The organism is Virgibacillus ihumii (assembly GCF_902726655.1).
GTDB classification, from domain to species: domain Bacteria; phylum Bacillota; class Bacilli; order Bacillales; family Amphibacillaceae; genus Lentibacillus; species Lentibacillus ihumii.
This window is the reverse complement of sequence record NZ_CACVAN010000001.1, coordinates 865,071-1,095,756: the sequence shown is the minus strand read 5'-3', so window position 1 is coordinate 1,095,756 and position 230,686 is coordinate 865,071. Positions and strand designations below refer to the sequence as shown.

The 230,686-nt window shown below is 39.6% G+C and carries 232 protein-coding genes, 6 tRNA genes, 9 pseudogenes, 2 riboswitches and 1 other annotated feature (2 of these 250 only partly in view); of the genes and pseudogenes, 196 read left to right on the top strand and 51 right to left on the bottom strand.

Going from position 1 to position 230,686, the window contains the following annotated elements:
* From HUX68_RS05505 to HUX68_RS05490, 4 genes are all read right to left on the bottom strand, one after another.
* Positions 1 to 115, bottom strand: the 5' portion of a protein-coding gene (locus HUX68_RS05505; RefSeq protein ID WP_174613881.1) for a Na+/H+ antiporter subunit D. Its footprint begins 1,361 nt before the window's first position; 115 of the gene's 1,476 nt are visible here — the first part of the coding sequence; its start codon is at positions 113 to 115; its stop codon lies beyond the left edge, outside the window.
* Positions 108 to 446 (bottom strand): Na(+)/H(+) antiporter subunit C, encoded by a 339-nt coding sequence (locus tag HUX68_RS05500; RefSeq protein WP_174613880.1) that lies wholly within the window; start codon positions 444 to 446, stop codon positions 108 to 110. The genes HUX68_RS05505 and HUX68_RS05500 overlap by 8 nt, the downstream gene beginning before the upstream one ends.
* Positions 447 to 2,783, bottom strand: coding sequence for a hydrogen gas-evolving membrane-bound hydrogenase subunit E (mbhE, locus tag HUX68_RS05495; protein WP_174613879.1), 2,337 nt, complete (start codon positions 2,781 to 2,783; stop codon positions 447 to 449).
* 260 nt (positions 2,784 to 3,043) lie between these two features.
* A complete protein-coding gene (locus HUX68_RS05490; RefSeq protein ID WP_174613878.1) occupies positions 3,044 to 3,184 on the bottom strand; it encodes a sporulation histidine kinase inhibitor Sda in 141 nt (46 codons plus the stop codon).
* 639 nt (positions 3,185 to 3,823) lie between these two features.
* On the opposite strand from HUX68_RS05490, the gene HUX68_RS05485 reads away from it, so the two are divergent.
* From HUX68_RS05485 to HUX68_RS05435, 11 genes are all read left to right on the top strand, one after another.
* A complete protein-coding gene (locus HUX68_RS05485; RefSeq protein ID WP_174613877.1) occupies positions 3,824 to 4,342 on the top strand; it encodes a YqeG family HAD IIIA-type phosphatase in 519 nt (172 codons plus the stop codon).
* Positions 4,343 to 5,443, top strand: coding sequence for a ribosome biogenesis GTPase YqeH (yqeH, locus tag HUX68_RS05480; RefSeq protein ID WP_174613876.1), 1,101 nt, complete (start codon positions 4,343 to 4,345; stop codon positions 5,441 to 5,443).
* Positions 5,444 to 5,456: 13 nt separating this feature from the next.
* Positions 5,457 to 6,302 carry a shikimate dehydrogenase gene (gene aroE, locus HUX68_RS05475; RefSeq protein ID WP_174613875.1) on the top strand — a complete coding sequence of 282 codons (846 nt, stop codon included), beginning with the start codon at positions 5,457 to 5,459 and terminating at the stop codon, positions 6,300 to 6,302.
* A gap of 1 nt (position 6,303) precedes the next feature.
* Entirely contained in the window at positions 6,304 to 6,594 is a 291-nt protein-coding gene (gene yhbY / locus HUX68_RS05470; protein ID WP_174613874.1) for a ribosome assembly RNA-binding protein YhbY, read from the top strand.
* Between the two features lie 12 nt (positions 6,595 to 6,606).
* Positions 6,607 to 7,173 carry a nicotinate-nucleotide adenylyltransferase gene (locus HUX68_RS05465; RefSeq protein WP_174613873.1) on the top strand — a complete coding sequence of 189 codons (567 nt, stop codon included), beginning with the start codon at positions 6,607 to 6,609 and terminating at the stop codon, positions 7,171 to 7,173.
* Positions 7,163 to 7,738: a bis(5'-nucleosyl)-tetraphosphatase (symmetrical) YqeK gene (yqeK, locus tag HUX68_RS05460; protein WP_174613872.1), complete on the top strand. Its 576-nt coding sequence runs from the start codon at positions 7,163 to 7,165 to the stop codon at positions 7,736 to 7,738. The genes HUX68_RS05465 and yqeK overlap by 11 nt, the downstream gene beginning before the upstream one ends.
* Positions 7,739 to 7,742: 4 nt before the next feature.
* On the top strand, positions 7,743 to 8,099 hold the full coding sequence (rsfS, locus tag HUX68_RS05455) for a ribosome silencing factor (RefSeq protein ID WP_174613871.1): 357 nt from the start codon (positions 7,743 to 7,745) through the stop codon (positions 8,097 to 8,099).
* Positions 8,100 to 8,118: 19 nt separating this feature from the next.
* Entirely contained in the window at positions 8,119 to 8,859 is a 741-nt protein-coding gene (locus HUX68_RS05450) for a class I SAM-dependent DNA methyltransferase (protein WP_246206617.1), read from the top strand.
* A 100-nt stretch (positions 8,860 to 8,959) separates the two neighbouring features.
* The gene (locus HUX68_RS05445) at positions 8,960 to 9,547 is read left to right on the top strand and encodes a helix-hairpin-helix domain-containing protein (protein ID WP_174613869.1); all 588 of its coding nucleotides are present in this window, start codon (positions 8,960 to 8,962) and stop codon (positions 9,545 to 9,547) included.
* A gap of 31 nt (positions 9,548 to 9,578) precedes the next feature.
* A complete protein-coding gene (locus tag HUX68_RS05440; RefSeq protein WP_174613868.1) occupies positions 9,579 to 10,142 on the top strand; it encodes a ComE operon protein 2 in 564 nt (187 codons plus the stop codon).
* A gap of 9 nt (positions 10,143 to 10,151) precedes the next feature.
* A complete protein-coding gene (locus tag HUX68_RS05435) occupies positions 10,152 to 12,431 on the top strand; it encodes a DNA internalization-related competence protein ComEC/Rec2 (protein ID WP_174613867.1) in 2,280 nt (759 codons plus the stop codon).
* A 119-nt stretch (positions 12,432 to 12,550) separates the two neighbouring features.
* On the opposite strand, the gene HUX68_RS05430 is transcribed toward HUX68_RS05435, so the two are convergent.
* Positions 12,551 to 12,685, bottom strand: coding sequence for a YqzM family protein (locus HUX68_RS05430; RefSeq protein ID WP_174613866.1), 135 nt, complete (start codon positions 12,683 to 12,685; stop codon positions 12,551 to 12,553).
* A gap of 302 nt (positions 12,686 to 12,987) precedes the next feature.
* Here HUX68_RS05430 and holA point away from each other — a divergent pair, with 302 nt between their 5' ends.
* Complete coding sequence (gene holA, locus HUX68_RS05425; protein WP_174613865.1) at positions 12,988 to 14,010, top strand: DNA polymerase III subunit delta; 1,023 nt, start codon at positions 12,988 to 12,990, stop codon at positions 14,008 to 14,010.
* 87 nt (positions 14,011 to 14,097) lie between these two features.
* On the opposite strand, the gene rpsT is transcribed toward holA, so the two are convergent.
* Positions 14,098 to 14,364, bottom strand: coding sequence for a 30S ribosomal protein S20 (rpsT, locus tag HUX68_RS05420; RefSeq protein ID WP_174613864.1), 267 nt, complete (start codon positions 14,362 to 14,364; stop codon positions 14,098 to 14,100).
* 174 nt (positions 14,365 to 14,538) lie between these two features.
* Between rpsT and gpr the strand changes: the two genes are divergently transcribed.
* From gpr to HUX68_RS05225, 39 genes are all read left to right on the top strand, one after another.
* Positions 14,539 to 15,627 (top strand): GPR endopeptidase, encoded by a 1,089-nt coding sequence (gene gpr / locus HUX68_RS05415; RefSeq protein ID WP_174613863.1) that lies wholly within the window; start codon positions 14,539 to 14,541, stop codon positions 15,625 to 15,627.
* 115 nt (positions 15,628 to 15,742) lie between these two features.
* Positions 15,743 to 16,924, top strand: coding sequence for a stage II sporulation protein P (gene spoIIP / locus HUX68_RS05410; protein WP_174613862.1), 1,182 nt, complete (start codon positions 15,743 to 15,745; stop codon positions 16,922 to 16,924).
* A 21-nt stretch (positions 16,925 to 16,945) separates the two neighbouring features.
* Positions 16,946 to 17,245 (top strand): hypothetical protein, encoded by a 300-nt coding sequence (locus HUX68_RS05405; protein ID WP_174613861.1) that lies wholly within the window; start codon positions 16,946 to 16,948, stop codon positions 17,243 to 17,245.
* 224 nt (positions 17,246 to 17,469) lie between these two features.
* The gene (gene lepA, locus HUX68_RS05400; RefSeq protein WP_174613860.1) at positions 17,470 to 19,278 is read left to right on the top strand and encodes a translation elongation factor 4; all 1,809 of its coding nucleotides are present in this window, start codon (positions 17,470 to 17,472) and stop codon (positions 19,276 to 19,278) included.
* A 77-nt stretch (positions 19,279 to 19,355) separates the two neighbouring features.
* The gene (gene hemW / locus HUX68_RS05395) at positions 19,356 to 20,513 is read left to right on the top strand and encodes a radical SAM family heme chaperone HemW (RefSeq protein WP_174613859.1); all 1,158 of its coding nucleotides are present in this window, start codon (positions 19,356 to 19,358) and stop codon (positions 20,511 to 20,513) included.
* Positions 20,514 to 20,589: 76 nt separating this feature from the next.
* Entirely contained in the window at positions 20,590 to 21,621 is a 1,032-nt protein-coding gene (hrcA, locus tag HUX68_RS05390; RefSeq protein WP_174613858.1) for a heat-inducible transcriptional repressor HrcA, read from the top strand.
* A gap of 133 nt (positions 21,622 to 21,754) precedes the next feature.
* Positions 21,755 to 22,360, top strand: a complete 606-nt coding sequence (gene grpE, locus HUX68_RS05385; RefSeq protein ID WP_174613857.1) for a nucleotide exchange factor GrpE — start codon at positions 21,755 to 21,757, stop codon at positions 22,358 to 22,360.
* Between the two features lie 29 nt (positions 22,361 to 22,389).
* Entirely contained in the window at positions 22,390 to 24,228 is a 1,839-nt protein-coding gene (gene dnaK, locus HUX68_RS05380; protein ID WP_174613856.1) for a molecular chaperone DnaK, read from the top strand.
* A gap of 176 nt (positions 24,229 to 24,404) precedes the next feature.
* Entirely contained in the window at positions 24,405 to 25,526 is a 1,122-nt protein-coding gene (gene dnaJ, locus HUX68_RS05375; protein WP_174613855.1) for a molecular chaperone DnaJ, read from the top strand.
* Positions 25,527 to 25,591: 65 nt separating this feature from the next.
* On the top strand, positions 25,592 to 26,530 hold the full coding sequence (prmA, locus tag HUX68_RS05370) for a 50S ribosomal protein L11 methyltransferase (protein WP_174613854.1): 939 nt from the start codon (positions 25,592 to 25,594) through the stop codon (positions 26,528 to 26,530).
* A gap of 19 nt (positions 26,531 to 26,549) precedes the next feature.
* On the top strand, positions 26,550 to 27,308 hold the full coding sequence (locus HUX68_RS05365; protein WP_174613853.1) for a 16S rRNA (uracil(1498)-N(3))-methyltransferase: 759 nt from the start codon (positions 26,550 to 26,552) through the stop codon (positions 27,306 to 27,308).
* A complete protein-coding gene (gene mtaB, locus HUX68_RS05360) occupies positions 27,308 to 28,660 on the top strand; it encodes a tRNA (N(6)-L-threonylcarbamoyladenosine(37)-C(2))-methylthiotransferase MtaB (protein WP_174616355.1) in 1,353 nt (450 codons plus the stop codon). Before HUX68_RS05365 ends, mtaB begins: the two co-directional genes overlap by 1 nt.
* Positions 28,661 to 28,752: 92 nt before the next feature.
* Complete coding sequence (gene deoC / locus HUX68_RS05355) at positions 28,753 to 29,424, top strand: deoxyribose-phosphate aldolase (protein ID WP_174613852.1); 672 nt, start codon at positions 28,753 to 28,755, stop codon at positions 29,422 to 29,424.
* 112 nt (positions 29,425 to 29,536) lie between these two features.
* On the top strand, positions 29,537 to 29,713 hold the full coding sequence (gene rpsU, locus HUX68_RS05350; protein WP_174613851.1) for a 30S ribosomal protein S21: 177 nt from the start codon (positions 29,537 to 29,539) through the stop codon (positions 29,711 to 29,713).
* Positions 29,714 to 29,729: 16 nt separating this feature from the next.
* Positions 29,730 to 30,176, top strand: a complete 447-nt coding sequence (locus HUX68_RS05345; protein WP_174613850.1) for a GatB/YqeY domain-containing protein — start codon at positions 29,730 to 29,732, stop codon at positions 30,174 to 30,176.
* A 362-nt stretch (positions 30,177 to 30,538) separates the two neighbouring features.
* Entirely contained in the window at positions 30,539 to 31,711 is a 1,173-nt protein-coding gene (locus tag HUX68_RS05340) for an IS256 family transposase (protein ID WP_174616299.1), read from the top strand.
* A 463-nt stretch (positions 31,712 to 32,174) separates the two neighbouring features.
* Positions 32,175 to 33,461, top strand: coding sequence for an NfeD family protein (locus HUX68_RS05335; RefSeq protein ID WP_246206747.1), 1,287 nt, complete (start codon positions 32,175 to 32,177; stop codon positions 33,459 to 33,461).
* Positions 33,461 to 34,450, top strand: coding sequence for a flotillin-like protein FloA (gene floA / locus HUX68_RS05330; protein WP_174613849.1), 990 nt, complete (start codon positions 33,461 to 33,463; stop codon positions 34,448 to 34,450). The genes HUX68_RS05335 and floA overlap by 1 nt, the downstream gene beginning before the upstream one ends.
* A 27-nt stretch (positions 34,451 to 34,477) precedes the next feature.
* On the top strand, positions 34,478 to 34,939 hold the full coding sequence (locus HUX68_RS05325) for a hypothetical protein (RefSeq protein ID WP_174613848.1): 462 nt from the start codon (positions 34,478 to 34,480) through the stop codon (positions 34,937 to 34,939).
* Positions 34,940 to 35,034: 95 nt separating this feature from the next.
* Positions 35,035 to 35,316, top strand: a complete 282-nt coding sequence (gene yqfC / locus HUX68_RS05320; RefSeq protein WP_174613847.1) for a sporulation protein YqfC — start codon at positions 35,035 to 35,037, stop codon at positions 35,314 to 35,316.
* 26 nt (positions 35,317 to 35,342) lie between these two features.
* Positions 35,343 to 36,545: a sporulation protein YqfD gene (gene yqfD / locus HUX68_RS05315; RefSeq protein WP_174613846.1), complete on the top strand. Its 1,203-nt coding sequence runs from the start codon at positions 35,343 to 35,345 to the stop codon at positions 36,543 to 36,545.
* A 2-nt stretch (positions 36,546 to 36,547) separates the two neighbouring features.
* Positions 36,548 to 37,507, top strand: a complete 960-nt coding sequence (locus tag HUX68_RS05310; protein ID WP_174613845.1) for a PhoH family protein — start codon at positions 36,548 to 36,550, stop codon at positions 37,505 to 37,507.
* An 80-nt stretch (positions 37,508 to 37,587) separates the two neighbouring features.
* On the top strand, positions 37,588 to 39,708 hold the full coding sequence (locus HUX68_RS05305) for an HD family phosphohydrolase (protein ID WP_174613844.1): 2,121 nt from the start codon (positions 37,588 to 37,590) through the stop codon (positions 39,706 to 39,708).
* The gene (ybeY, locus tag HUX68_RS05300; RefSeq protein WP_174613843.1) at positions 39,708 to 40,172 is read left to right on the top strand and encodes an rRNA maturation RNase YbeY; all 465 of its coding nucleotides are present in this window, start codon (positions 39,708 to 39,710) and stop codon (positions 40,170 to 40,172) included. Before HUX68_RS05305 ends, ybeY begins: the two co-directional genes overlap by 1 nt.
* On the top strand, positions 40,162 to 40,533 hold the full coding sequence (locus HUX68_RS05295) for a diacylglycerol kinase family protein (protein ID WP_246206616.1): 372 nt from the start codon (positions 40,162 to 40,164) through the stop codon (positions 40,531 to 40,533). Before ybeY ends, HUX68_RS05295 begins: the two co-directional genes overlap by 11 nt.
* 452 nt (positions 40,534 to 40,985) lie before the next feature.
* The gene (gene era / locus HUX68_RS05290) at positions 40,986 to 41,888 is read left to right on the top strand and encodes a GTPase Era (protein ID WP_174613842.1); all 903 of its coding nucleotides are present in this window, start codon (positions 40,986 to 40,988) and stop codon (positions 41,886 to 41,888) included.
* A gap of 96 nt (positions 41,889 to 41,984) precedes the next feature.
* Positions 41,985 to 42,137 (top strand): YqzL family protein, encoded by a 153-nt coding sequence (locus HUX68_RS05285; protein WP_174613841.1) that lies wholly within the window; start codon positions 41,985 to 41,987, stop codon positions 42,135 to 42,137.
* Between the two features lie 32 nt (positions 42,138 to 42,169).
* Entirely contained in the window at positions 42,170 to 42,913 is a 744-nt protein-coding gene (gene recO, locus HUX68_RS05280) for a DNA repair protein RecO (protein WP_174613840.1), read from the top strand.
* 382 nt (positions 42,914 to 43,295) lie between these two features.
* Positions 43,296 to 44,174 (top strand): glycine--tRNA ligase subunit alpha, encoded by an 879-nt coding sequence (gene glyQ, locus HUX68_RS05275; protein ID WP_174613839.1) that lies wholly within the window; start codon positions 43,296 to 43,298, stop codon positions 44,172 to 44,174.
* Positions 44,174 to 46,258 (top strand): glycine--tRNA ligase subunit beta, encoded by a 2,085-nt coding sequence (glyS, locus tag HUX68_RS05270; protein WP_174613838.1) that lies wholly within the window; start codon positions 44,174 to 44,176, stop codon positions 46,256 to 46,258. The genes glyQ and glyS overlap by 1 nt, the downstream gene beginning before the upstream one ends.
* Before the next feature lie 95 nt (positions 46,259 to 46,353).
* Positions 46,354 to 46,983 carry a transcriptional regulator CcpN gene (gene ccpN / locus HUX68_RS05265; protein ID WP_174613837.1) on the top strand — a complete coding sequence of 210 codons (630 nt, stop codon included), beginning with the start codon at positions 46,354 to 46,356 and terminating at the stop codon, positions 46,981 to 46,983.
* Positions 46,984 to 46,998: 15 nt separating this feature from the next.
* Positions 46,999 to 47,799, top strand: a complete 801-nt coding sequence (locus tag HUX68_RS05260) for a pyruvate, water dikinase regulatory protein (RefSeq protein WP_174613836.1) — start codon at positions 46,999 to 47,001, stop codon at positions 47,797 to 47,799.
* Positions 47,800 to 48,384: 585 nt separating this feature from the next.
* Positions 48,385 to 50,193 (top strand): DNA primase, encoded by a 1,809-nt coding sequence (dnaG, locus tag HUX68_RS05255; protein ID WP_174613835.1) that lies wholly within the window; start codon positions 48,385 to 48,387, stop codon positions 50,191 to 50,193.
* A gap of 31 nt (positions 50,194 to 50,224) precedes the next feature.
* Positions 50,225 to 51,346, top strand: a complete 1,122-nt coding sequence (rpoD, locus tag HUX68_RS05250; RefSeq protein WP_174613834.1) for an RNA polymerase sigma factor RpoD — start codon at positions 50,225 to 50,227, stop codon at positions 51,344 to 51,346.
* 455 nt (positions 51,347 to 51,801) lie between these two features.
* The gene (gene cccA / locus HUX68_RS05245) at positions 51,802 to 52,197 is read left to right on the top strand and encodes a cytochrome c550 (protein ID WP_174613833.1); all 396 of its coding nucleotides are present in this window, start codon (positions 51,802 to 51,804) and stop codon (positions 52,195 to 52,197) included.
* Positions 52,198 to 52,296: 99 nt separating this feature from the next.
* On the top strand, positions 52,297 to 53,019 hold the full coding sequence (locus HUX68_RS05240) for a tRNA (adenine(22)-N(1))-methyltransferase (RefSeq protein ID WP_174613832.1): 723 nt from the start codon (positions 52,297 to 52,299) through the stop codon (positions 53,017 to 53,019).
* Positions 53,000 to 54,109: a Nif3-like dinuclear metal center hexameric protein gene (locus tag HUX68_RS05235; RefSeq protein ID WP_174613831.1), complete on the top strand. Its 1,110-nt coding sequence runs from the start codon at positions 53,000 to 53,002 to the stop codon at positions 54,107 to 54,109. Before HUX68_RS05240 ends, HUX68_RS05235 begins: the two co-directional genes overlap by 20 nt.
* Before the next feature lie 46 nt (positions 54,110 to 54,155).
* Positions 54,156 to 55,475 carry a DEAD/DEAH box helicase gene (locus tag HUX68_RS05230; protein WP_174613830.1) on the top strand — a complete coding sequence of 440 codons (1,320 nt, stop codon included), beginning with the start codon at positions 54,156 to 54,158 and terminating at the stop codon, positions 55,473 to 55,475.
* A 15-nt stretch (positions 55,476 to 55,490) separates the two neighbouring features.
* On the top strand, positions 55,491 to 56,384 hold the full coding sequence (locus HUX68_RS05225; RefSeq protein WP_174613829.1) for a deoxyribonuclease IV: 894 nt from the start codon (positions 55,491 to 55,493) through the stop codon (positions 56,382 to 56,384).
* 48 nt (positions 56,385 to 56,432) lie between these two features.
* On the opposite strand, the gene HUX68_RS05220 is transcribed toward HUX68_RS05225, so the two are convergent.
* The gene (locus HUX68_RS05220; RefSeq protein ID WP_174613828.1) at positions 56,433 to 56,714 is read right to left on the bottom strand and encodes a DUF2624 domain-containing protein; all 282 of its coding nucleotides are present in this window, start codon (positions 56,712 to 56,714) and stop codon (positions 56,433 to 56,435) included.
* 156 nt (positions 56,715 to 56,870) lie between these two features.
* On the opposite strand from HUX68_RS05220, the gene HUX68_RS05215 reads away from it, so the two are divergent.
* Complete coding sequence (locus HUX68_RS05215) at positions 56,871 to 57,266, top strand: hypothetical protein (RefSeq protein ID WP_174613827.1); 396 nt, start codon at positions 56,871 to 56,873, stop codon at positions 57,264 to 57,266.
* Positions 57,267 to 57,353: 87 nt separating this feature from the next.
* Here HUX68_RS05215 and HUX68_RS05210 read toward each other — a convergent pair whose 3' ends face one another.
* Positions 57,354 to 57,704, bottom strand: a complete 351-nt coding sequence (locus HUX68_RS05210; RefSeq protein WP_174613826.1) for a hypothetical protein — start codon at positions 57,702 to 57,704, stop codon at positions 57,354 to 57,356.
* Between the two features lie 78 nt (positions 57,705 to 57,782).
* Here HUX68_RS05210 and HUX68_RS05205 point away from each other — a divergent pair, with 78 nt between their 5' ends.
* The 18 genes from HUX68_RS05205 to HUX68_RS05120 all read left to right on the top strand — a co-directional run bounded on the left by HUX68_RS05205 (position 57,783) and on the right by HUX68_RS05120 (position 72,559).
* Entirely contained in the window at positions 57,783 to 58,439 is a 657-nt protein-coding gene (locus HUX68_RS05205; protein ID WP_174613825.1) for an NfeD family protein, read from the top strand.
* Positions 58,440 to 58,636: 197 nt separating this feature from the next.
* Positions 58,637 to 60,262, top strand: a complete 1,626-nt coding sequence (locus tag HUX68_RS05200; protein WP_174613824.1) for a Na/Pi cotransporter family protein — start codon at positions 58,637 to 58,639, stop codon at positions 60,260 to 60,262.
* A 323-nt stretch (positions 60,263 to 60,585) separates the two neighbouring features.
* A tRNA-Asn gene (locus HUX68_RS05195) sits at positions 60,586 to 60,660 on the top strand.
* Positions 60,661 to 60,663: 3 nt separating this feature from the next.
* Positions 60,664 to 60,740, top strand: a tRNA-Met gene (locus tag HUX68_RS05190).
* Positions 60,741 to 60,759: 19 nt separating this feature from the next.
* Positions 60,760 to 60,835 (top strand) — tRNA-His (locus tag HUX68_RS05185).
* Between the two features lie 12 nt (positions 60,836 to 60,847).
* Positions 60,848 to 60,924 (top strand) — tRNA-Ile (locus HUX68_RS05180).
* A gap of 9 nt (positions 60,925 to 60,933) precedes the next feature.
* Positions 60,934 to 61,026: transfer RNA gene (locus tag HUX68_RS05175), tRNA-Ser, on the top strand.
* Positions 61,027 to 61,216: 190 nt separating this feature from the next.
* Positions 61,217 to 61,289: transfer RNA gene (locus HUX68_RS05170), tRNA-Phe, on the top strand.
* Between the two features lie 206 nt (positions 61,290 to 61,495).
* The gene (gene sodA / locus HUX68_RS05165) at positions 61,496 to 62,107 is read left to right on the top strand and encodes a superoxide dismutase SodA (protein WP_174613823.1); all 612 of its coding nucleotides are present in this window, start codon (positions 61,496 to 61,498) and stop codon (positions 62,105 to 62,107) included.
* A gap of 122 nt (positions 62,108 to 62,229) precedes the next feature.
* Positions 62,230 to 63,501, top strand: coding sequence for an MFS transporter (locus HUX68_RS05160; RefSeq protein WP_174613822.1), 1,272 nt, complete (start codon positions 62,230 to 62,232; stop codon positions 63,499 to 63,501).
* A gap of 70 nt (positions 63,502 to 63,571) precedes the next feature.
* The gene (locus tag HUX68_RS05155; RefSeq protein WP_174613821.1) at positions 63,572 to 65,638 is read left to right on the top strand and encodes a peptidoglycan D,D-transpeptidase FtsI family protein; all 2,067 of its coding nucleotides are present in this window, start codon (positions 63,572 to 63,574) and stop codon (positions 65,636 to 65,638) included.
* Between the two features lie 171 nt (positions 65,639 to 65,809).
* Positions 65,810 to 66,793, top strand: a complete 984-nt coding sequence (locus tag HUX68_RS05150) for a PstS family phosphate ABC transporter substrate-binding protein (RefSeq protein ID WP_174613820.1) — start codon at positions 65,810 to 65,812, stop codon at positions 66,791 to 66,793.
* A 212-nt stretch (positions 66,794 to 67,005) separates the two neighbouring features.
* Positions 67,006 to 67,968 (top strand): PstS family phosphate ABC transporter substrate-binding protein, encoded by a 963-nt coding sequence (locus HUX68_RS05145; RefSeq protein ID WP_246206615.1) that lies wholly within the window; start codon positions 67,006 to 67,008, stop codon positions 67,966 to 67,968.
* Positions 67,969 to 68,090: 122 nt separating this feature from the next.
* A complete protein-coding gene (pstC, locus tag HUX68_RS05140) occupies positions 68,091 to 69,017 on the top strand; it encodes a phosphate ABC transporter permease subunit PstC (RefSeq protein ID WP_174613818.1) in 927 nt (308 codons plus the stop codon).
* Between the two features lies 1 nt (position 69,018).
* Entirely contained in the window at positions 69,019 to 69,897 is an 879-nt protein-coding gene (gene pstA, locus HUX68_RS05135) for a phosphate ABC transporter permease PstA (protein WP_174613817.1), read from the top strand.
* A gap of 12 nt (positions 69,898 to 69,909) precedes the next feature.
* Positions 69,910 to 70,731, top strand: coding sequence for a phosphate ABC transporter ATP-binding protein PstB (gene pstB, locus HUX68_RS05130; RefSeq protein WP_174613816.1), 822 nt, complete (start codon positions 69,910 to 69,912; stop codon positions 70,729 to 70,731).
* An 18-nt stretch (positions 70,732 to 70,749) separates the two neighbouring features.
* Positions 70,750 to 71,406 carry a phosphate signaling complex protein PhoU gene (phoU, locus tag HUX68_RS05125; RefSeq protein ID WP_174613815.1) on the top strand — a complete coding sequence of 219 codons (657 nt, stop codon included), beginning with the start codon at positions 70,750 to 70,752 and terminating at the stop codon, positions 71,404 to 71,406.
* Positions 71,407 to 71,737: 331 nt separating this feature from the next.
* On the top strand, positions 71,738 to 72,559 hold the full coding sequence (locus HUX68_RS05120; RefSeq protein WP_174613814.1) for a sulfotransferase: 822 nt from the start codon (positions 71,738 to 71,740) through the stop codon (positions 72,557 to 72,559).
* Between the two features lie 299 nt (positions 72,560 to 72,858).
* Here HUX68_RS05120 and HUX68_RS05115 read toward each other — a convergent pair whose 3' ends face one another.
* The 3 genes from HUX68_RS05115 to HUX68_RS05105 all read right to left on the bottom strand — a co-directional run bounded on the left by HUX68_RS05115 (position 72,859) and on the right by HUX68_RS05105 (position 74,867).
* On the bottom strand, positions 72,859 to 73,014 hold the full coding sequence (locus HUX68_RS05115) for a hypothetical protein (protein WP_174613813.1): 156 nt from the start codon (positions 73,012 to 73,014) through the stop codon (positions 72,859 to 72,861).
* Between the two features lie 110 nt (positions 73,015 to 73,124).
* Complete coding sequence (locus HUX68_RS05110) at positions 73,125 to 74,228, bottom strand: GerAB/ArcD/ProY family transporter (protein WP_174613812.1); 1,104 nt, start codon at positions 74,226 to 74,228, stop codon at positions 73,125 to 73,127.
* Between the two features lie 357 nt (positions 74,229 to 74,585).
* A complete protein-coding gene (locus tag HUX68_RS05105; protein WP_174612717.1) occupies positions 74,586 to 74,867 on the bottom strand; it encodes a hypothetical protein in 282 nt (93 codons plus the stop codon).
* A 231-nt stretch (positions 74,868 to 75,098) separates the two neighbouring features.
* Between HUX68_RS05105 and HUX68_RS05100 the strand changes: the two genes are divergently transcribed.
* From HUX68_RS05100 to HUX68_RS05090, 3 genes are all read left to right on the top strand, one after another.
* On the top strand, positions 75,099 to 75,758 hold the full coding sequence (locus HUX68_RS05100; RefSeq protein ID WP_425509535.1) for a DUF421 domain-containing protein: 660 nt from the start codon (positions 75,099 to 75,101) through the stop codon (positions 75,756 to 75,758).
* Positions 75,759 to 76,469: 711 nt separating this feature from the next.
* Positions 76,470 to 77,333 (top strand): SDR family oxidoreductase, encoded by an 864-nt coding sequence (locus HUX68_RS05095; RefSeq protein ID WP_174613810.1) that lies wholly within the window; start codon positions 76,470 to 76,472, stop codon positions 77,331 to 77,333.
* Between the two features lie 241 nt (positions 77,334 to 77,574).
* Positions 77,575 to 77,784, top strand: coding sequence for a PepSY domain-containing protein (locus tag HUX68_RS05090; protein ID WP_246206613.1), 210 nt, complete (start codon positions 77,575 to 77,577; stop codon positions 77,782 to 77,784).
* Between the two features lie 189 nt (positions 77,785 to 77,973).
* Here HUX68_RS05090 and HUX68_RS05085 read toward each other — a convergent pair whose 3' ends face one another.
* Both HUX68_RS05085 and HUX68_RS05080 read right to left on the bottom strand, forming a co-directional pair.
* Positions 77,974 to 78,549: a hypothetical protein gene (locus HUX68_RS05085; RefSeq protein WP_174613809.1), complete on the bottom strand. Its 576-nt coding sequence runs from the start codon at positions 78,547 to 78,549 to the stop codon at positions 77,974 to 77,976.
* Positions 78,550 to 78,574: 25 nt separating this feature from the next.
* Positions 78,575 to 78,790 (bottom strand): hypothetical protein, encoded by a 216-nt coding sequence (locus tag HUX68_RS05080; protein WP_174613808.1) that lies wholly within the window; start codon positions 78,788 to 78,790, stop codon positions 78,575 to 78,577.
* A 177-nt stretch (positions 78,791 to 78,967) separates the two neighbouring features.
* Between HUX68_RS05080 and rpmG the strand changes: the two genes are divergently transcribed.
* The 4 genes from rpmG (at position 78,968) to HUX68_RS05060 (ending at position 82,740) form a co-directional block, all read left to right on the top strand.
* Positions 78,968 to 79,117 carry a 50S ribosomal protein L33 gene (gene rpmG, locus HUX68_RS05075; protein WP_026801018.1) on the top strand — a complete coding sequence of 50 codons (150 nt, stop codon included), beginning with the start codon at positions 78,968 to 78,970 and terminating at the stop codon, positions 79,115 to 79,117.
* 114 nt (positions 79,118 to 79,231) lie between these two features.
* A complete protein-coding gene (locus HUX68_RS05070) occupies positions 79,232 to 79,795 on the top strand; it encodes a 5-formyltetrahydrofolate cyclo-ligase (RefSeq protein WP_343033614.1) in 564 nt (187 codons plus the stop codon).
* 12 nt (positions 79,796 to 79,807) lie between these two features.
* Positions 79,808 to 80,821: a ThiF family adenylyltransferase gene (locus HUX68_RS05065; protein ID WP_174613807.1), complete on the top strand. Its 1,014-nt coding sequence runs from the start codon at positions 79,808 to 79,810 to the stop codon at positions 80,819 to 80,821.
* A 362-nt stretch (positions 80,822 to 81,183) separates the two neighbouring features.
* A complete protein-coding gene (locus HUX68_RS05060; protein WP_174613806.1) occupies positions 81,184 to 82,740 on the top strand; it encodes a rhomboid family intramembrane serine protease in 1,557 nt (518 codons plus the stop codon).
* Between the two features lie 31 nt (positions 82,741 to 82,771).
* Here the strand turns inward: HUX68_RS05060 and HUX68_RS05055 are convergent, their stop codons facing one another.
* Positions 82,772 to 83,632 carry a hypothetical protein gene (locus HUX68_RS05055; protein WP_174613805.1) on the bottom strand — a complete coding sequence of 287 codons (861 nt, stop codon included), beginning with the start codon at positions 83,630 to 83,632 and terminating at the stop codon, positions 82,772 to 82,774.
* Positions 83,633 to 83,765: 133 nt separating this feature from the next.
* Here HUX68_RS05055 and HUX68_RS05050 point away from each other — a divergent pair, with 133 nt between their 5' ends.
* From HUX68_RS05050 to HUX68_RS05040, 3 genes are all read left to right on the top strand, one after another.
* On the top strand, positions 83,766 to 83,984 hold the full coding sequence (locus HUX68_RS05050) for a YqgQ family protein (RefSeq protein WP_174613804.1): 219 nt from the start codon (positions 83,766 to 83,768) through the stop codon (positions 83,982 to 83,984).
* On the top strand, positions 83,977 to 84,933 hold the full coding sequence (locus HUX68_RS05045) for an ROK family glucokinase (RefSeq protein ID WP_174613803.1): 957 nt from the start codon (positions 83,977 to 83,979) through the stop codon (positions 84,931 to 84,933). Before HUX68_RS05050 ends, HUX68_RS05045 begins: the two co-directional genes overlap by 8 nt.
* A 202-nt stretch (positions 84,934 to 85,135) precedes the next feature.
* Positions 85,136 to 87,049: an LTA synthase family protein gene (locus HUX68_RS05040; RefSeq protein WP_174613802.1), complete on the top strand. Its 1,914-nt coding sequence runs from the start codon at positions 85,136 to 85,138 to the stop codon at positions 87,047 to 87,049.
* Between the two features lie 47 nt (positions 87,050 to 87,096).
* Here the strand turns inward: HUX68_RS05040 and HUX68_RS05035 are convergent, their stop codons facing one another.
* On the bottom strand, positions 87,097 to 87,255 hold the full coding sequence (locus tag HUX68_RS05035; RefSeq protein ID WP_174613801.1) for a DUF2759 family protein: 159 nt from the start codon (positions 87,253 to 87,255) through the stop codon (positions 87,097 to 87,099).
* A gap of 147 nt (positions 87,256 to 87,402) precedes the next feature.
* On the opposite strand from HUX68_RS05035, the gene HUX68_RS05030 reads away from it, so the two are divergent.
* A complete protein-coding gene (locus tag HUX68_RS05030; RefSeq protein WP_174613800.1) occupies positions 87,403 to 88,032 on the top strand; it encodes an MBL fold metallo-hydrolase in 630 nt (209 codons plus the stop codon).
* Between the two features lie 183 nt (positions 88,033 to 88,215).
* Here HUX68_RS05030 and HUX68_RS05025 read toward each other — a convergent pair whose 3' ends face one another.
* From HUX68_RS05025 to comGA, 8 genes are all read right to left on the bottom strand, one after another.
* Positions 88,216 to 88,458 (bottom strand): DUF2626 domain-containing protein, encoded by a 243-nt coding sequence (locus tag HUX68_RS05025; protein WP_174613799.1) that lies wholly within the window; start codon positions 88,456 to 88,458, stop codon positions 88,216 to 88,218.
* Between the two features lie 128 nt (positions 88,459 to 88,586).
* Positions 88,587 to 88,961 carry a competence type IV pilus minor pilin ComGG gene (locus HUX68_RS05020; protein WP_174613798.1) on the bottom strand — a complete coding sequence of 125 codons (375 nt, stop codon included), beginning with the start codon at positions 88,959 to 88,961 and terminating at the stop codon, positions 88,587 to 88,589.
* Positions 88,933 to 89,385, bottom strand: a complete 453-nt coding sequence (comGF, locus tag HUX68_RS05015) for a competence type IV pilus minor pilin ComGF (RefSeq protein WP_174613797.1) — start codon at positions 89,383 to 89,385, stop codon at positions 88,933 to 88,935. The genes HUX68_RS05020 and comGF overlap by 29 nt, the downstream gene beginning before the upstream one ends.
* Positions 89,333 to 89,674, bottom strand: coding sequence for a competence type IV pilus minor pilin ComGE (gene comGE / locus HUX68_RS05010; protein WP_174613796.1), 342 nt, complete (start codon positions 89,672 to 89,674; stop codon positions 89,333 to 89,335). The genes comGF and comGE overlap by 53 nt, the downstream gene beginning before the upstream one ends.
* Positions 89,664 to 90,089, bottom strand: coding sequence for a competence type IV pilus minor pilin ComGD (gene comGD / locus HUX68_RS05005; protein ID WP_174613795.1), 426 nt, complete (start codon positions 90,087 to 90,089; stop codon positions 89,664 to 89,666). Before comGD ends, comGE begins: the two co-directional genes overlap by 11 nt.
* Positions 90,089 to 90,409 (bottom strand): competence type IV pilus major pilin ComGC, encoded by a 321-nt coding sequence (gene comGC / locus HUX68_RS05000; RefSeq protein ID WP_174613794.1) that lies wholly within the window; start codon positions 90,407 to 90,409, stop codon positions 90,089 to 90,091. The genes comGD and comGC overlap by 1 nt, the downstream gene beginning before the upstream one ends.
* Before the next feature lie 12 nt (positions 90,410 to 90,421).
* Positions 90,422 to 91,477, bottom strand: a complete 1,056-nt coding sequence (gene comGB, locus HUX68_RS04995) for a competence type IV pilus assembly protein ComGB (protein ID WP_174613793.1) — start codon at positions 91,475 to 91,477, stop codon at positions 90,422 to 90,424.
* Entirely contained in the window at positions 91,434 to 92,447 is a 1,014-nt protein-coding gene (gene comGA, locus HUX68_RS04990; RefSeq protein WP_174613792.1) for a competence type IV pilus ATPase ComGA, read from the bottom strand. The genes comGB and comGA overlap by 44 nt, the downstream gene beginning before the upstream one ends.
* Positions 92,448 to 92,539: 92 nt before the next feature.
* On the opposite strand from comGA, the gene HUX68_RS04985 reads away from it, so the two are divergent.
* Both HUX68_RS04985 and HUX68_RS04980 read left to right on the top strand, forming a co-directional pair.
* On the top strand, positions 92,540 to 93,043 hold the full coding sequence (locus tag HUX68_RS04985) for a shikimate kinase (protein WP_174613791.1): 504 nt from the start codon (positions 92,540 to 92,542) through the stop codon (positions 93,041 to 93,043).
* Between the two features lie 53 nt (positions 93,044 to 93,096).
* Positions 93,097 to 93,279, top strand: a complete 183-nt coding sequence (locus tag HUX68_RS04980) for a YqzE family protein (RefSeq protein ID WP_174613790.1) — start codon at positions 93,097 to 93,099, stop codon at positions 93,277 to 93,279.
* 130 nt (positions 93,280 to 93,409) lie between these two features.
* Here HUX68_RS04980 and HUX68_RS04975 read toward each other — a convergent pair whose 3' ends face one another.
* Positions 93,410 to 94,186, bottom strand: a complete 777-nt coding sequence (locus tag HUX68_RS04975; protein WP_174613789.1) for a YqhG family protein — start codon at positions 94,184 to 94,186, stop codon at positions 93,410 to 93,412.
* Positions 94,176 to 95,828 carry a DEAD/DEAH box helicase gene (locus HUX68_RS04970; RefSeq protein WP_174613788.1) on the bottom strand — a complete coding sequence of 551 codons (1,653 nt, stop codon included), beginning with the start codon at positions 95,826 to 95,828 and terminating at the stop codon, positions 94,176 to 94,178. The genes HUX68_RS04975 and HUX68_RS04970 overlap by 11 nt, the downstream gene beginning before the upstream one ends.
* Before the next feature lie 141 nt (positions 95,829 to 95,969).
* Positions 95,970 to 96,058, top strand: a riboswitch (glycine riboswitch).
* Between the two features lie 3 nt (positions 96,059 to 96,061).
* A riboswitch (glycine riboswitch) is annotated at positions 96,062 to 96,161 on the top strand.
* Positions 96,162 to 96,220: 59 nt separating this feature from the next.
* On the opposite strand from HUX68_RS04970, the gene gcvT reads away from it, so the two are divergent.
* The 3 genes from gcvT to gcvPB are packed head-to-tail and all read left to right on the top strand — an operon-like array spanning position 96,221 to position 100,154.
* The gene (gene gcvT / locus HUX68_RS04965) at positions 96,221 to 97,327 is read left to right on the top strand and encodes a glycine cleavage system aminomethyltransferase GcvT (RefSeq protein WP_174613787.1); all 1,107 of its coding nucleotides are present in this window, start codon (positions 96,221 to 96,223) and stop codon (positions 97,325 to 97,327) included.
* A 12-nt stretch (positions 97,328 to 97,339) separates the two neighbouring features.
* A complete protein-coding gene (gcvPA, locus tag HUX68_RS04960) occupies positions 97,340 to 98,689 on the top strand; it encodes an aminomethyl-transferring glycine dehydrogenase subunit GcvPA (protein ID WP_174613786.1) in 1,350 nt (449 codons plus the stop codon).
* Positions 98,682 to 100,154, top strand: a complete 1,473-nt coding sequence (gene gcvPB / locus HUX68_RS04955) for an aminomethyl-transferring glycine dehydrogenase subunit GcvPB (protein WP_174613785.1) — start codon at positions 98,682 to 98,684, stop codon at positions 100,152 to 100,154. Before gcvPA ends, gcvPB begins: the two co-directional genes overlap by 8 nt.
* 134 nt (positions 100,155 to 100,288) lie before the next feature.
* Here gcvPB and HUX68_RS04950 read toward each other — a convergent pair whose 3' ends face one another.
* Positions 100,289 to 100,654, bottom strand: coding sequence for a rhodanese-like domain-containing protein (locus tag HUX68_RS04950; protein WP_174613784.1), 366 nt, complete (start codon positions 100,652 to 100,654; stop codon positions 100,289 to 100,291).
* Positions 100,655 to 100,999: 345 nt separating this feature from the next.
* Between HUX68_RS04950 and HUX68_RS04945 the strand changes: the two genes are divergently transcribed.
* From HUX68_RS04945 to HUX68_RS04935, 3 genes are all read left to right on the top strand, one after another.
* Complete coding sequence (locus HUX68_RS04945; RefSeq protein ID WP_174613783.1) at positions 101,000 to 103,564, top strand: vitamin B12-dependent ribonucleotide reductase; 2,565 nt, start codon at positions 101,000 to 101,002, stop codon at positions 103,562 to 103,564.
* 179 nt (positions 103,565 to 103,743) lie between these two features.
* Entirely contained in the window at positions 103,744 to 104,163 is a 420-nt protein-coding gene (gene mntR, locus HUX68_RS04940; RefSeq protein ID WP_174613782.1) for a transcriptional regulator MntR, read from the top strand.
* A gap of 75 nt (positions 104,164 to 104,238) precedes the next feature.
* Positions 104,239 to 105,126 (top strand): patatin-like phospholipase family protein, encoded by an 888-nt coding sequence (locus HUX68_RS04935; RefSeq protein ID WP_174613781.1) that lies wholly within the window; start codon positions 104,239 to 104,241, stop codon positions 105,124 to 105,126.
* Positions 105,127 to 105,139: 13 nt separating this feature from the next.
* Here HUX68_RS04935 and HUX68_RS04930 read toward each other — a convergent pair whose 3' ends face one another.
* A complete protein-coding gene (locus HUX68_RS04930) occupies positions 105,140 to 105,514 on the bottom strand; it encodes an SA1362 family protein (protein ID WP_246206612.1) in 375 nt (124 codons plus the stop codon).
* Between the two features lie 276 nt (positions 105,515 to 105,790).
* On the opposite strand from HUX68_RS04930, the gene HUX68_RS04925 reads away from it, so the two are divergent.
* The 26 genes from HUX68_RS04925 (at position 105,791) to spo0A (ending at position 127,130) form a co-directional block, all read left to right on the top strand.
* Positions 105,791 to 106,300: a YqhR family membrane protein gene (locus HUX68_RS04925; RefSeq protein ID WP_174613780.1), complete on the top strand. Its 510-nt coding sequence runs from the start codon at positions 105,791 to 105,793 to the stop codon at positions 106,298 to 106,300.
* An 82-nt stretch (positions 106,301 to 106,382) separates the two neighbouring features.
* Positions 106,383 to 106,811 carry a type II 3-dehydroquinate dehydratase gene (gene aroQ, locus HUX68_RS04920; RefSeq protein ID WP_174613779.1) on the top strand — a complete coding sequence of 143 codons (429 nt, stop codon included), beginning with the start codon at positions 106,383 to 106,385 and terminating at the stop codon, positions 106,809 to 106,811.
* A gap of 97 nt (positions 106,812 to 106,908) precedes the next feature.
* Positions 106,909 to 107,970 carry a M24 family metallopeptidase gene (locus HUX68_RS04915; protein ID WP_174613778.1) on the top strand — a complete coding sequence of 354 codons (1,062 nt, stop codon included), beginning with the start codon at positions 106,909 to 106,911 and terminating at the stop codon, positions 107,968 to 107,970.
* Between the two features lie 18 nt (positions 107,971 to 107,988).
* Positions 107,989 to 108,546, top strand: coding sequence for an elongation factor P (gene efp / locus HUX68_RS04910; protein ID WP_174613777.1), 558 nt, complete (start codon positions 107,989 to 107,991; stop codon positions 108,544 to 108,546).
* 186 nt (positions 108,547 to 108,732) lie between these two features.
* Complete coding sequence (gene spoIIIAA / locus HUX68_RS04905) at positions 108,733 to 109,656, top strand: stage III sporulation protein AA (RefSeq protein ID WP_246206611.1); 924 nt, start codon at positions 108,733 to 108,735, stop codon at positions 109,654 to 109,656.
* Positions 109,653 to 110,165 (top strand): stage III sporulation protein SpoIIIAB, encoded by a 513-nt coding sequence (gene spoIIIAB / locus HUX68_RS04900; protein ID WP_174613776.1) that lies wholly within the window; start codon positions 109,653 to 109,655, stop codon positions 110,163 to 110,165. The genes spoIIIAA and spoIIIAB overlap by 4 nt, the downstream gene beginning before the upstream one ends.
* Before the next feature lie 18 nt (positions 110,166 to 110,183).
* A complete protein-coding gene (gene spoIIIAC / locus HUX68_RS04895; protein WP_174613775.1) occupies positions 110,184 to 110,390 on the top strand; it encodes a stage III sporulation protein AC in 207 nt (68 codons plus the stop codon).
* A gap of 5 nt (positions 110,391 to 110,395) precedes the next feature.
* Positions 110,396 to 110,788, top strand: a complete 393-nt coding sequence (gene spoIIIAD / locus HUX68_RS04890) for a stage III sporulation protein AD (protein ID WP_174613774.1) — start codon at positions 110,396 to 110,398, stop codon at positions 110,786 to 110,788.
* A 29-nt stretch (positions 110,789 to 110,817) separates the two neighbouring features.
* Positions 110,818 to 112,002 carry a stage III sporulation protein AE gene (gene spoIIIAE / locus HUX68_RS04885; protein ID WP_174613773.1) on the top strand — a complete coding sequence of 395 codons (1,185 nt, stop codon included), beginning with the start codon at positions 110,818 to 110,820 and terminating at the stop codon, positions 112,000 to 112,002.
* 10 nt (positions 112,003 to 112,012) lie between these two features.
* On the top strand, positions 112,013 to 112,639 hold the full coding sequence (spoIIIAF, locus tag HUX68_RS04880; RefSeq protein ID WP_174613772.1) for a stage III sporulation protein AF: 627 nt from the start codon (positions 112,013 to 112,015) through the stop codon (positions 112,637 to 112,639).
* Positions 112,636 to 113,271 carry a stage III sporulation protein AG gene (spoIIIAG, locus tag HUX68_RS04875; protein WP_246206610.1) on the top strand — a complete coding sequence of 212 codons (636 nt, stop codon included), beginning with the start codon at positions 112,636 to 112,638 and terminating at the stop codon, positions 113,269 to 113,271. Before spoIIIAF ends, spoIIIAG begins: the two co-directional genes overlap by 4 nt.
* A gap of 12 nt (positions 113,272 to 113,283) precedes the next feature.
* A complete protein-coding gene (locus HUX68_RS04870; RefSeq protein WP_174613770.1) occupies positions 113,284 to 113,838 on the top strand; it encodes a SpoIIIAH-like family protein in 555 nt (184 codons plus the stop codon).
* Between the two features lie 289 nt (positions 113,839 to 114,127).
* Positions 114,128 to 114,634, top strand: a complete 507-nt coding sequence (gene accB, locus HUX68_RS04865; protein WP_174613769.1) for an acetyl-CoA carboxylase biotin carboxyl carrier protein — start codon at positions 114,128 to 114,130, stop codon at positions 114,632 to 114,634.
* A gap of 13 nt (positions 114,635 to 114,647) precedes the next feature.
* Positions 114,648 to 116,009, top strand: coding sequence for an acetyl-CoA carboxylase biotin carboxylase subunit (gene accC, locus HUX68_RS04860; protein ID WP_174613768.1), 1,362 nt, complete (start codon positions 114,648 to 114,650; stop codon positions 116,007 to 116,009).
* A gap of 15 nt (positions 116,010 to 116,024) precedes the next feature.
* Positions 116,025 to 116,414 (top strand): Asp23/Gls24 family envelope stress response protein, encoded by a 390-nt coding sequence (locus HUX68_RS04855; RefSeq protein ID WP_174613767.1) that lies wholly within the window; start codon positions 116,025 to 116,027, stop codon positions 116,412 to 116,414.
* A gap of 159 nt (positions 116,415 to 116,573) precedes the next feature.
* Entirely contained in the window at positions 116,574 to 116,954 is a 381-nt protein-coding gene (gene nusB, locus HUX68_RS04850; protein ID WP_174616349.1) for a transcription antitermination factor NusB, read from the top strand.
* Between the two features lie 17 nt (positions 116,955 to 116,971).
* Entirely contained in the window at positions 116,972 to 117,823 is an 852-nt protein-coding gene (gene folD / locus HUX68_RS04845; RefSeq protein WP_174613766.1) for a bifunctional methylenetetrahydrofolate dehydrogenase/methenyltetrahydrofolate cyclohydrolase FolD, read from the top strand.
* Positions 117,820 to 119,172 (top strand): exodeoxyribonuclease VII large subunit, encoded by a 1,353-nt coding sequence (gene xseA, locus HUX68_RS04840; protein ID WP_174613765.1) that lies wholly within the window; start codon positions 117,820 to 117,822, stop codon positions 119,170 to 119,172. Before folD ends, xseA begins: the two co-directional genes overlap by 4 nt.
* Positions 119,162 to 119,395, top strand: coding sequence for an exodeoxyribonuclease VII small subunit (locus HUX68_RS04835; RefSeq protein ID WP_174613764.1), 234 nt, complete (start codon positions 119,162 to 119,164; stop codon positions 119,393 to 119,395). The genes xseA and HUX68_RS04835 overlap by 11 nt, the downstream gene beginning before the upstream one ends.
* A gap of 2 nt (positions 119,396 to 119,397) precedes the next feature.
* Complete coding sequence (locus HUX68_RS04830; protein ID WP_246206746.1) at positions 119,398 to 120,282, top strand: polyprenyl synthetase family protein; 885 nt, start codon at positions 119,398 to 119,400, stop codon at positions 120,280 to 120,282.
* Positions 120,283 to 120,957: 675 nt separating this feature from the next.
* Positions 120,958 to 121,536 (top strand): hypothetical protein, encoded by a 579-nt coding sequence (locus tag HUX68_RS04825; protein ID WP_174613763.1) that lies wholly within the window; start codon positions 120,958 to 120,960, stop codon positions 121,534 to 121,536.
* Positions 121,537 to 121,570: 34 nt separating this feature from the next.
* Positions 121,571 to 122,395: a TlyA family RNA methyltransferase gene (locus HUX68_RS04820; protein WP_174613762.1), complete on the top strand. Its 825-nt coding sequence runs from the start codon at positions 121,571 to 121,573 to the stop codon at positions 122,393 to 122,395.
* A 13-nt stretch (positions 122,396 to 122,408) separates the two neighbouring features.
* Positions 122,409 to 122,858, top strand: a complete 450-nt coding sequence (ahrC, locus tag HUX68_RS04815) for a transcriptional regulator AhrC/ArgR (protein ID WP_174613761.1) — start codon at positions 122,409 to 122,411, stop codon at positions 122,856 to 122,858.
* Between the two features lie 18 nt (positions 122,859 to 122,876).
* Positions 122,877 to 124,583, top strand: coding sequence for a DNA repair protein RecN (gene recN, locus HUX68_RS04810; protein ID WP_174613760.1), 1,707 nt, complete (start codon positions 122,877 to 122,879; stop codon positions 124,581 to 124,583).
* 309 nt (positions 124,584 to 124,892) lie between these two features.
* Positions 124,893 to 126,089, top strand: coding sequence for a SpoIVB peptidase (spoIVB, locus tag HUX68_RS04805; RefSeq protein ID WP_174616347.1), 1,197 nt, complete (start codon positions 124,893 to 124,895; stop codon positions 126,087 to 126,089).
* 258 nt (positions 126,090 to 126,347) lie between these two features.
* Entirely contained in the window at positions 126,348 to 127,130 is a 783-nt protein-coding gene (spo0A, locus tag HUX68_RS04800; RefSeq protein ID WP_174613759.1) for a sporulation transcription factor Spo0A, read from the top strand.
* 71 nt (positions 127,131 to 127,201) lie between these two features.
* Here spo0A and HUX68_RS04795 read toward each other — a convergent pair whose 3' ends face one another.
* The gene (locus HUX68_RS04795) at positions 127,202 to 128,557 is read right to left on the bottom strand and encodes an aspartate kinase (RefSeq protein ID WP_174613758.1); all 1,356 of its coding nucleotides are present in this window, start codon (positions 128,555 to 128,557) and stop codon (positions 127,202 to 127,204) included.
* A 71-nt stretch (positions 128,558 to 128,628) separates the two neighbouring features.
* Positions 128,629 to 128,862 carry a DUF2627 domain-containing protein gene (locus HUX68_RS04790; protein ID WP_174613757.1) on the bottom strand — a complete coding sequence of 78 codons (234 nt, stop codon included), beginning with the start codon at positions 128,860 to 128,862 and terminating at the stop codon, positions 128,629 to 128,631.
* A gap of 145 nt (positions 128,863 to 129,007) precedes the next feature.
* On the opposite strand from HUX68_RS04790, the gene HUX68_RS04785 reads away from it, so the two are divergent.
* From HUX68_RS04785 to HUX68_RS04745, 9 genes are all read left to right on the top strand, one after another.
* Complete coding sequence (locus HUX68_RS04785) at positions 129,008 to 131,071, top strand: sigma-54 interaction domain-containing protein (RefSeq protein WP_174613756.1); 2,064 nt, start codon at positions 129,008 to 129,010, stop codon at positions 131,069 to 131,071.
* A 197-nt stretch (positions 131,072 to 131,268) separates the two neighbouring features.
* The gene (gene bcd, locus HUX68_RS04780) at positions 131,269 to 132,363 is read left to right on the top strand and encodes a branched-chain amino acid dehydrogenase (RefSeq protein ID WP_174613755.1); all 1,095 of its coding nucleotides are present in this window, start codon (positions 131,269 to 131,271) and stop codon (positions 132,361 to 132,363) included.
* Positions 132,364 to 132,392: 29 nt separating this feature from the next.
* Entirely contained in the window at positions 132,393 to 133,499 is a 1,107-nt protein-coding gene (gene buk, locus HUX68_RS04775; RefSeq protein WP_174613754.1) for a butyrate kinase, read from the top strand.
* A gap of 4 nt (positions 133,500 to 133,503) precedes the next feature.
* On the top strand, positions 133,504 to 134,925 hold the full coding sequence (gene lpdA / locus HUX68_RS04770) for a dihydrolipoyl dehydrogenase (protein ID WP_174613753.1): 1,422 nt from the start codon (positions 133,504 to 133,506) through the stop codon (positions 134,923 to 134,925).
* Positions 134,926 to 134,946: 21 nt separating this feature from the next.
* Positions 134,947 to 135,939: a thiamine pyrophosphate-dependent dehydrogenase E1 component subunit alpha gene (locus HUX68_RS04765; protein ID WP_174613752.1), complete on the top strand. Its 993-nt coding sequence runs from the start codon at positions 134,947 to 134,949 to the stop codon at positions 135,937 to 135,939.
* Between the two features lie 15 nt (positions 135,940 to 135,954).
* Entirely contained in the window at positions 135,955 to 136,938 is a 984-nt protein-coding gene (locus HUX68_RS04760) for an alpha-ketoacid dehydrogenase subunit beta (protein ID WP_174613751.1), read from the top strand.
* A gap of 21 nt (positions 136,939 to 136,959) precedes the next feature.
* Complete coding sequence (locus tag HUX68_RS04755) at positions 136,960 to 138,216, top strand: dihydrolipoamide acetyltransferase family protein (protein WP_174613750.1); 1,257 nt, start codon at positions 136,960 to 136,962, stop codon at positions 138,214 to 138,216.
* 90 nt (positions 138,217 to 138,306) lie between these two features.
* Positions 138,307 to 138,738 carry a BrxA/BrxB family bacilliredoxin gene (locus HUX68_RS04750; protein WP_174613749.1) on the top strand — a complete coding sequence of 144 codons (432 nt, stop codon included), beginning with the start codon at positions 138,307 to 138,309 and terminating at the stop codon, positions 138,736 to 138,738.
* Between the two features lie 170 nt (positions 138,739 to 138,908).
* Positions 138,909 to 139,901, top strand: coding sequence for an aromatic acid exporter family protein (locus tag HUX68_RS04745; protein ID WP_174613748.1), 993 nt, complete (start codon positions 138,909 to 138,911; stop codon positions 139,899 to 139,901).
* Positions 139,902 to 139,921: 20 nt separating this feature from the next.
* On the opposite strand, the gene prli42 is transcribed toward HUX68_RS04745, so the two are convergent.
* Positions 139,922 to 140,059, bottom strand: a complete 138-nt coding sequence (gene prli42, locus HUX68_RS19285; RefSeq protein ID WP_246206609.1) for a stressosome-associated protein Prli42 — start codon at positions 140,057 to 140,059, stop codon at positions 139,922 to 139,924.
* A gap of 116 nt (positions 140,060 to 140,175) precedes the next feature.
* Between prli42 and HUX68_RS04735 the strand changes: the two genes are divergently transcribed.
* The 6 genes from HUX68_RS04735 (at position 140,176) to HUX68_RS04710 (ending at position 147,186) form a co-directional block, all read left to right on the top strand.
* On the top strand, positions 140,176 to 141,828 hold the full coding sequence (locus HUX68_RS04735; RefSeq protein ID WP_174613747.1) for an acyl-CoA mutase large subunit family protein: 1,653 nt from the start codon (positions 140,176 to 140,178) through the stop codon (positions 141,826 to 141,828).
* A gap of 11 nt (positions 141,829 to 141,839) precedes the next feature.
* The gene (gene mce / locus HUX68_RS04730) at positions 141,840 to 142,664 is read left to right on the top strand and encodes a methylmalonyl-CoA epimerase (RefSeq protein ID WP_174613746.1); all 825 of its coding nucleotides are present in this window, start codon (positions 141,840 to 141,842) and stop codon (positions 142,662 to 142,664) included.
* Positions 142,664 to 144,211, top strand: coding sequence for an acyl-CoA carboxylase subunit beta (locus HUX68_RS04725; RefSeq protein ID WP_174613745.1), 1,548 nt, complete (start codon positions 142,664 to 142,666; stop codon positions 144,209 to 144,211). Before mce ends, HUX68_RS04725 begins: the two co-directional genes overlap by 1 nt.
* Before the next feature lie 20 nt (positions 144,212 to 144,231).
* Positions 144,232 to 145,356, top strand: coding sequence for a M20/M25/M40 family metallo-hydrolase (locus HUX68_RS04720; RefSeq protein WP_174613744.1), 1,125 nt, complete (start codon positions 144,232 to 144,234; stop codon positions 145,354 to 145,356).
* Positions 145,357 to 145,720: 364 nt separating this feature from the next.
* Positions 145,721 to 146,818 carry an IS91 family transposase gene (locus tag HUX68_RS04715; RefSeq protein WP_174613743.1) on the top strand — a complete coding sequence of 366 codons (1,098 nt, stop codon included), beginning with the start codon at positions 145,721 to 145,723 and terminating at the stop codon, positions 146,816 to 146,818.
* Positions 146,819 to 146,931: 113 nt separating this feature from the next.
* Entirely contained in the window at positions 146,932 to 147,186 is a 255-nt protein-coding gene (locus HUX68_RS04710) for a hypothetical protein (protein WP_246206608.1), read from the top strand.
* A 58-nt stretch (positions 147,187 to 147,244) separates the two neighbouring features.
* On the opposite strand, the gene HUX68_RS04705 is transcribed toward HUX68_RS04710, so the two are convergent.
* The 8 genes from HUX68_RS04705 to HUX68_RS04670 form a co-directional block, all read right to left on the bottom strand.
* Positions 147,245 to 147,928 (bottom strand): thermonuclease family protein, encoded by a 684-nt coding sequence (locus HUX68_RS04705; protein WP_174613742.1) that lies wholly within the window; start codon positions 147,926 to 147,928, stop codon positions 147,245 to 147,247.
* A gap of 65 nt (positions 147,929 to 147,993) precedes the next feature.
* On the bottom strand, positions 147,994 to 148,851 hold the full coding sequence (locus HUX68_RS04700; protein WP_174613741.1) for a DUF421 domain-containing protein: 858 nt from the start codon (positions 148,849 to 148,851) through the stop codon (positions 147,994 to 147,996).
* Positions 148,852 to 148,873: 22 nt separating this feature from the next.
* Entirely contained in the window at positions 148,874 to 149,077 is a 204-nt protein-coding gene (locus HUX68_RS04695; RefSeq protein WP_174613740.1) for a DUF1657 domain-containing protein, read from the bottom strand.
* A 7-nt stretch (positions 149,078 to 149,084) separates the two neighbouring features.
* Positions 149,085 to 149,435 carry a stage V sporulation protein AE gene (gene spoVAE / locus HUX68_RS04690; protein WP_174613739.1) on the bottom strand — a complete coding sequence of 117 codons (351 nt, stop codon included), beginning with the start codon at positions 149,433 to 149,435 and terminating at the stop codon, positions 149,085 to 149,087.
* On the bottom strand, positions 149,432 to 150,448 hold the full coding sequence (spoVAD, locus tag HUX68_RS04685) for a stage V sporulation protein AD (RefSeq protein ID WP_174613738.1): 1,017 nt from the start codon (positions 150,446 to 150,448) through the stop codon (positions 149,432 to 149,434). Before spoVAD ends, spoVAE begins: the two co-directional genes overlap by 4 nt.
* A complete protein-coding gene (gene spoVAC, locus HUX68_RS04680) occupies positions 150,448 to 150,927 on the bottom strand; it encodes a stage V sporulation protein AC (protein ID WP_174613737.1) in 480 nt (159 codons plus the stop codon). Before spoVAC ends, spoVAD begins: the two co-directional genes overlap by 1 nt.
* Positions 150,928 to 150,946: 19 nt before the next feature.
* Entirely contained in the window at positions 150,947 to 151,402 is a 456-nt protein-coding gene (locus HUX68_RS04675; RefSeq protein ID WP_174613736.1) for a hypothetical protein, read from the bottom strand.
* A 55-nt stretch (positions 151,403 to 151,457) separates the two neighbouring features.
* A complete protein-coding gene (locus HUX68_RS04670; RefSeq protein ID WP_174613735.1) occupies positions 151,458 to 151,664 on the bottom strand; it encodes a DUF1657 domain-containing protein in 207 nt (68 codons plus the stop codon).
* A gap of 215 nt (positions 151,665 to 151,879) precedes the next feature.
* Between HUX68_RS04670 and HUX68_RS04665 the strand changes: the two genes are divergently transcribed.
* A complete protein-coding gene (locus tag HUX68_RS04665) occupies positions 151,880 to 152,119 on the top strand; it encodes a hypothetical protein (protein WP_174613734.1) in 240 nt (79 codons plus the stop codon).
* Positions 152,047 to 152,451: pseudogene (locus HUX68_RS04660) on the top strand (hypothetical protein); the annotation flags it as partial. The gene HUX68_RS04665 and the pseudogene HUX68_RS04660, both read left to right, overlap by 73 nt.
* A 1,226-nt stretch (positions 152,452 to 153,677) precedes the next feature.
* On the opposite strand, the gene HUX68_RS04655 reads toward HUX68_RS04660, so the two are convergent.
* Entirely contained in the window at positions 153,678 to 154,142 is a 465-nt protein-coding gene (locus tag HUX68_RS04655; RefSeq protein ID WP_174613733.1) for a cell wall hydrolase, read from the bottom strand.
* Between the two features lie 625 nt (positions 154,143 to 154,767).
* On the opposite strand from HUX68_RS04655, the pseudogene HUX68_RS04650 reads away from it, so the two are divergent.
* Positions 154,768 to 156,244: pseudogene (locus HUX68_RS04650) on the top strand (glutamate synthase-related protein); the annotation flags it as partial.
* 240 nt (positions 156,245 to 156,484) lie between these two features.
* Here the strand turns inward: HUX68_RS04650 and HUX68_RS04645 are convergent.
* Positions 156,485 to 156,814, bottom strand: a complete 330-nt coding sequence (locus HUX68_RS04645) for a YuzC family spore coat inner layer protein (protein ID WP_174613732.1) — start codon at positions 156,812 to 156,814, stop codon at positions 156,485 to 156,487.
* A gap of 322 nt (positions 156,815 to 157,136) precedes the next feature.
* The gene (locus HUX68_RS04640; RefSeq protein WP_174613731.1) at positions 157,137 to 157,478 is read right to left on the bottom strand and encodes a spore coat protein GerQ; all 342 of its coding nucleotides are present in this window, start codon (positions 157,476 to 157,478) and stop codon (positions 157,137 to 157,139) included.
* A 602-nt stretch (positions 157,479 to 158,080) separates the two neighbouring features.
* On the opposite strand from HUX68_RS04640, the pseudogene HUX68_RS04635 reads away from it, so the two are divergent.
* Positions 158,081 to 158,788: pseudogene (locus HUX68_RS04635) on the top strand (IS110 family transposase); the annotation flags it as partial.
* 14 nt (positions 158,789 to 158,802) lie between these two features.
* Here the strand turns inward: HUX68_RS04635 and HUX68_RS04630 are convergent.
* Positions 158,803 to 159,084 (bottom strand): annotated as a pseudogene (locus HUX68_RS04630) (spore germination protein); the annotation flags it as partial.
* A 39-nt stretch (positions 159,085 to 159,123) separates the two neighbouring features.
* Here HUX68_RS04630 and HUX68_RS04625 point away from each other — a divergent pair.
* Positions 159,124 to 159,276, top strand: a complete 153-nt coding sequence (locus HUX68_RS04625; protein ID WP_174612716.1) for a hypothetical protein — start codon at positions 159,124 to 159,126, stop codon at positions 159,274 to 159,276.
* A 65-nt stretch (positions 159,277 to 159,341) separates the two neighbouring features.
* On the opposite strand, the pseudogene HUX68_RS04620 reads toward HUX68_RS04625, so the two are convergent.
* A pseudogene (locus tag HUX68_RS04620) lies at positions 159,342 to 160,177 on the bottom strand (transposase); the annotation flags it as partial.
* 376 nt (positions 160,178 to 160,553) lie between these two features.
* Here HUX68_RS04620 and HUX68_RS04615 point away from each other — a divergent pair.
* The 12 genes and pseudogenes from HUX68_RS04615 to HUX68_RS04560 all read left to right on the top strand — a co-directional run bounded on the left by HUX68_RS04615 (position 160,554) and on the right by HUX68_RS04560 (position 172,144).
* A complete protein-coding gene (locus tag HUX68_RS04615) occupies positions 160,554 to 162,065 on the top strand; it encodes a phospholipase D-like domain-containing protein (RefSeq protein WP_174613730.1) in 1,512 nt (503 codons plus the stop codon).
* 102 nt (positions 162,066 to 162,167) lie between these two features.
* A complete protein-coding gene (locus HUX68_RS04610; protein ID WP_246206607.1) occupies positions 162,168 to 162,806 on the top strand; it encodes a CBO0543 family protein in 639 nt (212 codons plus the stop codon).
* Between the two features lie 151 nt (positions 162,807 to 162,957).
* Positions 162,958 to 163,587: pseudogene (locus HUX68_RS04605) on the top strand (IS110 family transposase).
* A 383-nt stretch (positions 163,588 to 163,970) separates the two neighbouring features.
* Positions 163,971 to 164,654 (top strand): DUF421 domain-containing protein, encoded by a 684-nt coding sequence (locus HUX68_RS04600; protein ID WP_174613729.1) that lies wholly within the window; start codon positions 163,971 to 163,973, stop codon positions 164,652 to 164,654.
* 139 nt (positions 164,655 to 164,793) lie between these two features.
* On the top strand, positions 164,794 to 165,285 hold the full coding sequence (locus HUX68_RS04595) for an SDR family NAD(P)-dependent oxidoreductase (protein ID WP_174613728.1): 492 nt from the start codon (positions 164,794 to 164,796) through the stop codon (positions 165,283 to 165,285).
* Positions 165,286 to 165,452: 167 nt separating this feature from the next.
* Complete coding sequence (locus tag HUX68_RS04590) at positions 165,453 to 165,626, top strand: hypothetical protein (RefSeq protein WP_174613727.1); 174 nt, start codon at positions 165,453 to 165,455, stop codon at positions 165,624 to 165,626.
* A 528-nt stretch (positions 165,627 to 166,154) separates the two neighbouring features.
* Complete coding sequence (locus tag HUX68_RS04585; RefSeq protein ID WP_174613726.1) at positions 166,155 to 166,493, top strand: kanamycin nucleotidyltransferase C-terminal domain-containing protein; 339 nt, start codon at positions 166,155 to 166,157, stop codon at positions 166,491 to 166,493.
* 739 nt (positions 166,494 to 167,232) lie between these two features.
* Positions 167,233 to 167,415 carry a hypothetical protein gene (locus tag HUX68_RS04580; RefSeq protein ID WP_174613725.1) on the top strand — a complete coding sequence of 61 codons (183 nt, stop codon included), beginning with the start codon at positions 167,233 to 167,235 and terminating at the stop codon, positions 167,413 to 167,415.
* Complete coding sequence (locus HUX68_RS04575) at positions 167,405 to 168,826, top strand: amidase (RefSeq protein ID WP_174613724.1); 1,422 nt, start codon at positions 167,405 to 167,407, stop codon at positions 168,824 to 168,826. Before HUX68_RS04580 ends, HUX68_RS04575 begins: the two co-directional genes overlap by 11 nt.
* A 225-nt stretch (positions 168,827 to 169,051) precedes the next feature.
* The gene (locus HUX68_RS04570) at positions 169,052 to 169,459 is read left to right on the top strand and encodes a VOC family protein (protein WP_174613723.1); all 408 of its coding nucleotides are present in this window, start codon (positions 169,052 to 169,054) and stop codon (positions 169,457 to 169,459) included.
* A 316-nt stretch (positions 169,460 to 169,775) separates the two neighbouring features.
* Positions 169,776 to 170,561 carry a TerC family protein gene (locus tag HUX68_RS04565; protein ID WP_174613722.1) on the top strand — a complete coding sequence of 262 codons (786 nt, stop codon included), beginning with the start codon at positions 169,776 to 169,778 and terminating at the stop codon, positions 170,559 to 170,561.
* 533 nt (positions 170,562 to 171,094) lie between these two features.
* Complete coding sequence (locus HUX68_RS04560) at positions 171,095 to 172,144, top strand: 2,3-butanediol dehydrogenase (protein WP_068446694.1); 1,050 nt, start codon at positions 171,095 to 171,097, stop codon at positions 172,142 to 172,144.
* Between the two features lie 397 nt (positions 172,145 to 172,541).
* Here HUX68_RS04560 and HUX68_RS04555 read toward each other — a convergent pair whose 3' ends face one another.
* Positions 172,542 to 173,465: a carbon-nitrogen hydrolase family protein gene (locus tag HUX68_RS04555; RefSeq protein WP_174613721.1), complete on the bottom strand. Its 924-nt coding sequence runs from the start codon at positions 173,463 to 173,465 to the stop codon at positions 172,542 to 172,544.
* Between the two features lie 103 nt (positions 173,466 to 173,568).
* Here HUX68_RS04555 and HUX68_RS04550 point away from each other — a divergent pair, with 103 nt between their 5' ends.
* Positions 173,569 to 174,459, top strand: coding sequence for a LysR family transcriptional regulator (locus HUX68_RS04550; protein WP_174613720.1), 891 nt, complete (start codon positions 173,569 to 173,571; stop codon positions 174,457 to 174,459).
* Positions 174,460 to 174,749: 290 nt separating this feature from the next.
* Here the strand turns inward: HUX68_RS04550 and HUX68_RS04545 are convergent, their stop codons facing one another.
* Positions 174,750 to 175,952 (bottom strand): IS110 family RNA-guided transposase, encoded by a 1,203-nt coding sequence (locus HUX68_RS04545; RefSeq protein WP_174613719.1) that lies wholly within the window; start codon positions 175,950 to 175,952, stop codon positions 174,750 to 174,752.
* Positions 175,953 to 176,322: 370 nt separating this feature from the next.
* Between HUX68_RS04545 and HUX68_RS04540 the strand changes: the two genes are divergently transcribed.
* Together HUX68_RS04540 and HUX68_RS04535 are read left to right on the top strand one after the other, a co-directional pair.
* The gene (locus HUX68_RS04540) at positions 176,323 to 176,718 is read left to right on the top strand and encodes a VOC family protein (RefSeq protein ID WP_174613718.1); all 396 of its coding nucleotides are present in this window, start codon (positions 176,323 to 176,325) and stop codon (positions 176,716 to 176,718) included.
* A gap of 110 nt (positions 176,719 to 176,828) precedes the next feature.
* Positions 176,829 to 177,218: a hypothetical protein gene (locus HUX68_RS04535; protein WP_174613717.1), complete on the top strand. Its 390-nt coding sequence runs from the start codon at positions 176,829 to 176,831 to the stop codon at positions 177,216 to 177,218.
* A gap of 28 nt (positions 177,219 to 177,246) precedes the next feature.
* Here HUX68_RS04535 and HUX68_RS04530 read toward each other — a convergent pair whose 3' ends face one another.
* A complete protein-coding gene (locus HUX68_RS04530; protein WP_174613716.1) occupies positions 177,247 to 177,609 on the bottom strand; it encodes a hypothetical protein in 363 nt (120 codons plus the stop codon).
* Between the two features lie 115 nt (positions 177,610 to 177,724).
* Here HUX68_RS04530 and HUX68_RS04525 point away from each other — a divergent pair, with 115 nt between their 5' ends.
* The 7 genes from HUX68_RS04525 to arr all read left to right on the top strand — a co-directional run bounded on the left by HUX68_RS04525 (position 177,725) and on the right by arr (position 182,203).
* On the top strand, positions 177,725 to 178,081 hold the full coding sequence (locus HUX68_RS04525; protein ID WP_174613715.1) for a PadR family transcriptional regulator: 357 nt from the start codon (positions 177,725 to 177,727) through the stop codon (positions 178,079 to 178,081).
* Positions 178,059 to 178,553 carry a hypothetical protein gene (locus tag HUX68_RS04520; protein ID WP_174613714.1) on the top strand — a complete coding sequence of 165 codons (495 nt, stop codon included), beginning with the start codon at positions 178,059 to 178,061 and terminating at the stop codon, positions 178,551 to 178,553. The genes HUX68_RS04525 and HUX68_RS04520 overlap by 23 nt, the downstream gene beginning before the upstream one ends.
* A gap of 30 nt (positions 178,554 to 178,583) precedes the next feature.
* On the top strand, positions 178,584 to 178,772 hold the full coding sequence (locus tag HUX68_RS04515) for a DUF3784 domain-containing protein (RefSeq protein WP_174613713.1): 189 nt from the start codon (positions 178,584 to 178,586) through the stop codon (positions 178,770 to 178,772).
* Positions 178,769 to 179,888 (top strand): IS3 family transposase gene (locus HUX68_RS04510; RefSeq protein WP_174613712.1). Its coding sequence is split into 2 segments (ribosomal slippage): positions 178,769 to 179,037 and positions 179,036 to 179,888, totalling 1,122 coding nucleotides; the frame shifts between segments, so codons are not numbered across the junction. Before HUX68_RS04515 ends, HUX68_RS04510 begins: the two co-directional genes overlap by 4 nt.
* 68 nt (positions 179,889 to 179,956) lie before the next feature.
* A complete protein-coding gene (locus tag HUX68_RS04505) occupies positions 179,957 to 180,229 on the top strand; it encodes a hypothetical protein (protein ID WP_174613711.1) in 273 nt (90 codons plus the stop codon).
* A 381-nt stretch (positions 180,230 to 180,610) separates the two neighbouring features.
* Positions 180,611 to 181,237, top strand: coding sequence for a GNAT family N-acetyltransferase (locus HUX68_RS04500; protein WP_343033612.1), 627 nt, complete (start codon positions 180,611 to 180,613; stop codon positions 181,235 to 181,237).
* 552 nt (positions 181,238 to 181,789) lie between these two features.
* Positions 181,790 to 182,203: an NAD(+)--rifampin ADP-ribosyltransferase gene (arr, locus tag HUX68_RS19525; protein WP_343033696.1), complete on the top strand. Its 414-nt coding sequence runs from the start codon at positions 181,790 to 181,792 to the stop codon at positions 182,201 to 182,203.
* A gap of 335 nt (positions 182,204 to 182,538) precedes the next feature.
* Here arr and HUX68_RS04490 read toward each other — a convergent pair whose 3' ends face one another.
* On the bottom strand, positions 182,539 to 183,492 hold the full coding sequence (locus HUX68_RS04490) for a nucleoside hydrolase (protein WP_174613709.1): 954 nt from the start codon (positions 183,490 to 183,492) through the stop codon (positions 182,539 to 182,541).
* A gap of 307 nt (positions 183,493 to 183,799) precedes the next feature.
* Between HUX68_RS04490 and HUX68_RS04485 the strand changes: the two genes are divergently transcribed.
* The 3 genes from HUX68_RS04485 to rlmD all read left to right on the top strand — a co-directional run bounded on the left by HUX68_RS04485 (position 183,800) and on the right by rlmD (position 187,083).
* Positions 183,800 to 183,985 carry a hypothetical protein gene (locus HUX68_RS04485; RefSeq protein WP_174613708.1) on the top strand — a complete coding sequence of 62 codons (186 nt, stop codon included), beginning with the start codon at positions 183,800 to 183,802 and terminating at the stop codon, positions 183,983 to 183,985.
* A gap of 203 nt (positions 183,986 to 184,188) precedes the next feature.
* On the top strand, positions 184,189 to 185,208 hold the full coding sequence (locus HUX68_RS04480; protein WP_174613707.1) for a DUF3231 family protein: 1,020 nt from the start codon (positions 184,189 to 184,191) through the stop codon (positions 185,206 to 185,208).
* A 369-nt stretch (positions 185,209 to 185,577) separates the two neighbouring features.
* Entirely contained in the window at positions 185,578 to 187,083 is a 1,506-nt protein-coding gene (gene rlmD, locus HUX68_RS04475; protein WP_246206606.1) for a 23S rRNA (uracil(1939)-C(5))-methyltransferase RlmD, read from the top strand.
* Positions 187,084 to 187,406: 323 nt separating this feature from the next.
* On the opposite strand, the pseudogene HUX68_RS04470 reads toward rlmD, so the two are convergent.
* Positions 187,407 to 188,659 (bottom strand): annotated as a pseudogene (locus HUX68_RS04470) (MFS transporter).
* Between the two features lie 65 nt (positions 188,660 to 188,724).
* Positions 188,725 to 188,980 (bottom strand) — a binding site (T-box leader).
* 301 nt (positions 188,981 to 189,281) lie between these two features.
* Between HUX68_RS04470 and HUX68_RS04465 the strand changes: the two are divergent.
* The 20 genes and pseudogenes from HUX68_RS04465 to HUX68_RS04375 all read left to right on the top strand — a co-directional run bounded on the left by HUX68_RS04465 (position 189,282) and on the right by HUX68_RS04375 (position 209,345).
* Complete coding sequence (locus tag HUX68_RS04465; RefSeq protein ID WP_174613706.1) at positions 189,282 to 190,310, top strand: M23 family metallopeptidase; 1,029 nt, start codon at positions 189,282 to 189,284, stop codon at positions 190,308 to 190,310.
* A 578-nt stretch (positions 190,311 to 190,888) separates the two neighbouring features.
* Complete coding sequence (locus HUX68_RS04460; protein WP_174613705.1) at positions 190,889 to 191,656, top strand: SurA N-terminal domain-containing protein; 768 nt, start codon at positions 190,889 to 190,891, stop codon at positions 191,654 to 191,656.
* 177 nt (positions 191,657 to 191,833) lie between these two features.
* Positions 191,834 to 191,956, top strand: coding sequence for a hypothetical protein (locus HUX68_RS19410; protein ID WP_281355692.1), 123 nt, complete (start codon positions 191,834 to 191,836; stop codon positions 191,954 to 191,956).
* 139 nt (positions 191,957 to 192,095) lie between these two features.
* Positions 192,096 to 192,224: a hypothetical protein gene (locus tag HUX68_RS19405; RefSeq protein WP_281355691.1), complete on the top strand. Its 129-nt coding sequence runs from the start codon at positions 192,096 to 192,098 to the stop codon at positions 192,222 to 192,224.
* Positions 192,206 to 192,901, top strand: coding sequence for a response regulator transcription factor (locus tag HUX68_RS04450; protein ID WP_281355690.1), 696 nt, complete (start codon positions 192,206 to 192,208; stop codon positions 192,899 to 192,901). Before HUX68_RS19405 ends, HUX68_RS04450 begins: the two co-directional genes overlap by 19 nt.
* Before the next feature lie 2 nt (positions 192,902 to 192,903).
* On the top strand, positions 192,904 to 193,839 hold the full coding sequence (locus HUX68_RS04445) for a sensor histidine kinase (protein WP_174613704.1): 936 nt from the start codon (positions 192,904 to 192,906) through the stop codon (positions 193,837 to 193,839).
* Positions 193,840 to 194,066: 227 nt separating this feature from the next.
* Entirely contained in the window at positions 194,067 to 194,990 is a 924-nt protein-coding gene (locus HUX68_RS04440; protein WP_174613703.1) for an ATP-binding cassette domain-containing protein, read from the top strand.
* The gene (locus HUX68_RS04435) at positions 194,983 to 195,657 is read left to right on the top strand and encodes an ABC transporter permease (RefSeq protein WP_174613702.1); all 675 of its coding nucleotides are present in this window, start codon (positions 194,983 to 194,985) and stop codon (positions 195,655 to 195,657) included. The genes HUX68_RS04440 and HUX68_RS04435 overlap by 8 nt, the downstream gene beginning before the upstream one ends.
* Before the next feature lie 41 nt (positions 195,658 to 195,698).
* Positions 195,699 to 196,064, top strand: coding sequence for a DoxX family protein (locus tag HUX68_RS04430; RefSeq protein ID WP_174613701.1), 366 nt, complete (start codon positions 195,699 to 195,701; stop codon positions 196,062 to 196,064).
* 953 nt (positions 196,065 to 197,017) lie between these two features.
* The gene (ppsA, locus tag HUX68_RS04425; RefSeq protein WP_174613700.1) at positions 197,018 to 199,618 is read left to right on the top strand and encodes a phosphoenolpyruvate synthase; all 2,601 of its coding nucleotides are present in this window, start codon (positions 197,018 to 197,020) and stop codon (positions 199,616 to 199,618) included.
* Between the two features lie 292 nt (positions 199,619 to 199,910).
* Positions 199,911 to 200,879 carry an ATP-binding cassette domain-containing protein gene (locus tag HUX68_RS04420; RefSeq protein ID WP_174616340.1) on the top strand — a complete coding sequence of 323 codons (969 nt, stop codon included), beginning with the start codon at positions 199,911 to 199,913 and terminating at the stop codon, positions 200,877 to 200,879.
* On the top strand, positions 200,879 to 201,709 hold the full coding sequence (locus HUX68_RS04415; RefSeq protein ID WP_174613699.1) for an ABC transporter permease: 831 nt from the start codon (positions 200,879 to 200,881) through the stop codon (positions 201,707 to 201,709). The genes HUX68_RS04420 and HUX68_RS04415 overlap by 1 nt, the downstream gene beginning before the upstream one ends.
* A 467-nt stretch (positions 201,710 to 202,176) precedes the next feature.
* Positions 202,177 to 202,314 (top strand): hypothetical protein, encoded by a 138-nt coding sequence (locus HUX68_RS04410; RefSeq protein WP_174613698.1) that lies wholly within the window; start codon positions 202,177 to 202,179, stop codon positions 202,312 to 202,314.
* 178 nt (positions 202,315 to 202,492) lie between these two features.
* Positions 202,493 to 202,909 (top strand): annotated as a pseudogene (locus HUX68_RS04405) (VOC family protein).
* 345 nt (positions 202,910 to 203,254) lie between these two features.
* On the top strand, positions 203,255 to 204,115 hold the full coding sequence (locus HUX68_RS04400) for a DUF2268 domain-containing putative Zn-dependent protease (RefSeq protein WP_174613697.1): 861 nt from the start codon (positions 203,255 to 203,257) through the stop codon (positions 204,113 to 204,115).
* A 1,195-nt stretch (positions 204,116 to 205,310) separates the two neighbouring features.
* A complete protein-coding gene (locus tag HUX68_RS04395) occupies positions 205,311 to 206,057 on the top strand; it encodes an alpha/beta fold hydrolase (RefSeq protein ID WP_174613696.1) in 747 nt (248 codons plus the stop codon).
* A 62-nt stretch (positions 206,058 to 206,119) separates the two neighbouring features.
* Complete coding sequence (locus HUX68_RS04390; protein WP_174613695.1) at positions 206,120 to 206,284, top strand: SRPBCC family protein; 165 nt, start codon at positions 206,120 to 206,122, stop codon at positions 206,282 to 206,284.
* A gap of 313 nt (positions 206,285 to 206,597) precedes the next feature.
* Complete coding sequence (locus tag HUX68_RS04385; protein ID WP_174613694.1) at positions 206,598 to 207,404, top strand: DUF899 domain-containing protein; 807 nt, start codon at positions 206,598 to 206,600, stop codon at positions 207,402 to 207,404.
* Complete coding sequence (locus tag HUX68_RS04380) at positions 207,346 to 207,876, top strand: vWA domain-containing protein (RefSeq protein WP_174612715.1); 531 nt, start codon at positions 207,346 to 207,348, stop codon at positions 207,874 to 207,876. Before HUX68_RS04385 ends, HUX68_RS04380 begins: the two co-directional genes overlap by 59 nt.
* A 230-nt stretch (positions 207,877 to 208,106) precedes the next feature.
* Positions 208,107 to 209,345, top strand: a complete 1,239-nt coding sequence (locus tag HUX68_RS04375; protein WP_425509501.1) for an IS256 family transposase — start codon at positions 208,107 to 208,109, stop codon at positions 209,343 to 209,345.
* A 91-nt stretch (positions 209,346 to 209,436) separates the two neighbouring features.
* Here HUX68_RS04375 and HUX68_RS04370 read toward each other — a convergent pair whose 3' ends face one another.
* Positions 209,437 to 209,682, bottom strand: coding sequence for a hypothetical protein (locus tag HUX68_RS04370; protein WP_174613693.1), 246 nt, complete (start codon positions 209,680 to 209,682; stop codon positions 209,437 to 209,439).
* Between the two features lie 160 nt (positions 209,683 to 209,842).
* Between HUX68_RS04370 and HUX68_RS04365 the strand changes: the two genes are divergently transcribed.
* The gene (locus tag HUX68_RS04365; protein ID WP_174613692.1) at positions 209,843 to 210,454 is read left to right on the top strand and encodes a GNAT family N-acetyltransferase; all 612 of its coding nucleotides are present in this window, start codon (positions 209,843 to 209,845) and stop codon (positions 210,452 to 210,454) included.
* Positions 210,455 to 210,503: 49 nt separating this feature from the next.
* On the top strand, positions 210,504 to 211,112 hold the full coding sequence (locus tag HUX68_RS04360; RefSeq protein WP_174613691.1) for a TetR/AcrR family transcriptional regulator: 609 nt from the start codon (positions 210,504 to 210,506) through the stop codon (positions 211,110 to 211,112).
* An 85-nt stretch (positions 211,113 to 211,197) separates the two neighbouring features.
* Here the strand turns inward: HUX68_RS04360 and HUX68_RS04355 are convergent, their stop codons facing one another.
* Positions 211,198 to 212,007: a transglycosylase domain-containing protein gene (locus tag HUX68_RS04355; protein ID WP_246206604.1), complete on the bottom strand. Its 810-nt coding sequence runs from the start codon at positions 212,005 to 212,007 to the stop codon at positions 211,198 to 211,200.
* Between the two features lie 514 nt (positions 212,008 to 212,521).
* Here HUX68_RS04355 and HUX68_RS04350 point away from each other — a divergent pair.
* Positions 212,522 to 213,385: an Hsp33 family molecular chaperone HslO gene (locus tag HUX68_RS04350; RefSeq protein ID WP_174613690.1), complete on the top strand. Its 864-nt coding sequence runs from the start codon at positions 212,522 to 212,524 to the stop codon at positions 213,383 to 213,385.
* A gap of 193 nt (positions 213,386 to 213,578) precedes the next feature.
* A complete protein-coding gene (locus HUX68_RS04345) occupies positions 213,579 to 214,310 on the top strand; it encodes a MerR family transcriptional regulator (RefSeq protein ID WP_174613689.1) in 732 nt (243 codons plus the stop codon).
* 135 nt (positions 214,311 to 214,445) lie between these two features.
* Here HUX68_RS04345 and HUX68_RS04340 read toward each other — a convergent pair whose 3' ends face one another.
* The gene (locus tag HUX68_RS04340; protein ID WP_174613688.1) at positions 214,446 to 215,414 is read right to left on the bottom strand and encodes a helix-turn-helix transcriptional regulator; all 969 of its coding nucleotides are present in this window, start codon (positions 215,412 to 215,414) and stop codon (positions 214,446 to 214,448) included.
* Positions 215,415 to 215,525: 111 nt separating this feature from the next.
* Between HUX68_RS04340 and HUX68_RS04335 the strand changes: the two genes are divergently transcribed.
* The 12 genes and pseudogenes from HUX68_RS04335 to carB all read left to right on the top strand — a co-directional run.
* Positions 215,526 to 216,359 (top strand): SDR family NAD(P)-dependent oxidoreductase, encoded by an 834-nt coding sequence (locus HUX68_RS04335; RefSeq protein WP_174613687.1) that lies wholly within the window; start codon positions 215,526 to 215,528, stop codon positions 216,357 to 216,359.
* A 42-nt stretch (positions 216,360 to 216,401) separates the two neighbouring features.
* Positions 216,402 to 218,643: pseudogene (locus tag HUX68_RS04330) on the top strand (ATP-binding cassette domain-containing protein).
* Positions 218,644 to 218,952: 309 nt separating this feature from the next.
* Entirely contained in the window at positions 218,953 to 219,471 is a 519-nt protein-coding gene (locus HUX68_RS04325) for a DinB family protein (RefSeq protein WP_174613686.1), read from the top strand.
* A gap of 99 nt (positions 219,472 to 219,570) precedes the next feature.
* The gene (locus tag HUX68_RS19520; RefSeq protein WP_174616338.1) at positions 219,571 to 219,636 is read left to right on the top strand and encodes a DUF4260 family protein; all 66 of its coding nucleotides are present in this window, start codon (positions 219,571 to 219,573) and stop codon (positions 219,634 to 219,636) included.
* Positions 219,637 to 219,817: 181 nt separating this feature from the next.
* Positions 219,818 to 220,849 carry a S66 family peptidase gene (locus HUX68_RS04315; protein WP_174613685.1) on the top strand — a complete coding sequence of 344 codons (1,032 nt, stop codon included), beginning with the start codon at positions 219,818 to 219,820 and terminating at the stop codon, positions 220,847 to 220,849.
* A gap of 820 nt (positions 220,850 to 221,669) precedes the next feature.
* Positions 221,670 to 222,524 carry a formate/nitrite transporter family protein gene (locus HUX68_RS04310; protein ID WP_174613684.1) on the top strand — a complete coding sequence of 285 codons (855 nt, stop codon included), beginning with the start codon at positions 221,670 to 221,672 and terminating at the stop codon, positions 222,522 to 222,524.
* A 246-nt stretch (positions 222,525 to 222,770) separates the two neighbouring features.
* Complete coding sequence (locus tag HUX68_RS04305) at positions 222,771 to 224,015, top strand: DNA polymerase IV (protein ID WP_174613683.1); 1,245 nt, start codon at positions 222,771 to 222,773, stop codon at positions 224,013 to 224,015.
* A gap of 231 nt (positions 224,016 to 224,246) precedes the next feature.
* A complete protein-coding gene (argC, locus tag HUX68_RS04300) occupies positions 224,247 to 225,287 on the top strand; it encodes an N-acetyl-gamma-glutamyl-phosphate reductase (RefSeq protein ID WP_174613682.1) in 1,041 nt (346 codons plus the stop codon).
* Positions 225,288 to 225,301: 14 nt separating this feature from the next.
* Positions 225,302 to 226,537: a bifunctional ornithine acetyltransferase/N-acetylglutamate synthase gene (argJ, locus tag HUX68_RS04295; RefSeq protein ID WP_174613681.1), complete on the top strand. Its 1,236-nt coding sequence runs from the start codon at positions 225,302 to 225,304 to the stop codon at positions 226,535 to 226,537.
* 12 nt (positions 226,538 to 226,549) lie between these two features.
* Positions 226,550 to 227,350, top strand: coding sequence for an acetylglutamate kinase (gene argB, locus HUX68_RS04290; protein WP_174613680.1), 801 nt, complete (start codon positions 226,550 to 226,552; stop codon positions 227,348 to 227,350).
* Between the two features lie 7 nt (positions 227,351 to 227,357).
* On the top strand, positions 227,358 to 228,539 hold the full coding sequence (locus tag HUX68_RS04285) for an aspartate aminotransferase family protein (protein WP_174613679.1): 1,182 nt from the start codon (positions 227,358 to 227,360) through the stop codon (positions 228,537 to 228,539).
* Positions 228,540 to 228,565: 26 nt separating this feature from the next.
* Positions 228,566 to 230,686 carry the 5' portion of a carbamoyl-phosphate synthase (glutamine-hydrolyzing) large subunit gene (gene carB, locus HUX68_RS04280; protein ID WP_174613678.1) on the top strand. 1,074 nt of this gene lie beyond the right edge of the window, so the window shows 2,121 of its 3,195 coding nt (coding positions 1-2,121); the start codon lies at positions 228,566 to 228,568; its stop codon lies beyond the right edge, outside the window.

Here is a 230,686-nt window from a genome sequence, read left to right as displayed (position 1 = left end):
TTGTTATAAACACTTTGGCCAGTGATCGTACAAGCGTTAGCTTTTTTGGGAAAAATGCAAGTATAATTCCTGAAAGCAATGGAATGATGATTGGCAAGACTGCTAAATTACTCATGTTCGCTACCCCTTAACTCTTCCATATTGTCTGTTTTATTTTCATTTGCGGTCCGGTATGCAAGCACTATGACCAGACTGGTAACTCCAAAACTGATGACAATCGATGTCAGAATCAATGCCTGCGGAAGTGGATCCACATAATTTTCTACTCCCTCTGTTAAAATCGGCGGTTGTCCGCGTTTTAATTTTCCCATAGTCAGTATGAACAAATGTGCTCCGTGTGATATCAGTCCAGTACCAATAACAATTCGCAGCAGCTGTTTTTGCAGCAGATTGTAAATTCCTGTAGCAAATAAAAGTCCGGCGAGAATTGATGTAATAATTTCCATTTATTTCGCCCCCTTATTATTCTTCAAGTTGATGAGGCTGAAAATAGCCAGTGCCGCAATGCCAAGTACTGTTATTTCGAATAACGTATCAAGGCCTCGCATATCGACCAGAATGACGTTAACAATGTTGTCCCCTCCGCCAAGGGAGTGTGATGTTTTAATGAAGTATTCTGAAATGGTTCCAAACCAGTCAGTGCTGTGTGCAGAAATACCGATTAACGTCAACATGGAACCAAATCCAACCGAGATAATCGTATTGACTGTTTTGGTCCCTGCTGTTTCACCCCGCTCACGCATGGCTGGCAAATGGTAGAAGCAAAGCAGGAACAGCACTACAGTAACGGTTTCAATAATCAGTTGTGTTAATGCAAGGTCAGGTGCCCTGTATATGACAAACAGAATGGATATGCCATAGCCGACAACACCAAGTAATAAAATAGCTGACAAGTTACGCCTTGCAAATATTGTTGCAATTGCAGCAACAGTCATCACGATTGCGACGGCAATTTCAATTGCGGTGACCGGAGCAAGGTCATCAAAACGAATGGTAAACCCGCCGGTAATGATCATAAATGCATATGTAACGATGAAAGTTGTTCCCAATATAATTGCCATATACAGTCGCAGTGACCCGGTCATGTAAAAACCGGTAACCTTATTGGAATAAATATCCGTTTTATCCAACAGGACGTCATAAAGTTTGTTAGCACTCAATTTCCCTGGCAAGAAGTTATAAACACCGCTCCATTTTTTTCTTGTTAGAACAAGAATTGCACCGACTCCGACAACAATTAATGACATTTGAAATGCTCTGGAGTCAAAGCCATGCCAAAAATAAACGTCTGTAATTACTTCATTTCCATATACAGCTTCCGCTGCGTGTGCCAGAAACGTGCCATTGACAGCATTTGGGAAAATCCCGATCAGAATGACACCAAGCACCAGAACAAGTGGTGCTGTCAGCATTCCAAATGGAGCCTCATGTGGTTTCTTTGGCAGTTTGTCCAGTTGTTTGTTGCCGGTGAATACTCCGAAAAAGAAATACAACGAATAAACAAACGTGAAAATACTTCCCAGCACTGCCAGATATGGAATTGACTGTGCCAGCATTTGTGCTGTGCTGCCGACTCCTTCAGATAAATCAAGGGAAGACCCGAAAAACAATTCCTTACTGTAGAAACCATTCAGAAATGGAAGCGGAATTCCCGCCATTGAGAATGTGCCAAACAGCGCTAACGTTGCTGTCATCGGCATTAATGTCAGTAAACCGCCAAGTTTCCGGATATCTCTTGTGCCTGTTTCATGGTCAATTATACCGGCAACCATGAACAGACTGCCTTTAAAGGTGGCATGGTTTAAAATATGAAATACAGCTGCATAAACAGCAACTTGTGTACCGAATCCGAGCATTGCCATAATCATACCAAGCTGACTGATGGTGGAAAATGCTAAAATTGCTTTTAAATCTGTCTGTCTGACGGCCATATAGGAGCCCCAGCATAATGTTACGATCCCCATTATACTTACGATAATCAGGAACCATTCATAGTTTGAAAAAATTGGTGAAAAGCGTGCTACTAAAAACAACCCAGCTTTAACCATAGTGGCTGAGTGGAGGTAGGCACTGACCGGTGTCGGTGCTTCCATTGCATCGGGCAGCCAGATATGGAATGGAAATTGTGCCGATTTTGTAAATGCTCCCAGAAGCAGGAAACCAAGAATCAATGGCAGATACGGACTGTTTAATATAACGTCTGACTGCTCTATCATAGACTGGATGCTCGCAGTACCAGTTATCACATATAACAGAATAAATCCACCAAACATGCTCAAACCGCCAAAAATGGTAATCAACAGTGATTTTAATGCCCCGTATCTTGATCGTTCATTAAAATGCCAATAGCCGATTAACAGGAAAGATGAAATTGAAGTTAATTCCCAAAATGAATATAAAACAAATACGTTATCTGACAGCACAATTCCCAGCATTGCGGACATGAACATTAATAAGTAAACATAGAACTGTCCCAAACGTTCAGTTTTATCCAGATAGTAGATAGAATATAAAACAACAAGTGCCCCGATACCACTAATCAGTAATGCAAACAGAAGACTTAGTCCATCCAGATAAAAGTCAAAATTTATATGTAACGATGGAATCCATTGATAGGACTGTCTAATTGGAGAAAAACCATCTCCTATAAAACGAATGAAATACAAAAAAATGAAAAAGGGAATGAAAAACACAAAAATACCCGTGTGAATTTTATGTTTCAATTTACTTAGTGCAGGAATAAAACAAGCAAGTAATAGCGGGATAAGTACTATGTATATCATCTGGTGTTTCCTCCTAAAAGGGATGTTTAATTTTAGCAGATAGGATAGTATAAATCTTTCCTATCCGCATAAGTACAACGAAGGGATTGGCGAATGCCAAGTTTTCTAGTAAGTATAAGTGTTTAGTATAGCTTACATTTGGTTACTGATTATGATAAAACAGCTACAAAAAAATAAAATTCACCAAAATCAGCTTACCATAAACTTAAACCGGATAAAATAAAAAAACCCTATCATTAAAATGATAAGGGCATATTTCATCAACCTGTATTTTTTATTTTGTGCGCTAGGGATCGTTTATTAATTTCTTGTTTAATAAGATATACAAAATCAGGGCTTAAATTTAATTCATTTGCTTTATGATACGATTCAAGCAGCAGTTCGTCTGACAAATGTTCCAAAAATACAGCCCCCCAATCATTTACAGATAGGTTATTTGTTATTATTTAATCTACCATGAAATGATAGACGGGACAAGGCTTCAGTTATCTACAGACGGTTGTAGATAACATGTGTATAAAAAATAAAATGGTACGAAAAATGTTGATTTTTCAGTGTGGATAATGTGAATAAAGTTATCCACAATTCGAAATTTGCAGGAAATTGTCGAACGGTTTTTGACATATTTGACTAATAATATAGCATAAAGACGAATTACGTCATTATCCGTTAATTCTTTAAATGTAAAGATGAAAACCCATCCTGAAGATATAAGAAAAATGAAGCGAGAATGTGGAACAACTGCCAGTAAATGTCGGATAAGTTCAACTAACATTCAGGAGAAAACCACTCCGAATGAGTTTCACTTTACCGCAGTATGACGGGCAGTAACCCCGGCTAAATAAAAAGCCAACCTGAAGGAATTAAGGGGAGGAACTGCCCGTACAAGCCCGATAAGTTCAACTAACATTCGGGAGAAACCCACTCCCGAATGAAGTTTCACTTTATAATTATAGGAAATTATTATACGATTGAGTTGTCCTATATAAATTGTGTACATACATAATGAATTTTTTGTAAGTCTTAAAGAGGTGTGATTAGTGCTGAAGAAGTTTTTGCCGAATGAGCATGTGAAATCCATTTTCGATGTGCATCCGGTTGTGTTGCGGAAAAAAGGCATAAAAGGGATTATAACGGATTTGGATAATACCTTAGTTGCCTGGGATGTTCGCAATGCAACACCGGAAGTGATCCAATGGTTTAAACTGATGAAAGAATACGATATAAAAGTTACTATTATCTCAAATAATAAACAGGAGCGCGTCAAAATTTTTTCCGAACCGCTGGACACACCGTTTGTCTTCAGTGCCAGAAAACCGTTAAGCCATGCATTTAAGAGTGCTGCCAAAGAAATGAATTTAAAGAAAGAGGAAGTTGCTGTGATTGGCGATCAACTCCTGACGGATGTACTGGGCGGAAATTTTGCGGGATTTTATACTATTTTAGTTGTCCCAATCGTAAAGACGGATGGTAAAATAACTCGTATTAATCGCAAAATCGAGCGAAGAATTTTAAGTTATATGCGTAAGAAAGGGAAAATCACCTGGGAGGAAAAGTAAATGGAAGAATTAATATGCCAAGGTTGCGGGGCTCCAATTCAGACCACACAGCCGGATCAAATTGGCTATACGCCCAAATCGTCACTTGATAAAGACGTCGTATTATGCAAACGATGTTTTCGCCTGAAACATTATAATGACATTCAGGATGTTTCGGCAACTGATGATGATTTTTTACAGATGGTTAGTGAAATCAGAGAAAAAGAAGGAATTGTCGTACATCTTATCGATATTTTCGATGTGGAAGGAAGTATGCTGAAAAATCTGCCGAGAATTATCGGGGATAAACCGGTAATTTTAGCCGGAAATAAAATGGATTTATTGCCTAAATCCACGAATAAACGAAAGCTGACGCAATGGCTCAGATCTAAGGCGAACGACCTGGGTTTGACTGTGGAAGATGTATTTCTTATTTCTTCAGTTAAGGGTTATGGATTCAATGATTTAACTGAATCCATTGAATTTTACAGAGGAGGAAAGAATGTTTACATTGTTGGGACAACAAATGTCGGAAAATCAACCTTTATTAACCGGCTGATACGACAAACAACCGGCGAAGACCATGTCATCACGACTTCGTATTTTCCAGGCACGACACTGGGATTTATCAGCATACCCCTTGATGAACAGTCATCCTTGATTGACACACCCGGTATCGTTAATCGTGAGCAGATCGCACACTATATTTCCGACAATGATTTAAAAGTTATAACTCCTAAAAAGGAAATTAAACCGCGGGTATTTCAATTAAATTCCGGACAAACATTGTTCTTTGGTGGTCTCGGGCGGATTGATTTCATAAAAGGGGAACGCCAGTCGTTTGTTTGTTATTTTGCAAACAGCTTGTCCATTCACCGCACAAAATTGGAAAATGCAGATAAGCTATATGCTGAACATAAAGGAGTGCTGCTGTCACCTCCGGAAGGGGAGTCAATGAAAAAACTTCCGGAATTGAAAAAAAGCACCTACAGAATAAAAGAAGAAAAAACAGATATTGTGTTTCCGGGATTGGGATGGATCAGCTTACCGGATGGAGAGGCAACTGTTGCTGCGTACAGTCCAAAAGGTGTTCACATATCACTGCGAAAATCATTTTTCTAAGGGGGGAGTAGTCTTGACATTTCAATTAGGCCTGATCGGATATCCTATTCAACATTCGCTTTCCCCATGGATTCATCAAGGGTTTTTGACAAAAGCTAATTTGGAAGGGACGTATTCCATTATGGAAATCAGTTCGGATGATTCGTTTGAAGCTGAGTTGGACAATTTAAAGCAGAAAGGGTTGTCCGGCTTTAATGTAACATTGCCATTTAAAAAAAGGATAATTCCCTTTTTGGACGGTATGGATCACCATGCTGAATCAATTGGAGCCGTGAATACGGTGGTGGTGCAGAATGGAAAATGGATTGGCTATAATACGGATGGACTGGGTTATTTTACAGCATTAAAAAACAAATATCCCGAACTTTGTGCTGATCCGGATATACCGATATTAATTATCGGAGCTGGTGGAGCGGCACGAGGCATCTATTACAGCCTGATAACAAATGGTTTTTCCCATGTGGACATTGCAAACCGAACGAGGGATAATGCAAAATCTATTGCAGATCTCAATAATACGAGTGGAAGTTCTGCCGTTTTGAATTTATCCGAGGCAGAGGACTGTATTCGTCATTATGACTTAATTATTCAAACTTCTTCAATTGGTATGAAGCCGAATGAAGAACGTGTCATTGTCTCTGCAGAGGGAGTAAAACCAAGCAGTGTGGTCAGTGATATCATTTATCAGCCAATTGAAACGACATTCCTTAAACAGGCAAAACAAGCGGGAGCACATATCCATTATGGACATTCCATGCTGCTCTATCAGGCTCAGGCTGCATTTCAGCTATGGACAAATAAGCTAGTGGCTGTTGGAGAAATGGATCAGCAGCTGCAAACTATTCTGGAAGGAAGATAATATGTTAACAGGTAAGCAAAAGCGATTTTTAAGAGCGGAAGCCAATCAAATGAAGCCTATCTTTCAGGTTGGAAAAACCGGGGTAAATGACAACATGATTAACCAAATTGAAGAGGCACTGGAGAAACGGGAGCTTATTAAAGTCAGCATCCTGCAGAACTGTCTCGAAGATAAACGTACAGTAGCGGAACAGTTATCCAATGGAGCACAGGCGGAAGTTGTTCAGGTAATTGGAAATAATATTATACTATATAAGGAATCGGAAGAGAATAAACATATTCAGCTTCCTTAAAGGAGACTCCCTATGAAGCGTATTGGCATTTTAGGTGGTACGTTTGATCCGCCGCATATGGGACATTTGGTTATAGCAGAAGAAGTTCGTCTGGCGCTGGAACTGGATGAAATTTGGCTTGTTCCATCATTCGAACCGCCACATAAAGACACGGCTAAATCTGACAGCACAGATCGGTTGGAAATGGCGAAACGGGCGATACAGGGAAATCCCGCATTTAAAATTAACACGATAGAGGTTGACCGTATAGGAAAATCATATACATTTGATACAATGAAGGCATTGACATCGGAATTTCCGCATACAGACTTTTACTTTATTATCGGTGCTGATATGGTGGAATTTCTGCCACATTGGAAAAATATTAAGCCTTTAATGGAGCTGGTCAAGTTCGTCGGGGTACAGCGCAAGGGATACCAATTGGAAACAGATTTACCGGTAGAAGTGGTGGATATCCCAATGATTGAAATATCGTCAACGATGATTCGGCAACGGTTATCCGATCAGGGGTCAGTTAAATATCTGGTACCTGATACTGTTGAATCTTATATAAAGGAGAAACACTTATATGAAAATTGAGGAAGCTGTTGAATTTGTAAAACCACAACTGACAGAAAGCAGATTCGAGCACACACTTCGAGTTGCGGAAACAGCTGTTGAACTCACGGATATTTTCGGGGAATCGCGGGATAAGGTTGAACTTGCAGCAATTTTTCATGATTATGCGAAATATAAGCCATTGGAGGAAATGAAGCAGTTAATACTGGAATGTGGTGAGCTGCCCAATAATCTGCTGGATTATCATCATGAATTATGGCATGGTCCGGTCGCCTCCGTGTTAATTGACCGTGAGTATGGAATAAGTGACAACGAAATAAAAAGTTCCATTTATTGCCACACGACCGGGAAGGAAAAGATGAGCACAATGGACAGAATCATTTTTGTAGCTGATTATATTGAACCAGGCCGGTCATTCCCGGGGATTGATGAAGTGCGGCAGGCGGCCAGGGATGATTTGTATCTTGCTTCCTGGATGGCATTACGGAATACAATCCAGTTCCTTGTAAGCAAAAAGGCAACAGTTTATCCTGATACATTTCATGCATACAATGAATTAACAAGACAAATAAATGGGGGTATTTAATTTCATGGATAATAATGAACTCGTGCAAAGGGCTGCAAATGCGTGTGAAGATAAACGCGCAATGGATATTGTAGCATTGGACATGAAAGATGTCTCATTGATGGCTGATTATTTTCTCATTTGTCATGGGAGCAATGAACGGCAAGTACAGGCAATTTCCAGAGCCATTAAGGAATCGATGGAAGAAATAGATGTTTCCATAAAACGATTGGAAGGCTATGAACAGGCACGATGGATTCTCGTGGATCTTGGCGATGTAGTTTGTCATATTTTTCATAAGGATGAACGGTCCTACTATAATCTGGAGCGTCTATGGGGAGATGCATCTAAAATTGAATTGAATATAGGTCAGAACTGGTAATATGACGGCGTATCATCAAATGGCGAACGTATATGATAAATTAATGGATAATGCACCATATGAACAGTGGGTTGACTTTACCGAGAACATTATCAGCCGGTCTGGGAAAAATGTAAAAACCATTGCAGACCTGGGCTGTGGAACAGGTCAAATAGCAACAAAGCTTGCCCATAAAGGATACCAGGTTACGGGTGTTGACAACTCAGTAGATATGTTAAGTGTTGCTAGGAAACGGGCAGATCAGGAAAGAATGTCAATTCAATGGATTCATCAGGATTTGCAGTTTCTGGAAGGCTTAAACAATCTCGATGCCGCGATAAGTTTTTGTGATGTTATCAATTATATAACGGAAGAAGATGCGTTAAGGAGTGTCTTTCATTGTGTGGCTGAATCGTTGAAAACAGGTGGTTTGTTCATGTTTGATGTACATTCGGTTAATCAAGTCGTTCAGTTTTACGTAAATAACACCTTTGCCGATGTTCAGGATGATGTATCGTACATCTGGTTTTGCACAGATGGAGAAAAACCTGGAGAAATGCATCATGATCTTACGTTTTTTGTATATGATGGTAAAAAATATGATCGTTTTGAGGAATCACACTATCAGCGCACCTATTTTGTTCATTTTTATAAAAAACTTTTACATGAAGCGGGGTTTAAAATTTCAGGTTTATACGGGGATTTTTTAATGAATGTTGATTTTGACGAAGAAAAGTCTGAACGAATTTTTATTATTGCTGAAAAACAGCCGGAAAAATAAAATTTTCCGGCTGTTTTTTAAAAAAGAGGATTTTCCGGATTTGTGTCGAATAAGTAGTTTAGAATATTTTCCCCATTTCCTTCGAAGGATGTGAAAAACGGTGCTTGACTTCCTCAAGAAAAACTTCCTCTTTATTGTAATTGCTGTCGCAGTTGTTTTTATTTTATTCCTAAATAATGATAAAGTGAAGGAAAATGACGTTCACTCCAATAAAGTTTCTTTGCAAACACCTGCTGTTAGTAAGGAAAAGGAGGAGAATGTGTCTTCCGCAGCTGTTGTTGATGTCAAGGGTGCGGTCGTGAATCCTGGTGTTTATGAAGTCAGTTTGGAGTCCCGGGTGAATGATGTTATTGCACTTGCGGGCGGTTTCACAAAAAATGCGGATCAAACGATGGTAAATCTCGCACAAAAAGTGCAGGATGAAATGATTATCCTAATCCCGAGGAAGGGGGACCCAACAGTATCAGCGGCTCAATCAGGCGGCAGTGGAGCCAGAAAAATAAGAATCAACTATGCCTCACAGGAGGAAATTGAAACGCTGAATGGTATTGGTCCGTCAAAAGCGCAGGCAATTATCCAGTACCGGGATGAATTTGGATTGTTTAAATCCACAGAGGATTTGCTTGAAGTTCCCGGAATAGGTGAAATAACACTGCAAAATTTAGAGGATCGCATCCAAATCCCGTAAAAAACAGAAGTAATTAAAGGTGGTATACATAATGGAAAGAATATCCTGGAATCAGTATTTTATGGCGCAAAGTCACCTGCTTGCATTAAGAAGCACCTGTACACGGCTTATGGTCGGGGCAACCATTGTCAGGGAGAAACGGATCATAGCCGGTGGATATAATGGCAGTGTTTCCGGAAGTGTTCATTGTATCGATGAAGGGTGTTATGTTATTGACGGTCATTGCGTCCGCACCGTCCATGCTGAAGCAAATGCATTGCTTCAATGTGCAAAATTCGGAGTGCCGACAGAAGGAGCGGAGATTTACGTAACCCATTTTCCTTGTCTGCAATGCTGCAAGCAAATTATCCAGGCAGGAATCAAAAGTATCTATTATGCAACAGACTATAAGAACCATCCATATGCGGAGGAATTATTCACTGATGCCGGTGTGGAGACGAAGAAGGTTGAACTGTCAGCGATTGCACTTGACACTCGGTTTAAAGAAAAAGAGCAATACATCCATCATTTATTGAATGAACTTCATAACCATACAGATGATAATGAAACATTAGATGCATTGAAAGCTGAAGCGAAAGAGCTGTTTGATATTTAGGTGGCTGGTGTGAAAGGGTATTGGCATTTTCCTGCACTGGCAGCATTAAGCAGTTTTATAGCAATTGTAATTCATAATCCAATAATTATCGCATGCTTCCTTCTTTGGCTGGCCATCATGCTGCACAGAGGAAGGGTGCCGATAATTCCGGTTATGCTGTCCGTTATTTCTTTAGTTTCTTTTTATTTCTGGATCCCAGATCTTGATGAACTCACTGTCACGCAAAATAATGTAACCACTGAAACTATAGGGATCATCGGCCGAATTTCAGGACCTGTCCATGAGGGACCTAAGAAATTGGAGTTTGTATTTGAAGAGCGTGGAACAAACAAGGAATATCAGGCGGTTTATTTTAAAGATAGCAACAATCAATACCTTGGTAATTTGAAATATGGTGCACAATGCACTATTTCCGGAACCCTGGAATTGCCCGCCACTGCCAGAAATCCCGGTCAGTTCGACTACCGAAAATTTCTTCTCTCCAAAGGAATTACACATCAATTAATGATCGCATCACTTGCTGACATTGAATGTGATGGATCCTCTCCTCTAGACAACTTATATAAACTTCGCAGTAAATTAATTAATTATATAACTGGGAATGTAAGCCCAACCACCGCAGCTTGGATGAATGCTTTGGTTCTTGGAGATGATTCGCAGCTGGATGAAGAAACCATCGCATTATTCCAGCGTTGGAACCTGTCACACATTCTGGCCATTTCCGGTCAGCACATCGTACTAATTGTCGGTATGGTTTATTTTCTTCTCGTTAAGTTTTCTGTTTGTACGAAAGAACAAGCACAAACCATCATTATCTTCTTTTTGCCGTTGTATGCATTTCTTGCAGGCGGGGAACCGTCTGTCTGGCGAGCGAGTGTAATGGTAGTACTTGTTCTTATGATCAGCAGGGCGAGGGTCGCCTTCAGCGTAACAGATGTACTGGGTATTGTGTTTATTGCGCTGATAATTTTTAACAAATTTATTGTGTACAATGTCGGTTTTCAGCTCTCTTTTCTTGTCGCATTCGGACTGCTTTTGTCCCGCCAATGGTTGCTGCAAACCAATTCAGCTGCTTGGACTGTATTAAAAATCAGCTTTGTTGCTCAAATGCTGATTCTTCCGTTGCAGCTTGTGTACTTTTCAACTTTTCATCCGCTGTCCATCCTGGTAAATCTCCTTATTGTTCCATATTTTTCAATTATGGCTATCCCGTTTCTGTTTGTATTGATGCTGTTATTTCCGTTACAGCTTTTCACCTCGTTTATGGATAGTTTATTCTTATCGGTCCATCCGATCATTATCGGTTTTATTTCCAGGATTGATCAGGTTGCTTATTATCCATTCGTGATTGGGGATTTTTCATTGACTGCCTCCGTCGTTTATTATCTGGTGTATTTGGCATTTATGTATAATCTTCAACTTGTGAAAGTAAGGCAGGCTTTCCAGTATGGTTGCTGTTTGACATTGCTGATTGTCATGATTGCTGCCAAACCTTATTTGTCACCGGTTGGAAAAGTAACGATGCTTGATATTGGACAGGGAGATGCGATGGTAATTGAACTGCCGTATCGGAAAGGCGTGATTTTGATTGATGCCGGAGCTAAAATATCATTTGCGGATCAGCAGCCTACAGATACAGTTTATGATCAGGTCATCAAGCCATTTTTATATGAAGAAGGTATCCGGAAAATTGATGCAGTATTTATCAGTCATTCGGATTCGGATCATATGGGTAGTATTCCGTTTCTTGCAGCAGAAATGGATGTCAATAAAGTGGTTGTCAGCAATTATTATGAATTTAAAAACCCCATGCTGCAACTGCTGGAGTCGTCTGACACCCGAGTACAGCGTGTTGAAGCCGGTGGGATAATTACTGTAGGCGGCCAAACATTTCAAGTGCTTTCACCGGATTCGGACCGGGGATCAACAAATGAAAATTCACTTGTGCTGTATAGCATAATTGGCGGGAAATCCTGGCTGTTCACCGGCGATATCGGCAAAGAAACCGAAAAGTACATCATTTCCAAATACCCTGATTTAACAGCTGAAGTGCTGAAAGTAGCCCATCATGGCAGCGATTCATCGACTGATCCGGTATTTTTAAACCAAATTCAGCCAAGGGTTGCAATGATCTCAGCGGGAATAAATAATTCATATGGACATCCACATGCTGAAGTACTTACGGAACTTGAAAAAGCAAAATCGATTATAATCAGAACCGATAAAAAAGGTGCCATTCAGTATATTTATGAGCAGGAGAATGGAACATTTATGACTTACTTGCCATAAGCTGAAGCAGATGATGGTTAAATCATGGGAAATAATAAAAGAGACTGGAAATAATCCGTCTCTTTCTGCTTCAAGCTTATTTACATTGGTGGAAACGTTATTTTTGCATGCGGATGTTCTCAGGAGCTGACAACACTAATGGTTACACCGATAGCAAATATCAGGACAAAGAACAGAAATGAGAAAGTGAAGCCCATGATTGAATCTACAACATCATTGTTTTTGGATTGTACATCTTTTTCAAATTGGTTCATATCTACCCCTCCTATACAAGTTCAAGTATAAATGAATTACATAAAAAAATCCACCAGTGATTTTATACGTGAAGAATTCCCACCATTATTAGAAAGAGTTAACATCTATACTTTTGAGCTTGATGGTCATCCTATAAGTAAATACCGTTTGGAATGCAGTTCCTAGGGCTGGGTTGCGAACGTTCAAATAGATCATGGAGGGAAATTGCAGCTTCAATTTTCCTCCAGCTTTTTGAGAAATTGCTTGCTATCCACCTTTGAACGATTTACGATTAAATATATCGTAAATTGGAGTGAAAGGCATGACATATACTGAAGTTTTGCAGCAGACCAAAAAACAGCAAATTGTACCAGCATACTTATTATACGGAACTGAATCCTACTTCATTCAAAATATAGTTAAATCCATTACAAAAGCTGTTATTCCTGACGATGATAATGAAAATTTATCCGTGTATGATTTGGACGAGACCCCCGTGCAGGAAGTGGTAACAGATGCCGAAACGTTTCCTTTCTTCGGCGAGAAGAAACTGATTATTGCTCATAACCCATCTTTTTTAAAGGCAAAACCGGACAAACTTCCATTTGAGCATGACCTGGACAGGCTATCGCAATATCTGGAACAGCCGGTCGATTTTTCTGTGGTTGTTTTTGTCGCGCCATATGAAAAAATTGATACGCGAAAAAAAATCAGCAAAGCGTTTAAGAAAAATGGAGCTATTGCAGAGTGTATGCCGGTTAAGGATTATGAAATTGGAAAATGGATCGAGGATCTTATCAAAAGCATGAATATTACCATTGATAAAAAAGCATTTGATATATTGGAAACCGAGTTATCAAGTGACCTGCAATTACTGCAAAATGAAATAACCAAACTTGCCTTATTTGCAGGCGATGGCGGGCATGTAACTGCAGATGTTGCAGAAAGCTTGATATCCCAATCGACCAATAATTCATCACTGCGACTGGTCGATGCGGTAATCGAATCGAATTTGCACAAAGCAATTTCCATATACAAAAGTCTTGAAAAAATGAATGAAGAGCCGATTGGCATGATCGCATTATTGGCTTTTCAGTTCCGGACGATTCTCCGGGTTAAACTTCTTAAACAAAAAGGGTATAGTCAATTCCAGATGCAAAAGCAGCTTGCCGTTCACCCTTACGTTATTAAAATTGCCATGAATCGCGAACGGCAATTTTCGGTCAGGCGGCTTGAGGAAATTATGGATAGGTTAACAGAAGCAGATGCATCTATCAAACGGGGGCAAATGGAGAAAGAACTTGCTTTCGAATTATTATTGTATGAACTAATCCAACCTGCTTAAAAATTTTAAGATCCATGTATGTGAATTGTAAAACAGAAAAACAGTAAAAAAAACGATCCTTACGAAAGGGATCGTTTTTCACGTATACTAGGCACTAAGCTGGTTAACTTTTTTTGTGAGTCTTGATTTTTGGCGATTTCCATTATTTTTATGGACAACACCTTTTTGGATTGCTTTATCAATTTTTTTAACTGCCAAGTTTAATGCAGGCTTTGCATTCTCCGCATCTTTCGCCTCGATTAATTTCTCAACGCGCTTAATTTGGGTGCGCATATCTGATTTGAACTGCAAATTTTGTTCTTGCTTTGTTCTGTTTGTATCTACCCGTTTAATTGCTGATTTAATATTAGCCATTGTTTCACCTCCTAAAACAATAACGTTTCATTAGTAATGAACAAATGACATTTTACCAAAGGAAGACAACCTTTTCAATAGCTGCATTCCGACATTATTGTATGTTTTCTTGTCTATTGGTGAAGTCTATTTTATAGAGAAGAAATAAATCCTGATGAGAAGGAGTAATTTATAATGAGAAATGAAGAATATCAGGTAAGAACGGACTTGGCCGTTGAGGCAAAGGACATGTATGTGGAAAAGGAAAATGAACAACAGGAAATTAAAGGAGTAACCGTTAAGGAACGTGAAGAAAGCAGTATCCGCATATCAAATGTTGAAGTAGATGAGGAAGGATCAAAGCTTATCGGTAAGAAACCGGGAACATATATTACGATTTATGCTGATGGTGTTAAACGGCAAGATACAAAGCGGCAGGAAGCTGCTGCAAAAATACTGGCGGAAGAATTGGAAAGACTTATTGATCAGGAAGGCTTGCCGGCAGATGCAAACGGGCTGGTTGTGGGTCTGGGAAACTGGAATGTTACACCTGATGCACTTGGACCAATGAGTGTTGAAAAAGTTCTGGTAACCAGTCATTTATTTAAGATGGATCATGAATCGGTTTCCGAAGGGTATCGACCGGTTGCAGCAGTGACACCTGGTGTAATGGGAGTAACGGGGATGGAAACGAGCGATATCATTTTTGGGATCGTGGAAAAGTTTAATCCGGATTTTGTCATCGCTATTGATGCTTTGGCGTCCCGTTCGATTGAACGCGTTAATGAGACGATTCAGCTTGCTGATTCAGGAATTCACCCAGGCTCAGGTGTTGGCAATAAGCGGAAGGAACTGAGCAAAGAAACATTGGGAATACCAGTGTTTTCCATTGGTGTTCCGACCGTTGTGGATGCGGTGACAATTACCAGTGACACGATTGATTATCTTTTAAAACATTTTGGACGGGAATGGCGGGAAAAAGATAACCCCTCAAAGTCACTTGCCCCGGCAAGTATGACGTTTGGTGAGAAAAAATTCACGGAAGAAGATTTACCTGATGAGGAGCAGCGAAAAACCTTTTTAGGTATTGTTGGTGGACTGTCTGAGGATGAGAAAAGAACATTGATTAAGGAAGTGCTCACACCAATCGGACACAATCTGATGGTTACACCTAAGGAAGTGGATGGATTCATGAAGGATATGGCTACATTGCTTGCTACTGGATTAAACGCTGCCATGCACGAAAACATTACAGTTGAAAATTTTGCGTCGTACACGAGGTAGGTTCAATCCTGCCTCGTTTCTCTATTAATTCTGTTAATCCAAAAGAATGTGTTCTAGTTTCTGAAGATATTTCATAGATTTTACTATGAAAGAGTTCTTCAGAAGGGGTGGAACGATGGTGTCAGGAAATGGACCAAACAATAAAAACCGGAAAGGGTTTCTGCAAATATACAGAAGAAGTAGCGTTTATGTGATATCAGTTCTTATTTTATTCGTTGTTATTGGCCTGTTGACAACAGTTGCCCCGGCATATCGTATTTCATCGGAAACGATTTCCGATTGGACAAGTGAAATTGAAAGCACGTCATTTTTATATTTGCTGGCAATGGAAAACAGGGCATTCAAAGAGGCATATCCGGATGATAAAGCATTACCTGATTTACCGGATACCTTTTTCCAAATGGCGACAAGTATAAAGCCAAATGACCCCAGAAGCTTGCTGGGAAAAGAAATTCCAGGGATGTCCAATTTTGCATATGAAATAATTGTAGCAGGTGAAGGAACGAATTATACGAATTTGCCCATTGAATCGTCACCACCGGTGGATGAAACGTTGGAAGACAGAAAGGCGGTTATAGGCGATTCGGATAAGAAGCAAGACTCGAGTGAAAACAGTTCGAAGGATGGTCAACACTCTACCGGGAAAAAGGAAGTTGTTTTTCTCTATAATACACATAATACCGAATCCTTTTTACCGCATCTTCCTGAAGTTAACGATCCGGATTTAGCTCATCACAAAAAAGTGAATGTAACGAAAATTAGTGATTATTTAGCCAAAAAACTGGAGCAAAATGGTATTGGTACAGCTGTTGCAGATGAAAATATAATGGGAATTTTAAATGATAAAGGATGGGAATATTGGCAGGCATATTCTGCATCCAGAAATGTGGTACAGAAAGCAATGTCCCGGAATGATGATTTCAAGTATATAATCGACATCCATCGTGATGCACAGCCAAGAAGTGAAACCACAACTAAGATTAATGGGAATCCTTATGCAAGAATCATGTTTGTTGTAGGCGGGAAGTATGAAAACTATAGGGAAAATTTAATTTTGGCCAAGAAACTTAATGAACTTTTTAAAGAAAGATACCCAGGGTTAAGTAGAGGTGTAATTGTTAAAAAAGGAGAAGGAAGCAACGGTGTATATAACCAGGATTTGTCAGGGAATGCACTTTTGATGGAAGTTGGGGGAGTTGGTAATTCACTTGAAGAATTACATCGTACAGCGGATGCAGTAGCGGACGTATTTAGTGACTATTACTGGGATGCTGAAAAAGTGAGTAATCCAAAATAACTGATAAAGGAGGTTGGTAATATGCGTTCGATTTTGGTTTTATTGTTATTGGTTGTTTTCTTTCTGACTGGATTGGTACTTGGCATGGATCGCGGCGGGGAAACCGGTAAGCAGCAAGAGAATACAGTGAAACAGGAACAAATGAAGGACGTACAGGTTATAACAGTTAATCAACAGACAACTGATGAAAAAGTATTGAAAGCAGAACAACCTCCAAATTTGACGCAAAAAACAGCCAGCTTTCTGGAAAGCACAGTAAAGGGATTCTATAACATTGTCGTTGACATAATTTACGGATTTATTCACGTGTTTTTTGAGTGATTTTTTAAGAATACTATGTCGCAGTTTATAGGTTTTGTGAAAACAACAAAATTACCTTTAAAAAAAGCTGAAGTTCCTGATAAAACAGTCAGCTTATCATGGCTTTTGAACAAGTGCCTGTGCTTTTGTTCTTGAATGTGTGTGGTGCAATTGCTATAATCAATCCTAGCTGTTGACGTCTGTAAGCAACTATTTTAAAAGACATGTAGGAGTGAACGTCACGAATGGTTAATAAACAAAGTCATGTACGGAATTTTTCGATTATAGCACATATCGACCACGGGAAGTCTACGCTGGCTGACCGGATTCTTGAAAATACAAAAGCATTGACACAACGTGAAATGAAAGAACAGTTTCTGGATGCTATGGACTTGGAACGTGAGCGTGGAATCACTATTAAGCTGAATGCTGTTCAATTACATTATGATAGTGAGAATGGAGAAGAATATACGTTTCATCTAATTGATACACCGGGACATGTTGATTTTACATATGAAGTTTCCAGGAGTCTTGCTGCATGTGAGGGGGCAATTTTGGTTGTTGATGCAGCACAGGGGATAGAAGCTCAAACACTTGCAAATGTCTACCTGGCTTTGGATAATGAGTTGGAAATTATTCCGGTTATAAACAAAATTGATTTACCGAATGCCGATCCTGACAGGGTAGCTGAGGAACTGGAAGATGTGATAGGAATTGATAAGAACGATATCATCCATGCTTCAGCAAAGGATAATGTCGGGATTCCAGAGATATTGGAACGTATTATTGACGTTATTCCTGCACCGGCCGGAAATGATGCAGACTCTTTAAAAGCACTCATATTTGATTCCTTATATGATCCTTACCGGGGAGTAATTGCTTATGTTTGTATTAAAGAAGGATCTGTTAAAGTTGGCGATAAAATAAGAATGATGGCAACCGGAAAAGAATTTGAAGTAAATGAAATAGGTGTATTCACACCAAAACCAGTTGCCAAGGACGAATTGACTGTTGGAGATGTTGGGTTTCTGACAGCTTCCATCAAAAACGTGGGGGACAGCCGTGTCGGGGATACCATCACCCTTGCGGATAATCCCGCGAATGAACCGCTTCCCGGATATCGCCGATTGAACCCGATGGTATTTTGCGGTATGTTTCCGATTGATTCAAATAAATACAATGATTTGCGGGAAGCGCTGGAGCGGCTTGAGTTAAATGATTCCTCGCTTCAATATGAAGCAGAAACATCACAGGCGCTAGGCTTTGGTTTTCGCTGCGGGTTTTTGGGGTTATTACATATGGAAATTATCCAGGAACGTATCGAAAGAGAATTTAACATTGAGCTAATTACAACTGCGCCGAGTGTTATTTATGAAGTGGAAAAGACCAATGACGAAATAGTCGAAGTGGATAACCCTTCTGTGATGCCGGATCCGCAGCTGATTGGCGAAATCAGAGAACCGTTTGTAAAAGCCACCATCATGGTACCGAATGATTTTGTCGGTCCGGTTATGGAAATTGCCCAAAAAAAACGCGGGCAATTTGTCGATATGGAATACTTGGATGAAATACGGGTGAATGTTGTTTATCATATCCCGCTTTCTGAAATTGTTTATGACTTTTTTGACCAGCTTAAATCACAAACGAAAGGATATGCTTCTTTTGATTATGATTTAATAGGCTACAGACCGTCTAAACTGGTGAAAATGGATATTTTGCTGAATGGGGAAACAATAGACGCGTTATCGTTCATTGTTCATCGGGATTTTGCTTATGAACGCGGAAAACATATTGTTGATAAATTGAAAGACCTTATTCCTAGGCAGCAATTTGAGGTGCCGGTTCAGGCAGCAATCGGTAATAAGATTATCGCGCGTTCAACGATCAAAGCAATGAAGAAAAATGTTTTATCCAAATGTTATGGCGGCGATATTTCCCGGAAACGAAAATTGCTGGAAAAACAAAAAGAAGGAAAGAAACGGATGAAAATGGTCGGATCTGTTGAAGTTCCACAAGAAGCATTTATGGCTGTTTTGAAGATGGACAATGATTAATACGGATTGGAAAAGAAGTTGAGCATTGTTCAGCCACCGGGGATTATTCGGTGGCTGAATGTATTGGAGAGGATAAAATGGTGAATTCTGTTTATATACATATACCATTCTGCCAGCAGATTTGTCATTATTGTGATTTTACCAAGTTCTTTTATAATGAACAATTGGCTACAGAATATATAGAAGCTCTGACAAATGAAGTAAATACTAATATTAATGGAAATAAAAATAAGGTTAAAACCATTTTTATCGGCGGGGGGACGCCTACAGCATTGAATATGAAGCAGCTTCGGTCATTGCTGGAACTTATCAATCAAAAATTTGACGTTCCAAATTGCGAAGAATACACGATCGAAGGGAATCCGGGCGACTTTGAAGTGGAAAAAGTCAAGCTGCTGAAAAGTTTTGGAGTGAACCGTATTTCACTGGGCGTCCAAGTATTTGATGATCAAATGCTTGAAGAATTAGGCCGTTTGCATAAAGTAAAAGACGTTTATCAAACAATCAATCTGCTTCAGCAAAATAGTTTTTCCAATATTAGTATTGATTTGATTTATGCATTGCCGAATCAGACGGTGGAGCAATTTCAGAAATCGCTAGAGGAAGCTGTTTCATTTAATCTCCCGCATTATTCGACGTATGCATTGCAGATTGAACCCAAAACGGTATTTTATCAGCGTCACAAGAAAGGTAAGCTGCACCGTCCGCCACAAGAATCAGAGGTTCAAATGTATGAAATTTTAAAAAGTACGATGCGTAAGAACAATATTAATCAGTATGAAATCAGTAATTTTGCAAAAACAGGATATGAAAGCAAGCATAATCTGACGTACTGGAATAATGAGCATTATTATGGATTTGGTGCAGGCGCACATGGATATCTGCCGGGAAAACGAACAGGTAATATCCGTCCGCTGCCCGCCTACACGAAAAAGGCTATGCAAAACGGAAAACCGGTATTATCGACAGAGAAAATCGGGCCGAAAGAAATGGTGGAAGAAGAAATGTTTCTGGGATTGCGTAAGTTGAGCGGGATTAACCAGCATCATTTCAAGCAAAAGTTTGGTTTTCCATGTGATAAGTTGTATGGAGATACTATTGCAAGACTGATGAACAAAGGATGGTTATCAGAAAAGCGCGGACATTATTGCCTGACCGATCAGGGGCTGTTATTCGGAAATGAAGTGTTTGCGGAATTTCTGCTCGAGGAAGAAGATTTAAAGCTTGTGCGTTGACAAAAAAAAGCGGATTTGATAATTTATTATTAGCATTAGCACTCGGTAATTGAGAGTGCTAACAGAGGTGATCATCATGTTAACAGAAAGGCAATTAATGATTTTGCAGGTCATTATTGATGATTTCATCGAATCAGCAGAGCCAGTGGGTTCACGTGCGATTTCCAAAAAAAGCAAGATTCCTTTCAGTTCAGCGACCATCCGCAATGAGATGGCGGATTTGGAAGAAATGGGTTTCCTGGAAAAAACACACTCATCCTCTGGGCGTATTCCTTCTGAAAAAGGATATCGCTATTATGTAGATCATTTGGCAGCACCAAAAAGTTCGGGGAGTGATATTAAGTTCATTCATAATTCGATTCAGGACGGATTTTTCGAATTTGAACAGATTGCACAAAAATCTGCTGAAATTCTGTCGGACATTACGAATTATACGTCGATAATATTAGGCCCTGAAGTATTGGATACCAAACTGAAACAATTGCAGATTGTTACTTTGTCAACGCAAAATGCAGTCGTGATACTAGTTACGGATAACGGTCATGTTGAACATCGTTCATTTTCCTTACCGGAAGAAATAAGTTCATCCGATCTGGAAAAGATGGTTAATATTTTGAATGACCGGTTGCAAGGGGTCCCCCTTATTCAATTACCGGAAAAACTTAACTCTGAAATCGTCGTGTTGATGAAACGGTATATTTCAGATTTTGAAAAGTCGTTCAATTATATAAAACAGGCATTTTTCAATGAAAATCCGGTAAAATTATATTTTGGGGGTAAAACCAATATTTTAACGCAACCTGAATTTAATGATATTAATAAAGTACGTTCCTTTTATTCTATGATGGAAAATGAAGATCAAATTGCCAGGCTGCTTAAAGAAACACACGATGGGATTAAAGTAACAATCGGCCACGAAAACAAGGCAGATGCCATAAAGGATTTAAGTCTGATTACGGCAACTTACCAATTGAATGAAGAGCAGATGGGAACCATTGCAATCATTGGACCGACAAGGATGGAATATAAAAGGGTTATTAACCTGTTAAGTACGTTATCCCACGAAATGTCAGATGTTTTATATTTATGGAATAAGAAGAGTGAATAAAACTTCTAATAAAAGGGTACATCGATTTGGTGGGACTTTTCCCATCAATTCTTCATGTGTATAAATTTAATGGATTATAGTGTTTATGATATAGTCTATTATGGAAATTGGGTTATGCAGGAGGTGGCTAAAAATGGATGAAAACAAGGAAAAAACGGTTAACAGTAATGAGGCTGAAGAAACTGAGGCACCAGAAACAGCCGAAGCTACTGAAGTAATTGATAATCCGGAACAGGGACAGGATGACCTGCAGCAACAACTTGGATCGGATGAAAGTGAGATGGAAGATCTGAAAGCTGAAATCAGCAAGCTGAAACAGGATAAGGATGAATTCTATCAGCGTATGTTGAGAACACAGGCTGAATTTGATAACTTCAAAAAACGTTCCCAAAAAGAAAAAGAAGCGGAACGAAAATATAAAGCAGAGGCACTGGCAACCGAGTTATTGCCGGCTATGGATAACTTTGAGCGGGCATTGCAGGTTGAGGTTACGGATGCTGCTGAAAATTTCGTTGATGGCATTTCAATGGTTTATCGTCAAATTAAGGATGCGTTAAAGGCTAATGACATTGAGGAAATCGAATGTGTAGGCAAAGAGTTTGACCCAAATCTTCACCATGCTGTCATGCAAGTGGAAGATGAAGAAATGGAATCAAATATGGTTGCAGAAGAATTGCAGAAAGGCTATATGCTGAAAGACAAAGTGATTCGACCTGCAATGGTTAAAGTAAATAAGTAATTGGATAGCAGTTAAGGAGGAAATGTTTTATGAGTAAGATTATAGGTATTGACTTAGGTACAACAAATTCATGTGTATCCGTTATGGAAGGCGGGGAAGCTGTTGTTATCCCAACTCCGGAAGGCAACCGGACTACACCATCAGTTGTTGCGTTCAAAAATGGTGAACGTCAGGTAGGCGAGGTTGCAAAACGTCAGGCAATAACCAACCCGAACACCATTCAATCCGTTAAACGTCATATGGGCACTGACTATAAGGTGAAGATTGAAGATAAAGAATATACACCACAGGAAGTTTCAGCGATTATTCTGCAGCACATTAAGTCATATGCAGAAGATTATCTGGGAGAAGATGTTGAAAAAGCCGTTATTACGGTACCGGCTTACTTTAATGATGCAGAACGTCAGGCTACAAAAGATGCTGGTAAAATTGCTGGCCTTGAAGTAGAGCGAATCATTAATGAGCCAACAGCGGCAGCACTGGCATATGGAATTGACAAAGAAGACCAGGATCAGACTATTCTTGTTTATGACCTGGGTGGCGGTACGTTTGACGTTTCAATCCTGGATATTGGTGAAGGCACGTTTGAAGTTGTTTCAACTGCCGGTGATAACCGTCTTGGTGGTGATGACTTTGATGAAGTGATCATTGATCATATGGTAAAAGAATTTAAGAAAGAAAATGGCATCGATCTTTCCCAGGATAAAATGGCAACACAGCGTTTGAAAGATGCTGCTGAAAAAGCGAAGAAAGAATTATCGGGTGTAGCTCAGACACAAATTTCACTTCCATTTATTACAGCTGGTGAAGCTGGGCCAATGCATTTGGAAATGACATTGACTCGTGCGAAATTTGAAGAGCTTACAACGGAATTGGTAGAGCGTACTATGGTACCGACCAGAAAAGCATTGAAAGATGCTGACCTGTCGTCAAATGACATTAACCGGGTACTTCTTGTTGGTGGTTCAACACGTATACCGGCTGTACAAGAAGCAATTAAACGCGAAACTGGCAAAGAGCCATCCAAGGGTGTTAACCCTGATGAAGTTGTTGCACTTGGTGCTGCAATCCAGGGCGGTGTCCTGCAGGGAGATGTAAAAGATGTTGTATTGCTTGATGTTACACCACTATCACTTGGTATTGAAACGATGGGCTCTGTAACGACTAAGTTAATTGAGCGTAATACAACAATTCCAACAAGTGAATCTCAAGTATTCTCAACAGCTGCTGATAACCAAACTGCAGTAGATATTCATGTACTTCAAGGTGAGCGTGAAATGGCAGCGGATAATAAAACATTAGGCCGCTTCCAATTAACCGATATCCCGCCAGCACCAAGAGGGGTGCCACAAATTGAAGTATCATTTGATATCGATGCAAATGGTATTGTAAGTGTTCGTGCAAAAGATAAAGGAACAAATAAAGAACAATCCATTACAATTAAATCTTCATCAGGTTTATCTGACGAAGAGGTAGAACAAATGGTTAAAGATGCGGAAGAAAATGCTGAGGCAGACAAAAAGCGTCGTGAGGAAATTGAACTGCGCAATGAAGCGGATCAGCTTATCTTCACAACCGATAAAACGATTAAAGATCTAGGTGAAAATGTTTCCGAGGATGAAAAGCAAAAAGCTGAAGATGCTAAAGCGGAACTGCAGAAAGCAATTGAAGCTGATGATCTGGATCAGATTAAAGAGAAGAAGGATGCACTACAGGAGCAGGTTCAACAGCTTTCAGTAAAAATGTATGAGCAAATGCAGCAGGAACAGCAAGCGCAACAAGGTTCTGAAGAAACAGGATCAGGCTCTGCAGACGACGTGGAAGATGCTGATTATAAAGAAGTTGACGACGAAGAAGATAAGAAATAAGGATAGCATCCATTTTTAAAAAATAGTCAAAGTCAGGAATCTCTTGGCTTTGACTTTTTTTCTGATGACTGTTTTTTTATAGTACAACCAGGTGAATCAGTGTTTGTTTGCCACCGGGCATCATATAATGGTATGATGAATTTTATGCAATAGTGTATCGGGAGAGTGATTTTCAAGTGAGTAAGCGAGATTATTATGAAGTGCTTGGAGTTGAAAAAGGTGCTTCAAAAGATGAAATAAAAAAGGCCTACCGGAAACTGGCCAGAAAATATCACCCGGATGTAAGCGAAGAGGAAAATGCGTCCGATAAATTTAAAGAGGCAAAAGAGGCCTATGAAGTTCTAAGTAATGAGCAAAAACGTGCCCAGTACGATCAATTTGGTCATGCAGGTGCACAGGGTCAAGGTTTCGGCGGATTTGGCGGAGGTACACAGGACTTCGGCGGATTTGGCGATATTTTCGATATGTTCTTTGGCGGTGGACGCAGACGTGATCCAAACGCTCCACAGCAAGGTGCTGATCTGCAGTATTCCATGACGCTTGGTTTTGAAGAGGCTATTTTTGGAAAAGAGACCGATGTAAAGATACCGAAAGAAGAAAACTGTGATACCTGTAATGGTTCAGGTGCCAAACCAGGAACAAAAACAAAAACTTGTTCACACTGCGGCGGATCAGGACAATTGAACATGGAGCAGAGTACACCTTTTGGCAAGGTTGTTAACCGGCGCGTTTGTCATCATTGTAATGGTTCAGGTAAAATTATTCCTGAAAAATGCAGTACTTGTGGCGGAAATGGTAAAGTGACTAAAAATAAAGAAATTCATATTTCCATCCCTGCAGGAATTGACGAAGGACATCAAATTAGAGTTTCCGGAAAAGGTGAAGCAGGCGTGAATGGAGGTCCTCCTGGTGACTTATTCGTTGTCATTCAGGTGCAGCCGCATGAATTTTTCCGGCGCGAAGGCGATCATATTCATTGCGAACTGCCGATAACATTTGCACAGGCAGCACTTGGTGATGAAATGGAAGTGCCGACTGTACATGGGAAAGTTATGCTGAAGATACCTGCAGGAACACAGACCGGAAAAACATTCCGCTTGAAAGGAAAAGGTGCGCCAAATGTTCGCGGTTACGGGCATGGTGATCAGCATGTGCAGGTAAGGGTTGTAACACCGAGCAAACTGAGTGATCATCAAAAGGAATTGATTCGCGAGTTTAATGAAATTGGCGGCAATGAAGCTACAGATGAGCAAGGCGGTTCATTCTTTCAAAAGTTCAAAAATGCATTTAAGAACTAAAACGGTGTTTTGTGTAACACCGTGTACATAAACGAACCTACTTTATCAGGAAATGAGTGAATAACATGAAATGGTCTGAAATATGTATTCATTCTACAAATGAAGCGATTGAACCAATTTCCAACATTCTTCATGAAACAGGCGCCAGTGGAGTTGTCATAGAGGATCCAGCAGATCTTACAAAGGAACATGAAACGAAATTTGGCGAAGTGTATGAGCTGAATGAAGACGAATATCCGGAAGAAGGCGTTTATATTAAAGCGTATTTACCGGTCAACAGTTTTCTGGGCGAAACCGTCGATGAAATTAAGCAGGCAATCAATAATCTGATGCTGTATGATATTGATCTTGGCAGAAATCAGATTACGTTGAGTGAAATTCGTGAAGAAGAATGGGCAACAGCTTGGAAAAAATATTATAAGCCTGTTAAAATTTCTAAAAAGACTACTATTATTCCGACCTGGGAAGAATATGAACCCGTTTCAAGTGATGAACTGATTATTGAACTTGATCCTGGAATGGCATTTGGAACAGGTACGCACCCTACAACAGTATTAAGCATTCAAGCAATCGAACAATATATTCATGCTGATGATTTGGTGATTGATGTTGGGTGTGGTTCCGGAGTGCTCAGTATTGCATCAGCCTTACTCGGTGCACGCGAAGTTTACGCTTATGACCTGGATGATGTTGCAGTTAAGAGCACATCAATTAATTCCAAACTGAACAATACGGATAAGTTTATTCATGTCAGCCAGAATAATTTGCTGGATCATATTGATATGGAAGCCGATGTAATAGTTTCTAATATACTGGCCGAAATTATTGTCAGGTTTACCGCGGATGCGTGGAATAACCTCCGTCCTGGTGGTATTTTTATTACTTCAGGAATTATCCAGGCCAAGAAACAGTTGGTGATGGATGACCTAGAAAAAAACGGATTCAGGATTTTGGAAGTAAATGAAATGGAAGATTGGGTGGCCATCGTTGCCAAGAAGATTTAGTTGAAACGTGGTGCTGATATTGCAACGCTATTTTGTTCCTGCAGAGAACTGGCAGAATAATAAGGTTTTGATATTGGATGATGATGCTCATCATATTCATCGTGTAATGCGCAGTCAGGAAGGAAATCACATAATATGCAATCATCCGGATGGAAGTGCAGCAACATGCCGGATTATTTCCACCAGTCCTGCCGAGGTTCGGACAAGTATCGACGGGTGGCTGAATGAATCTGCAGAATTGCCAGTTGACGTTACGATTGCCCAGGGGATTCCGAAGAGTGATAAATTTGAACTTGTGTTGCAGAAAGGTACAGAACTTGGAGCAAAGGCTTTTATACCAGTTCAGTCAGAGCGATCGGTTGCTGTGTGGAACGAAAAAAAGCTGGAAAAGAAATTAGGCAGGTTCCGGAAGATTGTTAAAGAGGCAAGCGAGCAAAGTCATCGAAATATCATACCTGATATCATGCAGGTATCGACGATTGAGAAGATGGCAGCTTCTTTTGATGAATACGATGTTAAACTCTTTGCATATGAGGAACAAGCGAAGGGCGCTCCAGGCAATTCGCTTGGAAGTGTGATCAGTAATCTAAAAGAGGGATGTAAATTATTAGTTTATATCGGTCCGGAAGGCGGAATTTCTGAAAAAGAGGCAGCTTTTTTAACGAAACATAATTTTTCGCCAATCAGTCTTGGCCCACGAATACTACGGGCGGAAACAGCAGGCTTATATGTATTGGCAAGCATTTCCTATCACTTAGAAGAATTGAGGTGTACATGATGACAACTGTTGCCTTTCATACATTAGGGTGTAAAGTGAATCATTATGAAACAGAAGGAATCTGGAATATGTTTAAAGATAATGGATATGAACGGGTGGACTTTGACCGACAGTCAGACGTTTATGTTATCAATACCTGTACGGTAACCAACACCGGTGATAAAAAAAGCCGGCAAGTCATCCGCAGGGCAATCCGTAAAAACCCCGATTCCATTATTTGTGTAACGGGGTGTTATGCACAGACATCACCGGGTGAGATTATGGAAATCCCCGGTGTGGATATCATTGTCGGAACTCAGAACAGAAAGAAAATGCTTGATTACATTGAAGAACATAAAAAGACCCGTGAACCGATTAACGGTGTGTCCAATATCATGAAAAATCGTGTCTTTGAAGAGATGGATGTGCCAGAATTTACTGACCGTACGCGGGCATCGTTGAAGATTCAGGAAGGCTGCAACAACTTTTGCACATTTTGTATTATTCCTTGGTCCCGGGGTTTGCTGCGTTCCAGACAGCCTGAAAATGTCATAACACAGGCGCAAAGTCTTGTTGATGCAGGGTATAAAGAAATTGTGCTGACCGGTATTCATACTGCCGGTTACGGGGAAGATATGAAAGACTATAATTTCGCAAAACTTCTCAAAGAACTGGAAACAAAGGTGGATGGATTAAAACGGATCCGTATTTCATCGATTGAAGCCAGCCAGATTACGGATGAGGTTATCGAAGTGCTGGACAAGTCGAAAAAAATTGTACGCCACCTGCACATTCCGCTTCAGTCCGGTTCTGACTCTGTCCTTTCCAGAATGCGCAGGAAATATTCGAGTGACTTTTATAAACAAAAGGTCAATAAAATTCGCAAAGCACTGCCGGGATTGGCTGTAACATCGGATGTCATTGTCGGTTTTCCGGGGGAAACGGATGAAGAGTTTAAGGAAACGTGTAATTTTATAAAAGATATTGGCTATTCTGAGTTGCATGTTTTTCCATTTTCCAGACGTACCGGTACTCCTGCAGCCAGAATGGAGAACCAGGTGGATGTAGATGTAAAGAATGAACGGGTCAATCAAATGATTGAGCTGTCCAATCAGCTTGCCAAAGAATATGCAGCATCGTATGAGAACGAGGTGCTTGAAGTTATACCGGAAGAACATGCATCTGAAGATGACCAAAACACGCTTGTCGGCTATACGGACAACTATTTGAAGGTACGGTTTAATGGTTCGCAGGATATGATCGGAAAAATTGTCCGTGTTAAAATTACCAAGTCCGGTTATCCATATAATGAAGGAACTTTTGTGCGTGTTATGGATAACGCGACCAACAGGAATTTTGAAGCTGCTCAATAATCCCGGATCGTTCCGGGATTTATTTTTGTGTTGTATCATGCTATGATTATTTCGGAGGTACGTACAACTTAAATGAAAGGAAGAAATCGTTAATGACTATGGATTTGGCAAAATATATTGATCATACACAATTAAAACCTGATACAAAAGGGGAAAAGATTGACCAGATAATTAGTGAGGCAAAAACACACGGATTTGCTTCTGTCTGTGTAAACCCGTATTGGGTTCCGTATTGTTATGAAAAATTACAAGAAACGGATGTTAAGGTTTGTACAGTTATCGGATTTCCACTTGGGGCAACCGCTACTGCCGTGAAAGGGTTTGAAACCAAGCGGGCTATCCAGGACGGTGCAACAGAAGTGGACATGGTTATTAATGTCGGTGAACTCAAGTCTGGCAATGAGGATGTGGTACTCGCTGATATAAAAACTGTCGTGGAAGCTGCTGGCAGTGTTGCCCTGACAAAAGTTATTATTGAAACTTCCCTCTTGACGAAAGCCGAAAAAGTGCTTGCCTGTAAACTTGCAAAGCAGGCTGGAGCAGATTTTGTCAAAACGTCCACCGGGTTTTCCGGCGGCGGTGCAACAGTAGAAGATGTCAAATTGATGCGTGAAACTGTAGGCCCTAACATCGGTGTGAAAGCATCCGGTGGCGTTCGCTCTCTCGAGGATACAAAGGCAATGATTGATGCTGGTGCAACCAGAATCGGGGCAAGTGCCGGAGTGGACATTCTTGCTGGTAATAAAGGTGAAGCGGATTATTGATTTGAAATTATAAGTTGACCTGCAAATAGGGTTATATTATAATTATTAATAACATGTAATGATTTGCATGTTTGTATATTTTTGTTTTTGCTTCGGAGGGAGGGAAATTAGCATGTCAAATTCAACTCGCGTTCGTAAAAACGAGTCTCTCGAGGATGCTCTTCGCCGCTTCAAGCGCAGCGTTTCAAAAAGCGGTACACTTCAGGAATACCGTAAGCGTGAACACTATGAAAAGCCAAGTGTAAGACGCAAGAAGAAATCTGAAAATGCCAGAAAGCGCAGATATTAAAAGAAGGTGCAAGAGCATGACATTATTGGAACAGCTGAACCAAGACATGAAGCAGGCCATGAAGAACAAGGATAAGGAAAAGTTAACTGTTATCCGGATGGTCAAGGCTTCGCTGCAAAATGAATCGATTAAACTTGGTAACAAAGATCTTTCCGAAGATGAAGAATTGACAGTTCTATCGAGAGAATTGAAACAAAGGAAGGATTCCCTCCAGGAATTTAAATCAGCTGGGCGAGATGATCTTGTTAAAAAACTTGAAATTGAAATCAATATTTTACAAGAATATATGCCTCAACAGCTTTCCGAAAGTGAGCTGGAGGCTGTAGTTCAGACTACGATTCAGGAAGTGAATGCCACTTCCAAAAAAGATATGGGAAAAGTTATGAGTGCAATCATGCCTAAGGTTAAAGGTAAAGCTGATGGTTCACAAATTAACAAATTGGTTCAAAAACATTTAAACTAATATGCTTATGAAAGCCCCGTCGGTTTGGCGGGGTTTTTTAAATGCGTAAGGACATAACATTAATGATATAGATTCAAACATCGATCGTATGAGCGAAACATCAACCGTATGAGCGAAACATCAACCGCACGAGCGGAACATCGACCGTATGAGTGAAACATCAACCGCAAGAGGGAAACATCGACCGTATGAGCGAAACATCAACCGCAAGAGGGAAACATCGACCGTATGAGCGAAACATCAACCGCAAGAGGGAAACATGGTTAAGTCCGTATAATTGTGTAAAAGCGAAATAAGAAAGGGCCATATTAATTCCTATGATACAATGTTTTCAACCACAAAAACATAAGGAGGAATTAATGATGACCCAACTACATTTTAACCTAAACATGGACAAGTTAAAAGATGAGATTATGAACTCCAATATGAACGCTATCTATAAATCAACAGCTGTATTAATTCTGAATGAGTATATGGAAAAGGAACGGGATGAATTTTTGGACGTTCCGCCATACGCCCGTACTGGTAGTTCACGTGATTATCGAAACGGCTATTATGAAAGAGAATATTTGATGAGTATTGGAAAGATCAAGTTACGGGTTCCACGGACTCGCAGCGGTGAGTTTTCACCAAGTATTTTTGAAAAGTATCAACGCTGTGACCAGGCTTTCGTTCTTGCCCTGCTTGAAATGGTGGTGAACGGGGTCTCCACACGCAAGGTTCGAAATGTAGTAGAAGAATTGTGTGGAGAGAGCGTATCCAAGTCCTTTGTATCATCGCTTACAGAGAAACTAGACCCTATCGTCAATAAATGGGCGAATCGAAATTTGGCAAACACCTATTATCCGTACATTTTTGTAGATGCCATGTATATCAAAGTTCGCGAGCATCGTAAGGTTGTATCCAAAGCTGTCTACATTGCGACAGCGATAAGCGAGGATAACCAACGGGAAGTGCTCGGATTAAAGGTTGACCATACCGAAAGTTACGAAGCTTGGAAAAGCTTTTTAAAAGAGCTGAAAGGCCGGGGGCTGCATTCACCAAGACTTATGATTTCAGATGCCCATAAAGGGCTCAAAAAAGCAATACAGGAGGAATTCCTCGGAACCTCATGGCAACGCTGCACCGTTCATTTTAAACGAAATATTGTGGATCAACTGCCAAAGAAGGGTATGTCAGAGGTAATCACGGGGTTAAAACGGATTTTTAAAGCCGTTACACCAGATGACGCAAGAAACTTCAAGGAGGAGTTCGTCACGCGTTACGAAGAAGATCCAAAGCTAAATCAAGCACTTAAGACATTGGAAGAAGGCTTCGATGATGCCATTCAGTATCTCAATGAAGAAGAGAAATATCATACATTCATACGCAGCACGAATTCATTGGAACGCCTAAATGAAGAAGTTAGAAGGCGGGAAAGAGTCATTCGTATATTTCCGAATACACAATCCGCCTTCCGTCTAATTGGCGCAGTACTAATGGATTATGAAGGGCAACAAAAGAATAAAAAAAGGTTTATTCGAAACAAAAGTTGAAGAGGATTCCAGCGCGCGAAAATTTGATGTGGTGGGAAGGGCCCTTCCCACCACATCAAATTCACATAAATACCATCATAAGGTTGAAAACTTGTATTGGACTTTTACACATAGATAAGGACTTGACTGAAACATCGACCGTATGAGCAAAACATCAACCACACGAGCGAAGTATCAACCGCACTATGATGCAAATAGAAAGAACAATAAAAGCATTAATAGCTAAACCAGTCATGTTGGAATAATTTCTACCAAGAAATCACTGAATTTGAATTCAATAATTTGTAAATCTGTTCCCCTTTTAATGAAGGAATATGATACTATTTATGTAAGAACTGAAACCATTTTACTATTTTTTTCGTATGTAATATTGACACCATTAAGCGGGAGGGGGTGAGGGCGTTTGCGTAAATTTAACAAATACATAATCATGCTTCTCATTGCTGCATCTTCCCTTTTCATTATGATGTCTTCGATTCAGGCGAATGATGGTGATAAACTTGTCTACGTTATTCCGGTTAAAGATGAAGTGGAGCGCGGACTCGAGTCATTTATACAACGGACAACCGAAGAAGCGGTCAAGGATGGGGCGGACCATATCATATTCGAGATTGATACTCCCGGAGGACGTGTTGATGCTGCGGGTAACATAGCAGAAATACTTCAGAATCTGGACATTCCAACGACTTCTTTTATTGTTAATCGTGCATTGTCGGCAGGTTCTTATATTGCACTCAATACGGATACAATTTATATGGAACCGCAGGCAACAATGGGTGCAAGCGGGGTAATCAATCAGGATGGCACTGCTGCGGGTAAAAAAGCGCAGTCAGCGTGGATTGCAGCGATGAAAACTGCCGCCGAGTCGACTGGCAAAGATCCATTATATGCAGTAGCGATGGCTGATCCAAGCATTGATTTACCTGAATATGGTGCCGGTGAAGGGAAATATCTGACATTAGGTGCGAAATCGGCAAAGGAAGTAGGATATTCTGCTGGAACAGTTCAGGACCGAAGCGAATTGTTAACAGAATTGAATCTTTCCAATGCAACTGTTATCGAGAAAAAACCAACACTGTCAGAAAAAATTGCCCGATTCATTACAAGTCCGGTCGTAGTACCAATACTTTTATCCCTGGCCAGTCTTGGGTTAATTATTGAAGTGTTTTCACCTGGGTTTGGTATTCCTGGTATGGTAGGTTTATTGTCGTTGGTTTTATTCTTTTACGGGCACGTTGTCGCAGGACTTGCCGGCATGGAGGCAATTGTTCTACTGATTATTGGACTGGTGCTGATTGTGGCAGAGTTTTTTGTCCCGGGTGGCATTGTCGGGTTACTTGGGATTGGAGCGGTTGTCGCATCATTAATTATGTCCGGTCAGGACTTAGGGCATATGGCCATGAGTATAGGTATCGCTTTTACCGTGGCGTTAATTGCCATTGTTATCTTATTTCGGAATGTTGGACTGGAAAAAGGGATCTTCCGTCATATTATTCTTAAAGACAGTACGATGACTGAACAAGGATATGTAACATCAGCGAATCGACTGGAATTGATTGGTCTGCAGGGTAGAACAGCAACTCCCTTACGTCCATCTGGTACTGCAGTTTTTGATGATGAACGAATCGATGTTGTTACAGAAGGCAGTTTTATCGCGCAAAATCGACCTGTTAAAGTTTTGAAAGTCGAAGGAGTTCGCGTAGTGGTGAGAGAATTAAGGAACAATGAAAATGAACAGGAGGAATCTTGATGGATATTCAACTTATGCCAATAATTATTATTGCAGTTATATTAATTGTTGTGGCGGTATTATTTACGTTTATCCCTGTAATGCTTTGGATTAGTGCGCTGGCAGCAGGGGTTAAGGTTGGAATTTTTACTTTGGTTGGGATGCGGTTGCGAAGGGTTATTCCTTCCAGAGTCATCAACCCGTTAATCAAAGCACATAAAGCTGGGTTAAGTGTAACAACAAACCAGCTCGAGAGTCACTATTTGGCGGGTGGAAATGTTGACAGAGTAGTCAATGCATTGATTGCTGCACAACGCGCAAACATTGAGTTGAGCTTCGAACGGACGGCTGCGATTGATCTTGCCGGTCGTGATGTGCTTGAAGCAGTACAGATGAGTGTAAACCCGAAAGTAATTGAAACCCCGTTTATTTCCGGTATTGCAATTGACGGAATTGAAGTAAAAGCAAAAGCAAGAATTACGGTTCGTGCTAACATCGATCGACTTGTCGGTGGTGCTGGTGAAGAAACTGTAATCGCTCGTGTAGGTGAGGGGATTGTAAGTACTATTGGTAGTTCGGAAACACATGCAAAAGTATTGGAAAATCCGGACTCCATCTCCCAAAATGTTTTGTCAAGGGGACTTGATGCCGGCACTGCATTTGAAATTTTATCGATTGATATTGCAGATATTGATATTGGTAAAAACATTGGCGCTATTTTGCAAACAGATCAGGCCGAAGCAGATAAGAATATTGCTCAGGCCAAAGCTGAAGAGCGTCGTGCCATGGCTGTTGCACAAGAACAAGAGATGGCTGCAAAAGTGGAAGAAATGCGTGCTAAAGTGGTCGAAGCTGAAGCAGATGTACCGCGTGCACTTGCAGAGGCATTACGTTCCGGAAATCTTGGTGTAATGGATTATATGAATTACAAAAACATCGATGCCGATACGGATATGCGTGATTCAATCGGAAAATTATCACAGGATGATGATGAAGATAGTAAGAAATAAGAATTGAATCGGGAAAGGAGCTGTGCAATGGAGCAATTTCTGCCATTTCTTATCCTTATCATCTTTGGCCTTGTTAGTGCCTTTTCTTCCAAATCAAAGGAGAAAAAGGACATGAAACCTGTAAAAGAAATCTTTAATATGCCAAAGAAAGCCAGCAATTCACAGGAAAAGAAGAGTGAAAATACATCTGTGCAGCCGACATATGAAACGGATTTTGGCGATGAGGTAGAACACCTTACGCGGCATGGTGAAAAAGAACGGTCAGAGACACAAATTGAAATGGATAAACGTAAATATGAAAGTCTTATGTCTTCAGAACGGTCTACTTCAGAGAAAGGCCTTTCTGATGAACAAAAGCAGTTTAAGAAAAGAGTCAGGAGCAACTTGAATAAAAAAGGGCTGGTTAATGGTATTATCATGTCGGAGGTTTTAGGTAAGCCGAGGGCAATGAAACCGTATAACAGCGTGTCATCCAAAAAAAGAAATTAATGAATATGAACCACTTTCAGACAGTCAGTTACTGAAAGTGGTTCTTTTTTATGTTCTTAACCGCATAAATATGATGGTGAGAGGGGGCCACAGCTATGAAAAAATTACAGCAGCGAATCGCTCCATTACTGACAAAGTATTTGGACCTTCCATCAGATGTCATGCTGGAATTACCCAGAATTACAACGATTGGACAAATCCATGTATACATAGAAAATCACAAGGGACTTGTCGTGTATTCTGATAAAGAGCTGACAGTGCGGGCAAATAAAGGATTTATTCAAATAATGGGTACATCATTCGTGTTAAAAACAATGCTGCCTGAAGAAATCCTGCTGGAAGGTACTATTACGGATATAAAATTCATTCCTGAATAAATGATACCAGGGAAAAGGGTGAGAACATGAAACAAATGCAAGGTTCTTATTTAACTGGCTATGTCACGATTAAAATAGACGGTTTAAATCCGGAGAAGTTTTTTCAGGCGTGTGCTGATCAAGGTGTTTTTGTCTGGAATATTCGTAAGGAATCGGAAACAGTTTGTACAGGGAACATCAGGTTAAAACACTTGAAAAAAATGAAGCAGATTAGAAGAAAAACGGATTTTAAAGTTAGCTTTATCAACAAAAAAGGACTGCCATTTATCCTGAAAAAATTGACACTGCGGAAAGAAATTCTTACTGCCTTTATAATGAGTATGCTGCTCATTTTCTTTCTGTCCAATATCATTTGGGAAGTACGAATTATGAATGTCCCGACAGACTTGGAGGAGGAAATCAGTAAACAATTGGAGGAATATGGCATTCATCAGGGAGCATGGACCTTTTCGATTGATAAATCGAGTGTGATACAGCAAAAACTGATCCATGATATTCCGGAACTCCTTTGGGTCGGTGTGCATAAAAAAGGGACAACCTTTGTTTTGGAAGGCGTTGAAAAAACGATTGTGGAAGAGGAAGAAAAGGAAGGGCCAAGAAACCTTGTGGCGGCAAAAAAAGGCGTCATTCAGAAGATGTATGTGTCCAAGGGAGTTCCAAAAGCTCAGGTGAATGATTATGTGGAACCGGGTGATCTGCTGGTCTCCGGCAAGCTGCGATTTGATGAAAATAAAAAGGACAAGAAGTACGAACTGGTCGAAGCGGAAGCCGATATTATCGCCAAAACGTGGTACGAGGTTTCGGTCACCATTCCACTGGAAGCAAATTATGAGTTGCTTACAGGTGAGCGGGAGAGCAAGTATCATCTGAAAATAAACGGATTTGAATTACCTGTATGGGGGTTTGGTTCGCCGGAATTTGATAATACCCATAAAGAACGAAATGTAAACGAGTTGTACTTTTTAAAATGGGAACTGCCGGTGAAAATGGTTGAAACTATTTTAAGCGAAAAGGAGTATAACAAAGTAAAGCGAAGTAAAGCTGAAGCAATTAAAGTTGGGATAAAACAGGCAAAGAATGAACTTCAGCTTCAGCTTGGTAACGAGGCAAGGATTGTCTCTGAAAATATTTTGCATGAAACCACTGAGAATGGTAAAGTTAAATTAATCTTATATATAACAGTAAAAGAAGATATTGTAAAGGAAGTACCACTAAATCAAGGAGATTGATTATGTCAGGAAACTTTAAAACAATAGATTTACAGCTGAAAACACCAAACGAAGCGTTAGAACTGTTTGGTACGAATGATAAATTTTTGAAACAGATTGAACAGCAATTGGACATCACCATTGTAACAAGGGGAGAGCAGGTGCATGTATCGGGAAGTGAAGAAGCTGCATCTTTAGCGGAAGAATTGCTTATAACACTCCTGTCAGTAGTCAGAAAAGGATTAACAATTACTGAACGGGATGTTGTGTATGCAGCAGATTTGGCCAAAAAAGGAAAACTAAATCAGTTTGAAGCTTTGTTCGAAGATGAAATAACAAAGAACGCCAATGGCAAGTCCATTCGGGTGAAAACACTTGGTCAAAAAAGTTACATCGCTGCAATTAAGTCACATGATCTTGTTTTTGGAATAGGACCGGCGGGAACAGGAAAAACTTATCTTGCTGTAGTGATGGCTATCCGCGCCCTGAAGAATGGTGAGGTTAAGCGAATTATTTTAACACGTCCTGCAGTTGAAGCGGGCGAAAGTCTCGGTTTCCTGCCTGGTGATTTAAAGGAGAAGGTTGATCCGTATTTAAGACCATTGTATGATGCGCTTCACGATGTGCTTGGAGCGGAACATACATTGCGCCTGATTGAACGGGATACAATTGAGATTGCACCGTTGGCATATATGCGAGGAAGAACGTTGGACGATGCATTTGTTATTTTGGATGAGGCTCAGAATACGACACCGGAACAAATGAAAATGTTTTTGACCCGACTTGGTTTTGGTTCCAAAATGGTCATCACCGGTGATATCACCCAGATTGATTTGCCAAAAGGAGTTAAATCGGGCTTGTATACAGCAAATAATTTATTGGCACCCGTCGATGGTATTTCCTTTATTCAGCTAACACAAACCGATGTAGTAAGACACCCGCTGGTACAGAAAATTATCAATGCCTACGAGAACGCTCATTAAGGTTTATTGGAAAAATGTAAGACCCTTCGTATAAGGGGTCTTATTTCTGTATTCACATTCCGGATGTTGAGGTGACATTCATGAAGAAACTTCTGCAACATTTATTACATATACAGCCTAAGTGGATGGTGATTGTTGCTGCTATGATTCTTTTGGGTGTCTTCTTCTTTGCTATGACTGTGAACAATGTATATACCGAGACATATAACATTGAACGGTTTTCTGAAGCAGACGACACAATCCGTTCGCCGATTACGATTGAAAATAACTCGGAAACAGCGCGAAAAACGCGTGAAACTGTTCAATCAGTAGAAGACAGATATAATATTTCCACTGAAATTACAAAAGAGCGCCTTTCTTATGTGAAAGAAATATTTGAGGCAGTGGTGAAAGTTGAAGATGAAGCTTTCAAAAGTGGTAAAACAAATCCGGAAACGTCTATATCGAGCCAAGAACAAGTCGAACGGCTGGAACAAATTTTGTCCCCGGAAATCACCGAGGCAATTGATGATGGTTTATTTTATGAATTATTGGATATGAAAGCAAGTAACCGATCAGCTGCAAAAAAATTGCTGCTTTCCAGTTTAGAAACCGAACTGAATGAGGGTGTGCGCACTGAAAATATTCAACGTGCTGAAGCGGATGTAAAACAAAGTATTAAATATTCACCCCTGGAAAAAAGCTTGAAAGAACCATTGCAAAAATTGGGTGAATTTGCTGTTGTGGAAAATTCGTTCTTCGATGTTGAAAAGACAATGCAAGCAAGGAAAGAAGCAGCAAGCAATGTTGAACCGGTTATTATCCGGGCCGGGGAAATAATCGTCAGGGAAGGACAGACCATTACTGACGAAGTATATGAAGAATTGGAGTTAGTCGGTCTTTTAAATCAGGAACGTAATGTTTTTCCTGTGATTGGGCTCGTCTTGTTAATACTGCTAATTGTAGCGATCATCGGTTCTGAAATGAATCATTTATTCAAAAAGGATCAGTTGGACAACAGAAAAATTGCAGCTGTTCTGTTTATCAGCCTTATTGTAATTGCCGCCATGAAAGTGGTCGGCTTGTTTACAACTACTAGCAATCCACTGTTTTTTGCGGTCCCGGTTGCGACCGGATCATTGCTGATGAAACAATTGATTGATGAACGCTTTGCAATCGTGCTGTCCATGCTTTATGCGATTTTGGGAAGTGTGATTTTCAATGGCAAAATACCGGCATTATTAAACATAGAAGCGGGCATTTACTTTTTCTTTGCACAGCTGGCAGGCATCATTTTCCTGGTTAATGTCAAAGACAGGCTTGCTATCATTAAGGCAGGAGGAGGTATGGCCATTGTAAATACGCTGACTATATTATTATTCTTATTCCTGTCATTTGAGAAATATTCATTCAGCGATATACTTATTCAAACAGGATATGGTATTTTTGCGGCATTGTTGTCAGCGGTTCTGACTATTGGCTTGCTCCCTTTTTTTGAAACGGGATTGGGGATTTTATCGGACATAAAATTGCTTTCACTGGCAAGCCCGAATCAGCCGCTACTTCGAAAGATTCTTACAGAGGCACCGGGAACCTATCATCACTCTGTAATGGTTGCAAACCTCAGTGAAACTGCTTGTGAAGCAGTGGGAGCGAATGGGCTTATGGCGAGAGTTGGTGCATATTACCATGATATCGGGAAAACGAAACGGCCACATTATTTTATTGAAAATCAGGTATCGATTAAAAATCCGCATGATTTAATAGATCCGCTTCAAAGTGCGGAAATCATCATCAATCATCCGTATGATGGAGCAGAATTACTAAAAAAACATAAAATACCAGAGGAAATTATCGATATTGCAGAGCAGCATCATGGTACCACATTGCTGAAATATTTTTATCATAAAGAAACAAAGGAGAATGAAAATGTAAGTGAAACCATGTTCAGATATCCTGGCCCCAAACCGCAAACAAAGGAGGCAGCGATTATAAGTATTTGTGATTCGGTGGAAGCTGCGGTACGGTCTTTAAAAGAACCCACTAAAGAAAAGATTGATGAAATTGTGGCATCAATCGTTAGAGACCGGTTAATGGACGGACAACTTAGCGAATGTGACCTTACATTAAATGAATTGGATAAGGTGTATCAGACAATCTGTGAAACGTTAAAAGGTATCTTTCATTCAAGAATTAAATACCCAACTAAGGAGGCAAATTAATGCATATTGACTTTCATGATCAAACGAATTCCATCTCTTCCGATTATGTGGATTTACTCCAGCGACTGATCCTGTTTACAGCTGATGCGGAAGGGATTGCACCCGGCACAGAGGTTTCCGTATCCTTCGTAAGCAATAAGGAAATACAGGAACTGAACCGTAATTATCGTCAACAGGATAAGTCAACAGATGTCATATCGTTTGCGATGCAGGAAATTGGTGAAGGTGAATTGGATATTATCAGTGAAGATATGCCGGTAGTTCTTGGAGACATTGTTATATCAGTTGAAAAGGCACAGGAGCAGGCTGATGAATATGGACATTCCTTTGAAAGGGAGCTCAGCTTCTTGGCGGTTCATGGCTTTCTTCATCTGCTCGGTTATGACCATATGAGTGAGGCTGATGAATCTAACATGTTCAAGCGGCAGCATGACATATTGGGTGAGTTTGGAATTGAGCGGTAAATACAGACAGGATGGAATTGGATTTTCGTTTGCCTGTAATGGACTGCGTGCAGTTATAAAGTCTGAGCGGAATTTCAGGATTCATCTGGCTGCAGCAGTTTTTGTTATTGCAGCAGGTCTGTTTTTTCGACTTGCCCTGTTGCAGTGGGCAATCATTTTTTTAACCATTGCTCTTGTTTTAATTACTGAAATGATCAATACAGCTGTTGAGAAAATGATTGACTACATCAAACCGGAAATTAACCATAATGCGAAAGTAATTAAAGACATTTCCGCCGGGGCAGTATTATTATCAGCCATCATAGCAGTTATTATTGGACTTCTTATCTTTGGTCCGGAAATAAAAGAAACGTTTTTGTAAAGAAGCTGTATGATTTAGGTTCTTTTCATAAATTTTGTCGCTCATTTAAATGCGTAGTTGAACTAAACTGCGACGTAACTGCTGTTTTCTAATAACATCCGCTTTTCTCCCCGCCGTCCGAGATCACTCCGGGCGGATGCTCGAAAGTGAAAGCGACGTGTATTTCCGTAGCGGTGGTAATACATCATACTATATCGCAGTTTATGGATATTGAGCTAAAAACAATTAGGAAATAGTCTTATTTAAACTTCGCTGAAAACCTTCTTCAATTTGGAAGGTTTTTGTTTATCCTTTATTAACTGATAATACCAGTTTCACGTTTTGTCGATTGCAGTTGAGGAATAAGGAAATCAAAAAAGTTTTTAAAGGTTTTGTCGGAAATATGAAAGATGATTGATTTTATAGTATTATGAAGATAGCAGATAGAACAAATTCGCTGGAGGATATACATCATGGCTAACGAATACAAATCAGGGTTTGTTGCAATAGTAGGCAGACCAAATGTCGGAAAATCCACGTTTATGAACAGTGTAATCGGACAAAAAATTGCTATCATGAGTGATAAAGCCCAAACAACTCGAAATAAAATTCAGGGAGTACTGACCGAAGAGGATGCCCAGCTCATCTTTATTGATACGCCGGGAATTCATAAACCGAAGCATCGCCTGGGAGATTTTATGGTTAAAATTGCCGAAGATACGTTAAATGAGGTTGATGCAGTATTGTTTATGATAAATGCAGATGAAGGCTATGGAAGAGGAGATCAGTATATTCTGGATCGTCTCCAGCAGATCAAACGCCCGGTATTTCTGATTATCAACAAGATTGATTTAATCCATCCGGAAGAGGTCTTTGCGCTGATTGAACAATACAAGGATAAATACAATTTTGCGGAAATCATTCCGATCTCGGCGCTGCAAGGCAATAATGTCAATCACATGCTTGATGTTCTGAAAAAATATATTCCGGAAGGCCCGCAATATTATCCTGAAGATCAGATTACGGATCACCCGGAACGGTTTATTATAAGTGAACTGATTCGGGAGAAAGCGCTTCAACTAACAAGAGAAGAGGTTCCGCATTCGATTGCGGTGGTGATGGAAAATATTGAAAAACATGAATCGGATGCTGTTTATATTCAGGCGACGATTATTACGGAGCGTAAAACGCAAAAGGGAATCATCATCGGTAAACAAGGAAGCATGCTGAAAAATATTGGCAAGGATGCCCGGAAAGACATTGAGTCATTATTGGGTTCCAAAGTTTATCTGGATCTATGGGTGAAAGTTCAAAAGGATTGGCGGAACAGGCAGTCGCAACTCCGGGAACTTGGTTTTCGCAGTGATGAATATTAAACTTGGTAAATTTTAATACTAATTGTTTTGCAGGCAGTGGTAATTCTAAGGAATGAGTACTTTTTCAAATAAGCTAAAAGAAAGGCGGGGTTTCTTGTGATCGACTTTACCTGGAGATTATTTAGTCAGACAGGAAACATTGAAACCTATTTATTATTGAAAGAGTTAGAAGAAGGAAAACTGAAAGCCAATAATTCATTCAAACAACAGAATAATGAGCAAGTGTCATCGTTTGATACAAATATGTAAGTGAGCAGAAATCGGGGAAAAGGTGATACTGATTGCTGGAGAAAATGGAAGGTATCGTAATTAAAACACAGGATTACAGTGAAACGCATAAAATTGTGACGATTTTCACCAATAAATTGGGGAAAATCAGTGCAATCGCACGAGGTGCAAAAAAACCTAAAAGTAGAATGGCTGCCGTTACGCAGCCATTTATACTGGGGGAATTTTTTATTTATGTCAGCTCCGGATTGAGCACTATTCAACAGGGCGAAGTAATCCATTCGCATCGTTTCATTCGGGAGGATATTGTTAAAACTGCCTATACAGCGTATATTGCAGAGTTAACAGATAAATTGGTTGATCCGAAAAGCCCGGATATCTATTTGTATAATCAGTTGTGTCAGACATTGGACTGGATTACCGAACATGATAGTGCTAGTGTTCCGATTATGATGTATGAGCTGAAATTATTTGCAAAAGGTGGATTTGCGCCAATTGTTGACCGGTGTGCAAATTGTGGAGGGAGAGAGACACCTTTCGCATTTTCAGTCATCGAAGGCGGACTTTTGTGCAGGCGGTGCAGACATATTGACCAGGGGGCGGCAAGTATTTCCGATACGGTGGCCAAGTTACTGCGATTATTTGCAAGTGTTGGTCTGGAACGTGTTGGAACTATTTCAGTTAAGCCGGAAAATATTCAGTTGCTCCGTCAGTTGATTGATGCTTATTATGATCAATATGGTGGATACTTTTTAAAGTCAAAAAGATTTCTGAAGCAACTTGATAAACTTACCTGAGTAGCATCTGTTGACAATAGCGGTTGCAATGGGGTATGATTTTTACATAATTTTAACATGATAATACCCTGCGCAGAGGGAGAATAGTACGTAATGAATCCTGTTTTGAGCGAGTCTGGAATGGTGGAAGCCGGATAATAGGACATTAGGGATGGCACTCCGGAGCAGGATGTATAGAGTGGCTCTTGATTTATGGAGCAAATAGGGTGGAACCACGGATTAAAAACCCGTCCCTATGTCTTGGAAAAGGCATAGGGACGGGTTTTTAATGGCAAACAGGAAAGTATAAAACTCTACTGTTTCCATAAGTGCAACTAAGGTATTCGCTTAAAAGCTTGGCAATTGTCAAGTTTTCTAAATAATTATGATGGAGGTTACATTGATGACGATCCAGGAGATGATTTTAACACTTCAAAAGCATTGGTCGGACCAAAACTGTATTTTAATGCAGGCGTACGATGTGGAAAAGGGAGCAGGGACCATGTCACCGATGACACTGTTAAGAAGTCTGGGACCTGAGCCGTGGAATGCAGCATATGTTGAGCCGTCAAGACGCCCTGCTGACGGAAGGTATGGACAAAATCCCAACAGATTGTACCAGCATCACCAGTTTCAGGTCGTAATGAAACCTTCACCTGAAAATATTCAGGATTTGTATTTGGAGTCGCTTCAAGCACTAGGAATCAATCCGCTTGAACATGATATCCGCTTTGTGGAGGATAATTGGGAAAATCCAACACTTGGTGCTGCGGGATTAGGTTGGGAAGTATGGCTGGATGGCATGGAAATAACCCAGTTTACCTACTTCCAGCAAATCGGCGGTTTGGAAGCGAGCCCGGTCACAGTAGAGTTAACGTACGGAATCGAACGGCTGGCATCGTACATTCAGGATAAAGAGAATGTTTTCGATTTGGAATGGACGGAAGGTTTTACGGTGAAAGATATATTTCTGCAACCGGAATATGAACATTCTACTTACACGTTTAAGGAGTCGGATACCGATATGTTGTTCCAGTTATTTGCGATGTATGAAAAAGAAGCGAAAACTACGATGGAAAAGGGATTGGTTTTCCCGGCGTATGACTATGTACTTAAATGTTCGCATACATTTAACCTGCTGGATGCCAAAGGTGTTATTTCCGTAACCGAGCGAACCGGCTATATTTCAAGGATCCGCAACCTGGCACGCAGTATTGCCAAATCATATGTAGCAGAACGGGAAAGACTCAGATTCCCAATGCTTAAAAGGGAGGGAAAATAATGCATAAAGATGTTTTGCTGGAAATTGGACTTGAAGAGTTGCCATCACGGTTTGTTGATGATGCGGAAAAACAGTTGAAAAATAAAACGGAAACATGGCTGATCAATTCGCGCATAGATTACGCTTCCATTCAATCTTACTCAACGCCAAGAAGGCTTACCGTGCTCATCAAGGGAATTGCTGATGAACAGTCTTCACTCGAAGAGGAAGTAAAAGGCCCTTCATTAAAAATCGCCAAATCAGATGATGGAGAATGGACAAAGGCAGCCATTGGTTTTACGAAAGGACAAGGAAAAACGGTTGATGATATTTTCACAAAAGAACTGAATGGTGAGACATATATTTTTATTCGTAAAATAACCGAAGGGGGAAAGACAGCCGATCTGTTGACGCAACTGGATTCAATCATTGAATCCATTCAATTTCCAAAAAATATGCGCTGGTCTGATATAGAAATACGTTATGCACGACCAATTCGCTGGATTACTGCGCTATATGGGGATCAGGTTATTCCGTTGTCGGTGGCAGAAGTTGATTCAGATAAAATTACACACGGACACAGATTTTTGGGTAAAAAAAATACGATAGTAAATCCAAGCGAATATGAAACGCTCTTGCGCAATAATTATGTAATTGCAAGCCCGGAAGAACGTGAACAAATGATTTTGAATGGCATTAAAGAGGTTGAAAAAAGGGAAGGATTTACAGTTCCTGTTGATTCTGATCTGCTTGATGAAGTACGGAATCTGGTGGAATTTCCTACAGTATTTAAAGGGGCTTTTGATGAAACGTTTTTACAGCTTCCGTCGGATGTTCTGATAAAATCGATGAAAGAGCACCAGCGGTATTTCCCTGTGAAGTCCGCAGATGGCACGTTGCTTCCACACTTTATTGGTGTCCGTAATGGTGATAATCATGCAATTGAAACAGTTGCAAAAGGAAATGAAAAAGTGTTGCGAGCAAGGCTATCCGATGCAAAATTCTTTTTTGAAGAAGATCAGACAAACTCCATTGATTATTATCTGGAAAAATTGGAGCGTATTGTTTTTCAGGAAAGCCTTGGGACTATCGGCGATAAAGTTCGACGTGTGGTTACATTAACTAATCAGCTCATCAGCAAGCTTAATTTTGATGAAAGTGTCGGCAATCATGCAATCCGGGCAGCCCAAATCTGCAAGTTTGATTTACCTACCAATATGGTAAACGAGTTTACGGAACTGCAGGGAGTTATCGGGGAAACATATGCACTACATTTTGGTGAAGACAAAGTGGTGGCTAAAGCAGTTGCTGATCATTATTTGCCAGTCCATGCAGATGATGAACTACCGGGAACGGTTGAAAGTGCTGTAGTCAGCATTGCTGATAAATTAGATACGATTACCGGTTGTATCGCAGTTGGGCTTATACCAACAGGTTCGCAGGATCCGTATGGTCTCAGGCGGCAAGCAGCAGGTATCTTGAAAATACTGTTGCAGTATAAATGGAATATATCAGTTGAAGCATTATTGGATTTAGCGCAGGATATGTACCAGACTCTTCCAATCAAACAAAATGAAGCTTCTGCTGTACGTGCTGAGTTGGATCAGTTCTTTCAATTACGAACGACATATTTGCTTAGGGATATTTCTGTTGAACAGGATGTTATTCAAGCTGTTTTAGGTGAGGGAATTGGTGTTGTCACTTATTCATTTACCAAGGCACAGTTACTTTCCGAAAAACGAAACGACCCTTCCTTTAAACCGGTACAAGAGGCATTGGTGCGTACGTTAAACTTGACCAAAAAAACGGATCAAACTGAAATTGATTCATCGATGTTTATCACACCATCTGAACAGAAGTTATTCGAGGTTTTCACCGATGTTGCGAAAAGGTTCAAAGCTGCTGATCGTGAACAGCAGGCGGAAACCGCACTTATGATTCTTGGTGAACTGGCAGAGCCAATTGATGAATTCTTTGATCATAACATGGTAATGGCTGATGATGAGGCTATCCGCAATAACCGTTTGGGGCTGGTTAATTCAATTGCCGGTTTAATTCACGATTTTGCTGATTTGTCCACTATCGAGTGGAAACAGCAGTTTTAATAAGTAATAGTATAACTGAATTTTCTTTTTCACTCTTTTTAGTCTATAATATTATACAATAGTATGACATATTTATTCCATCGGGTGGTGAAAGAGTGGAATTATCGAATAGACAAGAGCAAATAATTGAAATTGTGAAAGCGAACGGTCCGATTACGGGCGAACATATCGCCGATCGGCTTGACTTAACAAGGGCAACATTGCGACCGGATCTGGCCATCCTGACCATGGCCGGATTTTTGGAAGCAAGGCCGAGAGTCGGTTATTTTTATACCGGGAAGACCGGGTCAGAGCTTCTGACTGAAAAAATTAAAAAATTTAAAGTGCATGAGTATCAGTCGGTACCCATTGTGGTCAAAGAGGATGCATCTGTTTACGATGCCATTTCCACGATGTTTTTGGAGGATGTAGGGACACTATTCGTTGTTGGCAACAATGCTGGTTTAACGGGAGTTTTGTCACGCAAGGATTTGCTCCGGGCGAGTATCGGTAATCAGGATTTAAACGCTATCCCGGTACATATAATCATGACAAGAATGCCCAATATTACAATTTGCTATAAAGATGATTTGATCATTGATGCGGCCAAACAGCTGATTAATAAACAGATTGATGGGCTGCCGGTTGTGAAAGAAAAAGACAACGGGCTGGAAATTGTCGGCAGGATTACGAAGACCACAATAACAAAAACGTTTGTCGAATTAATTATGGATGAGCATTTATAAGGGAGGCACTTTTGTATGGCTGTTAAATTAGTATATGTATTATCGGATTCTGTCGGGGAAACCGCCGAATTGGTTATTAAGGCTGGATTAAGCCAGTTTAATAATGGCGAATACAAAATCCAGCGGGTTCCCTATGTGGATGATAATAAGACAATTGATGATACGATTCAGCTTGCACAGGAAACGAATGGTATTCTCGGTTTCACATTGGTTGACCCTGCATTGCGCAAGTATGTGAATCAGAAAGCGGAAGAAAAGGATATCGAGGCAATCGATATTATGGGCCCAATGATGGATTCAATGGAGCGGGTTTTTGAGAATTCACCACGATTAAAACCAGGTCTTGTTCATAAATTGGATGAAGATTATTTTAAACGGGTGGAGGCAATCGAGTTCGCGGTTAAGTACGATGATGGCCGGGATCCGCGCGGTATTGCCAGGGCAGATATTATTTTAATCGGGGTGTCCAGAACATCAAAGACACCACTTTCCCAATACCTGGCACATAAACGCCTGAAAGTAGCGAACGTTCCGATTGTTCCGGAAGTGGATCCTCCTGAGGAACTTTATGAGGTGAATCCGGAGAAATGCATCGGGTTAAGAATAAGTGCTGCAAAGCTGAATGAGATACGCAGGGAACGATTAAAGGCTTTGGGACTGGGGGATCAGGCAACATATGCCAACATGGAACGGATTCACCAGGAATTGGAATTTTTCAATCACGTTGTCGAAAAAATCGGCTGCAAAGTTGTGGACGTTTCCAATAAGGCTGTAGAAGAAACAGCAAATCATATCTTGCATATGATCAGAAATTAAATGCTTATTTGTTTTTTGAACAACTGAAAAATATTCGCTGCTTTTCAGATCGTTTACAAAAAGATATCCGCGGTGTGTGTCAGCACTCTTTCCTGCAAAGAGTGCTGCTTCTATGAAAACACCTGCAACACGACGAGGACCAGGCATAAAGACTTTGTAAAAATCGCTTGAGCAGGATGTCACGCTTACGGGTGTGAGTTAAAGGCCTGCAATATCGGAATAAAAAGCCTTTTATGCAAAATGGTGGCATACATCATTGTTTTGTATTATAATACTTTTTTGTGTGAAATATCATACAGCTGTTTCAGGTATTCAGAATAATAAAACATTAATAAAAAGGAAGGATTCTGTCCATCCTTTGTAGAATTAATGATATAACTGACTGGAATATGCTATTTTCATGGGTTTATGATGGAAATTATGGTGGTACAATAATAAAAGTGAATAAATCAGGTGTTGAAAGTGTCATCCTTCTAAGTAAAAACATCATAGAAGGAAATTTTTTTCGACTTCCAAAAAAATATTGTCGAAATATGAAGGATATTCTTCTTGAGTATCGAATTATAATAAAGCATGGTGGTTAATGTGCTGAATCGTATATCTGAAGAACAAATTGAAGAAGTCCGAAAATCCAATGATATTGTTGATGTTGTTGGAGAATATGTACAATTAAAAAAGCAGGGAAGAAACTATTTCGGACTTTGCCCATTTCATGGAGAGAAATCACCATCTTTCTCAGTCACACAGGAAAAACAGATTTTTCATTGTTTTGGGTGCGGTAAAGGTGGAAATGTCCTTACATTTATTATGGAAATAGAGGATTTCACCTTTTATGAAGCGTTAAAATTACTGGCTGACCGAAGCGGGGTTAATCTGCCGGAAGGAGCTTTCAGCAATCAGACTTCTGTTTCAGAGGAAAACCAGAATGTTTTATCGGCATATGAATGGGTAACAAAGCTTTACCATCATTTATTACGCTTTACTAAGGATGGAAAAGAAGGTTATCAATACTTTAAAAACCGTGGTATTAGTGATGAAACAATTGGTGCATTTCAGTTGGGATTTGCCCCAAACGCCAGAAATTTTACATCTGAATTTCTTGAGAAGAAAGGCTTTCATCAGCAAATTTTAGCTAAATCCGGTCTTATTTCATTAAATCAGGATAATAGTGTATCTGACAGGTTCAGAGGGCGGGTTACCATTCCAATTAGAAACCATCTCGGTAAAACAATTGGTTTTGGAGCAAGGACAATCACCGGCCAGGAACCAAAATACTTAAACAGTTCGGAAAGTGAACTGTTTCAAAAAGGTAAAATTCTGTACAATTTTGATTTGGCTAAAAAGCATATCCGCAGACAAAATGAGGCAGTTTTGTTCGAAGGGTATATGGATGTGATATCTGCATATCAAGCAGGTGTTAAAAATGCAGTGGCAACAATGGGGACATCACTGACTGATTTTCAGGCGAAGCTGTTGAGACGCTATGTCGATACGGTAGTGCTCTGCTATGATGCTGATAGTGCAGGAACAGAGGCAACATATAAGGCCGCATTACTGCTTCGAAATGCAGGCTGTGTTGTCAAAGCAGCCAATTTACGTGAGAACATGGATCCTGACAGTTTTATCCAGGAATATGGCGGTGACGTTTTCCAGGAAGAAGTAATCCGATCAAGTAAAACGTTTATGAGTTTTTATATGCAGTATATAAAAAAAGATTATAACCTTCGCAATGAAGGGGACCGTATACAATATATAGAAGAGGTTCTGAAGCAGCTCGCAGTGATTGATAGTTCCGTTGAACGGGAATATTACATGAAAGAGCTTAGTAATGAGTACAATATCTCTATGGACACATTAACAGAGGAACTTCATGGTCATCGCCGGAAGTTGGGGATTCATAAGGATAAGAGAGAAGAGAACAGATATACTAATAGGGTGACAGGCTTTCGTCCCAAATTGCTGCCCGCTTATCAGAATGCGGAAAGGACACTGCTCGCACATATGTTGCAGGATGTATCGATTACGGATAAGGTGCAGCAGGAAATGGGCGCATCCTTTAATGTGGATGATCACAAGGTTATTGCCACGCATTTATACGCATTCTATGAGGGGAATCATCAAGCGGATGTCAGTATGTTTATTGAAGAACTGACAGACAGCGGATTAAAACAACTGGTAACAGAAATTGCCATGCTGCCGCTGACTGATAATATCAGCGATGGAGAAATTAATGATTATATACGGGTTATACGAAGAGAGCAGAGTAACATGACAGATATTAAAGCGCTGCGCGAACAGCAGAAACTGGCTGAACAGCAGAATGACCCGATTAAAGCCGCAAAAATTGCTATGCAAATTATTGAATTGCAAAAGCAGTTAAAGCATACAAATTGAATTTTAATAGCAGTTGAAAGGAGGGGGACTCATGGCCGAAAATAAGCCTTCACAGACGAAAGAAAATGAACATGAACTGACACTTGACCAGGCAAAGGATCAACTTCTTGATCTGGGTAAGAAGCGTGGCATGTTAGCTTATGAAGAAGTAGCTGACCGTTTGTCCAATTTTGAGCTTGAATCGGAACAAATGGATGAATTTTATGAGTACCTTACAGAGCAGGGTGTAGAAATTATCGGTGATTCAGAAGAGGATCCGAAAATGCAGCAAATTGCCAAGGAGGAAGAGTTTGACTTAACTGATTTAAGTGTTCCACTTGGAATTAAAATTAATGATCCTGTTCGCATGTATTTAAAGGAAATAGGCAGGGTGGATTTATTATCCGCTGCAGACGAAATTGATCTTGCACATCGAATTGAAGATGGTGAGGAAGAAGCAAAAAGACGCCTAGCTGAAGCGAATCTTCGTCTTGTGGTAAGTATAGCCAAACGCTATGTTGGACGAGGCATGTTATTCCTTGATTTGATTCAGGAAGGAAATATGGGTCTGATTAAAGCGGTGGAAAAATTTGATTACCGCAAAGGCTTTAAATTCAGTACGTATGCAACATGGTGGATTCGGCAGGCAATCACCCGCGCAATCGCGGATCAGGCCAGAACAATCCGGATTCCGGTGCATATGGTGGAAACGATTAATAAGCTGATTCGGGTACAACGCCAATTGCTGCAGGATTTGGGCCGTGAACCAACACCTGAAGAGATCGGTCAGGAAATGGAGTTGTCACCGGACAAAGTAAGAGATATTCTGAAAATTGCTCAAGAACCTGTGTCCCTGGAGACACCAATTGGTGAAGAAGATGATTCTCATCTTGGTGATTTTATCGAGGATCAGGAAGCAGTCTCTCCATCAGATCATGCGGCTTATGAATTGTTGAAAGAACAATTGGAGGATGTACTCGACACCCTCACGGATCGCGAGGAAAATGTTCTTCGTCTGCGGTTTGGACTTGATGACGGCCGGACACGGACTCTTGAAGAGGTTGGTAAGGTATTTGGTGTTACACGGGAGCGTATCCGTCAGATAGAAGCGAAAGCGCTGAGAAAATTGAGACACCCAAGTCGCAGTAAACGTCTGAAGGATTTTTTGGAATGATATTGCAGTGACACATGTTTAAATATACTGCAAATCTCAGTGAATCAAATACATCAGGCTGATTGTTCTGACTGTGTCATTAACTGTTTCCCTGATGTATATTGTTATTTTTCCTGGTCCCGGCATTGGAATAACCAAACCGTTTGACTTGATGACAGTACTGCAAACTGTAGTACTGTAGTTGTTTGTGGACTTTTCTAATCGTGCTTATCATGTATTATCAAAGAAAAGAATGGTTATTTCTAAAGTAACGGGTTACACTAATTTTATGAATGATAGTTGGTTTTATCAGCTTTATCCAGCTGCCGAGAAGACTGATGTATGGTTATCAGATTACAGTACTTGTTACGTTATAAAAAAATCCACATCTTATCCCTTTAAACTAAATTGTTTTTAAAGTAGAATAGGATTAGCTTTAAAAATAGAATAAAGGGATTACATAAGGAGGAAACAGAATGAAGAACAACCCGGTCATCCCGTATGCCATCATTGCTGTTGTAGGTATTTTTTTAGTAATTATTATCTCGGTTGTTGGCATTGACCAGCGTCAGGCAATTGAGGATGAGCATAAGAATGGCGGTGAAAAGCAGGAACAATCGTCGGGAGATTCCCAGGGTGGTGGAACAACATCAACCGATCCTGCTAAAATTTTTGAAAGCACTTGTGCAAGCTGTCATGGTGCGGATCTTTCCGGTGGTGCTGGGCCGGCACTTCAAAAAGTTGGTTCCAGATATTCCCAGGAAGAAATCAGGGAAATCATAAAAAATGGTTTTCCACCACAAATGCCTGCTGGGTTATTGCAGGGTGCAGAAGCAGATGCTGTTGCAAAATGGCTCTCACAGAAAAAATAACCTGAACTATTCTATAGAAGATATGATTTTGCTAAAAAGAGTGAGCTTACTGGTATCATGCAGCAAGCTTGCTCTTTTATGCTATTGAAGGAGAAGGGCATGAGGAGTATAGTAAAACTTTCAAATCGTTTAAAAATCGCAGCATCGTATATTAAAGACGGTGCTTTATTTGCGGATATCGGTTCTGATCATGCGTATTTGCCATGTTATGTATGCCAGCAGGATACGGAAGCAAAGGCGATAGCCGGAGAAGTCAGTGAAGGTCCGTACAATAGTGCCGTTGCTTCCGTTAGTTATCACAATTTGGCCGAACGAATTGATGTCCGACTTGGTGATGGCCTGGAAGTGTTGAAAAATAATGAGGCAGATCACCTGGTGATAGCCGGAATGGGTGGTACATTGATAGCATCCATCCTTGAGAATGGAAAAGAGAAGCTGGGACGGACGAATCGTATTATTACTCAGCCAAATGTTGATGAACGCAGTGTTCGGAAATGGTTTTTGGCAAATAACTATCACATTGCCCATGAAGCCATTTTGGAAGAGAACGGGCACGTTTATGAAGTAATCGTTGCAGACAAAGGTGAAGATACGAATAATATGATGGGTGATGGCCTGGAGAAACAGTTGCTGTTTGGTCCGTTTTTAATGAACACAAAATCAGCCTTTTTTCGTCAAAAATGGGAGAAACAAATGGAAAAGCGTTCGCGGGTGATTTCGCAATTGAGGAAGGCCAAGATTCCAGATCAGGAAAAGATGGAGAAAATCAGTACTGAAATAAAGTGGATTGAGGAGGTTTTGCATGACGATAAAAAGCAGTGAAATATTTGATGTCATGGAAGAATGGGCACCAGGATTTTTGGCTTATGATTGGGACAATATTGGACTTCAGACGGGTTCTTATCAAAAACAAGTGAAAAAGGTAATGATTACATTGGATGTTCTGGAATCAGTTGTGGATGAAGCAATTGAGCGGGATATTGACTTAATTATAGCCCATCATCCGCTCCTGTTTAAATCTTTGAAGAAATTGGATATTGATGATACAAAGGGGCGTATTCTGCAAAAGCTGATCCAACATGATATTACCGTTTATGCCGCACATACGAATCTGGATGCGGCAGATGGCGGTGTGAATGATATGTTATGTGATTCATTAGGTATTACGGATCGTCGTATTTTGCTGCCAGAGTACACGGAGAAGCTTGTTAAAGTAGTCGTTTACGTTCCAAAAACGCACGCAAATGAAGTCAGGAATGCCATCAGTAAAAGTGGAGCAGGACACATTGGGAATTATAGTCATTGTACGTTTCAAACGGCAGGTCAGGGAACTTTTATGCCGCTGGAAGGGACAAACCCTTATATCGGTGCGGCAGATGAACTGGAGTTTGTCGAAGAAATGAAAATTGAATCTATCGTTCCCCGTACGAGGCTTGCTTCGGTTCTTAACGCTATCAACAACTCTCATCCATATGAGGAACCTGCTTACGATATTTACCCAATGGAAAACAAAGGAAACACACTTGGTATTGGCAGAATTGGTAAATTGGAGAAAGACATGAGTCTTCAATCATTTGGTGAACATATTAAAAAAGAGCTTGATATAAAAAAACTCCGGATCACCGGTGATTTGTCAAGGAAAATCCAAACAGCAGCCATATTAGGAGGGAGCGGGGAAAAATATTGGAAAAAAGCATTTGAAATGGGGGCAGATGTATATATTACCGGTGACATGACGTTTCATGCGGCACAAGACGCATGGCAGGCAGGGCTATCTGTCATAGATCCAGGCCATTACGCGGAAAAGGTTATGAAAAAAACAACAAAAGAATTTCTGGAACGCCATTTTCCGAAGACAGAACTGGAAATTACTGTATCCGAGGTGAATACAGATCCATTTCAATTTATTTAATTATACATTATAATAATGACGACTATTTCCAAGAAGGAGCACAATCATGGAGAATGAATTTAAAAGGTTCCGTTTTGATCCGGCTATTGAAAAGTCGATACAACAGCTTGGGTTTAAGAAGCCGACTGATATTCAGCAAAAGATTATTCCTGATATACTGAACGGTTCCAGTGTTGTTGGTCAATCGCACACCGGATCCGGTAAAACACATGCTTATTTGCTGCCGTTGTTTAACAATATTGATGAAAACAGACAGGAGGTACAGTCTGTTATCACTGTACCTACCCGGGAACTTGCCAAGCAAATACATGAGGAAGTAAAAAAAATGATTCGTTATGCGGACAAGGAAGATAATTGGAAAGTGAAATTGCTGGTAGGTGGTACTGATAAAAAGAAGATGACTGAAAAACTGTCACAAGGGGGGACCCCGCAAATTATTGTCGGAACTCCCGGACGGATTTTGGATATGGTTACAAATGATGTCATCTCAATATATAAGGCAAATTCGTTTGTGATTGATGAGGCAGATCTTATGCTTGATTTAGGATTTATTAATGATGTCGATCAGCTGCTTGTACGGGCACATAAAGATATTCAGCTTCTCGTATTTTCAGCGACCATTCCACAGCGTCTGGAACATTTTTTCAGAAAATATCTTGAAAATCCATTACATGTTAAAATTGATGATAAGCCTGTACCGGAAAAGATGGAGCAGAGACTGATTGCTCAAAAGCATCGGGATGAAGCAGATATTATCATCGAGATTTCAAAAGCAATTCATCCATATCTGGCGGTTATTTTCACCAATGGTAAAAATCTTGCTGATGACCTTGCGGCGTCGCTTCAGCAAAAAGGACTTGATGTTGGCCTGATTCACGGCGGATTAAAGCCGAGAGAGCGAAAGAGGGTGTTAAAAGATATACAGAACCTCCGTTATCAATATATTGTTGCAACTGATCTTGCTTCGAGAGGTATTGATATCAAGGGTGTGAGCCATGTTATCAATGCGCAGCTGCCCAAGGAGGAGGCTTTTTATATCCACCGAACGGGAAGGACTGCACGTGCAGGGCTGGAAGGAACTGCAATCAGTTTATACAATGATCAGGATGTGAAACTGATCAGCAAATTGGAACAAAATGGCTTTGAGTTCATTTATTGTGATGTCAAAAATGGACATTGGCAGGAATCTAAATCCTGGAATGAACGCGGCAAACGTACAAAATCCACCAATAATTTGGACCAGCAGGCATGGCAGCAGGTTAAACGGAAAAAGAAAGTAAAGCCGGGGTATAAGAAAAAAATGAAAAAAGAACAAGAACAAATAAAGAAACGAATTGCAAAAAAAGCAAAACCAAAAAGAAAATAAATGGGAGTGGAGAAAATGCTGAAAATTGGATCACACGTGTCGATGAGCGGGAAGAAAATGCTGTTGGGGTCAAGTGAAGAAGCTGTTTCTTATGGTTCGAATGCGTTTATGATTTATACAGGCGCGCCACAGAATACCAGAAGAAAGCCAATTGAAGATCTTAACATTGATGCAGGAAGAGAACATATGCAGCAAAACGGCATTGAGGATCTTGTTGTACATGCACCTTATATCATTAATATCGGCAATACCGTCAAAAAAGAAACTTTTGAACTTGGTGTTACGTTCCTTCGTAATGAAATTGACAGAACTGCAGCTCTCGGTGCAAAACAAATTGTGCTTCATCCAGGCGCACATGTTGGTGCAGGTGCAGACAAGGGAATTGAAAAAATTATCGAAGGATTAAATGAAGTACTTGAGAAGGAAAAGGATGTGCAGATTGCCTTGGAAACAATGGCTGGAAAGGGCACTGAAATCGGCAGATCTTTTGATGAATTGGCTAAAATTTTTGATGGTGTAAAACACAATGATAAATTATCGGTCTGCCTGGATACCTGCCATATTCATGACGCAGGTTATAATGTCGTTGAAGACTTTGATGGCGTATTAAATGAATTTGATAAAATAATCGGACTTGACCGTCTGAAGGTTGTCCACGTGAACGACAGTAAAAATGTGCAGGGAGCACAAAAGGACAGGCACGAAAATATCGGCTTTGGTCATATCGGATTTGATGCATTGCATTATGTAATCACACATCCGCAATTGAGCGAATTACCTAAGATTCTGGAAACGCCGTATGTTGGGGAAGATAAAAAGAATAAGAAACCGCCATATAAATTTGAAATTGAAATGATTAAAGATGGTAATTTTATCCCTGATTTAAAAAATAATATTGTAAAACAATAAATGCAGGAATAACGCCGTTATGGTGTTATTCCTTGCTTTTTTATCCAATCAAAATAAATACTCCAATCCGTGCTCCTGAATCATTTTTTCGAACAATCGCTGTGCTTTCTGTGCGGTGCTCTGATCCGTAATCTGTGTCAGGTCTTTATATAATTTTTTCCTTCCTGTTTCACTGAATGGATCAACTTTATTTTGTTTTAAATAGGATTCAATCTGTTTTGCTTGGTTGTAACTTATACTGAAACCATATTGTTTACTGTAGTGAAGCAGTTCTTTTGCTGATAATTGCTTTAGCTTATTCATAATAAGTTCTTTTATGAAATTTGTCATGTTCATGCTCCTTTACATGTATCGCTTAGTCAGTCTATGCAAAATCCCCATAATTTGTTTACAAAAATGTTCCATTCCATTAACTTACATTATTATTTTTCGGTTTACTCCATAAACTAAGCTTGCACCTCAAAAAAGGAAAGTGAGGTTTTAAATATGGATGAGTCCCGAGAAACACGTAACAATGATGCGAGGGAGTCCCAAAGAAACCGACTTGATGACCAGGATATTGCGGCAACAAATATGAATGGACGAGGAATAAATACCAGAGATCCACGAAGTACAAGGGATGAAGAATTTGCTGCAGAAATGACAGCCGACGATGTAACAAATGATGCCAATCATGATGAAGATGTAATCAGTGCATACGGCTGGATAGGTGCTGCATTATCTGTTATTTCATTCTTTGTTATGCCAATCATTCTTGGCGCTGCAGGGATAATTTTAGGTTTCATTTCGAGAAGCAAAGGTGCTGACACATTGGGTAATATTGCCATTATTGCCGGTGCAGCATCCATTATCATCACATTATTTGTGCTCCCATTTGTATAGGGAAGGGAGGCTGATTAGAAATTATAATCAGCCTCTTTTCTTTTGGCAGACAGGCCGTTGCCGAATACTTGGTGACAACCAGGTTTTCTAAAAATTACCGGCGCCCTTCTCATAAAACGGGAAGAAGTAATAGTTACCAGCTTTTATTTGTAATGGTTTTGCATCGGGATTTAATTCTTTGAAGTCAGCTACAATCTGCTTCACATCGAGGGTTTGCACAGATTCCTGGTTAATCTGTTCAACAATGGACAAGACTGTTTCACCTTCATGCACTTTTATGCGAACAGCTTGTGAATGTATTGTAGCTCTTGAAGTGATGTTATCCTCGGAAGAATGATTTAAATCTTTTTCAAGCGATCCCACGGTTAAATCTTTATGCATACTTATAATAAATAACAATACGAATATAAATAATCCGAATTTTATGAGTGGATTCATGATTTGTTGCCCCTTTTTTGAAACATTTACTTGTGTTTTAACGTACTATTACTGATAGGAAAAAGGAGGTTCACGTACATGGATGTATTCTCATTGGACTGGATTGGCTTTGTGATTACCGGTTTCGGCACACTTTTTTTAATCGGTGAGATGTTGGTTAATATGCGGGGGTTCTTTGGACTTATGGGGATAGCCTTCATCACCGTCTATTTTGCTGCATATCTCGAAACAGGCTCCTTTATCATTATGCTTATTGTTTATTTTATCGGATTATTACTTATTATTATTGATGGGAAGCTGGTTAATGACGGTACCCTGGCAACTTTAGGTCTGGCATGCATGCTGATTGCCGTAGCTGTTACGGCTCCGAACCTTAATGCCGGTCTTTATGCGGTCATCGGTGTTCTGGTTGGCGGAGGCTCTTCATTTTTCTTTTTGAAAGTGTTCAAACGACGGGATATGTGGACAAAAATAACCTTAATGGATAAGCTCACTTCAGAAAAAGGTTATAACAGTTTGAATAATGAGTATGCCGATTTACTGAATCAGGAAGGAGAGACGATGAATAACCTGCGTCCGGTTGGAACCATTCAGGTCAACAACAAATATTACAGCGCTGTCTCCAATGGGCAGTGGATACCCGAGAAAACTAAAATTAAAGTGGTTCAAGTGGATGGGACGCGCATTTTGGTTGAAAAAATTAATACGAAGGAAGCAGAGAAAAATACTCAATGACGTCATGTTTTTGAGTGTTTTTTTCTTTTTCTGCATTAAATGTATGGTGTTCGGGTACTAAATAATTATAGAAGTGTCGAGAAATGTAAATTTAATGTTAAATTTGTATCCTTATCCTTTACAAATAATCAATAATCCATTAATAATGGTGAAGGCATGATTATGAGTATTATTTAAATGAAAGGATGGAGTAACTTTTGGAAATCGATCTGCAGCAGTTAATATTTCAGTTTGTCGGTGGTTTGGGTATTTTCCTATTAGGTATAAAATTTATGGGGGACGGTTTACAGAAGTCAGCTGGTGATCGGTTGCGCAACATTCTCGATAAATTTACCAGTAATCCGTTTCTTGGTGTTTTAACCGGTGCGGTTGTTACAATCTTGATACAGAGCAGTTCGAGTACAACTGTATTAACGGTAGGCTTGGTAAACGCTGGCTTCCTGACACTTAGACAGGCAATTGGTATCATTATGGGTGCGAACATCGGTACAACCGTAACTGCATTTATAATTGGTATTGATTTAGAAACGTATGCATTACCGATTGTAGCTGTTGGGTGTTTCCTGATTTTCTTCTTTAAAAATCAGAAAGTCACAAACGTAGGACAAGCTATTTTCGGGTTTGGGGCACTTTTCTTAGGGTTGAAATTCATGGGTGAAGCAATGGCACCACTGGAAAATCTTGAATCTTTCCATGAATTAACGTTAAACATGAGTGAGAACCCGATTTTGGGAGTTGTGATTGGAACGTTATTTACAGTTGTCGTACAAAGTTCCAGTGCAACCATTGGAATCCTGCAGGGGTTATTTTCAGAGGGGCTTATTGAGTTAAAAGCAGCATTACCGGTATTATTTGGTGATAATATTGGTACAACCATTACTGCTGTACTGGCATCGATTGGTACAAGTGTAGCAGCAAAACGTGCAGCATTGGTTCACGTTACATTTAACCTGATTGGTACAACGATTTTCCTGACGTTATTAGGTTTGTTTACAAATTTCGTAATGTTCCTGCAATCGAGTCTGGATCTAAATCCGGAAATGACGATAGCTTTTGCTCATGGTAGTTTTAATCTAACTAATACAATCATTCAATTTCCATTTATTGCAGGTTTAGCATGGCTGGTTACAAAACTGATTCCTGGAGACGATACAATAGTTGAGTATAAGCCTCAACATCTGGATCCAATCTTTATTCAACAGTCATCAGCGCTGGCGTTGGATCAGGCAAAAGCCGAAGTTATCCGTATGGGTGAATATGCATACAACGGTCTCGAGGAAACAAATAAGTATCTTACAACGAAATCTCAGAAACATTCCGACATGGCTATGCAGATCGAAGGGGCATTAAACAACCTTGATAAGGAAATCACAAAATATCTGGTCAGTATTTCGTCGGAATCCATGTCTGAATTGGAAAGTGCACGACACACGGCATTGATGGACTCTGTACGGGATATTGAACGAATTGGTGACCATTTTGAAAACATTATTGAGTTGATCGATTATAAAATATCAAATAAAGTAAAACTGACTGAACAGGCGCAGGATGATTTAAATAATATGTTTGATTTGACTATTATGACAGTCAAACAATCCATCAAAGCACTTGAATCAGATGATCGGGAAGAAGCGCTTGCAGTTATTCAAAAAGAAGAAGAGATAGATAAAATGGAGCGCACGTACCGCAAGAAGCATATCATTCGCATGAATGAAGGGTTATGTAACGGGTCTGCAGGGATTGTCTTTGTAGATATGATCAGTAATCTTGAGCGAATTGGTGACCACGCAGTTAATATAGCTGAGGATGTACTGGGAGAATAAATAATTTGCAGTGAAAAAGAGGGGTGCTATTGCCTCTCTCTTTTTTTGTTGCGTGTGCGAATTGTGTTCACAATAAGGTGTCTGGGTCCTATCGCACGTGAAACAGGCAATTGAAAGACCCTGAAATTGTGTTTCAAATATTATTGAAAACCAAACATAATCATGCTATAGTATATAGTGTTGTTTAATTAAGCGGATAAGCGTTCGTGAACAAAAAAATGTAAAAGTTATTGACATAATCTGTCGTACATGGTAAATTATATTTCGTTGCTGATAAAAATCCTTTTCGTCACGAACAAAAGCTTATACATATTTTAGATTATTCCACAGTAGCTCAGCGGTAGAGCGATCGGCTGTTAACCGATTAGTCGCAGGTTCGATTCCTGCCTGTGGAGCCATATGGCGGTGTAGCTCAGCTGGCGAGAGCGTACGGTTCATACCCGTGAGGTCGGGGGTTCGATCCCCTCCGCCGCTACCATTTCAATTACATATAAACGGCGGTCGTGGCGAAGCGGTTAACGCACCGGATTGTGGCTCCGGCATACGTGGGTTCGATCCCCACCGGTCGCCCCATAAAATAGACTTGGACCCTTAGCTCAGCTGGTTAGAGCTATCGGCTCATAACCGATCGGTCGCAGGTTCGAATCCTGCAGGGTCCACCATTTTAATTCGGAGGTATACCCAAGTCTGGCTGAAGGGATCGGTCTTGAAAACCGACAGGCGGGTCAAACCGCGCGGGGGTTCGAATCCCTCTACCTCCTCCATACATATTTTAACGCGTTACAATCACATACCGCTCTGTAGCTTAGTCGGTAGAGCAAGCCGCCCGCTTCAACGAATAAGCTTCTAAGAGAAGGCCTGCGAGGAGTGCTGCGTCACTGAAAGAACCTGCAACACGACGAGCCAACCAAGCTCAGGATGTACTTAAATACGAATTAAACTACAATCACATACGGCTCTGTAGCTCAGTCGGTAGAGCAAGGGACTGAAAATCCCTGTGTCGGCGGTTCGATTCCGTCCGGAGCCATCCTTGAAACAAGCTAATCGCTTGTTTTTTTTATGCAATATGTTTCAGTTTTATAAATGTGGGAATATAACGATTATAGGGCTGATCATTACCAGCACTGTTATGAATGCAAATAATTTGCAAGTGCGGAATAGCTCTGATAGGCTTGCTTTAAAAGGTTGAATTTTCAATCCTTTAAAAACATATTTTTGTGGGAGGAATTAATAATGGCAAAATTTGAATTACCAGAACTACCTTATGCATACGATGCTTTAGAACCAACAATCGACAAAGAAACAATGAATATCCACCACACAAAGCATCATAATACTTATGTTACAAAGCTGAACGCCGCAGTAGAAGGAAATGCGGATCTTCAGAATAAATCAGTAGAAGATCTTGTAAGCAGCATTGATTCTGTACCTGAAAATATTCGTACTGCTGTTCGGAACAATGGCGGCGGACATGTTAACCATAGCCTATTCTGGAAAGTGATGTCACCAAATGGCGGCGGCGAGCCAACAGGCGAGCTTGCTGACAAAATTAATGGTAAATTCGGCAGCTTCGACAAGTTCAAAGAAGAATTTGAAACTGCTGCAAAAGGTCGTTTCGGTTCAGGCTGGGCTTGGCTTGTTGTAAACAACGGGGATGTGGAAGTAATCAGCACACCAAATCAGGATTCACCATTGATGGAAGGCAAAACGCCGGTTCTTGGTCTTGATGTTTGGGAGCATGCATATTACCTTAAGTATCAAAACAAGCGTCCTGATTATGTTGCTGCATTCTGGAACGTTGTTAACTGGGATGAAGTTGCAAAAAATTATGATGCTGCAAAATAATAATAATTAACAGTTAGCTGGGTGCGGATAACCAATATCCGCACCTTTTTAATGCACAAATATGTGTGCATATCTAATTGCTATTTGCTCAAACTAATAGCAGTTAAAGGGGAGCAATTGATATGCACAAGAGTATCCAGAATATAGCTGGCAAAGTCGAAATAGACAGGGATTTAATTTTCCTGCTGGTAATTGGCGGACTATACTCATTGGGTATATTTCTGTCCAACACATTTGTTAACATTTATTTATGGAAACAATCCGGTGATTACGTGACAATCGCAATGTACAATTTGGGAATATATCTGCTGCAGCCGATTACGTTTATTTTCGCCGGCAAAATTGCAAAAAAAGTAGACAGGGTGATTGTCCTGAGGTTAGGGGTAACCGTATTATCCCTGTTTTTTTTGAGTGTCCTTATTATAGCGGAGGATGCCTCCGTTTATAATTTTCTGCTTGGAAGTCTGTTAGGTATCGGTTATGGATTTTATTGGCTGGCATTTAACGTACTCACATTTGAAATAACCGAACCGGAGTCAAGAGATTTTTTCAATGGCTTTCTGGGAATACTTCAATCATTCGGTGGCATGATAGGTCCGTTGCTGGCAGGTACCATTATTTTAAAAATGCCTGCTACTATGGGATACACGACGATTTTCACGATTTCATTCGGGCTGTTTATCAGTGCTGTAATCTGCAGTTTTTTTCTGAAACGACGACCTGCAGAAGGGTTATTTCATTTCAAACGGGTACTTGCAGAGAAGGGGAATAATAAAAATTGGGGCAAAATTTTAAATGCCCACGTATTCCAAGGGCTGCGCGAAGGGATATTTTTATTTGTCATTGCGATTTGGGTGTATTTAACTACGAAAAGTGAGTTTGCCCTCGGTATGTTTAATTTATTTTTATCCGGCCTGTCACTTGTATTTTATTTTATTGTTACGAAGTGGATTAAACCATCCATGCGGAAAAAATCAATTTTATTCGGTGCTATCCTGCTGTACGTGTCCATTTTCATTATATTGTTCGACATTTCTTACTATAAGCTTATGATTTATGCAGCAATAATTGGTATTGCCTACCCGATTATTAATGTTCCGTATGTATCCATGACGTATGATGTAATCGGAAAGGCTTGGAAAGCAAAGGATTTTCGAATCGAATATATTGTGGTAAGGGAATTGTTTGTCAACATAGGGCGGGTTGTAGCGATTCTATCCTTCCTGATTGCCATTTATGTGTTTCCCGCTGAAAAAATTATTCCATTTTTGCTGATTATCTTCGGTGCGGGTCATCTTTTTATTTACTTATTTGTAAAGAATATCTCTCTGGGCAGTCCGCATAAAAAAGATTTTATGATAAAAGAGCAATTAACCGATGAAAAAGATCGGTAATCCTCTAGAATTTCCAGTATTTAATGCTATAATAGGAATACTTGGAAGGTTTTATATCTAGGGGGAGACAATGGTGCAACGAAAGACGAAAAAAAAGAAAACACAACTTCCTTTTCGTTTAAATATATTGTTTTTCATTGTCTTTCTGTTGTTCTCTGTTTTGGTTTTGCAGCTTGGAGTTGTGCAAATTTTGAACGGGGAAGAGTTTCAGGAAGAAATTGATAAAACAGTTAAAGAGAACACGGAAATACCGGTGCCGCGGGGAAGAATGTTCGATCGAAATCACAATTTAATCGTTGGTAATAAACCACTCTATTCGATCACATACACTCCTGCTAAAGGAGTTACAGCAGAGGATCGTCTTGAGGTGGCCGAGAAACTGTCACGTTTTATTTCCATGCCGAAAGAAAATGGGGAGTATGACGTTACCGAACGGAATAAAAAAGAATATTGGTATTTGAAACACACAGAGGAAGCAACAAGCCGACTTTCTGATAAAGAACTCGAAAAAATGGATACAAGTGAAGAATACAATACAATTTTGGAACGTATTAAAAAAGATGAAATTGATGATTTTACCGAGAAACAGCTTGAAGTAATGGCGATCAAAAAAGAAATGGATCAGGCAATGACCCTGACACCACACGTTATCAAAAACGAAAATGTAACACCTGAGGAATTTGCCAAAGTATCCGAGCATCTGGATATGCTTGATGGAATAAATGCCACTACCGATTGGGATCGCTTTAAACCATATGGTAAAACGTTCAGCAATTTTATCGGATCCATTACATCCCAGTCGCAAGGTATTCTTGCCGAAAAAGAAGAATATTATCTGTCCCGCGGATACAAGCGAAATGACCGCGTCGGGCAAAGCGGTCTGGAGCAGCAGTATGAAAGTCTGTTGCGGGGCCGGAAAGAAAAAATCCAGTATACAACAAACAAAGATGGAAAAGTAATTGATTCTGAAGTGGTTGTGGAAGGTCAACGGGGCAAAGATCTTGTTCTGACAATTAATATGAAATTGCAGAAGAAAGTGAATAAAATACTGCGAGAAGAACTGAAGGCAGCAATTCAAAAACACCCATATAAGAATCGGTTTATGAATGATGCGCTTGCGGTTGTCATGAACCCGCAGACAGGTGAACTCCTGGCAGTGGCAGGTCAGCATTATAACCGGGAGAAAAATGAATTTGAAAATGCCGGGCTGAAAGCATTGTATGCAGCACATGAGCCAGGTTCTGCAATAAAGGGTGCTACAGTTCTTTCCGGTTATGAATCCGGAGTCATTGATATAGGTACTACGTTTTATGATGCACCAATTAAGATAGCCGGCACTCCGGAGAAAAGTTCGTATCGGAATCTTGGCTTGATAAATGATGTCAATGCCCTCAAACGTTCATCCAACGTATACATGTTTTATATTGCAATGCGGATGGGTGGGGACTTTAATTACGAGCGGAATGAAAGTTTGAGTTTTGATCCAGCTGCATTTCAGGAAATCCGAAATTATTTCAGTCAGTTCGGACTCGGTGTATCAACCGGGGTGGACTTTCCTTACGAATCGATTGGTTATGAAGGTCCGAATCCCAAGGCAGGTAATCTGCTTGACTTTGCGATTGGTCAGTATGATACATATACAACGCTGCAGCTTGCTCAGTATGTATCAACTATTGCCAACGATGGATATCGTGTCCGTCCGCATTTTTTAAAGTCGGTTCGGACTCCAATACCGCACGAGGAAGATTTAGGACCTGTTTATAAAAGTGTCAATACGCAGGTATTAAATAAGATTACCATGGACGATAGATATCTGGAGCGGGTGCAGGAAGGCTTCCGCAGAGTATATCAGGAAGTTGGCGGAACAGCATACTCCCACTTTGCAGGTAAATCATATAATCCAGCCGGTAAAACGGGTACCGCTGAGAGTGATGTTTACAAAGATGGTGAAAAGGTAATGGATGCAGAGAACCACACGCTTGTCGGATATGCACCATTTAACAAGCCTGAGGTGGCTTTTGCTGTTGTCGTTCCTCAAGCAGGTGTTGTGCTTAATCAGCATCCAACCAGTAAGAATATAGGAGAGCGTATTCTTGATTCTTACTTTGAATTGAAGGAAAAGAACCAATCTGAATAACTTTTGAAAAAAGTCTGAAACATGATTATATGTTCAGGCTTTTTTATTGTACCTCTAAATTTATGTTTTCTTTACATGTAATTAATAGGTAATTAATAATGGTCCGTTATGATGGAGTTGCAGGAAAGGAAATCTTTTCCTGACAATTTACCATAACAGGGGGCTTTAAAATTGAAGAAGAGATTTTTGTTCGTAACATTAATCGTTTCTCTCACAGCACTGTTCCTGGCTGCGTGCGGAAATGCGGAAGGAAGCGGAAGCAGTAATAGTAATAATACCTCATCAGAGAATGCAAATGCTTCATCAGAAGATTCTGCAACAGTTAAGGTTGATGGATCATCTACTGTATTTCCAATTATGGAGGCAGTAGCAGAAGAGTATATGATTGAGAATCCGAATGCAAAGGTTAATATTGGAGTTTCCGGTACAGGTGGTGGATTTGAAAAGTTTATTGCTGGTGAAACACATATTTCCAATGCTTCCAGACCTATCGAAAAAGAAGAAAAGGCTGCATTGAAAGAAAGCGGGATTGCGTTTACCGAATTTAAGGTTGCACTTGATGGACTCTCTATTGTAGTTAATCAAGAAAATGACTGGGTGGATAAGCTCACTGTTGAGCAACTGAAAAAAATGTGGTCTGAAAAAGGCGGGGTGAAAACCTGGTCTGACTTAAATAAAGAATGGCCTGATAAAGAAATTAAATTTTTCAGTCCTGGAGCAGATTCAGGAACATTTGATTATTTCAGTGAAGTAGTTCTGGGAGAAGAACAAATCCGGAAAGATGCAACACTGTCAGAGGATGACAATGTTCTTGTACAAGGAGTTACAGGCTCTAAACACGGTATTGGTTATTTCGGGTATGCATATTATGCCGAAAATAAAGACCAATTAAGAGCAATACCAATTGTAAATAGTGATGGGAAACCTGTTTTGCCTACTATGGAAACAATTCAGTCAGGTGAGTATAATCCATTTTCGAGACCGTTATTTATCTATGTGAAAAACGATGCTCTGAAGAATGAAATGGTATATAACTTTATGGAATATACACTCAAAAATGCCGGTGAAATGGCGGAAGCTGTAGGATATGTTGCTATGACTGATAATGCCTATGAAGATGCCTTGAATAAAATAAAAGAATTGGCAAGTAAATAATTCAGAAAGCGGATCAAAATAATTTTGAGTAACATTACAAAAGGGCCGAACCATGTTCAAATGGTATCAGGTCTTTTTGTCGTCTTTTAAATTTACATTTTCTTTACAACCAATTAATAGGGAATTAATACTAGTTCGTTATGATGGGTTTGCAGGAAAGGAAATGCATATCTTTTCTGGCAGTTAATCTACCACAACAGGGGGCTTTAAAATTGAAAAAGAGACTTTTATTTGTAATATTAATAGTTTCTCTCACAGCACTGTTTCTGGCTGCGTGTGGAAATGGAGATGGAAGCGGAAGTAGTAATGGTACCGGTGCTTCATCAGAGGGTTCTGCAACAGTTAAGGTTGATGGATCATCTACTGTTTTTCCGATTATGGAAGCAGTCGCAGAAGAATATATGATTGAGAATCCGGGTGCAAAGGTTAATATTGGAGTTTCCGGAACAAGCGGCGGATTTGAAAAGTTTATTGCTGGTGAAACGCATATTTCCAATGCCTCCAGACCTATCGAAAAAGAAGAAAAGGCTGCATTGAAAGAAAACGGGATTAAGTTTACCGAGTTTGAGATTGCACTTGATGGACTCTCTATTGTAGTAAATCAGGAAAATGATTGGGTGGATAAGCTGACTGTTGAGCAATTAAAAAAAATGTGGTCTGAAAACGGTGGTGTAGAAACCTGGTCTGATTTAAATAAAGAATGGCCTGATAAAGAAATTAAATTCTACAGCCCTGGAGCAGCATCAGGAACTTTTGACTATTTCAGTGAAGTAGTTCTGGGAGACGGACAAATCCGGAAAGATACAACACTGTCGGAGGATGACAATGTCCTCGTACAAGGAGTTACAGGTTCTAAACATGGTATTGGTTATTTTGGGTATGCGTATTATGCCGAAAATAAAGACCAGTTAAAAGCAGTACCGATTGTAAACAGCGAGGGAAAACCGGTTCTGCCAAGTAAGGAAACCATTCAGTCAGGTGAGTACAATCCATTTTCGAGACCATTGTTCATCTATGTGAAAAACGATGCCTTGAAAAATGAATCGGTGTATAACTTTATGGAATATACACTCAAAAATGCCGGTGAAATGGCCGAGGCTGTAGGATATGTTGCTAAGCCTGATAGTGAGTATGAAGATGCTCTGAATAAAATAAAAAATTTGGCAGGCAAATAATTCAGAATGCAGTTTTCCTAAAGCGGGATCAGTTGTGAGAGGTGAATTTAAATATTCACCTCACGTTCCTGCTTTATTGTGCCGTTTTGACTAACTGAAGAAATTGCAGAGGAGTATTTAATATGTCTGTTGACGTTAAGAAAATGATAAATGAGAAAAAATCAAATCAATTTTTGCTTAAGTTCAATGAAAAAGCAGCCCCGACCATTTTTTTGATTTGCGCAATAATTTCTGTGCTGACTACACTCGGTATTATTATAACGTTGTTAGTGGAAACATTTACTTTTTTCAGTCGGGTGTCATTCTTGGACTTTATAACCGGGACTGAGTGGTGGCCGTTTGGTGAAAACCCGAGCTTTGGGGTTCTCCCGCTTATTTCCGGGACATTATTAATTACTGGGATAGCAATGGTTGTATCGATTCCAATCGGAATTGCCTCAGCGATTTATTTAAGTGAATTTGCCTCTGATAAGGTACGTAGAATTGTGAAACCGATTATGGAAGTACTGGCCGGTATACCAACGATTGTCTATGGCTTTTTCGCTTTGACTTTCGTAACGCCTGTATTACAGCAGTTGATTCCAAGTCTTCCGATTTTCAATGCCCTTAGTGCGGGAATTGTTGTCGGAATCATGATTATTCCGATGATTTCTTCTTTGTCAGAGGATGCGATGAGTGCAGTTCCCAATGAAATGCGTGCAGGTGCATTGGCAATGGGAGCGACAAGACTGGAAGTTGCTATGAAAATTGTTGTTCCAGCCGCACTATCGGGTATAATTTCGTCATTTGTATTGGGAATTTCCAGAGCTATCGGGGAGACAATGATTGTTTCCGTGGCTGCCGGGGCATCGCCGAAACTGACATTGGATGTTACCGAATCGATTCAGACAATGACCGGATATATTGTTCAAGTCAGTATGGGTGATGCGACTTACGGATCAACAACATATTACAGCATGTATGCAGTAGGGATGACATTGTTTGTCTTTACGTTATGCATGAATTTGTTGTCGCAATTTATTTCACGTCGTTTCAAGGAGGATTACTAGTATGAACTTGGTTGATAAGCAGGTAATTCAAAACAAAATGCCGAAGCGACTTTTAACGAATCAAATTATCAAACAAATATTTTTCCTTGCCGTCGCACTGGCAATAACCGCCCTGGGAGTTTTGTTATATCGAATTTTTACACAGGGGATTGGTTATTTAGACTGGGAGTTCCTTACCAGTTTTGCTTCCAGATTTCCGGAAGAGGCGGGGATTAAAGCTGCAATCGTCGGATCACTCTGGTTAATGGCAGTTACAGCTCCGGTATCATTGGTGCTTGGAGTTGGAACAGCAATATATCTTGAAGAATATGCCAAAAAGAATAAGCTTACCAATTTTATCAAAGTGAATATCTCCAATCTTGCAGGTGTACCATCCATTGTCTACGGCTTGTTGGGATTGACTGTTTTTGTTCGATTGCTGGAAATGGGCAGAAGTGTTTTGGCAGGCGGTTTGACACTTAGTCTGCTAATTCTGCCCATTATCGTAGTAGCTGCACAGGAAGCCATCCGTGCGATACCCGCTGAACAACGGGAAGCATCGTATGCAATGGGTGCTACAAAGTGGCAAACAGTTCGGCGTGTTGTCCTTCCTGCCGCGATTCCAGGAATACTTACAGGAGGGATATTAGGGCTTTCCCGCGCGATTGGTGAAACGGCACCACTCTTGATGATCGGGGCGTTATCGTTTATTGCTTATTTGCCTGAAAGTATCTGGTCAGCATTTACTGTTCTTCCGATTCAAATATATAACTGGACCGCAAGACCGCAGGAGGAATTTCATCTTATCGCATCAGCCGGTATTATTATACTTCTGTTGATGATGCTGATTATGAACTCTATTGCCGTAATTATACGAAATAAATTTTCCAATCGATTCTAGGGAGGAATCATCATGCAAAGTTTAGCGCTTGAAAAAAATAAACCTGCTTTTGGTGAAGTGAATAATGATACAGAACAAGCAAAATCAATTTACACGGTTAACGACTTTAATCTGTGGTATGGCGATAACCAGGCGCTGTATAATATCGACATGGATATTCCGGAAAACAAGGTAACCGCAATTATAGGCCCATCCGGATGCGGCAAATCAACATTTATTAAAGCACTAAACCGTATGGTGGAATTAGTGCCATCCGTAAATATGAACGGAAGTATTATGTACAAAGATAAAGAGATACTCACTTCAAAATATAAAGTGGAGGATTTACGTACAAATGTTGGTATGGTGTTCCAGAATCCAAATCCTTTCCCAAAATCAATTTATGAGAACATCGTATTTGGTCTAAAAATTCATGGCATCAAAAAAAAGAAGGTATTGGATGAAATTGTTGAAAAAAGCCTAAAAGGTGCAGCACTTTGGGATGAAGTGAAAGACCGGCTCAATGAAAATGCTTTTGGCTTGTCCGGCGGGCAGCAGCAAAGACTCTGTATTGCAAGGTGTCTGGCGATTGAACCGGATGTGATATTGATGGATGAACCGACATCGGCCTTAGATCCGGTTTCAACAGCAAAAGTAGAAGAACTGGTTCAAACACTGAAACAGAACTACAGTATTGCAATCGTTACGCATAATATGCAGCAGGCAGCAAGGATTTCTGACAAAACTGCTTTTTTCCTGAATGGTGAAGTGATTGAATATGATAATACAGATAAACTATTCTCCAATCCGGTAGATAAGCGTACAGAAGACTATATTACCGGCCGTTTTGGATAAAATAAAGGAGGAGTTTAAGTGGTTGTAAGAGAGCAATTTGAAACTGACCTGACAAGCATCAAAGAAGAAATCTCGGTAATGGCAAGCAAAGTGGAGAAGGCTTTCCTCGAAGCAATTGATGCATTATATAATCAGGACCTGGAGTTAGCCAACAGGATAATTGAAAGTGACCGATGGATTGATAAACAGGAATTTGATATTAATAACAACGCAATCCTGACGATTGCAAAGCAGCAGCCTGTAGCTACTGATTTACGTCAATTGATTATTGCACTGCGAATAACAACTGATTTAGAGCGGATGGCTGACAATGCTAAAAATATTGCTGAATCTGCAATACGATTGGGGGAAAGTCATCATTTTATCGTTCATCCTGAACTAAAGGAAATGCGTAATACTACAGTGGAAATGATTCATACTGCTATGAACGCCTTTCAGCAGGAGGACATTTCCATTGCGGGTAAATTATCCGGAATGGATGATAAATTAGATGAGCAGTATGAACAAATAATTCATGAATTATTATCGGCCCATACAGGAGGTAAAGGGAAAACACAGCATGTTATGCAACTGGCATTCGTCGCCCGCTATATTGAAAGAATTGGTGATCATGTTACAAATATAGGTGAAAGCATTTTGTTTCTTGTTAAAGGAGAATCTTATAAATTAAACTAATCAATTCTAGCACCGTTCGTATTGTGCAGTTTGATTGGCGTTGAAGTAAATGTTTAGACAAAATGATACGATGTTTTATCAAGAAGCGAAGTTTTACCCCCTTTGGTTTCCTATTGTCCGAAGGGTTTTTTTATGATATAAAGTGTTTAAGTTATTGGTTCCATAAGAATTAACAACCACTATTCACTGATATTTTCACAACCCCTCAATTATTTGCTCAGAAGTATAAGTGAGTAGTCCAAAAAGCAAGAGCATCCAGCTATTAGTTGTGTCAAACTTGATACTTACTAATAAAATATACTAGTTCAACATGAAAGTTGGTGAATTAGTATTGAAATATTTGTATATCACAGGGTTAGTGAGAAGCGGTACTACTGTTCTAGCGAATTTTCTAAACACCCAGCAAAATATAACAGTCTATAATGACTATGTTAATACGTTGAGGCGAGCCTTTAAATCTAACCCAAACCTAGAGTACTTCGATAATATTCAAGAAAAAAATACAGTTATTGAAAAAATGAAAGCTGAAGCACTTAGTCAATTAAAATTAAATCTTTCAATAGACCCCAAACAGATAAAAAGTATTCAAGATCTTTATAAATCAGCAATAGATCCAATTGCATCTCCTGGAGATTTAATCATTGGTAATAAATCAACTCACTCATTATCTGTATTAGAAAAACTTTTAAAAAATAAAGATGTTTTGGGTCTATATATTATTCGAGATATAAGGGATGTTATTTTATCTGCTAGAAAATATTTCAATGGAAGATTAAGTGATGCAGCTCTTATAAATAATTGGAAAACAAATATTAATAAAGTTGAACAATTGAAAAAGGAATATCCTGATCGTTTTCTTGTTATAAGATATGAGGATTTCATTCAAATGAAAGTGGATAAACCCCTAAAAGTTTTTTTAGGTGTCCCTTTAAATTGGGAAATCCAAGAGTTTAAAACTCGATCTAATCAACCATTTACAAATAATTCATCCTATACCAACATTAAAAAACAAAAAACAAGCGGATTTCATTTACAAAGTATTAATAAATGGAAGAGATTGGATGAAAAGGAACGAGCATCCATAAGGAAAGTAGAAGGTATTTGTAAAGATGATTTAGAGAGGTATGGGTACTTGGTTGATAAACAGGAGTAAAATATATTTGGATACAAAGGATGAAATCGGTGTTCTTATTAAAAATGGCTGAGCAAAGGAATTTTTGAAAGTAAGTGTCAAATAATTTCCTATCTATATAGCGAGGCTTGTCAACATCAGCGTCTTATCATAACTTTTGGTAAGATGCTTTTTTATATACAATTTAAAGCTGAATAAATGGCTAACACCTCCTTAAGAATGCCTTGTTCCAATTAAATCTAAATAACGAATATATCAACCCCCCCATTTAGATAAGGGGGAATTGACGTTTCAATGATACTATTATATGTTATTGCTAATTAGCTTGTGAGTGACTTACTTCCTTTATAGTTATCCTTTTCCAATTCCTGATGTACCATCCATTTTATGAACTTTATTTCATTGCTTGTTAACTCTCTATTTAACATATGTTTGAATTCTTGAGATAGCTTTACATATTGAGCAATTGGATTCATTAAGCCACCTCCTATAGCTACTATCCAGCTTTGTTTGATAAACGAGTCAAGATAACATGCAAGAGCTTGGTTTTCAATTGCTCAAAAAGCGTACACGTTTAACACGATTTTCAGCCCGACTTGCTCCCCTTTAACTTACCAACAAGTAACAAAAGGAACGGGATGACTAGGCTGTAAATCAACGATATTTTAAAAAGAATGGCTGCATATGATTCTAACTCCAGCACGTTTTGCGGAATCATACCTATACTAAATACAATCGGCGCCAATATGAAGATTATTTTTGTCTTTTTTGTATGCTTAAAGATAGAGTTGAGTGAAAGTACAGCGATATCCAGTGCCATCGTGGTTGTATTAAAGATGGCCATCGTCCAGATGAGGAAAAAGAGTAACTCAAATCGAGTAAAAATGTCACCTGGTATTTCCACGTTTTTAGCCAATTCTATTGTTGGATAGCGTAGTTCAGATGTTACTGCATGCCCAAATACTCCAATAGACAGAATAAAAATCATTATGTATAAAACAACAGGTATGCACATTCCAATTGCAACCATCTTAGGTGTTTTATTGGGATTGTCCACTAGCCCGGTATAAAATAAAACGATGATAAATCCTACATAACTAAGCATACTCACCTTTATTCCCTTTAAATACCCCTGCATGTCTGTTTGAAATAGTGGTAGTAACTGACTCGTCTTGAAATATCCCAAATTTAATACAAAAACGAAGAAGGCTATAAAGAGAATAATCGGTAAGAATAACTTATTCAAACGAAATATGCCTGCTCTGGATCCTGAAACAGCATAAACAACAACTAGAAGGAAAGAAAGTGCAATCACCTCAAGAGGCGTGCGATCAAACATATATTGTTTTGTCACAATGGCAATACTACGTACTTCAAAAGCCGAAACACATATCCATATAACAGCAAATAAAAATAAAATAACTATTTTTACAGGGCCCGAAAGAATAGTTGATGTATATGTAAAAAACGATTGATTGGGGAATCCAATCACGATCTTTGCCAGCAACCACATCACAATAACTGAAATCACGCCAGCGATGAGAAGTGATATCCATCCATCTGAAGCTATCGTTACAGATGCTAAATCCCCTGGTAATGTTAAGACCACTATGCTAATTATATAGGAGGGTACAGCGGCCATGATATCACTACTGCTTATTTTGTCATCTCCATATTCAAATCTTTTCACAACGTTAGGATCTTCCTTTTATTCTGACATTCGAGATGCCTACAAAGATGCAGGTGGAGGAAAAATCACCCCCGTTTTTTGCCATTTGCATTAGTGCTATTTTGTGACTGTATAGATGATCTATTCGCCGAAAATATGTTATTTGGAGTATTGGCTTCCAATTTTTGAGTATAATTCCAGGCTTGTTTGTGGGATTTTTGATACAAAGGAACACACGAAAAAAGCTGATAAATTAGTATCAACATTTTTATCATCAATTAAATAATACATATATTTGAAATAATAGTTGGGGCTTCATCTACATAAATTGAGCCTAACCTAGACTATGTAAAGCACCGTTTAAGACGCTAACGATATTTATTGGGATCCTGGTTGTAGTATATCATCCAGATCTTTATCATTGTTGTCCTGTTCATTTTCACCTTGACCGTTTTGATCTTGACTGTCTCGACTATTCTCATTTTTTACTGGGTCTTCATTAATATCTGAGCCATTATCGTTGTGATTTTGTTGCTCGGAAGGCTCATTAGTCGGATCCGGTTCCTGTTCATCATTTAAATTTGGAGATCCACACCCAAACAATAACCCGGAGGAAAGTATTACAGTGGAAGCACCTATTGTTAATTTTTTTAAATTCACCATATTCACCTCACTATCATTATTATTTCTTTTATTATTTACAACTTCTTTTTATCTATTCAGGGGTATTTTATGATAATTAATGGTGTGAAAAGCTTAAAGCATTAATCCATGGATTGATATATAAAATTAGCTTCATAATGGTGAAATTTAACTTTATAAATCGAACTGTATGGGGATAAGAAATGTGGGAAGTATATAAGGGACATGTCTAAAAAGAGGTGAAGATCCATTTTATTTATTAAAGTTTTATTGTTTTATCTTATAACGATTGCCATTATGAGGCTGATGGGGAAGTCGACAATTACTCAAATGACACCTTATGATTTAGTGGCCATTATTATTGTAGGAACGGTCGCTTCGGAACCTTTAATCAGCACCAAAGTTGGGCCGACCTTATTAACCTTAGCAATATTAGTTGGATTACACATCGCTTTTTCTTACATGACATTGAATCAATGGGGACACAGGTTTTTTTTGGGGGAGCCAACACTTCTCATAAAACACGGAAAAATACTTGAGGATAATCTTGAAAAATCCCAACTGTCTGTTGCACAAATTCTTTCCATTTTAAGAAGCAAAGGTTATCCTAAACTCTCGGATGTTGACTATGCAGTCCTAGAGCCTATTGGTAAGGTTAGTGTCATTCCAAAAACTGAAAACACTCCTGTCACTGTGGAGCATTTGAACCTTTCCATTGATGATCAAGGCTTACCGATTGCAGTTATCATAGATGGTAAAATTCAAGACAGGAATCTCAAACTACTTGGTCAACCTAAAGAGTGGTTACTCGATCATTTAAAAGCGGAAGGTGTCAAATCAAAAGATATTATATATGCCTTCGTTAATGAAAAAACAAAAAAGTTAAGCATTGACCGTCGATCAAGTTAAACATTCGGTACCTGACCAGGTATAAAAGGGGGAGGAGGGTGACTTCCTCCCTGCTGTTTTGCTTTATTTATCTAAATCCGGATTGTGATATATATTTACAGTTTCCATGGGGAGAATACTGTATTTAGCTAAATGTTTTTTGTTAATAGGGGTAGGGTATTGTAATTCCAGGTCAAAAGATTGCAAGAATTTATGGACTAGTAGCCGCTGATTAAAATTGAAAATGATGAATAGTTACGGATGGAAACAAATACTATTACATTGGTTGTTATTTTCCGGAGTCGATAAAAGGGCCGCAAGCAGCAACTTGCGACCCGGACAGTTATCTGCAAGGCACGACGACCCGAATCGGGATTTTCACAAAAGAGTAATTACCCCACGTTTACGGAGACGACAGGGTAATTACTTCTTTTCATGGCTGCCAACAAGTAAAACAACGAGTGTTCCAAACATCAACATCAACTCGAGAGTCTTGTCAATTTCAATCACTCGCTCACCCCTTTCTGAGGATTCCGAGCCGCCAAGTAAAAAAGTAATACTTTTTACTGCTTCTCGTGAGAAGCATCACCCTGTATAACATGTCTACTTTAGTATACTACAAAACAAACGTTCTATGTGCAAATTGTTAGAAAATGGTACAATATTCCCATAAATCAGTATTATTTCACTAAAATATGCGCACACCAATACTATCTGGAGGGATTGATTGATATGATACTAGTTACAGGAGCCACAGGAAAAATTGGCAGGTTGGTCGTCCAGCATCTTTTAAATAAAGGCGTTCCCGTTCGGGTATTTGTTAGAAATGAAAGGGCTTTTGATGATGTAGAAAACCCGTCACTAGAGTTAGCAATCGGAACATTTGAAGATACGAAATCAATTGAAAAGGCAGTTGAAGGAGTGGACCGGATCTTCTTAGTTGCGCGGGATAATCCTGAGCAAGTATCACAACATGATAACGTAATAAAAGTAGCAGAGCAATGTGGCGTTAATCATATAGTGAAATTGTCGGCATTTGGTGCTTCTAGAAATTCACCTATCGCTTTAATGCGCTGGCATGCGGAAACAGAAAAACAATTGAGGAATTCCAAACTAAATTGGACATTCCTTCGCCCCCATTTATACATGCAAAATTTGTTGCGTTTTGGGACTCAAGTAGCAACTGGCAGTACCTTTTCAGCCCCTATGGGTTCTCACAATTTTGCTTTAGTTGATATTCGGGATATTGCAGAGGTAGCTGCAAAAGTTTTAGTAGACAGTGATCATGTTTCAAAGGTATACACCTTAACAGGTCCTAGTGCGATCACTTTTAAGGAAATTGCCGAACATTTATCAGACATTTTCAATCAATCAATAAATTATAACCAGTTGTCACCAGAAGAATTTTATCAAATGCTTCTATCAAATGAGACCCCATCTTGGCGTGCATATGACCTGGCTTACATTGCAGAAGCATATCCAGGTGATAGAAAAAGCCTAATCACCAATGATACTAACATCTTGTTGAATCGTCCGGCTCGAAGTATCCGAACTTTTTTAAGTGATTATCAAACTACTTTTCAAAGTAAGCAGTAACTTTATTAACGTATGGAGTGATTGCAGAAATTAATTGCAACCAGAAAAATTTTCCAAATATAGAAAGCGGAGTTAAGTAGTGTAGTAGTAATCAACGGGCGCCTGCTCGGAATAAGGATTTCCGTCCTGCATCAACCCTTTAGTGGAGTAAGTTCATTTTTAGGCTACACCATTAATTTGTCTAAAACATATTATACCCATGATGAATGGCTAATTTTAAAAATGGGGAGAATCGATTTTTATGTTTAGACAAAGGTTAACAATGCAACAGGCTCAAGATATTGCTCTTCAAAGGATTCCTGGCCAAGTTCTTCATGTGGATATGGATTTGGAACACGGCGTTTTAGTTTATGAAATATTTATATTAACATCACAGAATAGGGTATACGAGGTAGAAGTTAACGCAAATAGTGGCAATGTTATAAAAGTCGAACAAGAGGACTTGGATTAATAGTTATTAGAGAATGTTTCATTGAGTAATTTGAAAGAGTACGCAGTAAGGGCGCTTATTAAATAACCGCCAAAAAAGGAATCCATTTTGATTAATTTTACAAAATGGATTCTTCTAAATTCGGCAATATACGAGTTTGTAAGGTGTTTTGATTGAACGTTATTTTTAGGATACAGCTTAAGCCTTTTTCTAGTTAGTCAATTTTTCTGCGATCTCATAATGACTCATATCGCTTGTGAATTTAAATTCACCCAATTGAACCATTTGGGTATAGTCATGATTTTCCATGTATTGGGTAAACTTATCAGCGTTATCAATAATATTATTTTCAGCCAGTTTGTTACTGATAACAGATGGAGCCATCCCGGATTCAACCGTTAGTGTGTATGTAACAGTTTCTTTTTTATCGGAATCATTTTCAGTAGAGTCTTTTGATTCGTTATTACTGTCAGAATTATCGTCTTCATTTTTATTCTCTTTTTTCTGCTGATTTTCTTTATTTTTGTCGGTTGATGTGTCTTGCTTGTTTTTTTCATTTTCGGTTTCTTCACTATTATTTTCACTGTTATCTGATTTTACGGAAACAGAAATATATTCAGATTCACTTAGGACATGATATCCTTCATTTTCGATACTGGTAATCATTTCGTCAGTTGATAATTTCTGTGATGCTTGTCTCGTATCAGCGGTGAAATAAAAGCTTGCCAGTATGATAATTCCTGCCACCAGCAGACCTAATGCAAATGAACGGATCGTTTGTTTCATAGTATCCTCTTACCTCCAGGTATCCTTATCTTTTATGTACACTTTTGTTCACAGAGACATCCGCCTGCAATTCCTCTTCCAGAACTTTTACTTTCTTTTTCAATTGTTGTGTGTCCTGCATGGTGGTAATAGAAAGCTGTTCCACCTGGCTTTCAACATCTTCAAACCTGTCGCTCATAAACAATGATAAAATCAATAATACAACACCGATTGTAATCACAGAAGCTATTGCATAAATCATACGTATTCCCCTCCATTCCTCTCTAATAGTTATAACATACAATTAAAGAAAGGAAAATCATCAAAATTTAACAGTTATGTTCTTGAATATTTATCAATCATCTGCTATCATTATTAAGTCTGAGTAGAATTCACAGCAATAGAAAAGCAGGACTTTATAGTTTGGAGGGAAATTATTATGCGCGTAAATATCACATTAGCATGTACTGAAACAGGCGACCGCAATTACATCACTACTAAAAATAAGCGTACAAATCCGGAACGCATTGAGCTTAAGAAATATAGCCCGCGTCTAAAAAAACACACATTGCACCGTGAAACTAAATAATACGTTTTTGTATAAAACTCCTGCCTCTGAAACAGCGGCGGGAGTTTTGTTTATCGCGATAATCTGCAATTTGTTATAATTACGTTAGTGCTTATAATGGTAATGGATGGAGGGGTGGTAACCTTGGGTAAAACTGAAATGCGGAAGCAAGCAATCATAAAGTTGAAAAATATTCCGGATACTGAAAGAAAGCGTATTGAGAAAAGGCTTTTGAATAATTTATTGAATGATAATGGCTGGAAAGAAGCTCGTTCAATTGGTGTGACGGTTTCAAATGGATTTGAATGGTCAACAAGACCAATAATTGAAACCGCCTGGGAGGAGCAGAAAGCAGTTTTTGTTCCGAAGTGTCTTCCTAAAATGCGTAAAATGGATTTCTATCAGATACATACGTATGATCAGCTGGAAATTGTTTATTATAATCTACTTGAACCAAAGCCGGATGCATGTGAGAGGGTGAATAAACAAGATATCGATCTTCTGATTGTTCCTGGTCTGTTATTTGATCAAAAAGGCTACCGAATTGGGTTTGGCGGGGGATATTATGACCGGTATTTGGCTGATTTTCCTAACCGGACTGTCTCACTTGCCTCAGAGGTTCAGGTGGTCAATGAACTGCCTGCCGAATCGTATGATGTGCCGGTGGATTCGATTATAACGGATAAGCAACTAAATTAGGGGGAATTCATAATGGATTTTAATCGTTATTCGCGTCAGATGCTGTTTTCCCCAATTAAAGAACGCGGACAGCAAAAACTGGCTGACAGTTCCGTTCTGGTTGTCGGAGCCGGGGCATTAGGAACAGTGATTTGCAATCACCTTGTCAGAGCGGGAGTTGGAACAATCCGTCTGGTTGATCGTGATTATGTGGAACTCAGTAATTTGCAGCGGCAAATGCTTTTTGATGAGGATGACGTCAGACAAGCACTCCCGAAAGCAATTGCAGCTAAACGAAAACTGGAAAAAATGAATAGTGATGTTACAGTGGAAGGCACTGTAGGCAATGTAACAAATGAAAATATTGCGTCATATCTCCACGGAATCGATATGGTTATGGATGGTACGGATAATTTCGCAACACGATTTTTGTTAAATGATGCATGTGTTAAGCATAATATTCCATTTTCGTATGGGGGTGTTGTAAGTTCCAGAGGCATGACAGCGTTGTTCATTCCAGGTGAGACGCCGTGTCTTCGTTGTATCATGAACGAAGGGGCGGGGGGCGGACAAACGTGTGATACAATCGGAGTAATTTCTCCTGCAGTAGACCTTATTTCCTCATTACAGTGTACGGAAGCGATGAAATATCTGACCGGAAATAAAGAATACTTACGTAATACACTGAAGACAATTGATATATGGTATAACCACCATTATGATATGAAGTTTCTAGAGGCGGATTCCGCTTGTCCTGCATGTGGAACGCATGAATTTCCGTCCTTAACCAAGTCGGCTCAGGAAACGGAAACTGTATTATGCGGGCGTGATACCGTTCAGATTCATCAACAGGATCAGATAAATCTCAGTGAGTGGGAAAAGCGGCTGTCCCAAGTATCTGAAACAACACGAACGCCATTTTTATTAAAAGCGGAATTCCAAAATGAGTTGAAGTTCGTGATTTTTCCGGACGGTCGTGTCCTTGTACAGGGAACAGAGGACACAACGACGGCAAGGACGATGTACGACCGGTATATCGGATCCTGATGTATAAAAAAGGTACAGTGGAAAATAACTAATAACACCAATAACATACAGAAAAGGGTGTTAGGATGAGAGTATTTATAATTCTCGCCTCCGCATTGACTATTGTATCTTTAATTTTTAAATGGCGATACCGAATCATAAACACGTTACTGGCAATAAGTTTTTTGAGGAAACTCGCTGTTATGATTACGATGAATATGCCGGAAATCAGAAATAAAATTGTGCCAAATTTGTTTGGCCGTTCTTCCCTTGAATGAGTAATGAGTATTGGATGAAGAAGCTGTAGATATGCAGCTTCTTCATATTTTTGTAAGCAAAAGAGCCATTGTTTTGGTATGATGGTTCAAGGGAGGAAAAATTGAATGTACCTATATGAACAGTATACAATGTATAAACTGGCATATTCGTTAGTTGAAAAAGATGGTTTTGAAATTATACATATTAATGAGAATGAAGAAGAACTATGGCTCGAAAAATACGAGAATAAAAAATCTTCGGTTGTCCGTTTTGTACACAGAAATTTTCAATGGAGTAATCAATTAAAGCGAGATATTGCAGCAGTTTTTCAAAAAACAAAAGCCTTGAAAAGATTTCTTCAAGGTAAAAAAGTCGAGATACATAATGTGTATATTGCCGGGGATGCTCCCGTTGATGAATGGGAACTTCTAAAAAAACCGATGCAGCTGAACGAGAAACATCCAATGCATATGCATGTGTACTATTTAACTGATGATGCAGGTTTTACGGAAAAGAAGCGGCTCAGGGAAGCGTTGGGCAGTTCAGGTCCAATTGCCGATAATGAAGATTTGGATATTGAGGAACAGGTTAATTTTTATAAAGCGCGGTTGAAGGCCCGTTATCAAAATAGAAAACAGGAAGATCAAGACGTTTTTTCCCGGGGTAAACCCTTATTCACGTATATTCTGCTGGTAATTAATATTTTGATTTTTATGATGCTGGAACTTAATGGCGGAAGTACAAATACTAAAACACTGATTGAATTTGGAGCCAAATACAATCCTGCGATAATTGAGAACAATGAATGGTGGCGCATCATTACATCAATGTTTCTGCATATTGGTCCCGTACATTTATTTATGAACATGCTCGCCGTTTACTTTTTAGGTGTTGCCGTTGAACGAATTTATGGATCGTGGCGGTTTATATTTATTTATTTCTTATCTGGAATTGGCGGAGGACTTGCCAGTTTTGCTTTTACAACGCATGTTTCCGCCGGGGCATCCGGAGCTTTGTTCGGACTTTTTGGTGCCCTGCTTTTCTTCGGATTAATTCATAAGCGGATTTTTAATCAGACGATGGGCAAAAACCTGCTGATCATCATTGTGATTAATATTGTTTTCGGATTCACTGTACCATCAGTGGATATGGGTGCTCATATTGGCGGACTGATCACAGGATTTGTTGCTTCAGCCATTGTGCATCTTCCTGCAAACAGAAAACTGCTTGTTCAACTGCCAGCATTTATTTTATACGCCGTTATTATTTTCTTGTTAATTATTTTTGGAGTCAGAAATAATTTACATGATCCGGTATATTTATTGATGAAAACGGAACAACTTGTACAAAATAAACAATTTAACCAAACGATTGATGTGGCAACTAAAGGGTTGGCATATGAAAGTAATGTTAAGGATCAGCTGCTCTTCCAGCGTTCCTATGCATATATACAGCTGAATAAAATAGAACGTGCAAAAAAAGATTTAAAGCTGGCTGTAAGTATTGATGAAGATTATATCAGGGCGCATTATAATTTGGCGATTATTTATTATAATAATAACAATTTATCAAAGGCGAAAGAGCACATTACTAAAGCCTATGAGCTAAAACAGGATAATCCTGAAATAGAATTAAATGTAAACGACTTATATGAAGAAATTACTGGAAAACAGGCTGAATGATAGATGGCTCCATGCTAGGCATGGGCCTTTTTCAATTGAACTTTGGATACTGCTGGATCAGTTTTTCCTTTGTTCCGTTCAATGCGTATACTACCAACAGGTGTTTATTATTTTTGTCAAATAAGATAAGGGGAACATAGCTTTTCAGTTTTTCACTGTTTTTAGCGGTCAAAATGTAATTCTTATATAATCCTTCCCATAACTGACCGATTATCTGATTGGTTTGTTCCTGTGTAAAGGAAGGTAACGATTCATTATTATACTTATACAAGTGTGTCAGCGGTACGGGAATATACTTATCAGAATTAATCTTAAAATGATTGGTCAAATTTCTCCAGTAATAAATCAACTGCTGATTGGTTGTGTGTTCAAGAAGCCGCACCCATTCATCTTCCATTTCATTTTCCGGAATTTTAAATGATTCCAGCTGTGTGTTGGGCGAATCAATGACATATAGTTGATCATGGGACATTCGGTGTATGCTTTTGATTTGATCATCAGGGTAATGGACTTCACCGTGGTGATACGCAATTGCCTGAAAGTGACTGCTGTCATCGCTGACCAGTTTTTGTTTCATTCGAATCACTGCTGTGTTTTCCATCCATTTGCTTTGTACGCCTCGAAGCCTTCCATTATCAAAAAGTAATGCAACATCCTGCCTTAAATACACATCCCGTTCACTTTTTGAATTTGTTTCCCAGGAAATTTCATATGAATCCTTATCTGTTTGCTCGATTAATGTAAGACGTGTGGATACGTGATCAAACTTTGTTTCCTCGTCCATCGGAAAATATGTAATTACTGGAAGGGTTTCATTGTCAATCAAATACAAGAGAACTGCAGGTGCAAATACCATAAACGCAATGACAATTCCGGTTGTCCATTTTTTCATTATAACCATCCTTTTGTTCTTCTTCGGTAAATATATGTGGATTGATTTATGTTTATGACCTGTCCCTGAATTAACTTAGATATAGATTCCGTATTTACGCAGGATTTGCTATAATGAGGTTTGGTGATAAAGAATGAAAACAGTTTATGACGTTCAACAATTGCTCAAGCGATTTGGAACAATTATATATATTGGGAATCGGATAGCGGAACTTGAATTGATGGAGGATGAGGTCCGGGAGTTACATCAGATGGGATGCATTGATATTGATCAATACCGGACAGCCATTTTACTTTTAAGGAAGGAAACAAGACGATTACGCAGTAACAGGAGGACGAGTGCGGATGAGTAAGACGTTTATTGGTATAGATGTTGGCGGAACTACAGTAAAAATTGGCATAATTGATGAAATCGGTAATATTCTGGATAAATGGGAGATACCCACTAATACAGATAATCATGGTGAATCCATTTTATCCGATATCTGGAATTCTGTTAGCAATAAGCTTTCTCTTGAAAATGTTGCTGGTATCGGTATTGGCGTGCCTGGATTTATTGACCAGGAAACTGGAGATGTATATGAGGCAGTAAATATTGGCTGGAAGCAGGTTGAGCTTGCCAAAAATTTAAAAGAAATGAGCGGCGTGCCCGTTTTTGTTGAAAATGACGCAAATGCTGCGGTCTTGGGAGAAAATTGGAAAGGTGCTGGTGGTCAGGTAAAAAACCTGATTGCGGTAACCGTCGGAACTGGTATTGGTGGAGGAATTATCGCAAATGGTTCCATCTTAAACGGTGTCAGCGGAACTGCTGGTGAGATTGGCCATATCACTATGGAGCGTGATGGTTCTCCATGCAATTGCGGACGGCGCGGCTGTTTGGAAACAATTTCTTCTGCAACAGGGATTGTTCGCCAGGCAAAAGAAAAAATAAAGGAAAATCAAAACAGCATGTTGGCCAAATTTTATGCTGAACAGGGTAATATAACGGCCAAGGACATCTTTCAGCTTGCTGATTCAGGGGACACATTAAGTAAAAACATCATTGAACATGCTGCAGATGTTCTTGGATTGGCTATTGCAAACCTTACAGTCACTATCAATCCTTCGCGAATTCTTATCGGTGGCGGTGTTTCGAAAGCTGGGGAAGATTTTGTTAATCTGATAGATGCTGCGTTTAACAAATACACGCTTGCAAAGGCAGGAGAGGTATGTGAGGTGAAGCTTGCACAACTGGGAAATGATGCAGGTATTATTGGAGCAGCGTTTTTAGTAAAGCAAAGACTTGAAAAGGTCACATTTTAAACTTCGCATTTCGGGACTTTTCTATTACTATAAGAACCTGCTGATTTAATTTTAATAAATTTTATTGTCATTCTATGAAACTTTTCATATGCTGAATCGTCATATAATAAGATGGGGTAGAAGTTTAAAGAAAGATGATACGGGTATTCATTAATTAAATAACGAATTGACAACGTTATGTTTAAAAGTAGGAGGAACGAAGATGAATTCTAAGCTTCCCAAAATCCCTTTGTTTATAATCGCCACAATACTATTTGGTATTAAGACCTATATTATATATCGTTTTTTATTTAATATTGAAATTGAAAATGCAATGCAGGAGCTGATACTGGCAATTAATCCGTTTGTTTCAGCGTTCCTGATATTTGCCATCAGTGTATGGCTCAGAAAACCGTCCAGTCAAATGAAGTTTCTAAGGTACACTGCTTTGATTGGATCGCTGATTTTGTACTTTAACCTGGTTTTCTATCGTTCATTCACGGATTTTATTACAATTCCGCAACTGCTTCAGGCAAGCAATATGGGTGATTTGGGATCCAGTATTTTAACACTGCTCGAATTCTATGATGTGCTGCTGTTTGCTGATGTGGCAATTATCTGGTATTTAAGCCGGAAAAAATCCGAGTTGCTGTCTGTCAGCTATCCAAAAAGTGGAAGGGTTTTTGCCCTTGCAATGTCTTTAATGCTTCTTGCGGGTAACTTTTTCCTTGCTGAAATGGAGCGTCCGCAGTTGTTCACCCGTGCATTTGACAGGGAATACCTGGTGAAGAATATTGGGATTTTCAATTACCATATTTATGACCTGGCATTGCATTCGAAAGTGAAATCACAGAAAGTTTTTGCTGACGGCAATGAGCTGCCGGAAATTAAGGAATATGTCAATACAAAGGTGCAAAGTGATAAAAAGTCGCCGCTGTACGGAATTGCAGAAGATAAAAATCTTATTTTTATCTCAGCAGAATCAATGCAAAGTTTTGTTATTAACAACAAGATGAAAGGTGAAGTCATTACACCGTTTCTGAACAGTCTTACAAAGGACGACAGTACTTTTTACTTTAAGAATTTTTACCACCAGACACAACAGGGTAAAACGTCTGACTCGGAATTTCTGTTGGAGAATTCATTGTATCCTCTATCACGGGGTGCCGTATTCTTCACCCACGGGCAAAATGAGTATCATGCTTTGCCTGAGATATTAAATCAGGAGGATTACTATACTTCAGTATTTCACTCCAATAATAAGAGTTTCTGGAACCGTGACCAGATGTACAAAAGTCTTGGCTATGACCATTTTTACGGAGAAAAGGCGTATGAAGTAACAAAAAAGAATTCTATAGGCTGGGGCTTGGAGGACAAAGCGTTCTTTGAGCAATCCATGAAATATTTACAGGGCCAAAAAGAGCCGTTCTATTCGAAATTTATTACACTGACAAACCATTTCCCGTTTGAAATGCCAAAAGACAAAGCATCAATCGGAAAATTTGACTCAAACTCAAGTACGTTGAATAACTACTTTCAAACAGTTCGGTACACGGATGAAGCACTAAAAAAATTCTTTAATCAGTTAAAGGAGTCGGGACTGTACAAGGATTCAATAATTGTCATTATGGGGGACCACTATGGAATCAGTGAGAACCACAACAAAGCAATGGCTAAATATTTAGACAAAGATGAGATAACTCCTTATGACCATGTACAATTGCAGCGCGTGCCACTGTTTATTCATATCCCGGGCTATGATAAAGGTAAGGTAATGTCTGAGGTATCCGGACAAATTGACCTTAAACCGACATTGTTGCATATGCTTGGAGTGAGTACAAAAAATGATATCTATTTTGGAAATGATTTGTTTGTAGATGACCGCAAAGATTTTATTGCATTCCGAAATGGTGATTTCGTAAGTGATAAATATGTATCAACCGGTGGTGTTTGTTACCAGCGGCAAAGCGGGGAACCTGTTAATAAAAATGAAAATAAGAATGGTGAAAAGGAGACAAAAAATCCATGTAGACCAATTGCAGAACAGGTGGAAAGGGAATTGGGTTATTCGGATGACATTATTTATGGAGATTTGTTCCGCTTCGTTGACTTTTCCAAAAGTAACAACAATAAATAAAGGACGAGTAAATATAAAAAAACTAACTGTCTGATGACAGTTAGTTTTTATATATTTGTTATTATGGTTGCGATTGAGAAAAAACCAAAGACAAGTGCGGAAACTGCAGAAAAACCAAGTGCAAAGAGATTTTTAATTTTAAGCTGACGAACAACGGATACGACAGATAAAATAGTAACCGCCAAAAGTATAATTCCTAGAACCATTATAAATCCTCCCTGTGTATTTTCAATGTTTGTCACTATTCGAATGAGTTCATATGTATTATTATGTAACTAAGCATTGCTAAATATTAGTTTATAGTATAAAAACATTTTTGTCGAGTCTTAATCAAATTTTATGGAGGTTTTGCAATGAATATAAAAGGGTTATCACTTGGACCGCTTGGAACAAACTGTTATATCATCTACCATGATAAAGAAGCATTGGTGATTGATCCGGGTGGAGATGCTGAGTCTGTTATTACCTTTTTAAATGAGAAGGAGATAAAGCCTCTGGCGATCCTGCTGACCCACGCACATTTTGACCATATCGGCGGTGTTGAATCATTAAGAGATACCTATGATATTAATGTGTACATTCATTCGCTGGAGGATGACTGGCTGGAAGATCCGAATTTGAATGGATCGAAATTATTTATGGGAAATGAGATTCAAACCAGGAAAGCTGAAGTTTATTTAGAACCAGGGAAACTACAGATAGGCGGCTTTTCATTTGAGATAATACATACGCCTGGCCATTCACCCGGAAGCGTCAGTCTCGTTTTTCATGGACAGCAAACTGTCATTGGTGGTGACGTATTATTTAATCGCGGAATAGGCAGAACAGATTTGCCCGGTGGAGATGTAAAACAATTGGAAAACAGCATTAGAAATTCATTATACAAATTACCTGAAACATATACGGTTCTTCCAGGTCACGGACCCAAAACGACTATTGGGAATGAAATGCAGCATAATCCGTTTTTCCCGTTGGATGGATAAGTATAAAAAAACCCTTCTTAATCCAAGAAGGGTTTTTAGGGGGATGTGCTCTGTTCTGTGTTGCTTAGGGATAAAAAGTTAAGCTACGTTTACAACTATACTGGGATTCCGAAAACATGTCAATAAACATACTGTTAAAAAATAAAAAAACCCTGCAAAAAATATGTAAGCAGGGTTTTCTGATTAATGCCCGAATCCAGGAACCAATATGAATTCTGAATACCAGGTAAATCCAACTAAAAATAATGTACAATAAGCTCCGAAAAGATACATATACATGCGTTCAGATAATTTCAAGTAGCCTACTGCAAGGAAAAATGCTGTTTGAACAAGAAACAGTAACGACAGGTTTGTCATTTCGCCGATATAGAACATTACTGTGAAAATAGCTGTCCAAAAAGCAAGGACACGAAACATCCGATCCATATTTTCCCCTCCTTCTGGTAACCTTATCATAGTTATTATAAACGACCAACTGAATAATGTAAATAAAACTGTTGAAACAAATACGGCTTTTGGGAACCTTTCCTGTAGTTTCGTTCAGTTTTATTAAATTATTCATGATCTGCAACTAATCGATGAGGAAGTGAAATAACAGTTTTACGGTTGGTTGTAATCGTAAAATAAAGATGGTGCTCGCCGGTTGTTAATTTTTTATATTTAATCTCCACATCACCATCGGGGAAATGATAAGTTACCGGACTTTCAGACAAGTTATGATCTCGCAGGTGTTCACTGAATTTAGCACGCCCCATTTGGAATAACGTTTCAATCTTAAGCTGTTCTGTCTGGCTCTCCGATATCCGGATTTCATTTTGATAAAGCTGGATGCTGGCGGTTATAGTAATGATAACAAGAGCTGCGATGAATAAAACATATGGTAAAATAAACCCATTATGATCAGTGATAAAAGCGAATCGTTTTTTCATATTGTTCCCCTTGCTTTGTCATTAAAAATACATGGACCCCATTGCGGACTTTTTTAAAATTAACTTCTTGTACTTCTCTCAAAAAAATTTCGTGCCCTTGTCCATCGACCTGTCGGCGGATGAGGTCATTGTACTTTTCAAATGTCACGATAGAGTCGTTATAATGATGCAGGCTAATTGCTTCGGAATGAACCATTATAACATCGGTCGAGGCAATGACATCATCCCGCAGGAAGTAAAAAAACTGCTGGACAGACATTGCATCATAGTTGGTGGAGTAGGTGATTGATTTTGTTAGAAACGCGATAAGCGGCAATGTCAGGAAGATAACTGTTATCATCAATAATACGGAGATAAACGTAAAACCTTTCTCATTTGGATGTGTATCCATATAAACATGATCGTTGCTGTTTGTTTTTAGCATTTTTCCATTCTGCACACCCTTTCAGTAATGAATTTTCGACGGTGAATCCAATGGAAACTGGAGTTCTGCCAACATTTATGGTATAAGCTGCAATGGGGATTGTATCACCGTTCATTAACATTATTTGCAATTCTTCATGTAAACTGTTCAATACTTCTTGTTTCTGATGAAGGATATCACGATGCAGCATGATGGTTGACTTGATGGGAATGAACGTTGTAATGACTGTTACAAGAATGGATAGGGCAACCAAAGTTTCAATTAGAGAAAAACCTTTGTTATTCCGCAACATAGCACCTGCCTTTGCCAAATGGACATATAAGTTTATATCTTTTTTGTGACGTATGGATGATGATAGTGCCAGGTTGATTGATCAGACCATCATCATTAAATGAAATTTGCTTTAAGGTGGTATCATTTATTCGCCAGTCATCCGGTATATCACGTTTGATGATTACATTACCGGTTATGCTTTTGATGGTGTAACGGGTGTTGTTTTCGAAACTGAGATGGTACGGACTTCTTGATCCATACGAAAGGTTCTGCAAATATAAAATATCCATTTGCATCGTTTTTAAAAATTGCTTCTCGACTTGTTTTTCAAGTGTTGAAACATGAATTGGGGCACTCAGGAGCAGCAGGATCGACAGGATTGCTAGTACAAACAGCACCTCAAGCAGCGTAAATCCGTTTTTCGTACGCATTATTCATTGGGTATAGGGGCACTTACGGTTCCATCAGAATTCAAAGTGAGGTCGGTGCCGTCCGGACATTCTTTTTGATCTTCAGTAATATAATCACCTACTAATTCGCTGATAGTAGTGGGGTAAGCATCTGTGTCAATATAATACGCATCCACTTGAGCCTGAACCAATCCAACCAGCGCTTCACATCCAGTTTCATTAACCTCCTTACTTTTATCACCCAGGTTTGGAACAATCAAAATAATCAGCACCGAAATAATCATCAGTACAATCAACATCTCAATCAATGTAAATCCTTTTTGATTTTTAAAAAACTTCATCAATATCATCTCCTAAATGGTTTTTATAAGTTGAAACATTGGCCACATTAATGTGACATAAATTAAGACAATAAAGCTTGCTAAAATCAGAAAGAAGGCAGGCTGAAGATAGGTCAGTACCTTCATGATTTTACGATTCAATTCTTCGGTTAAAACAGCCGCATACATATCCAGGTCTTTTTCCAAGGCATTCGCATCTGCATTTTTTTGAAAAATTACTGCAATCTGTTTGTCGATGAGCGGTAAATTTTCCAGTAAATGTGTGATGTAGACGCCTTTATTCAATTCATCGGTCATAAGGGTAGAAAAATACGACAGGATGGGAAGTTTGTTTTGGTTTTGCATGACGGATAATATTTCTTTGATCGACATTCCGGTTTTCAGTAATGAACTGAAATGTGTTGCGAAAAGGAAGGAAGTATGCAGCCTTTTGTATTTCCGGTAAAAGGGAATCGAGCGGTGTATTACAATTTGTTTCTCAATACTGATTTTATCCTTCATACCTTTTGAAAAAAGTAACCCTGCAACAAGGAGTATTCCGAAGATCATCATCAATTTTATCAACACATCAATGACAATTATTAATATAACTGCTGTTGAAGAACTTCCGGAGTTGTTAAATAGGTCAATAAATGACGGCAGGACAGATTGTTTAACAAAATAGATCAGCAGCCCGAAAACAAAAAATAAAATGATTGGATAGCGTATGGTTTCTTGGAATTTTTTGGCATAACGGATTCGTTGTTCAAACATTGTATTGCATTTTTCAATACTTTGTCGTATATCACCGTTTGCTCTAATGAAGTACAGGTAAGAAGTAATTGCAGGGGAAAATCTTCCGGTTTTTTCAAGTGCTTCATCGAAAGTTCTGCCATTTTTTAGCGAGGTCATGATGGAAGATGCAACCGCATCGAGCTGTTTATCCCATTTAATAATTTCAAGTGCTTCTACCAATGTATAGCCATTGTCTAAGAGTCTCGCCAGTCGTTGTAGGAATCTAAGTTGAAGATCTTTTGACATCCTTTTATTGTTTGTTTGCCAGATAAACTTCCTCATCGATATATCCATACGCAAATGCCTTCTTTCGTAAATGATCAAATGAATGGAAATCGTTCACCAAATACTTTTCTCCAGCCAATTGTTTTTCCAGCCGCAGGCCATCCAACAGTTCCATGATTGCTGCTCTTCGGGTAACATTGTTATTTGTTATTATTGGTAAGAGTTGCAACGATGCAACTGCAATAAGCGATTGTTTCAAATCGGTTAAATTAAGACCCATCTCCAGGAGTCGATGCACCGTGCCTGCGGTATCTTTGGCATGTAGTGTACTGAGAACGAGATGGCCTGTAAGTGATGCGTCAAACGCAAACTCAGCGGTGTAGCGATCCCTGATTTCCCCGACCATAATAATATCCGGATCATGTCGCAAAGCTGCTTTTAATCCTGTTTGATAGGTAATTCCAGCTTTTTCATTCACTTGTACTTGCAGAATATCATGAATGTCTTTTTCAATGGGGTCTTCAAGTGTAATCGTCTGGTATGATTTCTCAGCAAGGATTGTCTGCAGAAGGGCATACAGGGTGGTGGTTTTACCACTTCCGGTTGGTCCTGTAAATAAAATGATTCCTGAGCGATTGCTGATCCATTTTATAATTTTACTTAATTGGGCCGGAAACAGAAAAAGCTGATCAAGTGAAAGGCTCTCTTCCTGTGGGAGTATGCGAATAGCCAGACTTTCCATATGGTGAATGGGAAGTGTGGACAGACGAAGTGAAAAGTGTTGTTCTAATGTATCATGGATTAGTGTCCCGTTTTGCGGTTTTCGGACTTCACCTATGTCCATTCCTGATGTAAACTTGTAATACGTTAGTAATGACTGGTAGTGACGGATTGGAATTGTTTTGTGAAGAATTCGTTTGCCTAAGATACGAAAGTAGATATCCGCTTTGTCAATGAAAGGATAAAAGTGGATGTCTGATGCTTGAAGCTTAACCGCTGATTGGAGAAGTTTTTCCGAAAGCGTGAAGGAATTGTTCAATCATATTTCACCTCCTTAGGGTACTATATTCGACATAAATTGATAAAATCCTTCTTTTTTATAAAAAATTTTTGGATGAGGTGTAGAATGCGATGACTATTTATTTAATTGGCTTTATGGGAAGCGGAAAAAGCACTGTTGGAATAGTGTTAGGGGAAAGGACGGAGCGGAGTTATGCAGATACCGATACAATCATCGAGACACAGTATGGGTCCATTTCAGAAATATTTCGTAACCAAGGTGAGGGTGTTTTCCGAAACCATGAATCGCAAGTATTGAAAAATGTTTCCACTGAGAAAGAAATCGTGTCAACTGGCGGTGGAATTGTTGAAAAAGAGGAGAATATTTCCTGCATGAAAGCAAATGGGGTTATTGTGCACTTACAAACATCCTTCGCTGAAATACATAATCGATTAATGGGTGATTCAGATCGACCTTTGTGGAATACTGACATTAAAAAAAAAGAAAAGCTTTTTCAGCGCAGAAATCGAATGTATCAGGCTTGTGCAGATATTACCATTTCAACCGATCATAAAAGCCCAGTTGAAATAGCCAGTGAGATTGAGGTATTACTTGATCAGTATAATAAAGAATAAACGACGAATAAGTCGCCGATACTATTACTACTTCCAATCAAAGAGGTGGTATCATGAATGGTAATGAATACATCAAGTTCATGACACAGGAGTTTACCTCATTTATTGATTCGACATCTGAAGAGAGGAAAACACGCAGATCCAAACGAAGAACGGAACCATCTGTATACTCAAGCAAATGGTTGGGGGTATTGCCGTTTGCTTTAAAATCTGTAATGCGAAAAGACAGTAGTTAAAACAGGCTGACATAGCGCAGCCTGTTTCTTTTGCTGTATAAGTTATTTGTAACGAACTTAGGTTTTGTAGATCACAGCATAATGACCAAAATGCTTTGTTCAAATGAAAATATTGACCTTTCAATTACCTCTATTGGGCCAGATAAATTAATCCGCCATTAATTGGTTCAAATGTAATATATGGGTCGTAGCGGTTTTTGATTTCTTCGATTTCCTTATTCATTTCTTTATCCCGGTCACCATCATCAGTTCGATAAAAATGCTTCAGCAGACTGATTTCCTCATTCATTGTTTTAATGGAATCATCAGCCCAATCATGACTTTGTTCGTGGATGTAGCCTTCCAGTACCTTTTCGATTCGATAATACCCACTTTTTGGTTTTATAATTGGTGAAATGGTATAGCAGTAATCGGAAATAGTTGTTTGCAGCGGAATGTTCTTTAATGTTTCCATCATGTCCAGCTGCATAGCACCATTGATAAGCTGAAGCCCAATTGACACCATTTCATCCCTTTTTTGTTTTCCTCTGTAGCTTATTTTCATATTAATGACGAGCCATGGAAACAGGGCAGTTTTCTGTTCATTTGTCATTTTTTGAAACAGTTTTGTATGTTGTTCATTTTGTTTTAAATGACTTGTAATTTGTTGGAGCCTTGGACTTCCAAAGTGAATCCATTCCCCTTTATTATCCCGTTTTGAATGATTGGTGATAAAAGTAAGTTCCATTGGCTGTCCGGGCTGTCCAATCTTTTTGATGTAATGCCAATAAAATGGTCGGTTCATTAGTGCCCGATCCATTTCTTCTGTAAGTTGTACATGCAGTACTCCATCACTATCCGATGATAATGTACAGTGATGAGCTGAAAAATAATCGTGCAAAAAGTTATGGAGATTTTCAATTGCCATATTGTTGCTCCTCTAGTTCATTGTTTGTGTCATTAATTACCGAAGAGAGATTATCCAGTTTAATTTTTGTTTCTCCGGTCGATGACGATTCGGAAAATATCGATTGAATTTCTGTTTCGATGTCGTTAATGTTCAATTCCGCCAGAATACTATCAAGATTTCCAATGATTTTTTCAAACAAATTAATTTTTTCGTAGAGCAGAGACATAATATGTTCTTCGACTGTATCACGGATGGCGAAGTTAAAAATCCGCACATTGTTTTCCTGACCATATCGGTGAATTCGGCCAATTCGTTGCTCCAACCGCATCGGATTCCATGGTAAATCGTAGTTTATCAGGTTGTTGCAGAATTGAAGGTTGATCCCTTCACCACCTGCTTCGGTTGCGATCAACACTTGTGCATGATTCTCAAACAGGTGTTTCATCCAATCTTTCTTACCCTTTTTAAATCCGCCTCTGAATGGAACAGATGATATCCCGTGCTGTTTTAAATACCATTGCAAATAAATTTGGGTTGCCCGGTATTCCGTGAAGATTATTATCTTTTCATCGCTCATTTGTTTGATTATGTCAAGAACCTTTTCTGCCTTTGAATGTTGCTCCAGATGAGCAATTTTTTCGGTTACCGGCTGGATCAATTTTTCATTACCATTATTTTTGACCATTTTATCAAGCGATAAATAGCACGCCTCGCGAGATGAGCACAATTCACGCAGCAATGTAATCCGGGAAAAAGGAGGAAATCCTTCCGTCATGGATTCCAGGTGATGATATGTTTCTCGTTCTTGTTCACTGAAATCCACCCATATGGTTTCAATATTTCGTTTGATGTTATCAAAGTCCGTATTTTCCCGGGTGTTTCGGATCATTACCTTTTGGATTAATTGCTTTAAATATGCATCTTGTTTTAATTTGTTTCGGTTTGTCCCGTACTGTTCCAAAAATGATTCATAATCACCGAGATGTCCGGGTTTTAGAATGGAAACAAGGTTAAATATTTCCACAAGCCGGTTTTGGACTGGTGTTGCAGTCAACAGAAGACAGTACGTTTTTTTTAATGACCGGACAAATGCGAAATTTTTTGTTTTGTGGTTTTTTAATTTATGTGCTTCATCAATCAGGATGAAGTCATAATCAATATCCAGTATGTTTTCACGATGCGGTGAACGTTTTGCCGTATCGATAGAAGAGATGATAACCGGATGATCTTCCCACTGATAATTTTTGCGGTGCACGATAGCAGGAATATAAAACTTTTCATTTAATTCCTTAGCCCATTGATTTACCAATGATGCAGGAACTAGAATCAGTGCTTTTTTCACAAGGCCGCGCAGCATGTATTCTTTTAAAATCAGGCCTGCTTCAATCGTTTTTCCCAGCCCGACTTCATCGGCAAGAATGGCACGTCCGTTCATTTCCTCAATAACTTGTGTTGCACAATTTATTTGATGCTCCAGAAAGTTGACGTGCGGCAGAAATTCAAGTGTGCGTAACCCGTTGAATGATGGTGCCATGGAAGTCAGTTCTGCCTCATAGGCCATTTTAAAAAGTTTCCATGTTGAGAGATTTCCGCCGCGATCTAAAGTCTCCTGGAAGGTATCGATAAAACTGGAATCTTTCTCAATTCTGATAGCTTTCATAATCCACTTCCTTTTCAAAAATGAATTGTTCATAAGTCTACTTCTGTATCATTTCTTATGATATAATGAATGCAATATAAAATAGAAATTTCCGTTTGTATGATACATATTATAACCAAATAAGCAATTTTCATTATGCGAATGAATACAAGGGGAGAGTTTACTTTTCAGTAACGCCGAAGGAGCAAACTTTATGTGAATCTCTCAGGCAAAAAGACTCTTGTAGGACGCAGCTCTGGAGAGAGTTTACTATTCGTAAACCACCAACGAAGCAAGCACATATAATCCTGAAACCGATTTAAATGTGTGCAACTTTCTGGTCAAAGGACAGAGATTTCCTGATTTTGTATCAGCGAAATCTCTATTTTAATGCATAAAAAGGAGTGGATGATATGAGTGATTTAAAACGAACGCCATTATTCCCGGAATATGAGAAACTGGGAGGCAAGACAGTCGATTTTGGCGGTTGGGACTTGCCCGTTCAATTCAACGGCATTAAACATGAACACGAAGTCACCAGAACAAAAGCGGGGTTATTTGATGTATCACATATGGGAGAGATAGTTGTGAAGGGGCCAGAAAGTCTGCCATTCCTGCAGAAGGTTATGACGAATGATATCTCCAAATTGACCCCAAAACGTGCTCAGTATACATTCATGTGTTATGAAGATGGCGGTACGGTCGATGACCTGATTGTGTACATGCTTGATGAAGATTTCTATTTGCTTGTCGTGAATGCAGCGAATACGGAAAAAGATTTTGAGTGGCTGAATAAACAAAACAATAACGGTGCGGAAATCAAAAATGTATCATCTGATTATGTTCAACTAGCACTGCAGGGCCCTGATGCGGAAGCAGTTCTGCAAAAGTTAACCGATACAGATTTAAGCGGTATTAAATTTTTCCGTTTTGAAAATCCTGTGGCTTTCTCCGGTGTTGAAAAAGATGCAATCGTATCACGGACCGGTTATACGGGGGAAGATGGATTTGAAATCTATATTGATGCTGGTTCCGGCAGGGATTTATGGAATCAAATCTTTGAGGCAGGTAAGGATTTTGGAGTTGAACCGATCGGTCTGGGTGCAAGGGACACACTGCGCTTTGAAGCAAAACTGGCGTTGTATGGACAGGAACTGTCAAAAGATATCACACCTGTTGAAGCGGGAATGAAGTTTGCCGTCAAAATAAATAAGGATTCTGATTTTATCGGGAAAGCAAAACTGGCCGAACAAATTGAGAACGGTGCAGACCGAAAACTGGTCGGTATTGAAATGATAGATAAAGGAATTCCACGTACCGGATACCAAGTGTATAAAGATGAAAAAGAGGCGGGATTTGTTACTTCCGGCACACAGTCACCAACACTGCAAAAAAATGTTGGGTTAGCACTAGTCAAAACTGAATTTGCTGAGCTTGGCACGGAATTGGAAGTTCAGGTTCGGAAACGCAAATTAAAAGCAGAAGTTGTTAAAACACCATTTTACAAGCGTGATAAATAAGGAGGGGATTACATGGAATTTCGTTATTTGCCGATGACAGCAGATGATAAGCAGCAAATGCTGGATACAATAGGTGTTGACAGCACAGAAGCATTATTTTCTGATATCCCGGATAAAATCCGGTTTAAAAATGAGCTTAATCTGAAAAAGCCAGCAAATGAAGCACAATTGAAAAAAGAACTGTCTTTAATGGCGAACAAAAATGCAAATCTTACCGAGTACACATCCTTTTTAGGAGCTGGTGTGTACGATCATTTTATTCCGTCGGTTGTCGATCATGTCATTTCAAGATCGGAATTTTACACTGCTTATACACCGTACCAGCCTGAAATATCACAGGGTGAACTGCAGGCAATCTTTGAATTCCAGACGATGATTTGTGAATTGACTGGGATGGATGTGGCAAATTCCTCCATGTATGATGGTGGAACAGCGTTGGCTGAAGCTGTAACGTTAAGTGCCGGCCAGACAAAACGCAAAAAAATCCTTGTATCCAAAGCAATTCATCCTGAATCACGTGCAGTAATTGATACGTATGCAAAAGGGCCGCATCTCGAGGTTGTGGAAATTGACCATCAGGATGGCAAAACAGACCTGGAACAGTTGAAAAATGAATTAGACGAAAACACAGCGAGTGTTGTCATGCAATATCCGAACTTTTTTGGACAGGTTGAACCATTGGAAGAGATAAATAATATTATCAGACAGCAGAAAAAGACAATGTTTATTGTGTCCAGCAATCCGTTATCACTTGGATATTTGACACCACCTGGAGATTTTGGTGCGGATATTGTTGTCGGTGATACGCAAGTGTTTGGTATACCGGCACAATTTGGCGGACCTCACTGCGGTTATTTTGCAACAACGGATAAGTTGAAGCGTAAAGTTCCCGGCCGGCTGGTGGGACAAACAACAGATGAAGATGGTGTCCGCGGATTTGTTCTGACCCTGCAGGCTCGTGAACAGCACATCAGACGTGATAAGGCAACATCCAATATTTGCTCGAACCAGGCATTGAATGCGCTGGCAAGTTCAGTGGCAATGAGTTCAATAGGCAAGCATGGCATCCGGAAAATGGCGGTATTGAATATGCAAAAGGCTCGTTATGCGAAGCAGCAGCTTGAAAATAACGGCATTTCATTAGTATTTGCCGGTCCATTTTTTAATGAATTGGTAGTCAAGCTTGCAGATGACCCAGAAGCTGTAAACGAGCAGCTGCTTGAGAAGGGAATTATTGGCGGGGATGATCTCGGCAAAGAATATCCGGGACTGAAAGGGGATATGTTAGTTGCGGGAACAGAAATTCGGACAAAAGAAGAAATTGATACTTTTGTGAAAGAATTGGGGGATATCCATGGCTAATACAGATTTTCCATTGATTTTTGAACGCAGCAAAGAGGGGCGAACAAGTTACAGTTTTCCGGAACTGGATGTACCTGAAACGGACCTTGACAGTGAATTTGAAGACACGTATGTACGCCGGGATGCACCTGATTTACCGGAAATAAGTGAATTGGAAATAATGCGTCATTATACTGCTCTATCGAATCGGAACTATGGTGTTGACTCCGGTTTTTATCCGCTTGGATCGTGTACGATGAAATACAATCCAAAGATTAATGAAGATGTTGCAAGGCTGCCCGGATTCAGTCATATTCATCCATTGCAGGGTGAAAAAACTGTCCAGGGCGCCATGGAAATGATGTATGATTTGCAAGAGTCATTAAAGGAAATAACGGGAATGCACGAGGTTTCACTCCAGCCTTCAGCAGGTGCTCAAGGTGAATGGACCGGTCTAATGATGATACGCGCATTTCATGAAGCAAACGGGGATTATAACCGGACACAGGTAGTGGTACCGGATTCAGCGCACGGGACTAATCCTGCTTCAGCTAAAGTCGCCGGTTTTGATGCTGTAACGGTAAAAACGAACGAACACGGCCTTGTTGATTTGGAGGATTTGAAGCGGGTTGTCAGTGAGGAAACTGCTGCACTTATGCTGACGAATCCCAACACGCTTGGGCTGTTCGAGACGGAAATTCTGGAAATGGCCGAAGTCATCCATGGTGTCGGCGGCAAATTGTACTATGATGGAGCCAATTTGAATGCTATTATGGGCTATACGCGTCCCGGCGATATGGGCTTCGATGTTGTGCATCTGAATCTGCACAAGACGTTTACAGGTCCACACGGTGGTGGAGGCCCTGGTTCTGGTCCGGTCGGTGTGTCGGATGAGCTGGCAGCCTTTTTGCCAAAACCACTGCTGGTGAAACGGGACAATGAATATCTGTTCGATTATGACCGTCCACAGTCAATTGGTCGGGTTAAACCATACTATGGCAACTTTGGTATAAATCTTCGGGCATACACTTATATCCGGACAATGGGTGCAGAAGGTTTGAAGAAAGTTAGTGAATATGCGGTCCTTAATGCAAACTATATGATGCGGAAACTGGAGAAGGAATATGCTTTGCCATACCCGCAGCACTGTAAACATGAATTTGTATTATCCGGAAAAAAGCAGAAGAAATTAGGAGTTCGTACACTTGATATTGCCAAACGTCTGCTTGACTATGGCTATCATCCACCAACCATTTACTTCCCGTTGAACGTTGAGGAGGCATTGATGGTTGAGCCGACAGAAACCGAAGCGAAAGAAACCCTGGATGGTTTCATTGATACTATGCTTTCCATTTCAGATGAGGCCAAGAATGATCCGGAGCTTGTTCAGGAAGCACCTCATAATACCATCGTAAAACGGATGGATGAGACAACGGCAGCAAGAAAACCGATATTGCGTTATCAGAAAGAAAAAAATAATGGTTAGGATTTGTTAATCTTTACTCCATAGAAATGGCAACTGCCCCTATACTGTTGGGTAGTTGCCATTTTACTGCATCTGTCGTATACAATGTAATAACTTACGATAAAAGAAAATGAACAGGAAAAATTCCTGTCCATTTATTTAATCTTTCCTGACCATTTTTTAAATCCGCCTTTAAGCTGACTAATATCCCCATACCCCTTTTTATGGAGCAGTTGTGCAGCCCTTGCTGATCTGGAACCGCTTTGACAATAAAGATACACCGGCTTGTCTTTTCTCAGTTCGATAAGACGCTGCTTCATCTGGGTAAGCGGTATGTTACGTGCTCCAAGGATGTGACCTTTTTTAAATTCTTGAGGCTCCCGCACATCAATTAGTTGAGCTTTGCGATAACCTTCACGAAATTGATCTTCCGTCAAAGTTTTTAAGAAATTTCGTTGTCTAAAGAATCTGAACATCAGAAATCCAAAAACGATTACTAGTGCAATTACCAAAAATTCCATTTCCGATCCCCCGTATTTCTCTTTTGTGTCTATTCTATTATATGGTGGAATGGTGTATTTTTCAAAGTATTTTACTTAGCAGATGGAATTTTGTCGGTATACGCTATTTCAGATGAAGTTGCAAACTACAAAATTGTTATAAAATGCATAAATATGTTCAGCTAGCTTTTTTATACTTAATTTTCTACAGTTTATTGTTGTTTTTCTTGTGTTGACAATTTGAGCGATTTTCGCTCAATTCACCATATATAGTGTTCGTTAAAAAATACGAGTACTATATATTGTTTTTATAAGGTAGTGTATGGTATGTTTATAACAACAAGAAATTAGCAAGGGGCGATGGATATGTCGATTGCTGTAGAAAAGAGCAGAAACATCGATTTGCAAACATTAAATGAGGATATCAAATTATTCCCGCAGGTTCATCCTGTGACAGACGACATGAAACTGACACATAAGGGAGTGTCGCGGTTAGTCATGCTGGACAGGTACGCCTTTAAGGATACGGAGAAAAAAACATTGAAAGCAGGAGATTTTGTAGTCCTTACAGTGAAGGCAGACCCTAAATTCCCTGCACGTGGATTAGGATATGTGAAATCTGTGAATTGGTCAAGCAAACAGGCAAAAATAAAAGTTGATGCAGAATTTTCATCTGTATTGGACGATGAAGAGGAAGCATCATCCGGAATTGTTACCCGGCCATTGGATGTAATTGACAAACCATTGGAGATTTTTTATGAGCAAATTGCCAAAAGAAATGCTACCGGACTTGCAAACGTGGAAACATCAGATGAGAAACAAGCGAAATGGTTTGAAAAATTTAATGATGAGCTAAGCAGCATGAATTTCATCCCGGCAGGCCGTGTACTATATGGAGCTGGTGCTGAGACGGATGTAACGTATTTTAATTGTTATGTTATGCCCTATATCCGGGACTCACGGGAAGGTATTTCTGATCACCGCAAACAGGTTATGGAAATAATGTCACGGGGTGGCGGGGTAGGAACGAATGGTTCGACTTTAAGGCCCCGAAACACACTGGCAAGAGGTGTTAACGGTAAATCATCCGGGTCAGTCTCGTGGCTTGATGACATTGCCAAGCTTACACACCTGGTGGAACAGGGCGGTTCAAGACGGGGCGCTCAAATGATTATGCTGGTAGATTCACACCCGGACGTAATGGAGTTCATTATCTCCAAAATGCAGAACCCGAGAATCCTCCGTTATCTGATTGAGAATACCGAGGATGAACAAATAAAGCGATTAGCGCAGGAAAAACTGAAGTTCACACCGCTTACGGAAACAGAATCTGATCTGTATCAGGGGATACTTAATTATCGTTCCATCCCTGGACAAGGTGGGTTTACACAGGCGGCGTTTAAAGAGGCGGAACAGAAACTGCTGACTGGCGGGACGTATTCGGTTCACAATCCCGAGTTTCTTACCGGTGCAAATATTTCCGTTTGCATTACAAAAGATTTGATGGATGCAATCGAAAATGATGAAATGTATGAGCTGCGCTTTCCTGACGTGGAAAATTACTCACCGGAGGAGATGACGGCATATAATGAAAAATGGCATGAAATCGGCGATGTTCGGAAATGGGAAGAAATGGGATACGGAGTTCGTGTTTACAACAGAGTACCGGCTCGTGAATTATGGAATCTGATTAACATTTGTGCCACATATTCCGCAGAGCCGGGGATTTTCTATATTGATAATGCCAACGAGATGACGAATGCAAGAGCGTATGGAGATCAGGTTGTTGCAACCAACCCATGTGGAGAACAGCCACTGGCACCGTATTCCGTATGTAATCTTGCAGCAGTTAACCTAGCAGAAATGGCCGATAAAGAAACGAACCAGGTAAACTTTGAAAAATTAAAACAAACCGTAAAAACCGGTGTTCGAATGCAGGATAATGTGATTGATGCAACGCCATATTTTTTGGAGGAAAACAAAAAGCAGGCGCTTGGTGAACGTCGGGTTGGCCTTGGCGTAATGGGTCTTCATGATCTGTTGATATACTGCCAAACTGAATACGGGTCCACGGAAGGAAATAAACTGGTTGACCAAATTTTTGAAGCAATTGCGACGACTGCATATCGTGAATCGATTGAGTTAGCGAAGGAAAAAGGAAGTTTTCCTTTTCTGACAGGAAAGACGGATGATGAAACCAGATCATTACGCGAAGCATTTATCAATACAGGCTACATGAAGAAGATGCCGGAAGATATCAGGCAGAATATATTGGACCATGGGATTCGTAACTCACACTTGCTAACAGTGGCTCCAACTGGATCCACCGGTACGATGGTTGGTGTATCAACCGGACTAGAACCATATTTTTCTTTTTCTTACTACAGAAGCGGACGGCTTGGCAAATTTATTGAGGTGAAAGCGGATATCGTTGAAGAGTACCTTGGTCGAAATCAGAAAGACGATACGGAAAATTTACCGGATTTCTTTGTGACAGCAATGGATCTAGCGCCGGAAGCACACGCTGATACACAATGCGTGATCCAGCGTTGGGTGGACAGTTCCATTTCCAAAACAGTTAATGCTCCGAAAGGATATACAGTGGACCAGGTTGAGAAAGTTTACCGCAGATTATATAACGGTGGAGCAAAAGGCGGTACGGTCTATGTTGATGGAAGTCGGGATACGCAAGTTCTGACATTGAAGGCTGAAGAAAACTCATTTGGTGAACAAACCGAACTCTTTGATGAGGATACAGAGAAGCCGAAAGTTGTGCTGATGGATACAATTCAGGAATTAGATAAGACCAATGTCACCATCGGCTCAGAAGTCGGTGATACGTGTCCGGTTTGTCGAAAGGGCAGTGTGGAAGATATTGGTGGTTGTAACACCTGTACGAGCTGCGGAGCCCAGCTAAAATGCGGATTATAAGCAATAAAGAGGGACGGAAATTTTCCGTTCCTTTTTTTGGCAGGTTCATAACTACCTTGCTATCCGACAAATGAAGTGACTTATCTTAAGTTTGCCTAAAATTTGTATATCTTGTATGCTTTTATTAAGAAACATTGTTGCATAAACTAAAAAATTATTCATTGAAGCGAGCTGATTACATGCCAACACCAAGTATGGAAGATTATATTGAACAGATATACAATCTTATTGAGTCAAAAGGTTATGCACGCGTATCGGATATTGCTGAAGCACTGGAAGTCCATCCGTCATCAGTGACAAAAATGGTGCAAAAACTGGATAAAGATGAATATTTGAACTATGAGAAATACAGAGGATTCATTTTAACTGCAAAGGGCAAAAAAATTGGTGAACGTCTCGTATTCCGACATGAATTATTGGAAGATTTCCTTGCGATCATCGGAGTGGATGAAGATAAAATTTATGAAGATGTGGAAGGTATCGAACACCATCTGAGCTGGACTTCAATTGATCGGATAGGTGATCTGGTCCAGTATTTCAAAGAAAATGAGGAACGAATCACTGAATTGCGAAAAGTTCAACTGAATAAAGAAAAATGATTTATATTGTCCATTAGTTCTAAACCAGCTGTCGTTTTCTTAAAATGGTAGAAAGCACATCTGGGAGGTAACTTCATGAAAATTGATGCTGTTTTTTCCGGCGGGGGAGTAAAAGCATATGCGCTTATTGGTGCATTACAAAGTATTGATGACAAAAGCCTGGCATTTGAACGTGTTGCCGGAACTTCTGCAGGAGCGATAATGGCTGCATTCATTGCTGCGGGTTATCGCACGAATGAAGTCGGTGAACTAATCCAGGATTTGGATATTCAAAAGCTTTTGGATCCGCCAAAAATCAGTTCAATCATTCCAATTTCGAAGTGGCTTTTTCTGTACTTTCGTATGGGGTTGTATAAAGGAGACAAACTGGAAAAATGGCTGTATGCCAAATTGGGAAATAAAGATATTTATACCTTTAATGATTTAAAAAAGGGTAGTTTGAAGGTTGTTGTCAGCGATATTTCACTAGGAAAAATGGTTATAATACCTGATGACCTGCAGCGAATTTACGGAATTAACCCGAAATACTTTCCCGTTTCAAAAGCGATTCGAATGAGTGCGGGGTATCCGTATTTTTTTGTTCCGAAGAAATTACCGGGGCAATCGAAGCGAAAAAGTCTAATAGTCGATGGTGGGCTGCTCAGTAATTTTCCATTGTGGATCTTTGAAAATGAAGGAAAAGAACAGGTGCGACCTGTCCTGGGGATTAAGCTCAGTGCATATCCCGGAAAGCAGGAACCACGAAAAATCAACAATGCACTGGATATGTTTCATGCATTATTCTCTACTATGCTACAAGCACACGACGCACGCCACATATCAACATCCCATACAAATAATATTTTATTTATCCCCGTAAAACAGGTTGCCTCCATGAATTTTGCTATCAGTGACGCGGAAAAGGAGCAATTAATCAGCCAGGGTAGACAAAAGGCAGCTGAATTCTTGGAAAGATGGCCATAAAAAACCAAGCCAGTCAGAAATTAGCTTGGTCTTTTCGTTTTGATTTATTGCCATCAATTACACGCAGATGGGAAGCACGTTTGTGTTTCCTTTTTTTTGGTTGAACAGGTTTGGAGCTTTTGGATGATTTATACTTTGGTTTTGCCTTTGTGTTCGCATACTTTGCCTTGGACTGTTTGACCGCCTGTTTAAATTTTCTGGAGTCACTTGTTGGATTACGTTTCCTTATAAGAAAAAAATAGGCGAGCGCGGAAATTGCGGCACCAAACACTAGCATCATAAATACCGTCGTAAGAAAGGACGCTGTATTGGTAAATAGCTGTGAAACTACTCCGATTACAGCAAGACCAATGACTGTATAAACAACGATGGAAAATTTATTATTCATCAGTACATCCTCCTTTCGCGAATTATACCCTTTATTATTTTATATACCACTTATTCCACATTTTATAGCATGATTTCTGTAATTAGTCCGCGTTACTTAAATTATTTCCTTTCAAAACCATTATATGCATTATTACTATCATTTCCCATTTATTTTAAATTAAACAATACAATTCCTTTTACTATTATTTTACTAGAAAAGTGTTTGTAAAACTAGTTTTAAAACCGATGATTTGATTTGGTTCATTTGGTAACACTACAAATGGAGGTGGAAAGAATGAAAAATGATAAAGAACTTAGTCAAAATAAGCAGGAAAAGCCTATGTCAGTAACAGCAAAATCACTGGTTACCGGATTTGCGGGTGGTTTAATCTGGAGTACCCTGGGATTAATTATGTACTTTTTCAGTTTCTCCGAAGTAGCCCCGAGAAGTTTTGTGTTACGATCCTGGAATACAGCAGAATGGACAAGTGGGTGGCTGGGCAATATTCTTTCAATTATTATTGTCGGGATACTTTCACTTATAAGTGCATTTATTTACTATGGATTGTTTCGAAAGATTAATACACTCTGGATGGGGGCCGTATTTGGAGTCGTCTTGTGGGTTATTATCTTCTTTATCCTGCAGCCAGTATATCCAAATGTACCGGATCTTGTTAATTTAAACAGTTATACAATTGTTTCAACCATCTGCCTGTTTATTCTTTATGGAACATTTATCGGTTATTCCATTTCATATGATTATGCTGACACAGTTAAAAAAGATGATGAACTTAAGGAAAACTAAAAAATTCAAACAATTATTCAAATACGGCTGTTTATGATAAACTATAGAAGTCCGAAATTATACAAGGGAATGGAATAAAGTTATGAAACGTCTTTTATTATTGAACGGCCCGAACATTAATTTGCTTGGTAAGCGGGAAAAAGAATTTTATGGTGAATATACACTGCAGCACATCGAAGAGAACATTGCCAAATTGGTTGAGGCACACGGGTTTGAATTGAACTCCCGGCAATCCAATCATGAAGGCGAGCTGGTTGATTATCTTCAGGAGGCAAATGGAAAATATGAAGGAATCATTTTTAATCCTGCTGCATACACACATACCAGTATCGCACTTCGTGATTGCATTAAGGCGATTGAAACCCCTGTGATTGAAGTACATATTTCAAATGTGCACAACAGGGAGGAATTTCGTCACTATTCAATGCTGGCGCCTGTTTGTTATGGCCAGATTGTGGGACTTGGGTATACAGGCTACCGGTTGGCTGCGATGGCATTTATAGACAAATAAGAAGGTAATACTTTAAAATTCATAAGAGTTACTAAGGCTTCGCTATATACACATCGTGAAAGCCAAGTTCTTAAAACATACGGGGAGGAATAGTGGCATGGATAAAATAGAAAAACTGCGAAAAGCGTTTCGGGAAAATGATCTGGATGCAATATTGATTACAAGTCCTTATAATAGAAGGTATATAACCAATTTCACCGGGACAGCTGGAGTGGCAATTGTCAGTAAAGATGAGGCACGATTTGTCACAGATTTTCGATACATAGAACAAGCAAACGAACAGGCTGCTGATTTCAAAATCGTTGAGCACAAACAGCCAATTCACCAGGCAATTAACGAACAATTAAAAGAATTAGGTGTTCATAAGGTTGGTTTTGAAAAAGAACATGTAACGTTCGCCACATATGAGCTGTACAAAGAATCAATGGATGTAAAGCTGGTTCCGGTAAGCGGACTGATCGAAGAACTTAGATTGATTAAAACTGCTGAGGAATTGGAAGTATTAAAACAGGCAGCAAAAATAGCGGAGGATGCTTTTACACATATTCAAGGCTATATTAAGCCAGGCGTAAAAGAGATTGATATTTCGAATGAGCTGGAATTTCACATGCGTAATCTGGGAGCTGAATCATCAAGCTTTGATACAATTGTTGCTTCCGGCTATCGCGGCGCATTGCCGCACGGTGTTGCCTCAGATAAAAAAATTCAATCCGGTGAACTGGTAACATTGGATTTCGGTGCTTATTATAATGGATATTGTTCCGACATAACACGTACAGTAGCAGTTGGGGAATTAAGTGACGAGTTGACAACGATTTATAATATTGTCCAGAAAGCACAAAAAATAGGTGTAGAGGGACTTAAACCGGGAATTACCGGAATAGAGGCCGATGCACTGACCCGGAATTATATTATCGAAAAAGGATACGGTGATTATTTTGGTCATTCCACTGGTCATGGTGTCGGATTGGAAGTTCATGAAGGACCCGGACTTTCCTTCAGATCAGAGAAAAAATTAGCACCCGGCATGGTTGTAACTGTTGAACCGGGTATTTACGTTCCTGATGTAGGCGGATGCAGGATTGAAGACGATATCGTTATCACTGAAAAGGGGTATGAACGTTTAACACTAGCTCCGAAAGAATTAATTACATTATAAGGCAGAGGAGGTTTTTGTATGATATCGGTAAATGATTTTAAAACTGGTTTAACCATTGAAGTGGAGAATGAGATATGGCAGGTTATTGATTTTCAACATGTTAAACCTGGGAAAGGTGCTGCTTTTGTTCGGTCCAAGCTACGCAATTTGCGAAATGGCAACATTCAGGAAAAAACATTTCGCGGCGGAGAAAAAGTAAACCGGGCACACATCGAAAATAATAAAATGCAATATCTTTATGGTTCCGGAGATACACACGCATTTATGGATACGAACACTTATGAGCAGCTTGAGCTGCAGACGAGCCAAATTAAAGACCAGCTGAACTATATGAAAGAGAACATGGAAGTTTCTGTTGTCATGTATGAAGGTGAAGTGCTCGGTGTTCAACTCCCGAATAATGTAGAACTGACTGTTACCGAAACAGAACCAGGTGTTAAAGGCGATACAGCTAGTGGCGGATCAAAGCCAGCTACAATGGAAACAGGCTTGATTGTGCAAGTACCATTTTTTATCAATCAAGGCGATGTACTTGTAATAAACACTTCGGATGGCAAATACGTTTCAAGGGCATAAATTTTATAGTTTTTCAAAGATGGAGAGCAGTCCAATGGGGCTGCTCTTTTTTTGCAGATAGAAAAGCTCCGCAACCAACACACTTCATACTCTTCGCTTTTGTTCTTTACGAACTCATTGTTCTGTCATATTTCATTGGGACAAACATACATTTATAAAAAAGCTTTATCCAGAGAGGTAATTATGATGGAGGAAATTTTACGGTTATTTCCGGATCCAATCAAACAAGTGATTGAGCGGCATACGTTACACCGTCAGGATTCTTTACAGGAGATTCGCGTTCGTTTGTTCCAGCCGATTGAACTTGTTTTTGATGGGCATGCAGAATGGCTGAAATCCACCATACCCAAAAAGCAGGATGGTGTGCATATTTTAAATCAAATAAGCGATTTTTCCCTTTACCGGATGGAGGATGAACTCAGAGAAGGGTATGTCACGATTGAAGGGGGACATCGTGTCGGGCTTGCCGGAAAAGTAAATACGTTAAATGGATCAGTGAAAGCTATTCAGCATATCGCATATTTTAATATTCGAATTGCAAAAGAAAAGATAGGCTGTGCAGGAAAACTAATCCCTTTTCTTCATAAAGAAAGTTATTTGAATACGCTTATAGTAGGTCCTCCGCAGTCAGGCAAAACCACTCTTATCCGGGATGTCATTCGAATGATTTCTTCCGGGTGGGGGCGTATTCCCGGATGTAAGGTTGGTGTCATCGATGAAAGATCTGAAATTGCCGGTTCCAAAAAGGGGGTCCCCCAGCATGATATTGGCTTACGGACCGATGTAATGGATGCATGCCCAAAGGCCGAGGGAATGATGATGATGATCCGTTCTATGTCACCTGAAATACTGGCGGTAGATGAAATAGGCGGGAATTCTGATGTTGAAGCACTGATGGAGGCGATTAATGCCGGGGTAACCATTATTTGCACGATCCACGGTAAGTCGCTTGCCGAATTGCGGAAGCGGCCGTCACTCAATGTTGTATTTCAGGCACATATTTTTCAGCGTGTCGTTATTTTGGACAGGCATGGACAACCCGGGCAAATTTACCAAATCTGCAATCAGCAGGGAGAACCGATAAACAGAAAAACTGGGGTGCTTAGATGAAGTGGATGGGAGCACTGCTGCTGATCGGTGCAACTACATGGGCAGGTTTTCAAATCAGCAAAGGGTTGAATGAACGGCCCAAACATATCAGACAAATAAAAAGCGCATTACAGATTTTAGAAGCAGAGATTCTTTACAGTCAGCTTTCGCTAAAAGATGCTTTCATGACAATAGCCAGACAAATTCCAGATCCAGTCAGTTCGTTTTTTGAGCAGGTTGGGGAGTCACTTGAAGAAAAAAATACGGATTTGTTCCAAATTTGGAATTACCGGCTGACTGAACTCATCAGTTCTTCCGCATTAAGTGGGAATGAAGATGAAATTCTTAAACAATTTGGCAGAACACTTGGCCAGCATGATTTTGACCAACAACAGAAACATATACAGCTCACGATCAAACATCTGGATCGAGAGCTGGAGGATGCAAGGGACAATCAGTATAAATATGGCAAAATGGCCAAAAGTTTGGGATTGCTTTGCGGTCTATTTATTGTCTTATTGCTCATTTAGGAGGAAAGGGGAACATCCATGGCTATCGATGCAACCATTTTATTTCAAATTGCCGGAATTGGAATTATTGTGGCATTGATTCATACCATACTGAAACAAATGGGAAAAGAAGAAATCGCCCAGTTTGCCACACTGATTGGATTTATTATCGTCATGGTAATCGTCATCAATGAGCTTTCCGACCTGTTTCAGCAAATTAAGTCGGTATTCCTTTTCCAGGGGTAATTGATATGGAAATCATTCAAATCGTTATTCTCGGTATTGTTGCCAGTATTTTATATATCATTTTAAAAGATGTGAATAAATCTTTTGCTTTTTTTCTGATTCTTATCACCGGTATCATCATTTTTCTGATGGTCATCAGACAGATTACGGTAATTTTTCAATTAATCGAATCACTTGGTGAAAAAGCAAATGTAAACGGAATGTATATGAGAACGATTTTAAAAATCATCGGTATCGCGTATATTGCTGAGCTCGGTGCAAACTTAACCAGGGATGCCGGGCTGAATTCGGTCGCCGCAAAAATTGAACTTGCTGGTAAAATATTTATTTTATTACTGGCGATACCGATAATAACAGCTGTAATAGAGGCAATTATCAGCTTTATCCCATCAGCTTAACCTGTTACTGAAAGGAGTATTTAATGTGAATGGTACGAAATAAATGGATTGTTTTTGTCTTATTCACTGTGATACTTCTCTTCTCAGCTCAGTCATCGGTTTATGCCACCCCCGATCCTGAAGCTTCTGAAGCAACCGAAAAACAGATGGTGGATAACATTTCACTTGATGGTGTTCAGCAGTATTGGCAAAAACTTGTAAATCAATATGATGGATACTTGCCTGTTCTTGAGAAAACAACTATCGCAGAATTCATCAAGGATAATGGTTCATTATCTGTAAAGAGTACTGTAAAAGGTTTGGTTGAATATTTACTGCATGAATTGATTGTTAATGGAAAACTTTTGGGATTGTTGCTTATGCTTGCTTTGTTTTCAATTGTTCTGCAAACCATGCATACCGCTTTTGAGCAAAGCGCAGTTAGTAAAATTGCTTATTACGTTGTTTATATTGTATTAATATTTCTGGCATTAAACAGCTTTTATCTGGCTGTATCCTATGCTAAAGCTGCCGTTGATACGATGAGCGGATTCATGATTGCGTTGCTTCCGCTCATGCTTGGGCTGATGGCGACACTTGGCAATGTTATTACTGTTTCCTTTTTTCACCCGATTATTGTGTTTCTGATTCATTCGAGCGGTGTGCTGGTTTCAAAATTTATTTTGCCTTTATTGTTCTTATCAGCATTATTGTTAATTGTCAGTAGTTTGAATGAAAATTATAAGGTTACCCATCTGGCCAATTTGTTTAAAACGGTGGGAATGGGAACGTTAGGTGTTTTTTTAACCGTTTTTCTGGGGGTAATGTCTGTTCAGGGGGCATCAAGTGCCATTCAGGATGGTGTTGCGATGAAGACAACCAAGTTTATAACCGGAAATTTTATACCTGTTGTTGGACGAACGTTTACAGATGCTGCTGACACGATATTGAGTGCGTCCCTGTTATTGAAAAATGCTGTTGGAATTGTCGGAGTTGTGATTATTGTATTTATTGCCATTTTTCCAGCGCTGAAGATTGTTGCCATTGCTATAACATATAAACTTGCTGCAGCCGTTCTTCAGCCTGTGGGGGACGGGCCATTAATTACCAGTCTCAACACGATAAGCAGATATATGTTGTACATTCTGGCTTGCTTGCTGACAGTGACATTAATGTTTTTTTTGGCAGTAGTCATATTGGTTGCAGCAAGTAACATTACATTGCTCCTTCGTTAGGGGGAAACTGATGGAAATATTAGTTGATTGGGTCAGCAAAATTATTATTTTTGTGCTTTTGGCCTCGATTATCGACCTGCTGATACCGGCAACATCTATGAAGAAGTATATCAAACTTGTTGTCGGACTGATTTTAATACTTATTTTATTAAAACCGGTCTTTTATTTATTTGATGTGAATATTCAACAAGCTGTCACGACAACATTCCAACAAATTGAAAAGGAAAATACCGCAGCGAATCAGGTAAAAAATAAGATGAAAACACAAAAAAATGAAATACAAGCATCACAACATGCATATGTATTAGAACAGATGACCTCAAAATTAAAAAAATTGGCTGACGATCCGCTGAAAAGTAATTATCAGGCACAAATTTCTGACATCAATTATCAATTTAGAACCGAAGATGAACTCACATATGAAAATCTTTCGGAGGTAGTTGTCTATGTAAAGGAAGCAAAAAATGATGGGGTAACAGTGGATACCGTGGAGGAAATCACCATTAACACGGACAAGTCGGTCATCAGCAAAACAGGAAATGAGCTGGACGGGATAAAATCACTGCTTTATAAAGTGTGGGAAATCCCCGAAGAAAAGCTGAAACTTACGGTTAAATGGGAGGGAGGGTCAACTTGAAGGATAAATTATTACGTTTTTTACGATCCAAAAAGCCTGAGCAATCAGACAAGCTGTCCAGGAAAAGTGGTTATATTGTCATCATTGGTCTAATAGGTCTGTTGTTAATCATAATCGGAAATTCTTTTTCCTCAGAGCCTGAAGAACAACAAAAAACAATTCGTAATATTCCGGAACAGACAGAAAAACCTGCAACTGAAACTTTTTCCGGTAAGTCCAAAAATTCTTCAGATGTAAGTGAAATCGAAGCAAGTTATGAAAAGGAATTGACGGACATGCTTAACAAAATCAACGGCGTTTCCGAGACGGAAGTAATGGTGAACTTGAATTCAACAAAAATTAAGGTATATGAAAAGAATCTGATTACCGGCCAGCAGACAACAAAAGAAACCGACAAGCAAGGTGGAACAAGAGAAATTGAAGACAGTTCAAAAGAAACACAAGTTGTCCTGGTAAGGCAGGGAGACAAGGAGGTGCCGCTGCTCATTCAAACCAAAAAACCGGAAGTAAGGGGGGTATTTATTGTTGCTGAGGGTGTAGATCATGCAACGGTAAAAAAGTGGGTTATAGACGCTGTTTCCAAAGTACTTGATGTTCCAACACATAGAGTTTCTGTAATGCCAAAAAATTAGGAGGATGGAATTATGTTAAAGAAACAAACTGTATGGCTGTTAACGATGTTGAGTTTGATGATTGTATTAAGTGTATATTATGTAACTTCACCAAGCGGAGGAGATTTCGCCTATGTAGATGATGGTAACAATGAAACAGAACAGGCGTCATCGTCAGATAAAGCCAGTGAGGATGAAGCTAAAGTCAACGACATCTCCAATAAGGGAGAGGATCAGCTCTTTACGATGATTCGTATGGAGATTCAAAACGAAAGAAGCAAAGTAAAAGATCGACTGGATAATGTGGTAGCTTCCAGCAGTGCTTCTATCCAGGAAAAAAATGAAGCACGCAGTAAAATGAACCAGCTTGATGAATATACTTCCAAAGAAGCCATTCTGGAAAAATCCATTATAGCGTCAAAAGATTATAAAGATGTTCTTGTCCGCTATGATGAAGATAAAGTATTGGTCCACGTTAAAGCAGGAAAGAAACTATCTGAAACGGAAGTGGTAAATATAATGCAGAAGGTTTATGATGAATTTGGTGATATCCCGGTCAGGGTTGACAGACAACCTGTTGAAGGATAATTAATGGAAACGGATAGCAAAACCGGACTAAACAGATGTCCGGTTTTTTTCGTTTTTGTCACCTTGAATGGTTTACGGGGGAAAAAATTTGACATGGGCGATTCTTTTTTCAGCGTATGAAAATTATTCGCATAATCTGGTGAACACTGATATAATTATTCGTGGAAACGTTTTACGAGTGAAGAAACAAGCATGGTTGAAGTTCGAAGTAGGCTTGTCGTAAAATGTAAACAGTGAACTATTATTTCTGTAATCATCAATTGTAATGAGTGAAGGGGTGCCAAAAGTAATGTTAAAAGTACAGGAAATACGTGAATTAATAAAATTAGTCGATCAATCAGCGATTGATGAATTCACCTATGAATCAGACGGTGCAACCGTCACCATGAAAAAATCAGGTGCGAATTCAGCTGTTGCGCCTGTTGTACAGGAACAAAAATCAGTTGACCGTCCGGTTGAGACACCTGAAGTAAGAGAGCCTGAAGCAAAGGTGGAGGAGAAGGAAGAGCCTGTACATACTGAAAAGGCCGAAAATGAAGAAGTAACAGCAGACTATGATTATGAGATTGTTTCTCCAATGGTCGGTACAATGTATTCTTCACCAAATCCGGAGAGCGATCCATATGTCAGTAAAGGTGCAAAAGTCGAGAAGGATACGATTGTTTGTATAGTAGAAGCGATGAAACTATTTAATGAAATTGAAGCGGAAGTATCAGGTGAAATTGTTGACGTATTAGTGAAAGATGGCGAACTTGTGGAGTACGGTCAGCCATTATTCAGAGTTAAGACGAAATAAGGGGATGTAGCTTGTGATTGAGAAGCTGTTAATTGCTAACAGAGGCGAAATAGCTGTTCGAATTATCCGTGCCTGTAAAGAAATGAATATCGAAACGGTAGCGGTATATTCAGAGGCGGATAAAGATGCTCTGCATGTTCAGCTGGCAGACGAAGCGTATTGTATCGGTCCTACACTCAGTAAGGACAGTTACCTTAATTTTACTAATATAATGAGTGTGGCAACATCAACTAAAGTGGATGCCATTCATCCGGGTTATGGTTTTTTGGCTGAGAATGCGGATTTTGCGGAAATATGCAAGGCATGTAATATTACTTTTGTCGGTCCCAGTTCCGTGGCGATTCAAAAGATGGGTGTAAAAGATGTTGCGAGGGAGACGATGAAAAAAGCCAATGTTCCGGTAGTACCCGGCTCGGAAGGTATTATTGAAAACGAAGAAGAGGCAATCAAAGTGGCAGCGGATATTGGTTATCCGGTAATTATTAAGGCAACAGCAGGCGGCGGTGGAAAGGGTATTCGCGTCGCTGAAAACGAGGAAGACTTGCTGAAGGGGATTCGGGTAACCCAAAAGGAAGCTGAAACTGCATTTGGGAACCCTGGCGTGTATCTTGAAAAATATATTCAAGATTTTCGCCACGTGGAAATCCAAATACTGGCTGACCAACATGGAAATGTAATCCATCTTGGTGAACGGGATTGCTCCATTCAACGCAGACTGCAAAAGCTGGTAGAAGAGTCACCTTCACCAGCATTGACACCTGAGATTCGTAAAAAAATGGGGGATGCATCGGTTAAGGCTGCAAAGGCAGTTGATTATGTAGGTGCAGGTACGATTGAATACATCTTTGATCGCAAAACACATGAATTTTACTTCATGGAAATGAATACCCGTATCCAGGTGGAACATCCTGTTACAGAAATGGTTACCGGTGTTGACTTAATTAAAGAACAAATTAACATCGCAAATAACCAAAAACTTTCTTTCACACAGGAAGAAATTGAATTTGATGGATGGGCAATTGAATGCAGAATCAATGCGGAAAACCCATATAAGAACTTTATGCCTTCACCTGGAAAAATTAAAACATATCTTCCGCCGGGCGGGTTAGGAGTGCGTGTCGATTCCGCGGTATATCCGGAATACAGCATACCACCTTTTTATGATTCCATGGTCGCAAAACTAATTACGTACGGACCGACTCGTGAAGAGGCAATAAACTGTATGCGCCGCTCGCTGGATGAGTATGTTGTTGAAGGTGTTCATACGACAATTCCATTTCATCGTCAAATTATGGAACACGACGTTTTCATAAATGGTGACTTTAATACGAAGTTCCTGGAGGAGAACCCGATTGAAGAAAAGAAGGATGCGTAAAGGAGGAGTTTGAGTATGAGTGAACAGCCTTTATTGGATGTTAGTGGAGATGCGAGTCTTGGCAAGGTAGAGATAGCTCCGGAGGTCATTGAAGTAATAACCGGTATTGCAGCTTCAGAGGTGGAAGGCCTTTCGTCAATGCGGGGTAATTTTGCCACCGGTGTTGTTGAACGGTTTGGTAAAAAGTCCCACAGTAAAGGGGTTAAAGTGGAACTGACTGATGATGGAATACTCATTGACTTGTTTGTAGTGTTGAATTTCGGCGTTTCCATCCCTCAGGTGGCACAAAAAGTGCAGGATAATATCCGCCAGACGCTAAAAAATATGACCGCCCTGGAGATAAACGAAATAAATATCCATGTTGTGGGAATTCAAATGGATGATGAGACAGAAGATAACGATTAGCAGGTTTAAGGTCAGGGGAGACACTCCCTTGGCCTTCATTTCGTTCTAATGAATGTAAGGTAATAATTGCATTAGTTGCAGCCTGAAATGCATGTGGCTTTGCATAAATATTCATGTTATTATTTTAACTGAGATATGACTTAAAAGGAGCAATGGATGATGAAACGTCATGCAGCAAGAGAACAAGCACTTCAAATCCTGTTTCAATTGGATGTAAATAACAATGACCCTAAACAGGCGATGGAGGATCATCTGGAAACATTGGAAATAGATGAGTTTTTAATGACACTTGTTCAGGGTGTGGCAGCACACAAAGAAAAAATCGATAACACGATTGCGGACCATTTAGATAATTGGTCAATCGATCGGATAGCATCTGTGGAAAAAACTATTCTTAGAATTGCGATTTATGAAATTAAATATGAGGATGATATTCCGGCTGGTGTTTCTATAAATGAAGCGGTGGAGTTGGCTAATGTGTACGGAGATGAGAAATCCGGAAAATTTGTCAATGGTGTTCTATCCAATATTATAGTGTGAAAAAAGGAGATGGGGAAATGACTGCAGAGGTTATTAACGGGAAAGAATTATCACAAAAACTTCGTCTTGAGATGACTGAAGAAGTCTCTCAACTGAAAGAACAGGGAATCACTCCGCATTTAACCGTTATTTTAATTGGTGATGACCCTGCCTCAAAATCGTACATAAGAGGTAAGGAAAAAGCTTCCTATGAAACTGGTATATCATCAGAATTAATCGAACTGCCTGCTTCAACGACCGAAGAGGAATTATTAAAACAAATTGATGATTTGAATCAGAATAACGCTGTCCATGGTATCCTGGTTCAATTGCCACTTCCTTCGCATATTCATGAGCAGCACATTATCGAAGCGATTGATCCGGAAAAGGATGTCGACGGTTTTCATCCTGTGAATATTGGAAGAATGATGACCGGAAAAGACACATTCCTTCCATGTACACCGCACGGGATTGTAACGATGCTAAAATCAAGACAGATTTCAATTGAAGGGAAAAATGCAGTTATTATCGGTCGGAGCAATATTGTTGGTAAACCGGTTGGTCAATTGCTGCTTAATGAAAATGCTACCGTTACGTATTGCCATTCAAAAACAACAAACTTAGCTGAGCATGCGAGAAATGCGGATATTTTGATCGCGGCAGTCGGCAGACCAAATGCGATTGATGAAAGGTTTGTGAAAGAAGGGGCAGCCATTATCGATGTTGGAATTAACCGTTTGGATGACGGCAGTCTGACAGGCGATGTTGATTTTGACAGCGTGAAGCAAAAAGCAGCTTATATTACCCCGGTTCCCAGAGGTGTCGGTCCAATGACAATTACGATGCTGTTGAAAAATACAATCAAAGCTGCGAAAGGATTTCATCAGTGAAGGATAAGTATTTGACGGTTACTGCACTTACGAAATACATTAAAAGAAAATTCGATACGGATCCGCATTTAAAGGATATTTGGCTTAAAGGAGAAATTTCCAATTTCAAACATCATAGCCGGGGACATATGTATTTAACAATTAAAGATGATAATAGCCGAATACAATCTGTTATGTTTGCAGGAAACAACCGTCGGCTGAAATTCACTCCGGAAAATGGGATGAATGTTTTAATTAAAGGTGAAATTGGCGTTTTTGAGCCTTATGGCCAGTATCAATTGTATATACAGCAGATGGAACCGGATGGTATCGGTTCCTTGTATCTTGCCTTTGAACAATTGAAAGAAAAATTAAACAAACTTGGATATTTTGATAAAGACCATAAAAAGACACTCCCGAAGTATCCGAAGCAAATTGGAATTATCACATCGCCAACTGGTGCAGCAGTACGTGACATTATTACAACGATAAGGCGAAGATATCCAATTGCAGCTGTCACGGTTATTCCTGTGCTTGTTCAGGGTGTCGCATCTCCGGGCTCCATCCAGAGGGCCATTGACAACGCCGATAACTCGGGTATTTATGACGTGCTGATTGTTGGACGGGGAGGCGGATCGATTGAAGAATTGTGGAGTTTCAATGAGGAAATTGTGGCACATGCTATTTATCGTTCAACAGTTCCGGTTATTTCAGCGGTCGGCCATGAAACAGACATTACCATAAGCGATTATGTCGCTGATCTCAGAGCCCCAACACCAACCGGTGCTGCTGAGCTCGCAGTTCCTTCTCAACTCGAGCTTTCGGAAAAGATAAACAATATGGAACGGATGCTGTCAAGAATCATGGATGAACAGCTGGCAGGCAGCAGGCAAATGTTGAACAGGATGCGACAATCCTATGCTTTCAGGTATCCGGAGCAGCTGGTTACGCAGAAGGAACAGGAATTGGATAAATTTGTTGAACGCTTGGACAAAGTTCAAAAAAGTCAATATGAAAGAAAAAAAGAAGCTTATACCAGTCTGAAGATAAGGTTATCGGCTCAGCATCCGTCTGTACAGTATGATCGGTCTGTCAGGGAGATTAATCAGCTTGTCAAACAGACAAATAAATTCATGAAACAAATCATGGAACAGAAAACGGCAAGATTAACCGGTGCAATCGAGAAATTGACGCTGCTAAACCCGTTGGAAACAATGAAACGTGGCTATGCCATTCCATACTCAACTTCAGGTGATATTATTAAATCGGTAAAACGAATAGACACGGATGATCAGATTTCTGTAAGACTGTCTGATGGCACTGTTGATTGCCGCGTACTGGAAGTGAAGGAGGATAACAATGGAAAATGAAAATAATGTTTCGTTTGAGGAAGCAATGGATCAGCTTGAGAAAATTGTAGCAAAACTTGAAGAAGGCGATGTACCCCTGGAAAAGGCAATTACATACTACCAGCAGGGAATGAAGCTCTCTAAAGTATGCAATGATAAATTGAAAAACGTGCAGGAGAAGATGACGCAAATCGTTAATGAACAGGGTGAACTTGAGATATTTGAGGTTGGAGAGGAAGAGTGATTGTGCACACAGATCTGGACAATTTTATTGAAGAAGGAAAGGCCATCATTGAAGACACAATGACAAATGAATTGCGCAATCTGGAAATACCCGAGCAATTGAAGCAATCGATGCTGTATTCCATTGAAGCTGGCGGCAAACGTCTCAGACCGATACTTATGATGGCCAGCTGCGGCGCCTACAGCAGTGACAGCAGTAAAGTATTGTCAACTGCTGTAGCATTGGAAATGATTCATACGTATTCATTAATTCATGATGATTTACCTGCAATGGACAATGACAATTTAAGAAGAGGAAAACCGACTAACCATAAAGCTTTTGACGAAGCTACGGCAATTTTGGCAGGTGACGCATTATTAACATACAGTTTTGAGCTGATTGTGCAGGATCCAAAGCTTACTGACCGCCAAAAAGTATTTTTAACAAGTTCATTAACCAAAGCCGGTGGACCAAAAGGAATGGTTGCGGGTCAGGTTTTGGATATGGAAGCCGAAACAAAAAAAGTCACACTGAAAGAGCTTGAAACCATTCATACGCTAAAAACCGGTGAACTTGTCAAATTTGCCGTCAAAGCCGGTGCGTTCATCGGTAATGCTTCCTCTGAACAGCTGGCATATTTGGAGGAATATGCTCATTATTTAGGGCTGATTTTTCAGGTGCAGGATGATATTTTGGACATAACCGGTGATCCGGAAAAAATAGGGAAACCTGTCGGAAGTGATGAAGAAAATGACAAGAATACGTATCCCAGATTGCTCGGTCTTGATGGTGCAATTGAAAAGAAGCTGCACTATGTCAATAAGGCAAAGGAAGCTTTGAAAAATGCTGGTGCAGATTCCTCTTATTTAATGCTTCTGACTGATCATTTCAGCAACCGTGAGTATTAATATGTATAGATGATGCCCGCAAAATATGTTATAATAGTATCAGAAAGGAATGGTGCAGTATTCTAGTCAGTCCTCCGTTCCTCAAGGCGGGGCTAAAAATCCGCCAAAGGGCACATCGATGAAGTTCCTTGTGTTGGCTTGAGGCGCCCAGCCTTGGGTCAGTGCTGGGAGTTAAGGTTTTCGGGCGATCCACAAAGGCATGTGGGCGTTGACCCGATTACCGCGGAGGCCCATCTCTGTAGTGGTGACTAAGCCTAGGAATCATTATGGAATGGGGTATGAACCTGTAGAATGAGGTAAGGGACACCTTGTTTTCAGCGTAGCCTGCCTTGAGTGGTGATGAGGGGATTAGGGCTTGTGAATTTCAACCCGGCGGCCACCGGTTTGTTATTTTTATCCCTATGAAATCAGCATTGCAAAAGAGGCTAGGGAGCGGCCAAAGACTGTTGAGGAAATCTCCTAGACTGTTCATGGACATCTAAATGGGATTATAGTGCGGACTAAGTGGTAATCCAGTCCGGCTTTTGGTGACAAGGCCGAGATGGATTTAATGGGGAACCGCCCATATGGCAACATAGGGTAACCGTCTGGGAAAACCAACTGGACCTATGCCGCAGTTTTAACTTTTTAGGTGACCATTCCTTCATACATATATTATTAAGAACGAGGTAAATAATGAATTCACAATTAAAAAAATCGATTAAATTTAGTGTTACCATCGCCGTTATCACGTTTGTGCTAGCGGCCATTTTTTCTATCGTGTCCACATCCATTCTCAGTGATGTTGTTTGGATTATCGGTTCTATTGTTGTGCTTATTATTGTTTTGATCGGGGTGCTTTTCGATATGTTGGGAATAGCCTCGACAGCAGCCGCTGAACCTCCTTTTCATGCAATGGCAGCGGAAAAAGTGCAAGGTGCCAGGGAAGCGGTTATTATAATCCGAAATGCGGATAAATTTGCGAGTTTCTGTAATGACGTAATAGGTGATATATCAGGGATTGTAAGCGGTACCGCTTCGGCAATCGTTGTGTTGCAGATTTCGAATTTATTGGGACATTCCGAAGGGACATCCTTTCAAATTACATTGTCGGTTGTTGTAACCAGCATTATCGCGGCATTAACCGTTGGCGGAAAAGCACTTGGCAAGTATGCTGCAATCAATTCATCCACTAAGGTCATTTTTTTTGTAGGTAAAGTTGTAGCATTTATTGAAAAAAACTTCAAAGTGCGGCTGCTTCCAAAAAGTAAATGATGAAAACAATAATTTTTGCAAAGGATATAATACGATGGTAAAAAAACGGCTTGACGTTCTTTTGGTGGAACGAAAATTAATTGAAACAAGAGAAAAGGCTAAACGCGTTATTATGGCAGGTCTTGTTCTCAGTAACCAAAACCGGCTTGATAAGCCAGGTATGAAAGTTGATGAAGATATCCCACTCACTGTTAAAGAAAAATTAATTCCTTACGTTGGACGCGGCGGGTTGAAGCTTGAACGGGCATTAGAATATTTTTCGGTCTCCCTCGCGAACAGGGTTATGATGGATGTTGGTTCATCGACGGGAGGATTTACTGATTGTGCACTGCAAAATGGTGTACAATATTGTTATGCAATCGATGTGGGCTATAACCAACTGGACTGGAAATTACGGAAGGATGACAGGGTTATTGTAATGGAGCGTACCAATTTCCGCTACGTTACTCCTGATATGCTTAAATATGATTTGCCGGATTTTGCCAGCATCGACGTGTCGTTTATTTCGCTGAAACTTATTTTGCCGGTTTTGGCTGATTTACTAAAGGACAATAGTGATGTTGTCGCATTAATAAAACCGCAATTCGAAGCTGGCCGTGACAAGGTGGAAAAAAAGGGGATTGTTCGCAAAAAAACGGTACACCTTGAAGTACTGGAGAAAATTGCAGCCTTTGCTGAAGAAACAGGCTTTCATGTGCTGGATGTAACATACTCTCCCATTACTGGCGGAGACGGCAATATTGAATTTTTGGCGCATTTGGGCTGGAAAAAAGAGAATATGCACTATACTGACGGAGAAGTTGATCTTCGTGCAGTTGTAGACAACGCCCATACAAAATTAACGGCTGACAAAGCTTAAATGGAGGCATTCCATGAGTAAAATACAACGTCACATAAAAATTCGTGAATTGATAACAGAAAACGAGGTCGAAACGCAGGACGATCTTGTAGATTACCTAAAGTCACTTGGATATAACGTGACACAGGCTACGGTTTCCAGGGATATTAAGGAACTTCATCTTGTTAAAGTTCCATCAACCAGCGGAACATATAAGTATAGTTTGCCCGCCGATCAACGCTTTAATCCACTGGATAAATTAAAAAGATTAATTATGGATGCTTTTGTGAAAATAGAGCATGCAAACCATTTCATCGTGTTAAAAACACTGCCTGGAAACGCACATGCCATTGGTGTTCTGATTGATAATTTGAATTGGGACGAAATAATGGGAACCATCTGTGGCGATGATACATGTCTGATTATATGCAGAACAGAGGAAGACTCAGTGCGCACAAAGGACCGGTTTCTGGATATGTTGTAACGTTAGGAGGTCAAATACGTGCTGACAGAACTTTCGATTAAAAATTTTGCAATCATCGATGAAATTTCATTTACATTGAGTGAAGGTTTAACAGTACTGACCGGTGAAACAGGTGCCGGGAAATCAATTATAATTGACGCGATTAAATTGCTTGCCGGTGGCCGTGGATCTATCGAGTTTGTCAGACATGGAACTAAAAAAGCGGAAATAGAAGGTTTATTCACAATTGATTCGAAGGACTTTGCCGTTTATCGGGCAGGAGAATATTACGGAATCGACATCCAGGATGAAATGGTTGTGCTGCACCGGGTTATTACTGCAGGCGGAAAGAGTATTTGCCGTGTGAACGGTAAACTGGTTACGCTTGCCATTTTACGGGAATTTGGCAGCCTGTTGATTGATATTCACAGTCAGCACGAAACACAATCATTAATGGATGCGGATAATCACATATATTTATTGGACATGTATGACGAGAAAAACATTGTAAAAGCAAAAAATGAGTACCATAAGCTTTTTAAAAAACTTACCACTCTCCGAAAAAGGTATAGAGAATTGAGTGAAAATGAACAGGAAATGTCGCAGCGTCTCGACTTGCTGCAATTTCAATTCAATGAACTTGAACAGGCTGAACTGGTACCGAATGAGGACACAGAGCTTGAAGAAGAGCAGCTTCAACTGGCGAATTTTGAACAGATCTACAAGAGTCTTCAGGATGCGTATGATGCATTATATGGCGAACAAAAAGGTCTGGAATGGTTGAATACAGCCAATCAGGCGCTTCAGGATAACCGAAATAATGATCATTTCATTGCCGAAAAAGCTGAGGAAATGTCCAATCACTATTTTATGATGGAAGAGCTCATGTATGATATACGTAATTACTCAGAAACGCTGCAATATGATCCGCAGCGGTTAAATGAAATTGAGTCCCGTTTGAATGAAATCAACAGATTAAAGAAAAAATACGGAACAACTGTAGAAGAAATGCTGGAATATTTGGCTAAAATAGAAGAGGAAATGGAGCAGATAACTAATAAAGATACGCACCTCAGCAAATTGCATGATGAGATTGAGGAAATAAAAAAAGATGCCTATCTTGAAGCGAAACAGCTTCATGATTTGCGGAAGCGTGCAGCAGATTCTCTAGCGAAAGAAATTCATAAAGAATTGAATGGTCTTTATCTGGAAAATGCATCTTTTTCTGTTTCAATAAATACGAAGACCGAGCCACAGTCCACAGATTTTCAATTACATCAAAATGGATACGATTATGTAACATTTCTTATCTCCACCAACGCTGGTGAACCATCAAAGGAATTGAACAAAATTGCGTCAGGAGGAGAATTATCAAGGATTATGTTGGCGTTGAAAACAATATTTGCGAAACATCAGGGAATAACAAGTGTGATTTTTGATGAAGTGGATACTGGTGTCAGCGGCAGAGTTGCTCAGGCAATTGCTGAAAAAATAAATCATATTTCTGAAAAGTCCCAGGTTTTGTGTATTACACATTTACCACAGGTTGCCGCAATGTCAGACACACATATTTTGATTAATAAACAGGAGAAAAACCATCGAACATATACAAACATTCAGGAATTGTCTCCTGACCGGAAGATTGATGAACTCAGCAGGATGTTAACAGGCACAAAATTAACCGATACAGCCAAAAAGCACGCTCAGGAACTGCTCGAATTGGCATCTGCTCACAAAGAAAAATAATGGATAAATTTACGTAAAAGCCAGAAGCTAAAACAACTGGCTTTTTTAATTTGTTGCTTCTAAACTTAATATTTGAAATAAAATTAGACATAATTGCTGACCTCAGCCTCGTCGGTCTGGGTGCCGTTTGGAGATGGTGCATTCCTCGCAGCTCCGGTGCAATTTATACGAAAACAGCCCTTTTTTATTAAAGGAAATGTTACACATCTTTTCTTATTATCCACCAGTTTAAAAAAAAGCTGCGGAGCCAAATTAAAAGTGAGAAATAAATAAGGTATGGGTTAGGAACGAGGAGAGTGAATTATTTTGATGAAAAAAGGAATTTGGATGGGTTTACTGCTCCTTCTTGCAATTTCAGCAGTACCTTTTATACAAAATTTTTCCATACCTGATCATATTCCGGCTCACAGCCAGACCACAGATGAAATGCCGGTAACCAGCAGTAAAGTTGAAGGGGAAGCCGGACCGTTGCAGCTGTTAAACAAATTAACTGGGATTTCAGGGAATACAGCTGAGGCCTCAGAGCTGGATGACCTCCGGATAATTCCCGGTGGACAATCAATTGGCGTTCAGCTTCACACATTGGGTGTTTTAGTTGTCGGTCATCATCAAGTAAAAGGTAAAGAAGGTATGGAGTCTCCTGGCGAAAAGGCAAATATTAAAGTTGGAGACGTTATTTTGAAAATGAACGGTAAAGATATCAAAAAAATGGAAGATGTAAAACCGATTGTGGAAAAAGCCGGTGAAAATAATAAGCCAGTTAACGTTACAATAAAACGCGGAGAAAACAAAATAAAAACGAAATTGGATCCAGTGAAGAATAAAGAGGATAATTATCTGATTGGGCTTTATATACGCGATTCAGCGGCAGGAATAGGGACAATGACGTTTTACGACAAGGAGTCCAAAAAATACGGTGCATTGGGACATGTTATTTCTGATATGGATACGCAAAAACCGATTGAAATTTATAACGGGACAATTGTACGTTCTACCGTAACTTCTATTCAGAAAGGTGATAACGGAAAACCGGGTGAGAAGCAGGCGACGTTTTCGATGGAGGAAGATAAAATCGGAAGCATCACAAAAAACAGTCCATTTGGTATTTTTGGTAAATTAAATCAACCGTTGAATGACGGTGACTATACCAAGCCAATGCCGGTGGCACAATCACATGAAGTTAAGGAAGGACCTGCAAAAATTTTAACGGTAATTGAAGGAGAAAAAGTGGAAGAATTTGATGTTGAAATTGTGAGCAGTGTTCCACAAAGTCGCCCGGCGAAAAAAGGGATGATTGTTCAGATTACCGATCCGGAATTACTAAAGAAAACCGGTGGAATTGTCCAAGGAATGAGCGGCAGTCCAATTATTCAGGATGGGAAAATTATTGGAGCTGTGACACATGTATTTGTTAATGATCCAACATCAGGGTATGGAGTCCATATTGAATGGATGCTTCAGGAAGCAGGTATTATTGACGGAGATATGCAAGAGAAGGCCAGCTGATTAAATGACTTGTTATGGGATTTACCTATGACAAGTCATTTTTTACATCATACAGGTTGAAATCGCCACGAATTAAATATTATTCGACAATATTTGTCATTAAATATCAAATTTAATCGATATTGCGTAAAAAATAATGTAAATTAAAGAAAATCAAAAAAAATATAAAGTTTTTTAAATAAAAGAAGGATATTTGATTCTTATGTCGAATATGTACTTTGGAAGAGCTCGAATTACATAAAAGGAGGAAGTTATTCAGTGGATAAAATTTCAGTTTGCTTAGTTGACGACAACAGGGAGCTTATTCAGTTAATGGAGGACTATTTTGATTCAACTGATGATATTGAGGTCATCGGGACTGCATACAATGGCAGAGACTGCCTGGAAATGATGGAAGAAAAGGAACCGGATGTTTTAATACTGGATATTATTATGCCGCATGTTGATGGTCTTGCAGTTTTAAATAAATTGCGTGAAACAGAAAGAAACAGTTTTCCAAATGTTATCATGCTTACTGCTTTCGGACAGGAAGAAGTCATGAAAAAAGCGGTTGATTTGGGGGCATCATATTTTATTCTTAAACCATTTGATTTGGATAATCTTTCAGATCAGATTCGTCAGGTTCAAGGAACAAATACTTCTGTTCCGACGAGTACGAAAAAAGCAGGAAGCAGAGACCTGAAGAAGAAAGATCTGGAGGCAAGTATTACAAATATCATTCATGAAATTGGAGTTCCGGCCCATATTAAAGGTTATATGTACCTCCGGGAGGCCATTACGATGGTTTATAATGATATAGAGCTCTTAGGTTCCATTACAAAGGTATTGTATCCGGATATTGCGAAGAAGTTTAATACTACAGCCTCAAGGGTTGAGCGTGCAATCCGGCATGCGATTGAAGTTGCCTGGAGCCGTGGGAATATGGACTCAATTTCCAAATTGTTCGGTTACACAGTAAGTATCTCCAAGGCAAAACCGACGAATTCTGAGTTTATTGCGATGGTAGCCGACCGTCTGAGATTGGAGCATAAGGCAAGCTAATAGTGATAAATGTGTTCCAGACAGTAAAAAATATCCCGTATCACCTTAATAGTGGTACGGGATATAAGTTTCTATTCTTCATCATTAAAAAATACTTCATACAATGATTTAATCGCAGGTTCCAAATCTTCAGACTGAATTCCAAACATCATGGAAACGTCCGATGAACCCTGGTTAATCATTTCAATATTTACATTTGCCTGCGTGAGTGCAGTGGCGGCTTTCTTGGCAATTCCAACTGTACTCATAAGTCCTTCTCCAACAATCATCAACATGGCAAGATTGCGGTGCATTTTAATATTGTCAGGCTGTAGTTCATCCTGGACGCGTCTCAGTACTTTTTTCTCTTTTTCATATGAAAAATTAAAGTCCCGGATAATAACAGACATATCATCGATTCCTGATGGAGCATGCTCAAATGAAATCGATTCATCTTCCAGTATCTGCAGCAATTTTCGACCAAAGCCAATTTCCCGGTTCATTAAATATTTGCTTACAAACATGCTCGAAAAACCGGTGTCTCCGGCGATTCCTATTACACATTTTTCGTGGTGCTTTTTTTCGGCTACAATTAACGTCCCCGGTGCATAAGGATTATTGGTATTTTTTATGCATACCGGTATTTGATGCTGAAAAGCAGGTATTAACGCTTCATCATGAAAAACAGAAAATCCGGCATATGATAATTCGCGCATTTCCTTATAAGTCATCGTCGTTATTTCTTTCGGGTTCTTAACAATTTTGGGATTTACGGAATAGACCGAATCAACGTCAGTAAAATTCTCATACAGATCAGCTTGTACACCGGCAGCAACAATCGAACCGGTAATATCTGATCCGCCTCTTGGAAATGTCATCAGTTGTCCATCTTTCGTATACCCGAAAAAACCCGGAACAATCATGATTTCTTCTTTTTCACGAAGTTTGTACAGCTCTTTATAGCTTTCGTCCAGAATCTGTGCCTGCCCTGGGTCATTACTGACAATAATACCCGCATCTTTTGGATTAAGATACGTAGCATTTAATCCCAGTTTTTTCAGGTACATGCTGATAATTTTTGCACTGCTGTCTTCTCCAACGGATTTCAGTGTATCCATTTTGGTTCTGTCTGATGAATTGTCTGAAATAATACGTAATATGGATTGTTCCAAATCCTGCAAAAAGGTTTGCTCAATTTCAAGTTCTTCGGCAATTTCCGAAAAACGGATGAGAACTGTCTGCAGTCGCTTCGTGTAATCTTCTTTGTTAAGTACACTTTCCGCTAACTGAATTAAAAGGTCGGTCACTTTGACATCGTCTTGATTCCTTTTTCCTGGGGCGGAAACAACGATTATTTTCCGTTCAGGGTCATCTTTAATAATATCCCCGACTTTTCTGATTTGTTCTGAGTTTGCTACGGAACTTCCCCCAAATTTCGTTACTTTCATTAAAATCTCTCCATTTTTACTTTTTTTATAGTTTAACATATTTTTAAATAATAAAAAGATGACTTTGATGGTCATCTTTGATTTCTTTTGTTATGAAGCTGTCTTTTTCGGTCACGATGAACAATAAATCCCCCGATAAAAGCAATTCCCGCAATGAACAAAACAAGACCTGCCGCGAATTGAATACCAATATGTAAAAAAATTGGGTTATATTCGTCAAATAATGTATCACGCATGAGTTTAATTCCATAAGCGGAAATCAGCCCTGGTATAAACAGCAGTAAAGCTGCGATGATGCGAACCATATTACTCCCTCACCAATTCTAGCTGAATAATTTCTCACTTAAGTATAGCAGAAGATTGTTTAAAATAGAAATTATATCGGATTTGCTAAAAATTGCAGAATCCCGTATCATGATTATATGCAAAGTATTGCAAGGTGGGGAATTCATGAAAAATGTTTTGATTGTTGGTGCGGGTAAAGGCGGAAGTGCCTTGCTGAAAATTTTATACAATACGGATCGCATGAAAATTGCTGCTGTCATGGACCATAATCCTGATGCTGCCGGTATTATACAGGCCCGGGAAATGGGCATTCCCACAGGTGTGAACTGGCGGGAATGGGTGTACAGGGATATTGATATTGTGATTGAAGCTACTGGAAATGAAAATGTGCTTAATGATTTGTTGGAAACCACCAGTCGATCAACCGTTGTAATTCCTGGATCCGTTGCTTACATAGTATCAGAACTATTGGAAGAAAAGGAATTATTGGTTAAACGGCTTCAATTGCAGAGTGAAAATCAGGAGTTGATTCTTAACAACATCCGTGATGGTATGATTGTGGTTAATGAACGTGAACAGGTTCAGTTTGTCAATAAAAGCGCAGAGCGGATTACAGGTGTTGCGAAGGATCACTTTATAGGTAAAAATATCAAGGATGTTATTGCTGGAACAAGGCTTCCGCATGTAATCCGAAGCAGGAGGCGGGAGGTTAACCAGAAGCTTGCTCTCGGAAACGGCAAAAAGGTGATTACGACCAGAATGCCGATAATCAATATCGAGGAAAGGCTGATTGGAGCTTTTGCCGTTTTTAAAGATATTACCGAAGTAGTTAACCTAGCCGAGGAAAACACCGACCTCAAAGAAATCAAAACGATGCTTGAAGCGATTATTCAATCGTCTGAAGAAGCAATCAGTGTCGTAGATGAAAGTGGAACTGGCATCATGATTAACCCAGCCTATACGAGAATTACCGGTCTGAAGGAATCTGACATTGTTGGAGCACCAGCCACGGCAGATATATCTGAAGGCGAAAGTATGCATATGAAAGTTCTGAAGAACCGGCGTGCTGTTCGTGGAGTGCGAATGAAGGTAGGTCCAGCCAAACGGGATGTTCTCGTTAATGTAGCACCTGTGATTGTTGATGGGAAAATAAAGGGAAGTATCGGTGTATTACATGATGTTTCCGAGATAAAGACATTGACAAGCGAACTGAAACGCGCCAGACAGATTATAAGAAACCTGGAAGCAAAATACACATTTGATGATATTATCGGCTCGTCAGAAGAAATGAAAATATCGCTGGAGCAGGCGAAAGTTGGTGCGAAAACTCCTGCCTCCGTTTTGCTCAGAGGTGAGTCAGGTACCGGTAAGGAATTGTTTGCACATGCCATTCATAATGAAAGTGACCGCAAACATAATAAATTTATTCGGGTAAATTGTGCTGCTATTGCTGAATCGATCTTGGAAAGTGAGTTATTCGGATATGAGGAAGGTGCTTTTTCCGGGGCAAAACAGGGAGGTAAGAAAGGTTTTTTTGAGGAAGCAAATCTCGGCAGTATTTTTTTGGATGAAATAGGGGAATTATCGTTGCACATGCAGGCAAAACTGCTTCGTGTTTTGCAGGAAAATGAAATCGTCCGTGTGGGTGGTACCAATCCGATTTCATTAAATCTTCGGATTATAACAGCAACCAATGTTAATTTGGAAAAGGCCATTATGAACAAGACGTTCAGAGAAGATTTGTATTATCGATTAAACCGGCTGCCGATTTATATTCCATCACTGAAGGAGCGGATTAATGATCTTCCCGACTTAATCCAGCATATCATTGATAAAACCAATCAGGATTATGGTCGAAATGTTATCTCTGTCAGTGAACAAGCTTTTAAGTATTTGAAAAGTTATCACTGGCCGGGAAATGTACGTGAATTGGAAAATGTGATCGGACGGGCCATGATCTACATGGATATGAATGAAGAAGAAATACAGAAAAAACATATACCTGATTTGACTGTAGCAGCCGCCGGAAAGGATGGGGAGAAAACTGTCATCCCGGAAGTTCCTGACCAAAGCCTGCAGCAGGCTGTTAATAACTTTGAAAAAGAATACATCCGAAAAGTATTTGAAAAAAACAATTATAATAAAACGAAAACTGCTAAAGAATTGCAGGTCTCCATTCGAAATTTGTACTACAAACTTGAAAAATATAGCATGCAAAATTTTTCGTGATTGCAATTTTTTGCACTCCTTCAAAAGGGCTTAAATAAAGCGCTTACAATAATGAGGTGTTTGGCATGCTTTTTGCATGTTAGTAAGTGGTGAACTTAAATTATTTATCAACGTATTAAGTAGTGCACTGTGAAAGCTAATGACTGATTTGCAGACAGGTTGACTTCTGATGCAACTACAACAAGGAGGAAATAAACATGGAGATTTTTAAGTATATGGAGAAGTATGATTATGAACAGTTGGTGTTCTGTCAGGATGAAAATTCTGGTTTGAAAGCGATTATTGCGATTCATGATACGACGCTTGGACCAGCGCTTGGTGGAACAAGAATGTGGACATATGACTCCGAAGAAGATGCGATTGAAGATGCGTTGCGGCTTGCTAAAGGTATGACTTATAAAAATGCGGCTGCCGGATTGAATTTAGGTGGTGGGAAGACAGTGATCATTGGGGATCCCAAGAAAGATAAAAGCCCTGAAATGTTCCGTGCATTCGGACGATACATTCAAAGCTTGAATGGCCGTTATATAACTGCGGAAGATGTTGGTACGACTGTTGATGATATGGATTTAATTCATATGGAAACTGATTATGTAACTGGTATTTCGCCTGAATTTGGTTCATCCGGAAATCCTTCCCCCGTTACAGCATATGGAATTTATAAAGGAATGAAGGCTGCGGCGATGGAAGCTTTCGGCACTGCTTCACTTGAGGGCCGAACAGTTGCCGTCCAAGGTGTCGGAAACGTTGCCTACACGGTCTGCAAGCATCTACATGAAGAAGGAGCCAAACTGATTGTTACAGATATTAACAAGGAAGCTGTCAATCGGGCTGTCGAGGCATTTGATGCAACAGCAGTAGACCCGGAAGAAATATACAGCGTTGATTGTGATATATATGCACCATGTGCTTTAGGGGCAACAGTTAATGACGAAACGATTCCACAATTGAAGGCTAAAGTTATTGCCGGTTCCGCAAATAATCAGCTGAAAACGTCAGAGCATGGTGACATTATCCATGAGAAAGGCATTGTATACGCTCCGGACTACGTCATTAATTCCGGTGGGGTTATCAATGTGGCCGATGAATTGAATGGGTATAATCAAACCAGAGCTATGAAAAAAGTGGAAACCATCTATGACAGTCTGATGCGAGTATTTGAAATTTCCAGACGTGAAAATATACCGACGTATGTGGCAGCTGATCGCATGGCCGAGGAACGTATTGCATCCGTTCGCAAGTCACGAAATCAATTTTTGCTGAATGGACACCACACGCTTAGCAGACGGTAATTCTGCTATTGATTACGGGGAGAGATGGTATGGCGTTTCAGCATTATCGAATAATGGTTGTCAATCCGGGACCCGACATAACAAAAATTGGTATTTTTGAAGATGAAATATGTATTATGGAAAAGATTATCCAGCATGATAGCAGGGAATTAGAAGCCTGTCATCGAATAGCGGATCAGGCGGAAATTCGTAAATCAGCTGTATTGGAACAACTCGATAAGGAAGGTATGAATATTTCCCGGCTTGATGCAGTTTGTGGCCGGGGAGGGCTTCTTCGTCCTATTAAAGGTGGTACTTATCGCGTGAGTCAACCGATGCTGTATGATTTAAAAGAAAGTTTTTACGGAGAGCATGTTTCAAATCTTGGTGGAATCATTGCATATGAAATAGCAGATGGTCTAAATATCCCATCTTTTATCGTCGATCCGATTGTGGTTGATGAACTGGATGAAATAGCAAGAATTTCCGGAGTTCCTGAATTTCCCAGAAAAAGCATTTTCCATGCATTAAACCATAAAGCTGTTGCAAGACAGGCTGCTGCTGAAATTGGAAAGGCTTATACAGAATCCAATTTGATTGTTGCACACATGAGTGACGGAATTACAATCGGTGCTCATCATCGTGGCAACGTAATCGATGTTAACAATGGACTCCATGGTGAAGGACCGTTTTCAACTGAACGTGCGGGAACGGTGCCATCGGGGAGCCTGGCAGCTTTATGCTATTCCAGTCAATATTATTTAGATGAAATAATGCAAAAGTTGAAGGACCAAAGTGGCTTAAAAGGTTACTTACACACCAGTGATCCGGTGGAAATTGAAAAACGGGTCAATGAAGGCGATCGATTTGCAAAGATGATATATGAAGCGATGGTTTATCAGATTACCAAAGAAATAGGTGCGATGAGTACAGTATTAAAAGGGGATATAGATGCGGTAGTTTTAACGGGTACGCTTGCACATGGGAAATTATTGGTTGAATGGATAGCCAATCGTGTAAACTGGATAGCGGATGTTATAACATATCCGGGAGAAAATGATTTGCAGGCTTTAAACAATGGAACATTGAGGGTGCTGAAGGGAGAAGAACTTCCGAACAGCTACCCCAATTATTCAGAAGTAGATGAGGGAGTGTAACAATATGGCAAAAGAATACGATCTTGTCGTTCTTGGAGGCGGAACAGGTGGATATGTGTCTGCAATAAGAGCTTCACAGTTGGGTATGCAGGTTGCAATTGTTGAAAAGGGTGACCTGGGAGGAACCTGTCTGCATAAAGGCTGTATTCCATCCAAAGCTTTGCTGCGCAGTGCGGAAGTATTCAGGCAGACAAAAGAAGCTGATACATACGGAGTGGAAACAAACGATGCAAAACTAAATTTCAGTAAGGTGCAGGAGCGGAAGAATGGGGTTGTTGCGCAATTGCATAAAGGTGTTCAGGGTTTGATGAAAAAAGGAAAAATTGATGTCTATAAAGGCTTCGGACGAATCCTGGGTCCAAGTATTTTTTCACCGATGCCCGGAACAATCTCCATTGAATATGAAAATGGTGATGAAAATACGATGATTGTACCTAAAAATGTTCTGGTTGCTACCGGTTCAAAGCCACGTTCATTACCTGGCCTTCAAATTGATGGAACCGCTGTCATAACTTCTGATGATGCACTGCAAATGGAAGAACTTCCTAAGTCAATCATTATAGTCGGCGGCGGAGTCATTGGAATCGAATGGGCGTCCATGCTGGCAGATTTCGATGTCAATGTAACAGTAGTTGAATACCTGGACCAGATTTTACCGACTGAAGATCAGGATCTTGCCAAGGAAGCAGAAAAACTGCTGAAGAAAAAGGGAATTACGTTTGTGAAAAGTGCAAAGGTGTTGCCTGACACCCTTGAAAAAGATAATGGTGTATCGATCCAGGCTGAAATAGATGGGAAGAAAGAAACGTTTACTGCTGATAAAATGCTCGTATCTGTCGGGCGCGAAGCAAACACAGTGAATATCGGTTTGGAGAACACTGATATTGTTGTAGAGAAAGGGCATATACAAACAAATAAATTTTACCAGACGAAAGAATCGCATATTTATGCGATTGGAGATGTTATTGGTGGTATGCAGCTGGCACACGTTGCCTCACATGAGGGAATCGTTGCAGTTGAGCACATGGCTGATACTTATCCGCTGCCAATCGAGTATGACAATGTACCGACATGTATTTATTCAAATCCGGAAGTTGCCAGTGTCGGGTTGACTGAAAAACAGGCAAAAGAAAAAGGGTTTGAAGTAAAAATTGGTAAATTCCCTTTTCAGGCTATCGGCAAAGCGTTAGTTTATGGTGAATCTGAAGGATTTGTAAAAATAATTACGGATAAAGACAGTGAGGATCTGCTCGGCGTGCACATGATCGGCCCGCATGTGACCGATATGATCAGTGAAGCAGGGCTCGCGAAAGTACTGGATGCCACAGCATGGGAAATCTCACACAGCATTCATCCGCATCCAACACTTTCCGAAGTAATGGGTGAAGCAGCGTTGGCGGTAGAAGGAAATCAGATACACGGATAATTTTAAAGGGAGGGAATCTAAATGGCAAAAAATCGCCATGAGGCATTAGGTCTGACAGATGACCAGGTAATGGAAATGTATAAGACAATGCTTTTAGCAAGAAAAATAGATGAGCGGATGTGGTTGTTAAACCGTGCGGGAAAAATACCGTTTGTTATTTCCTGTCAGGGGCAGGAGGCAGCCCAAGTTGGAGCCTCATTTGCTTTGAACAGGGATACGGATTACGCGGCACCATACTACCGCGACATGGGGGTTGTACTGGCATTCGGTATGACAACCAAAGAATTGATGCTCTCCGGTTTTGCAAAAGCGGAAGACCCTAATTCAGGCGGGCGTCAAATGCCAGGTCACTTTGGACAAAAGAAGAACAGATTGCTGACCGGTTCTTCGCCGGTTACAACACAGCTTCCGCATGCAGTCGGAGTTGCCTTGGCAGCAAAAATGGATCAAAAAGATATAGCTTCACTCGTAACATTAGGTGAAGGTTCATCCAATCAAGGTGATTTTCACGAGGGGCTTAACTTTGCCGGTGTTCATAAGCTGCCTGTGATCACAATGGTTGAAAACAATAAATATGCAATTTCAGTTCCGCTGGAAAAACAAATCGCTTCTGAAAGCGTATCGGTGCGTGCGCAAAGTTATGGCATGCCTGGTGTAACAGTTGATGGAAATGATCCCCTCGCTGTATATGAGGCAGTAAAAGAAGCGAGGGAGAGGGCGAGTAAAGGGGAAGGTCCTACATTAATCGAGGCAGTCTCCTATCGACTTACTGCACATTCAAGTGATGATGATGACCGTCAGTACAGAGACAGCGCCGAAGTGGAAGCAGCTAAAAAGAAAGATTCATTGATTACGTTTGCGGCTTATTTGAAAGAAGAAGGATTGTTAACTGACGAATTGATGAAGGAAATTGAGGGTGAAATCGGTGACCTTGTCAATGAAGCTACCGATTATGCGGAAAACGCACCATATGCAGAAGCGGAATCCGCGTTAAAATATGTTTACGAAGAGTAGGGAGGGAGTTAAACAATGCCAGTTATGTCATATATCCAAGCTGTAACAACAGCTCTGAAAGAAGAAATGCAGCGTGATGAAAATGTTTTTGTATTAGGGGAAGATGTTGGAAAGAAGGGCGGCGTATTTGGTGCCACAAAGGGATTATATGATGAATTTGGTGAACAGCGCGTGATTGATACGCCACTTGCAGAATCGGCGATAGCCGGTGTTGGTATTGGAGCTGCTATGTACGGAAAGCGTCCGGTGGCTGAAATGCAGTTTGCGGATTTTATTATGCCGGCTGTCAATCAGATTATTTCCGAAGCAGCCAAAATCAGATACCGTTCCAACAATGACTGGAATGTGCCAATGACGATCCGGGCTCCATTCGGCGGCGGCGTCCACGGGGCACTGTATCATTCTCAGTCGGTAGAAGCAGTTTTTGCCAATCAGCCAGGACTGAAAATTGTAATACCGTCAACTCCGTATGATGCCAAAGGATTATTAAAAGCATCCATACGTGATAATGATCCTGTATTGTTTTTTGAACATAAACGTGCATATCGCTTATTAAAAGCTGAAGTTCCGGAAGATGATTATGTTCTTCCAATCGGCAAGGCTGATGTGAAGCGTGACGGCTCTGACGTTACTGTGATCACTTACGGGCTGGCTGTTCATTTCGCACTACAAGCGGCAGAAAAATTGGAGGAAGAAGGAATCGACACACATATTCTGGACCTTCGAACCGTTTATCCGCTTGATAAAGAAGCGATTGTGGAGGCAGCATCTAAAACAGGGAAAGTGTTGCTTATCACGGAAGACAACAAAGAGGGAAGCATTATTGGAGAAGCAGCAGCGATCATTGCCGAAAATTGTCTGTTCGATTTAGACGCTCCGGTACAGCGTCTCGCCGGGCCCGATGTTCCGGCAATGCCGTATGCTCCTACAATGGAAAAGTATTTTATGATTAATCCGGATAAAGTTGAACAAGCAATTCGGGAATTAGCCGAATTTTAATCAGATAAGGAGGGACTTATCATGGCCACGGAAAAAATTAATATGCCTCAGCTTGGAGAAAGTGTGACGGAAGGTACCATCAGCTCTTGGCTGGTGGGTGCCGGTGATAAAGTAAACAAATACGATCCAATTGCAGAAGTCATGACAGATAAAGTAAACGCCGAAGTTCCATCTTCATTTACAGGGGTCATCAAGGAACTGATTGCACAGGAAGGCGATACAATCGAAGTCGGGGAGCTTATGTGCTATATCGATGTTGAAGGTGGCACCTCTTCTGATGCAGGTTCAAAAGCACAAGAGGAAACCAGCAAACAGCAAGAAACTAAAACCGAAAGCACGGGAGATCAATCCATGAAGAAGCGTTATTCGCCTGCTGTTTTGCGTCTTGCTCAGGAAAATGATATTGAGTTGGATCATGTAGACGGGTCCGGCAGAGGCGGTAGAATAACACGGAAAGATATTGAAAATATCATCGCGTCCGGTGAAACACCGAAAGCTTCAGCACCAAAAGAAGAACCGGTGCGTCAAGATACGAATAAACCAGATAAAACTGCCGCACCGGAAGTTTCTGCACAATCAGGTGATATTGAAATCCCTGTTACAGGCGTACGAAAAGCAATCGCTCAAAATATGGTGAGATCAACGACGGAAATACCGCATGCCTGGATGACTGTTGAAGCCGATGTAACCGATCTGGTGAAATACCGCAATCAAGTCAAAAATGATTTTAAACAAACGGAAGGATACAGCCTGACATTTTTCGCATTCTTTGTTAAAGCTGTCGCACAAGCGCTGAAGGAATTTCCGCAACTTAACAGTACATGGGCTGAAGATAAAATCATTCGGCGTAAAGATATTAATTTATCTATCGCTGTTGCTAAAGACCAGGAGCTATTTGTGCCGGTAATTAAAGCTGCAGATGAAAAGAGTATTAAAGGAATCGCCAAAGATATTAATGACCTGGCAATGAAAGCCCGGACAGGTAAGCTGACATCAGAAGATATGCAGGGTGGCACGTTTACAGTTAATAATACCGGATCATTTGGTTCCATCCACTCAATGGGTGTCATCAATCATCCGCAAGCGGCAATTCTGCAGGTCGAATCCATTGTGAAACGACCTGTCATCATTAATGATATGTTCGCAGCGCGTGATATGGTTAATCTGTCTCTGTCACTTGACCACCGGATTTTGGATGGCCTTATTTGCGGTCAATTCCTGGCAAGGGTGAAAGAACTATTAGAAAATATCAATAAAGATACAACAAACATATATTAGGAAGTTATTTGAATTGAAATCTGCCCATAAAATTGATAAGCTGATAGCAGGTTATAACAATAATTACTCTAATAAGGGGATGGAATTGAAATGGATTTTAACCTGTTCATGAATGACGTTGTAGACGCAGCGCGTACGGATATAAAAGAAGCTGGTTATGAGGAGCTGACTACTTCTGAGGCAGTGGACGCGGCCATGAAACGCGAAGGATCCACCCTCGTAATGGTTAACTCTGTTTGTGGTTGCGCCGGCGGTGTTGCGCGTCCAGCTGCAGCCAATGCCATTCATTATGACAAGCGTCCTGATCATCTTGTGACTGTATTTGCGGGACAAGACAAAGAAGCTACAGAAAAAGCCAGAGAATATTTTGAAGGGTATCCGCCTTCTTCACCTTCATTTGCTTTTTTGAAAGACGGCCAAATCGTTACAATGCTTGAACGTTCCGATATTGAAGGCTATAGTGCAGTAGATGTGATTGGTAAGCTTCAACATGTGTTTGATGAGCATTGCAAGGAAATATAAGTAATCACCGATAAATTTCGGTTTAAAGGGGCTGTCTCAATGTTAACGGGTCAGCCCCGTTTTATTAGGGCAAATTTTAAATGCGATGCAAAAGCACTTCATAAGGAAATTATCGACTTTATCGAACTTTTCCATTTCACGGGATAATACATAACAAGGGAGAATTAATCGTGATCATTGGCCCCCGGACAATAAAGACAGCAATAGGAACAACCATCGCAATTTCGATTGCTCAATTTATGGATTTGTCCAATTTCGTGTCAGCGGGTGTTTTAACTATTCTGTGCATCCAGCCGTCGAGGAAAAAATCGGTTATAAGCGCATGGCATCGATTTTTGGCATGCATCCTGGCAAGTCTGTTCTCCTTTGCATTTTTTGAAACAATTGGTTACAACCCGGTTGTTGTGGGGCTAATGCTTGTCTGTTTTATTCCTGCTACCGTTTTTTTGAGAATAACACAAGGGATCGCAACGAGTTCTGTTATTATCTTAAATTTATACAGTGCCGGTGATATCCCAATCCAATTCTTAATCAATCAGTTTTTTCTGATTGTAGTCGGGGTTGGTATAGCTCTGTTAATAAATCTGTATATGCCGAGTCTGGATAAACCACTCAGGGAAAAGCAAATGGAATTGGAACATAACTTTCAAAAGATATTGCACGAAATTGCTCTTTACATACGAACTGACACCCAGGAATGGGATGGCAGAGAAATTACAATTTGTGAAAACTTATTGCAGGAAGCTTCGGATTTGGTATCATTGGATAGAGAAAATCATTTACTGAGGAGTAAACATCCATATGCAGATTACTTTACGATGCGGAATCGTCAATTCGAATTGCTGCAAAGAATGTTGCCATTGGTAAGCCGTTTACCTAAAATTGATTCCATCTCAATTAAAATTGCCGACTTTTTTGAGGAATTATCCAAGGCGGTTCATCCGGGGAATACGGCGGTCATTTACCTGAAACAGCTGGAGGAACTGCGCAGGGAGTTTGACGACGAATCATTACCGGAAACACGGAAGGAATTTGAAACACGGGCAAACCTGTTTCGGCTCCTCCATGAAATTGAAGACTATCTGCTGATCAAAAAGAAATTTAAGGAAAGCGATGTTAAAAAGAAAACAAAAAAGACCGGTATCGTAAAGACCAGTCTTTGACATTGCTATTTGATCTGCTTTTATATGAGCATTGCCAGGCCGTATGTCAGTGATGACAAAAACATTGCAATGATCATGAGATAAATAATGATTTTCATTCGTCGGTCACGTTTTGACTTTTTTCTTGGTGCTTGTGACTTTGACTTTTGATTTGCCAATTTAAATCCTCCTTCAATCCCACTTCATACTTGTATTTTATCGTTTTATCAGGGATTGGACAAGTGCTATCTTTTTAAACCACTCTTTACAATCTAAAATTGGAGGTTGCATTAAAATGAATGATGAGAAATTTTCCAGCAATCAAACTGACTGGAAACAGTCAGTTAACAAAACAGTTAAGCGGTTTCCCGAACGAAAAGAACCTTTTACTACATCTTCCAATATTAACGTCGATCGTCTGTACTTTCCGGAAAATAATCAGGAGTATGAGGATAAGCTCGGATATCCGGGGGTCTATCCGTATACAAGAGGCATTCAGCCAACCATGTACCGAAGCCGTTTCTGGACGATGCGGCAATATGCCGGATTCGGATCAGCCAAAGAAACAAACAAACGTTTTCGGTATTTGCTTGAACAGGGTCAGACTGGACTTTCTGTAGCATTTGATCTGCCGACCCAAATTGGTTATGACTCGGATGACGTTATGGCTGAAGGGGAAGTAGGGAAAGTTGGGGTGGCGATAGATTCGCTTCATGATATGGAGCAGCTGCTTGATCAGATCCCGCTTGATAAGGTAAGTACATCCATGACTATTAATGCACCAGCTTCCGTATTGCTGTGCATGTACATAGCTGTTGGCGAAAAACAGGGAGTGCCGCTGGAGAAACTGACCGGTACAATTCAAAACGATATTTTAAAAGAGTATATTGCTCGCGGGACATATATTTTTCCGCCGAAGCCTTCCATGCGCTTAATTACCAATATATTTGAGTTTTGTCAGCAAAACGTGCCGAAATTTAATACCATCAGTATTTCCGGTTACCATATTCGGGAAGCAGGTTCGACTGCAGTTCAAGAGGCAGCATTCACCATTGCGAATGGGATGGCATATGTTGATGCGGCATTGCAGGCGGGGCTTGATATTGATAAATTTGCACCTCGGTTGGCGTTTTTCTTTAATGCACATAATAATTTCTTCGAGGAAGCAGCAAAGTTTCGTGCTGCCAGAAGAATATGGGCAAAAATTATGAAAGAAAAATATAAGGCGGAAAATCCGAAGAGCTGGAAAATGCGGTTTCATACACAAACTGGCGGCTCCACACTTACGGCTCAACAGCCTGACAATAATATTGTCCGTGTGACGATGCAAGCGCTTGCCGCGGTTCTGGGCGGAACACAGAGTCTGCATACGAACTCCAGAGATGAAGCTTTATCATTGCCAACGGAAGATTCAGCCCGTATTGCATTGCGTACACAGCAAATTATTGCGAACGAAAGTGGTGCTGCAGATACGGTCGATCCATTGGGTGGTTCTTATTATGTAGAGGAGCTGACTGACCGGATTGAACAGGAAGTGGAAACGTATCTTGAGCGAATTTCGGAGCTGGGCGGAGCTGTCCAGGCTGTAGAAGAAGGCTATATGCAACGGGAGATTCATCATAATGCTTACGAAACACAAAAGAAAATTGAAAAAGAAGAAGAAATTATTGTCGGACTGAATCAATACAAATTGGATGAGGAAGTAAACCCTGATTTGCTTAAGGTTGATGAAGCGCTTGAGCAGGCACAAATAGAGTCGCTTGCTGAAGCCAGGCAGGAACGAAACCAAGCGGTGGTTGATCAGAAATTGTCTGCGATTCGTGAGCAGGCAAAGGATCCACAGGGAAATTTGATTCCGTATATTCTGGATGCGGTTCGATCGTATGCAACAGTTGGGGAAATTTGTAATGTATTGCGTAATGAATTTGGCGAGTTTACGGGAGCTTAAGGGGGATAAGAATGAAGAAAATACGCGTTTTAATCGCAAAACCAGGATTGGACGGACATGACAGGGGAGCCTTAGTCATTGCCCAGGCTCTTCGCGATCACGGAATGGAAGTTATTTATACCGGCTTACGACAATCTCCTCTGCAAATTGCACAAGCAGCTATACAGGAAGATGTCGATGTAATTGGGCTGTCATCGCTTTCGGGTGCACACAAAACCTTGTTTCCAAAGGTTATCGAAGTGCTGAAGGAACGTGATGCAGGGGATATACCGGTTGTAGGCGGGGGAGTAATTCCAGCAGAAGATATTCCTTTTTTACTGGAAAAAGGGGTAAATAAGATTTTTACAAGCGGGTCATCAACGGAGGCGTTGGCTGTATATATCAAACAGCTGATTGACCCTGATGCATCGAAAGCAGAAAGCCCAAATAAAATCTCGCATATCGGGATTGCCGTGGAAAATATCGAAAAGGTACTGCCATTTTATACGGACACACTCGGTTTGAAACTGGAAGGTGTCGAAACAGTTGAATCAGAAGCAGTTAAAGTGGCCTTTCTGAAGATTGGAGAATCACGATTTGAGTTACTGGAACCGTTGAATGAAGCATCATCAATACAGAAATTTATCGATAAAAAAGGGGAAGGAATTCATCATATTGCATTGGACGTTGATAACGTTGAAAGCAGATTGGATATGTTTAAATCACAGGGAATTCCATTGATTAATGAGGAAGCAAAAGATGGCGCACATAACAGCCGAATTGCTTTTATGCATCCGAAAGCAGCGAATGGGGTTTTGTTTGAATTGTGTCAGCAACAAGAAGGAAGTGATTCATAATGGATATATTTGATAAAATTAATGAACTGTATGATAAACGAAGAAAAGTTGAACTTGGTGGTGGAGATAAACGCATCGAAAAACAACATGATAAAGGAAAGTTAACTGCCAGGGAACGAATTGACTATTTGCTTGACGAAGGCACATTTGTTGAATTGAACCCGTTTATGGAACATCGGGAAACGGACTTTGGTATGGGCAATCTGAACGGTAATGGTGAAGGTGTTGTTACCGGATATGGCAAAATCAATGGACAAGCTATTTACCTGTTTGCCCAGGATTTTACGGTGTATGGCGGTGCGCTTGGTGAAATGCACGGTAAGAAAATTGCCGCTGTGATGGATTTGGCAGCCAAAAGTGGTGTTCCATTTATCGGACTTAATGATTCCGGTGGTGCCAGAATTCAGGAAGGGGTTTCATCGCTTGATGGGTATGGGCATGTATTTTATCGCAATTCTATCTATTCAGGTGTCATCCCGCAAATTTCGGTAATTATGGGACCAAGTGCCGGGGGGGCAGTTTATTCTCCGGCTATCACTGATTTTGTCATTATGGTGGAAAAAACATCACAAATGTTCATTACCGGACCGAAAGTAATTGAGACGGTAACTGGAGAAAGTATTTCATCCGAAGAACTTGGCGGCGCCGAGGTTCATAATGCTAAAAGCGGTAATGCACATATTAAGGCGGAAAGCGAAGAGGACGCGTTGGATAAAGTAAAGGGATTAATCAGTTATTTGCCTGCCAACAATCAGAAGAAGCCAGCGCTCAAAGCATTTCAGCTGAATGATGAGACACGTCCGGACCTGACTGACATTGTGCCATTCAACGCCACACGTCCGTATGATGTCAAAACCGTGATAGAACAAGTTGTAGATCCGGACAGTTTTTATGAAATACATAAAGATTTTGCCAAAAATATCGTCGTTGGATTTGCACGCATAAACGGACAGACGGTCGGACTCGTCTGCAACCAGCCTAAATATATGGCCGGCGGACTTGATATTGATTCCAGTGACAAAGCTTCCCGCTTTATCCGTTTCTGTGATGCATTTAATATTGCCCTGATCACATTTGAAGATGTCACCGGATTTTTCCCTGGTGTGAAACAGGAGCACGGCGGGATTATCAGGCACGGTGCCAAAATTTTATATGCCTATTCAGAAGCAACTGTACCCAAAATAACAGTTATTACGAGAAAAGCTTTTGGCGGGGCGTATGTGGCACTGAACAGTAAATCGATTGGTGCTGATTTAGTGTATGCTTGGCCAAACGCAGAAATTGCGGTTATGGGACCTGAAGGAGCAGCGAATATTATTTTTGCCAAAGAAATTGCCGAAAGTGGTGATCCGGAAATAACACGACAAGAAAAAATTGACACCTACCGTGAAAAGTTTGCCAATCCATATGTGGCAGCAGGGCTCGGAATGATTGATGATGTTATCGACCCACGCGATACTAGAGTGAAGTTGATCCAGTCATTGGAAATGCTCTATCATAAATCAGAAGAACGACCTAAGAAAAAACATGGCAACATTCCACTTTAAATAGAGTAGGAGGTACAATGATGACAGCTGTAAATAAAGAAAGACTGATTGATGAATTTTTCGAATTGGTTCAGGTTGATTCGGAAACGAAATATGAGACAAAAATCGCACAAGTATTGACCCAAAAGTTTACTGAATTAGGGTTGGATGTTATAGAGGACAACAGTAAAGAAATAACCGGTCATGGTGCCGGCAATCTTATCTGTACGTTAAAAGGCACCAAAAAGGATGCAGATCCCATCTATTTTACATCGCATATGGACACAGTTGTTCCCGGAAATGGAATAAAACCTTCCATTGAGGAGGGGTACATTGTCTCTGATGGGTCAACTATTTTGGGTGCTGATGATAAAGCAGGCCTTGCGGCGATATTTGAAACAATCCGGACGTTAAAGGAAAATAATATTGAGCATGGTGACATTCAATTTGTGGTCACAGTTGGCGAAGAATCCGGACTTGTTGGGGCCAAAGCGTTAGATGGGTCCCTTCTGACCGCTAAGTATGGCTATGCAATTGACAGTAATGGTGAAGTTGGTGACATCATTGTTGCCGCACCGACACAGGCAAAGTTGTTTGCAACGGTAAAGGGAAAAACAGCACATGCCGGTCTTGCACCTGAAAAGGGAGTCTCTGCCATTACACTTACCGCCAAAGCAATCGCCAAAATGCCGCTTGGCCGGATTGATGAGGAGACAACCGCAAATATCGGTCGCTTTGAAGGTGGCAAGCAAACCAATATTGTGTGTGATCATGTTGAGGTTCTTGCCGAGGCACGTTCACTCAAACCGGAAAAAATGGAAGAACAGGTTGCTAAAATGAAAGATGCATTTGAAACTATAGCGGAAGAACTTGGTGGATCTGCTGACGTTGAGATAACTGTCATGTATCCTGGTTTCAATCAGCATGATGGAGATGAAGTTGTTGAGGTAGCAAAACGTGCAGCCAAAAAAATCGGGCGGGAAAGTAAACTGAAGAAAAGCGGAGGCGGCAGTGATGCAAATATAATTGCCGGACTCGGTATCCCGACAGTAAACCTGGCTGTCGGATATGAAGAGATTCATACAACCAATGAGCGGATTCCGGTTGATGAATTAGTTAAAATTACGGAAATGGTAACTGCTATTGTGGAGGAAGCAGCTAAATAGACATTCTTACATTAAACCCTTATGTTATCGTTCATAAGGGTTTAATGTGTTTTAAATTAAGGGTCGGTAATTTATAAAAAGTTTGTACAATTTTATTGATAGGCTAGATAGTGATAATTCAGCAATCGGGCCAGATAATGGAATAAAGGAGCTTCCCATTTAGCATTTAGTGATGTAATAATTTATCATAGTTTTGAAACAGACTTTATCAAGGGATTGTAAAATCAGCCAAATAAAGAATGGACCAATTTCCTTTAGCTTGAAGGGAAATTGGTTTTTTTCTTGCTTAGGAAACTATAAAATTTGGTTCCTGTGGATAAGTTTTATGGTAAAATGGCATCAACAAATATGGGAGAGGACAAAGTTGAGTAAAGGTTCAGGTGTTATTAAACAAATTCTAAAAGAGCATTTTGCTGGTTTTTGGGAATTTCATTCTGATCGTTTTCCTAAAGCCTATCGTAGTCATATAAAGGAAACGGTGGAGAAAACGGTGCGTTGCGGGACTAGTGATTTAGGTTTCGCACGTTATGAATGTTTAGGGTGTGATGGAGATCCTTCCCCGAAATTTGTTTATTTCACCTGTAAAAGTAGGCTTTGTCACCGTTGTGGGAAGAAGTACACAGACGATTGGTCGGACAGGCAGCAGGAAATGATTTTTGATGTTACGCATCGTCACATGGTGTTTACCATTCCAGAGGAGTTAAGGAAAGTTTTCTATTATGACCGCAAAAAGCTTAATGCGTTAAGTAAACAAGTTGCCGAGGTTTTCCAATTCCATAACTATCAAAAAAGTAAAAAGAGAGGGTTTCAATCCGGTATCATTACAGTCATTCACACATTTGGTCGGGATTTAAAATTCAACCCCCATATCCATGCATTGGTGACTGAAGGTGCGCTGGATAATCAAAATGAATGGGTCAATAATGGGTACATTCCGTATGATTACCTGAGAAAATCATGGCAGAAGGTTGTGTTGGATTTACTGAAAAAGTGGTTCCCTTCCAATCAAACCGTTACTGAACTCATCAATGATTTATATAAAAGATACCCCAAGGGTTTTTATGTGAATGCAGAGAAAAAAATAACGAACGCCAAAGGCGTGGCAAGATATATTGGCAGATATTTGGCTCGTCCTGCCATTGCAGAATACCGCATTGAAGATTATGACGGGGACAAAGTTCACTACTGGTATGAAGACCATAGAACGGGAAAACGAATTGATAAACGGATTCCTGTATATCGATTCATCTTTGAAATCTTACAACACATACCTCCTAAACATTTTCGGATGGTAGGTCGTTTTGGATTGTACAGTAGGAGGTCCCATCGTAAAGCTCAACAAATCTTAAGTTTATATTCATTCATGAGAACCAAACAAATTTCATTGCTTCTGGAGAAAAAGCGAAAAAAGAAAACGTACCGTCAACGGATGATGGAAGCATTTGAAAAAAGATCCATTTGAATGTCCCTGTTGCCAAAGAGAGATGGAGCTTGTAGGCATATGGCACGCTGGCTATGGATGGATCTATCATTACATGGAAGAAATTGAAATGGATAGAAGGAGGAAATACGGAATTGGCAAACCAAAGAAAGCAGGATAAATCCTCATTAGAAATAGATAAATGGTTGGATGAGGTGGATCCGTTTGGATTGGATGAAGATATGGAAATCGTCTTATTCAAATGTTTAGATTGTCATGGAACCGATGAAGTCCCGGAGTACATCATCGGTGAGTTTAGCGTGGATAAAAATAAAGGGGATGAAGTGAAACTTCATTGCCCTCACTGCAATGGCACAATGATTGAAGAGAGAAACGCCCCAAGTGAATAGCTCTCACTTGGGACGTGATTAAGTCGCGTCAGCGATTTTGTTCCCAAAGTGCCGAGGACTATGGAAGACTTTCACATACAATACCATCCCCTTCGCCGTCTAGCCGATGGGAGTCTTTATCCGGGCCTCCTATTGCTTCGAAAAAGGTTTGTGCAGCCTGTTGTGTTGTAAAATCACTGCAATCTTTATCCTGTTCAAATGGCCTCCCCTCCATTTCGGGGATATCTGATGAAAATCCTTCACTGAATCCGTCATCGGTTACATAACCGTCCAAACCCCAAATACCAAGGTTTTCTTTTTTCGCTTTAGCTTCGATGTCTCTGAATACGTCCACACATTTATCATTTGGCGGATATACATATGCCACACGGGCCAATCCATTTCGAAGGAGCATTTTGTTGAACATTTTTCCTTCTTCTGTGTATACATAGGCTAGCAGCCGGTCGTATTTGTCACGTTTCTCTGTACCGAATTCAATCTGGATTGGTTCTGATTGAGAAAACGTATCCTTCATCAGCTCACTAGCTTCCGGTCCAAAAGGCTGTACCGGTTTATCCGGGTGTTTTGTTTCTGGTGTGTCAACTAGCAGCAAGCGCACATATTCTTCTTTCCCATCAATATTAATAATTAATGTATCGCCATCAACCGCTCGAACAAATGTGGCGTTATTTTCTGATGTGCCGGAGCAGCCAGTAAGTATGATCATGCAAAATATAATAACGTAAAACCATTTTCTGCTCATAGAAAACCCCCAATCATGTATGACGCCTGCAGTGATTCATTATACATGAATGCGGGAGTTTACATCTATCGTAAATATTTTTCGACTTTGTTAATCGCCTCTGTCATGCGCTGACTGTTCTGTTCATACATGTTTTTGACTTGCTGATTTTGTGTTGACAGTGCGAACAATTCCAAATCAGCCTGACATTTTTTCATCGATGCAAGCAACAGTGGCTTTTCTGATGGACTGGGCACATTGATCATGTCATCATATAAGTCAACAGTTAACTGGCCGGATGAATCAACCTGACCAAGAAAAACATTTTCGATACTTATGTTCATTTTATCCAGTTCTGTTTCCAGCCAGTTTGTGTTCAATGAAGCGTTCGTTAATGGCTCGATCAGTGTTTTTCCATCCATAATGATAGTTTGTGGTTCCTTTTCTGGGGCGGGTTTCAACCCAAGATCTTTATTGGTGACTGGCTGATTTTCTTTCTTGGGCAGTACATTCAGCTTACCTGTCGGCTCCATCACAGCAAACTCGACATCGGCGACCTTGAATATATTATTGTCGCGTAATTCTTCAAGCAGATCATCGGTGGTGAAACGCTCTTTTTTCAGGTTATCTTCCATAATCTTGCCGTTTTGAATAAAAACGGATCCTTTATTTTGGGTAAAGTCCCGAAATCGCTTGCTTTTTAATCCCAGCAATTCCACTCCAAAAGGCACAAGGAACCAAACCATTAACGCAATCAAGGCATATTCAAATTGGCTACTCAGGTCTGTGGCATGTGTTGCGACAATGCTTCCGATTACGATACCAGTAATATACTGGAAAATATCCAATTGCGACATTTGCTTTTTTCCAAGCATTTTTGTAATTAAAAACAGCACCACTAAAAGACTGAGTGAACGAATGATTACTTCAAGCCAGCCTGGCATAACTGATCATTCCTTTTCTGTGTTAGCTTTTGTATTGCGGTTCTTCCTGTGACAGGTAAATAATCTGTTTCTCTAGATCGGATTTAATATCCACCATTATATTTTTGGCATTATCAAAGGCTTGTTCGGCCTGTGGATCATTGGTTTTACCCTTCAAATTCATTAGCGTTGCTTCTGCACTCTTGATGGATGAATAACATCCTTTCACTTGTGAACCTACAGTCATAATGAACCTATCCTTTCGGTCGAAAGATGATTGCTGCTATCATTCCAAAAATGATTGCGGAAGAGATACCAGCACTGGTTATTTCGAACATTCCGGTAATGACGCCAACAAGATCATGTTTTTCCGCTTCGGCGATCGCTCCATGAACAAGCGAGTTACCGAAATTGGTAATCGGTACTGTTGCACCTGCACCGGCAAAATCAATGAGTGGTTCATACAATCCGAGAGCATCCAGAATCGCACCGGAAACGACTAGTATACTGAGCGTAAGTCCGGGGTTAAATTTAAATACATCAAACATGATTTGGCCAATCACACAAATGAGGCCGCCGACAACAAATGCCCAGAAAAAAATCATTGTACATCACTTCCTGACTCGATTGAAACTGCATGTGCAATACAAGGGATTGTTTCATTTTGCTGAACAGTAAGCGGCGAATGAAGTGCTCCTGTAGCGACAACAAGAATCCGGTTAAGTTCTTTTCGTTTCATTTTTTTCAGAAAGTGCCCATAGACAGTAACTGCTGAACAGGCAGCACCGCTTCCTCCAGAAAGTACTGGCTGTCCTTCACGATAAATTGTTAATCCACAGTCTTTGTAATTTTCCTCGGTAACGGCGATTCCCCTTTTTTGCAGCATATCCATGGAAGTTTCACGTCCGATGTGCCCAAGGTCACCAGTTATGATTAAATCATAATAGGAAGCATCCACATTGCGTTCCCTTAAATGTGTCTCGATTGTATCGACTGCAGCAGGCGCCATTGCCCCACCCATATTGAAAGCGTCCGACATGCCCATATCGGCGATTTTTCCTACTGTTGCCGATGTGATTCGCGGGCCTTCTCCTTCTTTTGCTACAAGTGCGCATCCTGCCCCGGTTACGGTCCATTGCGCTGTCGGAGGTTTTTGTCCGCCGTATTCAGTCGGATAACGGAACTGCTTTTCCACCGCAGCGTTATGACTGGAACAGCCGCTCAAAATATAATCTGCTCCATCGTTATTGACAATAAACGCAGATAGAGCAAGACTTTCCATTGATGTAGCACATGCACTGAAAAGGCCAAAGTATGGTAAATCCATCGTCTTGGCGGTAAAGCTTGTTGGGGTAATCTGATTGATTAAATCCCCGCCAATAAAAAATTTCACCTGTTCCTTTTCAATTGGACTGTTTTTAACAGCGTACTGACAAGCTTCTTCCATCATAATTTGATGGGCTTTCTCGAACGATGACTGATTTAGCCATATGTTATCATGCAGCAAGTCAATGTCATTGGGAATGTTCCCCTCTGCTTCAAATGGCCCGCCGACTGTTCCGGCCGAAATGATGGCAGGTTTTTTATCAAATATCCATGTCCGGTGTCCGGTAAGCATTATAATCCACCCCACGTAATAAAAATCAATTTGATTAACGAAATAACGAATGCTGCAAATACCCCGAACAAAATGATAGAACCGGCCAGTTTGAACATGTTTCCACCAACCCCGAGAACAAATCCTTCGGTGCGGTGTTCAATTGCTGCGGAAATGACAGCATTCCCAAACCCGGTAACTGGCACGGCCGATCCCGCTCCGGCAAACTGTCCAATCCGATCGTAAACGCCGAATCCTGTTAAAAACATGGTGATAAAAATTAACGTAGCTACCGTGGGATTGCCGACTGTCTGCTCCGTAAAATCAAAATAATAGATGTATATGGTTGAAATAATCTGGCCGATAAAACATATAAAGCCGCCGACAAAAAAAGCTTTCAAACAATTTTTAAGAAGCGGACGTTTGGTTTCCCGGTCCTTTTGAAATGATTGATATTTTTGTGCGGCAGGCGGTAAATTCTTTTTCTTCTTATCTGCCATGTTCCGATCACTCTTTTCGTTATGTTTGTTCATGCATTAATTCGATGAGATGATTAATTTCCTTTTTCAGCTTTTTTTTGCTTATGTTATTGGAATCAATTGCTTTTTCCAGACGGGTCAGCTCAATAAAAATTTTTTTGTCCGTAGACAACTCTACTTTATGATCTGAAAACGCCTTCTTCATTTCCTTTTGCAGATCTTTACGTATCTTTGTAAGTCTGAACCGATGCCGGTGCTGTACTTCAATGGCAATTAAAAGTTTCTTGCTTGTGTTTACCGCATTAATGGAAGTGATTGGATCATGTTTACTTAGCATCTCTTTAGCTTTATTGGAAGCACGCTGATCAATATTGTGATTACTTGTAATGTAGGAAAGGTTAATTCCGTCTTCCCGGGTTGTTGAATTATCAGCTGCCGAACAGCCGGTTAAAAATAGGATTAATCCAATCGTCATTATGATTCGATAGAAATTCATCACTTTTCCCCCTGATTTGAAGGAGGTTGGCATGAAATACCAACCTCATAATTAATTAAAAACCTTTGTACTGCGGTTCTTCTGATTCCATCTGCTTGATACGTGGTTCAACACTTTGCAGCACGCCCTGCGTTTGCTGGGCAGCATTTTCGTACATTTGTTTTGCCGATTTATTTTCTGTTTGCAGTGCAAATTGCTCAAAGCTTGCTTGCGCACTTTTTAGGCCGGCAATTGTCTGTTTAACCTGGCTTGATACTGTCACAACATTTCCTCCTTTGCATGCACCTCACTATTTATAATTCAGTAAAAAACATGGAAATATACGTATTATTTTCTTCTTGTTTTGGTGTAATGGGTAAAAGGGTATAGAAATAAAACAATATCAGGACAAAAGTTGAAATTTTTGACGCTTATTTGAAACTTTTGACCTGAAAATTTCGTCATATTATACAAGGATGGAGGGGGATTCTGAAAAAATTGATGTCTGCAGTGGTTGTACTTCTAGTTATTCTTGGAGGATCATTTTATGTGTATTATACATTCGCCAATGCTGAGTTAACGGCAGAAAATACAACCGCTTCCGTACATACAGAAGATTTTGTCATGCATATTCGGGTGGAAAAAGAAGAAAAAGGTTTTCGGGTATACCGTTCCCTTCAGTATGTCGGGGAAGGGGAGGTGGATGTCGTTCACAATATATCAAAGGAATTGTACTGATTTCTTTAGAGTTTTTGGTTAATGTTCAGGGGAATTTTAACAAGGTCATCATTCTAAGTTTCCATGGCAAAATTGAAAAAGCGATACAACAAGCCGATTACCAATGGCTCATGTTTTATCCTTGTTTATATTTTTTTACAATGTGGGATGCTTATAAAGATGCAGGCGGAGGTAAAAGGCCTTATTCGTTTTTGCCGTTTGTATTTTCAGCCTATTTCGTGACTGTGGGAACTATTTATTCGTTTAAATTCACCTTATTCGGTGTATTGCTCGGCCCAGTTTGGCTTCCGATATTAAGTGTGATTCCGGGTTTGCTTGTGGGATTTTTATTAGGGTGTTTTTGCACAACGCCCCGAAAAAGGGGATTAAAAAAGAAAATAACCCTTGTCAAAACATATACAGGCTTTTTGCCATGTTTCATAATGATTTATGTTGTACTTATGCGCAAAAAGTACTGTCCGCAGCATCTTTCAAATAGTACACCTTTTGAAAAGCTTACTTGAAAATCAAGCCACTCAAGAGTTAAAAGTTAATTCCACCATTTCGAGGGGACGTGCAAAAATACCCTTTTTGAACTTTTATCATTTTGCTCCTTTTCATAGGCAGATTGCACCCCCGGGGAATTATTTTTATTTGTATTTAAATATAAGGTTTATTAACCCCCTCTAAATGATAAAAAACTGCAATGGGCCAAACTGCGACCCATGGCAGTAAACTAAAACGCAGTTAAAAACGGAGGACACCCTCGTTGTATTCTGCCTTTCCCCCCGTAAAAATATACCGTAATATTTAATTTTATTGAATAGATAAACAAAGTAGGCGTATACCATGTGGCTGTTATCGGACCGATACATGGTTAAACCCTTTTTGGGTTGGAATTCTATAAATTGCTATTTTATAGTATGGAATTCCAAATTACCCTTACCAATTCGTGTGAGTCGTTGACATACCAAGCACTGCTCAGCATTACTAATTGTTGCGTCACGGAATGTTTGTTCATCCATTTGGGTTGATTTGGATATAAACCAATAGTGGCAGTGTTCGCATTTCGCAACTAACTTTTTAACCAAGTAAATTCCCCCTTTTGGTAAATAAGGTTCTACGTTATAGGAAAAATTCCTCTTTTTATAAGGTAATGTGGGGAAGAAAAATTATAAATAGTTATGCCCAGAGCCTACTCAGAGTGGATGGGTTGGGTGGTGGTGTTCACATATGGAATAAGTGACAAAAAATAGCTTGTACATTCCATCCGGGATCCCCTCCTCAGGGCAATGGACTCCAGATTCCTGGCCACAAAGGAATAGTTGAAATCCATGGAAGGTTATCTGATCACATTAAACCAAAAAACGTTGCACTAGTAGGCAATCCCGTAGGGTCAAGTGGTGGATTATTATTAGGGGGTTACACTGCGGGGTGATTCATATACCCCCAATGTAAAACCCTTCTTGGGGTATATCCATAAATTAAAATGTGGCTTGTAGTTTCTACCAAATTTTGACCTATACCCTTCATACAAGTGCACCATTTTCCTTGGACACACAATTATGGATTATTTACATCACCTAATGTATACACCTGGACATGTTCCAGCTGCCGGTTCATAGAAGCAATGATTTCTATAACGGCCAGCAAAAGGCTCGCCAAACCATTCCGTGGGGCATGAGCCCTGAGGGGTTGATCCTTCTGGGCCAGGTGGATTGAAATACCAGAGGGCATATTTTGACGGGAATTGTCGCCAACCATTCAAAACCTTTCTTGCCAGTTCCTTTTCATTGGGCCTCGCCCCCTTATAGAATAAATTACCCTTTTGAACGGCCTCAAACGAAAAGTTACCCCCTTGTATCTGAAAAATAGCATCCCGAACTGAATTTATATTTTGAAAATCCAAACAGTTTGCTACAACCCGGTTAACAATTACATTTCCTACATGCAACATTCCTTCTCTTCCTTCACCCGCAGCCTCCGCCCTCATCATCCTAGCCAATAAGGCCACATCCTCATTTGTGTAATTTATCCTTGGCATTTTTCTACCTCCAAAATAATGTTCAATTTCCGTGTATTATACCATCCTCTGTGCCCCTTTTTGACTAAACGGAAGATTGCATTATTACCGTTTTTTCACCCATTTACCGATGGGTCTCAATCCATCCCATACAAAAAGGCATATGAAATTCGTTTTTTAAATCAGAATACAACACATGGGGGAGTCGGGCCTATCTGGAACCCCCCAAAAGGCTATTTAAACCTACATTTCCCCGGCGGGGCATCCGTTAAGGGGGGTAGCCCAACTAGTTACCTGTTTCCGTAAGTCCAAATATGCCCACGGAGGCTGATTAGCCCCCGTGGGATTAACATATTCAGGTGTGGGGGTAAAGATAACCATGGACCAATTGGTCCATGGTAGTTTATTCGGGGGATAATTTCCCGTGCGTGTCCAAGGCTTTTAGCCGTATGGTGGCCAATAAACTCCTTTTTAATCAAAATTGTATATTCCTGTATCTTGTATAACTTAATATAAATGGGGAAGTGCTATTTATAAAATTTTTATACCTTACGTGGGGATTCCCCGGGGAAAGGTCATTTGGTATTTTTTAAGGGGTGATTATCCATGAAAAGAAAACTGTCTAGCAAACAGAAGGATGTTATCTCTGGGCCGTATACGGTACTTTTTGGAAAAAATAGGGCCGGAGATGAGACAATATTGGTTTAATAATGATACAGAGGGAAAGCCATTCTCACGGGTAGAATTTGAAAATGTCGTCAAAAGTGCAAAATACCAACGTGATGTTTTAGGGTTTGGCTCGGAACGGAACTTTGAGGAAGAGGGATATTATATTGTCAATTCAATGTTTCCGAAACAATCCGATGAAATGAAAATGGATAAGAAAACAAAGATCAATACAAAAAAGTATATTTTACTCAGGGATTCCCTATTTGGGCAAAGGGAAGAAAAACTTGAGGAAAGTAATACGCTCGCCTATTTACTAGATGATAATGATGCGGTGGTTATTGGACCAACAACAAAAAATCCATTTGTTGTAAAAAGTCTTATTGGGCAATCAGCGATGAGCTTTGGGTCACTAGGCGAACGGGCTATAACGGCGTTATCTGAGGGTTTAGGAATTGCAAAGGGGAAATGGATGAACACCGGGGAAGGGGGACTTTCCCCGTATCACCTAAAGGGTGATGTGGATATCTTTCAACAGATTGGCTCCGGCCTCTTTGGTTTTCGGGATCAGGAAGGCAATTTTGATTGGGATGAATTAAAGAGGAAAAGCGAAATGGGACGAATTAAGGCGTTTGAATTAAAGCTTGCCCAAGGGGCCAAGCAACGTGGTGGCCATGTTGATGCCGAAAAGGTAACCCCGGAAATTGCTGAAATACGGAAAGTTAAGGTCTATCATTCGATTGAAAGCCCGAACAGATTTAATCAGTTTACTGATATACCTTCACTGTTTGACTTTATTGAATGTATCCGGGAGCATACTGGAAGGCCGGTCGGAATCAAGGTTGTTGTTGGGCGCAATAACAGTATTGTTGAACTCGCAAGACATATGAAAGAATCGGGAAAAGGGCCGGACCATATTACGGTTGACGGTGGGAAGGGTAGTACTGGTGCCTCTTACCAGGAATTAATGGACAGTATGGGCCTCCCGATAAAATCAGCATTACCCATTGTGGATTCGACCCTCCGCCACTTTGGGGTCAGGGATCGGGTGAAAATAATTGCATCCGGTAAATTGGAAACCCCCGATAAGACCGCGATGGCTCTTGCCATGGGGGGCAGATTTGGTTAATATTGCGCGTAGATTCATGTTTTCCGTGGGTTGTATTCAGACACTTAAATGCCAATCAAATGTATGTCCCGTTGGGGTAGCAACGACTGACCCCGATTTACAAAAGGCTTTGGTTATTGTTGAGAAAAAGTACCGCGTAGCGAATTATCTACTAACCCTTAGAAAGGGGCTCTTCCGGGTGGCTGCCGCGGCTGGAATTGATTCCCCAGTCAATTTAAGACCTGAACATATTGTATTTAAGGATCCCCGGGGGGTTGTACATTCCCTTGACGAACTGTATGAATCCATTCGAAATCAGATGAAGGCGGACATTTCCCACCATGAATAGTTTTAGGATGCGGGAAAAAATTATAAACACGGGGTATGTTTTATCAGGGGTATGCCAATAATAGGGAAAAGGGTGACCCCCCCTCCCTCTCGTTGAGGGGACTGCTACGCCCTCCTCATGCAAGGGCCCCGTAAATACGGGGGCTTTACTATAAAACAACTGAATTGATACATACAATAATTGTAGGAAACACGCAAAAGGATGGCCCCTGGTTAGTTACACCACCCGGGGGCCAACCGGTTATTTTCCCCATTTCAAAACGATTCTTAGGCTGCAACAATTACCATAATCCTGACCATCAACAGCAGGTGGCTCCATGTTAAAAATAATTGCCGAAGGTGTAAAGTTTATTTGGATTGGCACGTATAACCCATTGATTGAATGAATTAAATGCCTTACTTCAGCTTTGTTTCCCCGCTGGGCGAATACCATCAGGTTATAGGAAAATGGTTTATTCTCCAATTTATCTAATAAAATTAAACCTTGATGCAATAGAGTTTCAAATTCATTTACGGATTGGGTCAACATTGCCGTGTCCACAGGGGGATATGGGCGTGGCTGGTGATACATAATAATTCTCCCTTCGTATGGATAGATAGCCTACCCCAATCATCCTATGGGTTAAGACCTACTTTGTGAGTAATGCCCAGGCCCACTTTTTCAATAGTTTTTGGAGAAGCCCGGAAACATATTTTGCAGTTATGTTGTTTGGGCGCAATTAAAATATGGCCATGTTGATTCCAACAGGAAATGCGGATATGTTAAGTGCCGTTCCAAGGTTATCTTCCCGGGGAAAAATTTGACGCCTTGCAAACAGCACGGCGTCAAAAAAACATGTTGGGTACAACATAAGACTATTTGTTATTACACTGCCCAGCCGATGGGTGGTTGACTACTTTGGGATTTCAATATAGTTTACAAAAATCAGTGGCAATATTACACGCGAATTCAACCTTTCATCTTCCAGAGTCACGTGGTCCATCCCTACATCCTGAACCGTTCCCTTAAATTCCCTATCAGTGTTGTTAAAGGACATACTGACCCGGACAAAGTCGCCCGTATGCCGGCGTAATGCATCCACTATAAATTGCTGGTTTTGGGTTGGGGACTGCTCCGCGGATGGGGGTAGATTCACAGGGGGGTAACCACCCATCCCATTTTCCACTTGGGTTACACCTTGCCCCGCCTGGTCAACAGATTTACACGATTGTTGCGTGCCCGTCTGGGGGTTCATCCGCCCCCCCTGATTAGGTGGGGTACCTTGTTGGGTTTTGGAATTTGATGAGTTTTCTTTCCTGATACTGGGTTCACCAAATTGCGGTGTACTCGTCAGGGGATCAAATTGTTCCCTCCAATTTTGTCCCCCGAGCATTGATCTTCCATGTGTCATTGATTGTTTAACTCCTCTCTTTTAAACAGGGCTTGATGATGTGTGTGAGGTATCTTAAAGGAATTACGGTTTAAACATCACCGAATCGCCCCAACGATATAGTTTATCGGGTTGCGGGTGGATAATTTGCCCACCACATTCTCTTTATTAGATGTTAAAACCGACAAAGGTGTGAGTAATCCCTCCCAACCCGGTTAACCAAAAAAAGTGGGGCACCTATTATACAAAGGGCAATTGGGCACCTTCTAAAATTTGAATGGCCTTAAGGGTTGGCCTTATCACAGGCCAACCCCTTGTATACATATGTTAACGGCAGGCCCAATCAGATAGGAGCATTCCTGTAATGAAGAAATTTGAGGTTTGAACAAAGAAGAGCCCTCTTGGTATAGTGCAGGGTGTCATTGCGGTGACCCCAAATTAAATAAATACCAAGGAGAGGACTCAATATGAATTATAATCAAAATCACAAAATAGCGCAAATCACACCTTCAACATTGGTGGTAGGCATTGATATTGCCAAAGATAAACATGTTGCACGTACACAGGATGACCGGGGAATGGAATTTGGAAAGCGACTGATCTTTGAAAATCGTATACATGGCTTCCAACAGCTGTTGGAGCGCGTTACGAAAATCCAAAAAGAACAGGGTAAAACCAACGTTATTTTTGGTGTCGAACCAACAGGTCATTATTGGCTAGGCCTGGCATATTTCATAACTGCCAAAGGATATGACTTTGTATTGGTCAATCCCATGCATGTTAAGAAAACCAAAGAGCTTGATGATAACTCACCAACCAAAAATGATACAAAGGATGCACGTGTCATAGCACAGCTGATTAAGGATGGACGATACTCTGTACCCAATCTTCTTAACGGCATTTATGCCGAATTACGAGAAGGCATGAAATTAAGAGACCAACTGACCAAACAGCTGATAATTATTGAAGGACGCATTCAAAACAACCTTCAACGGTACTTCCCAGAGTTTGATGATGTGTTTAAAGATTGGGATGGAAAAACGGCATGGTTTACATTACGTGAATTCCCATTCCCTTCTGATATTCGTGGAATGACGCCGGAGGAAGTGCTTGCGCAATGGAAAACGACCATTAAGCGTGGGGGTGGTATTAAGCGAGCAACAACGTTGGTGGATGATTCTCTCGGCCCAAGGAACGACAACACCTGTGGTAGTAATGAGGAATCAGATGCCATTAAATACCAAAGTGGTAATAAAAACAGGGAAACCCAAGCTGCAAAAAATCGTACAAATCGGAAATATGCCCCAACAACCGGGCGCTGCCGGTATTCTTCAGCCCCCTGCATATGGTGCCAGAATGTTGCCGGTGCTATGATGACACTTGGGGAACCGTCTACCATTACCAGCACATGCCCCTCATACAGGTGGACTGCCGCTGTATCGGGTCTTTCCGTGTATCGCACCGTGGAGTGTATAATATAGAATATCCACAAATAAAGGGGATGGTTGGAATGATAAAGGTACTTGGGGTGTTTTCCAAATTTATCGTAGGTAACCTTGCGGTGATACTCTCCATCACGTTGTTACCAGTATTTTTAGTTACTGATGATGTTGCGCTTTTTGATCAAATCATGAATTATTTGTTTAGTAATAATAATAGATGACATTGGAAATATCCTTGAAACGGGATATTTTTATGTATTATAAGAGGTAGGCAAAAGGCGGAAACATCCATTGTTTCGTAGCGTAAAGATGGAAGGGGCAGACGTTCATCAATTCCCTTTAAGAGTGGGATTGCCCTTTTCCGTCATTTAAGTTACCCACCGAAAAAAGAGATTATATAATGTATTGGCTTGAAGTGCCAACGGCTAAGTGCCCCTTAAAGCCAAACCAAAAGACATTTTTTGCCTTCACTGTTTTTCTTGACCCCCCATTTGGGGTCTTGGGGAACTTCGTTTCGAAGTTCGTGTAAGGAAGCATCGAGTTGAGCTTCAATTTTCTTTTCATAAAGAGACATATTGGCTGCCTTTTGAGCTTGTATCTTTAACCATTGTTCACGTTCTTCTTTCGTTTTGCGTGCGCGTTTTTTTGGTTCAGGGGTTGGCTTTTCTTCTTTTGGTGGTGCTTGGTCGCGCGCTTCAAAATGGGTTGCATTAATGGCTACGGTGTCATCCGTGATAAAACCCTCATGGATAGCTCGCAGCACAATTTTTTCCTGTTCCAAGGTTTCAGATTATTTTAGCTTCGTTTCAAGTCGAGAATAAGAAGCATCAGAAGGAATGGAGTCGGATACTAAAAATCCGCAATTTAATTTGAAGGCTATATCCGTATTGAAGGCGTTTGACCAAATCCTTAACTGTCGGAATCCGCTCAACAATTCTTACACATAAAGAAATGATCATGGCTGCATAGTTCAGTTCTTCCGGCGCACCACGTCGCGATTTCTTATTGACTGCAAAATCGCATCGATGTCGATGGCTGAAATAATTGCCTCATATTTTTGGGTAGGTTCCATGTCGTATAATTCTTGGATCTAAATAAACTTGTTTGTTGTATAATGGTCATAGGAAGTATTCCTCCAGTCTGTTGGTTTGTTTTGGTCGACTACCATTATACAAGATTTGGGGAGGTACTTCCTTTTTTTACGTTTTAATTCCATTGGGGCACAAGGGCTAAAAATTATGAAATTCATTCATATAAAAAAATACCTGAAACACTTTTTTCAAGTGTCCTAACTACAGGTACCATAATTAAAACGAACCTCCTTTTGTTTTTCGATCCATTTCCAACGTTTAACTTCCTGTGACAAAATAAACTAATTACAAAATTATTTTGTGTGTCTCATAAGAAAAGGTATCTAAACAATTCCTTCGTATTCCAAACGTATACTCGCTACATAGTTTGTACATGCTAATAGAAAAAAGCCAGGGAGGAATTTTAGATGGAGTGGATTTTTAATCTATACCTGTTAAATACGGTCTTTATCTTATTCATAGCAATTTGGGAAGTGCGTCATCCTGCCAAAGCTTTGAATTGGATAGTAATCGTCCTTGTTTTGCCTGTCATTGGTTTCTTACTATATCTTAGCATATCGAATCCCAAGCTTATTCATCGTAAAAGATTGACCTCTTCTCATAATGAGTCTGATAAGTTACCTGGTACATATAGTGATTCAGCATCGATAATCGCCGATGCTTTAAGGTATTTTACTGTAGGCGGGCTTCGAGTCGGCAAAGCCCAAGTACTAAACAATGGAATAGCAAAATATGAACAACTTATCGAATCCCTACAAAAAGCCCAAAAAACCATTGATCTGGAATATTACATCTATCGGAATGACCAAATTGGTAATTGCATCACAGAACTGCTGATCGAAAAAGCAGTAAACGGAGTGCGGGTTCGTTTTATTAGAGATGGTTGGGGGAGTAAAAAATTTCCGCGTCAAAAAATCCTTCAGATGGTGGAAGCAGGGATAGAATGCCGGACAATATTTCCTTTACGCTTTCCCTGGATTTTATCCAATTGGAATTATCGGGATCATTGTAAGATTGTTACGATTGACAGAAAGGAATCTTTTACGGGCGGTATGAACGTTGGATATGAATATACAGGATTAAAGCCAGACGTAGGATTTTGGAGGGACACTCATTTGCAAATTATAGGGGAAGCAACAGGCGACTTGCAGACTATCTTCGACGTTCATTGGAATATCGCTGTACCAGAACGGATAAAGTCAAGAACAAAATCTGAGGCTACGAAAAAGCCCACTAAAATCCCAAAATACATATCAAAGGAAATCAATCCAACCGGTAGCATTTCAAGATGGTCTGCCGAATTAGGATCTGAGTTATGGCCTATAGAAGGTAAAATAGACAATATCCAAACAAAGACAGGAGAATTGCAAAAAGCACACATCCATACGTTGGAAGGAAACCCTGGAATTCCTACACCAGTTATTCGTCAAGCTTACTTTATATTTATAACACAAGCGACCAAAACCATTGATATAACAACGCCCTACTTTATACCAGAAACAGATATTATTATAGCATTAAAGACAGCTGTGGCTCGTGGTGTACGCGTAAGATTACTTGTTCCTCGCCATATTAATAAAAAAATCGTGGGCTTTGCAAGTCGTACCTATTACGGGGAACTTATAGAAGCTGGGGTCCAAATCTACCAGTACGATAAAGGAATGTTACATGCGAAACTGATGATCATTGATGAGGAAATTGCAGAAGTAGGCGCAGCAAACTATGATATGAGAAGTTTTCGCCTGAATTATGAAGTGTGTCAAGTCGTGTACAGTGCTGATGTGGCAAGGGAACTCACAGAGCAGTTCGAGAGGGATCTTACTGATTCTGTACCATTAAGAATTGAAGACTTGTTGCAACGATCCCTGACCGAGCGCATTGTTGAACAGGGTGCTCGCTTGCTTTCTCCATTATTATAAGTTGATGTATCCTGTTTTTATTGTTCTATCTTAAATCTAGATTTAAAATATTTTTGTTTTAAAAAATATTTCTTATTTACGATGGAAATTCATTACTTAAAAGTGGTAATACTAAAAAGGCAGCTCAAAGAGTTCGATTTCGAAAATATATGTTACCTTTTAATTTTAAATATAGGGGTGATATCAATAAATCTTAAGGAAATACGTTTATTACAAGATAAGCTCTATCTTTTAGAATTAAATCGTTGGCTAAAAAATGAGTTTTTAACTTGGGAATGGTGGATTCTAGTAGTTTTTTTAATTGTGCCTTGGGTTATATGGGCTAAACTTGTTAAACGAGACATTATTTTAGAAATTTTGTTATTTGGTACCATAATTATCTTGACAACAACCTTATTAGATGTAGTTGGTGCACAATATAGTTTTTGGGATTACCCCATTGCATTCCTACCTATTATTCCTCGGGCCTTTCCTTTTGATTTTTCAATGGTACCTGTAGCTTATATGTTGTTATATCAATATTTTAGAACATGGAAATCTTTTATTTTAGCCCAGATCATTATGGCACTAACATATGCCTTTATAGGTGAACCATTTTGCGAGTGGGTCAAACTTGTTAATTATTTAGAGTGGAGATACACATATTCATTCATATATTACATCATTGTTGGAATTGTAACTCGAGCTTTAATACTAAAACTAGCCTCTTTATCCAAACCTCAAGATCTTACAACTAAGTAAAATTTAAATTGGAGCATTGCTGTAATGAAGAAATTTGAGGTTTGAACAAAAAAGAGCCCTCTTGGTATAGTACAGGGTGTCATCGCGGTGACCCCGAATTAAATAAATACCAAGGAGAGGGCTCAACATGAATTATAATTAAAATGACAAAATAGCGCAAATCACACCTTCAACATTGGTGGTAGGCATTGATATTGCCAAAGATAAACATGTTGCACGTACACAGGATGACCGGGGAATGGAATTTGGAAAGCGACTGATTTTTGAAAATCGTATACATGGCTTCCAACAGCTGTTGGAGCGCGTTACGAAAATCCAAAAAGAACAGGGTGAAACCAACGTTATTTTTGGTGTCGAACCAACAGGTCATTATTGGCTAGGCCTGGCATATTTCAAAACTGCCAAAGGATATACTTTAACAATTGGTAAACATGGCGGGGTTTGCTTTGCGGGAATGCAGTTTCGGAAAGTTCAAAGGACAAACCAAGATAAGCAACGTGGACGAAAGAAACTGAGAAAGGCTTTATATTTAGCGGTTCGGCCACTTGTGGCTCTTAACCCAACATTTAAAGCATTGCATGCGTATTACACGACCCGCCCAAATCGTCCACTGAAAAAACAACAATTGCTTATAGCGTTGTGTTGCAAGTTATTATGTGTACTGTTTGTGATTGGCCAAAAGCACTGTGAATTTGATGGAAGGAAATTATTGAAGGGATTACCTCAAGCCCGAATCAATACAAGCTGCTTAAGCCTTATGAATGAAAGTGGTCATGAATAAATGTACTTGGATTTTTGAAATAAACAAACACCAATAATGCAGAGTCGGAGCTTATTTTTTCCATACGGGCACACGACCCAGCATAGGAGCTTATCCGACCTCCACCTTGTGGATACGCAAGACGAAGGAATGTATGGATCAAAATCCCGTGATACATGGGAGGGTGAGCGACCATAAGTAGTGTGGAGTATGAAGCATGGTTATATTCATTTTTAACCAAATACTACCAGTTGGTCGTTAGGATGGCATGGATAGTGTTAGAATCTTCTGATTCCCATCCAGCTGATACGCCCCTATACAATTCCCAAAATGGTGTTTAAGAAATTCTAAGAGAACAAGAGCATTTTAAAGATATTTTAATTATATAGAGGGAGGAATAAACTTTGGAAGAAGTTAATATTGGTTTACTGACGATCAAAGTCATTGTTGGTTTTGCCACTTTATTTTTTATCATTATCATAACAGGCAGAACATCCATCTATCAGTTAACCCCGTTTCATTTAGTTTTTGTGTTAGTACTTGGAGATTTTTTAGGAAATACCATTTATCAAGATAAGGTAGGGATTTTTCATTTTTTATATGCCATCGGATTGTGGACGTTTCTTATGTTGGGAATAGAGTTTATGACTCTAAAAAATAAATCGACACGTTCTCTCTTAATAGGCAATCCTAACATAATCATTCGAGATGGTGTTATGGACAGAAAGTTACTTACAAAGAACAAATTGGATGTAAATCAAATATTGAGTATACTCCGTCAAAATAATGTCTTTTCAGTTCGCGAAGTCAAATACGGTATATTGGAAGCTAATGGGCAAATAAGTTTATTATTAAAATCCAAGTATCAAAAACCAGACAAGCAAGATCTCAATCTTCCAGAAAGTCCAGTAGACCTCCCAACATCGTTAATTATAGATGGGGAAATTTTATGGGATAATTTACATGAACTCGGATTTGATCAACAGTGGTTAGATAACCAATTAACTACCAATGGATATGATAATGTAAAGCGTATACTCTACGCAGATTGGCGAGAGAGTGAAGGCATACATGTAAGTCCTAAATAAAATTTATTTTGATAAGAGATATCAATTTTCTTGGTAAATTGTAAATATAAACTTTAGTCTTCAACAAATGGGCCTCATTTTGGAAGAAAACTACATTTGTTTTTAATACTAAATCGGGAATAATCATCAGGGGGAAAATATGAAGGTTTTAAAAGGAAAGATAGCAATTGTAACCGGGGCAAGTCGTGCCCAAGGCATTGGTTACGCCATTTGTTTAATGCATGCCAAAGCTGATATCTTTTTTACCCATTGGAGCACTTATGATAAAAGTGAAGGTGTTGGCTCCGAAAAAAAATATCAAAATGTTTTATACAACAAGATAAGGAATTTAGGAGTACGTTGTGAACACATAGAAGCCGATTTATCAAGGCCGGAAACCCCAACAAATATTTTAAATCAAGTTGAAGAAACTTTGGGTACTCCAAGCGTGTTAATAAACAATGCAACTTATGAAAAATTAGTTGACTTCCGTACTTTGGATGCAGAGGTTCTCGAAAAACATTATAAGGTGAATAACAGCGGAACCTTAGTATTAAGTACTGAATTCGCTAAGAGATTCGAAAATGCTTTCCCTAATAAAGAGGGTGGAAGAATCATTAATTTTGTTCTCAAACCAAACCTGAAACGATAGTTTGGCCATCAAAAAATAGCTCAGTTCATCCTTTGATTTATTTCCTTCATTGACGCGGGGATAATATAAACAATTTTTCAAGTTACTGGGATGATGAAGAACTTTAAAAGTCGATATTCAATGGCGTTTCCACAATCGTCACCATTATTTGCTCCAGAGGCTTTCTGTTGGAGTCAAAGGTTGGAACCATTGAAACGTATCACAAAGTTATATCAAATGATAATCCACCTAAGGGTCCATTAATAGTTGCAGGTGCTTCACAGGGTGGTAAATTGGCTGTTGAATTAGCTCTTGAAGAAGATTCAATACAGTCGGAGAAGCAAACAAATATGAATCTATGATTAAAAAAGCTTTGTCACGCAATCTTCGTTGGGGGAGATCAAGATCCTTACTTTGATGAAGCCAAGGGATTGTGTGAAGCATTTGAAAAGTATAAGTTCCCTTACAAACTAATGATAAGCAAGGGGTTAGGTCATAACTTCCCAGAGGACTTACAAGATTAATTAAAGCTATAGATTTTATTTTGCATGATGACTTAAAAGATTACGAATCGCCCTGAATACTGTTCAATTAACGGGCACAATCCTGCTGAAGGGCCATTTAAATAAAGATTTGAGAAATTCAAGGAGTTGGTATGATGGGTGGGAATCTCCTCAAACGAAAGACTAAATGTCGCAAATGAAATTTATAAGAAATTGCATAGTAAGTACGGAGAAGATCTTGTTACTGCAGCATTGAAGGTTCTACAGCCAAAGGTTTGGATTGTCCAGAATCTGACTTAGAAATGCGTGATGTGGTACAAGGGGCTGAAAGTGGTTGGTATCCATTTTTTTATAAAGGAATCTTTGTAGGTATAAGGCTTCAGTAGTTTGGAAAGACTTTCCTCAAAGGCAAATTCAATAGATTACGAATGGCCCGTTAAAGGCGATACAATTTTCACCAGCAGGATCCTGTATGACCCTAAAAACATTTATGGGCAGTTAACAAAACAAGCCCGAAAAACAGAAGAAAGTGTCGATTTTAATGATTTTTTAAGAGAAGCACTAGCTGATATGTATGAACATGTATACAAGGTTTTTATTTTGACTGAATCTAATACATTATCTGTGGCAGATGAATCCAGACAAATTGCATATTGGGCTGCAATATGTGTCGCTTTAAAAAATAAAGTGAGGTATTTGTCAAGTCTACACTATTTACCAGGATAGCCTCCAGCTTGAAAACCTACCCAAAAATTATAAGAGAAATATGCTTGGTCTTTTATCCTTGAATACGAATGTGCAGCAATTGAAGGAAAGTGCAGGCAATCTCTGGGGTTCATTTGTTTTATTGTCAAAAACTTATGGGGTTGACCTGTCAGAAAATGATTTATCTTTTTTATAGTGTTTGTGGCACACAGAAGTTATTCATCGGGTGTTTATCTGGAATAAGTATTGGCATTTTGTTTTTTAAGCTGATTTTAATGATGTTTGTCATTGGGGTGTTTATTTTGTCAGGAATTTTTTCTAATCAATGGCAAAGGGTCCTTTTTAATAGCTTGATAAATGCCCCTGAAGAAAAGGAGAAATATGATACATTTGCGCTCTGCAAGTTTTTCTGCGCCTCTATAGCTTTTGATAATGTTATTAGAGAAATTTGGTACAATACAAGTTTTTATCCCAGTTTTGAAATCTCCCCGTCATAAAAATTGTAATAGTTTAAATAAATTGACAGTTATATGTTGTAATGCTATGTTTATGATAGGTTCGTTGAAACTGCTTACACAGTAGTAAACTTTCCCAAGCTTCTATGCGAATGACCCCGTTGTATTTATGAAGATAAGAATTTACCTCTCATGACAAAACGACAACCCACACTAAATAAATGGTTTTATGGAATGAGTAGTTTTATAAATGTCTTCAGGCAAATTGCCTTTGAGGATAAATATTATAGAAGGAGTGGTTCGTATTGTCTCTACTAGTTAAACAATTGTTGGAGAACAAAGGAATAAACCCGAAAGAGGAACATCTGGAAATTTTGGCGAAGCGGTGGGAAGGGATGCTGGCACTCCGGGGAAATCTGGAACATGCAAACATTGACGATGCCGACATTAGCCTGCGTAACATTCCTGGAGGTGATCATGTTGAGTAAGGAATGGGCATCCAAATCAGTCGAGGAATTGGCCCCGCTTATTAAAGACAGAACAATTTCGCCTGTGGAAGTTACCAAAGCAGTGTTGGATCAGGCAGAAGCCACCCAGAAGACAGTTAATTCATACATCAACATATATAGGGAAGACGCACTGGAAGAAGCGGAAAAGGCAGAAACAGAAATTAACAATGGGGTTTATCGCGGCATGTACCATGGGATTCCAATGGGCATCAAGGATATTATTTACATGAAAGACAAGGTAACAACCATGGCCTCAAAAATCCATAAAGAATTCGTATCCGATTTCGATGCAACGGTCATTTCCAAATTACGGGAGGCGGGGGTTGTTTTCACAGGTAAAGTAAGCTTGCATGAATATGCTTGGGGAATAACCAACAATAACCCGCATTACGGACCGGTAAAAAACCCGTGGAATCCGGATAAAATACCGGGAGGTTCGAGTGGCGGGTCCGGCGCAGCCCTTGCAGCTGATGCAACTATTGCATCACTGGGGACAGATACCGCTGGTTCCATCCGAATACCTTCATCTGCCTGTGGAACGGTCGGATTAAAACAAACGTTCGGACGAGTCAGCAAATATGGAGTTTATCCATTGGCATGGACACTTGACCATGTTGGGCCAATGACGAAAACAGTGAAAGACGCGGCAGGGCTGCTGGAGATTATTGCCGGATTTGATAAAAATGATCCAACTACCGTAAATGTTCCAGTTGATAATTATCTGGAACAAGTTACAGGTAACGTGAAGGATCTTGTTATCGGTGTGAACGAGGAATATTTCTTTAACCGGGTGGATTCCGGTATTGAAAAACTGGTCCGCGATGGCATTCAGAAACTGGTTGACCAGGGGGCAAAAGTGCAGGAAGTCAAAATACCGGCACTGCAGTATGCCGAATGGGCGGAACTCATCACCTCACTTTCCGAAGCATCGGCTATACACCACAGTGATCTGCAGACAAGGCCACAGGATTTCGGCAATGACATCCGTATGTTGTTTGAGATGGGCGAACTGCCATCAGCCGTAGATTATCTGCAGGCTCAGCAGGTGAGGCGACAGTTGAAACAGGATTTCCAAAAAGCTTTCGAGCAGGTGGATATCCTTATAGCCCCTACATTGCCCGTCCCTCCAAATGATATTGGTGATGATTTCGCCGACTTAAACGGGGAAAAAGTGGATGTGATTGACAATATCATACGGTTTATGGGACCGGAAAATCTGACAGGACTGCCGGCATTGTCCGTCCCATGTGGCTTCAGTAAAGGACTGCCAGTGGGAATGCAATTTATCGGCCCTGCATTTAAGGAAGGAAGAATCCTGAATGCCGGCTATGCGTTGGAAAGTACCAATCCGATGCAAGGAAGAAAACCAGAAATACTGGAAAAAGCGTAACAGCTTTCTAAGACCTGCCGTGCACATTGACTGATGTGCACGGCAGGTCATTAATTTTGGGTTAAGTGCTATTGGGTGGGTCTTTATTGAACATTAGTGTATTCCGCTAAAGGGCGCCTTTCTGGAATAAGTATTGGCGTCCTGCTTTACGGAAATGGACCATATTGCTGAACAAGAAAGCAACTTAAAGTTAAAGAATTCTATTAAGAAAGGTTGGTTTTAAATTTGGAATTTAAAGATTTCACTGCAGCACAGGTAAGAATAGCTAGACCTACTGATAAATTTGAAGAAATTATTGATTTTTATCAAAATGGCTTGGGACTTAAACAAATTCAGCAATTTAAAGGACATAGGGGTTATGAAGGAGTCATATTTGGATTGCCAGATGTTGACTATCATTTAGAATTCACCCGCCATATTGATGGTAGTCCTTGCCCTGCCCCAACAAAGGATAATCTCTTAGTATTTTACATAACTGATAAAAATGAAATTAATAAAGTATCAGAACGGTTAAGGAAAATGGGGCATACAGAGGTTGAACCGGAGAATGAATACTGGAAGGAACAAGGGATTACAATAGAAGACCCTGACGGTTGGCGAATAGTATTAATGAATAGGTCTTATATCCAATAAATTATGACGCTGTTTTTTATCTAGGTTATTCCTTTAACGGGCGCAGTAACCGAATAAGAGAACATCCTTCTGATATCAGATCAGTTTATTGAGTAACTTTTATTTTTTTGTGATATAATTTAAATAGTAAAAAGGGGAGTAGCTTTTACAGTAATGTCGTCATCACAGAGTGAATCAGGTCATTCTCGGCATTATTGGCAACATATAATTTTGTTAGCAAGACCTTTGCCATAGATGGTAAAGGTCTGATTTCATTTTTGGCCTTTACCACATTAATTTGGTAAGAGTCTTTATTTATTTGAAGGGAGAAATATTTGTGGATTCTTCACTAATTCTGGAATATGCGTGGACGTTATTGATACTAATAGGCTTAGAGGGCCTGTTGTCAGCTGATAACGCACTTGTGTTGGCAGTTATTGCGAAACATCTGCCGGATAAACAGAAAAAACGTGCAATCGATCTTGGGATTTATTTGGCTTTCGTTTTTCGGTTTGCTGCCATATTTCTTATAACGTTTATTGCAGATATCTGGCAGGTACAAGCCATCGGTGCAGCATATCTTATTTATTTGGGCGGAAAACATGTTTATAAAAACGTATTCAGTTCAGAAGAGGATGACAGCGGTGAAGAGGCGAACAAGCCTGGCTCAGGTTTCTGGCCAACTGTAGCAAAAATCGGAATTGCTGATATTGCGTTTGCGATTGATTCAATCCTTGCTGCTGTTGCACTTGCTGTAACTTTACCTAATACACCATTACCCAAATTCGGTGGGATGGACGGTGGAAAATTCGCCATTATTGTCCTGGCCAGTGTGGCAGGACTGATACTAATTAAGTTTGCTGCTAACTGGTTTGTAAAACTTCTTGACGTACGTCCCGGATTGGAGACAACTGCATACTTGATTGTTGCGTGGGTTGGTGTCAAACTTGCTGTCATTACACTTGCACATAAAGATGTTGGTGTTTTACCTGCACATTTTCCACATTCTACCGTCTGGACGATAATTTTCTGGGCAATCCTGCTTGGCATTGCTGTAATAGGATGGTTTGTATCCGGTAAAACAGATGCGAAGAAAAGAGCAAATGATGCATCAACTTCCTGAGACCACAAGGCTGCTGTACTCCAGGTTGATTCCGTTACAAATCGTTTTTTTACAATAAAGATGTTACACAATACGATACCAACTAGTTGCTGAAAAAGACTATTCAAGAAAAGGGCGCCATTCTTGAATAAGGATTAGCGTGAGCATCATATATAAGGGTCATTTTATTGAATAAAATAATCCATATACGATGAAAATAAAAAGAGATTCAGATGAGGGGGAATTCTTCTTATGAATATTTGTACGGTTAAATAAAAGTTCACTGAATAAACTGGATAAGTAAAAAGGTAAATATCGAGGAATGGTAAAATTATATGAACAAAGACCCGAGAATAAACCATGCAACCGAATTAAAATAAACAATCGCAAAACTGTTAATGAGATATGTGTATTTGGTTAGAAATTAAAGTCTATTTAATAGAAGGTTGGAAAAATCAATAGTATAATAAAATCATAGGAATTAATATTGATTATTCCTTCAATATAGTATTCTTATAACTATTTTCTACTAATTAAGCAGGAGGTAATATCCAATGAAAGCTGCAGTCTGGTATGGAAAAAAAGACTTACGGGTAGAGGAAATAGAACTAAAACAAACGAAAGATACCGATGTTAAAGTAAGGGTAGCTTGGGCAGGTATTTGTGGCAGTGATTTACATGAGTATGAAGAGGGACCGGTGTTTGTACCAAATGAAAAAGAGGATCCGTTAACTGGAGAAATCGCTCCGCTAACCATGGGGCATGAATTTGCGGGTGTTATTGAAGAAGTAGGTCCAAAGGTGACAAAATATAAAGTTGGCGATAGAGTAGCAATTAATCCAACAATCACTTATGGAAATAAGTCGGAAGACCTTGATCCTTATGATGGTTTCAGCTTTATCGGCCTTCACGGTGACGGTGGTTTTACTAAATATGCAAATGTACCAGAAGATAACGTTTATCTACTTCCAGAATCTTTAACACTACAGGATGGAGCTTTAGTAGAACCAACTGCGGTTGCCGTACAAGCTGTAAAAGAAGGGAAACTGCAGTTTGGTGATACGGTAGCTGTATTTGGTGCAGGTCCAATTGGTTTAGTGACAATTATTGCAGCTAAAGCTGCTGGTGCCAGCAAGATTATTGCTTTAGATTTGTCGGAAACTAGAATTGAAAAAGCAAAAGAATTAGGAGCAACCCATGTCGTTAACTCTAGCGAACAAGATGCTGTTACAGCAATCAAGGAAATTGTTCCAGATGGAGTAGATGTTTCCTTTGAAGTTGCCGGAGTAGCACCAACATTTAAACAAGCAATTGATGCAACAAGGGCACGTGGAACAATGGTTATTGTTTCTATATTTGCTAGGGAGATTGAATGGAATCCAATACAGCTTACAAATACAGGTGTAAAAGTTACATCAACAATCGCATATACACCTACTACATTCCAACAAACTGTAGATTTAATGGGAACAGGACAATTAAAACCACAGGGAATTATTACAGACCAAATTCAATTGGATGATATTGTTGAAAATGGATTCGAAGCATTGACAAACGATAAATCACAAGCAAAAATATTAGTGGAATTAAGTGGTGAGAAATAAAATGTATTATTTAACCCTGAGTAGCAGCTGTTACTTGGGGTTTTGTTATGACTGTCAGCTAGGTCCAGGTAGATAAATTAGCGAAGTGATATTGAACTCTTCTTTAAGAAGAATATTGACGATATTCTGCAATACCAGCTAATAGTAGAAGTGGATAATTCCATTAACGGGCGCAGTAATTGAATAAGAGTTACGCTTCAATCACTGGATATTTATGTTGATGTTGGTGTGAGATTGTGAAGAAATGTACTTAAAGGGGAGTTCAATAAGAAAACCTATAATTTTTTGTAAAGGTTTAAAACGGAAAGTGCCTAAACCTTTAAGCATTGATTATACAATACTTGGGCAGGCACCCGAATCAATAAACATAGATATATATTAACAGCCAAAAGGGAATCTATTGCTTTTCTTCATTTACGACTAATTGGAACACATCTTTTCGATCGTAATGTCCAACTACATCAAAATCAAAATGACCACGTGTGATGTCGTCTAAATTCAGAGTAGCATATAGTATTTCTTCTTTTCCAAATACCGGCTCTACTAAAAATTCTCCAAGTGGATTTACGATGCAACTGCCACCACGAGTAATTTCATAAGGCATTTTTTGCATTTCCTCTGTTGCTATTAAATCTTCTTCATACATATCCTTTGTACTATATTGATTGCAAGATAAAACAAAGCAACGTCCCTCAATCGCAATATGCCGCATGGAAGCAAACCAAGTATCACGTGAATCAGCAGTTGGTGCAATATAAATCTGAATACCCTTTTCATACATAGCGGCACGCGCTAGAGGCATATAGTTTTCCCAACAAATAAGGGAACCAATTTTGCCATATGGTGTATCAAATACAGGGAGCGTACTGCCATCCCCTTCACCCCAAATAAGACGTTCACTGCCCGTTGGTTTTAGTTTTCGATGTTTTCCCAGCAATCTTCCGTCTGGACCAAAGAAAATCGCTGTGCAATAGAGTGTGCCACTACTTGTTTGTTGGTCACGTTCAATGATGCCAATAACAGTATAAGCACCTGCTTTTTTCACCGCAGCACCTAATTGATTTGTTTCGGGACCAGGTACTGTTATGGCATTTTTTGCATAACGTAAAAAGTCATTGCGTCCACTCTCCGAACGACTTCCAACCACTGCCCCAAAGCTCATCCCACGTGGATACGCTGGAATATATGCTTCTGGAAAAACAATAATATTGGCTCCTTGTTCCCCAGCCTCTTTGATTAATTTTATTGCCTTGTTGATACATTTCTCTTTATTCATTACGATTGAACCTGCTTGAACGACACCAACTTTACATGTTGACATCTGAATCCCTCCTGTTTCCTAAAAGTGTAAGAGGAATCGTTTATAATGTAAAATATATAATAATCATATTGAATATGCCAAAAGGGAATAATGGGGGAATACGATGAATTTACGAGACTTCGAGGTATTTAAAACAATTGTGGAATGTGGAAGCTTTTCAAAGGCAAGTGAGCAGCTATTTATCGCACAACCATCCCTATCTAAAACAATTCAAAAGCTAGAGAAAAAACTTAGCGTAACACTCTTTGAGCGTTCTAATCGGATTATTCGTTTAACCGATGAAGGTCAGCTTGTTTATGAAAAAGCGATTACAATGCTACAGCAAATGAAGGAGTTAAAAAAAGAGCTTGAAGATATAAATGAACATCTAAATGAAAATATAAAAGGGCATTTAAAAGTCGGGCTGCCGCAAATTATTGGTACCTTTTTCTTTCCACAAGTGGCGAAAGCTTTCTCAAAGAAGTATACAGAGGTTACACTTGAAATTGTCGAAGAAGGAGGTTTAAATGTAGAAAAGCTTGTTGAAAAGGGTGAAGTCGATGTAGCTTTTGTCGTGATACCAACCCAAAGCAAGGAACTAGAAGAACAGCTTATTTTTGAAGCACCGTTTGTTGCCTGTTTACCTAAAAGTCACGTTTTAAAAGAGGAACAGCAGATTACACTTGCACAACTGCAACAGGATGATTGGATATTGTTTGATACTACATTTGCCTTGAGCCAAGTGGTTTTAGAGAGTTGTCGTAAGGAGAATTTTGTGCCGAATATTGCATATAGTACAACGCAGTGGGATTTATTAATGGCATTAGTTCGTGATGAACTAGGAGTAGCTATTATTCCAAGTCCTTTAACCGAAATGTGCTCACAGAATCTTTGTGTCAAAGAAATCAGTAGTCAATATATCCCTTGGAAAATTGGCATCGTTTTAAAGAAAAATCGTTATAAAACACGTGCTTTGAAGGCTTTTTTGAAAATAGTGTCGGATGTATACAAATAAGATTGTGAAATAAAAAAATTATTGAAGTTAATATTAACTATTACCTAATCGAGGAATGGTCACAATTCTTAGATGGTTTTTTATCATAGGGATTAATAAGCAACAGAAGTTGTTCTTTAATTGCGTTAGCTTAAGAACCTTGATTTGACTATACCGCAATACCAGCCAATAGCTGTCAACAATTAAAGGTAAAAAAGTTTAAAAAAACATGTTATACTAAAATCGGACATGCCAAATAGCCTTACCGTTGAATTGATAAGGTTTCAAAAGATTGGCAATTTAAATGCATCTCATGATTGGTCTACAAAGGCTTCTTGACGTTTTAACATGACATGGATCCAGTGAATAAGTTTATTAGCACAGGCAATCACAGCGACCTTGTGTGGCTTGCCTTCGCTTCTTTTGCGATTATAAAAGGCTATAAGTTTCTTGTTTCGGTTTTTGGCAATACCGCACTGCACAGCCGTATAAAGAGCCTGACGTAATCTTGATGACCCTCTTTTCGTGATACGGTTAATGGATGCTTTAAATTTGCCTGACTCAAAAACACTTGGATCTAGTCCCGCATAGGCGGCCAGTTGTTTAGGACGTTCAAACAGATCGATTCCCCCGATTTCGGAGATAATTGTTGCTGCAATCTTTTCTCCGACTCCGGGAACGGATTGAACCAACGCATAATCGTCAAAAGTCTTGGCCAAGGCATTGATTTCCTTCCGTAATTTGGATAGATGTTCCTGGTATTGAAAAATCATCTGGATGTACATCTGTAGGCTAAGGACATGGCCACGGCAGATTGGCTCTTGAAAGGGATTGCGGGCAGCCGCATCCTGTAATTGAGCCGCTTTATCGAGAAACCATGTATCGGAACGTCTTGCTCCGACTTGACGCATCTCCGTGGCCAATGCCTGTTGAGAGACCCCTTCAATATCCGCAGAAGTCGGATAATGCAGTAAAGTGTTCAGGGACAACTTGCCACAAAGATTACTAAAAACGCTATGAAACTCCGGGAAAATCTGATCCAAAGCAGCCTGAAACTGAAGTTTGATTTCAACATAGCTGTCCGTTAAAGCGCTGTGCTGTCTGGTTAATTGCCGCAGATTCAGGTATTGTTCGGTTTTCCTTTGAAACACTTCCAGATCTTCTTTGTAATACAACTCCCCCAGATGGAAGGCATCGATTTTGTCTGTTTTCACCTTACGGAGGCTTGTTTTTCGAGCCTCATAGGAAATGACCGGATTGATGACATAATACGTTATAGCCTGATCCTCAAGAAATTGAAGCACAGGTTCATGATAGTGTCCGGTGGATTCAAAGATGACAGCCGGAGGTTGTCCGGATACTTGTTCCACTTCCTGATAAAACTGATAAAAAGTATGAAGACCTTGTAAATGGTGTTTAAATTTAAAGCTTTTCTTATATGGGCTTTTCCTTTGTAAAAAGGCTTGGACCTGGCTTTCTCCTTTTGCGACATCCAGGCCGATGACAGGATTCATAAGTAATCACAACTCCTTTGATAAATTCGTCAGTGCGCCCCTCACATCCCTTGTAGTTTCATAGCTTCGCTTGTTATACGGGATCATGTCCCAACCAGCCTCAAACATGTTTCTACAAGGAAGGGGTGGACAGTATTACGGACGGGATCAGTGTCCCACGGGCGCCGGCGTCCTCCCCCGACTTCCTCAAGCATATGAAACCTATAAAAAATAGGTCAACCAGAAATGACTGGCTTATTCATATAATACGACGGGCGCCTATCTTGAATAAGGTAGGTGTCTAATTTTTGAGAAAAATATTGAACTGGATTACTTATTTTGGAATAATTAGAAATAGGGCAGTTTGATGGAAAAAGAGGAGGGCTATTTTTTGTCAAAGGGATTACTACACCATATTGAGATATATGTATCCGATTTAAAAAGGTCGCTTGACTTTTGGAGTTGGTATCTCGAAGAATTGGGGTACAGATCTTTTCAAGAATGGGAAAGTGGACAAAGTTGGAAAATAGGAGATACTTACATCGTTTTTGTTCAAACAGAGGAACGGTTTCTGGATGTTCCATATCATAGAAGCGGAGTAGGTCTAAATCATTTAGCGTTTCACGCAGACTCACGCCAACACGTTGATGATATGACAAAGAAATTAAAAGATAGAGGAATGAATATTCTTTATGAGAATCAGCATCCATTCGCTGGCGGGGAAGACCACTATGCTGTTTACTTCGAAGATCCAGACAGAATTAAAGTGGAACTTGTAGCACCTTAACAGTTCAGCAAACGGGCGATTTACACTAATAAAGATTAATGCCAATTGCTCATCGGAGCGTTTTGCTGAATAGTATATACTAAGGTATTACCTACAAGGGGGGATTTGTTGTGATAAAGGTATTCATATCGTGCATTTTGTTATCCCTTGTTTTGTTAGCAGGTTGTTCGAATGTTGATAAGGATCATGTAAAACCTCCAAAAGATTTATTTTCTGACGAGAAAGATCATTACTCATTATTGATAATAAGGGGTAAGAATACGGATGAAATAGACTTGTTTGATTGGAAGAATAAAAACAATATAAGAAATGTCGATGGGTTTACCGCTGTTCAGGAAACTTCTTTAAAGAAAGCTGAAAAGGAATTTGAATATTTAGAGTTAGAAGAACTTCCAACTTTTGTTGCTTTTGACACTAAAGGTATAGCATTTCAGACAAATAACAAAGAAAAGTTGATTAATTTTTTGCAAAGCAAAGTCCCAGGATCATGGAATCATTAATTCATCAAAACTAGCTAATATCAATTCTCTAATCTTCATCAATCGGGCGCAGTTCTGGAATAAAGGAAAGCGCCCAATTTGCCATTGCAGGGCTATTTAATGGAATAACTTTTTGATGAAAAGGGGGAACATAGATGCTTTTAAACAGGTTTAATAGAACAGGAAAAGTTATTGCATTTATAGGATTGTTGGTTTTTGCCTTTGGAATTGCATTTAATGAGACGATATCAGGGATTTCAGGTACCCCAGAATCATTGGCAGCATCATCAATCCCCTTAATTGTCATAGGTATAATAATGATGATTACGTCTAATTTCTTCAAAAGAAAGCGTGAAAGGTAATCTTCTTCAATCGGGCACCATTCTTGAATAAAGGGTGGCGTTCTCATCACATATTGGTGATGGTGATTACCATGAGTTATTAACATCGATTATTTATTTTTAATCACTATATATCATTGAAATATAGTCGGGGCTATATTAATATCATATTAAAGGGTGATTAAGATGAGTGACAAATGGCTTTTCCAATTAAAAAAAGGCAGCTATGAATTGGCCATTTTACTTTTACTGAATACAAGGCCAATGTATGGATATGAGATTACACAACAATTAAAAGATACGGGCGAGTTATCTATTGCCGGGGGAGCAATTTATCCAATTTTAAAGCGTATGCACAAATATAAAATGATTGACTTCTACTGGAAAGAGTCGGAAAAAGGTCCATCCAAAAAATATTATTATATCAACAACAATGGAATTCGTACGTTGAAAGCAAGGATGCTTAAATACCATAATCTATACCATGCATTATGTTCCTTGGAAAAAAAGGGTGAATTTAATGTTGATTCAAAAATGCTATGAAGAATACATTAAAGCGATAGTTGAGACCGCCGATCAACAGGATAAAACCATTAAAGAGGAAGATTTTGAGGAAATAAAAACCCATATTTTTGACTACTTGCAAGAGAAAGGAAATATGGTAACTTCCGAAAAACAATTACGTTCATCCATTTATCGGGAATTTGGAAGTCCGCAAGAATTATTAGATGAAATATCCCTCGAAGGTCAGTTTAAACACCAACCGAAGAAAAGAGTTCCAATCCATTTAATAGTTTCTTTGGCAGCATTGGGAATTGTATTGTTTACTCCTTATAAATATGCCCCTATTGGCATTCTACTCTTATTCATAGCAATACATGCAGTTCTGACTAAAAACCCTTTTGCTTTTGCTTATTATAAAAAGAATCCTGGTAAGGTAAACCAAAGAGGGCCGCTTTGGGTGTACAGTGGAATAACTTTTTGTTTAGGTGTTGCTTTTCTGATTTTGGAATGATGTAAGTAAAAATCTAGGGAGGTGAAAATAATGGGATTCAATGGAACAATATTTGGTATAGGCGTTTTGCTCATTATATTTTCTTATTTAATTGGAGTTAAAAAACAAACTTGGTTGCTTAGTGGTTTTAATCAGAACCGTATACGAGATAAAGAAAAGCTATATAATGGACCCAAGATTTTAGACACGAAAAAAGGAGATGTTAAGGTAGGTACATGAAACGAAAAAGATACACCCCCGAATTCAAATCTCAAATCGTGTTGGAAATCTTGAAGGAAGAAAAACCAATGAGTCAGATTGCATCGGAACATGGTATACATGTGAACCAGCTGCATAAATGGAAAACGCACTTCCTGCAGGAAATGCCACAGGTGTTTGAGAAGCAAAACAGGGATCAGGAAAAAATCAAAGCAGATTATGAAAAACAGCTGGAAAACCTTTATGCAGAAGTTGGGAAATTGACCACGCAATTGTCGTGGCTCAAAAAAAAATCTGGCATCTACCACGACTAGACGGGAACGCATGGAGATGGTGGAATGGGAAGACGCTGAACTTCCCATCACCCAACAAGCCGAACTGTTGAACTTAAATCGTACCAGTCTTTATTACAAACCGGTTGAGCCTTCACCTGAAGAGGTAGCCATGAAACACCGGATTGATGAGATTTATACGAAATTTCCATATTTCGGATCACGCAAGATTGCTGAAAAATTAAAGGCTGAAGGAGTGAACATCAACCGCAAAAGAGTACAGCGTCACATGCGTGAAATGGGCATTCAAGCAGTTTATCCCGGTCCCAATTTAAGTAAGCGCAATCTGCAGCACCGTGTTTATCCATATCTGCTGAAAGGAATGAATATTACCCGTCCCAATCAAGTCTGGAGCATTGATATTACGTATATTCAATTACAGCATAGCTGGATGTATTTAACAGCTGTTATCGATTGGTATTCCCGTTATATTATCAGTTGGGAATTAGACCAGACACTTGAAATGAGCTTTGTATTGGATACTGTTAAGCGTGCATTAACCATAGAAACACCTGAGATATTCAATAGTGATCAGGGCAGTCACTTTACCAGTCCAAAGTATATTAATCTCTTAAAAGACCATCCATCCGTACAAATCAGTATGGACAGTAAAGGTCGCGCATTGGATAACATCATGATAGAACGTTTTTGGCGAAGCCTCAAGTATGAAGAAGTCTATTTAAAAGATTATGGCACGCCAAGAGAAGCAAGACTAAATATTCGCGACTATATGGGGCTTTATAACTGTGACCGCCCGCATCAGTCATTAGGTTATAAAACACCAGCATCCATTTATTTTCAGTAGGTCATTGCCCCTCCATCTTGGAACGATTATCTTTCCTATGCCAGAACCCGTCAAGGGAAAGTACGCCCTTGACAGAACCTGGCACAGGAAAGGCGTGGTCTACAAGATGGGAAGGGACACAACTAATGACCCCACCTTATTTTTATAAAATTAGTGTCTTGACAATGGGGTCCACTTTACTAAGTAGAATGGTGGGAACAACTGACCTTTTTACAGGAGCGCTTTTGATTGTAAGTTCATTTTTTATTTCACAAGATTTTATGATTGTTGCTATTATGCTGGCAGCTTTTGCGCACGTGGGTATAGTGGCTTATGCCAACGTAAAAATGGTGGATAAATAAATATGATGTTTCCGCAAACGGGCGCGATTAACTAATAAGACTCGCGCTACAATCGTATATAAGGGGCAGATTGTTGAAGATGGGCATAAAAAGATAAGAGGTCTGTGCTGAAGATTTCAGCACAGACCTCTTATCTTCCCTAATTTTATTATAACATTAATGTTCAATAATTTTCAGTCTTTATTTTGTTTTTTTAGCTGTTAAGATTAAATTAAATCATTTGAGATGTAAAGAGTGGAATTTATGCACGAAACGTCTACTGTTGAAGGAATGGTGGCTATTTGCTAATAAGTAATGGCGCCAATATTGGATAAAAGCCATATTGTAGAAGAAATTTTTTATCTTGACAAGAAAGTATTCACTTAAAAAGGGGGGGTATAAATGCAATCAAGAGATAGAATGTTTACTATTGTAAAATCGGATAAGGTTGTTGATATAGATGTAAGAAGGCAGATGTCTAAAATTTTTGCGGAAGGATTCTCAGAGTGGCTTGACTATTTTTCCAAGGACAAAAGTAAAATTGCGAATGCCTTTGCGCACATGTTTGTTTTGGATCAATTTTATGTGGCTATAGCAAATAATAAAGTTGCTGGAATGGCTGCATGTACCGATGGTAAAACGTTATCGATACGACTTAATAAAAAAGAGCTGAGAAAGCATTTAGGCTTTTTAAAAGGTAGCATTGCCGGGATCGTTTTAAAAAAAGAGTGGGAAGCCCCTTTTGAAAATTTTCCTCCCAATTCGGGTTCGATTGAATTTGTCGGAACAGCTATCGAATTTAGAGGGAATGGTGTGGCATCGCAAATTATACGACATATTCTTGAAAATGATCAGTACAATGATTACGTAATTGAAGAGGTTGCCGATACGAATATTCCTGCCGTAGAATTATATATAAAGTTGGGTTTTGAAGAATATAAAAGGAAGGCACTTTCGGAAAAGATCGCCCAGAAAAGTGGTATCAATCATTACTTGTCCTTTAAATATTCGAAAAGTAAGGATGGATAATAAGATTGGATGATGAAAAAACTTAATATGGGAGAACAATTCAAAACGACTAAACAAATGGTAACAGCTTTTCTCATAAAAGAAGATTGATGGATTTTAATTAGAATTATTGAATGTGGTATTCCATCGGGTGCGATATCTAATAGAAATCGCACCATATTGCATACAAGGGAAATGGAGTTCAAAATGTGATTTCAATAATTTGGAGGAGATTAAATGAATATGAAATTTGATCCAAACAACGTCGTTATTAAACTTTGTCTGAGTGGGATGAACATGGAAGATGGCGGAAACGTTGAAGGGGCAACCACGAAATTTCATCAAGCATGGCACGAAGCAAAAAATGACTATGAAAAGTTTATTGCAGCTTATCATTTGGCACGCAAACAAAAGAGTGTTACAGATAAATTGAAATGGATGGAAACATCTTTACAGTGTGCGCTAAATATAAACGATGAAAATGTTAAGAGTGCTTACACAATGTTATATTTAAACATTGCCAAATGCTATGAGGAGTTGTGTGATTCTAATAACGCAAAAAGAAATTATGAATTGTCAAATTCATATGAGGGTGCGCTTTCTGATGAAGGACCCTTTTATCATGGGACGAAGGCGGATTTGCGGGTTGGTGATTTACTGACAGCGGGTGGAGATTCAAATTACAAACTTGATCTTAAAATGAACCACATTTATTTTACTGCTAATGCCAATGGTGCAGGACTGGCAGCAGCATTAGCTAAAGGAGAAGGAAGAGAACGCGTTTATATAATAGAACCAATAGGAGAATTTGAAAACGACCCAAATGTTACTGACATAAAGTTCCCAGGTAACTTAACACGATCTTATCGTTCACAAGAACCTTTAAGAATTATTGGTGAGGAAACAGAGTGGACGAAACTGACAACTTCGGAGCGAAGTGAATGGCGCGAAAAATTAGCCAAAAACAATGGCGAAATTATTAACTGATCATATTTCAAATGGGTAAAATAGTTACTTTTCAATTTTATCTAAGGGTTAACACATAAAATAAAGCAAGGCATCCTACGTAAAATATCGTAGAGTGCCTTGCCCATTTTAATCTAACTAATCTGGCTGATCCAAGACCACTCAGCTTTTATACTTATAAAGGGTAAATATTAATTTTTATTTGCCCTTTTCCAAGGGCGCAGAACGACATCCTCTCACTGATTTACATCCATTATACTTTGAATGAAGGTATATAGGATTAACACCAGAAAAAATCTGGTTAATAATAATATACGAGGGCGCAAATCCGGAAGGATGCGCCCTTTCAGGTCGGTTCATCTATGATTCGTTAAGGTTTCGAAGACGCTCGTTACAAAGATATCTTGATTAATTTCCAAGGCAATACGTGTACATTTTGGTCCAAAACAATTACTCGACCCTGGTCGGAAGTCAGCGATACTTTTACCGTATGAAAAGTTACCTTTATGTGCAACCTTAACCTCTCGTTTTTTGTACTCATACAACCCGCTGATATCAAGAACTGCCATTAAAGCTGCCAAATCGTGTTGTGGTGTTCCTGGAATACCTGGCTCTAGTTGTTGATAGACCTCATAATAGAAATCTAAGATTGGTTTGATTATTTCTTCAAGAGGTGAATCTGAACGAATGTCGATGAGATTGACAACATTAGGAGTTAATAAGGCATCCCTTGTCACATTTAAAGGTATAATCGTCAGATTAACTACATTTTGACAAATGTAGTTAGCTGCAATCGGATCGCCGTAAAAGTTCGCTTCCGCTACTTCGGTCGCATTGCCAGGTTCAATAAATGCTCCGCCCATCACATAGGTTTCTTTAACATCTTCCATCACTTCAGGACTTAAATAATGGGCTATAGCCAGAGATGTGCAACGTCCTACATTAACGATAATTAACTCATTACGGTTATTCTTGATTAAATTGAACAGTTTACTGAAATTCGTCCGATCTGCATAACGTTCTTCTGGAATTGGAGGTTCAATTGGTCCTAGTCCTTCTACACCATGAATTTCAGGAAAAAAGACAGGCTCTTCACCACTCAGGGGACGGGTAGCACCAGCAATTACAGGAATATCTGTACGGTTTGCTATTTCTAACAAGTACTCGACATTCCTATAGGTTTTACCCCGATCGATGTTACCGTAGCCACTGACCACTCCAATTAGATCTATTTCGGGATTTTTCAACGCGTATATTAACGCGATCGTATCGTCTATACCTGTATCGGCAAATAAGATTATTTTTTTCATTTTTTCACCTCAAACTACCATATGAAAAAAAGACAGGTTTGCTTGTATGTTTGTCCGATGAAAGTCTTTTAAAGAGGTGAGGGTGCTTAAGGAAATTGTATTGCAAATGTGTGCCAGTTCCCGCTATAGTTCAACCAACGCGCGCGATAAGTTCTACTATAAAGGCATTAAGGTGTGAACATGCTGAGAATTTTAACTTAAATCAACTTTATAAGGGAGATGATGGAACCATGTCTTGAAACCATCCTGTCAACAAATCTTTAAGGCTGACAGGCCTTGGGGTACGAAGCATAGGTGGAATGATGTTGTGTACACTAGAGTGCTTGAAGCATCACAAGATCGTTCAGATCTGGTAACTGCATGGGAATCAACAAGGAATGAATTTGATGACCATGACGTTCCAAGTACCTTAACAGGAGTTACGGTATTAGGTCACAAAAATCAACTGGGGGAAATCGAATCTGTAGCAGCAATTGAAAAACCTTCAGAATAGATTATATGATTTAACAAACTTTTCTGTTAGCGGGTGCTTTTCTCTAAGACAGAATAGCGCCAGTATCGCATATAAGGACCAAATAATTGAATAAGGTTCATCGAGCAAGTTTATTGAAACAAGAGTATATAATAAGTCTATCACTCATATATGTTCGAGTTATGGGGAACATTATGTTTATAGTATCAATTGGGAGTGTTTATATGGGTGAAAACACCAATGGTATAAATGAAAAATTAACATCAGCCGAAATGGGTAAGCTTTGGGCAACTTATACAGGTAATACTATGGCTAAGTGTGTTCTTAGTTATTATCTTAAACATATTGATGATCAAGATATCAAAACGGTTGTAGAACATGCTTTTAATTTAAATGACAGTATTGTTGGGAATATAAAAGAAATATTTATTAAAGAAAATTTTCCGATACCGGTTGGTTTTACAGACAAGGATGTCAATTTAGATGCACCAAGATTGTTTTCTGACGAATTTTATCTTCACTACTTGAAATACACGATTAAAGCTGGAATGAGCATCTATTCAATTGCTATACCTTTAATGATGAGAAAAGATGTAAGAAACTTTTTTATTAATACGCTTGATTCCACGGTAAAACTTATAACAGAAATTAATGATGTATTAGAGGAAAAAGGTCTCGTAGTAAAGCCTCCTAAAATTCCTACTCCCAATAAGGTCGATGTTGTTAAAAAACAAAGTTATTTACATGGCTTTGTTGGAGATGTTAGATCACTTCACGCTCTTGAGATTGCACATCTTTACGATGACATCGAAAACAATGTAACAAGTAAGGGATTGTTAATTGGCTTTAGTCAAGTCGCTAAAACTGAAAAGGTTAAAAACTTTATGCTACGAGGAAAAGAAATTACCGGTAAACATATCGAAATCTGTTCAAAAAAAATAAATAAAGATAATTTGCCGTCTCCTTTGTTATTGGATGACATGGTGAGCACTTCAACTGCTCCACCTTTTTCGGATAAATTAATGTTATGGCATAAAATAGATATGTTTTCCATGAAAGTTAGAACTTATGCAAATGGTGCATCACTTAATGGAAGGCGTGATATTGGTGGAATGTATGCTAAATTGTTAATGGATATTGGACTGTATGTAGAAGACGGTGCTAATATTATGATTGACAATGAGTGGATGGAACAACCACCAAAAGCTATCGATCGTGAAGGTTTGGCTAGGGGGCTAGAATAATGTGACTAGTGAATTAAAACAAACGAGAAGAAAAGCAATCAGAAAGGAGTAATATTATGAGCAAAGAGATTAGTACAAATCTTCCCGAAATTGTTACAAGAGATGAATGGTTTGCGGCCCGTCAGATTTGAGGGGCTTCTTTTTTGTTTTTAATTTTGATTGATAAAAATAAAAGGATATTTGCTCTATCTAATAGTGGAACAAGATAATTCGGGGGTGACAGGCACAGGCACGGCCCTAGTCAAAAGTACGGTGACCGTCGCGTACAATTCGAGAAGGACTGCCAACCCAATGTGTAGAGTTTACAACAGTTGGTTTACTGACGGCTTTGGGTAATATATAATGGAGTGTCAAAGAAGAAGAAGAGATGTGAAAGTGCCAATGACTAAAAGGAAGAACAGCGAATATAGAAAATCAGGAAAAAAACGCCATCGACCTGAGAAAAAGTACGGTAGACAGCACCCGGCGGGGGCGAATCGAACGTACGGCAAATCCAAAGGCAAGCTTAAGGCAAACGATACGCGCCAGCATAGCCAGAAAACCGTAACCGCAAAGGTGACTTGCTCAGGCCTTACCGATGGAGGTAAAGGCATTGCCCTGTGGGAAGGGAAGCAGCTTGAAGTAGCTAATTTGTTGCCTGGTGAAACGGCTGAAGTGGATATTTCTAAGAAAGGACGCTTTTTCGATATAGAGCTGAAGCGGGTGATTAAACCTTCAGAATCCCGTGTCAATTTACCGCGCTCATCTTATCACGAGGGCGTGGGGTGCCACATTCAGCACATGAATGAGCATGCCCAAAAGCGTTTCAAACAGAAAATTATAGATGAACTAATGAAGCCTTTCGGAAAACCAGAGCCAATCATAACCATGGAGTTTCCGTTTTACTACCGTAACAAAAATGTTATGACATTCGGTTTGAATAAAAAAAGGCAGATTATAAGTGGGCTATACGCTGAAAATACTCATAAGATCATACCAATGGAAAGGTCCATCATCCATGACCAAAAAGCGGATGAGATTATTCAAACCATCAAAGGGATGATGAAATCCTTTAAAATGCAGCCTTACAACGAAGACACTGGGCAGGGCTTTTTGCGACACGTATTGGTGAGGGTCGGAAAAGCCAGTGGTGAAATCATGGTGGTCCTGGTAGTAGCATCACCTATGTTCAAAGGGAAGAATAATTTTGTAAAAGCACTAAGAAATGCCCATCCAGAAATTACGACCCTCCTGATGAACGTGAATAAGAGGAATGACAGCATGGTTCTAGGCAACCAGGAAAAAGTACTGTTCGGCAAGGGGACCATAACAGATACTCTTTGCGGGCTCAAGTTCGACATCTCGGCGAAATCCTTCTATCAGATTAATTCGGTCCAGACAGAAAAATTGTATGCAAAGGCCATTGAAATGGCAGAGCTGACTGGAAAGGAAACCGTGGTGGATGCCTACTGCGGGATTGGTACGATTGGTCTAATTGCCAGCCAGAAGGCCGGAAAGGTCATTGGCGTGGAGTTGAATAAGGATGCGGTTAGAGATGCTATCCATAATTCAAAGCGCAATGGCGTGAAAAATGCCCGATTTTATCAGGGAGACGCCGGGGAGTTCATGGTAAAGATGGCAGCACGTGGTGAGAAAACAGATGTGGTGATTATGGATCCGCCACGAAGCGGGAGTGACGAAGCGTTCTTGTCCAGCGTGGTGAAATTGCAGCCAAAGCGGGTGGTGTATGTGTCCTGTAATTCGGTGACCCAGGCACGGGATTTGAAGTACTTGGTGAAGAACGGCTATGCGGTTGAAGGTATTCAGCCAGTGGATATGTTTCCGCAAACGGTGCATGTGGAAGCAGTCACAAAATTAGTACTAAAAAATGTCTAACTAAAAATACTTTTGCTAGTTAAAATAGACGTTTGTACGAACGTAACGATGATGAGTCCTGTATTGGAACGAAGCTGGATTGTTAAAACCATCTGTGGCACGTACTTCGAAAATTATTTCTGTGCATGGGTCTGAATTAAAACGTCATTTTGGTGTTTTACATAAGCATGATCTTGAACAAGTACTTCATATGGCAAAAGTTTATTTTAACAGTGTTATTATCTGTTTTATTCCATAAAGGGATATCACATATATGGACCGATTTATAAATCCCAATTTTCCATTTAACACTGGAGAATTGGGATTATTATTGTTGACCATACTTAATCAGTGTCAGAAGTTTGTAACTGATGAATTTCAGAATAATAATCTGCTTTCGAGGGTTGTGTATTAAAGATAAATAATATAATCGTTACTGCAAACATAATTAGGCTTCCTAATACAACGACAAAGCGAATAGATATCAGTTCAGCCATAATTCCAAAAATTATAGTCCCAATAATAATGAAAAAAGCTTCGATGAAACCATAAACACTACCGACCCGTCCCATTACGTTGACAGGAACATTATTTTGATAAAAGGTGTAAAATCCTGTGTTCATAAAAGCCATTGAAAATGATAAGATAAAAAAACCAATCGCTGCGGTAAAAAAATTACCTGAAAAAGCATAGATCATATAACCGATTGAAATCATTAAGGATCCAAGACCAATCAGCCAGGAGGTAGCTACCTTTTTAACAATTATTATGTTTACGAAGGAACCGACAATTATTCCAACACCCGCAATACTCACTAGGAATCCATAATCTCTTTCTGATAAAGAAAGCACTTCTGTAGAAAATGCTGCCTCCAGTGAATCTATGGCAGTTGCCAAAACCATCACCGCACTGAATAGTAAGTAAATAACCATAATGTATACGTGTTTACGACTAAAATCAACAACTACTTGCCAATCAACTTTCAATACCTTCAAGCTTATTTTTTCAGCTTTCGTCTCAATAAAATCATCTTTTTCAATATTGGGCATGAATAATGTGATTATTGCTGATACAAATAGAGCTATTGCATTAATGTATATCGCGAAATTGGGGGTGCCAATCATAAACATCATTCCTGCAATAGCAGGCCCAATAACAAATGCTCCAGAATCAATTAAACTTCGGAATGAATTAAATCGTTTTCTTTGATGGCGAGGAATTAACTTCGTGATATAAGTCATTGACGTAGGCTCATACATAGAACCAGCTATACTTATGAGAAACACAATACCGTATATTGCCCAAAGTGACGATAATGAAGGCAGTAAGGCAATAAACACTGCTTGGAATATAGCAAGCAACACCATAAGATGCTTTTTATTTAATCGGTCAATTAGACTACCTGACCAAAATTAGTAAACAACGTAGATGAAGCTCGAAGTATATATAGACCCGAGACAGCAATTACGCCCATCATATCAAGAACGATTAAATTTAATGCTATAAAATACACCCATTCCCCTATACTCGAAATACCAATGCTGGACAATAAAATGAAAGGGTATTTCCACGACCTTATAAACTTTTTTATACGCATTTTTATTTCCACTCCTTTGTGAATCTAAACTTGGACAATAAAAAACTCACCCCCAAGACCTTTGTCTTGAGGACGAGTTGTTGCGCGCCGTGGTGCCACCCCAGTTTGGTAATATGTCACCATATTACCCTCATTAGGTACGGTATGAAGTCCATACATATACCCTAGCTCTATAACAGGAGCTCCTGTCACACTATCACCTACATGGATCCAATGTGCTGCTCTGAGGCTTGCTTCCAACCATTAATTCTTACTCCTTTTCACCCACCGGAGCTCTCTTTGAAGAATTGCCGATTGTACTCTTCTCTTCATGGCATTTATTTGATTGTGGCTTTTTAATGTTAGATAATCATACCAAAACTTTAAGTGGAAAGTAAAGAAATTTTTTAATAACTATTGGATATGGGCTTAACACAAACGGGCGCGCTAACCTAATAAGTGTGTTCTTCTGAGTAGGGAAAATTGTGGGAGGTAGGTTATTTTGAAGATACCAAAAGTTATTTTATCAGTAGTTATTGTAGTGTTAGCAGGCTTTATGCTAGAAGAATCGAAACTAAATGGAACTTTTTTCAAATTTAAATCGTATATACCGTAAAAGAGTTAAAGAAGGGTGATGTTTTTCTTGAAGCTAAAAAGAAGCTTGCTTGTATTGGTTGCTGTCAGTTTGCTTCCCTTTTCGGTAGTATCCGGACAGCCTGTGAATTGGGGACAAAGTGGAGAAATTATAACTGGCCAGGAAAAATTCATCAAGAAAAAATACAGAATCTTACCGGAGGAATTCGGTGCCTATTTTTTGCAAGAGCATTTCTCTAAGATTTATCAGCAAACGAGTGAAGAGTTTAGGCGGAGTGTTTCATTTTCCAAATTTGAAAAACTGGCCGACTCTTTCAATCAGGAAGTAAAAAGTTATGAACTGCAAACTAGATTATCTATTGATAAACATGTGAGACGGTATGTTTGGGTCACTGCAAAGAAAACAAAGGGGATTCAAGTTGTTTTTGATAAACATGGTATCATTCAAGCTCTTCAGTTAGTCCCTTTAATGTCTTTTCCTAAGACGGATCGAATTTATACAAACAATGAGTATACGATGCCTGTCAAAGTAAATTGGATGGTCTTCTGGGGAGGGACAAATCAATTGATTAATTATCACTATTTATCAGGCAATCAAAGATATGCTTATGATTTAGTGATGATGAAAAACGGCAGGACTCATCATGGAAATCCTAAAAAAAATAAACATTACTATGCTTTCGGGGAAGAAGTTGCCGCTCCAGCCGATGGTAAAGTAATACAGGTAGTTGAAGATGTTAAAGATAACATTCCGGGAGAAATGAATGCCAAGCAACCTCTGGGAAATCATGTGATTATAGAACACGAAAATGGAGAGTATAGTCTGCTTGCACATCTCAAGGAACATTCCATTTCAGTTAATGTAGGAGACTATGTTGAAAGAGGAGAAGTGCTGGGGATATGTGGTAATTCAGGAAACTCCAGTGAACCTCATATTCACTTCCAAGTAATGGATTCTCCTGATTTTTCAGAGGGAAATTCAGTTCGTATACAATTTAAAAGTGGAAAGGAACCGATTCAAGGAGACATTGTCAAACCGATAATTAGTTTTCGAAATACTGTGGATTATGGAGATTGAAATTTGTAACTTAACCAACATATAAAACGGGACAAGAATATATTAACAGTTCAAAGGGTGCAAGAATTGAACATTGCTGGACTGTTTTAGCAGTCCATTTTTCTTGCTCGGCAGCTTTGTTGTAGCATTTCTTATATTTGAAATCAGTTTTTATCTCTTTTTCCGCAAAGAAAGATAAAATAAAAACTATGAAAACAGCTTGCTATGAGCATGTTTAGATAGCACGCACAATTGCCATTGCAGGTCCAGTTTGTTGAGTGAATTAAAAGCCTTTGACCTTAATAGTAATAGTACTTGGAATAGCGATAATAGTTTTTACTAGTTTTAAAATGTTTGGAAACCCATTTTGATTGATGATCATTTATAAAAGAGTTCTTCAATCCCTTTTCTAAAATTACCGGAAATGTGGCAAATGTTAGTAAATCAGATCTGAATGTGTAAATGAAATGTTAATCATGCCTATAAATGCTGTCATCATGGGATGTACATAAAATATCTTCGTATAATAAAACTTGCTCTATCCACATAAAATATGTTTGAATGAATTAACAATGATCGGAAGTGAGGGAAAGTATTTTATGAAGAAGTTAACAGTGATAGTAATGGCGCTGGCTCTGGCTTTGGTAATGGCAGCTTGCGGCGGTGAATCTAAAGACAACAATGGTGAAAAGGGCTCTGGAGAAGGTCAAGGTGAACAAGCATCCCAACAGCAAAAACAGCCTAAACCCGATTTGAAAGATGTTCCTGACGTTGTTGCAAAGGTAAATGGAGAAAAAATAACTAAAAAAGAATTTGAAGACATTTACAAAGGTCAGTTTCAGCGGATGGCCATGCAAGCCAAGATGAGTGGACAGAAACTGGATCAGGATAAATTGAAAAAAAAGACGGCAGAAAGCATGGTGGGCTCCGAACTGCTCAAACAGGAAGCGAATAATCGTGATTATCAAGTTTCACAAAAAGAGATTGATAAAAAATTGAAGGAATTGGCTAAACAAAATCAGCTTAAGTCAAAAGATAAGTTTTTATCTGCTTTGAAAAAACAAGGCATGAAGAAGAAAGAAGTCATGTCCCAGGTTGAACAGATTATAAAAGTGGACAAGCTGATTGCTGATGAGTCGGGTGATATCAAACCTACAGAGAAAGAGCTGAAGAAACTCTATGATCAGTATAAATCCCAGCAAAAACAAATGAACAAGAAAAAAGGAGATAAAGGGGGAGACATCCCTTCTTATAACGATATGAAATCAGATTTAAAAAAACAGGTTAAAAGACAAAAAGAAATTAAAGCACAACAAAAGATTGTTGGTCAGCTACGTGAAAAGGCGGATGTCACAATAAATCTATAAAGTCTCAAAAAAACCAGGCTTCATCCAGAACCTGGTTTTTTTACATTTTTGATACACATCTTCAATCCTGAGCAGTAAGGGGAATATTTTTATATTGGTCAGGTAATGGATTACAATAAAGACTGAATGAAATATATGTTTCTCTTGTAATGATAAATATGGAGGTAGAAACGAACCATGTCAAAATTGGCGAAGGTTGCAAAACTGCTGAACAACCCTAAAGTTAGAAAGGCGATTAAAGAGAAAGGTTTACCGATGATCAAAAAGGAAATTGAAAAGAGGAAAAGGAAATCGAAGTAAGGCGATCGCGGGTTGTTGCGATTGTCTTTTTTGTATATGAGCCACACTTAATTGAATTAGACGTTTAAATAAAATTCGATATTTAACAAGGATTATTAGTACGGGTTGTAGAAACTAATAGCAATTGGAGGTGGTAAGAATGAAGGTTAAACGAATTGTTACCAAGGTGAATACATCTGATATTACCAAAGCAAATCACTTCTACAACGAAGTACTTGGACTTGATCACAGAGGAATGGACGTTTTATTATGCAAAAAAAGATATTGATTGTAGAAGATGACAAGGAAATAAGTGAACTCGTTACAAGTCATTTAGAACAGGAAAATTTCACAGTGTTCACTGCTTTTGACGGAGAGAAGGCACTTCAGTTCTTTGAAAATAAACCAGTTGATCTGGTATTGCTTGATTTAATGCTTCCAAAGCTCAATGGCATGGATTTTTTGAAGAGAATTAGAGAGACAAGCTTTGTTCCGGTACTAATTATCTCAGCAAAAGAAAGTGACGTTGATAAAACGTTAGGTCTCGGTTTCGGTGCAGATGATTATATTAGCAAACCATTTTCTGTTATGGAATTAACAGCCAGGGTTCATGCTGCTATTCGAAGAGCTACACAGTATCTTCCTGAAGTAGCGGATTCCTACTCAAATATAATTCAATTTAAAGCATTGACTCTTGATTTAGATACTTTTTCTGCACAAGTAAACGGGAAAAGTATACAGCTCACATCGAAGGAATTTCATATTTTAAAGCTGTTTATGCAGAATCAAAGCAGGGTTTTCACGAAAGAACAAATGTATCAGTTGATATGGGAAGATGATTATTATGGCAATGAAAATGTCCTAAATGTCCATATTAGAAGGCTTCGGGAAAAGATTGAAGGGGACCCATCTAACCCGCTGTATATACGAACAATTTGGGGAATTGGCTATAAATTAGGGGAGTAAGTATGAATTTTTTATTTATTGCTATGATATTTACTTTGTTGCTTGTTATCGGATTGCAATTTTTTTCAAGGCAAAAAACAAATCGTGAACTCTATGAGATTCGTGATAAATTATCTCGTATCATTGAGCAAGAAACAGCTGAAAAAGTGTTCATGCAAACGAATCAACATGCTGCTCAGCAGCTGCTCATTCAAGTGAATCGTCTTTTAAACTATAACCAAAAGGTGTTTGCCGATTCCGTTAGAACAAAAGAAAATATGAGAAAAATGCTTTCCAATATGTCGCACGATTTAAAAACGCCTCTAACTGTTATTCTGGGATATGTTGAAAAGTTAAAACAGGATGACAAGATGTCGAAAGAAGAGCAAAGTGAGGTCGTTGCTCGCCTTCATGAAAAAACAATCAGTGTCATCGGTTTAATGAACCAATTTTTTGACCTTGTCAAACTGGAGTCGGGTGATGTTGATTTTCCAATGGGTCGGTTATCAATCAACGAAATTTGCCGGAAGAACGTATTGGAGTTTTATCATTTAATGCAATCAAAAGGTCTTCAAGTAGAGGTTGATATTCCAGAACAGGATTACTTTATTCTTGGTAATAAGAATGCGCTGAATCAGATTCTGAGCAACCTCATTTCAAATGCGATTCGTTATGGAAGAGATGGTGGCATATTTGGGTTAACCATTCGAGTAGAAGGCGAAAATATCGCCATTGATATTTGGGATCGTGGTAAAGGAATTGCTGAAGTACATATTGATCGCGTATTCGAAAGGCTATATACGCTGGATGATGCGAGAAATCCTGAATTTCAAGGAAGTGGTCTTGGCCTAAGCATTACCAAACGCTTAACGGAAGCGATGAAAGGTAAGATTCAATTAAGCAGCAAGCCGTATGAAAAAACAGTATTTACCTGTGTTTTTAAACGAATAACGTATTAGAAATTTCCAAAGGGGTGTTCATCAAGAACAACCTCTTTTTTGGCAGTAAGAAAGTATAAAATCCTTTCTTACTGCATAAGTGCAACTATGGCTGTCACTTAAAGGCTTGGTGACAACCAAGTTTTCTAATAATCGACGTAAACTTAAGAAATTTGTAAGGAATAAGAAAGAAAAAAGTTATTTTTAATCATTATAATAATGTTAGATAGCTGAGAGGGGATTCAATTATGGATTACATCATTCAAACGAATAACCTGACGAAAAAAGCCAAAGGGAAGGAACTTGTGTCCGATATTAACATTCATATTAAGAAAGGAGAAGTTTACGGATTTCTCGGCCAAAATGGTGCTGGTAAGACTACGATTTTAAAAATGCTTACGGGTGTTACACGGCCATCAAAAGGAGAAGTTTTATTATTTAATGAGAAGCTTACAGAAAAATCGAAGTCTGTATTGGCAAGAGTCGGAAACATTATTGAATATCCGGTCTTTTTTGAACATTTAACTGCGTTCGAAAACTTGAAACTGCATTGTGAGTATCTAGGGTTTTATGACGAACACGACATGGAACAAGCGTTAAAATTGGTGAATTTAAAAGGAATTGAAGACCATATCGTGAAGGATTTTTCGCTTGGCATGAAGCAACGACTCGGAATTGCGAGAGCGATCATAACAAAACCAGAACTAATTATTTTAGACGAACCGACAAACGGGCTGGACCCGATCGGGATTAAAGACATGCGTCATTTAATTCGGATGCTCAATAAGGAATATGGGATGACCTTTGTTCTTTCAAGCCACATATTAGGAGAATTGGAACAGGTTGTTGACAGAGTTGGTGTGATTCATCATGGAAAATTATTAAATGAGATTACTCTGGAAGATATTCGAAAAGAGCGTTCTGATTATATCGAGCTTGTAGTGTCGGATGTGAAGCAAGCCGTTTATTTACTCGAAAAAGACCTCCATATTTCGAATATGAAAATCATCCAAGATCATACAATTCGGGTTTATGATACGGCGTATACCCAAAGCGATATTTCGAGAGTGCTTATTTTTCATGATATTGCAATTGAAGAAATACGGAAACATTCCAACTCATTAGAGGACTATTTTTATCAGCAAATTAATGGAAGTGATGCGGATGATTAAATTAATGCGATTAGAATGGCAAAAGCTAAAACAAAAATCGGTGATAGTTGAAGTGATTATCTATTCTCTCATACCATTGTTTTTGCCTGTGTTTTTTATAGAATTCGTCAGTGCTGATTTTGGCCGGAGCTATGCTACAGTCATTGATCTGATTTTGGCGTGTCAAGTGGGGTTTATCTTATTTGGAGCCTCCTTGATTAGCCAGGTTTTTATTGATGAATATAAAAATAAAACCATTTCTCTATCCTTTAGCTATCCGATAAGCCGGCAAAAACTGTTTGCGGTGAAAATATTGTTTATCACGATGTTTGTATTTCTTCTTACAATGACTTCTTATTTATTAACAGGTACTGTCACGTATGTAATTGATCAGGTGCAACCGATTATAAATGGTGAGCCGACTCGTTCAGACTTAATCACGTTTTTTAGTCAGATGATTTTTCGTTCATTGATGATCACCTTGATTAGTTTTATCCCGCTTTTTTATTTAGGGATTTGGAAAAGAGCGACAGTCCCAAACGTGATTTGCGCGATTGTTCTGATGCAATCCAATCTCGCACCAATGGTTAACCTTAATCTTGATCTAGTTCTTGCAGTGCTGTGTGTACTGGGAATTCTCAGTGTTTTACTTTCCATTATAACAGCGGAAAAAATTGGAGAGATATAATCTGTTGAAAATTATTACTTAAATTGTATGGAGGGATTATTTTGATTACCTCATTTGTGTTACAAGGTATTCTGGCTGTATTATTTTTAAGTCTCGGGATACAGAAAATAATGGGTCATGAGCTGCAGGTTGATATATTTAAGGATCTTAAGCTTCCCCAGTGGCTCCGGTTAGTAACGGGCTGGGTAGAGATAGTTGGTGCCGCAGGATTGATTATTGGCTTTTGGTTACCGGGGGTTGTGGTCATAGCAGGATTATGGTTTGCAGTCACCATGCTGGTTGGCATGATTACGCACATCAGAGTAAAGGATTCTTTTAGTAAAACAGCACCTGCGTTCGTATTGATGGTTATTTCCATCATATTGAGCACACTTAACTTTTCTGAATTACAGAGCTTTCTTTCATAAAAAGTAATAAGCACATCACATATGAGGGGTTATTGGCAATGCCCAAAATTAAGCAAAGGAGATGATAGATAATGAGAATCAATTGGAAAACATTCATTCGCGGTGTTGTAGCAGTATTTGCGACGGTAATAGTTATGTGGTCTACCGCTTTTCCCGTATCTGCTGATAGTTTTCAGACTTTCAATAATTTAAAAACTGGACGTTATATATCTGGGGATTATGGGATTTTACCAGCCTATGCTAGCGCTATCCCAGATTACTGGAATGTTCATCATTGGAATGACGGTACAGTAGAGTTATCGATTGGGGGTTATGCTTTAGACCACAGTGCTCACGGGCTCCGAACATACCCAAGAAACAAAAGTGAATACCAGAGTTGGTGGGTCATTAGACACTCTGATGGGACAATATCGTTCAAGAATGAGCAAACTGGTAAATGTATTCAGGACACCTTTTACTATGGTCTCAGTACACATACGTGTAATAATCAACCGAGCCAGAGGTTTTACTGATGTAGAGGATTTGACAGGCTCTATAGCTCGTGGGATTAAATAAATTTGTAAGATAAATTTCTTCTAACCCTTAGTATAAATTGTGACTAGCGATACCCTTGGAGAAATCAACTCAATATAGGATGGTTTTGGTTTATTTATGAAATGGGCGTAAATCCTAGAATAAATGTTTGCGCCCGTCTTTCACTCACGAAATTGTTTTATCAATTTTATAGGTAGGATAGTTCTGTGGGATTTGTTACAAAAACGGACGGTTTACGATAAATAATCAGTAACTGACCCCTTTCTCTAATTTAATTATACCATGTTTAATCAAGAATTTTTAGTCTTTTTTTAATTTTATTAACTATTAGTATTATTTATGCGAAGTTGTCGCTTCGATGGCTAATGCCTCTTTTTGTTAAATGTTTCAGTGAGGAACAATAATTGGGAGGGAAAGAAATGAAAAAATCTGTTTTGGATTTTCACGGGATTGATAATACGGGACAAATGATGATTGGTGGAAAAGGATTTAATTTAGGGGAACTATCAAAGATTCATGGCATACGAGTGCCAGAAGGATTTTGTGTAACGACAGCAGCCTTTCAAAAAGCTCTTGAACATAACGAAACATTCCATGCATTATTGGATCAATTAACAATACTAAATGCAGAGGATCGTGATCAAATTAGTGAAATCGGCAGAAGGATCCGACAAACCATTACGGAAGTAGAAATTCCTTCCGATATTGCATGCGCAGTTGCTCATGCTCTCTCTCAATTTAGCGAGAACCAGGCTTATGCAGTGCGTTCCAGTGCCACTGCTGAAGATTTACCGCATGCCTCTTTTGCTGGTCAGCAAGATACCTATTTAAATATCATTGGAAAAGAAGCCATTCTGCAGCATATTCGCAAATGTTGGGCTTCCCTTTTTACGAATCGTGCCGTGATTTACCGTATGCAAAACGGATTTGACCACAGCCAAGTGTATTTATCCGTTATCGTCCAACAGATGGTATTCCCACAGGCTTCAGGGGTATTATTTACTGCTGACCCCATTACCTCCAATCGAAAGCTGCTGTCAATCGATGCCAGCTTTGGACTGGGTGAAGCACTCGTCTCTGGTTTAGTGTCTGCGGACAATTATAAAGTGCGGGAAGGCAGTATTGTGGAGAAGACGATTTCTACCAAAAAGTTGGCTATCTATGGACGAAAAGAAGGTGGAACAGAGACACTTCAAATTGCTCCAGATCAACAAAAGATGCAAGCCCTTACTGACCAACAAATTTTACAACTGGCACGCATCGGAAGACAGATCGAAGCTCACTTTGGTTGCCCCCAAGACATCGAATGGTGTTTGGTTGATGATACATTTTATATTGTCCAGAGTCGTCCAATCACAACTTTATACCCCATTCCTGAGGTGAATGATCAAGAAAATCACGTTTATATATCTGTTGGTCATCAACAAATGATGACCGACCCCATGAAACCATTGGGATTATCTTTTTACCTATTAATGACTCCAGCGCCGATGCATAAAGCTGGCGGAAGGTTGTTTGTTGATGTCACACATCAATTGGCTTCGCCTAATAGCAGAGAAATGTTTTTAAATGGCATGGGACAACACGATCCACTTATCAAAGACGCACTCATAACCATAGTAGAGCGAGAAGGTTTTATAAAATCGGTACAAGAGGATACAAAAGCAGCGAGTCCTAGTAGTAGCAATCTAGATCCGCTGGCACAATTCGATAACGATCCGACAATCGTCTCGAATTTGATCAAGCGCAGTCAAGTGTTGATCGAACAGTTGAAACAAAACATTCAAACGAAGTCGGGATCGGCGTTATTCGATTTTATTCGGGAAGATATCCAGCAATTAATGAAGTTCTTGAGTGACCCGCAAGGTTTGAGTGTCATTATGGCCGTTATAAATGCTTCAAGATGGATCAATGAAAACATGAACGAGTGGTTAGGCGAAAAAAATGCGGCGGATACGCTTTCTCAATCTGTGCCGAACAACGTTACGTCGGAAATGGGTCTGGAGCTAATGGATGTCGCAGATGTGATTCGTCCCTATCCGGAGGTCATTGATTATTTGCAATATGTAAAAGCGGATAACTTTTTGGATGAAATCCATAAGTTTGACGGCGGGCAGGAAGCCCGAGACGCGATCTATGCTTTTCTCCAAAAATACGGAATGCGATGCACCGGAGAAATCGATATAACAAGAACGCGATGGAGCGAAAAACCGAGTATGCTTGTTCCCATGATCCTGGGCAACATTAGAAACTTCGAGCCCCATGCCGGCAGCTTGCAATTCAAACATGGGCGACAGGAAGCTATGGACAAAGAACAAGAGTTAATAAATCGATTGAAGCCATTACCGGATGGTGAACAAAAAGCCATAGAAACAAAACGAAGGATCGATCTCATCCGGAATTTCAGCTGTTACCGGGAATATCCCAAATACACTTGGATGAAACACTACTTCGTTTATAAGCAGGCTTTGCTGAAAGAAGCCGAACTACTTGTGAAAGCTAACGTTATTCAGAAAAAAGAAGATATATACTATCTCACGTTTGAAGAATTTCACGAAGCTGTAACAACTAATAAATTGGATTATGAGATAATCAGCAAACGAAAAAATGGTTACAGATTATATGAAAAACTGAATCCTCCGCGTGTTATAACGTCAGACGGTGAAATAATTGCCGGTGAGTACAAACGGGAAGATCTACCAGAGAATGCTATTGCAGGCCTGGCTGTCTCTTCCGGAGTTATAGAAGGAAGGGCTCGTGTCATCCTGAACATGGAGGATGCTGACCTGGAAGATGGGGATATATTAGTCACCTCCTTTACGGATCCCAGCTGGACACCATTGTTTGTATCCATCAAAGGACTAATCACCGAAGTTGGCGGTCTTATGACCCATGGAGCGGTGATCGCGCGTGAATACGGCCTGCCAGCAGTTGTCGGAGTGGAAAATGCTACTAAGATGCTCAGGGACGGACAAAGGATCAGGATGAATGGAACAGAAGGGTATATAGAAATACTATAATTGCATTGTATTTAAATCATAAAAGAAGAATATTCAAATTAGGGAAATCATTGAAATCATGGTGCTTTGCGGTCTATGGTAAGAACCCTGTCACTAGGACATATAAGGGAGCAGTAACTGAAGTTTGATATTAATGTCGTTAAGATTACCTTGAAATCAAGTCTTCTGTTAAAGGGCGCTTTTCCCTAATAAGAATAGCGCCAATATCTCTTATATGGAACGAGTCACAAGTGGTTTAATCCTGATGAAAGAACTATTACAAAGAAATGATGTTGGCGAGGGGGTGAATGACATTACTAAGATTGTTGAAGTTAATGACCTTAAAAAAAGTTACAAAGATTTTGAAGCCGTCAAAGGGGTAAACTTTACTGTAGACGATGGTGAAATTTTTGGATTTCTCGGCCCAAATGGGGCAGGGAAAAGCACGACAATTAACATGCTATCAACCATAAATAAGCCAACAAGTGGTGAGGCATTAATCAATGGATATAATATTGTTACGGATAAAAATAAAGTACGGGAAAGCATCGGACTAATTTTCCAGGAGTCAACACTTGATGAAAAACTGACCGCAAACGAAAACCTGATGCTTCACTGCAGGTTTTATAAAGTACCTAAAGAAAAGCGTGAGGAACGAATCAAAGAAGTATTGGAAATAGTGGATTTATCAGAAAAGCGCAAACAAGTTGTTGAAACTTATTCTGGAGGGATGAAACGCAGGTTGGAAATAGCGCGGGGATTACTTCATTATCCAAGGGTTCTTTTTCTTGATGAACCAACTGTTGGACTCGATCCACAAACGAGGAATCATATATGGGAATATATTTTGCGTTTAAAGAAAAAAGCCGGAATTACGATCTTTTTGACAACACACTATATGGACGAAGCGGAAATCTGTGATCGTATCGCCGTGATGGATCATGGCGATGTGATTGCACTTGATACCCCTGAGAATTTGAAGACCCAAATAGGCGGGGATATCATTGAATTTAGAACTACCGAAAACGAAAAAGCAAAAACAGAAGTAGAACAAAGGTACAATGTGGAAGTCAAGGAAGTTGACGATAAAATTACATTTCAAGTGAATGAAGGCAATGCATTTTTAGTTCAATTTGTAAAAGAATTCTCGATTGAGATAACCACTGTAAACTTGCGCAGGCCTACATTAAATGATGTATTCTTGCAACTAACCGGACGTGAGATTCGTGAAGAGACAGCTTCCAAAAAAGATAAAAAACCAATCAAAAGGAGGGGGAGCTGATGGAGGCAGTATTTGCCGTATGGCAACGAGATGTTATCAAGTTTTTCCGTGATAAAGGACGTTTAATAGGTTCATTCGCTATGCCATTCATGTTTCTAATATTATTTGGAAGCGGGATGAGTGGCGCCATGCAAGCAATGCTTGGTGGTGGCTCAAACAGTGGACCACTTGCCAATTTTGACTTTGTTGAATTCATGTTCCCGGGTATTATCGGTATGGTCGTCTTTAATACGGCGATATTTTCTGCCTTATCCGTTGTTCAGGATAAAGAATTCGGATACATGCGTGAAATCCTTGTGTCACCAATGTCCCGGGTATCGATTGCTATTGGTAAGGTTCTTGGTGGTACAACAGTAGCGGTTATTCAAGGATTAATGATGCTGATTTTTGTTCCGTTTATCGGTGTCTCCATTTCGCTTGCCATGATTCTCCAATTGATCCCAATCATGTTCCTGGTTGGTTTCACCATATCCGCCATTGGCTTATTGATTGCGAGTAGTTTAAAAACATCGCAAGGTTTTCAAATGGTTATCCAAATTCTTTTATTCCCAATGTTGTTTTTATCAGGAGCCATGTTTCCGCTAAATGGCCTGCCGTTATGGATGGACATCATTGTAAAAATAAATCCATTAACGTATTCCGTCGATATGTTTAAAGAAATTGTATTACAACCGGAAACAATGAGTGCACCCCTTCGACAGGCGATGGGACTTGACTTGGAAGTATTCGGTCATGTCATTTCCTTTACGGAAGAGATTATTGTAGTCGGTGTTATTGGTGCCATATTTGTCACTCTAGCAACAATGAAATTTTCCAAGTCGGAAGCATAACAAGCTCGAACTCAACAAAATCAGCAAAATCGGTATCAGTAATATATCTGTCCCTTAGAGACTTTATTGAACCTATACGAAAGAAGGGTCAAAAGTGGACTATAGAAAAGAAATGAAAACAAAAGCTAAAGAAACCAAATCCACTTGTGTGATCTATAAACTAACTAATACTCAAAACGGAAAAACCTTTGTTGGTTCTTTGTCCAACTTAAAATAACAAGCTTAGCTTTGGCTCAGAGGTTGAGTATATTCTTTGTACGGATTGCGGATTTATCATTGAAAGCTACGTGAAAAAACCAGAGAAATTCAAGGAGACACTTTGAAAAGTTTAAAGTTTAGGTTTTATCTAAGGTGGTGTGGACTGAAAGGATGGGAAACTGCCATTTGTAGGTTTGAGTTTAACCCTGACAGCGTATGGCATTATTGCATGCGGTGTACTGATAAAAAACCAGGGAGAATTTTATAGGATGGAATCCAGGGGGGGTGAAGGCGTTTATCATAAAATTGTTGTATTAGAGAAAATTGTTTACGTGGATACGATCACTGATGAGGAAGGGTACAAACGAAACCATGTCCGGCACACTGGTGCCAATGACGTTTGTTGAACACGAAGGAACAACGACGAAGTTGATAATGTGATATTGTTCCCAATACGCATCAGTCGTTGATCTGCAGAAAGTCATGGAAAAAGGTACCGTCAAGGAATTTGGCGAACAACTCGACTGCTTAGATGGCCCTCTGAAAGAAATCCAGTAAGGAAAATAAACGATGAGGTGATTTGAAATGGGATTGCAAGCGAAACAAATTTACGTAAATTTGCCGGTAAAAGACCTGAATAAATCTGTTGCTTTTTTTTCTTAGATAGGCTTTGAATTTGACCCTCAAGCTACGGATGAAAATGCAACAAGTATGGTGATTAATGAAAATACATTTGTAATGCTGCTCGTCGAAACGTTTTTTAAAACTTTTACCAACAAAGAAATTGCTGATACATCCAACAATACCGAAGCTATTCTGGCTATTTCCGCTGAAAGTAGAGAACAAGTTGATGAGCTTGTAAACAAAGCATTGGAAGCTGGCGGAAAGCCTGCAAATGACCCTATAGACCATGGATTTATGTACGGATGGAGTTTTCAGGATATAGACGGCCACCTTTGGGAAGTCATGTACATGGATGAAAGTGCGATGGATCAGGGGTGAACTACCGAAGATTTTTGTAGCAGAGATGGTGTCTCACAGGCATCATCTTCCTTTTACTTTTTTCAAGTGCTTTAAAGTGGGTGATACTATCGAAAACAATAAAAAGATAGCAAACTCAAGTTATTTCGATCTTAAATCTAAAAATAGTAAGGGGATGAACAGGAATAAGGTTTTTCATTTTAAATGAATTTATAATATTGCAGGACTAGAGATAGCGTAACTATATTACGGAAACGGGCGCTATTCCCTAATAAATGAGTAGCGCCAATATCTTATATAAGCGCCAGATTGTTGAGGGAAATTTTCATTAAAAATAAAATTATAGTGAGTGAGGAGGATTTTAAGATGGAAATTACAATCCAAAACACACAAAGTTTATACGAGAAACTATTGGCAACACCTGAAGAGAAGAGAGGAGAGTTTTATGAAAAAGAGTTTTTACAACCTTATCATGAACTCAAAGAGAAGTATTTGCCTTTCAACCCGGAATGGTTGGGTGCCTTGCCATTGACAGGGCATGACAAAGAAATGGAGGAAGCACTGGATAAACTTCAGGCTATTGATGCTTGGAAGTTAGCGAAAGAAACAATACAAAATGCTGGAAATAGATTTAAAACTGCAGGAGTACCTATACCTGAAAAAGTATTATTGGGGATTTTTTTGGGTGACTCTACAACTTTAGCAAGTACACAAGGTATAATGGGATTTGGTGGCATTCCAGGTTATATACAAATTGTTATCGCCCCAAATGAAAACAGTTTATCCATGCTTCAATCTGCTATTGCCCATGACTTCCATCATAATGTGCTTTTCAAAAATATTGACTGGAATTTCATGAATGATATTACAGTAGCAAAGTATTTGGCTGTAGAAGGATTGGCAGAGAGTTTTGCAGAAAGCATGTATGGCTTTGAGTTTGTAGGTCCTTGGGTCAAAGAAATTACTACCGAGGATTTAGAAAAATCTCGTGCCATAATTGGAGAAGTTCTCTCTGTCAAAGGATTTAGTGAAGTTCAAAAATATATATTTGGTGATCAGGTATTAGATTATGAAGTTATTGAATTGACAGGAACACCTCGCTTTGGAGGTTATGCTGTTGGGTACCACGCAGTCCAGGCGTTTCTTAAAAAAACAGGCATGTCCGTGGAGGAGGCTACACTTTTAGATGGTGAAGAAATTATGGAAAAATCAGTTTTTTTTAAGTGAAGTAATTTCTTCCTTAATTTCAAATTGGTTATAAATTTGTGACTGTAATCTTCCGCTAAAGGGCGTTTTTGATGAATAAAGGAAGCACCCAATTTTGTATTGAACATAGGGAAGAAAGTTAGTCTTTCATAAATCTTCTAGCAACCCAAAATTGATCGATTGGAAACGTGATAACGCCAATACAAAATGCAGAAAGTAAAAAGCTAATAGCCCACTTTTGATTCCGTTTAACACAACACAATTAACACAATTGATTTTGTGCTAGATTGCTTACAGTACTGCAAAAATAGCGATCTAAAAGTTCCTATCACACTATGTCCTATTTTTGCATGCTCGGAGTCCGCCCAAAGACCAACAAGTTCGGGGTGCTTGAAGGGATTGCGTGATAGTTCATCCGTTGGCAGACTTCTCAAAAAGTTAGCTGATTCTTTTAGTACATTATAGCGTTGTTTTAAAAGTGTAGTCACTTTTTTCCGTGGTAATATGTCTGTGAATGCAATACCAAACGCAAACTGCTGAATGTCGACATTAACAAGTGCCGATTCAAGAAAAGTTGCAATTTCGGATTCCCCTTGTTTTGTGGTTGTGTATTCCGTTCGCGATGGACCAAGTTTTACATCGTTCTTTGAATTTACTTTCTTGGTCATTCCCTGTGATTCAAGCTTATTCAAGGAAGTAATTTAACTGTGGACATTGAACACCCCCAATCCAAAGAATGAAATCATCTAATCAAATTTTAATTGTTTTACGATTTATTATACTAAATAGGTTCATCTAGGCAAATTTGACTAGAAGGGTGTTCATCAAGAACCTGTAATCGACGTAAACTTAAGAATGTAAGGAATAAGAAAGAAAAAAGTTGTTTTTAATCATTATAATAATGATAGATAGCTGAGAGGGGATTCAATTATGGATTACATTATTTGAACGAATAACTTAATAAAAAAAGTCAGCAGGAGGAACTTGTGCCCGATATTAACATCCATATTAAAAAGGGAAACTTACGAATTTATTGGTCAAAAAATGGTGCAGATAATGCTTACGGATATAACATGGCCATCAAAAGGGGAGATTTTATTATTTAACAAGAAGCTTACAGAAAAAGCGAAGTTAAGCAAAAAAGGGTAGGTTTATTTAGGAAAAATAACATAGTTTAATTATCAAATTATAAATTTAATTTGGATGGAGGTATTTTATGGATTTGTATTACGAAGTAAATGGTAGTGGCCATCCTGTGGTTCTTATGACTGGTGGTGCTGATGTACGGAACTGGTCATTTGTCGCACCTCATTTAGCCAAACACTACAAGGTCGTTGCTTTTGACGGACGGGGAACCGGGAAATCACCGTCCCCTTTAGAAGATGTCAACCATGTTGAAGATTTGCTGTCGCTGCTTGATCATCTAGAAATTAATCAAGCGACACTTATCGGTCACTCAATGGGTGGTCAAATTGCCACTGAATTTGCTTTAGATTACCCAGAAAGAGTTTCAGAACTTGTATTACTTGCGCCTGGATTATCCGGATTTAGCTATTCGAAGGAATTCGAGGAGAGTATGAAGACGATTCATGAAGCTGCCCCTAATATTGATAAAATGGTTAAGCTTTTGCTCAGTGATTCATCGTACCGTGTGGTAACGGCAAGTCCTCACCGCGATTTGATGGCTCAAATGCTCCGGTACCATATGAACCGAATGTTTGAATGGCCCGCAATTGAAATGGTTTGGCCGCAACCACCGGCTATCGAAAGATTAGGAGAATTGACGACCAAGACTTTATTAATAATCGGTAAGGAGGATTCACTCGATAACCATCGTGTTGCAGATTACTTTCAACAGCACTCAGACGCTCAGGTTGTAGAAATTCCTGGTGCTGATCATACGGTCAATCTTACTCACCCTGAGAAGCTGTATCGTAAAATTACTGGTTTTATGAAGGAGTAAAAAGTTTACTATGTCATGACCTTATCAAGAGGATGAATATATAAAAATAAGGAGGAACATTAATGTCTGAAAAGGATGCGACAAATCATTTGAACTCTTATGTTGATGGGAAGAAACTTGTATTGGAGAAAGTATTTGATGCACCAAGGGAACTCGTCTTCAAAACGTTTTCAGAATCAGAACACTTAGCTAACTGGTGGGGGCACCGGCTGGAAAACAGAGAATAAATCATTTAATTTTAAGCCTGGAGGAGTTTGGCACTATTGTATGACTTGTGAGGATAAAAACCAAGAAGATCTTTATGGTCAAAAATCTTGGGGACCAGAATTTAAAATTTACAAACTATATATGGACCAATAAAGTTTTGTCATAGTTCAACAATAGGCGCATTTCTGTAGTAAGAAATGTGCTAATTTTTTAGGTCCATTTAATTGAATAAAAAGAAACGGCAAAAAAATAAAGGAATTGTTTTAGCAATCTAGAAGAAGTTCATAGTCATCATACGTGTTAACCTTAAAAAAACAAAAGGGAGAAGATGATATGAAAAAAACGCAAAATCATCTGGAACTACCAAATGTCGTATCACGTGACGAATGGCTTGTGGCACGTAAGGAACTGCTGACCAAAGAGAAGGAATTCACTAAGGAACGAGATGCGCTGAATGCTGAACGTCGCCGGCTCCCAATGGTAGAGATTAATCAGGACTATGTCTTTGAGGGTCCGCATGGTAAGACACGTCTGCTTGATCTGTTTGAAGGGCGTCTTCAACTTATCGTGCATCACTTCATGTTCGACCCCGATTGGGAAGCAGGTTGTCCGGCTTGCTCACTGGCAGTGGACAATATCGGTCATCTTGCCCACCTGCATGCACGAAATACGTCGCTGGCTCTGGTATCCCGTGCTCCACTTCCCAAGCTCCAACGCTACAAGGAGCGCATGGGTTGGAATATTCCTTGGTACTCATCTCACGATAGCAACTTTAACTATGACTTTCACGTGACGTTGGACGAATCCGTTGCCCCAATTGAATACAATTACTTGACTAAGGATGAGCTTGTTCAGAAGGGTGTGCCCGTTGATTCCGGACAGTCAATGGAAGTACCTGGTGTAAGCACTTTTCTTCGCGATGGTGAAAGAATTTTTCACACGTATACAACGTACGCCCGTGGAACTGATCTACTGCTTGGTAACTTCAATTATCTCGATTTAACAGCACTCGGCAGGCAGGAGGACTGGGAACAGCCATCCGGACGCAGCGACGGCAACGGAAAGACATGGCTTCGTCGTCATGACGAATATGAACACTCTTTTAACCCGGATTCTTGTTGCCACTCAAAAAAGAGTTAATGTTATTGGGTTTAAAGTGGATAATGATGGACAAAAGCAATTAAAAGATGTAGCAGAAGCTGCTGATGGTACGTACACAAATGTTCAAAATCAGTCCCAGTTACAGGAAGAGTTTGATAGATCCGCTGAAATAGCCAGTAAATGGCGTATGTGGCAAGCAGATGCCATGGGGGAAGCAAGAACCGAGGCAGTGAAACGAACAAAGATGATACGTGACATAAGGGGAGAATGGGTAGATAGATATCGACGTGAACGACATAACTTCGATAAGGTTGTAGATTATTTAAGTTATGAAGTAGAGAAGATAAACACGGACTTTGCCTTAGCACTGGGTGATAAACAGGATAAGCGTATGGATAAGTTAATGGAACTAAAAGACCAAATATGGGACGACTTGTGGAGTATAAAATCTCAGGATTTTGAGAAACCCAAGAAATCCATCCGTAAAAAATATGATGCGAATACGGATTAAACGGAGAAAGAAATTTACATTTTAAAAAATAGGAATAGTAACTAAGGAGTCAATAAGCACTCTTTTTTGTTAAGTTGACCTAAAGATAAAATGTTAAGCAATAGGGCGCGCTTCTGGAAGAAATTTTGGGAGTGTAATATTAACTGTGTAAGTAGGAATGCGTACGGTTCTTACTCACACAGTTTTTTTATTTGGTAAAATAGAATTACTAGACTAGAGGAGTGATTTTTATGGCAAAGCCGAAAAGAAATCCTTACTCCGAAGAATTAGCGAACAAGATTATTGAAGAATACCAGCCAAAGTCCGTTGAAGATATGCAGGACGCCCTAAAAGATATATTTGGACCCATGTTTGAATCTATGTTAAAGGGAGAGATGAATCATCATTTGGGGTATGAATCGAATGATAAAGCCGAAAAGGACACAGAGAACAGGCGGAATGGATATGGTAAGAAAAACATTCATACCAGTTCAGGTGCATTGGATATTCAAGTCCCTCGGGATCGTGACGGGTCATTTAATCCAAAACTTATCCCTAAACGGAAAAAGGATGTTTCGGCTATTGAAAGCAAGGTGATAGCCATGTATGCCCGTGGAATGTCCCAACGTGATATCTCCTCCACGGTGGAAGATATCTATGGTTTTTCGGTTTCCCATGACATGGTTTCGGACATTACAGACAGTGTATTACCTGATTTGGAAGAATGGCAGGCGAGGCCTTTAAGTAACTGTTATGCTTTCGTATTTGTGGACTGCATGTATACGACTATCCGGAACCAATATGAGACAAAGAAATATGCCGTCTATACGATTCTTGGCTACACCATGGAGGGAACAAAAGAAATACTTGGGCTATGGCTAAATGAAACAGAAAGCAAGCATAAGTGGATGCAGATTTTTGATGAAATCAAAGCCAGAGGAGTGGAGGACATTTTCTTTATTTCCATGGATGGTGTCAGTGGATTGGAGGAAGGAGCACAAGCCATTTTTCCAAACGTTGTCGTTCAACGCTGCATGGTTCACCTGATACGTAATTCTGTAAAATACGTTCCAAGCAAGGATTATAAGCCATTTACTCAAGCATTAAGAAAGGTATATGGTGCACCAAGTTTAAAAGCTTGTCACAGTGCCTTTGAATCCTTTAAACAACAATGGGCTGCCTATCCGGGGGCGATTGATGTTTGGATACGAAATTTTAATCATGTTGAACAGCTTTATGATTATGGAAGTGCCATACGCAAAGTCATGTATACTACAAACGCCGTAGAAAGTATCCACTCCAGCTTTCGAAAAGTAACGAAAAAAGGAGCATTCCCCAACGAGAATGCCCTGTTAAAACTATTGTTTTTACGAATTCGGGAACTGGAAGACAAATGGGATGGCGGACATCTCCGGAACTGGGCTATGGTTATGAACCAGCTTCTTGTACATGATCATTTCAAAGACAGGGTCTTAAAATATCTTGAGTAAGTTATGACTTACACACTTTATTTGACAAACCCGAAATTTTGTTCCGGAAGTGGTCCCTTTGTGGAATAAGGGGAGACTTTCCGCCCCGATCTTATTCCTTTATCCCAATAACTCTAATCCTTTTGTAATCTGCAATCCATGTATCTTCTTTAAACATGGTTTCCCTTAAATTATCTTCAACATTTGCGATGACCAGATTTAAGGTTTTACGATCTAATTCTTCAAACATCATCTTTCCGAACATTTCAATCCAGTTTCTCAAACCATTAGTGCCTTTTAGTGGTGTCGGTCTCTCAAAGAGATAAGCAAATGTAACCTTAAATCCGGCTTTCTCCATCAGAGTTGTTTACTCGCCAATACCGGGGAAGAACCAAGGAAATCGTTCTTCATGATAATGAATAAGAAAGTGCCTTTTTGAATTGGAGAGATTGTTTGACATCACGGTGTTTTGATTTATAATGAAAATATATTCATTCATTAAAAAAAGGGGGGTATAAATGCAATCAGGAGATGGTAAGTTTAAAGTTGTAAAAGCGGATAAAGTTGATATAGATGTAAGAATGCAGATGTCTAAAATTTTTGCGGAAGGATTCTCACAGTGGCTCGACTATTTTTCCAAGGATAAAAATAAAATTGCAAAGGCTTTTGCGCATATGTTTGTTTTAAATCAATTTTATGTGGTTATAGCAAATGATAAAGTTGCTGGAATGGCTGCATGTACAGATGGTAAAACTTTATCGATACAACTTAATAAAAAAGAGTTGAGAAAGCACTTAGGATTTTTTAAAGGTATCATTGCAGGTATTGTTTTAAAAAAAGAATGGGAAGCCCCTTTTGAAAATTTTCCTCCCAATTCAGGTTCGATTGAATTTGTTGGAACGGCTAATGAATTCAGAGGAAAGGGCGTGGCATCGCAAATTATACGACATATTCTTGAAAATGCTCCGTACAGTGATTACGTAATTGAAGAAGTTGCCGATACGAATTTTCCTGCCATGAAATTATATAAAAAGTTGGGTTTTGAAGAGTATAAAAGGACGCCTCTTCCAGAAAAGAGTGTCCAGAAAAGTGGAATCAATAATTTATTGTCTTTGAAATATATGAAATAGTAAGTATAGATAATAAGGAAAACATGATTGGTTAATAGGAGGGAAATTCTTGCCTAGAACGGAAGAACAATATGAGGCAATGAGAACTGCAACTAGAAATAAAATCCATTCAGCCGCAATAAAGCTGTTTGCAAAAAGGGGGTTTGCAGCTACAAGTGTAAAGGATATTGCGGACAGTGCGGGAATCAGTATCGGGCTGATGTACCGTCACTATAAAACCAAAGGGGATTTATTTAATGAACTGGTTTCTTATGCTGCAGAAGGGTTAGACAAGGTTGTGAAAAAGTTTCAAAGTGATGAGTCACCAAAGGAATTAATTCGACTTTTTACGCTGGACATTTTGAATGATCTTGATAATGATGAGGAGGTTGCAGAATTTTATATGCTTATGAACCAATCCTTGAGCATGGAAGAACCTTCTTCTCAAATACAGGATCTTAACAAACAGAGTGAAGCATTATTAAACCAAACAACTCATTTAATCGAAAAAGGCCAGGAACTTGATCAATTTAAACAGGGGAATGCTTCAGAAATGGCTTTTTACTATTTCGCTTCCATACAAGGATTGATGATGATAAAAATTACTATTGGAGAAAGGTTCAAAGCGCCTAATCTTAAAATAGTAACAGAATTTTTGATTAAGGATTACCATGATTGAAGATTCACTTTATAAACAACCGCATTTTTCAATAGAAAATGCGGCTTGTTATTTTCAAAATTAAAGGATTTAGATTCACTAAACACTAAGACGCAACCTGCATAATTTCTGTATCCAATGCAGCTACTTTCTCGGCTTTCGTAATAAAGCCTAACTCGACCATCCGATGTAATACGATTTCTTGACGTTCTTTTGCCTTTTGCGGATACTTGATCGGCGAATAATATTCCGGAGCTTTCGGCAAAGCTGCCAGCATTGCCGCCTCAGCCAAACGAATGGTTTCTTTTTGTCCGTCAGTACGTACGGTCTTTTCAAAATAAAGTTGAGCCGCCTGTTCAATGCCAAACTTTCCATGGCCGAAATAGATGTCATTCAAGTACATCTCAAGAATTTCTTTTTTCGAGTATTGCTGTTCCAGATTCACAGCGATGATCATTTCCTTCAACTTGCGGGGGATGGTTTTTTCAAAGGATAAAAACAAATTGCGTGCAAGCTGCATCGTAATCGTACTCCCGCCTTGTACGAATGCCCCGGCTTGGATATTCGTCCACAGTGCCCGGCCCAGACTAATCGGATCAACACCGAAATGTGACATGAAACGGTGGTCCTCAATGGCAATAAAGGCTTTCCATACGTAATCCGGCATTTCTTGAATTGACACATACTCGCGGGTTGATTCCGCGTTTCCTGTAGAAGGATTCTGCAATTGTTCAATCTTCTCTTGATCAATCAAGACATTACCAGCTGCATTAATTGCGGTAAGTCCTGCAAGGGATAAGACGGCTAATATAGCAAAAAAGAGGAGGAACCGTTTGAACCTCAGCTGTCTGCGCTTTTTCTTTCCCTTTTTACGTTTTTGCATTCTGGAATCGGCAACCGTGTTAGATATACTCATCACAGTTAGGCCTCCTTATAAGTTGATCCATTTTCGTTTTCTTATATGAGGTATCGCCAACGTTTGTATGGGGTAGTGACAGGGAACCTGTCGCTACCCCTTTAAACCCTGATCAAACTTGGAATATTAAGCTATTCAATAAGCCCGCTTCTGAAAAAAACTTAACCCTCCAATAAAGAATACAAGAAATCCCCCAATGACTACAATAAATAACGATTCAGCAGAAAGAAAAGTAAAATCACCCATCCCTACAGATAACGATAAGACAAATAAAACCGTAGAAAACTTAAAGGAAGTAATTTCCGAAACAGAAGCATTGTAGAACTACAACGGGCGCCCTAATTGAATAGTGTGTCCTTCCGAAACTTGGCAAGTTTGTTGAAAAAGTCATAGTAGGTCAAGGTCTTAACCCTTACCTCAAATAAATAGTATAAATTTGTACTTGAACCTTACGTAAGGTAATGTTTTATAGTTGTATAACGACAATTCATTACGTAAGGAAAGGATAATTGATATGAGAAACAAGATTATAAAGGCTTTGGTCTTTGATAAACAAGTCCGTCTATTTATTTTAGATAATACAGCGTTAATTGATGAAATCATCAGTTTAAATAGGCAAAATCATCGATTGCTTAATCTTGCTCTAGGTAAAACAATCTCTGGGATTAGTCTGCTTTCAGCAACTATGAAGGGAGAGCAAAGATTGAGTGCTATTATTACAATGAGTAACCCTAAATATAGGATATTCGCGGATACAGATGCACATGGTAATATTCGTGGATATGCTAGTCAAAGTCTTTTAAAGGCTAAAGGTATGAAAGATGTTTCCTTTAAGGATCTCATTGGACATGAAGCATCCATTCGTATGATTAAAGGATCGGATATGAATCAATTTACGGGAATCACAGACATGCCTTATCAGAACATTGACGATGACCTTTCCCATTACTTTAAGCAAAGTGAGCAAGTGGAAACGTACATAGAAACAAACGTATGTTTGGATGAAAAAAATACAATTCTTTATAGCTATGCCATGTATGCACAATTGCTTCCAGGTGCCCCCGAATATTTGTTAAACGAAGTTAAAGAAAAGATAGATACGAACTCAACCATCTTTAAAAACCTTAAAGATATGAACAGTATACAGATCAACAAAAATTTAAAAGAATACTTCAGCGATTCAGAAGTCATAGGTCAGCATCAAGTTCAATTCTGGTGTGGATGTTCAAAAGAAATGTTCTATGGATTACTATATTCCATGGAAAGTAAAGACTTATTGGAATATATTCATGCTAATAAGTCGATTGAATCCAGCTGTCATATCTGTGGAAGGTCTTATCTATTTTCACCTCCTGAAATCAAAACCATTTTACGATGATGTGTGGGAAGTGTAATTAAAAGCTAATCTAATCTCAAAGTACAACTAAGTTGGATAAAAGCCCTATTATTAGTCCACATTTAAAACAGACTGAATTTCATTAAAAATTTTTGCTTTTGGGCTTGCAACTTACGTGACGTAAGGGATTACAGTTGAGGTACAGATAAGCAACAGGATTGAGAGGGCGATTATTTTGAAGAATTATTGGAAAGTTGGAGAACTTGCGAAGCTAACAGGATTAACGGTAAGGACCTTGCGTTATTATGACCAAATCGGATTGTTTTCTCCTTCCGATCACTCCGAATCTGGTCATCGGCTTTATAATAAGTCGGACCTCTCAAAGCTGCAGCAAATCCTGTCTTTAAAACACATTGGCTTATCGTTGGGAGATGTACAATCTGTCCTAGCCGGCAGCGGCAGTTATAGTGCATCAGAAGTCTTGTCTATTCAAATAACTCGTTTGAAAGAGGATATACAAAAGCAACAAGATCTTTTAAATGAGTTAACGAATGCATTAGCTTTAATTCAAAACCAGCAAGTCTTATCGGTTGAAGAATTAACAAAATTATTAGGAGTGATGAAAATGAATAAAGAAAAATACTTTTCGAAAGACCAGTTAGATCAAATGAAAAAGCAATATGATAGCATGGATAAAGAAGAATTAAAGAAGGCAGAACAAAAATTTGATTTGGTTATGGAAAAGCTTCGTAACCACATGGAACAAGGTACGTCTGCAACGGATAAAGATGTTCAAAGTCTTGCTAATCAATGGCAAGAGCTTGCAGGGATGTCAGGATCGCAAAATGATCCTGAGTTTATAAAGGCTGCTGAAAAGTTCCATGAAGAAAACCCTGGAAATGAATTGCAGCATGGTGTAGATGCAAAAATTTATCAGTACATTGGTAAAGCCTTGCAGAGTAACTAAGAACATGAACTAATTATGGATAGTGCGGATTGGCTTTGAAATAAAATTGAACCGTTTATAAAATAGATAAAGTAGTTGCGTAATTCTCTGTTGCACCTGATTAGTGATAAACGGGAAGCTAGAAAATCCCAAATATCATTTCCATTGTTTATAAAACGCGACAGTGGCTTCAGCCATTTTAAGGATCTTATCATGTAATTCTTTAGGTTCAACCACTTTTATTCGATTAGCAAAACCTAAGATATATCCCTTAGCCTCATCTTCGGTATCAAAAGAAAGCTTCACAGATATCCAGTCGTTCTGAACATAATTGTCGACTTCAACAATTTGAACAAATCGACTTGAGAATTTTAGCCATGTCAAAATAGACGGCGCTACTTTCACCGACACTTCGTAACGAGGCAGTTTTTCTATAAAGGCTTTTGTAGAGGACTCCCAATACTGAGCGAGGTTGAAATACTCCGGCCTTTTAAATGTTTCTTCCGTGGGCATTGCAGAACGAATACGTGATGCCCTATAATTTCGGATCTCATCATTTTCCTTGGAAGCAATGAAATACCAGCGGTTTCCCTTAGCTACTAGACCCAGTGGCTGTACAATACGCTCGTTTGTCTCTCCGTCTGCACGCTGATACTTAATTTTTAATTTTTGTTGCCCCCAAATGGCATTTTTAAGGATTTCGAACGACTCGATCTTTTCTTTTCGCTGGTGCCATGTGCTTGTGTCAATGTGAATACGATTCCAGACATCTTTAGCGTTTTCACGGTAAATGGAAGGCAGTGAAGCAATCAGTTTATTCCTAGCTTCTTCGGAAGTACGGGCCAACCCTAGATCATCAAGTAAGTGTGTAGACTGGGGAACGAATAACGCACGAATTTCAGATTCCTTCAGACCTGTTAAATTGGTACGATAATCTTCAAGTAATGACCAGCCACCGTTTATACCTCGTTCTGCTGTAACCGGGATACCGGTTCGACTTAATGCCTCCATATCCCGATAAATGGTTCGCTCGGAAACCTCCAATTTCTCTGCTAATCGTTTAGCTGTTATTTGTCCGTGGGATTGTAATAACATAAGTATGGATACTAGTCTATCTCCTCTCAATATAATCACCCCTTCAAAAAATTTATTATAATTATTTAATAAAATATGACAAAGGATGTCAAGAATACTCCAGTATATTGAAAATAACATATACATGGAGGATTGGTACACATGGAATCATTAACTGGAAAGATTGCACTAGTAACAGGCGGAAGCAGAGGGGCTGGACGTGGCGTTGCGGTCGAATTAGGAAAAGCTGGAGCAACTGTTTATGTTACAGGAAGAAGTACTAGAGGGAGATCGACGAATAATTGGCCAGGAACGATTGATGATACTGTATCACAAATAAAAGCGTACGGCGGGAAAGGAATAGCCGTTCGTTGTGATCATAAGAATGATGCAGAAACAAAATCAGTTATTGAACGCATTCGTAAGGAACAAGGAAAGTTAGATATTCTTGTTAATAATGTATGGGGTGCACATGATCTTTCAATCGAAGCCAGACCTTTTTGGGAATTGTCTTTGGAACATTGGGATACGATGTTCACTGCTGGAGTGCGGGCTCAGTTGGCCACGAATCATTTCGCCATTCCGTTACTTCGGGAGAATGAACATGCTCTCATCGTTCACACGACCTTTTGGGACGAAGACAAATACACGGGACAGTTTTATTATGACTTAGCTAAAAATGCACTGATACGAATGTCGTATGGATTATCAATAGAGTTGAAAAAGGATAACATAGCGGTTCTTGCTGTTTCACCTGGTTTTATGAGAACGGAGCTAGTGTTAAAGCACCATAAGTCAGATGAGGAACATTGGCAAGAGTCAGAGGAATTAATACGAACCGAAACACCTTATTATGTTGGACGTGGCATAAAGGCACTGGCAAGTGACCCGGATGTCATGGAGAAAAACGGGCAAGTGTTACGAGTTGGCGACTTGGCAAAAGAGTACCAATTCACCGATATAGATGGTCAGTATATTCCTCCATTTACAATTTAAACATTAAAGATTATACCCAATAAATATTCCTAAGGCGGTGTGATGGTGAACGAAAACGATTATATCAAGCTTCAAAGAGTAAATGAAAATAATTTAAAAGACATATCTCTTAAAATTCCAAAAAAGAAAATAACCGTATTTACAGGTATATCCGGATCAGGGAAGTCATCCATTGTCTTTGATACAATCAGTAAGGAAGCACAACGGCAATTGAGCCAAACCTTTACGACATTTATCCAAAATCGATTACCAACATACAGTCAACCTGAGGCATTATCTATTGAGAATCTCTCTCCTGCTATGGTGATTGACCAAAAGCGTTTAGGAGGAAATGCACGTTCAACACTTGGTACAATCACAGATATCTATTCATTGCTGCGATTGTTATTTTCTCGTATTGGAAAACCGTCTATTGGTGAATCCAAAGTTTTCTCCTTCAATAATCCGGAAGGAATGTGTCCAAAATGTCAAGGAATCGGACGGAGGATAGAGCCGAATGAAGAAAAATTATTCGATAAGGCAAAGTCACTTAATGAAGGAGCGATTTTGTTTTCCACTTTCTCCGTGGGGACCTGGTATTGGCAGAAACATTTAATCTCAGGTATATTCAATCCAGACAAAAAGTTAATGAATTACACGGATATAGAGTGGCAAACGTTGCTACATGGAAAAGATAAGAAAATCGTATTGCCCTTGAAAAATGAACCCGTCAAGTATTTTGAAGGTGTGGTAGACAGGTTTAGACGCATGTACTTGGAAAAAGAGATCAATCAATTATCGAATAATGTTAAGAAATATATCACCTTAACACATTGCACGGCATGCAATGGAACTCGATTAAATCAAGAAGTATTAAATTGTAAAATTAATGGTTATAACATTGCGCAGCTCGCTGCGATGGAAGTAGGAGAACTGATAAAGGTAATAGATACCATAAAGGATCCAGTAGCAAGACCGATTATTTCCAATATTGCAGGTCGATTACATCATCTCATGGACATGGGACTTTATTATCTTACGCTAAACCGTGAAACTTCAACTTTATCGGGCGGTGAATCTCAGCGCGTTAAAATGATACGACATCTTAACAGCAGTTTGACGGACATGATTTACATTTTCGATGAACCAAGTATTGGATTGCATCCCCGTGATGTACACAGACTCAATCGGATGCTGCAAGAACTCCGGGACAAAGGGAATACCGTAATTGTGGTAGAACATGACCGGGATGTGATTGAGATCGCTGATTATATTGTAGATATTGGACCAGAGGCAGGTACAAATGGAGGCGAAATTGTTTATGAAGGAAATGTGCTTGGGTTATACGATGCTGAAACATTAACCGGGAGATATATGAGGGCTGAACAACCGATAAAAACGGAAACCCGCGAACATAATGGATACCTTCCCATTGTCGAAGCCTCAAAACACAACCTAAAGAACGTGACTGTTGATATTCCTTGCGGAGTGCTTACAGCAATTACCGGAGTGGCAGGTTCGGGGAAAAGTACATTGATTTTTGATGAGTTTGTGGCACAGCATCCAGATGCCATTGTGATCAACCAAAAGCCTGTAGGTACCTCAATTCGATCAAACCCTGCGACATATACGGGCATTATGGATGCTATCAGAGATTCGTTAGCATGCCAACAAGGTAAGTAAATCACTTTTTAGTTTTAATGCAAAAGGGGCCTGCCCGGAATGCCAGGGGAACGGATTTATTTATACGGACCTTGCGTTTCTTGAAGGTATGAGAACCACTTGTGAAACCTGTCATGGTAAACGGTTTAAAGATGAGGTGCTTCAATATAAGTTAGATGAAAAATCCATCTCAGATATTTTAGACATGACAGTAATTGAGGGACTTCAATTTTTCGATAGAGAAGATATTTGCCGTACATTACAGGCACTACATGATGTTGGAATAGACTATCTAACACTGGGACAACCTCTAAGCACTCTTTCAGGAGGAGAATGCCAGCGGGTTAAACTTGCTGGCGAGTTGCACAAAGGGGGAAATGTCTATATTTTGGATGAACCCACCACAGGTCTGCATATGTCGGACATCACCAACTTGTTGGACATTTTAAATCGTCTGGTTGAAAACGGAAGTTCTGTAATGGTGATTGAACATAACATGGATGTCATAAAACAAGCGGATTGGATTATCGACCTCGGCCCTGATGGAGGAATCAAAGGTGGGGAAGTTATGTTTGAAGGTACTCCCAAGCAAATGTCAGGGGAAGGTCAAACATTAACAGCACGGTATCTCAGAGAAAACTAACCAGTATTCCACAAAAGGGCGCTAATCTCTAATAAGGATTGGCGTTGATATTGCATCATGGGATATAAACAATTCGAGGGCGAGAATGAAGAACAATTAAATTTAGAAATGAAACGTATTCAGAATTTGTTTTTCGATTCATTGATTGAGTTTAAACAGCTAATTGACATAGATCCACACTAATTAAAAATAGGTTGCGTTTCTTGTATGTTCAAATTAAATTATACCATATATTTTCACAAACTATCAGTCTTTATTTTTTCTTTTTTATTGGTATTATTGTGCATACCATAGAATGGAGGTAGATGGGTGATTGATTATAAAATAAAAACAAAAGAAAACTTTACTGAAAAAGTAGGGGAACTAGTATGGATGCTTGAACATTCGAGGGAAATTACATGGAGTGAAGTCTCTAATTTAAACCAAAGCGATTTAGATTACTTACCAAATGATAATTCAAATTCAATTGGTTCTCTTTTATCACATATTGCCTCAATTGAGTATGTTCATCAAATTATTTCGTTTGAAAAAAGAGATTTAACAAAAGATGAATACCTAAAAAGGGGAACATCTCTGGAGTTAGGAGATAAGGCAAGAGAAGTGATTAAAAATCATTCTATTGATTATTATTTAGATGAATTAACACAAGTTAGAGAAAATACAATAACCCATCTTAAATCCAAGGATGATAACTGGTTATTTGAGGAGAATAAATGGGATAATGGCGTACCTTATAACAATTATTATCTATGGTTTCATGTTATGGAAGACGAAATCAACCATCGTGGACAGATCAGAACAATCAAAAGATTGTTGGGAAATAGGTAAACCTTGTTCAACTATACGATCGGGCGTCATTCCGCAATAAGCCTTGGCGCCCAATACATACGCAAGTTCTAAGCTATATTTCTTTAATGTTATTTTGCAATTTGGGTAGCCCATATTGGGATGGATAGAATGCTTGCCTATGGATTGAAATATCCACAGTTTTAGGATACTCATTTGAAAAGTATCTGAGTGGTTTTTATTTATACGAACGGGCGCAAGAATTGTAAATGAGTTCAGGAAATGAATAAAGGATCAATTAGGTTTGCTGAAAAGATAGGGATGAGACAGAAGATGCTAAAATGGATCAAGATTATGAAATTATGCATTTTAGGAAGGTGGGGTTGATTTGTTAATAAAACCAAACAAATTGCAAAAGGGAGATAAAGTTGCGACAGTAAGTCCCTCTTGGGGAGGGGCAGGGGACGCAGAACTTAGATGGCGGTATGAGCAAGGTGTAAAGAGGTTGGAAAATATTTTTGGACTTGAGGTTGTTCCAATGCCCAATAGTTTGAAAGGTTCTGATTATATTTATGAGAATCCACAGTCACGTGCCGAAGATTTAATGGAGGCGTTTAAGGATAAAAGCATTAAAGGAATCATTGCTAATATTGGTGGTGAAGATAGTATTCGTTTACTACCGTATATTGAATTCGATGTAATTCGTGAAAATCCTAAAATTTTTATGGGCTATTCCGACGTGACAGTTTCTCATTTGTTTTGTCTTAAAGCAGGAGTAAGTTCCTTTTACGGTCCAGCCATTTTGACGGATTTTGCTGAAAACGTTGAAATGGATCCCTATACTATTGAAATGTTGAAACGCACACTTTTTTCTGATGAAGTTATTGGTGAAATCAACCCTGCCCAAAAATGGACGAGTGAACATTTGGAATGGGATGCAGTAAATAAAAATCAACGACGAACAATGCAACTAAATACAGGATATGAAGTGCTGCACGGATCTGGAGTTGCACAAGGGAGACTTATTGGCGGTTGCATCGACGTTTTGGAGTTCGCAAAAAGTACAGAAATCTGGCCAGAACCAAAATATTGGGAGGATAGCATTCTCTTTTTTGAAACCTCCGAAGAGAAACCGGAACCCGATCTTATAAAATATTGGCTTCGTAATTATGCCGCACAGGGCATACTGCAAAAGGCAAGCGGTTTAATCTTCGGCAAACCAATGGATGAGAGGTATTATGAATTATATAAAGAAGTCATTCATCAGGTTATGAGGGAAAATAATTTAGAAAACTTACCTGTTCTTTATAACCTGAATTTCGGTCATACTGAGCCAAAATTAGTTTTGCCGTATGGTGCAATGGCGGAGATTGATTGTTCCAAGAAAACTTTTTCAATTCTGGAAAACGGAGTTAAGTAGTGTAGAATATAATCAAACTTGATATTCATCCAAAAAGCCAGTTTTCTGGTGATTATCCTTAATGCTATGCGGCTAAAGAGCTTTAACCGCAAAAACATGAAAAAAGCGCAAAAACTTTATACGGCTCCAGCACATGCTTAAGCATGACGCAAGAGGAAAATACGTGAAAGACAACATACGCAAAACAGCAGATGTATTAGTAAGAACTAGCCATTCACTTGTAGCGAGTCTTGTAGGGCCTGTGCTTGTATGAGCTAATAAGTAAATTTATCCGGAAAAAATAGACATTATTTTTCAGCAAACACCAACAAGACAGGATAAATAGTAAGGGAAATATCGTACGTTTAGACGTAGAAATAAATGGGGATATTACAACAATGAATCTATATAGACGGTGGCGCGGGAAAATGGAGCGCCGATAGAGGAATATGACAAGAAAGATTAAGCCTTTGATTCAGTTAGAGGAAACGGCGAGATAAAACCAGCTGATTAAGCTGGCTTATTCAAACAAAGATCATGAATTAGAAGAAAAAAGAAATTTTAATGATTAAAGTTTGAAAGAGATAAGCTCTTCCCAGAAATAGAGGAGAAAGGGTTTTTGTCAGACAAAAATTCACAATAGCCACTTGTCCATTTTTACCGGGGGAACAAATCAAACGTCATAAAGTCGTCATGGGTTGCTTTTCGGAATGTAGGAAGATGGCATTTAATTAACAGCTAAACTTTGAATAACGGTGACTCCCTTTTTCAGTTCACAGAATTTCTAATTACTTAAATCAATCCAGCTAGCTCAGACCCCAAACAGATCGGAGGCAACCTTATGGGAGACAAAGACAACCAGGAATTATCGCACCAAGCCAACAGCACACCAAAGGAAGTTGAAAGGCAGTTTTTTCTTCCATCACAGGTTATGCGGACGTTCGGTGAAAAAGGGAAAGAGCATCTTAATAAAAATATGCCATCCCAGTTCATTCTGTCTTTAGCAGCCGGATCATTTATGACCTTTGGGGCTGTTTTTTCGGTATTGCTTTCTCTCGGCGTTGATGCTAAAGGACTGGCCTATTTATTGCAGGGACTTGGATTTGCAACAGGTTATCTAATGGTATTTATATCAGGATCTGTTTTGTTTACCGAAGTGAATGTGCTTTTGCCAACATATTATTTGCAAAAATCTTATTGGAAGAAACATAAATACCTTAAATTCTGGGTTGCAACCTATATTGGCAACATTGCAGGCGCGTTGTTTGTTGCCCTGTTAATAATTGGTTCAGGCTCCATGACACCTGAATTCACGAAAGGACTTGAAACCCTTCTTGGTCATAAAATGCAATTTGCTGAGCATGGTTGGATTGGCTGGATTCAGGTCGTTTTGTCGGGGATCGTCGCCAATTGGCTTATTGGCATGGCTGCTTTTTTAACAACCTCGGCCAGAGATATGATCGGCAAAATTATGGGCACAGCGTTGCCTGTTACCCTTTTTGTGGCAGGTAACTTTCAGCACAGCGCGGCAAATATGGGCTATTTTAGCCTTGGTCTATTTGCATCCGACAACTATGAATGGTATGAATATTTATTATTTAATCTCATCCCGGCAAGTATTGGCAATATTATTGGTGGTGCCATCTTTATTTCCTTGCTCTTTTCTTATGCATATCGGAAAGAGATCCGGAGATAAAATCGGATCAGACCGGCTGCCATAGTCGATAAACTTTGGAAGCTCGGTGACTGCCAATAAAACCCGTTTTGGATCAGGAGTTAACTCTTTATACAGTCGGGTAAGGACTGGCTTTTAAATGATACCATTATAAGGGGAAGTTTTGGATTTCCCATAAGGGAAGGTTTTCTAAAAAGTATTTCACGGTTATAATTTTCTTATGTTATAATTGGTAATACAAACGGATGTTCGCAGAGGGTGTTAGTCATGCAGCCTAAAAAAGGCAAGGTTATTTTTCATGTCGATATGAATTCGTTTTATGCTTCCGTGGAAATGGCCTATAATCCAAAATTGAAGGGGATACCTTTAGCTATTGCCGGCAATCCCGAAGAGCGAAAGGGAATTGTTGTAACGAGCAGCTACGAAGCGCGGGCCAAAGGTGTCAAAACAACGATGCCGTTATGGCAGGCAAGAAGGTTGTGTCCGGAACTGCGTGTGCTTCGTCCGAATTTCGATCGGTACCGGACTGCTTCACGGGAAATCTTCAAGATGATGGCTGAAATCACTCCTCTCGTTCAGCCGGTTTCCATTGATGAAGGGTATATGGATGTTACGGATAGTACGGAATTTGGAACCCCGCTGGAGATTGCTGATAATCTGCAGTCCAGGATTAATCGTGAATTGGATTTGCCAAGCAGTATTGGCATCGCTCCGAATAAGTTTTTGGCGAAGATGGCTTCTGACATGAAGAAGCCAATGGGAATTACTGTATTACGCAAACGTGACCTGCCGTACAAACTTTGGCCGTTGCCAATTGCAGAAATGTATGGAGTAGGTGAAAAAACTGCCGAAAAATTGCAAGCAGTTAATATCAATACCATTGGAGATCTGGCAAAGGGGAAACTATATCAACTAAAACAGGTGCTCGGAATAAACGGTGAACGTTTGCAGAACAGAGCCAACGGTATTGATACAAGGGCAGTGGATCCGGAAGCTGTACATGAATTCAAAAGTATTGGCAGCTCACAAACATTGCCGGCTGATACAACAGATGATACCGAGATTCGGCAGTTGATGGGCAAGCTTGCTGATAATGTGGAGCGGCGCATGAAACGGAAACAGGCTGCAGGAAGAAGTATTCAGATTACCATCCGCTACTATGACCGGAAAACCATTACCCGGAGCAAAAAGCTGCAGACCTATATTGAAAACAAGGACGACATTCTGTATTTTGCTAATGAATTACTGCATAAGCACTGGAATCTGGAGCCGATCCGCCTGCTGGGAATTACTGTTCAAGACGTGGAAGAAAAGCAGTATATTGCTAAGCAATTGGATTTGTTTACGTATGAAAAAGAAGCGGATAAAGAAAAATTGTACGACACCATCGAAAAGCTGACCCAAAAATACGGGAAAAGTACCTTCAAACAATTAAAAAACGATGAAAAAGACGATCAACAGCCAAGAACAAGCTTTCAAAAAGATTTTTTGGATGATTATCGCAAAAAATAGCAAGGTTATTGGTAGAAAATTTCCATAAAAACTGTCTCGCTCACTATGTAATGAAGTGTTAATCAAATACTATAATTGATCTTCCTAAGGACATAGATTCGGAATACGATCCGAGTCTATGTCCTTTTTAGTTTGCATGTAATATCTTATAAAATTATTTAAATTTATTGTTGAATAATTATGCAATAATATGTATAATTATTCTCAAATCATTTTACGGGGGAGATATTCATGAAGGTAGGAATTATCGGTGCAAGCGGTTATGGCGGTGTAGAATTAATCCGCAACTTGCATAACCATCCAAAGGTTTCACTTGAGTTGCTGGTTTCCAGTTCGACACAGGGCGAACAGCTCACGGATCAATTTCCACAGTTGCACAATATTATGGAGCTGCCACTGAATGGATTTAATGAAAATGAAATAAGTTCACGGGTTGATATTTTATTTTTTGCAACTCCAGCCGGTGTAGCCAAGGATCATGCCCCCGGTTTTGTAGAAAAAGGAATTCAATGTATTGATTTATCAGGAGATTTTCGATTGAAGCGCGGAAGTTTATACGAAGAATGGTATAAAGATGCACCAGCCCCGCAAGAATATCTCGACATGGCAATTTATGGGCTTCCTGAATTATATCGGGATGAAATTAGTAAGGGTAATTTTATTTCAAACCCTGGCTGTTATCCAACGGCAGCATTACTTGGGATGGCTCCATTGTTGAAATCAAATTTGGTGAATTATTCCACACCGGTTATTGTTGACGGAAAAACAGGCGTTTCCGGAGCTGGAAGGAAGCCAGCAAAGGGGATGATGTTTTCGGAGATTAATGAGAATACGAAAGCATATAAGCCTGGAAGTCACCGGCATGCACCCGAAATGGAACAGATTGCTGCGGATATATCTGGCAAAGAGTCAGCGGTTATTTTTAATCCGCACCTTGTTCCGATGACTAGAGGGATTTTATGTACGATATACATACAGTTGAATGAGACGATCAAAAATGTGGCAGTCAATCAACTGTACGAAAATTTTTATCAGGATGATTTTTTTGTAAGGGTGCGTCCTGAAAAAAGTTTACCCGCAACTAAAGATGTCTATGGAACAAATTTTTGTGATATTGGTACTTCAGTTGACCAGCGTACAAATGTATTGTCTGTTATTTCCGTTATCGACAACCTAGGCAAGGGTGCAGCAACACAAGCGATTCAAAATATGAATCTTATTAACGGATGGAATGAACAAACAGGTCTTGATGTGGTACCTGTTTATCCATAAGGAGGGAGTGATTCATGGTGGTAGAAACCAAACAGCCTATTAATAATTTGAGCGTCATGGAAGAGGGAGTTACAGCACCAAAAGGGTTCCATGCCGGTGGGTTGCACTGCGGCATGCGTCGTAAACGGAAGGATTTGGCCTGGTTGTATTCAGAAGCTCCCGCAAATGCAGCAGCTGTATATACTACTAATCTATTTCAGGCCGCACCGCTTAAAGTCACAAAAGAAAGCATAGCCACCGAGCAATTGCTGCAGGGATTAATTGTGAATTCTGCGATAGCCAATGCATGTACTGGTGAACAAGGACTTCACAATGCATATCAAATGCGCCATTGGTTTGCTGAAAAAGTGGGGTTGAAAGACCATGATGTTGCAGTGAATTCAACCGGTGTTATTGGTGAACAACTTCCAATGGATAAGCTTAAAAATGGAATTGAACAAATTACGATGGAAGAATCCATCGATGAAAATTTTAATCAGGCAATATTGACGACAGACACATTTACCAAGTCCGCTTCGGTACAGTTGCAAATAGATGGTCGGACTGTAACCATCGGGGGTTCTGCGAAAGGTTCCGGAATGATTAATCCGAATATGGCAACAATGTTTGCTTTTTTGACCACAGATGCGGCAATTGAAGCAGAGGCACTTCATTGTGCGCTTCAATCCACCGTCAACAAGACATTTAATGCAATCACCGTTGATGGAGATACGAGCACAAATGATACCGTGATGGTTATGGCTAATGGAATGACTGGTAACTCCACTATTACGATGGATAATGAGGGAGACCGTCAACTATTCCAACATGGTTTATCTCTTGTCTGCACTGAACTGGCAAAACAGATTGCGAGTGACGGGGAAGGGGCTACCAAACTGGTGGAAGTATTGGTGAAAGGTGCTCTGCTGCAGGAAGATGCACAAGCAATTGGTAAATCAATTGTCGGGTCCAGTCTGGTAAAAACAGCAATATTCGGTTCCGATGTCAACTGGGGAAGAATTATTTGCGCAGCCGGATACAGTGGTATTCAACTTGATCCGGAAAAGGTGTCAGTGTCAATAGGAGATACGGAAATTGTCGGAAATGGTATGCCATTGGAATTTGATGAATCTGGTGTTCAATACTATTTAGAAAATGAAAAGGAAATTCAGATTACTGTAGATTTGCACGATGGTAATCAGGAAGCTTATTCATGGGGATGTGACCTTTCGTACGATTATGTACGAATCAATGCTTCCTATCGAACATAGGGAGGTCTGTTTATGTCATACGTGGTTATAAAATGTGGAGGAAGTGTACTGGATCAGTTACCGGAATCATTTTACCAAAATGTTGTCGATTTAGCTGAAGAACACGGTATTCAACCGATTATTGTGCATGGCGGCGGCCCGGATATTTCCGATTATCTGCAAAGACTGAATGTGGAATCTCAGTTTATTGATGGAATGCGTGTAACAACCGAAGAAACACTCGATATTACGGAGATGGTGCTATCAGGCCTTGTTAATAAAAAAATTGTTCGCGGTATAACGAAAGTCGGGGGAAATGCCTATGGGTTAAGTGGTGTTGACGGTATGCTGCTTGAAGCCGAGAAGATGTATACAGATCAGCAGCTTGGGTTTGTAGGCAAGATAAAATCTGTTAATGCGGATGGAATAAATGGCATGACAGCACAGCAAATTATACCGGTAATCTCGCCGATATCTGCGGATAAACATGGTCAGCGCTGGAATATTAACGCAGATCTTGCCGCTGCTGCTATTGCCATACAATTAGAAGCACCATTGTATTTTGTTTCCAATATCCCCGGTGTTATGGAGTCAAGAAAACTTGTTCCACATCTGGATCAGGAAAAAGCTGACCGAATGGTGAAGACTGGTTCCATTTTCGGTGGAATGGTTCCTAAGGTGCAGGCCGCATTGGATTGTGTGCATCAGGGTGTAAAAAAGGTCGTTATCCTTAGTGGACTGGAAGAAAATAGCCTGCTCGATTTAATAAAGGGTAAGAATGTGGGTACTGTTATTGAGGATGTCAGTATGATGAAGGTTCAGAAGGGAGGATGAACCATAAATGGAAAAAATAAAATCGAGTCTGATGAATACGTACAACCGTTTTCCAATAACGGTGGATAAGGCAAAAGGAAGTTACGTCTGGGATGCTGACGGAAAGGAATATCTGGACTTTGCGGCGGGCATCGCCACATGCAATCTTGGCCATGTTCCGGATGAGGTAAAAAAATCCATCACAAGCCAGCTTGATCACGTTTGGCATTGTTCTAATTTATATCAAATTGGGCCGCAGCAACAGCTTGCTGATTTGCTCACGGAGTATAGTTGTTTGGATCAGGTGTTTTTTTGCAATAGTGGGGCGGAAGCAAATGAAGCAGCTATTAAACTGGTACGTGCATATAATCAGGATAACAAAACGATCGCGGCTTTTCAGCAATCGTTTCATGGCAGAACAATGGCGGCATTAAGTGCAACGGGACAGGAAAAGCTTCATGTTGGCTTCGAGCCTTTGGTGCAGGGATTCACTTTTTTAACTTACAACGATTTTGATAGTTTGCGTTGGCTGAGGGAAAATCCTCCAGCAGCAGTTATGCTTGAACTGGTGCAAGGAGAAGGTGGTGTTATACCCGCTGACCACAATTGGGTTAATGCACTTGTGCGGATCTGCAATGATGAAAAAATACTAATCGTGATTGATGAGGTGCAGACAGGGATGGGGCGGACCGGTACATTGTTTGCCTATGAAGAGTATGGATTTGAGCCGGATATTATAACACTTGCCAAGGGTCTTGGATCAGGATTCCCGATTGGCGCCATGCTGGCCAAAGAAGAGGTGGCAAATGCTTTTCAGCCGGGCAGTCATGCCAGCACGTTTGGAGGAAACCCATTAGCTTCTGCTGCCGGAGTTTCAACTCTTTCTGAAATAGTGAATTCGAACATCCTGGACAATTGTATGGAAATGAGTGAAAAACTTTTCACAGGTTTAAAGAAGTTACAGGAAGAATTTCCACAAATTAAATCTATCAGGGGAAAAGGATTGCTGGTCGGTATTGTTGTAGATGGGCCCGCTATTGACCTGGTCACAACTGGAATCAATAGAAACTTATTAATTACGATGGCTGGACCGAATGTCGTTCGCTTGCTTCCGGCGCTCAATATAACGGAGAATGATTTGTTATTGTTTTTTGAACGGTTTCGTGCTGTGCTCGAATCGGTTAGTAAGGAAGTATCTATCAGTGAATAAATACTGCGATCAAGGGGTGAATCTTCATGAATGATAATAAAAACGGAAATGCTAATAAAAAGGTGCTTGTTATTGGGTCAGGACCGATTGTAATCGGGCAGGCAGCCGAGTTTGATTATTCGGGGACACAGGCATGTCTCGCATTAAAAGAGGAAGGGTTGGAAGTCGTTCTTCTTAATAACAACCCAGCCACAATTATGACAGATGAAACGGTTGCCGATTACATTTATATGGAACCCATGTCAGTACAAACGGTTGAAAAAATATTTCAGAAAAAACAACCTGACTATTTGATCGGAACTTTAGGCGGGCAGGTCGGACTTAATTTGACAATGAATGTCTGCAATGCGGGCCTGCTTGATCAATACGATGTTCAGTTAATCGGATCATCTATGGAATCCATTCAAAATGGTGAAGATCGTGATAAATTCCGTAGCCTCATGCAGGAAATGGAAGAACCTGTTCCTGAATCCCATATTATCAGCAGTATTGAATTGGCGTTGGATAAGGCAAAGGATATTGGTTATCCAGTTATGATACGTCCCGCATATACACTGGGAGGAGCCGGCGGCGGGTTTGCCGCAAATGAGGAGGAATTGCAATCATTTGTTGCGAGCGGATTGCAATCAAGCCCCATTAACCAGGTGCTTTTGGAAAAAAGCATCAAAGGCTGGCAGGAAATCGAATTCGAAGTAATCCGCGATGTAAATGATGATTGTGTCATTGTTTGCGGGATGGAAAATGTGGATCCTGTCGGGGTACATACAGGTGACTCTATCGTAGTCGCGCCTGTACAGACGTTAAGTGAATCGGCTTATCAAAAACTTCGTTCTGCAGCCATCCGAATTATACAACGTTTGGGTGTTGTCGGTGCCTGTAATATACAATTTGCAATCGACCCGGAAACGGAACAATACTATGTAATTGAAGTGAATCCGCGAGTCAGCCGCTCTTCAGCACTGGCGTCGAAAGCTACTGCATGTCCGATTGCCAAGTTATCAGCAAAATGCGCCTTGGGTCATTCATTGGACAGATATTTTCCGGATAAAAATTTCGAGGTTTATGATGTGGTCATCGATCATACAGTTCTTAAAATGCCCCGTTTTTCGTTTGATAAATTCCCATCCGCCAGCAGAAAACTGGGAACGCAGATGAAGGCAACCGGGGAAACCATGGCAATTGATCTAACATTTGAAAGTGCATTGAATAAAGCGGTTCGTTCATTGGATTCGGGACATACAGATTTGTCGCACCCAATGGTTAATAATCAGGATGAGGCGATTCTGCTGGAACATATGACATTGCCGACTGATTTACGCTTATTTGCTGTTGCGGAAATGCTGCGACAAGGTAAATCGGTCAGCGATATCTTTCATCATACCGCAATCAGCCAGGAATTTTTGGAAGGAATAAATCGGATAGTCAGCATGGAAGAAAGTCTTAAAAACGAATCCGTGCATTCGATTGATACTGAAAAGCTGTTTCAGGCTAAACAAATACAAATCAGTAATGAAGCTCTTGCGTCATATCTTGGTACAACCGAATCAAATATCCAGGCATTACTGTCTGACAATCAATTGACACCAAACTATGAAGTAGCCAAGTCTGCTAACCAGGTTCCATATTATTTTTCTACATGGCAAACTTCTTCAGGTCAGACTGCAGAGGATGACAATAAGAAAGTGCTGATCATCGGTTCCGGACCGATCCGGATCGGTCAGGGAATGGAATTTGATTATTGTTCGGTTCATGGTGTGTATGCGTTGAAAGATGCCGGGTATACAACGATTATTATCAACAATAATCCGGAAACAGTCAGTACCGACAGCACTGTTGCCGACCGCCTGTATTTTGAGCCGTTGACAGTTGAAGATATTTTATCGGTAATCCAGAAGGAGAAAGTTTCCGGGGTCATGATTCAATTCGGCGGGCAGACAGCAATAAACCTTGCAAAGGACCTGGCATCCGCCGGAGTTAATATCTTTGGCACTTCAGTTGAGACAGTCAATTTACTGGAAGACAGAAATGATTTTTATCAAATGCTGAATCAATTAAATATCCCACACATTGAAGGAGAGACAGCCGACAATCCGGAAGCGATTGAAGCTTGTGTAAACAGGATAGGTTATCCTGTCCTTGTTCGGCCT

Excerpts from the sequence above, each read along its gene's own strand:
- HUX68_RS04400 (WP_174613697.1), top strand. The coding sequence starts at position 203,255 with ATGGAAATTACAATCCAAAACACACAAAGTTTATACGAGAAACTATTG.
- HUX68_RS05160 (WP_174613822.1), top strand. The coding sequence starts at position 62,230 with ATGCACAAGAGTATCCAGAATATAGCTGGCAAAGTCGAAATAGACAGG.
- HUX68_RS04385 (WP_174613694.1), top strand. The coding sequence starts at position 206,598 with ATGAAAAAAACGCAAAATCATCTGGAACTACCAAATGTCGTATCACGT.
- hrcA (WP_174613858.1), top strand. The coding sequence starts at position 20,590 with ATGTTAACAGAAAGGCAATTAATGATTTTGCAGGTCATTATTGATGAT.
- buk (WP_174613754.1), top strand. The coding sequence starts at position 132,393 with ATGGCGTTTCAGCATTATCGAATAATGGTTGTCAATCCGGGACCCGAC.
- rpoD (WP_174613834.1), top strand. The coding sequence starts at position 50,225 with ATGGCCGAAAATAAGCCTTCACAGACGAAAGAAAATGAACATGAACTG.
- HUX68_RS05205 (WP_174613825.1), top strand. The coding sequence starts at position 57,783 with ATGGATGTATTCTCATTGGACTGGATTGGCTTTGTGATTACCGGTTTC.
- HUX68_RS05215 (WP_174613827.1), top strand. The coding sequence starts at position 56,871 with ATGGATGAGTCCCGAGAAACACGTAACAATGATGCGAGGGAGTCCCAA.
- HUX68_RS05305 (WP_174613844.1), top strand. The coding sequence starts at position 37,588 with ATGAAGAAACTTCTGCAACATTTATTACATATACAGCCTAAGTGGATG.
- HUX68_RS05260 (WP_174613836.1), top strand. The coding sequence starts at position 46,999 with ATGGCTGTTAAATTAGTATATGTATTATCGGATTCTGTCGGGGAAACC.
- HUX68_RS04930 (WP_246206612.1), bottom strand. The coding sequence starts at position 105,514 with ATGAATAATAAATTTTCCATCGTTGTTTATACAGTCATTGGTCTTGCT.
- holA (WP_174613865.1), top strand. The coding sequence starts at position 12,988 with ATGACATATACTGAAGTTTTGCAGCAGACCAAAAAACAGCAAATTGTA.
- HUX68_RS04785 (WP_174613756.1), top strand. The coding sequence starts at position 129,008 with ATGAAAAATGTTTTGATTGTTGGTGCGGGTAAAGGCGGAAGTGCCTTG.
- HUX68_RS04625 (WP_174612716.1), top strand. The coding sequence starts at position 159,124 with ATGATAAAGGTACTTGGGGTGTTTTCCAAATTTATCGTAGGTAACCTT.
- comGF (WP_174613797.1), bottom strand. The coding sequence starts at position 89,385 with ATGCTAAAAACAAACAGCAACGATCATGTTTATATGGATACACATCCA.
- era (WP_174613842.1), top strand. The coding sequence starts at position 40,986 with ATGGCTAACGAATACAAATCAGGGTTTGTTGCAATAGTAGGCAGACCA.
- gcvPB (WP_174613785.1), top strand. The coding sequence starts at position 98,682 with ATGGCTAATACAGATTTTCCATTGATTTTTGAACGCAGCAAAGAGGGG.
- yhbY (WP_174613874.1), top strand. The coding sequence starts at position 6,304 with ATGTTAACAGGTAAGCAAAAGCGATTTTTAAGAGCGGAAGCCAATCAA.
- HUX68_RS04435 (WP_174613702.1), top strand. The coding sequence starts at position 194,983 with ATGATTAAATTAATGCGATTAGAATGGCAAAAGCTAAAACAAAAATCG.
- HUX68_RS19405 (WP_281355691.1), top strand. The coding sequence starts at position 192,096 with ATGAAGGTTAAACGAATTGTTACCAAGGTGAATACATCTGATATTACC.
- HUX68_RS05405 (WP_174613861.1), top strand. The coding sequence starts at position 16,946 with ATGCGTTCGATTTTGGTTTTATTGTTATTGGTTGTTTTCTTTCTGACT.
- HUX68_RS04970 (WP_174613788.1), bottom strand. The coding sequence starts at position 95,828 with ATGAAAGCTATCAGAATTGAGAAAGATTCCAGTTTTATCGATACCTTC.
- rpsU (WP_174613851.1), top strand. The coding sequence starts at position 29,537 with ATGTCAAATTCAACTCGCGTTCGTAAAAACGAGTCTCTCGAGGATGCT.
- HUX68_RS05035 (WP_174613801.1), bottom strand. The coding sequence starts at position 87,255 with ATGGTTCTAGGAATTATACTTTTGGCGGTTACTATTTTATCTGTCGTA.
- HUX68_RS05155 (WP_174613821.1), top strand. The coding sequence starts at position 63,572 with ATGGTGCAACGAAAGACGAAAAAAAAGAAAACACAACTTCCTTTTCGT.
- HUX68_RS05240 (WP_174613832.1), top strand. The coding sequence starts at position 52,297 with ATGAGGAGTATAGTAAAACTTTCAAATCGTTTAAAAATCGCAGCATCG.
- HUX68_RS04285 (WP_174613679.1), top strand. The coding sequence starts at position 227,358 with ATGGAAAAAATAAAATCGAGTCTGATGAATACGTACAACCGTTTTCCA.
- HUX68_RS04835 (WP_174613764.1), top strand. The coding sequence starts at position 119,162 with ATGGAAAATGAAAATAATGTTTCGTTTGAGGAAGCAATGGATCAGCTT.
- sodA (WP_174613823.1), top strand. The coding sequence starts at position 61,496 with ATGGCAAAATTTGAATTACCAGAACTACCTTATGCATACGATGCTTTA.
- mbhE (WP_174613879.1), bottom strand. The coding sequence starts at position 2,783 with ATGATATACATAGTACTTATCCCGCTATTACTTGCTTGTTTTATTCCT.
- mntR (WP_174613782.1), top strand. The coding sequence starts at position 103,744 with ATGCCAACACCAAGTATGGAAGATTATATTGAACAGATATACAATCTT.
- HUX68_RS05225 (WP_174613829.1), top strand. The coding sequence starts at position 55,491 with ATGCTGAAAATTGGATCACACGTGTCGATGAGCGGGAAGAAAATGCTG.
- HUX68_RS04615 (WP_174613730.1), top strand. The coding sequence starts at position 160,554 with ATGGAGTGGATTTTTAATCTATACCTGTTAAATACGGTCTTTATCTTA.
- HUX68_RS04795 (WP_174613758.1), bottom strand. The coding sequence starts at position 128,557 with ATGAAAGTAACGAAATTTGGGGGAAGTTCCGTAGCAAACTCAGAACAA.
- rpsT (WP_174613864.1), bottom strand. The coding sequence starts at position 14,364 with ATGGCTAATATTAAATCAGCAATTAAACGGGTAGATACAAACAGAACA.
- HUX68_RS05025 (WP_174613799.1), bottom strand. The coding sequence starts at position 88,458 with ATGGATCGGATGTTTCGTGTCCTTGCTTTTTGGACAGCTATTTTCACA.
- spoVAD (WP_174613738.1), bottom strand. The coding sequence starts at position 150,448 with ATGCTTACCGGACACCGGACATGGATATTTGATAAAAAACCTGCCATC.
- HUX68_RS04720 (WP_174613744.1), top strand. The coding sequence starts at position 144,232 with ATGACAGCTGTAAATAAAGAAAGACTGATTGATGAATTTTTCGAATTG.
- glyQ (WP_174613839.1), top strand. The coding sequence starts at position 43,296 with ATGACGATCCAGGAGATGATTTTAACACTTCAAAAGCATTGGTCGGAC.
- rpmG (WP_026801018.1), top strand. The coding sequence starts at position 78,968 with ATGCGCGTAAATATCACATTAGCATGTACTGAAACAGGCGACCGCAAT.
- accB (WP_174613769.1), top strand. The coding sequence starts at position 114,128 with ATGTTAAAAGTACAGGAAATACGTGAATTAATAAAATTAGTCGATCAA.
- comGD (WP_174613795.1), bottom strand. The coding sequence starts at position 90,089 with ATGCGTACGAAAAACGGATTTACGCTGCTTGAGGTGCTGTTTGTACTA.
- HUX68_RS04375 (WP_425509501.1), top strand. The coding sequence starts at position 208,107 with ATGGCAAAGCCGAAAAGAAATCCTTACTCCGAAGAATTAGCGAACAAG.
- HUX68_RS04525 (WP_174613715.1), top strand. The coding sequence starts at position 177,725 with ATGAGTGACAAATGGCTTTTCCAATTAAAAAAAGGCAGCTATGAATTG.
- HUX68_RS04925 (WP_174613780.1), top strand. The coding sequence starts at position 105,791 with ATGAAAAATGATAAAGAACTTAGTCAAAATAAGCAGGAAAAGCCTATG.
- bcd (WP_174613755.1), top strand. The coding sequence starts at position 131,269 with ATGGAGATTTTTAAGTATATGGAGAAGTATGATTATGAACAGTTGGTG.
- floA (WP_174613849.1), top strand. The coding sequence starts at position 33,461 with ATGGATATTCAACTTATGCCAATAATTATTATTGCAGTTATATTAATT.
- HUX68_RS19410 (WP_281355692.1), top strand. The coding sequence starts at position 191,834 with ATGTCAAAATTGGCGAAGGTTGCAAAACTGCTGAACAACCCTAAAGTT.
- HUX68_RS04755 (WP_174613750.1), top strand. The coding sequence starts at position 136,960 with ATGGCCACGGAAAAAATTAATATGCCTCAGCTTGGAGAAAGTGTGACG.
- spoIIIAD (WP_174613774.1), top strand. The coding sequence starts at position 110,396 with ATGGAAATCATTCAAATCGTTATTCTCGGTATTGTTGCCAGTATTTTA.
- glyS (WP_174613838.1), top strand. The coding sequence starts at position 44,174 with ATGCATAAAGATGTTTTGCTGGAAATTGGACTTGAAGAGTTGCCATCA.
- spoIIIAE (WP_174613773.1), top strand. The coding sequence starts at position 110,818 with ATGGTACGAAATAAATGGATTGTTTTTGTCTTATTCACTGTGATACTT.
- HUX68_RS04980 (WP_174613790.1), top strand. The coding sequence starts at position 93,097 with ATGAATGGTAATGAATACATCAAGTTCATGACACAGGAGTTTACCTCA.
- HUX68_RS04500 (WP_343033612.1), top strand. The coding sequence starts at position 180,611 with ATGCAATCAAGAGATAGAATGTTTACTATTGTAAAATCGGATAAGGTT.
- HUX68_RS05030 (WP_174613800.1), top strand. The coding sequence starts at position 87,403 with ATGAATATAAAAGGGTTATCACTTGGACCGCTTGGAACAAACTGTTAT.
- HUX68_RS04595 (WP_174613728.1), top strand. The coding sequence starts at position 164,794 with ATGAAGGTTTTAAAAGGAAAGATAGCAATTGTAACCGGGGCAAGTCGT.
- HUX68_RS04350 (WP_174613690.1), top strand. The coding sequence starts at position 212,522 with ATGAGAAACAAGATTATAAAGGCTTTGGTCTTTGATAAACAAGTCCGT.
- HUX68_RS04460 (WP_174613705.1), top strand. The coding sequence starts at position 190,889 with ATGAAGAAGTTAACAGTGATAGTAATGGCGCTGGCTCTGGCTTTGGTA.
- HUX68_RS05060 (WP_174613806.1), top strand. The coding sequence starts at position 81,184 with ATGTACCTATATGAACAGTATACAATGTATAAACTGGCATATTCGTTA.
- spoIVB (WP_174616347.1), top strand. The coding sequence starts at position 124,893 with ATGAAAAAAGGAATTTGGATGGGTTTACTGCTCCTTCTTGCAATTTCA.
- spoVAE (WP_174613739.1), bottom strand. The coding sequence starts at position 149,435 with ATGATTTTTTTCTGGGCATTTGTTGTCGGCGGCCTCATTTGTGTGATT.
- yqeH (WP_174613876.1), top strand. The coding sequence starts at position 4,343 with ATGGAAGAATTAATATGCCAAGGTTGCGGGGCTCCAATTCAGACCACA.
- mce (WP_174613746.1), top strand. The coding sequence starts at position 141,840 with ATGAAGAAAATACGCGTTTTAATCGCAAAACCAGGATTGGACGGACAT.
- HUX68_RS05335 (WP_246206747.1), top strand. The coding sequence starts at position 32,175 with ATGATGTCTTCGATTCAGGCGAATGATGGTGATAAACTTGTCTACGTT.
- grpE (WP_174613857.1), top strand. The coding sequence starts at position 21,755 with ATGGATGAAAACAAGGAAAAAACGGTTAACAGTAATGAGGCTGAAGAA.
- HUX68_RS05310 (WP_174613845.1), top strand. The coding sequence starts at position 36,548 with ATGTCAGGAAACTTTAAAACAATAGATTTACAGCTGAAAACACCAAAC.
- nusB (WP_174616349.1), top strand. The coding sequence starts at position 116,574 with ATGAAACGTCATGCAGCAAGAGAACAAGCACTTCAAATCCTGTTTCAA.
- ahrC (WP_174613761.1), top strand. The coding sequence starts at position 122,409 with ATGAGTAAAATACAACGTCACATAAAAATTCGTGAATTGATAACAGAA.
- pstA (WP_174613817.1), top strand. The coding sequence starts at position 69,019 with ATGAACTTGGTTGATAAGCAGGTAATTCAAAACAAAATGCCGAAGCGA.
- HUX68_RS05440 (WP_174613868.1), top strand. The coding sequence starts at position 9,579 with ATGGAAAGAATATCCTGGAATCAGTATTTTATGGCGCAAAGTCACCTG.
- HUX68_RS04490 (WP_174613709.1), bottom strand. The coding sequence starts at position 183,492 with ATGAAAAAAATAATCTTATTTGCCGATACAGGTATAGACGATACGATC.
- prmA (WP_174613854.1), top strand. The coding sequence starts at position 25,592 with ATGAAATGGTCTGAAATATGTATTCATTCTACAAATGAAGCGATTGAA.
- spoIIIAA (WP_246206611.1), top strand. The coding sequence starts at position 108,733 with ATGGAGGAAATTTTACGGTTATTTCCGGATCCAATCAAACAAGTGATT.
- spoIIIAC (WP_174613775.1), top strand. The coding sequence starts at position 110,184 with ATGGCTATCGATGCAACCATTTTATTTCAAATTGCCGGAATTGGAATT.
- HUX68_RS04520 (WP_174613714.1), top strand. The coding sequence starts at position 178,059 with ATGTTGATTCAAAAATGCTATGAAGAATACATTAAAGCGATAGTTGAG.
- spoVAC (WP_174613737.1), bottom strand. The coding sequence starts at position 150,927 with ATGGCAGATAAGAAGAAAAAGAATTTACCGCCTGCCGCACAAAAATAT.
- HUX68_RS04750 (WP_174613749.1), top strand. The coding sequence starts at position 138,307 with ATGGATTTTAACCTGTTCATGAATGACGTTGTAGACGCAGCGCGTACG.
- HUX68_RS05095 (WP_174613810.1), top strand. The coding sequence starts at position 76,470 with ATGATACTAGTTACAGGAGCCACAGGAAAAATTGGCAGGTTGGTCGTC.
- lpdA (WP_174613753.1), top strand. The coding sequence starts at position 133,504 with ATGGCAAAAGAATACGATCTTGTCGTTCTTGGAGGCGGAACAGGTGGA.
- HUX68_RS05045 (WP_174613803.1), top strand. The coding sequence starts at position 83,977 with ATGAGTAAGACGTTTATTGGTATAGATGTTGGCGGAACTACAGTAAAA.
- HUX68_RS04440 (WP_174613703.1), top strand. The coding sequence starts at position 194,067 with ATGGATTACATCATTCAAACGAATAACCTGACGAAAAAAGCCAAAGGG.
- HUX68_RS04825 (WP_174613763.1), top strand. The coding sequence starts at position 120,958 with ATGAATTCACAATTAAAAAAATCGATTAAATTTAGTGTTACCATCGCC.
- HUX68_RS05500 (WP_174613880.1), bottom strand. The coding sequence starts at position 446 with ATGGAAATTATTACATCAATTCTCGCCGGACTTTTATTTGCTACAGGA.
- pstB (WP_174613816.1), top strand. The coding sequence starts at position 69,910 with ATGCAAAGTTTAGCGCTTGAAAAAAATAAACCTGCTTTTGGTGAAGTG.
- HUX68_RS04695 (WP_174613740.1), bottom strand. The coding sequence starts at position 149,077 with ATGACTGTAGGTTCACAAGTGAAAGGATGTTATTCATCCATCAAGAGT.
- HUX68_RS04550 (WP_174613720.1), top strand. The coding sequence starts at position 173,569 with ATGAATTTACGAGACTTCGAGGTATTTAAAACAATTGTGGAATGTGGA.
- HUX68_RS04675 (WP_174613736.1), bottom strand. The coding sequence starts at position 151,402 with ATGAATTTCTATCGAATCATAATGACGATTGGATTAATCCTATTTTTA.
- HUX68_RS04655 (WP_174613733.1), bottom strand. The coding sequence starts at position 154,142 with ATGCCAAGGATAAATTACACAAATGAGGATGTGGCCTTATTGGCTAGG.
- rsfS (WP_174613871.1), top strand. The coding sequence starts at position 7,743 with ATGGATAATAATGAACTCGTGCAAAGGGCTGCAAATGCGTGTGAAGAT.
- HUX68_RS04945 (WP_174613783.1), top strand. The coding sequence starts at position 101,000 with ATGTCGATTGCTGTAGAAAAGAGCAGAAACATCGATTTGCAAACATTA.
- HUX68_RS04380 (WP_174612715.1), top strand. The coding sequence starts at position 207,346 with ATGACGAATATGAACACTCTTTTAACCCGGATTCTTGTTGCCACTCAA.
- HUX68_RS04365 (WP_174613692.1), top strand. The coding sequence starts at position 209,843 with ATGCAATCAGGAGATGGTAAGTTTAAAGTTGTAAAAGCGGATAAAGTT.
- deoC (WP_174613852.1), top strand. The coding sequence starts at position 28,753 with ATGACTATGGATTTGGCAAAATATATTGATCATACACAATTAAAACCT.
- HUX68_RS04705 (WP_174613742.1), bottom strand. The coding sequence starts at position 147,928 with ATGAGCAGAAAATGGTTTTACGTTATTATATTTTGCATGATCATACTT.
- yqeK (WP_174613872.1), top strand. The coding sequence starts at position 7,163 with ATGAAAATTGAGGAAGCTGTTGAATTTGTAAAACCACAACTGACAGAA.
- HUX68_RS05210 (WP_174613826.1), bottom strand. The coding sequence starts at position 57,704 with ATGAATCCACTCATAAAATTCGGATTATTTATATTCGTATTGTTATTT.
- HUX68_RS04950 (WP_174613784.1), bottom strand. The coding sequence starts at position 100,654 with ATGGAATTTTTGGTAATTGCACTAGTAATCGTTTTTGGATTTCTGATG.
- folD (WP_174613766.1), top strand. The coding sequence starts at position 116,972 with ATGACTGCAGAGGTTATTAACGGGAAAGAATTATCACAAAAACTTCGT.
- HUX68_RS04760 (WP_174613751.1), top strand. The coding sequence starts at position 135,955 with ATGCCAGTTATGTCATATATCCAAGCTGTAACAACAGCTCTGAAAGAA.
- HUX68_RS04555 (WP_174613721.1), bottom strand. The coding sequence starts at position 173,465 with ATGTCAACATGTAAAGTTGGTGTCGTTCAAGCAGGTTCAATCGTAATG.
- gpr (WP_174613863.1), top strand. The coding sequence starts at position 14,539 with ATGAGAAATGAAGAATATCAGGTAAGAACGGACTTGGCCGTTGAGGCA.
- lepA (WP_174613860.1), top strand. The coding sequence starts at position 17,470 with ATGGTTAATAAACAAAGTCATGTACGGAATTTTTCGATTATAGCACAT.
- HUX68_RS04645 (WP_174613732.1), bottom strand. The coding sequence starts at position 156,814 with ATGTATCACCAGCCACGCCCATATCCCCCTGTGGACACGGCAATGTTG.
- HUX68_RS04310 (WP_174613684.1), top strand. The coding sequence starts at position 221,670 with ATGGGAGACAAAGACAACCAGGAATTATCGCACCAAGCCAACAGCACA.
- comGB (WP_174613793.1), bottom strand. The coding sequence starts at position 91,477 with ATGGATATATCGATGAGGAAGTTTATCTGGCAAACAAACAATAAAAGG.
- yqfC (WP_174613847.1), top strand. The coding sequence starts at position 35,035 with ATGAAAAAATTACAGCAGCGAATCGCTCCATTACTGACAAAGTATTTG.
- HUX68_RS05430 (WP_174613866.1), bottom strand. The coding sequence starts at position 12,685 with ATGAACCAATTTGAAAAAGATGTACAATCCAAAAACAATGATGTTGTA.
- HUX68_RS04335 (WP_174613687.1), top strand. The coding sequence starts at position 215,526 with ATGGAATCATTAACTGGAAAGATTGCACTAGTAACAGGCGGAAGCAGA.
- HUX68_RS04935 (WP_174613781.1), top strand. The coding sequence starts at position 104,239 with ATGAAAATTGATGCTGTTTTTTCCGGCGGGGGAGTAAAAGCATATGCG.
- HUX68_RS04395 (WP_174613696.1), top strand. The coding sequence starts at position 205,311 with ATGGATTTGTATTACGAAGTAAATGGTAGTGGCCATCCTGTGGTTCTT.
- aroQ (WP_174613779.1), top strand. The coding sequence starts at position 106,383 with ATGAAACGTCTTTTATTATTGAACGGCCCGAACATTAATTTGCTTGGT.
- hemW (WP_174613859.1), top strand. The coding sequence starts at position 19,356 with ATGGTGAATTCTGTTTATATACATATACCATTCTGCCAGCAGATTTGT.
- ybeY (WP_174613843.1), top strand. The coding sequence starts at position 39,708 with ATGCATATTGACTTTCATGATCAAACGAATTCCATCTCTTCCGATTAT.
- HUX68_RS05020 (WP_174613798.1), bottom strand. The coding sequence starts at position 88,961 with ATGAAAAAACGATTCGCTTTTATCACTGATCATAATGGGTTTATTTTA.
- spoIIIAB (WP_174613776.1), top strand. The coding sequence starts at position 109,653 with ATGAAGTGGATGGGAGCACTGCTGCTGATCGGTGCAACTACATGGGCA.
- HUX68_RS04410 (WP_174613698.1), top strand. The coding sequence starts at position 202,177 with ATGGAATCCAGGGGGGGTGAAGGCGTTTATCATAAAATTGTTGTATTA.
- HUX68_RS05115 (WP_174613813.1), bottom strand. The coding sequence starts at position 73,014 with ATGAATCCAATTGCTCAATATGTAAAGCTATCTCAAGAATTCAAACAT.
- HUX68_RS05080 (WP_174613808.1), bottom strand. The coding sequence starts at position 78,790 with ATGATTTATGCAATAGCTTCTGTGATTACAATCGGTGTTGTATTATTG.
- gcvPA (WP_174613786.1), top strand. The coding sequence starts at position 97,340 with ATGGAATTTCGTTATTTGCCGATGACAGCAGATGATAAGCAGCAAATG.
- yqfD (WP_174613846.1), top strand. The coding sequence starts at position 35,343 with ATGAAACAAATGCAAGGTTCTTATTTAACTGGCTATGTCACGATTAAA.
- HUX68_RS04515 (WP_174613713.1), top strand. The coding sequence starts at position 178,584 with ATGGGATTCAATGGAACAATATTTGGTATAGGCGTTTTGCTCATTATA.
- HUX68_RS05345 (WP_174613850.1), top strand. The coding sequence starts at position 29,730 with ATGACATTATTGGAACAGCTGAACCAAGACATGAAGCAGGCCATGAAG.
- HUX68_RS04305 (WP_174613683.1), top strand. The coding sequence starts at position 222,771 with ATGCAGCCTAAAAAAGGCAAGGTTATTTTTCATGTCGATATGAATTCG.
- HUX68_RS04640 (WP_174613731.1), bottom strand. The coding sequence starts at position 157,478 with ATGAACCCCCAGACGGGCACGCAACAATCGTGTAAATCTGTTGACCAG.
- HUX68_RS05085 (WP_174613809.1), bottom strand. The coding sequence starts at position 78,549 with ATGAAACAAACGATCCGTTCATTTGCATTAGGTCTGCTGGTGGCAGGA.
- cccA (WP_174613833.1), top strand. The coding sequence starts at position 51,802 with ATGAAGAACAACCCGGTCATCCCGTATGCCATCATTGCTGTTGTAGGT.
- HUX68_RS05220 (WP_174613828.1), bottom strand. The coding sequence starts at position 56,714 with ATGACAAATTTCATAAAAGAACTTATTATGAATAAGCTAAAGCAATTA.
- HUX68_RS04735 (WP_174613747.1), top strand. The coding sequence starts at position 140,176 with ATGAATGATGAGAAATTTTCCAGCAATCAAACTGACTGGAAACAGTCA.
- mtaB (WP_174616355.1), top strand. The coding sequence starts at position 27,308 with ATGACAACTGTTGCCTTTCATACATTAGGGTGTAAAGTGAATCATTAT.
- HUX68_RS05230 (WP_174613830.1), top strand. The coding sequence starts at position 54,156 with ATGGAGAATGAATTTAAAAGGTTCCGTTTTGATCCGGCTATTGAAAAG.
- gcvT (WP_174613787.1), top strand. The coding sequence starts at position 96,221 with ATGAGTGATTTAAAACGAACGCCATTATTCCCGGAATATGAGAAACTG.
- HUX68_RS04390 (WP_174613695.1), top strand. The coding sequence starts at position 206,120 with ATGTCTGAAAAGGATGCGACAAATCATTTGAACTCTTATGTTGATGGG.
- argJ (WP_174613681.1), top strand. The coding sequence starts at position 225,302 with ATGGTGGTAGAAACCAAACAGCCTATTAATAATTTGAGCGTCATGGAA.
- HUX68_RS04765 (WP_174613752.1), top strand. The coding sequence starts at position 134,947 with ATGGCAAAAAATCGCCATGAGGCATTAGGTCTGACAGATGACCAGGTA.
- HUX68_RS05450 (WP_246206617.1), top strand. The coding sequence starts at position 8,119 with ATGGCGAACGTATATGATAAATTAATGGATAATGCACCATATGAACAG.
- comGC (WP_174613794.1), bottom strand. The coding sequence starts at position 90,409 with ATGAAGTTTTTTAAAAATCAAAAAGGATTTACATTGATTGAGATGTTG.
- pstC (WP_174613818.1), top strand. The coding sequence starts at position 68,091 with ATGTCTGTTGACGTTAAGAAAATGATAAATGAGAAAAAATCAAATCAA.
- HUX68_RS04560 (WP_068446694.1), top strand. The coding sequence starts at position 171,095 with ATGAAAGCTGCAGTCTGGTATGGAAAAAAAGACTTACGGGTAGAGGAA.
- argC (WP_174613682.1), top strand. The coding sequence starts at position 224,247 with ATGAAGGTAGGAATTATCGGTGCAAGCGGTTATGGCGGTGTAGAATTA.
- HUX68_RS04415 (WP_174613699.1), top strand. The coding sequence starts at position 200,879 with ATGGAGGCAGTATTTGCCGTATGGCAACGAGATGTTATCAAGTTTTTC.
- dnaK (WP_174613856.1), top strand. The coding sequence starts at position 22,390 with ATGAGTAAGATTATAGGTATTGACTTAGGTACAACAAATTCATGTGTA.
- HUX68_RS04700 (WP_174613741.1), bottom strand. The coding sequence starts at position 148,851 with ATGCCAGGCTGGCTTGAAGTAATCATTCGTTCACTCAGTCTTTTAGTG.
- ppsA (WP_174613700.1), top strand. The coding sequence starts at position 197,018 with ATGAAAAAATCTGTTTTGGATTTTCACGGGATTGATAATACGGGACAA.
- HUX68_RS04820 (WP_174613762.1), top strand. The coding sequence starts at position 121,571 with ATGGTAAAAAAACGGCTTGACGTTCTTTTGGTGGAACGAAAATTAATT.
- HUX68_RS04355 (WP_246206604.1), bottom strand. The coding sequence starts at position 212,007 with ATGAGTATATCTAACACGGTTGCCGATTCCAGAATGCAAAAACGTAAA.
- HUX68_RS04915 (WP_174613778.1), top strand. The coding sequence starts at position 106,909 with ATGGATAAAATAGAAAAACTGCGAAAAGCGTTTCGGGAAAATGATCTG.
- HUX68_RS04575 (WP_174613724.1), top strand. The coding sequence starts at position 167,405 with ATGTTGAGTAAGGAATGGGCATCCAAATCAGTCGAGGAATTGGCCCCG.
- HUX68_RS04445 (WP_174613704.1), top strand. The coding sequence starts at position 192,904 with ATGAATTTTTTATTTATTGCTATGATATTTACTTTGTTGCTTGTTATC.
- HUX68_RS04870 (WP_174613770.1), top strand. The coding sequence starts at position 113,284 with ATGTTAAAGAAACAAACTGTATGGCTGTTAACGATGTTGAGTTTGATG.
- HUX68_RS04545 (WP_174613719.1), bottom strand. The coding sequence starts at position 175,952 with ATGAATCCTGTCATCGGCCTGGATGTCGCAAAAGGAGAAAGCCAGGTC.
- HUX68_RS04855 (WP_174613767.1), top strand. The coding sequence starts at position 116,025 with ATGAGTGAACAGCCTTTATTGGATGTTAGTGGAGATGCGAGTCTTGGC.
- HUX68_RS04790 (WP_174613757.1), bottom strand. The coding sequence starts at position 128,862 with ATGGTTCGCATCATCGCAGCTTTACTGCTGTTTATACCAGGGCTGATT.
- HUX68_RS05065 (WP_174613807.1), top strand. The coding sequence starts at position 79,808 with ATGGATTTTAATCGTTATTCGCGTCAGATGCTGTTTTCCCCAATTAAA.
- HUX68_RS05040 (WP_174613802.1), top strand. The coding sequence starts at position 85,136 with ATGAATTCTAAGCTTCCCAAAATCCCTTTGTTTATAATCGCCACAATA.
- spoIIP (WP_174613862.1), top strand. The coding sequence starts at position 15,743 with ATGGTGTCAGGAAATGGACCAAACAATAAAAACCGGAAAGGGTTTCTG.
- HUX68_RS04725 (WP_174613745.1), top strand. The coding sequence starts at position 142,664 with ATGGATATATTTGATAAAATTAATGAACTGTATGATAAACGAAGAAAA.
- HUX68_RS05050 (WP_174613804.1), top strand. The coding sequence starts at position 83,766 with ATGAAAACAGTTTATGACGTTCAACAATTGCTCAAGCGATTTGGAACA.
- HUX68_RS05090 (WP_246206613.1), top strand. The coding sequence starts at position 77,575 with ATGTTTAGACAAAGGTTAACAATGCAACAGGCTCAAGATATTGCTCTT.
- HUX68_RS05340 (WP_174616299.1), top strand. The coding sequence starts at position 30,539 with ATGACCCAACTACATTTTAACCTAAACATGGACAAGTTAAAAGATGAG.
- HUX68_RS04985 (WP_174613791.1), top strand. The coding sequence starts at position 92,540 with ATGACTATTTATTTAATTGGCTTTATGGGAAGCGGAAAAAGCACTGTT.
- efp (WP_174613777.1), top strand. The coding sequence starts at position 107,989 with ATGATATCGGTAAATGATTTTAAAACTGGTTTAACCATTGAAGTGGAG.
- HUX68_RS04450 (WP_281355690.1), top strand. The coding sequence starts at position 192,206 with ATGCAAAAAAAGATATTGATTGTAGAAGATGACAAGGAAATAAGTGAA.
- HUX68_RS04975 (WP_174613789.1), bottom strand. The coding sequence starts at position 94,186 with ATGGCAATTGAAAATCTCCATAACTTTTTGCACGATTATTTTTCAGCT.
- HUX68_RS04370 (WP_174613693.1), bottom strand. The coding sequence starts at position 209,682 with ATGGAGAAAGCCGGATTTAAGGTTACATTTGCTTATCTCTTTGAGAGA.
- HUX68_RS05325 (WP_174613848.1), top strand. The coding sequence starts at position 34,478 with ATGGAGCAATTTCTGCCATTTCTTATCCTTATCATCTTTGGCCTTGTT.
- HUX68_RS05055 (WP_174613805.1), bottom strand. The coding sequence starts at position 83,632 with ATGAAAAAATGGACAACCGGAATTGTCATTGCGTTTATGGTATTTGCA.
- spoIIIAF (WP_174613772.1), top strand. The coding sequence starts at position 112,013 with ATGGAAATATTAGTTGATTGGGTCAGCAAAATTATTATTTTTGTGCTT.
- HUX68_RS05465 (WP_174613873.1), top strand. The coding sequence starts at position 6,607 with ATGAAGCGTATTGGCATTTTAGGTGGTACGTTTGATCCGCCGCATATG.
- HUX68_RS04480 (WP_174613707.1), top strand. The coding sequence starts at position 184,189 with ATGGGTGAAAACACCAATGGTATAAATGAAAAATTAACATCAGCCGAA.
- argB (WP_174613680.1), top strand. The coding sequence starts at position 226,550 with ATGTCATACGTGGTTATAAAATGTGGAGGAAGTGTACTGGATCAGTTA.
- HUX68_RS05235 (WP_174613831.1), top strand. The coding sequence starts at position 53,000 with ATGACGATAAAAAGCAGTGAAATATTTGATGTCATGGAAGAATGGGCA.